211 protein-coding genes, 2 tRNA genes and 8 pseudogenes (1 of these 221 running past the window's edge) are annotated in these 223,995 nt (G+C 71.3%); 122 read left to right on the forward strand and 99 right to left on the reverse strand.

All coding sequences use genetic code 11. The features are described from left to right. On the forward strand, positions 1 to 385 hold the end of the coding sequence (locus AB0I06_RS04610) for a ferritin-like domain-containing protein (RefSeq protein WP_363117263.1). 728 nt of this gene lie to the left of the window's left edge; 385 of the gene's 1,113 nt are visible here — the last part of the coding sequence; its start codon lies off the left edge, out of view; its stop codon occupies positions 383 to 385. A gap of 7 nt (positions 386 to 392) precedes the next feature. On the opposite strand, the gene AB0I06_RS04615 is transcribed toward AB0I06_RS04610, so the two are convergent. From AB0I06_RS04615 to AB0I06_RS04645, 7 genes are all read right to left on the reverse strand, one after another. Beyond that, on the reverse strand, positions 393 to 905 hold the full coding sequence (locus AB0I06_RS04615) for a DUF3291 domain-containing protein (RefSeq protein ID WP_363117265.1): 513 nt from the start codon (positions 903 to 905) through the stop codon (positions 393 to 395). 76 nt (positions 906 to 981) lie between these two features. Further along, positions 982 to 2,457: a penicillin-binding transpeptidase domain-containing protein gene (locus AB0I06_RS04620; protein WP_363117266.1), complete on the reverse strand. Its 1,476-nt coding sequence runs from the start codon at positions 2,455 to 2,457 to the stop codon at positions 982 to 984. Next, positions 2,454 to 3,818 (reverse strand): FtsW/RodA/SpoVE family cell cycle protein, encoded by a 1,365-nt coding sequence (locus AB0I06_RS04625; RefSeq protein ID WP_363117267.1) that lies wholly within the window; start codon positions 3,816 to 3,818, stop codon positions 2,454 to 2,456. The genes AB0I06_RS04620 and AB0I06_RS04625 overlap by 4 nt, the downstream gene beginning before the upstream one ends. Positions 3,819 to 3,870: 52 nt before the next feature. Continuing rightward, positions 3,871 to 4,347 (reverse strand): SH3 domain-containing protein, encoded by a 477-nt coding sequence (locus AB0I06_RS04630; protein ID WP_363117268.1) that lies wholly within the window; start codon positions 4,345 to 4,347, stop codon positions 3,871 to 3,873. A 205-nt stretch (positions 4,348 to 4,552) separates the two neighbouring features. After that, positions 4,553 to 5,800, reverse strand: coding sequence for an ATP-binding protein (locus tag AB0I06_RS04635; RefSeq protein ID WP_363117269.1), 1,248 nt, complete (start codon positions 5,798 to 5,800; stop codon positions 4,553 to 4,555). Further along, entirely contained in the window at positions 5,797 to 6,618 is an 822-nt protein-coding gene (locus AB0I06_RS04640; protein ID WP_363117271.1) for a hypothetical protein, read from the reverse strand. The genes AB0I06_RS04635 and AB0I06_RS04640 overlap by 4 nt, the downstream gene beginning before the upstream one ends. A gap of 239 nt (positions 6,619 to 6,857) precedes the next feature. Further along, positions 6,858 to 7,361 (reverse strand): dual specificity protein phosphatase family protein, encoded by a 504-nt coding sequence (locus AB0I06_RS04645; protein ID WP_363117273.1) that lies wholly within the window; start codon positions 7,359 to 7,361, stop codon positions 6,858 to 6,860. A gap of 119 nt (positions 7,362 to 7,480) precedes the next feature. On the opposite strand from AB0I06_RS04645, the gene AB0I06_RS04650 reads away from it, so the two are divergent. Further along, positions 7,481 to 8,284: a nuclease-related domain-containing protein gene (locus AB0I06_RS04650; RefSeq protein ID WP_363117274.1), complete on the forward strand. Its 804-nt coding sequence runs from the start codon at positions 7,481 to 7,483 to the stop codon at positions 8,282 to 8,284. Between the two features lie 577 nt (positions 8,285 to 8,861). Further along, positions 8,862 to 9,284 carry a TipAS antibiotic-recognition domain-containing protein gene (locus AB0I06_RS04655; RefSeq protein WP_363117275.1) on the forward strand — a complete coding sequence of 141 codons (423 nt, stop codon included), beginning with the start codon at positions 8,862 to 8,864 and terminating at the stop codon, positions 9,282 to 9,284. Between the two features lie 47 nt (positions 9,285 to 9,331). On the opposite strand, the pseudogene AB0I06_RS04660 reads toward AB0I06_RS04655, so the two are convergent. Both AB0I06_RS04660 and ligD read right to left on the reverse strand, forming a co-directional pair. Next, positions 9,332 to 9,424: pseudogene (locus tag AB0I06_RS04660) on the reverse strand (IS5/IS1182 family transposase); the annotation flags it as partial. Positions 9,425 to 9,758: 334 nt separating this feature from the next. Then, a complete protein-coding gene (gene ligD / locus AB0I06_RS04665) occupies positions 9,759 to 10,640 on the reverse strand; it encodes a non-homologous end-joining DNA ligase (protein WP_363117276.1) in 882 nt (293 codons plus the stop codon). Between the two features lie 54 nt (positions 10,641 to 10,694). Here ligD and AB0I06_RS04670 point away from each other — a divergent pair, with 54 nt between their 5' ends. Both AB0I06_RS04670 and AB0I06_RS04675 read left to right on the forward strand, forming a co-directional pair. After that, positions 10,695 to 11,723 (forward strand): Ku protein, encoded by a 1,029-nt coding sequence (locus AB0I06_RS04670; RefSeq protein WP_363117682.1) that lies wholly within the window; start codon positions 10,695 to 10,697, stop codon positions 11,721 to 11,723. 42 nt (positions 11,724 to 11,765) lie between these two features. Next, positions 11,766 to 12,641: an MBL fold metallo-hydrolase gene (locus AB0I06_RS04675; RefSeq protein ID WP_363117277.1), complete on the forward strand. Its 876-nt coding sequence runs from the start codon at positions 11,766 to 11,768 to the stop codon at positions 12,639 to 12,641. 9 nt (positions 12,642 to 12,650) lie between these two features. Here AB0I06_RS04675 and AB0I06_RS04680 read toward each other — a convergent pair whose 3' ends face one another. The 3 genes from AB0I06_RS04680 to AB0I06_RS04690 all read right to left on the reverse strand — a co-directional run bounded on the left by AB0I06_RS04680 (position 12,651) and on the right by AB0I06_RS04690 (position 16,028). Next, positions 12,651 to 13,091 carry an Asp23/Gls24 family envelope stress response protein gene (locus AB0I06_RS04680; protein WP_363117278.1) on the reverse strand — a complete coding sequence of 147 codons (441 nt, stop codon included), beginning with the start codon at positions 13,089 to 13,091 and terminating at the stop codon, positions 12,651 to 12,653. A 750-nt stretch (positions 13,092 to 13,841) separates the two neighbouring features. Next, positions 13,842 to 14,954, reverse strand: coding sequence for a hypothetical protein (locus AB0I06_RS04685; RefSeq protein ID WP_363117279.1), 1,113 nt, complete (start codon positions 14,952 to 14,954; stop codon positions 13,842 to 13,844). Positions 14,955 to 14,975: 21 nt separating this feature from the next. After that, positions 14,976 to 16,028 carry a DNA cytosine methyltransferase gene (locus tag AB0I06_RS04690; protein WP_363117280.1) on the reverse strand — a complete coding sequence of 351 codons (1,053 nt, stop codon included), beginning with the start codon at positions 16,026 to 16,028 and terminating at the stop codon, positions 14,976 to 14,978. Positions 16,029 to 16,319: 291 nt separating this feature from the next. Between AB0I06_RS04690 and AB0I06_RS04695 the strand changes: the two genes are divergently transcribed. Next, the gene (locus AB0I06_RS04695) at positions 16,320 to 16,571 is read left to right on the forward strand and encodes a hypothetical protein (protein ID WP_363117281.1); all 252 of its coding nucleotides are present in this window, start codon (positions 16,320 to 16,322) and stop codon (positions 16,569 to 16,571) included. Between the two features lie 745 nt (positions 16,572 to 17,316). Here AB0I06_RS04695 and AB0I06_RS04700 read toward each other — a convergent pair. After that, positions 17,317 to 17,793, reverse strand: coding sequence for a transposase (locus AB0I06_RS04700; protein WP_363117282.1), 477 nt, complete (start codon positions 17,791 to 17,793; stop codon positions 17,317 to 17,319). Positions 17,794 to 17,850: 57 nt separating this feature from the next. Here AB0I06_RS04700 and AB0I06_RS04705 point away from each other — a divergent pair. Continuing rightward, positions 17,851 to 19,001: pseudogene (locus tag AB0I06_RS04705) on the forward strand (replication initiator); the annotation flags it as partial. A gap of 74 nt (positions 19,002 to 19,075) precedes the next feature. After that, positions 19,076 to 19,666: pseudogene (locus AB0I06_RS04710) on the forward strand (site-specific integrase); the annotation flags it as partial. Positions 19,667 to 19,898: 232 nt separating this feature from the next. Here the strand turns inward: AB0I06_RS04710 and AB0I06_RS04715 are convergent. Beyond that, positions 19,899 to 19,970: transfer RNA gene (locus tag AB0I06_RS04715), tRNA-Arg, on the reverse strand. 203 nt (positions 19,971 to 20,173) lie between these two features. On the opposite strand from AB0I06_RS04715, the gene AB0I06_RS04720 reads away from it, so the two are divergent. The 26 genes from AB0I06_RS04720 (at position 20,174) to AB0I06_RS04845 (ending at position 48,080) form a co-directional block, all read left to right on the forward strand. Beyond that, entirely contained in the window at positions 20,174 to 20,686 is a 513-nt protein-coding gene (locus AB0I06_RS04720) for a response regulator (protein ID WP_363117283.1), read from the forward strand. A 103-nt stretch (positions 20,687 to 20,789) separates the two neighbouring features. Further along, on the forward strand, positions 20,790 to 21,836 hold the full coding sequence (gene nrtL, locus AB0I06_RS04725; protein WP_363117284.1) for an ArgS-related anticodon-binding protein NrtL: 1,047 nt from the start codon (positions 20,790 to 20,792) through the stop codon (positions 21,834 to 21,836). A gap of 16 nt (positions 21,837 to 21,852) precedes the next feature. Further along, positions 21,853 to 23,244: a diaminopimelate decarboxylase gene (lysA, locus tag AB0I06_RS04730; RefSeq protein WP_363117285.1), complete on the forward strand. Its 1,392-nt coding sequence runs from the start codon at positions 21,853 to 21,855 to the stop codon at positions 23,242 to 23,244. A gap of 156 nt (positions 23,245 to 23,400) precedes the next feature. Further along, positions 23,401 to 24,693, forward strand: a complete 1,293-nt coding sequence (locus tag AB0I06_RS04735) for a homoserine dehydrogenase (protein ID WP_363117286.1) — start codon at positions 23,401 to 23,403, stop codon at positions 24,691 to 24,693. Positions 24,694 to 24,699: 6 nt separating this feature from the next. Further along, complete coding sequence (gene thrC, locus AB0I06_RS04740) at positions 24,700 to 25,758, forward strand: threonine synthase (RefSeq protein WP_363117287.1); 1,059 nt, start codon at positions 24,700 to 24,702, stop codon at positions 25,756 to 25,758. Positions 25,759 to 26,122: 364 nt separating this feature from the next. Further along, complete coding sequence (gene thrB, locus AB0I06_RS04745; protein ID WP_363117288.1) at positions 26,123 to 27,052, forward strand: homoserine kinase; 930 nt, start codon at positions 26,123 to 26,125, stop codon at positions 27,050 to 27,052. A gap of 401 nt (positions 27,053 to 27,453) precedes the next feature. After that, complete coding sequence (gene rho, locus AB0I06_RS04750; protein ID WP_363117289.1) at positions 27,454 to 29,532, forward strand: transcription termination factor Rho; 2,079 nt, start codon at positions 27,454 to 27,456, stop codon at positions 29,530 to 29,532. Between the two features lie 125 nt (positions 29,533 to 29,657). Continuing rightward, the gene (locus AB0I06_RS04755; protein ID WP_363117683.1) at positions 29,658 to 31,433 is read left to right on the forward strand and encodes a trypsin-like serine protease; all 1,776 of its coding nucleotides are present in this window, start codon (positions 29,658 to 29,660) and stop codon (positions 31,431 to 31,433) included. Between the two features lie 207 nt (positions 31,434 to 31,640). Beyond that, positions 31,641 to 32,777, forward strand: coding sequence for an LCP family protein (locus tag AB0I06_RS04760; RefSeq protein ID WP_363117290.1), 1,137 nt, complete (start codon positions 31,641 to 31,643; stop codon positions 32,775 to 32,777). Between the two features lie 170 nt (positions 32,778 to 32,947). Continuing rightward, on the forward strand, positions 32,948 to 33,169 hold the full coding sequence (gene rpmE / locus AB0I06_RS04765) for a 50S ribosomal protein L31 (protein WP_003992975.1): 222 nt from the start codon (positions 32,948 to 32,950) through the stop codon (positions 33,167 to 33,169). Positions 33,170 to 33,276: 107 nt separating this feature from the next. Further along, positions 33,277 to 34,353, forward strand: a complete 1,077-nt coding sequence (gene prfA, locus AB0I06_RS04770; RefSeq protein WP_363117291.1) for a peptide chain release factor 1 — start codon at positions 33,277 to 33,279, stop codon at positions 34,351 to 34,353. Between the two features lie 49 nt (positions 34,354 to 34,402). Next, positions 34,403 to 35,248, forward strand: a complete 846-nt coding sequence (gene prmC / locus AB0I06_RS04775; RefSeq protein WP_234848501.1) for a peptide chain release factor N(5)-glutamine methyltransferase — start codon at positions 34,403 to 34,405, stop codon at positions 35,246 to 35,248. Positions 35,249 to 35,300: 52 nt separating this feature from the next. Next, positions 35,301 to 35,948 carry an L-threonylcarbamoyladenylate synthase gene (locus AB0I06_RS04780; protein WP_356436139.1) on the forward strand — a complete coding sequence of 216 codons (648 nt, stop codon included), beginning with the start codon at positions 35,301 to 35,303 and terminating at the stop codon, positions 35,946 to 35,948. Then, on the forward strand, positions 35,945 to 36,625 hold the full coding sequence (locus AB0I06_RS04785; RefSeq protein ID WP_363117292.1) for a protein-tyrosine-phosphatase: 681 nt from the start codon (positions 35,945 to 35,947) through the stop codon (positions 36,623 to 36,625). Before AB0I06_RS04780 ends, AB0I06_RS04785 begins: the two co-directional genes overlap by 4 nt. 68 nt (positions 36,626 to 36,693) lie before the next feature. After that, positions 36,694 to 37,932, forward strand: a complete 1,239-nt coding sequence (glyA, locus tag AB0I06_RS04790; protein ID WP_363117293.1) for a serine hydroxymethyltransferase — start codon at positions 36,694 to 36,696, stop codon at positions 37,930 to 37,932. A gap of 135 nt (positions 37,933 to 38,067) precedes the next feature. Continuing rightward, entirely contained in the window at positions 38,068 to 39,414 is a 1,347-nt protein-coding gene (locus AB0I06_RS04795; RefSeq protein ID WP_363117294.1) for an MraY family glycosyltransferase, read from the forward strand. 297 nt (positions 39,415 to 39,711) lie between these two features. Next, the gene (locus AB0I06_RS04800; protein ID WP_363117295.1) at positions 39,712 to 40,149 is read left to right on the forward strand and encodes a hypothetical protein; all 438 of its coding nucleotides are present in this window, start codon (positions 39,712 to 39,714) and stop codon (positions 40,147 to 40,149) included. Between the two features lie 273 nt (positions 40,150 to 40,422). Next, complete coding sequence (atpB, locus tag AB0I06_RS04805; protein ID WP_363117684.1) at positions 40,423 to 41,190, forward strand: F0F1 ATP synthase subunit A; 768 nt, start codon at positions 40,423 to 40,425, stop codon at positions 41,188 to 41,190. Positions 41,191 to 41,268: 78 nt separating this feature from the next. Further along, positions 41,269 to 41,505 carry an ATP synthase subunit C gene (locus tag AB0I06_RS04810; protein ID WP_010040161.1) on the forward strand — a complete coding sequence of 79 codons (237 nt, stop codon included), beginning with the start codon at positions 41,269 to 41,271 and terminating at the stop codon, positions 41,503 to 41,505. A 38-nt stretch (positions 41,506 to 41,543) separates the two neighbouring features. Continuing rightward, positions 41,544 to 42,092 carry a F0F1 ATP synthase subunit B gene (locus AB0I06_RS04815; RefSeq protein ID WP_363117296.1) on the forward strand — a complete coding sequence of 183 codons (549 nt, stop codon included), beginning with the start codon at positions 41,544 to 41,546 and terminating at the stop codon, positions 42,090 to 42,092. Next, a complete protein-coding gene (locus AB0I06_RS04820; protein WP_363117297.1) occupies positions 42,089 to 42,904 on the forward strand; it encodes a F0F1 ATP synthase subunit delta in 816 nt (271 codons plus the stop codon). Before AB0I06_RS04815 ends, AB0I06_RS04820 begins: the two co-directional genes overlap by 4 nt. A 126-nt stretch (positions 42,905 to 43,030) precedes the next feature. Further along, on the forward strand, positions 43,031 to 44,620 hold the full coding sequence (gene atpA / locus AB0I06_RS04825; RefSeq protein ID WP_363117298.1) for a F0F1 ATP synthase subunit alpha: 1,590 nt from the start codon (positions 43,031 to 43,033) through the stop codon (positions 44,618 to 44,620). A 20-nt stretch (positions 44,621 to 44,640) separates the two neighbouring features. Next, a complete protein-coding gene (locus AB0I06_RS04830; protein WP_161368778.1) occupies positions 44,641 to 45,555 on the forward strand; it encodes a F0F1 ATP synthase subunit gamma in 915 nt (304 codons plus the stop codon). Between the two features lie 3 nt (positions 45,556 to 45,558). Then, complete coding sequence (gene atpD, locus AB0I06_RS04835) at positions 45,559 to 47,007, forward strand: F0F1 ATP synthase subunit beta (protein WP_363117299.1); 1,449 nt, start codon at positions 45,559 to 45,561, stop codon at positions 47,005 to 47,007. Between the two features lie 117 nt (positions 47,008 to 47,124). After that, complete coding sequence (locus tag AB0I06_RS04840) at positions 47,125 to 47,502, forward strand: F0F1 ATP synthase subunit epsilon (RefSeq protein WP_033312984.1); 378 nt, start codon at positions 47,125 to 47,127, stop codon at positions 47,500 to 47,502. Between the two features lie 131 nt (positions 47,503 to 47,633). Further along, a complete protein-coding gene (locus AB0I06_RS04845; RefSeq protein ID WP_361302195.1) occupies positions 47,634 to 48,080 on the forward strand; it encodes a DUF2550 domain-containing protein in 447 nt (148 codons plus the stop codon). A gap of 35 nt (positions 48,081 to 48,115) precedes the next feature. Here the strand turns inward: AB0I06_RS04845 and AB0I06_RS04850 are convergent, their stop codons facing one another. The 3 genes from AB0I06_RS04850 to AB0I06_RS04860 form a co-directional block, all read right to left on the reverse strand. Next, positions 48,116 to 49,939 carry a glycoside hydrolase family 18 chitinase gene (locus AB0I06_RS04850; protein ID WP_363117300.1) on the reverse strand — a complete coding sequence of 608 codons (1,824 nt, stop codon included), beginning with the start codon at positions 49,937 to 49,939 and terminating at the stop codon, positions 48,116 to 48,118. Between the two features lie 124 nt (positions 49,940 to 50,063). Then, entirely contained in the window at positions 50,064 to 50,705 is a 642-nt protein-coding gene (locus AB0I06_RS04855; RefSeq protein WP_363117301.1) for a response regulator transcription factor, read from the reverse strand. Then, on the reverse strand, positions 50,702 to 51,895 hold the full coding sequence (locus AB0I06_RS04860; protein ID WP_363117302.1) for a histidine kinase: 1,194 nt from the start codon (positions 51,893 to 51,895) through the stop codon (positions 50,702 to 50,704). The genes AB0I06_RS04855 and AB0I06_RS04860 overlap by 4 nt, the downstream gene beginning before the upstream one ends. A gap of 152 nt (positions 51,896 to 52,047) precedes the next feature. Between AB0I06_RS04860 and AB0I06_RS04865 the strand changes: the two genes are divergently transcribed. Beyond that, positions 52,048 to 52,623 carry a hypothetical protein gene (locus tag AB0I06_RS04865; protein ID WP_363117303.1) on the forward strand — a complete coding sequence of 192 codons (576 nt, stop codon included), beginning with the start codon at positions 52,048 to 52,050 and terminating at the stop codon, positions 52,621 to 52,623. A gap of 90 nt (positions 52,624 to 52,713) precedes the next feature. On the opposite strand, the gene AB0I06_RS04870 is transcribed toward AB0I06_RS04865, so the two are convergent. From AB0I06_RS04870 to AB0I06_RS04880, 3 genes are read right to left on the reverse strand one after another with little or no spacing between them, the layout of a single operon-like run. Next, positions 52,714 to 53,286: a cob(I)yrinic acid a,c-diamide adenosyltransferase gene (locus AB0I06_RS04870; RefSeq protein ID WP_363117304.1), complete on the reverse strand. Its 573-nt coding sequence runs from the start codon at positions 53,284 to 53,286 to the stop codon at positions 52,714 to 52,716. Positions 53,287 to 53,299: 13 nt separating this feature from the next. Then, the gene (locus AB0I06_RS04875) at positions 53,300 to 54,049 is read right to left on the reverse strand and encodes an ABC transporter permease (RefSeq protein WP_363117305.1); all 750 of its coding nucleotides are present in this window, start codon (positions 54,047 to 54,049) and stop codon (positions 53,300 to 53,302) included. A 10-nt stretch (positions 54,050 to 54,059) separates the two neighbouring features. Further along, on the reverse strand, positions 54,060 to 54,842 hold the full coding sequence (locus AB0I06_RS04880) for an ATP-binding cassette domain-containing protein (RefSeq protein WP_363117306.1): 783 nt from the start codon (positions 54,840 to 54,842) through the stop codon (positions 54,060 to 54,062). A gap of 79 nt (positions 54,843 to 54,921) precedes the next feature. On the opposite strand from AB0I06_RS04880, the gene AB0I06_RS04885 reads away from it, so the two are divergent. The 4 genes from AB0I06_RS04885 (at position 54,922) to AB0I06_RS04900 (ending at position 59,783) form a co-directional block, all read left to right on the forward strand. Then, positions 54,922 to 55,563, forward strand: a complete 642-nt coding sequence (locus AB0I06_RS04885; protein WP_363117307.1) for a TetR/AcrR family transcriptional regulator — start codon at positions 54,922 to 54,924, stop codon at positions 55,561 to 55,563. A 125-nt stretch (positions 55,564 to 55,688) separates the two neighbouring features. After that, complete coding sequence (locus AB0I06_RS04890) at positions 55,689 to 56,537, forward strand: 3-hydroxyacyl-CoA dehydrogenase family protein (protein WP_363117308.1); 849 nt, start codon at positions 55,689 to 55,691, stop codon at positions 56,535 to 56,537. 150 nt (positions 56,538 to 56,687) lie between these two features. Continuing rightward, entirely contained in the window at positions 56,688 to 57,011 is a 324-nt protein-coding gene (locus AB0I06_RS04895; protein ID WP_363117309.1) for an STAS domain-containing protein, read from the forward strand. Positions 57,012 to 57,278: 267 nt separating this feature from the next. Beyond that, on the forward strand, positions 57,279 to 59,783 hold the full coding sequence (locus AB0I06_RS04900; RefSeq protein WP_363117310.1) for an ATP-binding protein: 2,505 nt from the start codon (positions 57,279 to 57,281) through the stop codon (positions 59,781 to 59,783). 68 nt (positions 59,784 to 59,851) lie between these two features. Here AB0I06_RS04900 and nucS read toward each other — a convergent pair whose 3' ends face one another. Then, positions 59,852 to 60,523: an endonuclease NucS gene (gene nucS, locus AB0I06_RS04905; RefSeq protein ID WP_363117311.1), complete on the reverse strand. Its 672-nt coding sequence runs from the start codon at positions 60,521 to 60,523 to the stop codon at positions 59,852 to 59,854. Positions 60,524 to 60,775: 252 nt separating this feature from the next. On the opposite strand from nucS, the gene AB0I06_RS04910 reads away from it, so the two are divergent. After that, positions 60,776 to 61,168, forward strand: a complete 393-nt coding sequence (locus tag AB0I06_RS04910; protein ID WP_030246492.1) for an SCO5389 family protein — start codon at positions 60,776 to 60,778, stop codon at positions 61,166 to 61,168. A gap of 84 nt (positions 61,169 to 61,252) precedes the next feature. Here the strand turns inward: AB0I06_RS04910 and AB0I06_RS04915 are convergent, their stop codons facing one another. Beyond that, entirely contained in the window at positions 61,253 to 62,281 is a 1,029-nt protein-coding gene (locus tag AB0I06_RS04915; RefSeq protein WP_363117312.1) for an LLM class flavin-dependent oxidoreductase, read from the reverse strand. Positions 62,282 to 62,546: 265 nt separating this feature from the next. On the opposite strand from AB0I06_RS04915, the gene AB0I06_RS04920 reads away from it, so the two are divergent. Continuing rightward, the gene (locus AB0I06_RS04920) at positions 62,547 to 62,879 is read left to right on the forward strand and encodes an ATP/GTP-binding protein (protein WP_363117313.1); all 333 of its coding nucleotides are present in this window, start codon (positions 62,547 to 62,549) and stop codon (positions 62,877 to 62,879) included. Positions 62,880 to 62,885: 6 nt separating this feature from the next. Here the strand turns inward: AB0I06_RS04920 and AB0I06_RS04925 are convergent, their stop codons facing one another. The 7 genes from AB0I06_RS04925 to mce all read right to left on the reverse strand — a co-directional run bounded on the left by AB0I06_RS04925 (position 62,886) and on the right by mce (position 72,751). Next, positions 62,886 to 63,767 carry an ABC transporter permease gene (locus AB0I06_RS04925; RefSeq protein WP_363117314.1) on the reverse strand — a complete coding sequence of 294 codons (882 nt, stop codon included), beginning with the start codon at positions 63,765 to 63,767 and terminating at the stop codon, positions 62,886 to 62,888. Continuing rightward, positions 63,764 to 65,074: an ABC transporter ATP-binding protein gene (locus tag AB0I06_RS04930; RefSeq protein WP_363117316.1), complete on the reverse strand. Its 1,311-nt coding sequence runs from the start codon at positions 65,072 to 65,074 to the stop codon at positions 63,764 to 63,766. Before AB0I06_RS04930 ends, AB0I06_RS04925 begins: the two co-directional genes overlap by 4 nt. A gap of 109 nt (positions 65,075 to 65,183) precedes the next feature. Further along, on the reverse strand, positions 65,184 to 65,954 hold the full coding sequence (locus AB0I06_RS04935; protein WP_363117317.1) for an ABC transporter permease: 771 nt from the start codon (positions 65,952 to 65,954) through the stop codon (positions 65,184 to 65,186). A gap of 2 nt (positions 65,955 to 65,956) precedes the next feature. Further along, complete coding sequence (locus tag AB0I06_RS04940) at positions 65,957 to 66,925, reverse strand: ABC transporter ATP-binding protein (RefSeq protein ID WP_363117318.1); 969 nt, start codon at positions 66,923 to 66,925, stop codon at positions 65,957 to 65,959. A gap of 85 nt (positions 66,926 to 67,010) precedes the next feature. Then, positions 67,011 to 67,946 carry a cellulose-binding protein gene (locus AB0I06_RS04945; RefSeq protein ID WP_184850054.1) on the reverse strand — a complete coding sequence of 312 codons (936 nt, stop codon included), beginning with the start codon at positions 67,944 to 67,946 and terminating at the stop codon, positions 67,011 to 67,013. A 183-nt stretch (positions 67,947 to 68,129) separates the two neighbouring features. Further along, positions 68,130 to 72,077: a polarized growth protein Scy gene (gene scy / locus AB0I06_RS04950; protein ID WP_363117319.1), complete on the reverse strand. Its 3,948-nt coding sequence runs from the start codon at positions 72,075 to 72,077 to the stop codon at positions 68,130 to 68,132. Positions 72,078 to 72,310: 233 nt separating this feature from the next. Then, the gene (mce, locus tag AB0I06_RS04955) at positions 72,311 to 72,751 is read right to left on the reverse strand and encodes a methylmalonyl-CoA epimerase (RefSeq protein ID WP_363117320.1); all 441 of its coding nucleotides are present in this window, start codon (positions 72,749 to 72,751) and stop codon (positions 72,311 to 72,313) included. A gap of 148 nt (positions 72,752 to 72,899) precedes the next feature. On the opposite strand from mce, the gene AB0I06_RS04960 reads away from it, so the two are divergent. Together AB0I06_RS04960 and meaB are read left to right on the forward strand one after the other, a co-directional pair. Continuing rightward, on the forward strand, positions 72,900 to 74,099 hold the full coding sequence (locus AB0I06_RS04960; RefSeq protein ID WP_363117321.1) for an acetyl-CoA C-acetyltransferase: 1,200 nt from the start codon (positions 72,900 to 72,902) through the stop codon (positions 74,097 to 74,099). A 34-nt stretch (positions 74,100 to 74,133) separates the two neighbouring features. After that, positions 74,134 to 75,090, forward strand: a complete 957-nt coding sequence (meaB, locus tag AB0I06_RS04965; protein WP_363117322.1) for a methylmalonyl Co-A mutase-associated GTPase MeaB — start codon at positions 74,134 to 74,136, stop codon at positions 75,088 to 75,090. 32 nt (positions 75,091 to 75,122) lie between these two features. On the opposite strand, the gene AB0I06_RS04970 is transcribed toward meaB, so the two are convergent. Both AB0I06_RS04970 and AB0I06_RS04975 read right to left on the reverse strand, forming a co-directional pair. Then, positions 75,123 to 76,097, reverse strand: a complete 975-nt coding sequence (locus AB0I06_RS04970) for a GNAT family N-acetyltransferase (protein WP_363117323.1) — start codon at positions 76,095 to 76,097, stop codon at positions 75,123 to 75,125. Between the two features lie 121 nt (positions 76,098 to 76,218). Then, on the reverse strand, positions 76,219 to 76,851 hold the full coding sequence (locus AB0I06_RS04975; protein WP_363117324.1) for a PepSY domain-containing protein: 633 nt from the start codon (positions 76,849 to 76,851) through the stop codon (positions 76,219 to 76,221). A 115-nt stretch (positions 76,852 to 76,966) separates the two neighbouring features. Between AB0I06_RS04975 and AB0I06_RS04980 the strand changes: the two genes are divergently transcribed. Both AB0I06_RS04980 and AB0I06_RS04985 read left to right on the forward strand, forming a co-directional pair. Continuing rightward, on the forward strand, positions 76,967 to 77,632 hold the full coding sequence (locus tag AB0I06_RS04980; RefSeq protein WP_363117325.1) for a response regulator transcription factor: 666 nt from the start codon (positions 76,967 to 76,969) through the stop codon (positions 77,630 to 77,632). After that, positions 77,629 to 79,044 (forward strand): HAMP domain-containing sensor histidine kinase, encoded by a 1,416-nt coding sequence (locus tag AB0I06_RS04985; RefSeq protein WP_363117326.1) that lies wholly within the window; start codon positions 77,629 to 77,631, stop codon positions 79,042 to 79,044. The genes AB0I06_RS04980 and AB0I06_RS04985 overlap by 4 nt, the downstream gene beginning before the upstream one ends. 13 nt (positions 79,045 to 79,057) lie before the next feature. Here the strand turns inward: AB0I06_RS04985 and AB0I06_RS04990 are convergent, their stop codons facing one another. From AB0I06_RS04990 to AB0I06_RS05005, 4 genes are all read right to left on the reverse strand, one after another. Continuing rightward, entirely contained in the window at positions 79,058 to 79,534 is a 477-nt protein-coding gene (locus AB0I06_RS04990; protein ID WP_363117327.1) for a MarR family transcriptional regulator, read from the reverse strand. Between the two features lie 116 nt (positions 79,535 to 79,650). Continuing rightward, on the reverse strand, positions 79,651 to 80,451 hold the full coding sequence (locus tag AB0I06_RS04995) for an AIM24 family protein (protein ID WP_363117328.1): 801 nt from the start codon (positions 80,449 to 80,451) through the stop codon (positions 79,651 to 79,653). After that, positions 80,448 to 81,098, reverse strand: a complete 651-nt coding sequence (locus AB0I06_RS05000; protein WP_363117329.1) for an AIM24 family protein — start codon at positions 81,096 to 81,098, stop codon at positions 80,448 to 80,450. Before AB0I06_RS05000 ends, AB0I06_RS04995 begins: the two co-directional genes overlap by 4 nt. 1 nt (position 81,099) lies before the next feature. Further along, positions 81,100 to 81,732: an AIM24 family protein gene (locus AB0I06_RS05005; RefSeq protein ID WP_031105041.1), complete on the reverse strand. Its 633-nt coding sequence runs from the start codon at positions 81,730 to 81,732 to the stop codon at positions 81,100 to 81,102. Between the two features lie 169 nt (positions 81,733 to 81,901). Between AB0I06_RS05005 and AB0I06_RS05010 the strand changes: the two genes are divergently transcribed. Together AB0I06_RS05010 and AB0I06_RS05015 are read left to right on the forward strand one after the other, a co-directional pair. After that, on the forward strand, positions 81,902 to 82,246 hold the full coding sequence (locus AB0I06_RS05010; RefSeq protein ID WP_363117330.1) for a DUF3817 domain-containing protein: 345 nt from the start codon (positions 81,902 to 81,904) through the stop codon (positions 82,244 to 82,246). After that, entirely contained in the window at positions 82,243 to 82,536 is a 294-nt protein-coding gene (locus AB0I06_RS05015; RefSeq protein ID WP_030854324.1) for an MTH1187 family thiamine-binding protein, read from the forward strand. The genes AB0I06_RS05010 and AB0I06_RS05015 overlap by 4 nt, the downstream gene beginning before the upstream one ends. A 223-nt stretch (positions 82,537 to 82,759) precedes the next feature. Here AB0I06_RS05015 and AB0I06_RS05020 read toward each other — a convergent pair whose 3' ends face one another. Beyond that, positions 82,760 to 83,521: a TetR/AcrR family transcriptional regulator C-terminal domain-containing protein gene (locus tag AB0I06_RS05020; protein WP_363117331.1), complete on the reverse strand. Its 762-nt coding sequence runs from the start codon at positions 83,519 to 83,521 to the stop codon at positions 82,760 to 82,762. Between the two features lie 131 nt (positions 83,522 to 83,652). Here AB0I06_RS05020 and AB0I06_RS05025 point away from each other — a divergent pair, with 131 nt between their 5' ends. From AB0I06_RS05025 to AB0I06_RS05035, 3 genes are all read left to right on the forward strand, one after another. Next, the gene (locus tag AB0I06_RS05025) at positions 83,653 to 85,167 is read left to right on the forward strand and encodes an MFS transporter (protein WP_363117332.1); all 1,515 of its coding nucleotides are present in this window, start codon (positions 83,653 to 83,655) and stop codon (positions 85,165 to 85,167) included. 177 nt (positions 85,168 to 85,344) lie between these two features. Then, entirely contained in the window at positions 85,345 to 86,322 is a 978-nt protein-coding gene (locus tag AB0I06_RS05030) for a pirin family protein (RefSeq protein ID WP_363117333.1), read from the forward strand. An 85-nt stretch (positions 86,323 to 86,407) separates the two neighbouring features. Beyond that, positions 86,408 to 87,487, forward strand: a complete 1,080-nt coding sequence (locus AB0I06_RS05035; protein ID WP_363117334.1) for an AI-2E family transporter — start codon at positions 86,408 to 86,410, stop codon at positions 87,485 to 87,487. Here AB0I06_RS05035 and AB0I06_RS05040 read toward each other — a convergent pair. Further along, on the reverse strand, positions 87,442 to 89,580 hold the full coding sequence (locus AB0I06_RS05040; protein ID WP_363117335.1) for a SpoIIE family protein phosphatase: 2,139 nt from the start codon (positions 89,578 to 89,580) through the stop codon (positions 87,442 to 87,444). The two genes, AB0I06_RS05035 and AB0I06_RS05040, sit on opposite strands and share 46 nt — an antisense overlap. A gap of 179 nt (positions 89,581 to 89,759) precedes the next feature. Here AB0I06_RS05040 and aspS point away from each other — a divergent pair, with 179 nt between their 5' ends. After that, positions 89,760 to 91,523 (forward strand): aspartate--tRNA ligase, encoded by a 1,764-nt coding sequence (gene aspS, locus AB0I06_RS05045; protein ID WP_363117336.1) that lies wholly within the window; start codon positions 89,760 to 89,762, stop codon positions 91,521 to 91,523. A 117-nt stretch (positions 91,524 to 91,640) separates the two neighbouring features. After that, complete coding sequence (locus AB0I06_RS05050; protein ID WP_363117337.1) at positions 91,641 to 92,615, forward strand: intradiol ring-cleavage dioxygenase; 975 nt, start codon at positions 91,641 to 91,643, stop codon at positions 92,613 to 92,615. Between the two features lie 54 nt (positions 92,616 to 92,669). On the opposite strand, the gene AB0I06_RS05055 is transcribed toward AB0I06_RS05050, so the two are convergent. The 4 genes from AB0I06_RS05055 to AB0I06_RS05070 form a co-directional block, all read right to left on the reverse strand. After that, the gene (locus tag AB0I06_RS05055) at positions 92,670 to 93,569 is read right to left on the reverse strand and encodes a hypothetical protein (protein WP_363117338.1); all 900 of its coding nucleotides are present in this window, start codon (positions 93,567 to 93,569) and stop codon (positions 92,670 to 92,672) included. Between the two features lie 96 nt (positions 93,570 to 93,665). Beyond that, positions 93,666 to 94,031 carry a PH domain-containing protein gene (locus AB0I06_RS05060; RefSeq protein WP_030846758.1) on the reverse strand — a complete coding sequence of 122 codons (366 nt, stop codon included), beginning with the start codon at positions 94,029 to 94,031 and terminating at the stop codon, positions 93,666 to 93,668. A 146-nt stretch (positions 94,032 to 94,177) separates the two neighbouring features. Beyond that, positions 94,178 to 95,893: a methionine--tRNA ligase gene (gene metG, locus AB0I06_RS05065; protein ID WP_363117339.1), complete on the reverse strand. Its 1,716-nt coding sequence runs from the start codon at positions 95,891 to 95,893 to the stop codon at positions 94,178 to 94,180. Positions 95,894 to 96,041: 148 nt separating this feature from the next. Beyond that, positions 96,042 to 98,066, reverse strand: coding sequence for a VWA domain-containing protein (locus AB0I06_RS05070; protein ID WP_363117340.1), 2,025 nt, complete (start codon positions 98,064 to 98,066; stop codon positions 96,042 to 96,044). A gap of 279 nt (positions 98,067 to 98,345) precedes the next feature. Between AB0I06_RS05070 and AB0I06_RS05075 the strand changes: the two genes are divergently transcribed. Continuing rightward, positions 98,346 to 100,430, forward strand: a complete 2,085-nt coding sequence (locus AB0I06_RS05075; protein ID WP_363117341.1) for a PhoX family protein — start codon at positions 98,346 to 98,348, stop codon at positions 100,428 to 100,430. Positions 100,431 to 100,474: 44 nt separating this feature from the next. Here AB0I06_RS05075 and AB0I06_RS05080 read toward each other — a convergent pair whose 3' ends face one another. Further along, on the reverse strand, positions 100,475 to 101,434 hold the full coding sequence (locus AB0I06_RS05080; protein ID WP_363117342.1) for a LysR family transcriptional regulator: 960 nt from the start codon (positions 101,432 to 101,434) through the stop codon (positions 100,475 to 100,477). Positions 101,435 to 101,607: 173 nt separating this feature from the next. Between AB0I06_RS05080 and snpA the strand changes: the two genes are divergently transcribed. Continuing rightward, positions 101,608 to 102,297, forward strand: a complete 690-nt coding sequence (gene snpA / locus AB0I06_RS05085) for a snapalysin (protein ID WP_363117343.1) — start codon at positions 101,608 to 101,610, stop codon at positions 102,295 to 102,297. Positions 102,298 to 102,371: 74 nt separating this feature from the next. On the opposite strand, the gene AB0I06_RS05090 is transcribed toward snpA, so the two are convergent. Further along, complete coding sequence (locus tag AB0I06_RS05090) at positions 102,372 to 103,373, reverse strand: endonuclease/exonuclease/phosphatase family protein (RefSeq protein WP_363117344.1); 1,002 nt, start codon at positions 103,371 to 103,373, stop codon at positions 102,372 to 102,374. 43 nt (positions 103,374 to 103,416) lie between these two features. Next, a complete protein-coding gene (locus tag AB0I06_RS05095; protein WP_363117345.1) occupies positions 103,417 to 104,226 on the reverse strand; it encodes an alpha/beta hydrolase in 810 nt (269 codons plus the stop codon). A gap of 77 nt (positions 104,227 to 104,303) precedes the next feature. Here AB0I06_RS05095 and AB0I06_RS05100 point away from each other — a divergent pair, with 77 nt between their 5' ends. Continuing rightward, the gene (locus AB0I06_RS05100) at positions 104,304 to 105,653 is read left to right on the forward strand and encodes a PLP-dependent aminotransferase family protein (protein WP_363117346.1); all 1,350 of its coding nucleotides are present in this window, start codon (positions 104,304 to 104,306) and stop codon (positions 105,651 to 105,653) included. On the opposite strand, the gene AB0I06_RS05105 is transcribed toward AB0I06_RS05100, so the two are convergent. Further along, a complete protein-coding gene (locus tag AB0I06_RS05105) occupies positions 105,550 to 106,518 on the reverse strand; it encodes a hypothetical protein (RefSeq protein WP_363117347.1) in 969 nt (322 codons plus the stop codon). The genes AB0I06_RS05100 and AB0I06_RS05105 overlap by 104 nt on opposite strands. Positions 106,519 to 106,666: 148 nt before the next feature. Continuing rightward, positions 106,667 to 107,107 (reverse strand): hypothetical protein, encoded by a 441-nt coding sequence (locus AB0I06_RS05110; RefSeq protein ID WP_363117348.1) that lies wholly within the window; start codon positions 107,105 to 107,107, stop codon positions 106,667 to 106,669. A 187-nt stretch (positions 107,108 to 107,294) separates the two neighbouring features. Between AB0I06_RS05110 and AB0I06_RS05115 the strand changes: the two genes are divergently transcribed. The 3 genes from AB0I06_RS05115 (at position 107,295) to AB0I06_RS05125 (ending at position 109,874) form a co-directional block, all read left to right on the forward strand. Further along, positions 107,295 to 108,434, forward strand: coding sequence for a PP2C family protein-serine/threonine phosphatase (locus AB0I06_RS05115; RefSeq protein WP_363117685.1), 1,140 nt, complete (start codon positions 107,295 to 107,297; stop codon positions 108,432 to 108,434). 65 nt (positions 108,435 to 108,499) lie between these two features. After that, positions 108,500 to 109,561, forward strand: coding sequence for a hypothetical protein (locus AB0I06_RS05120; protein WP_363117349.1), 1,062 nt, complete (start codon positions 108,500 to 108,502; stop codon positions 109,559 to 109,561). Between the two features lie 136 nt (positions 109,562 to 109,697). Continuing rightward, positions 109,698 to 109,874: a DUF397 domain-containing protein gene (locus AB0I06_RS05125; RefSeq protein ID WP_363117350.1), complete on the forward strand. Its 177-nt coding sequence runs from the start codon at positions 109,698 to 109,700 to the stop codon at positions 109,872 to 109,874. Here AB0I06_RS05125 and AB0I06_RS05130 read toward each other — a convergent pair. Together AB0I06_RS05130 and AB0I06_RS05135 are read right to left on the reverse strand one after the other, a co-directional pair. Next, positions 109,864 to 111,867, reverse strand: a complete 2,004-nt coding sequence (locus tag AB0I06_RS05130; protein ID WP_363117351.1) for an Ig-like domain repeat protein — start codon at positions 111,865 to 111,867, stop codon at positions 109,864 to 109,866. The genes AB0I06_RS05125 and AB0I06_RS05130 overlap by 11 nt on opposite strands. Before the next feature lie 134 nt (positions 111,868 to 112,001). After that, positions 112,002 to 112,148 carry a hypothetical protein gene (locus AB0I06_RS05135; protein WP_363117704.1) on the reverse strand — a complete coding sequence of 49 codons (147 nt, stop codon included), beginning with the start codon at positions 112,146 to 112,148 and terminating at the stop codon, positions 112,002 to 112,004. Between the two features lie 134 nt (positions 112,149 to 112,282). Here AB0I06_RS05135 and AB0I06_RS05140 point away from each other — a divergent pair, with 134 nt between their 5' ends. From AB0I06_RS05140 to AB0I06_RS05155, 4 genes are all read left to right on the forward strand, one after another. Next, complete coding sequence (locus AB0I06_RS05140) at positions 112,283 to 113,626, forward strand: tetratricopeptide repeat protein (protein ID WP_363117352.1); 1,344 nt, start codon at positions 112,283 to 112,285, stop codon at positions 113,624 to 113,626. Positions 113,627 to 113,695: 69 nt separating this feature from the next. After that, positions 113,696 to 114,703: a permease gene (locus AB0I06_RS05145; protein ID WP_363117353.1), complete on the forward strand. Its 1,008-nt coding sequence runs from the start codon at positions 113,696 to 113,698 to the stop codon at positions 114,701 to 114,703. Beyond that, positions 114,700 to 115,524: a TIGR03943 family protein gene (locus AB0I06_RS05150; protein ID WP_363117686.1), complete on the forward strand. Its 825-nt coding sequence runs from the start codon at positions 114,700 to 114,702 to the stop codon at positions 115,522 to 115,524. The genes AB0I06_RS05145 and AB0I06_RS05150 overlap by 4 nt, the downstream gene beginning before the upstream one ends. Before the next feature lie 271 nt (positions 115,525 to 115,795). Continuing rightward, positions 115,796 to 116,584: a GAF and ANTAR domain-containing protein gene (locus AB0I06_RS05155; protein ID WP_363117354.1), complete on the forward strand. Its 789-nt coding sequence runs from the start codon at positions 115,796 to 115,798 to the stop codon at positions 116,582 to 116,584. Positions 116,585 to 116,598: 14 nt separating this feature from the next. Here AB0I06_RS05155 and AB0I06_RS05160 read toward each other — a convergent pair whose 3' ends face one another. Further along, on the reverse strand, positions 116,599 to 117,396 hold the full coding sequence (locus AB0I06_RS05160; protein ID WP_363117355.1) for a hypothetical protein: 798 nt from the start codon (positions 117,394 to 117,396) through the stop codon (positions 116,599 to 116,601). Positions 117,397 to 118,068: 672 nt separating this feature from the next. Between AB0I06_RS05160 and thrS the strand changes: the two genes are divergently transcribed. After that, the gene (gene thrS / locus AB0I06_RS05165) at positions 118,069 to 119,319 is read left to right on the forward strand and encodes a threonine--tRNA ligase (protein WP_363117356.1); all 1,251 of its coding nucleotides are present in this window, start codon (positions 118,069 to 118,071) and stop codon (positions 119,317 to 119,319) included. 30 nt (positions 119,320 to 119,349) lie between these two features. Here the strand turns inward: thrS and AB0I06_RS05170 are convergent, their stop codons facing one another. Continuing rightward, on the reverse strand, positions 119,350 to 119,895 hold the full coding sequence (locus tag AB0I06_RS05170) for a pyridoxamine 5'-phosphate oxidase family protein (RefSeq protein WP_363117357.1): 546 nt from the start codon (positions 119,893 to 119,895) through the stop codon (positions 119,350 to 119,352). 206 nt (positions 119,896 to 120,101) lie between these two features. Between AB0I06_RS05170 and AB0I06_RS05175 the strand changes: the two genes are divergently transcribed. Next, on the forward strand, positions 120,102 to 121,076 hold the full coding sequence (locus tag AB0I06_RS05175) for a nucleoside hydrolase (RefSeq protein ID WP_363117358.1): 975 nt from the start codon (positions 120,102 to 120,104) through the stop codon (positions 121,074 to 121,076). A 279-nt stretch (positions 121,077 to 121,355) separates the two neighbouring features. Here AB0I06_RS05175 and AB0I06_RS05180 read toward each other — a convergent pair whose 3' ends face one another. Next, a complete protein-coding gene (locus AB0I06_RS05180) occupies positions 121,356 to 122,303 on the reverse strand; it encodes an LAETG motif-containing sortase-dependent surface protein (RefSeq protein ID WP_363117359.1) in 948 nt (315 codons plus the stop codon). A gap of 315 nt (positions 122,304 to 122,618) precedes the next feature. Here AB0I06_RS05180 and AB0I06_RS05185 point away from each other — a divergent pair, with 315 nt between their 5' ends. Both AB0I06_RS05185 and AB0I06_RS05190 read left to right on the forward strand, forming a co-directional pair. Further along, positions 122,619 to 124,280, forward strand: coding sequence for a glycoside hydrolase family 13 protein (locus tag AB0I06_RS05185; RefSeq protein ID WP_363117360.1), 1,662 nt, complete (start codon positions 122,619 to 122,621; stop codon positions 124,278 to 124,280). A gap of 141 nt (positions 124,281 to 124,421) precedes the next feature. Next, complete coding sequence (locus tag AB0I06_RS05190; protein ID WP_363117361.1) at positions 124,422 to 125,159, forward strand: Ig-like domain-containing protein; 738 nt, start codon at positions 124,422 to 124,424, stop codon at positions 125,157 to 125,159. Here the strand turns inward: AB0I06_RS05190 and AB0I06_RS05195 are convergent. Next, positions 125,153 to 125,644 carry a hypothetical protein gene (locus AB0I06_RS05195; RefSeq protein ID WP_363117362.1) on the reverse strand — a complete coding sequence of 164 codons (492 nt, stop codon included), beginning with the start codon at positions 125,642 to 125,644 and terminating at the stop codon, positions 125,153 to 125,155. The genes AB0I06_RS05190 and AB0I06_RS05195 overlap by 7 nt on opposite strands. 44 nt (positions 125,645 to 125,688) lie before the next feature. After that, a complete protein-coding gene (locus tag AB0I06_RS05200) occupies positions 125,689 to 126,063 on the reverse strand; it encodes a DUF6479 family protein (protein WP_363117363.1) in 375 nt (124 codons plus the stop codon). A gap of 262 nt (positions 126,064 to 126,325) precedes the next feature. On the opposite strand from AB0I06_RS05200, the gene AB0I06_RS05205 reads away from it, so the two are divergent. Next, a complete protein-coding gene (locus tag AB0I06_RS05205) occupies positions 126,326 to 126,739 on the forward strand; it encodes a DUF5994 family protein (RefSeq protein WP_363117364.1) in 414 nt (137 codons plus the stop codon). 1 nt (position 126,740) lies between these two features. On the opposite strand, the gene AB0I06_RS05210 is transcribed toward AB0I06_RS05205, so the two are convergent. Continuing rightward, entirely contained in the window at positions 126,741 to 127,103 is a 363-nt protein-coding gene (locus tag AB0I06_RS05210; RefSeq protein ID WP_363117365.1) for a DUF1304 domain-containing protein, read from the reverse strand. Positions 127,104 to 127,413: 310 nt separating this feature from the next. On the opposite strand from AB0I06_RS05210, the gene AB0I06_RS05215 reads away from it, so the two are divergent. The 5 genes from AB0I06_RS05215 to AB0I06_RS05235 all read left to right on the forward strand — a co-directional run bounded on the left by AB0I06_RS05215 (position 127,414) and on the right by AB0I06_RS05235 (position 132,195). Next, positions 127,414 to 129,324, forward strand: coding sequence for a hypothetical protein (locus tag AB0I06_RS05215; protein ID WP_363117366.1), 1,911 nt, complete (start codon positions 127,414 to 127,416; stop codon positions 129,322 to 129,324). Positions 129,325 to 129,474: 150 nt separating this feature from the next. Next, complete coding sequence (locus AB0I06_RS05220; protein WP_363117367.1) at positions 129,475 to 130,023, forward strand: TerB family tellurite resistance protein; 549 nt, start codon at positions 129,475 to 129,477, stop codon at positions 130,021 to 130,023. A gap of 117 nt (positions 130,024 to 130,140) precedes the next feature. Beyond that, positions 130,141 to 131,103, forward strand: a complete 963-nt coding sequence (gene bla, locus AB0I06_RS05225; protein WP_363117368.1) for a class A beta-lactamase — start codon at positions 130,141 to 130,143, stop codon at positions 131,101 to 131,103. Then, entirely contained in the window at positions 131,100 to 131,462 is a 363-nt protein-coding gene (locus tag AB0I06_RS05230) for a DUF952 domain-containing protein (protein ID WP_363117369.1), read from the forward strand. Before bla ends, AB0I06_RS05230 begins: the two co-directional genes overlap by 4 nt. A 34-nt stretch (positions 131,463 to 131,496) precedes the next feature. Next, complete coding sequence (locus AB0I06_RS05235; RefSeq protein ID WP_363117370.1) at positions 131,497 to 132,195, forward strand: DUF4328 domain-containing protein; 699 nt, start codon at positions 131,497 to 131,499, stop codon at positions 132,193 to 132,195. A 5-nt stretch (positions 132,196 to 132,200) separates the two neighbouring features. Here AB0I06_RS05235 and AB0I06_RS05240 read toward each other — a convergent pair whose 3' ends face one another. Next, positions 132,201 to 133,070, reverse strand: coding sequence for a putative RNA methyltransferase (locus tag AB0I06_RS05240; protein WP_363117371.1), 870 nt, complete (start codon positions 133,068 to 133,070; stop codon positions 132,201 to 132,203). A 323-nt stretch (positions 133,071 to 133,393) separates the two neighbouring features. On the opposite strand from AB0I06_RS05240, the gene AB0I06_RS05245 reads away from it, so the two are divergent. Continuing rightward, complete coding sequence (locus AB0I06_RS05245) at positions 133,394 to 134,365, forward strand: cytochrome c oxidase assembly protein (RefSeq protein WP_363117687.1); 972 nt, start codon at positions 133,394 to 133,396, stop codon at positions 134,363 to 134,365. A gap of 22 nt (positions 134,366 to 134,387) precedes the next feature. Here AB0I06_RS05245 and AB0I06_RS05250 read toward each other — a convergent pair whose 3' ends face one another. From AB0I06_RS05250 to AB0I06_RS05280, 7 genes are all read right to left on the reverse strand, one after another. Beyond that, a complete protein-coding gene (locus AB0I06_RS05250; protein WP_363117372.1) occupies positions 134,388 to 134,912 on the reverse strand; it encodes a hypothetical protein in 525 nt (174 codons plus the stop codon). Then, positions 134,896 to 135,387 carry an RNA polymerase sigma factor gene (locus AB0I06_RS05255; protein ID WP_363117373.1) on the reverse strand — a complete coding sequence of 164 codons (492 nt, stop codon included), beginning with the start codon at positions 135,385 to 135,387 and terminating at the stop codon, positions 134,896 to 134,898. Before AB0I06_RS05255 ends, AB0I06_RS05250 begins: the two co-directional genes overlap by 17 nt. After that, positions 135,384 to 136,028 (reverse strand): class F sortase, encoded by a 645-nt coding sequence (locus AB0I06_RS05260; RefSeq protein ID WP_363117374.1) that lies wholly within the window; start codon positions 136,026 to 136,028, stop codon positions 135,384 to 135,386. Before AB0I06_RS05260 ends, AB0I06_RS05255 begins: the two co-directional genes overlap by 4 nt. Then, positions 136,025 to 136,411, reverse strand: a complete 387-nt coding sequence (locus AB0I06_RS05265; protein ID WP_363117375.1) for a sortase-dependent protein — start codon at positions 136,409 to 136,411, stop codon at positions 136,025 to 136,027. The genes AB0I06_RS05260 and AB0I06_RS05265 overlap by 4 nt, the downstream gene beginning before the upstream one ends. Before the next feature lie 299 nt (positions 136,412 to 136,710). Continuing rightward, positions 136,711 to 137,673 (reverse strand): prolyl aminopeptidase, encoded by a 963-nt coding sequence (gene pip / locus AB0I06_RS05270; protein WP_363117376.1) that lies wholly within the window; start codon positions 137,671 to 137,673, stop codon positions 136,711 to 136,713. Between the two features lie 174 nt (positions 137,674 to 137,847). Continuing rightward, on the reverse strand, positions 137,848 to 138,078 hold the full coding sequence (locus AB0I06_RS05275; protein WP_363117377.1) for a hypothetical protein: 231 nt from the start codon (positions 138,076 to 138,078) through the stop codon (positions 137,848 to 137,850). 140 nt (positions 138,079 to 138,218) lie between these two features. After that, the gene (locus AB0I06_RS05280) at positions 138,219 to 138,569 is read right to left on the reverse strand and encodes a helix-turn-helix domain-containing protein (protein ID WP_363117378.1); all 351 of its coding nucleotides are present in this window, start codon (positions 138,567 to 138,569) and stop codon (positions 138,219 to 138,221) included. A gap of 62 nt (positions 138,570 to 138,631) precedes the next feature. Here AB0I06_RS05280 and AB0I06_RS05285 point away from each other — a divergent pair, with 62 nt between their 5' ends. Then, entirely contained in the window at positions 138,632 to 139,564 is a 933-nt protein-coding gene (locus AB0I06_RS05285; RefSeq protein ID WP_363117379.1) for an NAD(P)-binding domain-containing protein, read from the forward strand. A 92-nt stretch (positions 139,565 to 139,656) separates the two neighbouring features. On the opposite strand, the gene AB0I06_RS05290 is transcribed toward AB0I06_RS05285, so the two are convergent. Beyond that, positions 139,657 to 140,547: a LysR substrate-binding domain-containing protein gene (locus AB0I06_RS05290; RefSeq protein WP_363117380.1), complete on the reverse strand. Its 891-nt coding sequence runs from the start codon at positions 140,545 to 140,547 to the stop codon at positions 139,657 to 139,659. A 106-nt stretch (positions 140,548 to 140,653) separates the two neighbouring features. Between AB0I06_RS05290 and AB0I06_RS05295 the strand changes: the two are divergent. Beyond that, positions 140,654 to 141,021: pseudogene (locus AB0I06_RS05295) on the forward strand (nuclear transport factor 2 family protein). A 111-nt stretch (positions 141,022 to 141,132) separates the two neighbouring features. Here the strand turns inward: AB0I06_RS05295 and AB0I06_RS05300 are convergent. Further along, positions 141,133 to 142,119: a LacI family DNA-binding transcriptional regulator gene (locus AB0I06_RS05300; RefSeq protein WP_363117381.1), complete on the reverse strand. Its 987-nt coding sequence runs from the start codon at positions 142,117 to 142,119 to the stop codon at positions 141,133 to 141,135. A 329-nt stretch (positions 142,120 to 142,448) separates the two neighbouring features. Between AB0I06_RS05300 and AB0I06_RS05305 the strand changes: the two genes are divergently transcribed. Next, positions 142,449 to 144,494 (forward strand): glycoside hydrolase, encoded by a 2,046-nt coding sequence (locus AB0I06_RS05305; protein ID WP_363117382.1) that lies wholly within the window; start codon positions 142,449 to 142,451, stop codon positions 144,492 to 144,494. 540 nt (positions 144,495 to 145,034) lie between these two features. Here AB0I06_RS05305 and AB0I06_RS05310 read toward each other — a convergent pair. The 7 genes from AB0I06_RS05310 to AB0I06_RS05340 form a co-directional block, all read right to left on the reverse strand. Then, positions 145,035 to 146,483, reverse strand: a complete 1,449-nt coding sequence (locus AB0I06_RS05310; RefSeq protein WP_363117383.1) for a DEAD/DEAH box helicase — start codon at positions 146,481 to 146,483, stop codon at positions 145,035 to 145,037. A 153-nt stretch (positions 146,484 to 146,636) separates the two neighbouring features. Next, positions 146,637 to 146,840, reverse strand: a complete 204-nt coding sequence (locus AB0I06_RS05315) for a cold-shock protein (RefSeq protein WP_003991681.1) — start codon at positions 146,838 to 146,840, stop codon at positions 146,637 to 146,639. A 470-nt stretch (positions 146,841 to 147,310) separates the two neighbouring features. Further along, positions 147,311 to 148,540 carry a serine hydrolase domain-containing protein gene (locus AB0I06_RS05320; RefSeq protein ID WP_363117384.1) on the reverse strand — a complete coding sequence of 410 codons (1,230 nt, stop codon included), beginning with the start codon at positions 148,538 to 148,540 and terminating at the stop codon, positions 147,311 to 147,313. A 96-nt stretch (positions 148,541 to 148,636) separates the two neighbouring features. Further along, entirely contained in the window at positions 148,637 to 149,350 is a 714-nt protein-coding gene (locus AB0I06_RS05325) for a response regulator transcription factor (protein WP_363117385.1), read from the reverse strand. Beyond that, positions 149,347 to 150,528, reverse strand: a complete 1,182-nt coding sequence (locus AB0I06_RS05330; protein WP_363117386.1) for a histidine kinase — start codon at positions 150,526 to 150,528, stop codon at positions 149,347 to 149,349. The genes AB0I06_RS05325 and AB0I06_RS05330 overlap by 4 nt, the downstream gene beginning before the upstream one ends. Before the next feature lie 67 nt (positions 150,529 to 150,595). Further along, positions 150,596 to 151,255: a response regulator transcription factor gene (locus AB0I06_RS05335; RefSeq protein WP_363117387.1), complete on the reverse strand. Its 660-nt coding sequence runs from the start codon at positions 151,253 to 151,255 to the stop codon at positions 150,596 to 150,598. Positions 151,256 to 151,304: 49 nt separating this feature from the next. Then, on the reverse strand, positions 151,305 to 152,486 hold the full coding sequence (locus AB0I06_RS05340; protein ID WP_363117388.1) for a sensor histidine kinase: 1,182 nt from the start codon (positions 152,484 to 152,486) through the stop codon (positions 151,305 to 151,307). 111 nt (positions 152,487 to 152,597) lie between these two features. Between AB0I06_RS05340 and AB0I06_RS05345 the strand changes: the two genes are divergently transcribed. From AB0I06_RS05345 to AB0I06_RS05385, 9 genes are all read left to right on the forward strand, one after another. Continuing rightward, entirely contained in the window at positions 152,598 to 153,371 is a 774-nt protein-coding gene (locus AB0I06_RS05345) for an ABC transporter ATP-binding protein (RefSeq protein WP_363117389.1), read from the forward strand. Continuing rightward, positions 153,368 to 155,749 (forward strand): ABC transporter permease, encoded by a 2,382-nt coding sequence (locus AB0I06_RS05350; protein ID WP_363117390.1) that lies wholly within the window; start codon positions 153,368 to 153,370, stop codon positions 155,747 to 155,749. Before AB0I06_RS05345 ends, AB0I06_RS05350 begins: the two co-directional genes overlap by 4 nt. 70 nt (positions 155,750 to 155,819) lie before the next feature. Then, complete coding sequence (locus AB0I06_RS05355) at positions 155,820 to 156,731, forward strand: LysR family transcriptional regulator (protein ID WP_363117391.1); 912 nt, start codon at positions 155,820 to 155,822, stop codon at positions 156,729 to 156,731. 152 nt (positions 156,732 to 156,883) lie between these two features. Then, positions 156,884 to 158,053 carry a CoA transferase gene (locus AB0I06_RS05360; protein ID WP_363117392.1) on the forward strand — a complete coding sequence of 390 codons (1,170 nt, stop codon included), beginning with the start codon at positions 156,884 to 156,886 and terminating at the stop codon, positions 158,051 to 158,053. A gap of 19 nt (positions 158,054 to 158,072) precedes the next feature. Continuing rightward, positions 158,073 to 158,846 (forward strand): crotonase/enoyl-CoA hydratase family protein, encoded by a 774-nt coding sequence (locus tag AB0I06_RS05365; RefSeq protein WP_363117393.1) that lies wholly within the window; start codon positions 158,073 to 158,075, stop codon positions 158,844 to 158,846. 7 nt (positions 158,847 to 158,853) lie between these two features. Continuing rightward, the gene (locus AB0I06_RS05370; RefSeq protein WP_363117394.1) at positions 158,854 to 159,600 is read left to right on the forward strand and encodes an acetoacetate decarboxylase; all 747 of its coding nucleotides are present in this window, start codon (positions 158,854 to 158,856) and stop codon (positions 159,598 to 159,600) included. Then, entirely contained in the window at positions 159,597 to 160,547 is a 951-nt protein-coding gene (locus AB0I06_RS05375; RefSeq protein ID WP_363117395.1) for a 3-hydroxyacyl-CoA dehydrogenase NAD-binding domain-containing protein, read from the forward strand. Before AB0I06_RS05370 ends, AB0I06_RS05375 begins: the two co-directional genes overlap by 4 nt. A 1-nt stretch (position 160,548) precedes the next feature. Continuing rightward, a complete protein-coding gene (locus tag AB0I06_RS05380) occupies positions 160,549 to 161,751 on the forward strand; it encodes an acyl-CoA dehydrogenase family protein (protein WP_363117396.1) in 1,203 nt (400 codons plus the stop codon). Between the two features lie 108 nt (positions 161,752 to 161,859). Further along, positions 161,860 to 162,048 (forward strand): hypothetical protein, encoded by a 189-nt coding sequence (locus AB0I06_RS05385; RefSeq protein WP_363117397.1) that lies wholly within the window; start codon positions 161,860 to 161,862, stop codon positions 162,046 to 162,048. A 58-nt stretch (positions 162,049 to 162,106) separates the two neighbouring features. Here the strand turns inward: AB0I06_RS05385 and AB0I06_RS05390 are convergent, their stop codons facing one another. Beyond that, positions 162,107 to 162,382 carry a hypothetical protein gene (locus AB0I06_RS05390; protein WP_363117398.1) on the reverse strand — a complete coding sequence of 92 codons (276 nt, stop codon included), beginning with the start codon at positions 162,380 to 162,382 and terminating at the stop codon, positions 162,107 to 162,109. After that, positions 162,379 to 163,212: a phytanoyl-CoA dioxygenase family protein gene (locus AB0I06_RS05395; RefSeq protein ID WP_363117399.1), complete on the reverse strand. Its 834-nt coding sequence runs from the start codon at positions 163,210 to 163,212 to the stop codon at positions 162,379 to 162,381. The genes AB0I06_RS05390 and AB0I06_RS05395 overlap by 4 nt, the downstream gene beginning before the upstream one ends. 70 nt (positions 163,213 to 163,282) lie before the next feature. On the opposite strand from AB0I06_RS05395, the gene AB0I06_RS05400 reads away from it, so the two are divergent. The 4 genes from AB0I06_RS05400 (at position 163,283) to AB0I06_RS05415 (ending at position 167,635) form a co-directional block, all read left to right on the forward strand. Continuing rightward, on the forward strand, positions 163,283 to 164,068 hold the full coding sequence (locus tag AB0I06_RS05400) for an AraC family transcriptional regulator (protein ID WP_363117400.1): 786 nt from the start codon (positions 163,283 to 163,285) through the stop codon (positions 164,066 to 164,068). Between the two features lie 549 nt (positions 164,069 to 164,617). Then, a complete protein-coding gene (locus tag AB0I06_RS05405) occupies positions 164,618 to 165,826 on the forward strand; it encodes a cation:proton antiporter (protein WP_363117401.1) in 1,209 nt (402 codons plus the stop codon). A 188-nt stretch (positions 165,827 to 166,014) separates the two neighbouring features. Continuing rightward, positions 166,015 to 166,458: a hypothetical protein gene (locus AB0I06_RS05410; protein ID WP_363117402.1), complete on the forward strand. Its 444-nt coding sequence runs from the start codon at positions 166,015 to 166,017 to the stop codon at positions 166,456 to 166,458. Positions 166,459 to 166,498: 40 nt separating this feature from the next. Further along, on the forward strand, positions 166,499 to 167,635 hold the full coding sequence (locus AB0I06_RS05415) for an NAD(P)/FAD-dependent oxidoreductase (protein WP_363117403.1): 1,137 nt from the start codon (positions 166,499 to 166,501) through the stop codon (positions 167,633 to 167,635). 131 nt (positions 167,636 to 167,766) lie between these two features. On the opposite strand, the gene AB0I06_RS05420 is transcribed toward AB0I06_RS05415, so the two are convergent. The 8 genes from AB0I06_RS05420 to AB0I06_RS05455 form a co-directional block, all read right to left on the reverse strand. After that, positions 167,767 to 168,054 (reverse strand): DUF4190 domain-containing protein, encoded by a 288-nt coding sequence (locus tag AB0I06_RS05420; RefSeq protein ID WP_363117404.1) that lies wholly within the window; start codon positions 168,052 to 168,054, stop codon positions 167,767 to 167,769. 124 nt (positions 168,055 to 168,178) lie between these two features. After that, positions 168,179 to 168,775, reverse strand: a complete 597-nt coding sequence (locus tag AB0I06_RS05425; protein ID WP_363117405.1) for a TetR/AcrR family transcriptional regulator — start codon at positions 168,773 to 168,775, stop codon at positions 168,179 to 168,181. A gap of 19 nt (positions 168,776 to 168,794) precedes the next feature. Then, positions 168,795 to 170,858 carry a discoidin domain-containing protein gene (locus tag AB0I06_RS05430; protein ID WP_363117406.1) on the reverse strand — a complete coding sequence of 688 codons (2,064 nt, stop codon included), beginning with the start codon at positions 170,856 to 170,858 and terminating at the stop codon, positions 168,795 to 168,797. A 235-nt stretch (positions 170,859 to 171,093) separates the two neighbouring features. Further along, positions 171,094 to 171,444: a MerR family transcriptional regulator gene (locus tag AB0I06_RS05435; RefSeq protein ID WP_363117407.1), complete on the reverse strand. Its 351-nt coding sequence runs from the start codon at positions 171,442 to 171,444 to the stop codon at positions 171,094 to 171,096. A 478-nt stretch (positions 171,445 to 171,922) separates the two neighbouring features. After that, positions 171,923 to 172,156 (reverse strand): CBS domain-containing protein, encoded by a 234-nt coding sequence (locus AB0I06_RS05440; protein ID WP_363117408.1) that lies wholly within the window; start codon positions 172,154 to 172,156, stop codon positions 171,923 to 171,925. Between the two features lie 79 nt (positions 172,157 to 172,235). Beyond that, positions 172,236 to 173,726 (reverse strand): DEAD/DEAH box helicase, encoded by a 1,491-nt coding sequence (locus AB0I06_RS05445; RefSeq protein WP_363117409.1) that lies wholly within the window; start codon positions 173,724 to 173,726, stop codon positions 172,236 to 172,238. A gap of 186 nt (positions 173,727 to 173,912) precedes the next feature. Then, positions 173,913 to 174,116, reverse strand: a complete 204-nt coding sequence (locus AB0I06_RS05450) for a cold-shock protein (RefSeq protein WP_070024256.1) — start codon at positions 174,114 to 174,116, stop codon at positions 173,913 to 173,915. Positions 174,117 to 174,595: 479 nt separating this feature from the next. Next, positions 174,596 to 175,321 (reverse strand): SDR family oxidoreductase, encoded by a 726-nt coding sequence (locus tag AB0I06_RS05455; protein ID WP_363117410.1) that lies wholly within the window; start codon positions 175,319 to 175,321, stop codon positions 174,596 to 174,598. A gap of 103 nt (positions 175,322 to 175,424) precedes the next feature. On the opposite strand from AB0I06_RS05455, the gene AB0I06_RS05460 reads away from it, so the two are divergent. The 4 genes from AB0I06_RS05460 to AB0I06_RS05475 all read left to right on the forward strand — a co-directional run bounded on the left by AB0I06_RS05460 (position 175,425) and on the right by AB0I06_RS05475 (position 179,387). Next, on the forward strand, positions 175,425 to 176,279 hold the full coding sequence (locus AB0I06_RS05460; RefSeq protein ID WP_363117411.1) for a LysR family transcriptional regulator: 855 nt from the start codon (positions 175,425 to 175,427) through the stop codon (positions 176,277 to 176,279). Between the two features lie 187 nt (positions 176,280 to 176,466). Further along, positions 176,467 to 177,846: a phosphatase PAP2 family protein gene (locus AB0I06_RS05465; protein WP_363117412.1), complete on the forward strand. Its 1,380-nt coding sequence runs from the start codon at positions 176,467 to 176,469 to the stop codon at positions 177,844 to 177,846. Positions 177,847 to 177,976: 130 nt separating this feature from the next. Beyond that, a complete protein-coding gene (locus tag AB0I06_RS05470) occupies positions 177,977 to 178,963 on the forward strand; it encodes a hypothetical protein (RefSeq protein WP_363117413.1) in 987 nt (328 codons plus the stop codon). Further along, on the forward strand, positions 178,956 to 179,387 hold the full coding sequence (locus AB0I06_RS05475; RefSeq protein ID WP_363117414.1) for a hypothetical protein: 432 nt from the start codon (positions 178,956 to 178,958) through the stop codon (positions 179,385 to 179,387). The genes AB0I06_RS05470 and AB0I06_RS05475 overlap by 8 nt, the downstream gene beginning before the upstream one ends. Before the next feature lie 118 nt (positions 179,388 to 179,505). Here AB0I06_RS05475 and AB0I06_RS05480 read toward each other — a convergent pair whose 3' ends face one another. Beyond that, the gene (locus tag AB0I06_RS05480) at positions 179,506 to 180,303 is read right to left on the reverse strand and encodes a DJ-1/PfpI family protein (RefSeq protein ID WP_363117415.1); all 798 of its coding nucleotides are present in this window, start codon (positions 180,301 to 180,303) and stop codon (positions 179,506 to 179,508) included. Between the two features lie 170 nt (positions 180,304 to 180,473). On the opposite strand from AB0I06_RS05480, the gene AB0I06_RS05485 reads away from it, so the two are divergent. Then, positions 180,474 to 181,163, forward strand: a complete 690-nt coding sequence (locus AB0I06_RS05485) for a hypothetical protein (RefSeq protein WP_363117416.1) — start codon at positions 180,474 to 180,476, stop codon at positions 181,161 to 181,163. Between the two features lie 32 nt (positions 181,164 to 181,195). Here the strand turns inward: AB0I06_RS05485 and AB0I06_RS05490 are convergent, their stop codons facing one another. Further along, positions 181,196 to 181,972 (reverse strand): hypothetical protein, encoded by a 777-nt coding sequence (locus AB0I06_RS05490; RefSeq protein WP_363117417.1) that lies wholly within the window; start codon positions 181,970 to 181,972, stop codon positions 181,196 to 181,198. Between the two features lie 79 nt (positions 181,973 to 182,051). On the opposite strand from AB0I06_RS05490, the gene AB0I06_RS05495 reads away from it, so the two are divergent. Continuing rightward, positions 182,052 to 183,005, forward strand: a complete 954-nt coding sequence (locus AB0I06_RS05495; protein WP_363117418.1) for a LysR substrate-binding domain-containing protein — start codon at positions 182,052 to 182,054, stop codon at positions 183,003 to 183,005. A gap of 184 nt (positions 183,006 to 183,189) precedes the next feature. Here the strand turns inward: AB0I06_RS05495 and AB0I06_RS05500 are convergent, their stop codons facing one another. Continuing rightward, positions 183,190 to 183,504, reverse strand: coding sequence for a polyketide hydroxylase (locus AB0I06_RS05500; RefSeq protein ID WP_363117688.1), 315 nt, complete (start codon positions 183,502 to 183,504; stop codon positions 183,190 to 183,192). Positions 183,505 to 183,703: 199 nt separating this feature from the next. Here AB0I06_RS05500 and AB0I06_RS05505 point away from each other — a divergent pair, with 199 nt between their 5' ends. Further along, complete coding sequence (locus AB0I06_RS05505; protein ID WP_363117419.1) at positions 183,704 to 183,970, forward strand: ribbon-helix-helix protein, CopG family; 267 nt, start codon at positions 183,704 to 183,706, stop codon at positions 183,968 to 183,970. Continuing rightward, positions 183,967 to 184,408, forward strand: a pseudogene (locus AB0I06_RS05510) (PIN domain-containing protein). Before AB0I06_RS05505 ends, AB0I06_RS05510 begins: the two are co-directional and overlap by 4 nt. A gap of 242 nt (positions 184,409 to 184,650) precedes the next feature. Here the strand turns inward: AB0I06_RS05510 and AB0I06_RS05515 are convergent. From AB0I06_RS05515 to AB0I06_RS05530, 4 genes and pseudogenes are all read right to left on the reverse strand, one after another. Continuing rightward, positions 184,651 to 184,914: pseudogene (locus AB0I06_RS05515) on the reverse strand (PIN domain-containing protein); the annotation flags it as partial. 406 nt (positions 184,915 to 185,320) lie between these two features. Continuing rightward, positions 185,321 to 185,668 (reverse strand): YciI family protein, encoded by a 348-nt coding sequence (locus AB0I06_RS05520; protein ID WP_363117420.1) that lies wholly within the window; start codon positions 185,666 to 185,668, stop codon positions 185,321 to 185,323. A 64-nt stretch (positions 185,669 to 185,732) separates the two neighbouring features. Further along, positions 185,733 to 185,864, reverse strand: a pseudogene (locus tag AB0I06_RS05525) (virginiamycin B lyase); the annotation flags it as partial. 15 nt (positions 185,865 to 185,879) lie between these two features. After that, the gene (locus tag AB0I06_RS05530; RefSeq protein ID WP_363117421.1) at positions 185,880 to 186,536 is read right to left on the reverse strand and encodes a CatB-related O-acetyltransferase; all 657 of its coding nucleotides are present in this window, start codon (positions 186,534 to 186,536) and stop codon (positions 185,880 to 185,882) included. Positions 186,537 to 186,873: 337 nt separating this feature from the next. Between AB0I06_RS05530 and AB0I06_RS05535 the strand changes: the two genes are divergently transcribed. The 4 genes and pseudogenes from AB0I06_RS05535 (at position 186,874) to AB0I06_RS05550 (ending at position 193,517) form a co-directional block, all read left to right on the forward strand. Beyond that, positions 186,874 to 187,257 (forward strand): hypothetical protein, encoded by a 384-nt coding sequence (locus tag AB0I06_RS05535; RefSeq protein WP_363117422.1) that lies wholly within the window; start codon positions 186,874 to 186,876, stop codon positions 187,255 to 187,257. Between the two features lie 840 nt (positions 187,258 to 188,097). Beyond that, positions 188,098 to 188,426 (forward strand): annotated as a pseudogene (locus AB0I06_RS05540) (hypothetical protein). Between the two features lie 1,079 nt (positions 188,427 to 189,505). Continuing rightward, positions 189,506 to 192,949: a CHAT domain-containing protein gene (locus AB0I06_RS05545; protein ID WP_363117423.1), complete on the forward strand. Its 3,444-nt coding sequence runs from the start codon at positions 189,506 to 189,508 to the stop codon at positions 192,947 to 192,949. A 13-nt stretch (positions 192,950 to 192,962) separates the two neighbouring features. Further along, a complete protein-coding gene (locus AB0I06_RS05550; RefSeq protein WP_363117424.1) occupies positions 192,963 to 193,517 on the forward strand; it encodes a hypothetical protein in 555 nt (184 codons plus the stop codon). Between the two features lie 509 nt (positions 193,518 to 194,026). Here the strand turns inward: AB0I06_RS05550 and AB0I06_RS05555 are convergent. Next, entirely contained in the window at positions 194,027 to 195,124 is a 1,098-nt protein-coding gene (locus AB0I06_RS05555) for a DUF1152 domain-containing protein (RefSeq protein WP_363117425.1), read from the reverse strand. Positions 195,125 to 195,268: 144 nt separating this feature from the next. Between AB0I06_RS05555 and AB0I06_RS05560 the strand changes: the two genes are divergently transcribed. From AB0I06_RS05560 to AB0I06_RS05620, 13 genes are all read left to right on the forward strand, one after another. Further along, the gene (locus AB0I06_RS05560; RefSeq protein ID WP_114254373.1) at positions 195,269 to 196,009 is read left to right on the forward strand and encodes a GntR family transcriptional regulator; all 741 of its coding nucleotides are present in this window, start codon (positions 195,269 to 195,271) and stop codon (positions 196,007 to 196,009) included. A 275-nt stretch (positions 196,010 to 196,284) separates the two neighbouring features. Continuing rightward, a complete protein-coding gene (locus AB0I06_RS05565; protein WP_363117426.1) occupies positions 196,285 to 196,725 on the forward strand; it encodes an ATP-binding protein in 441 nt (146 codons plus the stop codon). An 86-nt stretch (positions 196,726 to 196,811) separates the two neighbouring features. Next, positions 196,812 to 197,540, forward strand: a complete 729-nt coding sequence (locus tag AB0I06_RS05570) for a GntR family transcriptional regulator (protein ID WP_363117427.1) — start codon at positions 196,812 to 196,814, stop codon at positions 197,538 to 197,540. A 130-nt stretch (positions 197,541 to 197,670) separates the two neighbouring features. Then, positions 197,671 to 198,021: a hypothetical protein gene (locus AB0I06_RS05575; RefSeq protein ID WP_363117428.1), complete on the forward strand. Its 351-nt coding sequence runs from the start codon at positions 197,671 to 197,673 to the stop codon at positions 198,019 to 198,021. A gap of 5 nt (positions 198,022 to 198,026) precedes the next feature. Then, the gene (locus AB0I06_RS05580; protein ID WP_363117429.1) at positions 198,027 to 199,400 is read left to right on the forward strand and encodes an FtsK/SpoIIIE domain-containing protein; all 1,374 of its coding nucleotides are present in this window, start codon (positions 198,027 to 198,029) and stop codon (positions 199,398 to 199,400) included. A gap of 80 nt (positions 199,401 to 199,480) precedes the next feature. Beyond that, positions 199,481 to 200,137 (forward strand): DUF2637 domain-containing protein, encoded by a 657-nt coding sequence (locus AB0I06_RS05585; protein ID WP_363117430.1) that lies wholly within the window; start codon positions 199,481 to 199,483, stop codon positions 200,135 to 200,137. 18 nt (positions 200,138 to 200,155) lie between these two features. Next, positions 200,156 to 200,347 carry a hypothetical protein gene (locus AB0I06_RS05590; RefSeq protein ID WP_363117431.1) on the forward strand — a complete coding sequence of 64 codons (192 nt, stop codon included), beginning with the start codon at positions 200,156 to 200,158 and terminating at the stop codon, positions 200,345 to 200,347. Then, positions 200,347 to 200,538 carry a mobile element transfer protein gene (locus tag AB0I06_RS05595; protein WP_363117432.1) on the forward strand — a complete coding sequence of 64 codons (192 nt, stop codon included), beginning with the start codon at positions 200,347 to 200,349 and terminating at the stop codon, positions 200,536 to 200,538. Before AB0I06_RS05590 ends, AB0I06_RS05595 begins: the two co-directional genes overlap by 1 nt. Before the next feature lie 9 nt (positions 200,539 to 200,547). Beyond that, positions 200,548 to 200,742, forward strand: coding sequence for a hypothetical protein (locus AB0I06_RS05600; RefSeq protein WP_030246370.1), 195 nt, complete (start codon positions 200,548 to 200,550; stop codon positions 200,740 to 200,742). Between the two features lie 25 nt (positions 200,743 to 200,767). After that, positions 200,768 to 201,025 (forward strand): SpdD protein, encoded by a 258-nt coding sequence (locus tag AB0I06_RS05605; protein ID WP_345660236.1) that lies wholly within the window; start codon positions 200,768 to 200,770, stop codon positions 201,023 to 201,025. Between the two features lie 130 nt (positions 201,026 to 201,155). Next, complete coding sequence (locus AB0I06_RS05610) at positions 201,156 to 202,457, forward strand: replication initiator (protein ID WP_363117433.1); 1,302 nt, start codon at positions 201,156 to 201,158, stop codon at positions 202,455 to 202,457. Continuing rightward, on the forward strand, positions 202,454 to 202,666 hold the full coding sequence (locus AB0I06_RS05615) for an excisionase family DNA-binding protein (RefSeq protein ID WP_363117434.1): 213 nt from the start codon (positions 202,454 to 202,456) through the stop codon (positions 202,664 to 202,666). Before AB0I06_RS05610 ends, AB0I06_RS05615 begins: the two co-directional genes overlap by 4 nt. Further along, entirely contained in the window at positions 202,666 to 203,832 is a 1,167-nt protein-coding gene (locus AB0I06_RS05620; RefSeq protein WP_363117435.1) for a tyrosine-type recombinase/integrase, read from the forward strand. The genes AB0I06_RS05615 and AB0I06_RS05620 overlap by 1 nt, the downstream gene beginning before the upstream one ends. A 79-nt stretch (positions 203,833 to 203,911) precedes the next feature. Here AB0I06_RS05620 and AB0I06_RS05625 read toward each other — a convergent pair. Next, positions 203,912 to 203,985 (reverse strand) — tRNA-Gly (locus AB0I06_RS05625). Positions 203,986 to 204,515: 530 nt separating this feature from the next. On the opposite strand from AB0I06_RS05625, the gene dcd reads away from it, so the two are divergent. Together dcd and AB0I06_RS05635 are read left to right on the forward strand one after the other, a co-directional pair. Beyond that, entirely contained in the window at positions 204,516 to 205,091 is a 576-nt protein-coding gene (gene dcd, locus AB0I06_RS05630; protein WP_363117436.1) for a dCTP deaminase, read from the forward strand. A 26-nt stretch (positions 205,092 to 205,117) separates the two neighbouring features. Beyond that, a complete protein-coding gene (locus tag AB0I06_RS05635) occupies positions 205,118 to 205,630 on the forward strand; it encodes a phosphoribosyltransferase (RefSeq protein WP_363117437.1) in 513 nt (170 codons plus the stop codon). 83 nt (positions 205,631 to 205,713) lie between these two features. Here AB0I06_RS05635 and AB0I06_RS05640 read toward each other — a convergent pair whose 3' ends face one another. From AB0I06_RS05640 to AB0I06_RS05680, 9 genes are all read right to left on the reverse strand, one after another. Further along, positions 205,714 to 206,724: a Yip1 family protein gene (locus tag AB0I06_RS05640; protein WP_363117438.1), complete on the reverse strand. Its 1,011-nt coding sequence runs from the start codon at positions 206,722 to 206,724 to the stop codon at positions 205,714 to 205,716. 113 nt (positions 206,725 to 206,837) lie between these two features. Beyond that, the gene (locus AB0I06_RS05645; protein ID WP_363117439.1) at positions 206,838 to 208,190 is read right to left on the reverse strand and encodes an FG-GAP-like repeat-containing protein; all 1,353 of its coding nucleotides are present in this window, start codon (positions 208,188 to 208,190) and stop codon (positions 206,838 to 206,840) included. 19 nt (positions 208,191 to 208,209) lie between these two features. After that, positions 208,210 to 209,661: an FG-GAP repeat protein gene (locus AB0I06_RS05650; RefSeq protein WP_363117440.1), complete on the reverse strand. Its 1,452-nt coding sequence runs from the start codon at positions 209,659 to 209,661 to the stop codon at positions 208,210 to 208,212. Between the two features lie 92 nt (positions 209,662 to 209,753). Next, positions 209,754 to 211,178 carry a hypothetical protein gene (locus AB0I06_RS05655; protein ID WP_363117441.1) on the reverse strand — a complete coding sequence of 475 codons (1,425 nt, stop codon included), beginning with the start codon at positions 211,176 to 211,178 and terminating at the stop codon, positions 209,754 to 209,756. A gap of 35 nt (positions 211,179 to 211,213) precedes the next feature. After that, positions 211,214 to 212,617, reverse strand: coding sequence for an FG-GAP repeat protein (locus AB0I06_RS05660; protein ID WP_363117442.1), 1,404 nt, complete (start codon positions 212,615 to 212,617; stop codon positions 211,214 to 211,216). A 357-nt stretch (positions 212,618 to 212,974) separates the two neighbouring features. Then, a complete protein-coding gene (locus AB0I06_RS05665; RefSeq protein ID WP_363117443.1) occupies positions 212,975 to 213,355 on the reverse strand; it encodes a hypothetical protein in 381 nt (126 codons plus the stop codon). A gap of 20 nt (positions 213,356 to 213,375) precedes the next feature. Beyond that, positions 213,376 to 213,963 (reverse strand): hypothetical protein, encoded by a 588-nt coding sequence (locus AB0I06_RS05670; protein WP_363117444.1) that lies wholly within the window; start codon positions 213,961 to 213,963, stop codon positions 213,376 to 213,378. Between the two features lie 240 nt (positions 213,964 to 214,203). Further along, positions 214,204 to 214,479 (reverse strand): hypothetical protein, encoded by a 276-nt coding sequence (locus tag AB0I06_RS05675; RefSeq protein ID WP_363117445.1) that lies wholly within the window; start codon positions 214,477 to 214,479, stop codon positions 214,204 to 214,206. A 223-nt stretch (positions 214,480 to 214,702) separates the two neighbouring features. Then, the gene (locus AB0I06_RS05680) at positions 214,703 to 217,021 is read right to left on the reverse strand and encodes a heterodisulfide reductase-related iron-sulfur binding cluster (protein WP_363117446.1); all 2,319 of its coding nucleotides are present in this window, start codon (positions 217,019 to 217,021) and stop codon (positions 214,703 to 214,705) included. A gap of 253 nt (positions 217,022 to 217,274) precedes the next feature. Between AB0I06_RS05680 and AB0I06_RS05685 the strand changes: the two genes are divergently transcribed. The 6 genes from AB0I06_RS05685 to AB0I06_RS05710 all read left to right on the forward strand — a co-directional run bounded on the left by AB0I06_RS05685 (position 217,275) and on the right by AB0I06_RS05710 (position 223,969). Next, the gene (locus AB0I06_RS05685) at positions 217,275 to 218,294 is read left to right on the forward strand and encodes an undecaprenyl/decaprenyl-phosphate alpha-N-acetylglucosaminyl 1-phosphate transferase (protein ID WP_363117447.1); all 1,020 of its coding nucleotides are present in this window, start codon (positions 217,275 to 217,277) and stop codon (positions 218,292 to 218,294) included. Positions 218,295 to 218,387: 93 nt separating this feature from the next. Beyond that, on the forward strand, positions 218,388 to 220,244 hold the full coding sequence (gene dnaK / locus AB0I06_RS05690) for a molecular chaperone DnaK (RefSeq protein WP_363117448.1): 1,857 nt from the start codon (positions 218,388 to 218,390) through the stop codon (positions 220,242 to 220,244). Beyond that, entirely contained in the window at positions 220,241 to 220,906 is a 666-nt protein-coding gene (grpE, locus tag AB0I06_RS05695; RefSeq protein ID WP_363117449.1) for a nucleotide exchange factor GrpE, read from the forward strand. Before dnaK ends, grpE begins: the two co-directional genes overlap by 4 nt. Before the next feature lie 33 nt (positions 220,907 to 220,939). Continuing rightward, positions 220,940 to 222,121 (forward strand): molecular chaperone DnaJ, encoded by a 1,182-nt coding sequence (dnaJ, locus tag AB0I06_RS05700; RefSeq protein WP_363117450.1) that lies wholly within the window; start codon positions 220,940 to 220,942, stop codon positions 222,119 to 222,121. Positions 222,122 to 222,126: 5 nt separating this feature from the next. Beyond that, complete coding sequence (locus AB0I06_RS05705) at positions 222,127 to 222,579, forward strand: helix-turn-helix domain-containing protein (protein WP_363117689.1); 453 nt, start codon at positions 222,127 to 222,129, stop codon at positions 222,577 to 222,579. A 268-nt stretch (positions 222,580 to 222,847) separates the two neighbouring features. After that, complete coding sequence (locus AB0I06_RS05710; protein WP_363117451.1) at positions 222,848 to 223,969, forward strand: substrate-binding domain-containing protein; 1,122 nt, start codon at positions 222,848 to 222,850, stop codon at positions 223,967 to 223,969. Positions 223,970 to 223,995: the final 26 nt, after the last annotated feature.

Below are 223,995 nucleotides of genomic sequence, written 5' to 3' on the forward strand. Positions count from 1 at the left end.
GGAGCGCGAGGAGTTCGTCATCGAGGGCTGCTACCTCATGCGCGACCGGCTGCGGGGCGTGGAGGTGCTGGAGAACTTCGGCATCCCCAAGGCCGAGGCGGAGGAGTACAGCGAGCAGTCCGAGTTCCTCACCCTGTTCCGCAAGCTCCTCTTCAGCCGCATCGTGCCCTGCGTCAAGGACATCGGCCTGTGGGGCGAACGCCTCCAGCGGGCCTACGTCGACATGGGCGTGCTGGAGATGGGCGACTCCAGCCTGGACCTGCTGATGTCACAGGACGAGGAGATCGCCGAGAAGCTCGACGCCGAGCGCTTCGCGGCGGAGGAGAAGGAGCGGGTGGCGGAGGTGCGGGGGGCGATCGAGGCCGGGCGCGCGACCGGCGGCTGAGTGACCGTCAGAGCGCGCAGCCGAGCCCCTCCGGCACCTCTCCGATCAGCGGTGTCGCCCCCCGGGGCGGGAACGGCGTCCGCAGGGTGAAGGCGTACGGTGTCGGGCCGTGCGTGCGCAGGTGCAGGACGCGGGACTCGGCCTCGGCGACCGTGGGGCGATGGCCCGCCGGGACCCACCACAGGGCCACCATGGCCTCCCGGACCCGTTCGAACCACTCGCGGCGGCGGGCGAGCATCTCCCGGTGGCGGCCCTGGTACATGTACGCGGTCAGCGCGTCGGTGTCACGCCACACGGACATGTTGATGATCAGCCAGGAGTCGCCGAAGACGGGCACGTCCGTGGCGTCGTCGCCGGCCTCGCCCTGCAACCGCCAGACGAAACCGTCGGCCCCGTCCGCGTCGGCGTTCACCGGGTCGAGGTTGGCGACGAAGTCCTTCAACCGCGGGGAGTCCAGCGGTGCCTTGAGGCGGCCGAGGTTGACCTGGGCGAGTTCGTACACGGCGGCGGGCTCAGTCATGGACCGAACGGTAGGTCGGCAGCCGCTCGTCCCGCCAGACCCGTCTCAACAGCCGGGCGGCCTCCCTCTTCGGATGTCAACCGGTGGGTGATGCAGGGGACTTCAGGACCGCCTCCATCACCGCCCGCGCGATCGGCGCCGCGTCGCCGCCCCCGCTGATGTCCCCGCGGTCCGCCTCCGCGTCCTCCACGACGACCGCGACCGCCACCCGCGGCGCCAGGTCCTGGTCGCCCTGCGCCCAGGAGACGAACCAGGCGTACGGCACACCGGAGTTGCCGAGACCGTGCTGGGCGGTACCGGTCTTGCCGCCGACCGTGGCCCCGCGGATCGCGGCGTTGCGCCCGGTGCCGTTCTCGACCACGTCCCGCATCATCGCCCGCAACCGCACCGCGGTGGACGGGTACATGGCCTGGCGGATCGCCCGCGAGCCGGCCGTCGCGAGGGTGCTGCCGCCCGGCCGGGTCGTGCGCTCCACCAGATAGGGGTCCCGTACCTGGCCGCCGTTGGCCACGGCCGCGGCGACCATCGCCATCTGCAACGGTGTGGCGCGGGTGTTGTACTGACCGATCGCCGACAGGGCCAGCTGCGCCCGGTCGAGCGTGGTGTCGAAGGTGGACCGGGCCACCGGGAAGGGGATCCTCAGCTCCGCGTTGTTGAAGCCGAAGGCGTGCGCCGTGGCCGTCATGTCCGTCACGCCCACCTGCACACCGAGCTTGGCGAAGACCGTGTTGCAGGAGAACGTGAAGGCCTCCCGCACGGAGGCGTCCGCACAGCCCTTCGAGGCGTTCGTCAGACGCGTGCGCGTCCCGGGCAGCCGGTAGGGGTCGGGGGAGTCGGTCGGCGCCTCGAGGTCGGTGACCACACCGGCGTCCAGCGCGGCGGCCGCCGTGACGACCTTGAAGGTCGAACCCGGTGGATACGTCTGCCGCACCGCCCGGTTGAGCATCGGCCGGTCCTTGTCCGCGGTGAGCCGGGTCCAGGCCTCGGCCGCCGCCGTGCCGTTGCCCGACAGCGGCTGCGGGTCGTAGGACGGGGCGGACACCAGGGCGAGGATCCGGCCGGTCGACGGCTCCAGCGCCGCCACCGCCCCCTTGCGGCCCGCCAGCCCCTCGTACGCCGCCCGCTGCGCGGCCGGATCGAGCGTCGTGACGACGTCCCCGCCGGCGTTGCGGGCGCGCGTGAAGTCGTTCCACAGCGGGAACGGCGCGAGCATCGGGTCCGCGCCGGACAGCACGCCGTCCTCGGTGCTCTCCAGCAGCGTCGTCCCGTACAGCTGGGAGGCGAAGCCGGTGACCGGGGCGTACAGGGGCCCGTCGGTGTAGGTCCGTTCGTAACGCAGGTGCTCGCGGGTGTCCCGGGAGCCGGTGACGGGCCGGCCGCCGACCAGGATGTCCCCGCGGGGCAGCTCGTAGCGGGTGATGTCCGGACGCCGGTTGGCGGGGTTGCGGTCGTACGCCGGGGCCTGGACGACCTGCACCCGGGCCGCGTTGACCAGCAGCGCCACCAGCAGCAGGACGCAGAAGTACCCGGCGTGCCGGATGTGCCGCGTCACCGGACGTCCTGCCCGTCGTGACAGCGCCGGGCCGAGTCGCTCACCCGGACCAGCAGTGCCACGATCGCCCAGTTGGTGACCACCGAGGACCCTCCCTGGGCGAGGAACGGCATCGCCATGCCGGTCAGCGGGATCAGCCCGGTCACGCCGCCCGCGATCACGAACACCTGGAGCGCCACCAGGGAGGCGAGGCCGACCGCGAGCAGCCGGCCGAAGGGCTCGCGCTGCGCGAGGCCCGCCCGGAAGCCGCGCTCCACCAGCAGCCCGTAGAGGAGGAAGACGGCACACAGGCCGGCCAGGCCGAGTTCCTCGCCGGCGGTGGCCAGGATGAAGTCCGACTTCACGGCGAAGCCGATGAGGAAGGAATGGCCGAGTCCGAGGCCCGTGCCGAGCATCCCGCCCTCCCCGAAGGCGAAGAGCGACTGGGCCAGCTGGTTCGCGCCCTCGCCCGCCTCGATGGAGGCGAAGGGATGCAGCCAGGTCTCGATCCTGCTGTGCACGTGCGGTTCCAGCCGGCCGACGGCCACCGAGCCCAGCGCGGCCAGCAGCAGACCGACCGCGATCCAGCCGGTGCGGCCGGTGGCCACGTAGAGCAGGACCACGAACAGGCCGAAGAAGAGCAGCGATGTGCCGAGGTCACGCTCCAGGACCAGCACGCCCACGCTCACCAGCCAGACGGCGACGATCGGGCCGAGGACGCGGCCGGTGGGGAACTGGAGCCTCCAGACGCGGCGGCCGGTGTAGGCGAGGGCGTTGCGGTTCGCCGCCAGGTACGCCGCGAAGAACACCGCCAGCAGCACCTTCGCGAACTCGCCCGGCTGGATCGAGAACCCCGCCACCCGGATCCAGATACGGGCCCCGTTCACCGCCGGGAACAGGATCGGCAGCGTGAGCAGCACCAGGGCCGCGACCACACAGACGTATGTGTAGCGCTGGAGCACCCGGTGGTCGCGCAGCATCAGCACCACCAGGATGAACAGCGCCACACCCAGCGTCGACCACACCAGCTGGGCCGGAGCCGCCCGGTCGCCCGGGGTCTCCAGGTCGAGCCGGTAGATGAGCACCAGGCCGAGCCCGTTGAGCAGCACCCCGATGGGGAGGAGCAGCGGATCGGCGTACGGGGCCCGCAGGCGTACGGCCAGGTGGGCCAGCAGCGCCAGCACGCCGAGGCCGGCGCCGTAGCCGGCTGCGCCGGGCGGGAGCGCTCCGTGCCGGGCGAGGCCCACGGCGCAGTAGCCGTACACCGACAGCAGGACGGCCAGCACGATCAGGGCGGCTTCGATGCCCCGGCGCCGGGGGAGGGGGCGGGCGGCGGACGCGGGCGGGTCCGCCGTCGCCACGGTGATTCCGGCCTTGCTCATGTCCGGAACCTACCCAAACCATGCATTTTCCGAGCCTTTGGGTGACCGTGTGTCAGCACCAGCGTGGCGCGGGGCCGACGTTGTCGATGTAGCGGGCCGCACCCCAGGCCCAGGTGCCGTCCGTCAGGAGGTACCAGAGGGGATTGCCCTGGACCGACTCGCCGCCGGTCTTGCAGAAGATCGTGACGGTGTCGCCCCGGTGGGCGTACCGGATGATCTGCGAACCGCGGTTCGGGGCGCTGCGCAGCGCCAGTGTGTTCGCCGTGACGACGCCCCTGTACAGGCGCGGGTCGTGGTGGCCGTTGCCGTTGCCGCCGCTCGGGTCGTGGTGGCCGTTGCCGCCGTTGCCGCCGCTGGGGTCCTGCCATCCGTTGCCGCCGTTGGAGTTCTGGTGGCTGCCGTTGCTGTTGCCGTTCCCGCCGCTGGGGTCCCAGTCGTCGTGCGCGTCGGCGGCGGCCGGTGTGATGGCGGCCGCGGCGGCGAGAAGTCCGGCGGCGGTGGCTATGCAGAGGCGGAAGCGCAGGGACATGGGGGATACCTCCATGTGGGGGCGAAAGGGCGGAACCTGACTAATCGCCACATTAGGAGCGCCCTGAGGGTGCCGCCCCCCACGCTGGGCCATAGGAGGGGGCCGGGACGCGACCCAGGAGGAGCGGCCGGACGAGACCCAGGAGGGGACCAGGAGGGGACCAGGAAGGAGCCAGAAGGAGGCCAGGAGGGGCGGGCCCGGGCCCTCAGTCCGTCGCCAGCCGGAGGGTGGCCACCGCTCCGCCCTCCGGCGCGTTCGCGAACTCCAGCCGCGCGCCCAGCACCTCCGCCTGCCCCGCCGCGATGGTCAGCCCCAGCCCGTGCCCGCGCGTACCGCCCTCGGTGCGGAAGCGCTGCGGCCCGTGCGCGACCAGGTACTCGGGGAACCCGTCCCCGTGGTCGCGCACCGTCACCACCGGCCCGTCCACAGTCAGGACGACCGGCCCCCGCCCGTGCTTGTGCGCGTTCGCCACGAGATTGCCCAGCACCCGCTCCAGCCGCCGCCGGTCCGTCTCCACCGACACGTCCCGTACGACCCGGACCTCCGTGCCGTCGCCCGCCGCCCGCACCGCCCGCTCGGCCAGCGGGCCCAGCCGCTCGGTGTCCAGCTCCACCCGCTCCCGCCCGGTGTCCAGCCGGGAGATCTCCAGCAGGTCCTCGGTGAGGGTGCGCAGCGCCGCCACCCGGTCCCGGACCAGTTCCGTGGGACGGCCCGGCGGCAGCAGTTCGGCAGCCGCGTGCAGCCCGGTCAGCGGCGTGCGCAGCTCATGCGCCACATCCGCCGTGAACCGCTGCTCGGCGAGCAGCTTGCCCTGGAGCGAGGCCGCCATCGAGTCCAGGGCGGCGGCGACCGCGGCCACCTCGTCCGGCGGGCCGGCCGTCGAGCGCCGGCCCGTGCGGGGGTCGTTCACCCGCGCGTCCAGGTCGCCCGCGCTGATCCGCCGGGCCACCAGCGCCGTGGTGTGCAGTCGCCGGGTCACCCGCGTCACGGCGAACGCCCCGACCAGCAGGGTCGCCCCGATGGCCAGGCCCGACGACCACAGGATCGCCCGGTCGAGGCCCTCGATCGTGCGGGCCTGCTGCGCGTAGTCGACCGCCACGGCCAGCGCCCGGCCCCCTTCCACGGGACCCGCCGCCCACATCGTGGGGCGCCCCTCGCGCTCGGCGACCATCGTGCCGCGGTCCCCGGCCGCCGCGAGGTCCCGCAGCTCACCGGGCAGCTCCGGCGGATCCACCCCGGCGCCCCGGCGCGGCGTGTCCCCGGCCTCGTACCGCTCCGTCGCCTGCGCCAGCCGCTGCAACGCCTGGTCCCGGGCCTGACCGACCGTCTGGTTCGTCACCTGCACGTGCACCAGGACCCCGAGCAGCGCCGCCAGCGCGCAGCACATCACCGTGATGAAGGCGGCGGCCTTGGCGGCGAGCGTCCCGGACCACTGGGGGAGCGCGGGCCTCATCCGCCGCTCGCCGAGGGGGAGGGGGCGGAGGCCGAGGGTGAGACCGCAGAGGGTGAGACGCCGGGGGACGCGGACCGGGAACCGGTGGGGGAAGCGGCGCCGGAACCGGTGGGGGAGGCCGACGGGTGCCGGGGGTGCTTGCGCGGACCGGTGCGCAGCATCTCGTCATGGGTGAGCAGCATGGCCCGCTGGTCCCGGTCCCAGGTCCACTGGAGGCGGTACTCGTACCCCGCGACCTCGGAGGGCGAGCGGATGACCAGGGAGCGCCCGGCCAGCTCGACACCGCTGAGCGCGTCCTCCCACGCCATCACCTGCACCAGCCGGTGCTTCTCCACGGTGTAGACGCGGACCGCGGTCGTCTTGCCGGGCAGCAACGGGAAACCCAGCGTCAGGTCGTCGCGCCCGTCCCCGGTCAGGTCCCGGTAGTACGGCCGGAGCACCGGGCACTTTCCGCGGCCCGGGCCCTTCGCGCAGTCGCCCATCTCGCGCTCGGTGTCACGGTAGGGCGCCTTGGGGCCCTCGTAGTCACCCGGGCTCCGGGCGATCTCGGCCCGGACGATCTCCACCGGGTCGACCCGCCGGATGTCGTCGCCGGGGACCCTCACCCCCTTGACCACCTCGGTGTTCACCTCGCCGATCTCGAAGGCCGGGCTGGACGCCGGGGTCAGCTCCGGCCAGAGCCGGGCCGGCCCCCGCGCCGTCGGTGTGGAGCCCGCGCCCTCCAGACCGCCCGCGTCGCCGCAGCCCACGGCGGTGGCCAGCAGCAGGGCGACGGCGCAGAGGCGACGGGCGGCCTTCCCGGGGCGGCTGAGGGGCACTGCACTCCTGGCGGTTCGTGGTGATCACACGGGACGGACGGACTCACGGCCGACGCGACCATCGGCCGCGTACACCTTATTCGCGGGGAAGTCCTATTTGCGCGGGAGGGCGGCCGTATGCGTGCGGCCGCATGCGCGCACCGTGGCGTGCGGACGTGACCGTGGCGTGCGGACGTGGCCGTGGCGCGCGGGCGTCTGGGTGAGGCCGTGTGGACATGGGCGGCCGTGCGCGCGAGGTGCTACTCGGTGAGTTCCTCCAGCAGCCGGGCCGTGGCGAGCCCGGCCCGCAGGTACGCGACGAACAGGTCGTTGTGCAGCGCCCAGGGCGAGCGACGGGCCCGGATCAGCCGGATCGCCGCCTCGGCGGAACTGCCCTGACGCATCAGCGCGTGCGCGACGACGAGGCCGGAGCGGTTGTACCCGTGGTAACAGCGGACGAGTACCCGGCGCCCCTCGTCCATCGCCTCGCAAGCGGCCTCGGCCAGCCGGATCACCCCGGCGAGCTGGGTCCCGTCCAGCGGCCCGTCGGGGATCGGCCACACATGGTGCCGGACGCCCGGATCCGGCCCGTGCCCCGGCAGCCGCAGCAACGTCTGCACGAGGTCGAACTCGTTCCGTACGACGGCGAACTCCAGGTGCCCCAAGGACCCCGTGTACTCGTGGCCGCCCATCCAGAGGCCCGGGACGACCTCGCTCCACGGGCTCTGAGGAGCGGGCACGTCGGGTTTACTGCGGGTACGCAACGGCGCCTCCCCACCATCACCGCCCGAGGGTCCGCGGGCAGGCCCAACTCCTCTCCAAGGTAACCGGGTTCTTGCCCCCGCAGCACCCCGCCTGTTCCCATGGACTGGGGTGATGGTGCATGAACGGACTGCGCGTCATACCGACCTGGCGGCACGGCCGGGAGCGGCTGTACGTCTGCCTCCCGGACGGCAGGAACATCGCCTGGTACGACCGTGAGGCGGGCCGGGTGAACCTGCTCGGCGAGGACCGCGAGGACGACGTCCTGCGAACTCTCGGCCCTTTCATCACCGGGCCGGTGACCGTGGGGCCGCCCCCGGTGCCGACCCCCGCCGAACTGGCCCGCCTCAGCCTCCACCCCGACGACGACCTGGCCCCCAACCGCCCCGGCGAGGCCCTCATCGTCGCCCTCGACCGCGACCCCGGCCCCGCACACCGGCTGCGACCCGACCCGCGCCGCAGGGCCCTGGCGGCCGAGCAGACGGTCGGCGACGCCCTGGACGCTCTCGACGGCGCGGGCTGGCACACCCTGCACTCCGTGCCGCTCCCCGGCGGTGACCGCGTTCACCACCTGCTGATCGGCCCCGGCGGCCTCTACGCCGTCCACACCCTGCACGCCCGCAAGCAGCGCGTCCGGATCGCCGACCCCATGATCACGCTGGGCCGCCGCGACCCCCAGCCCCTGCTGCGCCGCCTGCGCACCGACGCCGACCGCGCCTCCTACGCCCTGACGGCAGAGGTCCGCCCCGTCCTCGCCCTGGTGGACCCGGCGGCGGTGTCGATCCCGGCCGCCCCGCGGGACGTCCAGGTCGTGACGGCCCGGGAGGTGGAGGTACTGGCCCGCCGCGGCGGAGTCCTGAAACCGGCGGACGTGGAGGCCCTGCACGCGATGGCCCGTGACCGGAACACCTGGACGCGGGTGTGAGGCGCCATTGACCCGACAGCGGTCCGGCCCAGCGCGTCACCCCACCGAGGCCCGGACCGCCGCCGAGCCGGGCTGCCCACCGACTGCCGGGCTCCCGGGCCCGGGGCACAGCGCGCCGGGGCTGGGAAGATAGCCCGGCGAGAGACGGCGTCCTGGCACGGCAGGGTCGTGGAGGACGGCGTTCCGGCGCGACGGTGTCCCGGCAGGGCACCCACCCGGCTAGGTGTATTGATCACGAGCGTTGTTAACGCTGGCGGGTCTTGAACATGGCGAAGACCTCCGATGTGGTGGAGCTGTCTAGGAACACACCGCACGCAGGTCTTCGTGTCCCACCGTAATGCCCGGCCGACCGTTCATGGCAGGCGACCGCTGGTCGAACTGTGTCCGTTCCGGCCGCCCCGTCGCGCACGTCGCCGCCGGCTGACCGGGACGGAGCGCCGGAGGGGCCGAGAAATGGTTTGCCCACCCGGTGGCTGTGTGTCACCGTTCGGCCTGGACCGGCAGTTGATCATCGGCGGCCGGTTGATGTCGACATGTCGGCGGCCTCTCGGGGGTCCGCCGGAGAGGGGACGAGACGATGGGGACCGGTGCGGTGGGGAACAGTTACGAGGACGTGTGTCGCCGGTCGTTGGCCGAGGAGCAGGCGAAGAGCGTTGCCGGGACCAACAACTGGGAGCATGTGGACAGGGAGCGGGTTCACCGGGACTGGGACGTGCTGTACCGGGAGATCACGGCTTTCCTGGACGGTGGCTCCCTGCCAGGGGACCAGCAGATCCAGGAGCTCGTCCGCAGGCACTTCGACATTGTTAGCCGTTTCTACACCCCCTCCAGGGAGGCTTACGTCGGCATGTCGCTCTTCTACGCCGAGGACGAGGCCATGAGGGCGTTCCACGATTCCTACCACCCGGGGATGGCGGAGTTCCTGGGCGCCGCGATCAAGGTGTTCGCCGAGCAGGGGAGCGGGTTCGCCCCCAGCGCAGGGGCCGAGGCTTCGGCATAGTCGGGCGACACGGGCCAGGACACGCACGGACGGGGTAGGCCCCAGCAGCGGATCCCGCGTCGGTGCAGGTAGGCGCGGTTCTTGCGGGAGGCGTACGCCTTATCGGCCCGCACGCGGTCGGGGCGGAGGCGTGGCCGGCCCGGCCTCCAGCGCAGGCCCCGGCCATGACGCCACCCTGGAACGGCAGCGCAGCGACCCGGTTACGACGGCACCCGAAGGGCGGCACAGAGCCCTGGCCGCGACAGCACCCCCCGGAACGGCACAGCAGTACCCGCCAATGACGGCACCCTGAAACGGCACCGCAGGCCCCGGCAATGACGGCACCCCGGAACGGCAGCGCAGGGCCCGGCCATGACGGCACCCCGAAACGGCAGCACAGGGCCCCCGGCTACGACAGGCACGTCCGAACGGCCCCTGGCCCCCGGCCGCCGCGACAGCCTCCGCTCGACAGCCCCCGCACTCGACGACCCCCGGCTAAGGCAGCACCCCGGCCGAGTCCGCGTCCAGCAGCGGCGCGAGCAGGTCCCCGAAGTCCTGCACCCGCGGTGCGATGTCCCCGGCGCGGAAGTCCAGCCGCCCGGGGGCGCGGCAGTCCTCGATCTCCGCCCAGGTCACCGGCGCCGAGACGGTCGGTTCCGCGCGGGCCCGGAGGGTGTAGGGCGTCGCGGTCGTCTTGCGGGCGGCGTTCTGGCTCCAGTCGACGAAGACCTTCCCGGGCCGAAGGCTCCTGGTCATCCGGTGCAGCGCGAGCCGCGGCATGGCCTTCTCGGCCTCGACGGCGAGCGCCTTGGCGTACTCGGACACCCGCTCGGAGGAGGCCCCGCGCACGGCGGCGAGCAGATGCAGCCCCTTCGAGCCGGAGGTCTTCGCGCAGGTCTCGATGCCGTCGCGCGCGAGCCGCTCCCGCAGCCACAGCGCGACCTCGCAGCACTGCACGATGCCCGCCGGCGCCCCGGGATCGAGGTCGAAGACGATCCGGTCGGCCTCGTCCGGCGTGTCCACGAGCCACTGGTGGGTGTGGAACTCGGTGACGAGGTTGGCCGCCCACATCAGACTCGGCAGATCCTGCACCAGGACCATCCGCGAGGGCCCCTCGACCCGGGGCACCTCGGCGGTGGTGACCCACTCGGGCGTACCCGGCGGCACGTTCTTGGTGAAGAACACCTGCCCGTCCGGCCCGTCGGGATAGCGCAGGAAGGACACCGCCCGATCACGCAGATGGGGCAACAGAACCTCGGCGACGGTCGCGTAGTAGTGCAGCACCTCGCCCTTGGTGAAGCCGGTGGCGGGATACAGCACCTTCTCCAGATTGCTGAGAGCGAGCCGTCGCCCCTCCACCTCGGTGATAGGCGCCATACGATAAGAATCCCACGCAAACCGTGACGAACACTCCCGAGCGTGACCGGAAGGGTGCTGCACGTGAGATCCATCTGGAACGGCGCCATCTCGTTCGGCCTGGTCAGCATTCCGATCAAGCTGGTGAACGCCACCGAGAGCCACTCGATCTCCTTCCGCCAGATCCACACCGAGGACGGCGGCCGCATCCGCTACCGCAAGTTCTGCGAACTGGAGGACCGGGAGGTCACCCAGGGAGAGATCGGCAAGGGCTACGAGGACGCGGACGGCACGATCATCCCGATCACCGAGGAGGATCTGTCCAGCCTGCCGCTCCCGACGGCCAAGACGATCGAGATCGTCGCCTTCGTCCCGGCCGACCGGATCGACCCCCTCCAGATGGACGCCGCGTACTACCTGCAAGCCAGCGGCGCCCCGGCGGCGAAGCCGTACACCCTGCTGCGGGAGGCGCTGAAGCGCAGCAACAAGGTGGCGATCGCCAAATTCGCCCTGCGCGGCAGGGAGCGCCTGGGCATGCTCAGGGTCGTCGGCGAGGCCATCGCCATGCACGGCCTGCTGTGGCCTGACGAGGTCCGCGCCCCGGAAGGCCTGGCCCCCGAGACCAACGTCACCGTCCGTGACCAGGAACTGGACCTGGCCGACGCCCTGATGGACACCCTCGGCGAGGTCGACCTGGAGGACCTGCACGACGAGTACCGCGAGGCCGTGGAGGAGGTCATCGCCGCGAAGGCCGCCGGCGAGGCCCCGCCCCAGGCCCCGGAAGCGCCCACGGGCGGCAAGGTCCTGGACCTGATGGCGGCCCTGGAGAACAGCGTCCGCGCGGCCCGCGAATCCCGTGGCGAGGAGGCCGAGCACGCCGAGGTGAAGCCGCTCCCGCAGCGCAAGACGGCCCGGGCGGCCCCCAAGCAGACCGGCGGCAAGAAGTCGACGTCCACCGCCAAGAAGACGGCGGCCAAGAAGACCACGGCGGCGAAGAAGTCGACGGCGAAGTCGGGCCAGGGCACGGCCAAGAAGACGGCGTCGAAGAGCACCGCGAAGAAGACGGCGGCGAAGAAGTCGGCATCACGCAAACGCTCGGCCTGACCCCCCGGGCCATCAGTCCCGAAGACAGGCTGGAGGGGCACCATGCCGTACCCCACACACCCCACACACCCCACGCACCACGGCACCGACGACGCGCTCGACATCCACTTCATCGGCAACGCGACCGTCCTGCTGTCGTACGGCCCGCTCACCCTGCTCACCGACCCGAACTTCCTGCACCGGGGCCAGTACGCCTACCTCGGCTACGGCCTGGTGAGCCGCCGTCTGACCGAACCGGCCCTCGACGTCCACGAACTGCCGCGCCTCGACGCCGTCGTGCTGTCACACCTGCACGGAGACCACTGGGACCGCCGCGCCCGCCGGCACCTGGACCACACCGTGCCGATCCTGACCACTCCGCACGCGGCACGCCGCCTCAGGGCGGTGCACGGTTTCCACCGCACGGCGGGGCTGCGCACCTGGAAGGCGCTCACCCTCCAGCGCGACGGCACACAGGTCACCGTCACCGCACTGCCCGGCAGGCACGCCGGTCACGCGATGCTGCGCAGGATGCTGCCGCCGGTGATGGGAAGCATGCTCGAGTTCGGCCCGGCCGGAGGCCCGCCCCATATGCGCCTCTACGTCTCGGGCGACACGCTCCTGTACGACGGCCTCACCGAGATCACCGAACGCTTCCCGGCGGCCGACCTCGCCGTCCTCCACCTGGGCGGCACCCGCCTCCCCGGCGGCTTCGTGGTCACCATGGACGGCTCCCAGGGCGCCGAACTGGCCCGCCGCCTGGCCCCCCGGCTCGTGTTGCCCGTCCACTACGGGGACTACACGGTGATGCGCTCGCCCCTGTCGGAGTTCCTGGCCGAGGCCGACCGGATCGGCCTCGGCGAACGGGTCCTCCACTGCGGCCACGGCGCACACGTCCGCGTCCCGTGCGCTCCCGGGACGGCCCCGAAGGCCGGCTGACTCCCGGCCTCAGGCCACCCGCCTGCCCTCCTGCTGCTCGTCCTCGCCCTCCTCCTCGTCCGGCAGATGGACGTCGCCGACCGCGATGTTGACCTCCACGACCTCGAGCCCGGTCATCCGCTCCACCGCGTTGATGACGTTGGTACGGACGTCAGCGGCGGTGTCGGCGATGGCGGCGCCGTACTCGACGACCAGCGCGAGATCAACGGCGGCCTGGCGCTCGCCCACCTCCACCTTGACCCCCTGGGTGACCCCACCGCCCCCGCCCGGCACCCGCTGACGCAAGGCCCTGGTCATCCCGCCACCGAGATGATGCACCTCCGGAATCTCCCGGGCCGCCATACCCGCGATCTTCGCGACGACCGGGTCCGCGATGGCGGTACTCCCACGCGTCCCGGGAGCGCCCAGGCCGTCCTGCGATGTGTTACTGCGCTGAGTGGTCTCCGTCATGACCGTCACCTCGAAGAATCGGTGAGGGATGAGCAGCATCGTTCCTCTCCACGGTAGAACAATGGTGCGTATGGGGCGAAAGTGCGGTTCTGTTCCCCTCTGCCGCCTCACCCCTCCCGGGTGAGGCGGCACGCCCCCTGCCACGGGGCACGCCGAGACCGGGACCTGGCTGAGGGGACAGGACGCAAGAGGGGCGGGAGTCAATGAGGCCGACTCCATGCCCTCTTGCGTCGGCATCCACCAAGTCAAGAGCGAGAATTTAGGTGACTAGGCGTGTGCCCCGGCAGGATGCAGACCTGCGTACACGGCTCCCGAGGACCCTTGGCTCTCTGAGGAAGCTACTGTCAGCGCGCCTTACGGACGCTCGATCGGCCGGGGTCTGTCCACAGATAGTCCGCGACATCGGTGACCCCGCTTCAGGGCGACGGGTAGACAGGACGCCGACGTAGCGCTGCCCAGTGGCATGCGGGAGTTCATAGATCAGGACTCCGAACTGACTGCCGTGTTTCCAACCGCCCACCTACTTAACCGACATCAACCCATGCGAGCGCATCTGGTCACGGGCAAACACTGCATCAGTGACCTTGCCGCCGCAGAGTCTTCTAGGTGGCCAAGGTCTTCGAACGCAGGCTGAAGCAGACCCCGTACTGGCTCAACGTGATCCACTGCTGCCTTGCTGACACCGCTCTGACCTTGGCGGGTGACCGGTCAGGAATACAAGCCCCGTAGTGAAGAACTACCCGATCCCATTTATTCAATCTCCGTTGGTAGCTCTGTGGGTGATGTCGGACTGTTGGCTTTGAGTTCCTGTAGGAAGTCTTCAACTCGGTCAACTAGACGCTGATTCTTCTGAATATGCCCCAGGAAGAAACGCATTGCGCGAACGGCGTTCTCCTGTTTCGGGACATCCCAAAGCCGAACAGTGCGGAGCATCTCTTCCGTGGAGAATGTTCTGACGCTATTTTCTTCGAGTCTTGCGAGGATATAGGGATCGAACGAGCGGGCAAAAACAACTGCGTCGAGATCAGGGAACGCGGAAGACTCTTCAATAAAAGTCAGTAGGTCTGCTTCATCGGATTTGCCCAGGTGCTTATCTTTAGCCTCGGCGGCCAGTACGACATTTTCTCCTAGATATCCACTCACGTCCCCGATCACGCCAGCTCTCCGTGACCCTGTATTAACTCTCTGGGAAACGACAGTCAATGTTGGAGAGTCAGCGTAGAGATACCCGTACACTATGGCTTGAAACATTGCTCCTCCGGTGGTCCCGGAGCCGGTGTCCAGCGACTCGATGATCTCAAAAAACGGGCGAGGCTGGCGAATTCGGTGAATCGTGCTTATGGTCTTTGGCCTAGCGAGGACCCCCATTTCCCACACCCATTCGGCAATCGCGCGTCTACCGCTAGGGCTCGTGGCCAGGATACTTGCGATAAATGGCTCATACATGAGCCATTTAGATGTCGCGTGCCCAGGTGCTGATGGATGCTCCCGGCGCATTCGGCCAATGATGACTTCAGCTGCTGCGTTATAGAATCGCCGGACAGGAACTTCTGTACCGTCTGGCGCTATCCAGACTAGCTGATCTACGGCCTTTGCGGCCGATGTCACCTTACGTGCAATTTGCGTGAAGGCGTCCGCTTGCTGAGACGTACCAAGGTGGCCGAGGAGTTTCTCCGCCTGAGCGATGAACGCCAAGCAGAGCGCAGGCCAAAAGTTCTGACGCTCAGGTCGTTCATGTGCCAGCCATGCGATAGCTGCAACAGCATGGCTATCAACACCGTCTAGATCGCGCGTAGTGAACCCTGCTGGCAGCTCAAGGGCGTCCTCGAACTCGCTCAGCGGCTTGTCGAACTGGCTAGTCATGGCGCCATCCTAGCCAAGGGGCTACGCCCAGTGATCGGGGTCGAGCAGGGAGCGGCCGAGTGATTCTGCGAGGAGCGGCGGCACGGCGTTTGCCACTTGGAGGCGCTGGCTCGTCGAGGGGCCTGTGAAGAAGAAGGAGTCCGGGAATGACTGAAGCCTTGCGCCTTCTCGAGTTGTGAGACCTCGATCCTGCTTAGGATGGATGCACCTGGTGCCGCTAGGCTTGCCCATATTTTGTGTGACTGCAACCGCTGGTAGCCACGACGCTAGCCGGCTATAAGAATTATGGAAACCCGACTTCGGCTGCAGATGGTCGGGGATCGACGTTCTATTTCCGCCGTCAGGGATGTGGGAAATGGCTTCCACGAGATGCGGAGGGTGTTTTGATGCAGTATGCCCTTGGAGTTCAATCATTTCCTCACGCATGAGTCTTTGGAAGTCTGACTTCGCCGGAGCATCGTACATAGTCGCCGATTCTCCAGGTTGAAGCTTTGGAAGGTCTCCGATGGCTTGTTCTACGGACACATACTGGTCGGCTTGCAAGAGCGGATCGAGACCTTTGAAGTCTGCTTCCCGGTGTCCTACAAAGAGGACTCGACGGCGAAGTTGTGGGACTCCATGATCAGCTGCGCTCGCTACCTGGAAGCGGACTCGATATCCGATTTCCCTGAACGCTTCGGCGACCTCCTGCTCATAGCTCATGTCTTTGAGTCCGAGCACGTTCTCAAGAACGAAACCGTCCGGTTCGAGATATTGCACAATTCGCCGGAAGTGTTCGAAAAGTCGATTGCGCTGATCGTTCCGGTTCCTCTTTCCTACGGTGCTGTATCCCTGGCATGGAGGGCCGCCCACTACCCAGTTTGGACGCTGCGGAATGATGCTTTTCATTTTATTTGCAGTAAGGTCCGCCACGTCGCCGCACTCTGCCGTGTGGCCCGGGAGATTCAGCCTGTAGGTATCGATCGCGTCCGACCATGCGTCGAGCGCGTAGATTGGTGTCAAGCCGGCGCGCTGGAGGCCGAAAGTCAGGCCTCCAGCGCCAGAGAACAGGTCGATGAACGTGTCGTCGGGCATGGCTAGCAGAGTAGTCTATCGCTATGACGCAACGGTGGGTTGGGTAGTTTTGTCATATTATGTACCGGCGGGGCCCGACAGCATATGGGCGGGGGGGGCGGTGTAGCGATTTACCTCGGTCTGGGGTCGAGCGTGATCAAGGGGCCGTACGCTGGTTGGCAAGCGGGCAGGCGCTGGACCACCGGCGGCCTGGCGCGTGGTGTTGCACAGGGCCTGACAGGTGATCAGGTAGGCGTAGACCTCCTGATGGACCCGGCGAATCGTGGGCGCGGGACGTGGTGGAGGCCAGCCTTGAGCGACGAAGAAGACGGTCTCGGCTTCCCAGCACTGCTGGTAGAGACGGGCAACGTCGGCGGCATGGCAGCGGCGAGCGTCAAACAGGGCGGTGCGACGGTGGTGGTCACCTCGATAGGCCCGAGCCGTCCGGCGGTACCTGCAAGGTCGGCTGCGGATGCGGGGTTCTGGTGCTGGGGAACAGCCGGTGAGCGCGGCGTCGGTGACCTCACGCATCAGCGCTTGGCCGTCGCAGTCGCGGTCGGCTAGCAGCAGCATTCCTAGGGTGAGGCTGGCGGCAGACAACCGACCTGTCTGGCCTCACCGCCTGTGGGGCCGAAGGCAGCAACGAATGAGGCCCCTGGGTAAACTCCAGGGGCCTCGGACACGGTCAGGTCGTGTCACTTGCATCAGCCTATCAATCTCGGTTGGCGACTTCTTGCCGTCAGTCGTTCGCCGAGCGGGTGTTGGCCGCCGCCGTGGCGTTGCTCCTGTCCGGCGCGCATGACTGAGGGGCGTTGTGCTGGAACACCGCCCATACGACACTGAGCCACGCGATTAAAAGAGGAGGCGTCGCAACACACGCGACGTAGGATCTCGCCTTGCAAGTAATGAGGGTGCGCCTAGCGGAGCGCCCTCGACGGGCTCCGCCAACGTGCGGCAGCAGCTGCTCCCCCTCAGCCTATTTCCGGCGATGGTCCGCCCCCGTTGCCGCATCGATGACGGCAGCGGTCCGGTCCGCCGGCTCCTTCTGCCCAGCTTCGGTCGTTGGCCCGGGCGCCACCCCTTCCGTTGCTGGCCTGGTCAACAGCACTACCGCTTTGGTCACAGACGGCCGCACCCATGTCACATAAACCGCTCAGCGATGCCGCCGCGGCCTTCGACCTAAAAGACCTGGCAGTGACCTCCCTTGCTTGCCACCCGCTGCACGCAGCCCACCGCCGGGCGCGGCCAGCCAGGGCGCAGACAGACATCCCATGCTCGCCGGTGATCTCCCGCTGACACCCGGCCTTCGTCAGAATCGCTCGCAACTGGGCGCGGGTGAGCTGGGCGGCCCGGGGGGAGTGGGCGCTGCAGAGCGGGGGTGACGGGTGAGGCGAGGCCTGCGCGGAGGGCGTGGAGACGGTGAGGAAGGCGGGAAGTGCTCGCGCGGGTGGGAGCGCAGTCGGTTACCGCTCCGGACGCGGTCCCAGATGGCGTCCTGCTGGGCGCGGACCAGGATGGTGATGGCGTGCGAGGTGGCTGTCCGCTGGCTGGGGCCGGTGTTCTGCGGGGTCGGTGCGCAGGACTGTTTTGCCAAGACCTTGGCGTCGAGGTGGTCGGACGTCTTGCGGCTGAGTGCGTAGCGGGCGGCGGTCAGCGGGTTGATCACGTGAATGGGTCTGCCGGTGGCGCGTAAGCAGGCGACACCGTTCGTGGGGGTCGGCGCCGGTGCGGCAAACGCCGCCATCCCGGGGCCCCGGGCCGTCCCTCCCAACCGCCGAAGCGGCATCCGAAAGGAAGACCCATCATCACCTGTCAGACTCAGCCCCCGCTGGCGGAACTCTCCATGCTGGCCTCCCCCGGCACCATGCCCGAGCTGACCCGTCAACTCTCCGGCTTGGGAGGCAACACGTCCGCCCTGAAGGCCACCGCTCCGAGTATGCGGTCGACCGGCGAAAGCGGGCGCATTCTCCGTCACCTCGACTTGCCTCTCTGCTCGTCGGAAGCCCCGCTAGTCCGCTGCAACGACCGTCGTGCCACCCGCTGCGCGGCCTGTGCGGAGGTCTACCGTCGAGACACCTTCCACCTGATCACCGCCGGACTCCGCGGCGGCAAGGGCACCGCCGAACAGGTCGGCACACACCCGCGCGTCTTCGCCACCCTCACCGCACCGAGCTTCGGCGCAGTCCACAACCGACCCTCCAGCGGACGGCCCTGCCGCTGCGGTGCCCGGCACGACGACACAGACCCGGTCTTCGGTACGCCCCTCGATCCGGACGCGTACGACTACGAAGCGGCTGTCCTCTGGAACGCACACGCCGGAGCCCTCTGGCAGCGTTTCTCGATCTACCTGCGCCGTGAGATCGCCAAGCGCGCCGGCCTCACCCAGCGCGCGTTTCGGGAACTGCTGGCCGACGCCATCCATGCCGCCGCCACCGCCACACGCGTCAACGGACCGAACGTCGACGGCCGCGCCCACGCCTTCACCTTCGGCCGTCAACTCGACGTGCGCACCATCCGCTCGGCCGACTTTGACGGCGGCCAGGAGCTGTCCGAGCGGGCCGTAGCGGCGTACATCGCCAAGTACGCCACCAAAGGCGCCGAGACAGCGACCGGCGCCCTGGACCGACCGATCCGCTTCCTCGCCGAACTCGCACAGGCCCGGATCACCGACCACGCCCGCCGCATGATCCGAACGGCCTGGACCCTCGGCGCCCGCAAGGACCTCGAACACCTCCGCCTGCGCGCCTGGGCCCACATGCTCGGCTTCCGCGGCCACTTCTCCACCAAGTCCCGCCGCTACTCCACCACCCTCGGCGCCCTCCGCGACGCCCGCGCCGAATGGCGCCGCGCCCAAGCCATCACGGCCGCTCCTCGGGGACGGCGAAACCACGCTCGTCCTCGCCCACTGGGTCTTCGTCGGAACCGGCCTCAGTAACGGCGAGGCCTGGCTGGCCGCATCCCTCAACCCGCCCCGGAACGGAAGGAGAACCGTCGCGGGAGGTGTCTTCTCGGAGTCCTTCCGCGCCAACGCGCTTGCTGATCACTACCTCACGAAGCTCATGCGTGGCTTCGGCGGGCTTCGGCCGGCGGAAGCTGTGGCGCTGCGTCGTCCGGACTGCACGCTGCCGGAGACCGGGTGGGGTTCGCTGATCCTGGAGAAGACCCGCCCGACCGTCGGGAAGCGTTGGACCGGGACCGGGGAGGTTCACGACAACCGCGGCCTCAAGAATCGCCCCACGAATGAAACCCGCATCGTCCCGATCCCACCTCGCCTCGTCCGCATGCTCCTCGCCCACATCGAGGAGTTCGGCACCGCCAAGGACGGGCGGCTGTTCGCCAACGAACGTGGGGGAGTGGTCGCCTCCACTACGTACTGGCGGGTCTGGGACGAGGCCCGGTACCTGGCGCTCACGCCGGAACAGGTAGCCTCGCCGCTGGCCGCTCGACCGTACGACCTGAGGCACGCCGCGCTCTCCTCCTGGCTCAACGCTGGCGTCGACCCCACCGAGGTGGCGGAACGCGCGGGCAACAGCGTCGAAGTGCTGCTGAGCCGGTACGCGAAGTGTCTCGACGGCCGCCAGGACGTTGCGAACCGCCGGATCGCCGAGCTTCTCGGTGAGGGCGACGGCCAGGAGGACGAGCCCGGCGACGGGACCTGATCCCGGCACACCTCGGACACGCGCACCTGCGGCATGATGGCCCCTGTACTACGGTCCGGGGGCCTCGGCGTTTTCCGGCCCTGACCTGCGGATTCCTGGCCTGTGGCCAGTTCACGGATAGTCCACGGCACCCGACATACAGCCGCTCCGACCAGCACACGCCTGCACATACGCGAAGACCCCGTCTCAGCGAAAGCGCTGATGGCGGGGTCTTTGGGCACCTCATGCAAGGTGCCCCCGGCAGGATTCGAACCTGCGCACACGGCTCCGGAGGCCGTTGCTCTATCCCCTGAGCTACGGGGGCGTGTCGGGCGGGAGCTGTTGCTCGCGGCGACGGGTAGAACACTACCAGCTCCCTCGGGGTGGTCATGAACGGGTTTCCACTGCCGGGGGCGGGGGTGCGGGTCGTCGCTGTCGGCAGCGGCGTGTAGGCCGTCGCTGTCGGGAGCGGCGTGCGGGTCGTCGCTGTCGAATGGCGGGGGTGCGGCTCGTCCGTGCGGGGTGGAAGTGGGGAAAACCCGGACGCGACGGCCGGGGCCGACCTACTCTCGAGTTGTGCCAGGCGCGTCGGGTCGGGTCCTTGTCGTGGACGACAACAAGGTCATCCGGCAGTTGATCAGGGTCAACCTCGAGCTTGAGGGGCTGGAGGTCGTGACCGCGGCCGATGGTGCCGAGTGTCTGGAAGTCGTTCATCAGGTGCGGCCTGACGTCGTGACCCTCGACGTCGTCATGCCGCGGCTGGACGGGATCCGCACCGCCGCTCGGCTCCGGGCCGACCCCCGCACCAGGGACGTACCGCTCGCCATGGTCAGCGCCTGCGGCCACCACGAGATCGAGGCGGGGCTCGAAGCCGGCGTCGACGCCTTCCTCGCCAAGCCCTTCGAGCCCGCCGAACTCGTGCGGATGGTCCGGCAGTTGCTCGAGCGGGCCCAGGGTCGGGGCCGGGGCCTCGGTGACGGTCCCGACGCCGGCGGCGACGGGGCCCAGGTGAAGGAAGTGGACCTGCCCGCCGTGCCGTAGGCACGTCACCGGTGCACAGCCCCGAACAGGCTCCGCGTCCACATCCCGGACCGTACCGAAACCGGCTCGCATACCCACCCCCTTCCTCCCATACGCTTGTCCCGTGACCCCCGCCGAGCTCTCCCGCACCGTGCTGCACGCCGTGCGTCGCGCTGTCGACGAGGGTGAGCTCAGCGTGAGCGTGCCGGAGCGGGCCGTGGTCGCTCCGCCGGGCCCCGGGGGCCGCGGCGACTACGCCTCCACCATCGCCCTCCAGCTGGCCCGCGCGGCCGGGCGGCCACCGCGTGACGTGGCCGAGGTCCTGCGCGCTCGGCTGCTCGACGAGCAGCGGTTCGCCGACGTCGTGGTCACCGGGCCCGGCTTCCTGAACTTCAGCCTGCACGGCACCGCCTCCGGTGACCTGGTCGACGAGATCCTGCGGCGCGGGCGGCGCTACGGGCACGCGACGAGCGGGTTCAGCGGGAGCGTCCTGCAGATCTACTGCCGGGCAGAGGTGCGGGCCGTCGTGGTCACGGACGTCGTGGCCCGTCTCGCCCGCAGTCAGGGCGACATCGTCCGCGTCAAGGGCACCGGCCGGCCCGCCCCGGAGTGGAAGTCCGTCCTCGGGGCGGACATCACCACCCGGGGGCCCCGCCTCATCCCCGACCGGTCCGTCACCGTCAGCCCCGTCCCCGCCCCCCTCGATCCCGTGCCCCTCGGCCGGGACGCCGCCCGCTGGGCCCTGCTGCATCCCGCCGCCCACGACCGGCCGCGGATCCCCGGCGACCACCTCGTCCAGCGGGAGAGCAACCCCCTCTTCCGTGTCCGGTACGCCCACGCCCGCACCCGGGCCCTCCTGCGCAACGCCGCCGACCTCGGCTTCCACCCCGAGCCCGGTCCCGTGAGCGAAGCGGGCGCGCTGCTCGCCGTACTCGGCGATCACCCCCGCGTCCTCGCCGCCACCGCCACGCATCACACCCCCGACCGCCTGGCCCGGCACCTCGTCACCGTCGCCGATGCCGCGATGCCCCTTTTCCCCTCCGTGCTGCCCCGCGGTGAGGAGAAACCCTCGGCCGCCCACCGTGCCCGGCTCGCGCTCGCCGAAGCCGCCGGGACGGTGCTGGCCGGCGGCCTGTCCCTGCTCGGCATCGACGCTCCCGACCATCTCTGAGAGACACGAACAGATCATGAGCCGTTCCGCACACCCCGCCGGGCCCCGTCACGCCGATGTCCTCCCCGAGGGCCACTACTCCGCCCCGCCCGCCGACCTCAACGCGCTGGACCCCAAGGTGTGGGCCCAGACCGTGACGCGTGACGAGGACGGCGTGGTGACCGTCGGCGGCATCCCCGTCACCCGGCTCGCCGAGGAGTTCGGCACCCCCGCCTACGTCCTGGACGAGGCCGACTTCCGGGCCCGGGCGCGGGCCTGGCGCACCGCCTTCGGGGCCGAGGCCGACGTCTTCTACGCCGGCAAGGCGTTCCTCTCGCGTGCCGTGGTGCGCTGGCTCGACGAGGAGGGGCTGAACGTCGACGTCTGCTCCGGCGGCGAGCTGGCCACCGCCCTGTCCGCCGGCATGCCCGCCGAGCGCATCGCCTTCCACGGCAACAACAAGTCCGTCGCCGAGATCACCCGGGCCGTCGAGGCGGGTGTGGGGCACATCGTGCTCGACTCCTTCCAGGAGATCGTGCGCGTCGCCCACATCGCGCAGGGCATGGGGAAGCGGCAGAAGGTTCTCATCCGCATCACCGTCGGCGTCGAGGCCCACACGCACGAGTTCATCGCCACGGCCCACGAGGACCAGAAGTTCGGCATCCCGCTGGCCGGCGGGCAGGCCGCCGAGGCCGTACGGCGGGCCCTCCAGCTCGACGGGCTGGAGCTCGTCGGCATCCACAGCCACATCGGGTCGCAGATCTTCGACATGTCCGGGTTCGAGGTCGCCGCCCACCGGGTCGTCGGGCTGCTGAAGGCCGTGCGCGACGAGCACGGTGTCGAGCTGCCCGAGATCGACCTCGGCGGCGGGCTCGGCATCGCGTACACCAGCGACGACGACCCGCGCGAGCCGCACGAGATCGCCAAGGCGCTCACCGAGATCGTCACGCGGGAATGCGAGGCCGCCCAGCTGCGCACTCCGCGCATCTCGGTCGAGCCGGGGCGGGCCATCGTCGGGCCGACCGCGTTCACGCTCTACGAGGTCGGCACGATCAAGCCCCTCGACGGGCTGCGCACCTACGTCTCCGTCGACGGCGGCATGTCGGACAACATCCGCACCGCGCTGTACGACGCCGAGTACAGCGTCGCCCTGGTGTCCCGGACCAGCGACGCCGAGCCGATGCTGGCCCGGGTCGTCGGCAAGCACTGCGAGAGCGGTGACATCGTGGTCAAGGACGCGTTCCTGCCGTCCGACCTGGCACCGGGTGACCTGGTCGCCGTGCCGGCCACCGGCGCGTACTGCCGGTCCATGGCCAGCAACTACAACCACGTGCTCCGCCCGCCGGTCGTCGCCGTGGACGGCGGGCAGGCCCGGGTGATCGTCCGCCGGGAGACCGAGGAGGACCTGCTGCGTCTCGACGTCGGCTGACCGCCGAGGGCCGGCGTCGCGGGCGGCGGAAGATCTCCTGTCTTCCGCCCCCGTGAAAATGAAATAGACATCTCACGATCCGGACCGGGGGCAGAAACTCCCGTCCGGTGAGTGAGACTGGTTCCACCGTAGACGGTAAAGAGGAAACGAGGTCGGATGATGCGTACGCGTCCGCTGAAGGTGGCGCTGCTGGGCTGTGGAGTGGTCGGCTCAGAGGTGGCGCGCATCATGACGACGCACGCCGACGACCTCACGGCCCGCATCGGGGCCCCGGTGGAACTCGCGGGTGTCGCTGTGCGACGGCCCGACCGCGTGCGTGAGGGCATCGCCGCCGAGCTCATCACCACCGACGCCACCGCCCTCGTCAAACGCGGTGACATCGACGTCGTGGTCGAGGTGATCGGCGGCATCGAGCCCGCCCGGACCCTCATCACCACCGCCTTCGAGCACGGCGCCTCCGTCGTCTCCGCCAACAAGGCGCTGCTCGCCCAGGACGGGGCCGCCCTGCACGCCGTCGCCGAGCAGCACGGCAAGGACCTCTACTACGAGGCCGCCGTCGCCGGTGCCATCCCGCTGATCCGGCCGCTGCGCGAGTCCATGGCGGGCGACAAGATCAACCGGGTGATGGGCATCGTCAACGGCACGACGAACTTCATCCTCGACGCGATGGACTCGACCGGTGCCGGCTACCAGGAGGCCCTCGACGAGGCCACCGCCCTGGGCTATGCCGAAGCCGACCCGACCGCCGACGTCGAGGGCTTCGACGCCGCCGCCAAGGCCGCCATCCTCGCCGGCATCGCCTTCCACACGCGCGTGCGCCTCGACGACGTCTACCGCGAGGGCATGACCGAGGTGACCGCCGCCGACTTCGCCTCCGCGAAGGAGATGGGCTGCACCATCAAGCTGCTCGCCATCTGCGAGCGGGCCGAGGACGGGCAGTCCGTCACCGCGCGCGTGCACCCCGCGATGATTCCGCTCAGCCACCCGCTGGCCTCCGTGCGCGGCGCCTACAACGCCGTGTTCGTCGAGTCCGACGCCGCCGGGCAGCTCATGTTCTACGGCCCCGGAGCGGGCGGTTCCCCCACCGCCTCCGCCGTGCTCGGCGACCTCGTCGCCGTCTGCCGCAACCGCCTCAGCGGCGCGAGCGGACCGGGCGAGTCCGCCTACGCCGCGCTGCGGGTGTCCCCGATGGGCGACGTGGTCACGCGGTACCACATCAGCCTCGACGTGGCCGACAAACCGGGTGTTCTCGCCCAGGTCGCGACCGTCTTCGCCGAGCACGGAGTCTCGATCGATACGGTTCGCCAATCGGGGAAGGACGGCGAGGCCTCCCTCGTCGTCGTCACGCACCGCGCGTCCGACGCCGCCCTCACCGGGACCGTCGAGGCGTTGCGCAAGCTCGACACCGTGCGTGGTGTCGCCAGCATCATGCGGGTTGAAGGAGAGTAACCAGCAATGACCCACCAGTGGCGCGGAATCATCGAGGAGTACCGGGACCGGCTGCCGGTCTCCGACACCACGCCGGTCGTGACGCTGCGCGAGGGCGGCACGCCGCTCGTGCCCGCGCAGGTGCTCTCCGAGCGCACGGGCTGCGAGGTCCACCTCAAGGTGGAGGGCGCGAACCCGACCGGTTCCTTCAAGGACCGCGGAATGACCATGGCCATCACCCGGGCCAAGGAGGAGGGCGCGCAGGCCGTCATCTGCGCCTCCACCGGCAACACGTCGGCCTCCGCAGCGGCGTACGCCGTGCGGGCCGGGATGGTGTGCGCCGTGCTCGTGCCGCAGGGCAAGATCGCGCTCGGCAAGATGGGCCAGGCCCTCGTGCACGGCGCGAAGATCCTCCAGGTCGACGGCAACTTCGACGACTGCCTCACGCTCGCGCGCGGTCTGAGCGACAACTACCCCGTGGCGCTGGTCAATTCGGTCAACCCGGTGCGGATCGAGGGTCAGAAGACGGCGGCCTTCGAGATTGTGGACATGCTCGGCGACGCGCCCGACATCCACGTCCTGCCGGTGGGCAACGCGGGCAACATCACGGCCTATTGGAAGGGCTACACGGAGTACGCCACCGACGGTGTGGCGACCCGGACCCCGCGGATGTGGGGCTTCCAGGCCTCCGGCAGTGCCCCGATCGTGCGCGGCGAGGTCGTCAAGGACCCCTCGACCATCGCCACCGCCATCCGCATCGGAAACCCGGCCTCCTGGCAGTACGCGCTCGCCGCGCGGGACGAGTCGGGCGGCTTCATCGACGAGGTGACGGACCGTGAGATCCTGCGCGCCTACCGGCTGTTGGCGTCGCAGGAGGGCGTCTTCGTCGAGCCGGCGTCCGCCGCGTCCGTCGCCGGTCTGCTGAAGGCGGCCGAGCAGGGCAAGGTCGACCCGGGCCAGCGGATCGTCTGCACCGTCACCGGCAACGGGCTGAAGGACCCCGACTGGGCCGTCGCCGGCGCCCCGCAGCCGGTCACCGTCCCCGTCGACGCGGCCACCGCGGCGGAGCGCCTGGGTCTCGCCTGAGGGCGCCCGGGCCGGTCCTGACGTGCGCCGACGCTTCGAGCGCCGGTGCAGCGCCCGACATGGTCGGGCGTAAGACGGCCCTCGCCCGGGGAGGTTCCCTACAGGGGGTGCACAGGGGGCTTACGACACGCATCGTGCGCCTCCTGTGCGCCCTATGTCGCCACAGAACCTTCCTTCGATAGGCTGTACTGAACCCGCCCGCCGCATATGCCTCCGCAGGGAGCACGGTGCCGCGCCGTCTCCGCGGCCGGGACAGCGGCCGGCCCTCGCGGCCGGCAGCCGCCCCCCTGGGTTCTCGTACGCCATCGAATGTCCACTGAACGTCATTCGACAATCACCGCAGCTCAAGGAGAGTCATCGAGCGATGGCCGGTCCAGCGTTCCGCGCCGCCGCCGTCCGGGTGCGCGTCCCCGCCACCAGCGCCAACCTCGGCCCGGGCTTCGACGCCCTCGGCCTCGCGCTGGGCTTGTACGACGACGTGGTCGTCCGGGTGGCCGACTCCGGGCTGCACATCGACATCGCGGGGGAGGGCAGCGAAACGCTCCCGCGCGACGAGCAGCACCTCCTCGTCCGTTCCCTGCGCACCGCGTTCGACCTGCTGGGCGGGCAGCCGCGCGGCCTGGAGATCGTCTGCGCCAACCGCATCCCGCACGGCAGGGGCCTCGGCTCCTCGTCGGCCGCCATCTGCGCCGGGATCGTCGCCGCCCGCGCCGTGACCATAGGAGCGGACGCCAAGCTCGACGACACGGCCCTGCTGGAACTGGCCACCGAGATCGAGGGCCACCCCGACAACGTCGCCGCGTGCCTGCTCGGCGGTTTCACGCTGTCCTGGATGGAGGGCGGCGCGGCCCGCGCGATCAGGATGGAGCCCTCGGATTCCATCGTTCCGGTGGTTTTCGTCCCCGGGAAGCCGGTCCTGACGGAAACCGCGCGCGGGCTGCTCCCGCGCACCGTGCCGCATGTCGACGCGGCCGCCAACGCCGGCCGGGCCGCCCTGCTCGTCGAGGCGCTGACGCGGCGCCCCGAACTGCTGCTGCCCGCCACCGAGGACCGCCTGCACCAGGAGTACCGCGCCCCCGCCATGCCCGAGAGCGCGGCGCTGGTGGAGCGGCTGCGGGGCGACGGCATCCCCGCGGTGATCTCCGGGGCGGGACCGACCGTCATGGCGCTGGCCGACGCCGAGAGCGCCGACAAGGTCGAGGCCCTGGCCGGCGCGGACTGGGCTGCGAACCGGCTGCGCCTCGATCAGCAGGGCGCGAGCGTGCTGCCGCTCGCGACCCCCGGTGACATCTGAAGCGCTCGATTGCCGGATTTCGAGAGGGGGAATGTTTGTTGGATCCGGTAGTGTTAACCTCAAGTCTGCACCCGACCCCACCATGGCGAGGTGCCTCGTGTCCCCGTCCGGGACAGACATTCTTCCGGGAGCCCCCCAAGCCGCACTGTGTTCCGTACGTCGGACCGTACGACGTACACGGACACTGAGCGGGGCGCAGGGCACGCTCCGGAACCGGTGCGACCACGCCGCGTGACACTGACACTGGGTGCCACGGCTCAAGGAAGCGCCATCACCAGATTCCTCCGCCGCTTAGGCGGACCACCGCCCCGGCACGGTTCACACCACACGGACCGAAGCCGGACAGCACAACCGGTCGCCGAGCCAGACAGGCCGACGTCCGCTCCAGGGAAGGACCCTTCGTGAGCGACACCACCGATCTGATGGGCGCACGTGTCGAGGAGACCGCTGCCGCGCCCGCCACGGACGCCTCCGCGCCTGCCACCGGTGCCGGCTCCCGGCGGCGCCGTGGTACCGGCCTCGAAGGCATGGTGCTGGCCGAGCTGCAGCAGGTCGCATCCGGCCTCGGCATCAGGGGCACCGCGCGCATGCGCAAGAGCCAGCTGATCGAGGTCATCAAGGAGGCGCAGGCGTCCGGCGGCGCCGCTCCGGCCGCGAAGGCCGACGCCCCCGCCGAGACCAAGCCCAAGCGCCGCGCCACCTCGCGGACCCGTACGGGCGACAACGCCGACAAGGCGGACAAGAAGGCGGACGCGAAGGAGGCCTCCCAGGCCCCCGCGGACAAGGCCGACAAGGCCGTGGCCCAGCAGCAGATCGAGATCCCCGGCCAGCCCGCGGGCGGCGCCGCCCGGTCGGGCGACAACGAGCGCGGAGACGACGCGCCCGAGCGCCGCCGTCGCCGGGCCACCGCCGAGGCCGGAGCCCCGGCTTCCGCCACGGAGACCATCGTCGCCGAGGCGAAGAGCGACTCCAAGGCCGAGACGCCGGCGCAGCAGCAGTCGCAGAACAACGAGGCCAAGTCCGACGCCGGTGACGGCGAGGGCCGTCGCCGTGACCGTCGTGAGCGCGGCCGGGACCGTGAGCGCGGTGAGCGTGGCGACCGCGGCGGCGACCGCGGCGGCGACCGGGACCGCCGCGGCGGCAAGGGCGACGACCAGCAGGGCGGCCAGCGCGGCCAGCAGCAGAGCCAGGGCGGCGGCGGCCGTCAGGACCGTGGCCAGCAGCGTCCCGACGAGGACGACGACTTCGAGGGCGGCCGTCGTGGGCGCCGCGGGCGCTACCGCGACCGCCGCGGCCGTCGGGGCCGTGACGAGGTCCAGGAGCCGCAGATCAACGAGGACGACGTCCTGATCCCCGTCGCGGGCATCCTGGACATCCTCGACAACTACGCCTTCATCCGCACGTCCGGCTACCTGCCCGGCCCGAACGACGTGTACGTCTCCCTCGCCCAGGTCCGCAAGAACGGCCTGCGCAAGGGTGACCACATCACCGGTGCCGTGCGTCAGCCCAAGGACGGCGAGCGGCGCGAGAAGTTCAACGCGCTGGTGCGCCTGGACTCCGTCAACGGCATGGCGCCCGAATCCGGGCGCGGGCGACCGGAGTTCAACAAGCTGACGCCGCTGTACCCGCAGGACCGCCTCCGCCTGGAGACGGACCCGGGCGTCCTCACCACCCGCATCATCGACCTCGTCGCGCCGATCGGTAAGGGTCAGCGCGGTCTGATCGTGGCCCCGCCGAAGACCGGCAAGACCATGATCATGCAGGCGATCGCCAACGCGATCACGCACAACAACCCCGAGTGCCACCTGATGGTCGTCCTCGTCGACGAGCGTCCGGAAGAGGTCACCGACATGCAGCGGTCGGTGAAGGGCGAGGTCATCTCCTCGACCTTCGACCGCCCGGCCGAGGACCACACCACCGTCGCCGAGCTCGCCATCGAGCGCGCCAAGCGTCTGGTGGAGCTGGGTCACGACGTGGTCGTGCTGCTCGACTCGATCACCCGCCTGGGCCGTGCGTACAACCTCGCCGCCCCGGCCTCCGGACGCATCCTGTCCGGTGGTGTCGACTCGACGGCGCTGTACCCGCCGAAGCGCTTCTTCGGTGCGGCCCGCAACATCGAGGACGGCGGTTCGCTGACGATCCTCGCCACCGCGCTGGTGGACACCGGGTCCCGCATGGACGAGGTCATCTTCGAGGAGTTCAAGGGCACCGGCAACGCGGAACTCAAGCTCGACCGCAAGCTCGCCGACAAGCGCATCTTCCCGGCGGTGGACGTCGACGCGTCCGGCACCCGCAAGGAAGAGATCCTGCTCGCCCCCGACGAGCTCGCCATCGTCTGGAAGCTGCGCCGGGTGCTGCACGCCCTCGACCAGCAGCAGGCGGTCGAGCTGCTGCTCGACAAGATGAAGCAGACGAAGTCGAACGCCGAGTTCCTGATGCAGATCCAGAAGACCACCCCGACGCCGGGCAACGGCGACTGAGGCAAGGATCGCGCAAGAGGGCCGCTCCCCGGACGGGGGGCGGCCCTTTGTGCTGGTGGTGTACGGGTAGGATCACGCTCTCTTCGAACTTGTGATCCCAAGGGGGGACATTCGTGGGTACACCCATGCCCGGGGGCGGTCGGCACAGACGCCGGATACGCATCGCGCTTCCCGTCGCCGCGGCCGGTGTCGCCGCCGCCGTCGCCGGCGCGCTGCTGTCGACGTCCGCCGGTGCGGCCACCCCGCTGCCGGAGCCGGTGGTCAGGCCCGCCGCGCACTCGCCGTCGCAGGCCGAGCTGGAGCAGCGCATCGCGGGCGGCATGGCCGGTGACGACGTCGCCGGCAAGACGAGCCAGGCCTCGCTCAGCGCGGGAACCGTCGCCGGCCGCGTCGACCCGAAGGTCATCGGTGGCAACGAGACCACCATCAGCACCGCCCCGTGGATGGCGCAGCTGCTCTACTCCGACACCCGCGGCACTTCCAGCACCCGTGACGACATCGGCTTCTTCTGCGGCGGCGCGGTCGTCGCGCCGACGAAGATCCTCACCGCCGCGCACTGCGTCAAGGGCTACGACTGGAGCGCCCACGGCGCCGTCGTCACCGGCACCTCCCGGCTGCCCTCGGACGACGGCACCGACCTGCACGGCGGTACCGCCACGGCGGTTCTGCGGCAGTGGAACCACCCGTTGTACAGCGCGACGACCGTCGACAACGACATCGCGGTGCTGACGCTCGACACCCCGGTCAAGGCCACGCCGATCCGGATGACGACGTCCGGCGACACCGCGTCGTACAAGGCCGGCACCAGCGCCAAGGTCTACGGCTGGGGCCGCACCAGCTCCACCAACGACGACATCTCCGAGACGCTGAAGACCGCCACGCTGCCCATGCAGTCCGACACCACGTGCTCCGGCGCGTACGGCAGGGACTTCATCAAGGGCCACATGGTCTGCGCCGGCAAGCCCGCCACCGGCAGCGACGCCGGCACCGTCTCCGCGTGCAACGGCGACTCCGGCGGCCCGCTGGTCGTCAACAACCGGATCGTCGGGGTCGTGTCCTGGGGCGTCGCGGACTGCGTCGAGAAGGGCGCCTACAGCGTCTTCAGCAAGGTCAGCACCTACGTCGGCGCCGCCTACCCGCGCCTCGACGACGCCAACCTCAGCGGCGACGGCAAGGCCGACCTGTGGGTGCGCAACGCCTCCACCAAGACCGGCTACTCCAAGGCGTCCAAGGGCACGTCGTTCGCCGCCCGTGAGTCCTGGGGCAACTGGGACGGTGTGAACGTCGTCCTCCAGACGGACCTCGACCGCGACGGTTACCAGGACCTTGTCTACCGGCGCAGCAGCGACGGCGATGTCTTCTGGGCCTCCGGCCGTACGGGCACCACCCGGCAGATCGCCGACAACTGGAAGACCCGCACCCGGATCATCGCCCCCGGCGACGTCACCGGCGACTACCTGCCCGACCTGCTCTCGGTCGACTCCGCGGGCGTCCTGTGGATCTACCCCGGCAACGGCAACGGCACCTTCGCGGCCCGCGTGCAGGTCGGCTCCGGCTGGAACCAGTACAACTCCGTGCGCGGCAAGGGCGACTTCAACGGGGACGGCAAGGCCGACCTGATCGCCCGCAGCAAGTCGGGCGGTTACCTCTACCTCTACAAGGGCACGGGCAAGGCCGGCTCGGGCGCCTTCTCGGCCCGGGTCAAGGTGCGCACGTGGGACGGCTACAACGCCTTCGACGCGACCGGTGACGTCACCGGCGACGGCAAGGCCGACTTCCTGGCCCGCACCCCCGGCGGCACGCTGTACCTGTACGCCGGAACCGGCAAGGGGACCAGCGAGATCTTCGCCACAAGGCAGTCCGTCGGCACCGATTTCAAGCAATACGACATCTTCGGCTGAAACCGCAGGTGAGCGGGGTTCACCCCGCTGTGACGATCACGGACCGTGCCCGCCGCTCCACGCGGCGGGCACGGTCCGTTGTGCAACCCTTTCCCGAGTTTCTCCGTCTGTCCTGGTGGGGCGACGATAGTGCGAGGAAGGGTCTTCTCCGGCCACGCCTGGCACTGACCGCAGGGGGTAACCGACCGTAGAAGAGCTGAGGAGTACATGTCTGCCGAGAGCACGCCGGACCCGGTGATACCGGGTGAGAACGGCACGAGCGGAGCGCGTGGTCGTGGCAAGGGCCGACGCCGCAAGCCCCAGAAGCGCCACAAGGGCTTGCTGATCACGGCCTGGACCGCCGCGGGCATCGTCGTGCTGGGCGGCGCCGGAGCCGGGTACGTGTACTTCACGCTCAACGGCAATCTCAAGAGCGTCGACATCGACCAGGCCCTCGGCACGGACCGGCCAGAGAAGGTCGACAACGGCTCCGAGAACATCCTGGTCCTCGGCTCCGACACCCGCGCCGGCGGCAACAAGAAGCTCGGCGGCGGCACCGACGACGGCAGCGCCCGCTCCGACACCGCGATGATCGTGCACGTCTACAAGGGCCACAAGAAGGCCAGCGTGGTCTCCATCCCGCGCGACACCCTCATCGACCGGCCCTCCTGCACGGACACCCACGGCGACGAGCACCCCGCCGCCCACGGCGTGATGTTCAACTCCGCGTACTCCACCGGCGGGGCGGCCTGCGCCGTGAAGACCGTCGAGTCGATCACCGACCTGCGCATGGACCACTACCTGGAGGTCGACTTCTCCGGCTTCCAGAAGCTCATCGACGACCTCGGCGGCGTCGAGATCACCACGACCAAGAGCATCGACGACCCCGACAGCCATCTGAAGCTGAAGGCCGGCACCCACACGCTGAACGGCGAGCAGGCCCTCGGCCTGGTCCGCACAAGACACGGCGTCGGCGACGGCTCCGACCTGGGCCGCATCCAGCTCCAGCAGGCCTTCATCAAGGCCCTGGTCCACCAGATCAAGGACGTCGGCGTCTTCTCCAACCCGAAGAAGCTGCTCGACCTCGCGGAGACGGCGACCCAGGCGGTGACGACCGACTCCGACCTCGGCTCGGTCAACAAGCTCGCGTCTTTCGCCGGCGGCCTGAAGGGCATCAGCCCCTCCGGCATGCACATGATCACGATGCCGGTGGTCTACGACCCCGCCGACCCCAACCGCGTCCTCCTCCAGAAGAAGAAGGCCGACCAGATCTGGAAGGCCCTGGAGCAGGACAAGCCGATCCCGAAGAGCGCGACGGAAGGCTCCGCGACCGGTGAAGCGAAGGGTGTGGTGAGTAGCTCTTAGGGGCGCGGGGAACTGCGCGAGCAACCACGGACGGCCCGCAGGGAACAAACAACAGCAACCCCCGGTTTTGGGAGTAGGCCCCAGTCCTGGCAGACTGGTACGTCGGCTCCGGTTCACGCTCCCGCATCCCGCGTCAGCGACCCGGCGCCCTCCCGAACCTAGGAGACACCTTGAAGCGCGACATCCACCCCGAGTACGTCGAGACGCAGGTCAGCTGCACCTGTGGCGCGTCGTTCACCACCCGCAGCACCATCGAGTCCGGCACCATCCGCGCCGATGTCTGCTCCGAGTGCCACCCGTTCTACACGGGCAAGCAGAAGATCCTCGACACCGGTGGCCGTGTGGCCCGCTTCGAGGCCCGCTTCGGCAAGGCCGCCGGCTCCAAGAAGTAGCGAGCCTCAATGCGCCGGTCCACGGACGCGCCCCTCCACCGGGCGCTCCTGGACCGGCGTTTTTGGTCGCCCGCCCTTCACCCCCCGTCCGTTCACAGGAGCCCAAGATGTTCGAGGCCGTCGAGGAACTCGTCGCCGAGCACGCCGATCTGGAGAAGAAGCTCGCCGACCCGTCGGTCCACTCCGACCAGGCCAACGCGCGCAAGCTGAACAAGCGTTACGCCGAGCTCACCCCGATCGTCGCCACGTACCGCTCCTGGAAGCAGACCGGTGACGACATCGAGACTGCGCGCGAACTGGGCGCCGACGACCCGGAGTTCGCCGCCGAGGTCAAGGAGCTGGAGAAGGCCCGCGACGAGCTCACGGAGAAGCTGCGGCTGCTCCTGGTGCCGCGCGACCCCAGCGACGACAAGGACGTCATCCTGGAGATCAAGGCGGGCGCGGGCGGCGACGAGTCGGCCCTGTTCGCCGGTGACCTGCTGCGCATGTACCTGCGCTACGCCGAGCGCGTCGGCTGGAAGACCGAGATCATCGACGCCACCGAGTCCGAGCTGGGCGGCTACAAGGACGTCCAGGTCGCCGTGAAGACCAAGGGCGGCCAGGGCGCGACCGAGCCCGGGCAGGGCGTGTGGGCCCGGCTGAAGTACGAGGGCGGTGTGCACCGCGTGCAGCGCGTGCCCGCGACGGAGTCCCAGGGTCGTATCCACACCTCCGCCGCCGGTGTGCTGGTCACGCCCGAGGCGGAGGAGGTAGACGTCGAGATCAACCCCAACGACCTGCGCATCGACGTCTACCGGTCCTCCGGGCCCGGCGGGCAGTCCGTCAACACCACCGACTCCGCCGTGCGCATCACGCACATCCCCACCGGAGTCGTCGCCTCCTGTCAGAACGAGAAGAGCCAGCTGCAGAACAAGGAGCAGGCCTTGCGTATCCTGCGCTCCAGGCTGCTCGCGGCGGCGCAGGAGGAGGCGGAGAGGGAGGCAGCGGACGCGCGCCGCAGCCAGGTCCGCACCGTCGACCGCTCCGAGAAGATCCGCACGTACAACTACCCGGAGAACCGCATCTCGGACCACCGGGTCGGCTTCAAGGCGTACAACCTGGACCAGGTCCTGGACGGGGACCTCGACGCGGTCATCCAGGCCTGCGTCGACGCGGACTCGGCCGCGAAACTGGCGGCCGCGTAAGGCACGTGCGGGCACGTACGAGCACGTACGAGTACTACGGAGGACTTGCGTGAACCTGCTGCTCGCGGAGGTGGCCCAGGCCACCCAGCGGCTCGCCGACGCCGGCGTGCCCTCGCCGCGCACCGACGCGGAGGAACTCGCCGCGTTCGTGCACGGCGTCAAGCGCGGCGAGCTGCACTCCGTCAAGGACTCCGACTTCGACGCCCGCTACTGGGAGGTCATCGCCCGCCGCGAGGCGCGTGAGCCGCTCCAGCACATCACCGGGCGCGCCTACTTCCGCTACCTGGAACTCCAGGTCGGGCCCGGGGTGTTCGTGCCGCGGCCCGAGACGGAGTCCGTGGTCGGCTGGGCCATAGACGCCGTGCGCGCCATGGACGTCGTCGAGCCGTGCATCGTCGACCTGTGCACCGGCTCCGGCGCCATCGCGCTCGCCCTCGCCCAGGAGGTGCCGCGCTCGCGCGTGCACGCGGTCGAGCTGTCCGAGGACGCCCTCAAGTGGACCCGCAAGAACGTCGAGGGCTCCAGGGTCGACCTGCGGCAGGGCAACGCCCTCACCGCCTTCCCGGACCTCGACGGCCAGGTCGACCTGGTCATCACCAACCCGCCGTACATCCCGCTCACCGAGTGGGAGTACGTCGCCCCCGAGGCCCGGGACTACGACCCCGACATGGCCCTCTTCTCCGGTGAGGACGGCCTCGACCTCATCCGCGGCCTGGAACGCACCGCGCACCGGCTGCTGCGCCCCGGCGGCGTGGTCGTCGTCGAGCACGCCGACACCCAGGGCGGCCAGGTGCCGTGGATCTTCGCCGAGGACCGCGGCTGGACCGACGCCGCCGACCACCCGGACCTGAACAACCGCCCGCGCTTCGCCACGGCCCGCAAGGCACTGCCGTGAGCACCCCGCAGTCTTCATCCCAGCAGCACGTGTACGAGGAGGCCAGCTAAAGATGGCACGGCGATACGACACCAACGACGCGACCGACCGTGTGACCGGTCTGCGCGAGGCAGCGTCCGCCGTCCGCCGAGGCGAGCTCGTGGTGCTGCCGACGGACACGGTCTACGGCATCGGCGCCGACGCGTTCTCCTCGGAGGCGGTCGCCGACCTGCTGGACGCGAAGGGCCGGGGCCGTAACATGCCCACCCCCGTCCTCATCGGCTCCCCGAACACGCTGCACGGCCTCGTCACGGACTTCTCCGAGCTGGCCTGGGAGCTGGTCGACGCCTTCTGGCCGGGCGCGCTGACCCTCGTCGCCCGGCACCAGCCGTCCCTCCAGTGGGACCTCGGCGACACCCGGGGCACCGTCGCCGTGCGCATGCCGCTGCACCCCGTCGCCATCGAGCTGCTCACCGAGGTCGGCCCCATGGCCGTGTCCTCCGCCAACCTCACCGGGCACCCGGCGCCGGAGAACTGCGACGCCGCCCAGGAGATGCTCGGCGACTCCGTGTCCGTCTACCTCGACGGCGGCCCCACCCCCGGCAACGTCCCGTCGTCGATCGTCGACGTCACCCGCGAGGTGCCCCTGCTGCTGCGCGCGGGCGCCCTGTCGGCGGACGAGCTGCGCAAGGTCGTACCCGACCTCGAGGTGGCGAATTGACGGCCCCTGGATCGGGGCGTGGCATAGGCAACGGGGAAAGCGCGGCGGAGATCACGACGACCTTCGTGGGACTTCCGCGCGACAGCTTCCGCATCCTCCACGTCAGCACCGGCAACGTGTGCCGCTCGCCCATCACCGAGCGGCTGACCCGGCATTTCGTCAAGGAGCGGCTCGGCATCCTGGGCGGCGGGCTCGTCGTGGAGAGCGCGGGCACCTGGGGCCACGAGGGGGCGCCCATGGAGGCCCACGCGGAGACCGTGCTGGCCGACTTCGGCGCGGACGCGTCCGGCTTCACCGGGCGCGAGCTCCTCGACGAGCACGTCATCCGCGCCGACCTGGTGCTGACCGCCACCCGCGACCACCGGGCGCAGGTCATCTCCATGGGCCACTCGGCCGGCCTGCGGACCTTCACGCTCAAGGAGTTCACCCGTCTGGTCAAGGCGATCGACCCGGCGACCCTGCCGCCCCTGGAGGACGGCGTGGTCGTCCGCGCGCGCGCCCTGGTCCGCGCCGCGGCGGCTCTACGCGGGTGGCTGCTCGCCCCGAACGCCGAGGCCGACGAGGTCTACGACCCGTACGGCGCGCCCCTGACGTTCTTCCGGTCCATCGGGGACGAGATACACCAGGCACTCGATCCGGTCGTCACGGCGCTCACGGGCGTCCCCGCACGGACGTAACGGCCGAGCGCTCCACCCGCGCCGGGCCTACATTGGTCGTACGTCACCGTCGACGCCCGGAGCCCACCATGACGGTCACCCCTGCCATCGAGGCCGACGTCCTGCGCCGCCAGGACCCCGAGCTCGCCGACCTCCTGCTCGCGGAGCGGGAGCGGCAGTCGTCGACGCTCCAGCTGATCGCCGCCGAGAACTTCACCTCGCCGGCCGTGCTGGCCGCCCTCGGTTCACCGCTCGCCAACAAGTACGCCGAGGGCTACCCGGGGGCACGGCACCACGGCGGCTGCGAGGTCGTCGACGTCGCCGAACGCGTCGCCGTCGAGCGGGCCAAGGCCCTGTTCGGCGCCGACCACGCCAACGTCCAGGCGCACTCGGGCTCTTCGGCGGTGCTCGCCGCCTACGCCGCCCTGCTCCGCCCCGGTGACACCGTCCTCGCGCTCGGCCTGCCGTACGGCGGGCACCTCACCCACGGCTCGCCCGTCAACTTCTCCGGCCGCTGGTTCGACTTCGCCGGGTACGGCGTGGAGGCCGAGTCCGGGTTCATCGACCACGAGCAGGTGCGCACCCTGGCCCGCACGCGCAGGCCCAAGGCGATCGTGTGCGGTTCCATCGCCTACCCGCGCCACATCGACCACGCGTTCTTCCGTGAGGTCGCCGACGAGGTGGGCGCGTACCTCATCGCGGACGCCGCGCACCCCCTCGGACTCGTCGCCGGGGGAGCGGCGCCCAACCCGGTGCCGTACGCGGACATCGTCTGCGGGACGACCCACAAGGTGCTCAGGGGGCCGCGCGGCGGTCTGATTCTGTGCCGCGCGGAGCTGGCCGAGCGGGTCGACCGGGCCGTGTTCCCCTTCACCCAGGGCGGGGCGCAGATGCACACCATCGCCGCCAAGGCGGTCGCCTTCGGGGAGGCGGCAACACCGGCGTTCGCCGCGTACGCCCATCAGGTGGTGGCGAACGCGCGGGTCCTGGCGGCCCGGCTGGCCGCCGAGGGACTGGTCGTCACCACCGGCGGCACGGACACCCACCTGATCACCGCCGACCCGGCGCCGCTCGGCGTCGACGGGCGGACCGCCCGGGGCCGCCTGGCCGCTGCCGGGCTCGTCATGGACTGCTGTGCCCTGCCGCACGGCGACGCCCGGGGACTCAGGCTCGGCACGGCCGCGATCACCACGCAGGGAATGGGCGAGACGGAGATGGTCCGGATCGCCGAGCTGCTCACCGGGGTGCTGCGCGGCGTGACGCATCCCTCGAGGGCCCGGGAGGCCGTGCGGGAGCTGGCCGGTGCGTTCCCGCCGTATCCCACCTGAGGAACTGCCCCCGCCACGTGCGGAAGGTGTGCCGACCGCGGTCCGCGACCGCGGCCGCCCCTGGGCTGGGCTCGTCAACAGCCGTGGCGGCTATGGTGTGGTGTCGACACACCAGTGACCTCTGTGGGGAAGCCCGTGCGTGAATACCTGCTGACGCTCTGCATCACGGCAGCGGTGACGTATCTGCTGACAGGGCCGGTACGGAAGTTCGCGATCGTGGCCGGGGCGATGCCGGAGATCCGGGCGCGTGACGTGCACCGGGAGCCCACTCCGCGCCTCGGCGGTATCGCGATGTTCTTCGGCCTGTGCGCGGGCCTGCTGGTCGCCGACCATCTCACCAACCTCAACCAGGTCTTCGAGACGTCGAACGAACCCCGGGCCCTGCTGTCCGGGGCGGCCCTGATCTGGCTGGTCGGGGTCCTGGACGACAAGTTCGAGCTGGGCGCCCTGATCAAGCTGGGCGGTCAGATGATCGCGGCCGGCGTCATGATCCTCCAGGGCCTGACCATCCTGTGGCTGCCCATCCCCGGCGTCGGGACGGTCTCCGTCACCTCGTGGCAGGGCAATCTGCTCACGGTCGCGCTCGTGGTCATCACCATCAACGCGGTCAACTTCGTGGACGGTCTGGACGGCCTGGCGGCGGGCATGGTCTGCATCGCCGCAGCGGCGTTCTTCCTGTACACCTACCGGATCTGGTACGGCTACGGTGCCGAGGCCGCGGCGCCCGCGACCCTGTTCTCCGCCGTGCTCATGGGCATGTGCCTCGGCTTCCTGCCGCACAACATGCACCCGGCGCGCATCTTCATGGGCGACTCCGGATCGATGCTGATCGGCCTGGTCCTCGCGGCGAGCGCGGTGTCGGTCACCGGCCAGCTGGACGTCGAGGCACTCAACGTCAACCTCGGCGGCACCCGGGAGACCACCCACGCGATGGTTCCCGTCTTCATCCCGCTGCTCATGCCGCTGACGATCATCGCGATCCCGGCCGCCGACCTCATCCTCGCGATCGTGCGCCGCACCTGGCGCGGCCAGTCACCGTTCGCCGCCGACCGCGGCCACCTGCACCACCGGCTGCTGGAGATCGGCCACTCGCACAGCCGCGCGGTGCTGATCATGTACTTCTGGTCGGCGCTCATCGCCTTCGGCGCGCTCGCCTACTCGGTCAACTCGACCTCCATGTGGATCGTGCTCGGGGTCGTGTTCCTCAGCGCGATCGGGCTGCTCCTGCTGCTCCTGCCGCGGTTCACGCCGCGTGCCCCGCGCTGGATGGAGCACTTCGTCCCGCCGCGCTACCGGCGGCGCCGCCCGGTCGAGGCCCTGTCGCCGGAGGCGTCGACGCCAGCGCCCGCTGCGGACCAGCCCGCCGCCGCCGAGTCCGAGAACCGCACCCCCGTGGTGTCCGGTGTGGCCGGTGTCAACGGGGCGACCGCCATCGGCCCCCGTTCGCGTCTGGCGGACCGGCGCCAGGCAGGGACAAGGTAAGAATCTGACGAGAGCATTGCCAAGTCGTGGGGTGGCGATGGGGGTGCGAAGCATCCCAATACCAGACATGTCGGCCGTGTTCTCGCTCAGACGCGCAGGTTCACTCTCATGTGTGACAGTGCGCACACCTTCAGGTAAAGACTGCATCAAATAGTTTGTGATACGGTTCACGAGAACCCCCCGGATAGAGCCGAAGGACCGCAGTGCGACGGTCCATTGGCGTGAGGTCTCCACTCAGCCCGGGACTACGCTCGTCCATGACGACACCCTGCCCCCTGCGAAAGCGGAGTTGCCGCCATGCCGTCCAATGACGCCCGGAACCTCTTGCAGTGCGCTGTGCCCACAGCGGCTGCCGGTGCTGTCGTCGTGGCCGTCAGTGGTGTGGTGGCCGGAGGCAAGGGAGCCGTCGGAGCGGCTGTCGGCGCCGTACTGGCCATCCTCTTCATGGGAATCGGTCTGTACGTTCTCCAGTGGACGGCAAAAACGCTCCCGCAGTTGTTCCAGGCCATGGGGCTGATGCTCTATGTCGCACAGCTGCTGCTTCTCCTGATCTTCGTCGCCCTCTTCAAGGACACCTCTCTCTTCAACGCGAAGGCGTTCGCCCTCGGGCTCGTCATCGCCACGGTCGTGTGGATGGCCGCGCAGGCTCGTGCGCACATGAAGGCCAAGATCTTCTACATCGACCCGGACTCCGAGAAGAGTGAGAAGCCCGCGAAGACCGGACCGTCGTCGTGACGAGTAGGGGCGCGATAAAGGCCGGTGAGTTCTCCTGCTATCGTCCGGTGCCAACTGCGGCATCGCGGGCGCGGGCATCTGAGCTGACGCCTGCTCGAACGCGAGGCTCGATGCCCCCCAGCCGCCCCCACATCCGTAACACCAGTCCGGTGCCGATCCGCGGCTGCGCGCCGCGCCGACACAACGAGGTTGCCGTACACATGCGTCACGCCGAAGGAGCCCGCGGTGAGTGCTGACCAGACCCAGCTCGCCTTTGACTGGAGCTGTCGGATCATGTCCGACGGGTGTGGTTTTCCGGCACCGGGCCTGCACTCGTTCCTCTTCAAGCCGATTGCCACGGTTGGAGGGTTCGAGTTCAACAAGGTGATGCTGCTCGCCATCATCACCACCATCCTCGTCATCGGCTTCTTCTACGCGGCCTTCGGCAAGGCCAAGGTCGTGCCGGGCAAGCTGCAGATGGTCGGTGAGGCCGGCTACGACTTCGTCCGCCGCGGCATCGTCTACGAGACCCTCGGCAAGAAGGAGGGCGAGAAGTACGTCCCCTTGATGGTCTCGCTCTTCTTCTTCATCTGGATCATGAACATCTGGTCCGTGATCCCGCTCGCTCAGTTCCCGGTCTCGTCCGTCATCGCCTTCCCGGCGGTCCTCGCCGTGATCGTCTACGTGACCTGGGTCTCCCTGACCTTCAAGCGGCACGGCTTCGTCGGGTTCTTCAAGAACATCACCGGCTACGACAAGTCGCTCGGCCCGGTGCTGCCGCTCGTGATGGTCATCGAGTTCTTCTCGAACCTGCTCGTCCGGCCGTTCACGCACGCGGTGCGACTGTTCGCGAACATGTTCGCCGGTCACCTGATGCTGGTCATGTTCACCGTCGCCTCCTGGTACCTGCTGAACAGCTGGATGGTCCCGGCGGCCGGTATCTCCTTCGTGATGACCATGGCCATGATCGTCTTCGAGCTTTTCGTGCAGGCCGTCCAGGCGTACGTCTTCGTGCTCCTCGCCTGCACGTACATCCAGGGCGCTCTGGCCGAGCACCACTGAGCCCCTCCGCCCCCGCAAGTCCCAAGAACGTCCGGTGGCCAACCCCCGCCGGTCCGTGAAAGAGAAGGAAGAAACAGCATGGCTGCCACTGAGACCCTCGCCGCTGTCTCCGGTTCGCTCGGCTCCATCGGCTACGGCCTCTCCGCCATCGGCCCCGGCATCGGCGTCGGCATCATCTTCGGTAACGGCACCCAGGCCCTGGCCCGTCAGCCCGAGGCCGCCGGCCTGATCCGTGCCAACCAGATCCTCGGCTTCGCCTTCTGTGAGGCGCTCGCCCTCATCGGCATCGTTATGCCGTTCGTGTTCGGTCAGTAATTTCCTGTCACCGACACGTTTCGACGAAAGGCACTGATGTGATCGCCAACCTGGTGCAGCTGGCGGCCGAGGAAGAGCAGAACCCGCTTATTCCTCCGGGCCCCGAGCTGCTCGTCGGCACCATCGCCTTCGCCATCGTGTTCTTCTTCTTCTGGAAGAAGCTGCTTCCGAACATCAACAAGGTTCTGGAGGAGCGCCGCGCGGCGATCGAAGGCGGTATCGAAGAGGCCGAGACCATGAAGGTCGAGGCTCAGAGCGTCCTTGAGCAGTACAAGGCACAGCTCGCCGAGGCCCGGCACGAGGCCGCGCGTCTGCGCCAGGAGGCGCAGGAGCAGGGTGCCACGCTCATCGCCGAGATGCGGGCCGAGGGCCAGCGTCAGCGCGAGGAGATCGTCGCCGCAGGTCACGCCCAGATCGAGGCCGACCGCAAGGCCGCCGCGTCCGCGCTGCGCCAGGACGTCGGCAAGCTCGCCACCGACCTGGCCGGCAAGCTCGTCGGCGAGTCCCTCGAGGACCACGCCCGGCAGAGCCGTGTGATCGACCGGTTCCTCGACGAGCTCGAGGAGAAGGCCGAGGCCGGACGATGAACGGAGCGAGCCGCGAGGCCCTGGCAGCCGCACGTGAGCGTCTCGACGCGCTGACGGACTCGACGTCCGTGAACGCGGGCTCGCTCGCCGACGAGCTGGCCGCCGTCACCGCGCTGCTCGACCGCGAGGTGTCGCTGCGTCGGGTCCTCACCGACCCGGCGCAGGCCGCTGAGGCCAAGGCCGAGCTGGCCCAGCGTCTGCTCGGCACCCAGGTCAGCGGCCCGGCCGCCGACCTGGTGGCCGGCATGGTGCGCTCCCGCTGGTCGCAGTCGCGCGACCTGGTGGACGCGCTGGAGGAGCTGGCCGCCACGGCCGACCTCAACGCCGCCCAGCAGGCCGGCAAGCTCGACGACGTCGAGGACGAGCTGTTCCGGTTCGGCCGGATCGTCTCCGGCAGCACCGAGCTGCGTGCCGCGCTGACCGACCGCAAGGCCACCACCTCGGCCAAGAGCGAGCTGCTGCGCAGCCTCCTCGGCGGCCGGGCGCAGTCGACCACCGAGCGTCTGGTGACGCGCCTTGTGACCGCGCCGCGGGGACGTAGCCTGGAGGCGGGACTCGAGTCCCTGTCCAAGCTCGCCGCCGACCGCCGGAACCGCATGGTCGCCATCGTGACCTCCGCGGTCCCGCTGAGCGACCCGCAGAAGCAGCGCCTGGGCGCCGCCCTCGCGAAGCTCTACGGCCGCCCGATGCACCTCAACCTGGACGTGGACCCCGAGGTCCTCGGCGGCATCAGGGTGCAGGTCGGCGACGAGGTGATCAACGGCTCCCTCGCGGACCGCATCGAGGACGCCAGCCGCCGGCTCGCCGGCTGAGCAGCAACTCAATAGGCAGTACGTACTGACGACGGCCCTGGTTGGGCCGTGCAGAAGAATCCTGGGGGTCGCCCCCAGACCCCCAAAGTGAAACTTCGGGCCCAACAAGGAGAGCAGGGAACCCAGATGGCGGAGCTCACGATCCGGCCGGAGGAGATCCGGGACGCGCTGGAGAACTTCGTCCAGGCGTACAAGCCGGACGCGGCCTCGCGCGAGGAGGTCGGTACGGTCACCTTCGCCGGCGACGGTATCGCGAAGGTCGAGGGTCTGCCCTCGGTCATGGCCAACGAGCTGCTGAAGTTCGAGGACGGCAGCCTCGGTCTCGCCCTCAACCTCGAGGAGCGCGAGATCGGCTGCGTCGTCCTCGGCGAGTTCAGCGGTATCGAGGAGGGTCAGCCGGTCTCCCGTACCGGTGAGGTTCTCTCCGTCGCGGTGGGCGAGGGTTACCTCGGCCGCGTGGTGGACCCCCTCGGCAACCCGATCGACGGCCTCGGCGAGATCGAGACCGAAGACCGTCGCGCCCTGGAGCTTCAGGCCCCGGGCGTCATGGTCCGCAAGTCGGTGCACGAGCCGATGGAGACGGGCTACAAGGCCGTCGACGCGATGACCCCGATCGGCCGTGGCCAGCGTCAGCTGATCATCGGTGACCGTCAGACCGGCAAGACCGCTCTGGCCGTCGACACGATCATCAACCAGCGCGACAACTGGCGCACGGGCGACCCGAACAAGCAGGTCCGCTGCATCTACGTCGCCATCGGCCAGAAGGGCTCCACCATCGCCGGTGTGCGCGGCGCTCTGGAGGAGGCCGGCGCGCTGGAGTACACGACCATCGTCGCCGCCCCGGCGTCCGACCCGGCCGGCTTCAAGTACCTGGCGCCGTACACCGGTTCGGCCATCGGCCAGCACTGGATGTACCAGGGCAAGCACGTCCTGATCATCTTCGACGACCTGTCGAAGCAGGCCGACGCCTACCGCGCCGTGTCGCTGCTGCTGCGCCGCCCGCCGGGCCGTGAGGCCTACCCGGGTGACGTCTTCTACCTGCACTCGCGTCTGCTGGAGCGCTGCGCCAAGCTCTCCGACGAGATGGGTGCCGGCTCGATGACCGGTCTGCCGATCGTCGAGACCAAGGCCAACGACGTCTCGGCGTTCATCCCGACCAACGTCATCTCCATCACCGACGGCCAGTGCTTCCTGGAGTCGGACCTGTTCAACGCCGGTCAGCGCCCCGCGCTGAACGTCGGTATCTCCGTCTCCCGAGTCGGTGGTTCCGCGCAGCACAAGGCGATGAAGCAGGTCTCCGGCCGTCTGCGCGTGGACCTCGCCCAGTTCCGTGAGCTGGAGGCGTTCGCCGCCTTCGGTTCCGACCTGGACGCCGCGTCGAAGGCGCAGCTGGAGCGCGGTCAGCGCATGGTCGAGCTGCTGAAGCAGGCGCAGTACCAGCCGATGGCCACCGAGGACCAGGTCGTCTCCGTCTGGGCCGGCACCACCGGCAAGATGGACGACGTTCCCGTCGCCGACATCCGCCGCTTCGAGAAGGAGCTGCTGGAGTACCTGCACCGCAAGGAGCAGGGCCTCATGACCTCCATCCGCGAGGGCGGCAAGATGTCCGACGACACCCTCCAGGCCGTGGCGGACGCCATCGTGGAGTTCAAGAAGCAGTTCGAGACCTCCGACGGCAAGCTGCTCGGCGAGGACACCCCGGCTGCCGGTAAGTGACGACGGAAGGGACCTGACTCATGGGAGCCCAGCTCCGGGTCTACAAGCGTCGCATCCGATCCGTCACCGCGACCAAGAAGATCACCAAGGCGATGGAGATGATCGCCGCCTCGCGCGTCGTCAAGGCGCAGCGCAAGGTGGCGGCCTCCACCCCGTACGCGACCGAGCTCACCCGGGCGGTCACGGCGGTCGCCGGCGGATCCAACACCAAGCACCCGCTCACGACCGAGCCGGAGAACCCGACCCGTGCCGCGGTCCTGCTCCTCACGAGCGACCGCGGTCTGGCCGGTGCCTTCAACTCCAACGCCATCAAGGCCGCGGAGAAGCTCACGGCGAAGCTCGAGGCCGAGGGCAAGGAGGTCGTCAGCTACATCGTCGGCCGCCGTGGTGTCGCCCACTACAACTTCCGCGAGCGCAAGATCGCGGAGTCGTTCACGGGCTTCACCGACGAGCCCTCGTACGCGGACGCCAAGAAGGTCGCGGCACCGCTGATCGAGGCCATCGAGACGGAGACGGCCGAGGGCGGCGTGGACGAGCTCCACATCGTCTACACCGAGTTCGTGTCGATGATGACGCAGACGGCGATCGAGGCGCGGCTGCTGCCGCTCAGCCTCGACGAGGTCGCGGCGGAGGCGAAGCCCAAGGGCGAGATCCTCCCGCTGTTCGACTTCGAGCCCTCGGCGGAGGACGTCCTGGACGCCCTGCTGCCGCGTTACGTGGAGAGCCGCATCTACAACGCGCTGCTCCAGTCGGCCGCCTCCAAGCACGCCGCCACGCGGCGCGCGATGAAGTCGGCCACCGACAACGCCGGCGAGCTCATCGAGACGCTCACCCGGCTTGCCAACCAGGCCCGCCAGGCCGAAATCACCCAGGAAATCAGCGAGATCGTCGGTGGCGCCAGTGCCCTGGCCGACGCGACCGCGGGGAGTGACTGACAAATGACCACCACTGTTGAGCCGACCGCTCCTGCTGGCGTGGCCACTGGCCGCGTCGCGCGGGTCATCGGCCCGGTCGTCGACGTGGAGTTCCCCGTCGACGCGATGCCGGAGATCTACAACGCCCTGCACGTCGAGGTCGCCGACCCGGCGCTCGCGGGCGAGAAGAAGACGCTGACCCTGGAGGTCGCCCAGCACCTGGGTGACGGCCTGGTCCGCGCCATCTCCATGCAGCCCACCGACGGCCTGGTCCGCCAGGCCCCGGTGACCGACACGGGCGCGGGCATCACCGTCCCGGTCGGTGACTTCACCAAGGGCAAGGTGTTCAACACCCTCGGTGAGGTGCTGAACAGCGACGAGGTGCACGACGGCGAGCGCTGGTCCATCCACCGCAAGGCTCCCGCGTTCGACCAGCTCGAGTCGAAGACCGAGATGTTCGAGACGGGCCTGAAGGTCGTCGACCTGCTCACCCCGTACGTCAAGGGCGGCAAGATCGGTCTGTTCGGTGGTGCCGGTGTCGGCAAGACCGTGCTGATCCAGGAAATGATCATGCGTGTCGCCAACCTCCACGAGGGCGTCTCCGTCTTCGCGGGCGTCGGCGAGCGCACCCGTGAGGGCAACGACCTCATCGCGGAGATGGAAGAGTCCGGCGTTCTGGACAAGACCGCCCTGGTCTTCGGCCAGATGGACGAGCCCCCGGGCACCCGTCTGCGCGTGGCCCTGGCCGGCCTGACGATGGCGGAGTACTTCCGCGACGTCCAGAAGCAGGACGTGCTGTTCTTCATCGACAACATCTTCCGCTTCACCCAGGCCGGTTCCGAGGTGTCGACCCTGCTCGGCCGTATGCCCTCCGCGGTGGGCTACCAGCCGAACCTGGCCGACGAGATGGGCACCCTCCAGGAGCGCATCACCTCGACCCGTGGTCACTCGATCACCTCGATGCAGGCGATCTACGTCCCCGCGGACGACCTGACCGACCCGGCCCCGGCCACCACCTTCGCCCACCTCGACGCGACGACGGTTCTGTCCCGTCCGATCTCCGAGAAGGGCATCTACCCGGCCGTGGACCCGCTGGACTCGACGTCCCGCATCCTCGACCCGCGGTACATCTCGGCGGACCACTACAACGCCGCGATGCGCGTGAAGAACATCCTGCAGAAGTACAAGGACCTTCAGGACATCATCGCGATCCTCGGTATCGACGAGCTCGGCGAGGAGGACAAGCTCGTCGTCCACCGTGCCCGTCGCGTGGAGCGCTTCCTGTCCCAGAACACCCACGCCGCCAAGCAGTTCACCGGCGTGGACGGTTCGGACGTGCCGCTGGACGAGTCGATCGCCGCGTTCAACGCGATCTGCGACGGCGAGTACGACCACTTCCCGGAGCAGGCGTTCTTCATGTGCGGTGGTCTCGAGGACCTGAAGAAGAACGCGAAGGAGCTCGGCGTCTCCTGACCCGGGCAGCGCTCGAGTCATGAGGGGGCGGGGTTCGTCCCGCCCCCTCATTCACGCCTACTAGACTTGTAACCAACACCCGGCACTCCCGCCGGGTGGTGACCCGAGGAGCCACCCTTGGCTGCTGAGCTGCACGTCGCGCTGGTCGCGGCCGACCGTGAGGTCTGGTCCGGCCAGGCCACCCTGGTCGTCGCGCGCACCACGTCCGGCGACATCGGCGTCATGCCCGGTCACCAGCCGCTGCTCGGTGTGCTGGAGTCGGGCCCGGTGACGATCCGCACGAGCGAGGGCGGGACGGTCGTCGCCGCGGTCCACGGCGGGTTCATCTCGTTCGCGGACGACAAGCTCTCGCTGCTGGCGGAGGTCGCCGAGCTGTCGGACGAGATCGACGTCCAGCGCGCGGAGCAGGAGCTCGAGCGCGCGAAGGCGGAGGACGACGCGGAGGCCCAGCGCCGCGCCGACGTCCGTCTGCGGGCTGCGACGGCGGCACGCTGACCGAAGTCCGCCGCGTGATGATGTCACTCAGCCGCGGCTGGGTACCGGAGAGATCCGGACCCAGCCGCGGCTGAGGCGGATGTGGGTGATTTTTACGTTCCGTTACCTAGGAGACGAGGAGGTCGGTGTCGATGGTCCTCGCTCTGACTGTGTGCGGAATCGTGGTGGCCCTCGTGGTGGTGGGCCTGTTCGTCTTCGGCCTGCGGCGCCGGCTGATCCAGCGCTCGGGCGGCACCTTCGACGCCAGCCTGCGCTGGGACGCCCCGGCCGAGGGCGACAGCAACGGCAAGGGCTGGGCGTACGGGGTGGCCCGGTACAACGGTGACCGGGTCGAGTGGTACCGCGTCTTCTCGTACTCGCCCCGTCCGCGCCGCGTCCTGGAGCGGTCCGCGATCGAGGTGGCCGGCCGCCGGGTCCCGGAGGGCGAGGAGGAACTGGCGCTGCTCTCCGACCATGTGATCCTGGCCTGTCTGCACCGGGGCACGCGCCTGGAGCTCGCGATGAGCGAAGACGCGCTGACCGGTTTCCTCGCGTGGCTGGAGGCAGCCCCGCCCGGTCAGCGCGTCAATGTCGCCTAGGGTCTACGACCCTTCGAACTTCTCTGTGATCCGGCCTACTTCAGGCCGCTGTCGATGGCCGTCGCCAGCTCGCCGTTCGCCGTGTCTCCGCTGAACTCCCAGAAGAACGCGCCGCCCAGGCCCTGGTTCTTGGCCCAGCTCATCTTGCCGGCGATGGTGGACGGGGTGTCGTAGGACCACCAGTTGCTGCCGCAGTGGGCGTACGCCGTACCGGCGACGGTGCCGGTCACCGGGCAGGAGTTCTTCAGGATCTTGTAGTCCTCGATGCCCGCCTCGTACGTGCCCGGGGCTGCGCCGGTCGCCGAGCCGCCGGGGGCGGACTGGGTGACGCCGGTCCAGCCGCGGCCGTAGAAGCCGATGCCGAGCAGCAGCTTCTTGGCGGGGACGCCCTTGGCCTTGAGCTTGGCGATGGCGTCGGCCGAGTTGAAGCCGGCCTGCGGGATGCCCGGGTAGGACGTGAGCGGGGAGTGCGGGGCGGTCGGGCCGTCCTTGTCGAAGGCGCCGAAGTAGTCGTAGGTCATCACGTTGTACCAGTCGAGGTGCTGGGCGGCGCCGCCGTAGTCGGCCGCGTCGATCTTGCCGCCGGAGGAGCCGTCGGCGGTGATGGCCGCGGTGACCAGGTAGTTCGGGCCGAACTCGGTGCGCAGCGCCGACATCAGGTTCCTGAAGGCCGCGGGACCCGAGGTGTCGCAGGTCAGGCCGCAGGCGTTCGGGTACTCCCAGTCGATGTCGATGCCGTCGAAGACGTCGGCCCAGCGCGGGTCCTCCACGACGGCCTTGCAGGACTTGGCGAAGGCGGCGGCGTTCTGCGCGGCCTGGCCGAAGCCGCCGGAGTAGGTCCAGCCGCCGAAGGAGTACAGCACCTTGATGTGTGGGTACTTCGCCTTGAGCTGGCGCAGCTGGTTGAAGTTGCCGCGCAGCGGCTGGTCCCAGGTGTCGGCGGTGCCGCTGACGGACTGGTCGGCGGTGTAGGCCTTGTCGTAGGCGGCGTAGGTGTCGTCGACGGTGCACTGACCGTTCTTGACGTTGCCGAAGGCGTAGTTGATGTGGGTGATCTTCGACGCCGTGCCCGAGGTCACCAGGTTCTTGACGTGGTAGTTGCGGCCGTAGACGCCCCACTCGGTGAAGTAGCCGAGCTTGACCTTGTCGCCGGTGGGCGGCTCGGTGGTGCCGCCCGTGGTGCGCACCCGGACGGCGCCGCTGACCGGGCCGGTCTGGTCGGCGGTGTCACGGGCCTGGACGGAGTAGGAGTAGTCGGTGCCCTTGGTCAGGCCGGTGTTGGTGTACGAGGTGCCCGTGACGGTGGCGACCTTGGTGCCGTCGCGCAGGACGTCGTAGTTCTTGACGCCCTTGTCGTCGGTGGCGGCGGACCAGGACAGCTTCACCGAGGTGTCGGTGATGTCCGAGGCGGTCGGGGTGCCGGGGGCGCTGGGCGCGCTGTCGCCCGGTTCGGTGGTGCCGCCGTCGCAGCTGCCGCCGTTGAGCTTGCAGTTGGCGGGGGAGCCGGAGCCGGTGCCGTTGAAGCCGAAGGTGACGGAGGCCCCGGGGGAGAGGGTGCCGTTCCAGGACTTGTTCTTCGCGGTCCAGTGGGTGCCGGAGGAGGTGACGTCGGCGTCCCAGGAGGAGGTGACGGAGGTGCCGGAGGGGAAGTCCCACTCGACGGTCCAGGAGCTGAGGGTCGTGGTGCCGGTGTTCTTCACCGTCCACTTGCCCTCGAAGCCGGAGCCCCAGTCCTGGGTCTTGGCGTAGGTGGCGGTGGCGGACGTGGCCGCCTGGGCCGGGCTCGCCAGGCCGACGAGACCGGCGAAGGGGAGCAACAGGGTCGCGAACCCTGCCGCGGCTCTGTGTCTGAAGCGCATGCTGCGCCTCCTTGATGGAGTTGTGGGGGCGTGACTGAGCCTCACGCCACTCATATGGTGCGGTGAGAATAGAAAGGTCTGGACCACCGGTCAATAGGTCTGGACCACCCCGCGCGGAGTTGGCTCAGACACCCAACTCCTGGGCCAGCACCGCCGCTTGCACCCGGCTGCGCAGCCCCAGCTTCCCCAGCAGCCTGCTGACGTGGGTCTTCACGGTCGCCTCGGCCATGTCGAGCCGCTCGGCGATGCCCGCGTTGGACAGCCCCTGACCCAGACAGGACAGCACCTCGCGCTCCCGCCGGGTCAGCTGGTCGAGCACCGCCGGATCGGCCGCGGGCTCGCGCACGGGCTTCGCGGCGAACTCCGCGATGAGCCGCCGGGTCACCGCCGGGGCGATGAGGCCTTCCCCGCGCGCGACCGTCCGCACCGCCTCCAGCAGATCGGCCGCCTCGGTGTTCTTCAGCAGGAATCCGGAGGCGCCCGCGCGCAGCGCGCCGAACACATACGCGTCCAGGTCGAAGGTGGTCAGCACGAGCACGTCGGCCAGCCGCTCCGCGACCACCTGCCGGGTCGCCGACACCCCGTCCAGGCGCGGCATCTGAACGTCCATCAGCACCAGGTCCGGCCGCAGCTCGCGGGCCAGTGCCACCGCCTGTTCGCCGTCCGCCGCCTCTGCGACCACCTCGATGTCGGGCGCGCTGCGCAGGATGAGTACCAGGCCGGCGCGGACGGCGGACTGGTCCTCGGCGACCAGGACGCGGATCATGCGATGTCTCCTTCGACGGGGTCGTGGACGGGCAGGGTGGCGCGCACGGCCCAGGTCTTCCCGTCGGGACAGTCCTCGGGGCCGGCCTCGAAGGTGCCGCCCAGCAGGGCGACACGCTCCCGCATGCCCACCAGACCGGCTCCGGAGCCGGGGGCACGCGGGGCGTCCCGGTCACCGTAGGGGCTGATCACACTGACGGTGAGCGAGCCGTCCCGCCGGGAGAGGGCGACGTCGACCGGCCCCGGGGCGGCGTGCTTGAGGGCGTTGGTCAGCGACTCCTGCACGATCCGGTAGGCGGCGAGTTCGACGGGCACGGGCACCTCGCCCTGGCCGGCGTCCAGGGTGACGTCGAGGCCGTTGGCGCGGGCGCCCTCCACCAGCGAGCCGAGACCGTCGAGCGTCGGGGCGGCGGCCGGTTCCACGTCGCCGCTGGAGTCACGCAGGATGCCGATCAGCCGCCGCATCTCCGCGAGCCCCTCCACACTGTTCTCCCTGATGACCACCAGCGCCTCCTGAGAGGTCTTCGGGTCGTCCAGGGAGAGGGCGGCGGTGGAGTGGATGGCGATCGCGGAGAGGTGGTTGGCGACCACGTCGTGCAGTTCGCGGGCCATCCGGGCGCGTTCGGCGGTGACGGCCTGCGCGCGGTCCATCTCGGCGAGCAGCGCGGTCTGCTCCGCACGCAGCCGGGCCGCCTCGGCGGCGTCGCGGTGGTTGCGGACGATCAGCCCGGTGGCGGCGGGCGCGAAGGCCACGACGCCGGTGACCACACCGATCAGCAGCGCCTCGGGCTCCCGCCAGACCGCGAACGGCACCACGCTCCCGGCCACCGAGAGCAGCCCGGTGATCCGCGGGATGCGGTGGGCCGAGGCGGGCGGGCCGTACAGGACGGCCGCGTACATGAGGTCGGTGTACATCAGGACCGTCACCAGGTTCCCCTGGGTGAGGACGTCCAGGACGATCGCGGCCGTGCCGATCAGCAGGGCGATGCGCGGGGCCGTCCGCCGCAGCAGCTCACAGCCCGCCATGACGAGGAGCGGCAGCAGCACCGGCCAGCGTCCCGGCAGCAGCACGTACGGCTCGGTGTGCGGGCGGGTGGCCAGGCCGAGGCCCCACAGCAGCAGTCCGCCGAGCAGGCTCCCCGTCGCGATGTGGACGTCGAAGCGGTGCGGGCGGGGGAGCGGTACGGCCATGGCACCATCCAACACGGCCGCCGCGCCCGGCGCGTGATCCCCGCGTAGGGTCCCCGGCTGCATCTTTCGATGTACCGCGCTTTCGTCAGTCGCGACGACGATGCGGGCCGTACCGGCCGGGAGCCTGGAAGGGTGACCGAGAGGAGCGAACCGTGATCGTCGCCTTGATCGCCGCCTGTGAGATCGGCTTCTGGGTGCTGCTGGCGGCCGGGCTGGCCTTCCGCTACCTGCTGCGCATGCCGCGTACGGGACTGGCGCTGCTGTTGTGCGAGCCGCTGCTGGAAGTCGTCCTGCTGGTGGCCACCGCGCTGGACCTGAAGAACGGTGCCGAGCCGAACTGGACGCACGGGCTGGCCGCGCTGTACATCGGCTACACCGTCGGACACGGCCACCGCACCGTGAAGTGGCTCGACGGCCACGCCGCCCACCGCCTGGGCGGCGCCCCGAAGCCGATCGGACCGCCCCGCTACGGCATGGCCCGGGCGCGCCATGAGGGCACGGTGTGGCTGGGCACGCTGGCGGCTGCCGCCGTGGCGACCGGGCTGCTCCAGCTGGCCATCTGGTATGTCGACGACCCGAGCCGCGTCACCTCCCTGGAGAGCTGGCGCTATGTGGCCTGGCGTGCGGCGGGGATCCACGGCCTGATCGCGCTGAGCTATCTGATCTGGCCGCGGAAGGCTCCCGCCGGGGTGCCCGAGAAGCAGATCGAGCAGGAGAGGGTGCGGTGACGGGCCGCTGCCCAGTCCCGGCTCGTCGTGGCTCGTATCGCGCCCACGCGGCGCAGCCGCGGGTTCGACTCGGCGCCCCTCGCAGGCGCTTCAGCGCTCCCCGCCCGGTACCCACAGCACGTCCCCGACCTCCTTGTTCGCCGTTCTGGCGAGGATGAACAGCAGGTCGGACAGGCGGTTGAGGTAGGTCGCCGTCAGGGGGTTCATCACCTCGGCGTGCACCTCCAGGGCCGCCCAGGTCGAGCGCTCGGCCCGGCGTACCACCGTGCAGGCCTGGTGCAGCAGGGCCGCGCCGGGGGTGCCGCCGGGGAGGATGAAGGAGCGGAGCTTCTCCAGCTGCTCGTTGAAGCGGTCGCAGTCCGCCTCCAGCTTGTCGATGTAGAACTGCTCCACCCGCAGGGGCGGGAACTCCGGGTTCTCCACCACCGGCGTCGACAGGTCAGCGCCCACGTCGAACAGGTCGTTCTGCACGCGGGTGAGGACCTTGACGACCTCCTCGTCCAGGCCGCCCAGCGCGATCGCCGTGCCGATCACCGCGTTCGCCTCGTTGGCGTCGGCGTACGCGGAGATCCGCAGGTCGGTCTTGGCGACCCGGCTCATGTCGCCGAGGGCGGTGCTGCCCTGGTCGCCGGTCCTGGTGTAGATGCGCGTCAGATTGACCATGCGGCCAGCCTAATTACGCCCCGGCGGTTCGGAACACGCGTGTGCCCACTGTCACGGACAGCGCCGTGAAACCGGCGGCCACCAGCGCGCCGTAGAGCATGGAGGACGAGGCGTAGTCGCCGACGTACGCGTCCCGCACCGCGTCCACCAGATAGCGGAACGGCATGAGGTGCGACAGGACGTCCAGCCAGGCCGGGCCCAGGGTCATCGGCAGCATCAGGCCGGACAGCAGCATGGACGGCATGGTCAGCGCGTTGATCGCGGGTCCGAAGGTCTGCGGGGTGTCCATCCGCAACGCCAGCGCGTACGACAGGGCGGCGAGCGAGAGGGTGAGCAGCGCGACGAAGCCGAAGCCGATCAGCACCCCGGCGAGCGGTGCGCGCAGGCCCATCGCCACCGCCGCCAGCACCAGCAGCACGGCCTGGAAGACGAACACCGTGGCGTCCCGCAGCACCCGGCCGAGCAGCAGGGCCAGCCGGCTGACCGGGGTGACCCGCATGCGCTCGACCACCCCGTGCCCCTTCTCGATGATGACCGAGAAGCCGGCGAAAGACGCCCCGAACAGGCCGAGTTGGAGCAGCAGGCCGGGGACGAGCACCTGCCAGGAGCTGCCTTCCCCGCCGAGCGGCAGATCCGTGAGCAGGGGGCCGAAGAACAGCAGGTACAGCAGCGGCATCAGTACGCCGAAGAGCAGGGCGAAGCGGGAGCGCAGGGACTGGCGAAGGTAGCGCCCGTAGATGAGGGCGGTGTCCTGGAGCAGCATGCGGGGCCTCCTATACGGCCACGGGGGCAGTGTCGTCGGGTGTGGCGCTGCGGCCCGTGATGGCCAGGAACGTCTCCTGGAGTGAGGCGCCGGCGGAGCCGCCGTACCGCAGTTTCAGGGCGCTCGGCGTGCCCTCGGCGACGACCGTGCCGTGGTCCACGACGACCAGCCGGTCGGAGAGCGCGTCGGCCTCGTCGAGGTAGTGCGTGGTCAGGAACACCGTCGTGCCGTGCTCGTCGCGCAGCCGCCGCACCAGGTCCCACAGGTCGGCGCGGCTGCCCGGGTCGAGACCGGTCGTCGGCTCGTCCAGGAACAGCACCTTCGGGCGGTGGGTGAGCGCCATCGCGATGTCCAGCCGCCGTCGCTGACCGCCCGAGAGCGCGCCGCACGTGCGGTCGAGGAGCCCCGTGAGGTCCAGCTCGCGGGCCAGTTCCCCGGCGCGCTCGACGGCCTGGGCCCTGGTCAGCCGGTACAGACGGCCCTGGGTGACCAGTTCCTCCCGCACGCTGATCTGCGGGTCGACCCCGCCGGACTGCGCCACGTATCCGCAGGCCCGGCGGACCCCGGCCGCATCGGTCGCCAGGTCGCAGCCCGCGACGGTGGCGGCGCCGCCGGTCGGCTCCAGCAGGGTCGTCAGCATCCGCAGGGTCGTCGTCTTGCCGGCCCCGTTCGGGCCGAGGAAGCCGAGGATCTCGCCCTCGTGCACGGTCAGGTCGACGCAGCGCACGGCCTCCACGGGGCCGCTCCTGGTCACGAAGGTACGGGCCAGTCCGGCCGTACTGATGATGGTCATGGCCCCAGAAAAACAGAGTCTCTTAAACTTTGCAATGACCCCAAGTTTTCATAGGGTCCAAGGAAGCTAGGATTCGGACATGGCTGAGGGGCTCAGGGAACGGAAGAAGCGCGAGACCAGGCAGCGCATCTCGGACATCGCCACCGGGCTCTTCCTGGAGCGCGGGTTCGTGACGGTGACGATCGCGGACGTGGCGGAGGCGGCCGACGTCTCCGTGAACACCGTCTACAACTACTTCCCGGCCAAGGAGGACCTCTTCTTCGACCGCTCCCAGGGCGTCGTCGACCGGCTCTCGCGCTGGGTGCGCGGCCGGGACGCCGGGGAGTCGGCCACCCGGGCGGTGCTGCGCGAGCTGCGCGCCGAGGTGGAGGCCGTCTCGCCCCGCATGGGCCTCATCGAGGGCTACGACCGCTTCATGCGCTGCATCGAGGAGGCGCCCCCGCTGCGCTCCCGCCTGTGGAGCATGCAGCAGGAGCTGCAGAGCAACCTGGAGGCGACCCTCCACGCGGAGACGGGCGCCCCGCCCGGCGACCCGCTGCCCGCGCTGATCGCGGGTCAGATCTGCTGGATCCATGGCACTCTTTTCGTGCGGATCGGCCGCGAGATGGTCAAGGGGCGCAACCCGGACGAAGTGTCACGGGAGATGCTCGTCCTTCTCGACGACATCGAGGAGCTGTTGAGCGAGAAGGTGCTCAACTACGCCGTACGGGGCGCCGTATGACCCGGGCCGGTGTGATGTCCGTCATGTGAGACGTGACGCGCATTACTTACTGGTCACACAGCCCCTCACGAGCGCTAGTGTCCGGCCCGAGAGGCAGACACAAAGAGCGTCAGGGGAGTCGCACAGTGGCACGGAAGCTCGCCGTCATCGGAGCCGGCCTCATGGGATCCGGCATCGCCCAGGTCTCCGCACAGGCGGGCTGGGAGGTGGTCCTGCGCGACGTCACCGACGAGGCGCTGACGCGGGGCACCGACGGCATCAAGGCGTCGTACGACAAGTTCGTCGCCAAGGGCAAGCTGGAGGCGCACGACGCCGACGCCGCCCTGGCCCGCATCACCGCGACCACCGACCTGGACGCGGCGGCCGACGCGGACGTCGTCGTCGAGGCGGTCTTCGAGAAGCTCGAGGTCAAGCACGAGATCTTCCGCGCTCTCGACAAGATCGTGAAGGACGAGGCGATCCTCGCCTCGAACACCTCCGCCATTCCGATCACCAAGATCGCGGCGGCCACGGAGCGCCCGGAGCGGGTCGTCGGCACGCACTTCTTCTCGCCGGTGCCGATGATGCAGCTGTGCGAACTGGTCCGCGGCTACAAGACCAGCGACGAGACGCTCGCCACCGCCCGCGAGTTCGCCGAGTCGGTCGGCAAGACCTGCATCGTCGTCAACCGCGACGTCGCCGGCTTCGTGACGACCCGTCTCATCTGCGCCCTGGTCGTCGAGGCGGCCAAGCTCCAGGAGTCGGGCGTGGCCAGCGCCGAGGACATCGACCTGGCCTGCAAGCTGGGCTTCGGCCACGCCATGGGCCCGCTGGCGACGGCGGACCTGACGGGCGTCGACATCCTGCTGCACGCCACCAACAACATCTACACCGAGTCCCAGGACGAGAAGTTCGCGGCTCCCGAGTCGATGCGCCGGATGGTTGACGCCGGTGACATCGGACGCAAGAGCGGGCAGGGCTTCTACAAGCACTGAAACCGCACATGCCCCGGGCCCATCACACGCCAGGGTGAATTCGGTATCGGTTCGCTTACAAGAAGCAACCTCTGACTGCTCCACACAGTCAGAGGTTGCATCACCCACATCCAGAACGCGGAGCACGATTCGCACGCACGGGGAGCGCATATGCACATCAGGGGCGACCACGCCGAGCTGGTCGTCGGGGGCCGCCTCGACGTCCGCAGCGCGGCGGACGCCCGTACGGTCCTGCACGCGGCCGTCGACGACGGAGTGGGCGACCTGGTGCTGGACCTGTCCGAACTGGACTCCTGGGACGCCACCGGACTGGGCGTGATCATGGGAGCCCACCGCCGGGCCGGCCGCTGCGGCCGGCGCCTGGTGCTGCGCGGTGTACCCCCGCAGATGCAGCGCCTGCTGGTGGCCACCCGCCTGCACCGGATCCTGGCGATCGAAGGGGGCATCGGGGTGGAGTCGCTTCCCCGGGTGTGACATCGCGTACGGGTGTGAGGCGGGCGACCGCGGAGACCCGGACGCACGTCGTCGCATCGTGCGACGCGCACAATCCTCACGAGACCGTGACGTTACGGACGGCGCGGTACCCCGGACTGTCGTAGATACTGTGCGAAGGTTTAGGGTTCGGCTGCCCGCTGCCATGACACCCTTCGAGCGGGACCGGACCAGAAGCGACAGCGCGGTGTGCAGCAAGGCCGGGAGGGGCTTTTCCGAGCACACACACGCTTTTGGGGGGCTTGACCTATGGATCCTGACAACCGGGGACCCGAGGAGTACGGCCACGACGGCGACGGCCCGGTGCCGCGCCAGCGCCCGCCCAGGGAATCCCTCACGCCCGACTTCGCGCAGCACGCGCCGGCCCTGGCCCGCACCGTGCGGCTCGTCTCCGGCGACTTCCTGCTGACCGTCAACCCCGTCGACGGCAGCGAGATAGAGGTCTGCCCGCCCGCCGAACGGCCCGCCCGGCCCGTGAAGCTCACCGCGGCCGAGCGCGCCGAGGCCGACCGCGCGGCCCGCCCGCCCGTCCCGGCCGGCCCCGCGCGGCCCGCCCTGCCGCTGCTGGCCCGCCAGGACGAACGCGAGCGCCTGGTGCGCCTGCTCGCCCGCGGCCGCTCCACCCGCCTGACCGGCGCGCCCGGCTCCGGCCGCACCCGCCTGCTCGACCTGGTCGCCGAGGACTGCTCCGACCTCGCCCCCGACGGCGTCGTCCGCCTCAACGGCTACGGCCGCACCGCCGACGACCTGCTGTACGACCTGTTCCGCGCGGTGTACGACGCCCCGCTGCACCGCCCGGACCGGGACGACGTGCTCACCCATGTCCGGGACATCGGCGCGGTCGTCGTCGTCGACGACCTGGAGTTCGGCGGAGCCGCGCTCGACGAGCTGCTGGAGGCGACCCCCGAGTGCGCCTTCCTGCTCGGCGCCACCCCGGACGTGCCGGCCCCCTCCGCCGGAGCCGGTGTCGAGGAGGTCCTCCTCGGCGGGCTGGAGCGCGCCGCCGGGCTCGACCTGCTGGAACACGCCGTGGGCCGGCCCCTCACCGAGGACGAGTCCAACTGGGCGGGCGACCTCTGGTTCGAGTCCGAGGGCCTGCCGCTGCGCTTCGTCCAGGCCGGAGCCCTGCTGCGGCAGCGCGACCGGCTGCGCGCCGGCACCGGTGCCGTCGACGAGTTCGGCGTCTTCGAGGACGCGCCCCCGGCCGGCACCGCCGAGGCCTACGACCTCGGCGACGACGTGCCGCTGCCCGCGCTCGGCGAGGCCGCCGCGCCCGCGCCGCTGCTCGCCTCCCGGCTGAGCGCCTCCGCCCGCGCCACCCTGCGGTTCGCCGTCGCCCTCGGCGGCGAGGTCCCGCACCAGGCGCACCTGCCCGCCCTGGTCGGCGACACCCACGCGGACGCCGCGCTCGGCGAACTGGTCTCCTGCGGTCTGGTCTCCCCGGTCGGCTCCCGCTACCGCCTCGCGGCCGGCGTGCCCGCCCAGCTGGAGGCCGCCGGATACGCCGACGAGGCCGAGGCCGGCGCCCGCAGCGCCGCCCAGCACTACTCCTGGTGGGCCGGGCACCCCTCGGTCACCCCGGAGCGCGTCTGCGCCGAGGCCGACGCGATCCTCGCCGCGCTCGCGGTCCTCGGCCCGGCCACGCGTCCGCCCGCCGAGGGCGAGGAGAGCGCGGCCGTGCACCTGGCCCGCACCGCCGCTCCCGCGCTCGCCGCCGGACTGCGCTGGAGCGCCTGGGAGCGGGTCCTGCGGGCCGGCGCCGAGGCCGCCCGGCTCGCCGGGGACGTCGCCGAGGAGGCCTACTTCCACCACGAGCTCGGTGTCCTGGCCCTGTGCGGGGGACAGCTCGACCGGGCCCGCGCCGAACTGGAGGCCTCCATCGGCCTGCGCGGCGCCCTCTCCGACAAGCGGGGCACCGTCGCCGGCCGTCGTGCCCTCGCCCTGGTCGCCGACCGCTCGGGCACCCCGATCGGGCTCGGGCCGACCGCGGCGGAAGAGGTGCCCGACGCCCGGGGTGAGGAGTCGGCGTCCCCGCCCGGCGGTGTCCCGGCGGCCTTCCCGACGCTCCAGCCGCCGCCCTCCCCGGCCCTGGTCACCCACCGCAGCGCGCCCGGCCCCTCGCGCAAGGCTCGCGGCGGACTCAAAGGCCTGGCCCGGCGCAACCTCGTGGCCGCCGGAGCCGGTGCCCTGCTGGTCGCCGTCCTGGGCACGGTGGTGACGCTCGGCGCCACCTCCGACAACCAGCAGAACCCGCCGGCCGACCAGGTCGGCGTCAACCCGTCCGCGAGCCAGGACGTCGGCGACGGCAGCCTGGGAGCCGACCGTCCGGCCGGCGACGACGCCGAGGACACGGGCGCGGCGGCCGCACGCCCGACGGATCCGGGGCCGGACGGCACCCTCGGCACCTCGGACGACCCGACGCCGACGGACACCCCGAGCGGTTCGCAGGACCCGAGCGGTTCCGCGTCGCCGTCGAAGCCGCCGTCGTCCTCCAAGCCGCCGTCCACGTCGAAGCCGCCCGCGACGTCCAAGCCCCCCGCGACGTCGAAGCCGCCGACGTCCAAGCCTCCGACGTCCGAGCCGCCGACCTCCCAGCCGCCCACCTCGCAGCCGCCCACCTCGGAGCCGCCGACCACCAGCCCGTCGACCTCCGACTCGGCCAGTGGCCCGGCGCCCGGCGCTCCCACGAACAGCACGGCGAGCGCGCCGCAGAGCGCCCCGGGCACGCCGAGCGGCTCACAGACGGTGATCTGACACCCGCCGACGACAACAGGGCCGGGTCCGCGATACGGACCCGGCCCTGTTCGTCGTCGTACGGGCTGTCAGAACAGCCGCAGCTTGTCGTCCTCGATGCCCCGCAGCGCGTCGTAGTCGAGGACCTGGCAGCCGATGCCGCGGTCGGTCGCGAGGACACGGGCCTGGGGCTTGATCTCCTGGGCCGCGAAGACACCGCGCACCGGGGCGAGATGGGGATCGCGGTTCAGCAGCTCCAGATAGCGCGTGAGCTGCTCCACGCCGTCGATCTCCCCGCGCCGCTTGATCTCCACGGCGACGGTCCTGCCGTCGGCGTCCCGGCACAGGATGTCGACCGGCCCGATGGCCGTCGGGTACTCGCGGCGGATCAGCGTGTAGCCCTCGCCGAGTGTCTCGATGCGGTCGGCGAGCAGCTCCTGGAGGTGCGCTTCCACGCCGTCCTTGATCAGGCCGGGATCGACGCCCAGTTCGTGCGAGGAGTCGTGGAGGACTTCCTCCATCGTGATGATGAGCTTCTCGCCCGCCTTGTTGACGACGGTCCAGACGCCCTCCTCCTCGCCGGAGCCCTCCTTCAAGGTGCAGGGCGGCGACATCCAGTTCAGGGGCTTGTAGGCCCGGTCGTCGGCGTGGATCGAGACGCTGCCGTCCGCCTTCACCAGGATCAGGCGCGGGGCCGAGGGAAGGTGGGCGGTGAGCCGCCCGGCGTAGTCCACGGAGCAGCGGGCAATGACGAGACGCATGGTCGGCAACGCTACTCGACGGGCACCTGTCGACGCGATTCGCCCTGGAAAACACGTGTTCGGTAATGGCCGATTGTGTGCATGGTGTGCTCAGCGAGAGTGTCTCATCTGCGCATTTTCCTGGTGCGGCCACCGTCCGGTGCTTACCGTATGAACGGGAGGTCGCGACGTGTGTACGCAGCGTGTCCGGCGTCGTGAGCTCCCTCATCTGTCAGGCAACCCCTGCTCGTTGGGGGTGCGAGAGGAGAACTCATGTCGCTCGACGTCTCACCGGCCCTACTCGAACAGGCCGAGCGAGGCGAGGTCGACGAAGCGGAATTCGTCGACTGCGTCCGGACCTCCCTGCCCTATGCGTGGGAGATGATCAGCTCCCTGGTGGCCCAGCTGAAGGTGGACGGCGGTGCGTTCGCCGACAACCAGACGCCTCCGCCGGACGAGCAGGCACGCGGCCAGCTGCTGCGTGCGCTTGCGAGTGACGCGATACGCGGTGCGCTGCAACGGCACTTCGGTGTCCGCCTGGCCTTCCAGAACTGCCACCGGGTGGCCGTGTTCCCGCTTGACTCCTCGGTCGACGAGAAGCTGGGCCGTTTCACCTCGGTCCGCAGCCAGGTGCTGAACCAGTCCCCTGAGTTCCGGGACTGCTGACGCGGCGCCGCTTGCTTGCCGCTCCGTACGCGGGAGGTGCAGTTCTGTACCGGAGCGGCAAGCCCCCAGGAGTCTCCCGCGCCCTCAGACCAGTTGGGGGAGCACCTCGGCGCCCAGCCGCCGCACGTTCTCCTCGGTCGCCGCCAGGTCCCCCGAGCCCTCGACGAGCAGCGCGAAGCGGGAAATGCCCGTGCGCTCGCTGGTCGCCGCCAGCCGGTCCGCGCACAGCCGCGGGGTGCCCACCGGGTGCAGCCCGCAGAGCAGTTCGGTGTACGCCAGCGGGTCGCGCATCCGGCGTGTGCGCCCGTCGACCGTGACATGCGCCTCCAGCCCCTGTTGCAGCCAGCCCGGCATCGCCTTCATCAGCGTCTCCGCCGCGTCGACCCGCCGGTCCGCGATCTGGCAGACACCGGCCGACACATGGGACGCGCCGTGGATCTCCTCCGCGGAACGCCCGGACGCCCGCGCGTGCCGTCGCCACAGCGTGACCATCTCGGCCTTCTCCTCGTCCCCCACGTGCATCCCGAGCAGCATCGACAGACCCCGCTCGGCGGCCAGCCGCACGCTCGCCGGCGAGGTGCAGGCGACGACGAGCTCGGGCCCCGGACTCTCCGTCAGGGCCTCCGACGGCCGTGGTACCACAGGGACTTCGCGGAACCGGAAGCGCTCCCCGGCGGCCGCCACGGACGACTCGCGCAGCCACCGCACCAGGAGCTCCAAGGACTCCGGGAACCCCTTCTCGTACGCCTCCAGGCCCGCGCCGAACACCTCCAGGTCGACCCACGGGCCGCCGCGCCCCACACCGAGCGTGAAACGGCCGCCGCTCGTGTGGTGCAGCAGCGCGGCCTGTTCGCCGAGGGCCACCGGGTGGACGGTGGGCAGCACACTGACCGCCGTGCCGACCCGGATGTGGCGGGTGCGGCCCAGCAGGAAGGCGGCCAGGGTGACGGCCGACGGACAGGTGCCGTACGGCACGAAGTGGTGCTCGGCCAGCCAGACCGTGTCGAGCCCGGCCTCCTCGGCCACCTCGGCCGAGCGGACCGCGCGGTGCAGCGCCTCGCCCTCGCCCTGACCGGGGAACTGGGCCGCCAACACGAAACTTCCAACGCGCATTGCTTTCCCGCTTCCTTGGCTCCGACACGGAGCTCCCCCACAGGGCATAACCGCCTGACACGTGCCGAGGACACGGCCGGGCGGAGTACTTTGCGGATTGTCTGCAGAATGGGGCGTTCCACCGGGAGCCCGGGGGAGGGCATCCGCGGCGGGCCCGCCACGGCGGCGGGGGACTTGTGGCCTTTGGTGGCGTACGCCTACCCCCGCACGCTCCGCGTAGGCTGGGCGAGGCCCGTGCTTCCTGTATAGCTCCGAGAGGTGTCCCGTGTCCCCGCGTCGCAACCGACCCAAGGGCGCCGCTTCGTCCGGCCGGAGCGCCGAGGACGACCGTTCCGGCCGCTACGGCGGCTGGCAGTCCTCCGAGAGCTGGCAGGGCGAGAGCTGGAGCGTGCGGCACGTGGCCGGCGCGAGCGCCCAGGGCAAGTCGTACCGCTGCCCCGGCTGCGACCAGCTGATCCCGGACGGGGTGCCGCACGTGGTGGCCTGGTCGGAGCACACGGGGGTCGACGAACGGCGGCACTGGCACAAGGCCTGCTGGAACGCGCGGGACCGCCGCACCCCGGGGGTGCAGCGGTCCCGTAACGCGCCGAGGTTCTGAGCGGACTCAGACGTCCCGCTTCTCCAGCAGCACGAAGGCACCCCCGAACGCCACGGCCGTGACGCCCAGGATGATCCACAGCGGGTCCCAGCCGGACGGGCCGGAATCGCTCAGGGAGTTGGAGTAGAAGACGCTGAGCTGGTTCGGGATCGAGTACTCGAACAGGGCGTCGCGCACGTCCTGGAGAGACTCGGAGAACATGAACAGCGCGATCACCAGCGGGGCCAGCACGGCGCCGATCATGATGGTGATGGCGCCCGCCGAATGCCGGATGATCGAGCCGACGACGAGCGAGAGCAGGCCGAGCAGCGCGATGTAGAGCGAGATGCCCACCGTGCCCTTGAGCCACTCACCGCCGGAGGGGGACTTGGCGCCGTCGCCCTCCAGCATCGCCACGTGCAGGAACGCCACGAGGGACGCGGACACCAGCGTCACGACGAACGCGGTCAGGAAGAACACCACAGCCTTCGCCGCCAGTACCCTGCCCCGGCTCGGGCACGCGACCATCGTGGTGCGGATCATGCCGGTGCCGTACTCCGAGGCCGTGGTCAGCACGCCCAGCGTGATGATGCACATGCTGCCCAGCAGCAGCCCGAAGAAGCCCAGGCCGAGCGGGCTCTCTCCGTCCAGGGCCGGGTCGGAGTTGGCCACCACCACGCCGGTCAGCGTGCCGATGCCGATGACGAGCAGGACGAACACACCGAGCGTCCAGATGGTGGAGCGCACCGACCTGATCTTCGTCCACTCGGACGCGAGGGCATGGCCGAGGTGCGTGCGCACGACCGGGATCGGCGAGGTGTAGCCGTGACCGCCGGGGTGGGGGGCGGCACCGGGAGCCGCCTGCCAGGCGGGCGCGGCCTGCGGCATCTGGGACTGGGGGCTGCTCATCGGGCGTCCTCGGGCTTGGTCAGGTCGGAGGTCGGGGCGGCGGGCGCGGACGGCGCGGCGGCGGGCTGGGCGGGCGCGGCGGCGGGCTGCGGCGCGGGCGCGGCCGCCGCCTGGTCCTGCGGGGCCGGCTGCGGGGCGCCCTGGGGCGCCGGAGGCGTCTGGGGCGCGGACTGGGCGTAAGGGTTGGCGCCCGGGCCGGAGGCGCCCGGGACGGGGCCGTACGGGCCCGGCGCGGCCTGACCCGGGGCGCCCTGCGGCGGGGCCGGGAACGGCCCGCCGCCCTGTTGGGGCGGCGGCGGGGCGTACCAGCCCGGCTGACCCTGTCCGGGCACCGGCATCGGGGGCTGCGCGCCGGGCGGCAGCGGCTGCTGGAGCCCTTCCTTCTGGTCGATCGTCGAGCGGTAGTCGACGGCGCCCTGCGTCATCCGCATGTACGCCTCCTCCAGGGAGGCCTGGTGCGGCGACAGCTCCCACAGGCGTACGTCGTGCTCGTGCGCGATGTCGCTGATGCGGGGGAGCGGCAGCCCGGTCACCCGCAGAGCGCCGTCCTGCTCGGGCAGCACGTGCCCGCCCGACTCGGTCAGCGCCGCCGACAGCTTCTCGCGCTGCTGCGGTTCGCTGTCGGGGGTGCGCACGCGCGCGAAGTCCGCGGAGTTCGCCGAGATGAAGGCGGTCACGCTCATGTCGGCGAGCAGCTGGCCGCGCCCGATGACGATGAGGTGGTCGGCGGTGAGCGCCATCTCGCTCATCAGGTGGGAGGAGACGAAGACCGTACGGCCCTCCGCCGCCAGCGCCTTCATCAGGTTGCGCACCCAGAGGATGCCCTCGGGGTCGAGGCCGTTGACCGGCTCGTCGAACAGCAGCACCTGCGGGTCGCCGAGCAGCGCGGCGGCGATGCCGAGCCGCTGCCCCATGCCGAGGGAGAAGCCCTTGGACCGCTTCTTGGCCACGTCCTGGAGACCGACGACGCCGAGCACCTCGTCCACCCGCCGGGCCGGGATGCCGGACAGCTGGGCCAGGGACAGCAGGTGGTTGCGGGCGGACCGGCCGCCGTGCACCGCCTTGGCGTCCAGCAGCGCGCCGACCTGACGGGCGGCGTTGGGCAGCCTGCGGTACGGATAGCCGCCGATCGTCACATGCCCGGCCGTCGGGTTGTCCAGCCCGAGGATCATCCGCATCGTCGTCGACTTGCCCGAGCCGTTCGGCCCGAGGAAGCCGGTGACGGCCCCCGGCCGCACCTGGAAGGAAAGGTTGTACACAGCGGTCTTGTCGCCGTAGCGCTTCGTCAGGCCGACTGCTTCGATCATGCTCCGCACCCATCGCAAGGTTCAGGACAGCGGGGCACACGCCCCCGTAAGGGTTAGGAGGATATCGAGGCGCTGACGGTTCCGCCCAAGAGCAGGTAAAAGGTCACGCCTAGGCGTCGCGCTTCTTCAGCAGCAGATAGCCCCCGGCCAGCACCGCCAGCACCCACAGCCCCATGATCCCGAGGCCGCCCCAGGGCCCGTACGGGGTGTCGTCGTCGATCGGCGTGACCACCTGCATGATCTTGCTGCCGGCCTGGTCGGGAAGGAACCGGCCGACCTTCTTCGTCGCGTCGACATTGCCCAGGATGTTGGAGATCAGGAAGAAGAACGGCATCAGGATGCCCAGCGACAGCATCGGTGAGCGCAGCATCGCGGCGACACCCATGGAGAACATCGCGATCAGCGCCATGTAGAGGCCGCCGCCGAACACCGCCCGCAGCACCCCCGGGTCGCCGATCTCCGACCGGTGCGAGCCCAGCATCGCCTGCCCCAGGAAGAACGCGGCGAAGCTGGTGACGAGGCCGACCAGCAGGGCGAGTGCCGAGGCGACCGCGATCTTGCTGAACAGGAACGAGCCCCGTTGCGGCACTGCGGCCAGCGAGGTGCGGATCATGCCGGTGCTGTACTCGTTCGACACGACCAGCACCCCGAACACGATCATCGCGAGCTGGCCGAGACTCATCCCCGCGAAGCTGATGAACGTCGGGTCGAACTCCGCCCGGTCCTGCGCGTTCATGGAGTCGAACTCGCTCTTGGACAGGGCCGAGATGAGCATGCCGAGGGCGACCGTCACGACCACCACCAGCGAGAGCGTCCACACCGTGGACGCCACCGACCGGATCTTGGTCCACTCCGACCGTACGACCTGTGTCACCGCCATGCTCAGCCCCTCTTCCAGCCGTCGCCCCACTGCTGCCGCGCCGGCTCGGCGGGCGTCGGGCCCGTCTCGCTGTGTGCGTGGTACTCCACCGACTCCGCGGTCAGCTGCATGAAGGCCTCCTCCAGCGAGGCCTGTTGCGGGCTCAGCTCGTGCAGCGTGATCCGGTGCTGCGCCGCCAGCTCACCGATGTGCTCGGCCTTGCCGCCGTCCACCTCCAGCACCCCCTCACCGCTCTCCACGGCCACGATCCCGGCCTGGTGCAGCACATCGAGCAGCCGCTCCCGCTGCGGGCTGCGGACCCGGACGTAACTGCGTGAGTTGCGGTCGATGAAGTCCGCCATGGAGGTGTCCGCGAGCAGCCGCCCCTGCCCGATGACGACGAGGTGTTCGGCCGTCAGGGCCATCTCGCTCATCAGGTGGGAGGAGACGAACACCGTCCGCCCCTGCGCGGCGAGAGACTTCATCAGGGTGCGGATCCAGTGGATGCCCTCGGGGTCGAGGCCGTTGACCGGCTCGTCGAACATCAGGATCCGCGGGTCGCCGAGCAGCGCGGCCGCGATGCCGAGCCGCTGCCCCATGCCCATCGAGAAGCCCTTGGTCTTCTTCTTCGCGACCGCCGTCAGCCCGACCGTGTCCAGCACCTCCCGCACCCGGCTGCGCGGAATGCCGTTGCTCTGCGCGAGGCACAGCAGGTGGTTGTAGGCGGTGCGCCCGCCGTGCCACGCCTTGGCCTCCAGCAGGGCGCCGATGTATGTCAGCGGGTCCTTGAGCTGCTGGTAGTGCTTGCCGTCGATACGGACGTCGCCGGCGGTCGGGTGGTCGAGACCCAGGATCATCCGCATGGTCGTGGACTTGCCGGCGCCGTTGGGCCCGAGGAAGCCGGTGACGATGCCCGGTCTGACGGTGAAGGACAGGTTGTTGACCGCCACCTTCTCGCCGTACCGCTTCGTCAGCCCCTCGAGCTCAATCATGCCGCCACGCTAGAGCGTGGCAAAGCCCTCTGCCACCCGAGCGGCAGAGGGCTTTGCGGAGGTTCAGACTCCGTATACCCCGGTGTTACCGGGACTGCTGGGCCGGGACCCCACGGGAGATCGGCTCGTCCTCGGCCGGCGTGCCGGCGGCGGCCACCGCGGCGCCCGTGAGCGTCGCGAGCATCTCGCGGACGTTCGTCAGCTGGGCGTTGATGCTGTCGCGGCGGTTGGTGAGGGCGGCCAGCTCGCGCTCGGATTCCGAACGGATGCGGTCGGCCTTGGCGTTGGCGTCGGCCACGATGTCCTCGGCCTGGCGCTGGGCCGTCTCCACCGTCTGGCGGGCGCGGCGCTCGGCGTCCGTGCGCAGCTTCTCGGCCTCCAGGCGCAGCTGCTCGGCGCGGTGCTCGATCTCGGCGAGGCGCTTCTCGGCCTTGGCCTGACGGGAGGCCAGGTCCCGCTCGGACTGCTCGCGGCGCTTGGCGAGGTTCGTCTCGAAGTCGGCGGCGGCCTGCGCGGCCTTGGCGCGGGTCTCCTCGAAGAGGGCATCCGCCTCCTCACGCTTGGACTGCGCGTCCTTCTGCGCCTCGGAACGCAGCTGGGCGGCGTCACTCTTGGCCTTCTCGACGATCCGCAGGCCCTCGTCCTCGGCCTTCGCCTTGCGCTCCGCGGAGTACGACTCGGCGTCGTTGCGCACCTGCTGGGCGGCCGACTCGGCGAGCTCGCGGTGCTGCTCGGCGGCGCGCCGGGCCTCCTCGCGCAGGTCCTTCGCCTCTTCCTCGGCGAGGCGGAGGATCTTCTCCACGCGCGCACCGAGACCCGCGTACGACGGCTCGGCGTCGGTGATCTGGGCCTGGGCGTTCTGCGTCTCGAGGTGGAGCTCTTCGATGCGCTTTTCCAGAGCGGTGATGCGGGCGAGAGCGCTGTCACGGTCGGAGACGAGCTTGGAGATACGTTCGTCCACCTGAGCGCGGTCGTATCCACGCCGCACAAGCTCGAAGCCGTAGGGGGAAGTGTCGCTCATGGGGTTCCTGTCGAATGAGACCGGTGAGGTGATAGGTGGAATCCTAGGGGCCGAAACGGTGTGTCATCGAGCGGATGCGCGTTTGATCTGGAAAATGACACCCCTTTTGGGTGGCTAACCCCCGGACAGCTTGCCAAAGAGTTGGTCAAAGGCCCCAGCACACACCGGATTCGCCCCGTTTGGCTAGCTATCCGAGGACTTGCCACCCGAACGGGGTGCGCCGACCGTCGCGCTTGCCTTGACTCCGTTGTCCTTGCCGGCGGAGGGGGCCTCGAAGGACTCCAACGCCTCCAGGACGTCCTGGACACGGGAGATCTCGGCGTTGATGTCCTCGCGGCGGCGGACCAGCACCTCCAGCTCGCGCTTGCCCTCCTCGACCGTGCGCCTGGCCTCGCGGATCGCCTCGGCCTTGAGCTCCTCGGCCTCCCGGACCAGCGTGGACTTCTTCTGCTCGGCCTCCTTGAGCAGACCCTCCGCCTTCTTCACCGCGGCGATCCGGACCTTGCCCGCCTCGGAGTTGGCCTCCGAGACGATCTCCTTGGCCTTCGCCTGCGCCTTCGCCAGCTGCTCCTCGGCCGCCTTGACGAGCGCGTCGCAGCGGTCGCCCGCCGACTTCATCGTCTCGGCCGACTCCCGGCGGGCCCGCTCGTGCAGCTCCTCGATCTCGGAGGTGATGCGGTCGCGCAGCTCCTCGGCGCGCTCCCTTATCTGCGTGGCGTCCCGGCGCGCGCCGACGAGCAGCTCGTCGGCGTCCGTACGGGCCTTCTCCACCAGCGAGTTGCCCTCGACCGTCGCCTCGGACACCAGGCGATCGGCCTCGGTGCGGGCCGCGCCCACCATGGTGTCGGCCTGCGCCTCGGCCTCCGCGGTGGTCTTGTGCGCCTGCTGCTGCGCCTCGGCCAGCAGCTTGTCCGCCTCTGCCGTGGTCTCCGTGATGAGCTTGTCGACCTGCTCGGCCGCCTCGGAGCGCCGCTTGTTGGCGTCCTTGCGGGCCTCGTCCAGCGTGCGGTCCGCCTCCTCGCGCGCGGAGCCGACCAGCCGCTCCGCCTCCGCCTCCGCGTCGGTCTTGACCCGCTGGGCCTCGCGGCGGATCCGCTCGGCGTGCTGCTGCGCCGAGCCGACCGTCTCGGCGGCCTCGGCCCGCAGCCGCTCCGCCTCCCCGGTGGCCTCCGCGACCAGCTGGTCGGCCTTGGCGACCGACTCCGCCCGCACCCGCTCGGCCTCCGTGGCCGCCTCGGAACGGACGCGCTCGGCCTCGGAGACCGCTTCGGTACGGACCCGCTCGGCCTCGGCGACCGTGTCCATCCGCAGCCGGTCGGTCTCCTGGAGCGTCTCCGTGGTGAGCCGCTCGGCCTCGCTGCGCGCCTCGGTGATGAGGGCGTCCGCCTGTGCCGCGGCGTCCGAGCGGATGCGGTTGGCGTCCTCCCGGGCGTCCGCCCGGGTGCGCGCGGCGCTCTGCTCGGCCTCGGCGATCGCGTCGGAGGCCTCCGTGCGCACCCGCTGCGCGTGCTCGGCGACGTCCGCGCGGATCCGCTCCGCCTCACTGATCGCATCGGACATCGTCCGCTCGGCGAGCGCCTTGGCGGCCTCGGACTCCTCGTGCGCCTCGCGCCGCAGCCGGCCCGCGTCCTCGCTCGCCCGCTCCCGCTCGGCGTAGGCGTCGGAGCGGACCCGGTCCGCTTCCTCCTGGGCCTCCCGGCGCGTACGGTCCGCCGCGTGCTCGGCGGCCGAACGCAGTCCGGTGATCTCCTCCTGCGCCTGCTCGTGCAGCCCCGCCACGGAGTCCCGCACCTGCTGGGCGTGCTGCTCGGCCGCCGACACCATCTCCGTGGCGCGGCGGTCGGCCTCCTCGACCAGGCGTACGGCCTCGGCCTGCGCGTCCTCCACGCGCTTGCGCGCCGAGGCCAGCAGCTCCTCGCTCTGCTCGCGGGCCCGCTCACGCTCCTGGTCGGCCTCCTGCCGGGCGCTGCCGAGAAGTTCCTCGGCCTCGCGGCGGCGGCGGTTGGCCTCCTCCTGCGCGGCGGCCAGCGTCTCGGACGCCTCGGCGGCGAGCCGCTCGGCGGCGGCCTGCGCCTCCGAGCGCATCCGGTCGGCGCTCTCCTGCGCCTCCGACTTCAGCCGCTCGGCCTCGCTCGCCGCCTCCGAGCGCAGCCGTACGGCGACGGCCTCGCCCTCGGCACGGGCCGCGGACGCGTCCGCGGCGGCCTCGTCGCGCAGCCGCTCGGCCTCCGTCTCGGCCTGCTGCTGGAGCGTACGGATCCGCTCGGCGGCCTCGGCGCGCAGCCGCTCGTTCTCCTCGGCGGCCTCGCGGCGGATCCGGGCGGCCTCCTCACGGGCCTTCGACAGCGCCTGCTCGGCGGCCGTCAGCCGCTCCTCCGCCTCCGCCTGGAGCCGTGCCAGCTCCTCGGCGGCCTCGGCACGACGGGCCTGAACGGCCCGCTCGGTCTCCTCGTGCAGCTCCCGCGCCGCGCGCTCGGCGTTCTCCTTGAGCGCCTCGGCCTGTTCGACGACCTCCTCGCGGTGCCGCTCGGCCTCCTGCCGGGTGCGCTGAAGGGTCTCCTCGGCCTGCCGGCGCAGAGTCGTCGCCCGCTCGATGGCCTCGGTGCGGACCTTCTCGCTGTCCGCCTGGGCCGTGGTGCGCAGCTCGTCCGCGTCGGCCTTGGCCTTGGCGAGCAGCTCCTCGGCGGACTTCGCCGCCTCCTCGATCTGCGCCACGGCCTCCTTGCGGGCCTCGGCGCGGATCTTCTCGCCCTCGTCGACCGCGTCGGCACGCAGCTGCTCGGCTTCGCCGCGCAGCCGGCGGGCCTCCTCCTGCAGCTCGACCGTCTTGGCGCGGTACTCCTTGGTGTCGTCCTTCGCCGCGCCCTTGAGCTGCTCGGCGATGTCGTGCGCCTCGGCCCGCAGCCGGTCCGCCTCCGCCTCGGCCTCCGAGCGGATCCGCTCGGCCTCCTCGGCCGCGGCCTTCGTCGTCTTCTTGGCGTCCTCCGACGCCTTGTCGAGGACTTCCTCGGCGGTCCTGGCCGCCTTGGACAGCTGGGTCGCGGTCTCCTCGGCGGTGAGCGTGCGGGCCTTCTCGGAGGCCTCCGCGACGATCTTCTCGGCCTCGGCACGGGCGTCCGCGACGAGCTGCTCCGCCTCGGACTTGGTGTTCTCGGCCTCCTTCGTGGCCTCCTCGACCAGCCGGGCGACCTGCTCCTTGGCGGTGCGCGTGCGCGTCTCGTTCGCGGACTCGGCGCTCGCCAGGGCCTTGGCGGCGGCCTCCTTGGCCTCCGCGACCAGCTTCTCCGACTCGCTCTGCGCCTTGCGCAGCGCCTCCTCGGCCTCCGCCATCCGCTGCTCGGCGGCCCGGCTCAGCTCCTGCGCCTCGCGGCGCGCGGCCTCCGACTCGGAGACGGTGGACGTGCGCAGCTGCTCGGCGTGGTCGGTGGCCTCCTGGGCCTGCGTGGAGGCGGCGTTGAGCAGGCGCTCGGCGTCCGTGCGGGCGCGGCGCAGGATCTGCTCGGCCTCGGCACGGGCCTCCTCGGCCGCGCCCGTCAGGCGCTGGCGGGCCTCGGTCGTCAGCCGCTCGGCCTCCGCGCGGGCGGTGGCCAGGGCCTGCTCGGCCTCGGCGCGGGACTCCTCCAGCAGCCGGCGGGCCTGCTGCTCGGTGCGCGCCCGCAGCTGCTCGGCCCACGCCACGTTCTCGTTGACGTGCGACTCGACCGTCTGGCGGCGCTCGGCCAGCTCCTGGTCCAGCTGCTGGCGGCGGGTCACCGCCTCCTGGTGCAGCTCGGCCTGGAGCCGGGCGGCCTGCTCGGCGTGCTCCTGGAGGATCCGCTGGGTCTGCGCCCGGGCCTCGCTCAGCTCGCGGTCGGCGTCCGCGCGAATCTGGTCGGCCTGCATCTGCGCGTTGCGCAGCAACTGCTCGGCCTGCCAGCCGATGTCACCCCCGTCGAAGGAGGGTCGGGACATGATGGTGCGCCGCGCCTCGTGCAGCTTGGCGCGCAGCACCTCGACCTGGTAGCCGAGGTCCTCGGCGTGCTGGATCGCCTTTTCCCGTTCGGTCTTCAGCCGCTTCATCTCGGCTTCGAACCGAGAGAGGTGGTCGACGTCAGCCGCCGGCTCTCGCTCCTGGCTCTCGTAGCCCCGCACTGCGCGGTCCCATCCGTCCCCTGGTCGCAACTCTTTCCGATCGAGCTCCGTCCATCCGCCGAACGGGGCCCCCGGGGAATGGTGTCAGATCATCGGCGGAGCAGAGGCTGCTGCCCCGACGCTCGTCCCCCGAAACCCGGACCCCGGTGGTCCTGCCGTCGCACGGCGGGACCGCGGTCACCCTGCACAGAGCGGCGACCGCCCCCAACCCTACCGGCCCCTATGTACGAGGGTCAGTGCTCAGGTGACTCAACAGCCGCCGAAGTGACCAGTTCTGTCAGTACGCCATGGCAGTCCTTGGGGTGCAGGAAGGTGATCCGTGACCCCATGGAACCGACTCGCGGCTCTTCGTACAGCACGCGTACGCCCTTGCCCTTGATGTCCGCCGCGTCCGCGTCGACGTCCGCCGTGCCGAAGGCGATGTGGTGGACGCCCTCCCCGTTCTTCGCCAGCCACTTCGCGACGGTGGAGTCCTCCCGGGTCGGCTCCAGGAGCTGCAAGTAGGTGGCGCCGCCGTCGGACGTCTCGTTGATCTTGAGCATGGCCTCGCGCACGCCCTGCTCCTCGTTGACCTCGGAGTGGAACACCTCGAAGCCGTAGGTGGCACGGTAGAACTCGACGGTCTTGTCGAGGTCGAAACAGGCGATTCCGATGTGGTCGATTCGCGTCAGCATGGACTCAGTGCAGCGCCCCGGAGGTGGTTACGCAACGTGCGCGCGATCACACCGACGGCCCGATGACGGGGTGGAGTACCGGTCAGTACATTCGAAGTAAACCCTCGTTCACTCCTCGGCTGTGCAGCCGGTAAGGGGATCGCAGCTCATGTCTTCTGCCACGACCAGTTCGGTGATCGTCTCGGGCGCTCGTACGCCCATGGGGCGGTTGCTCGGATCGCTGAAGTCCTTCTCCGGAGCCGATCTCGGCGGCTTCGCGATCAAGGCCGCCCTCGACCGTGCGGGGATCGGCGGCGACCAGGTGCAGTACGTGATCATGGGCCAGGTGCTCCAGGCCGGGGCGGGGCAGATCCCCGCACGCCAGGCCGCGGTCAAGGCCGGCATCCCGATGAACGTGCCGGCGCTGACCATCAACAAGGTGTGTCTGTCGGGCCTCGACGCCATCGCGCTCGCCGACCAGCTCATCCGTGCGGGTGAGTTCGACGTGATCGTCGCCGGTGGCCAGGAGTCCATGACCAACGCCCCGCACCTGCTGCCGAAGTCCCGCGAGGGCTACAAGTACGGTGCGATCCAGATGCTCGACTCGATGGCCCACGACGGCCTGACCGACTCCTTCGACGGTGTCGCCATGGGCGAGTCGACCGAGAAGCACAACACGCGCCTGGGCATCGGCCGGGCCGAGCAGGACGAGATCGCCGCGCTGTCGCACCAGCGGGCCGCCGCCGCGCAGAAGAACGGCCTGTTCGAGGCCGAGATCACGCCCGTCGAGATCCCGCAGCGCAAGGGCGACCCGGTGCTGTTCAGCAAGGACGAGGGCATCCGCGGCGACACCACCGCCGAGTCCCTGGGCAAGCTGCGCCCGGCCTTCGCCAAGGACGGCACGATCACGGCCGGTTCCGCCTCGCAGATCTCCGACGGTGCCGCCGCCGTCGTCGTGATGAGCAAGGCCAAGGCCCAGGAGCTCGGCCTGGAGTGGATCGCCGAGATCGGGGCGCACGGCAACGTGGCCGGGCCGGACAACTCGCTCCAGTCGCAGCCCTCCAACGCGATCCTGCACGCGCTGAAGAAGGAGGGCCTGGAGGTCTCGGACCTCGACCTCGTCGAGATCAACGAGGCCTTCGCTGCCGTGGCCGTGCAGTCCATGAAGGATCTCGGCGTGTCCACCGAAAAGGTGAATGTCAACGGTGGTGCCATTGCCCTGGGTCACCCGATCGGGATGTCCGGTGCGCGGCTCGTGCTGCATCTCGCGCTGGAGCTGAAGCGGCGCGGCGGTGGCGTCGGCGCGGCCGCGCTGTGCGGTGGCGGTGGGCAGGGCGACGCGCTGATCGTGCGCGTGCCCAAGGCCTGAGTTTCGGTACGTCCCTGATCTGAACGGAGCTGTGATGCAGGACGTCTCCACGCTGGTGGCCCAGGCCCGGGAAGGCCGGCCGCGTGCCGTGGCCCGGCTGATCTCCCTGGTGGAGGGGGCGTCCCCGCAGCTGCGGGAGGTCATGGAGGCGCTCGCGCCCCTGACGGGCGGGGCGTACGTGGTGGGGCTGACCGGGTCGCCGGGCGTCGGCAAGTCGACGTCGACCTCGGCGCTGGTCAGCGCCTACCGCAAGCAGGGCAAACGGGTCGGCGTGCTCGCCGTCGACCCGTCCTCCCCGTTCTCCGGCGGTGCGCTGCTCGGGGACCGGGTGCGGATGTCGGAGCACGCGTCCGACCCGGGCGTGTACATCAGGTCGATGGCCACGCGCGGGCACCTGGGCGGGCTGGCCTGGTCCGCGCCCCAGGCGATCCGCGTCCTGGACGCCGCCGGGTGCGACGTGATCCTCGTGGAGACGGTGGGGGTCGGGCAGTCCGAGGTGGAGATCGCCTCGCAGGCGGACACGTCCGTGGTGCTGCTCGCGCCGGGGATGGGCGACGGGATCCAGGCGGCCAAGGCCGGGATCCTGGAGATCGGTGACGTGTACGTCGTGAACAAGGCGGACCGGGACGGGGCCGACGCGACGGCTCGCGAGCTGAACCACATGCTGGGGCTGGGCGAGTCGCGCGGGCCGGGCGACTGGCGCCCGCCGATCGTGAAGACGGTCGCCGCGCGGGGCGAGGGCGTCGAGGAGGTCGTCGAGGCGCTGGAGAAGCACCGGGCCTGGATGGAGGAGCGGGGCGTGCTCGCGGAGCGGCGGCTGTCCCGGGCGTCCAGGGAGGTCGAGACGATCGCGGTGACGGCACTGCGGGAGCGGATCGGCGACCTGCACGGGGACCGGCGGCTCGGGGCGCTGGCGGAGCGGATCGTCGCGGGCGAACTGGATCCCTACCGGGCGGCTGACGAGCTGGTGGCCGGGTTGACGCAGGGCTGAGGCTGCCGGCGCGCAGTCTCATGGCGGTGGACTCAGCGCCAGTCGTCGATCACATAGGCGTCCGGGTGGCTGTAGCCGGGTTCGTTGGGCCTGTGCATGGCCACGCCTTGCAGCCAGGTGCGGAAACCGCGGTCGGCCATGCGCCGGTAGGCGTCCTGGCGGGCCAGGTTCATCCCGGCGTCCAGTTGGCCGAGTCCCTTCTCGGCGGCCAGCCGCTCGCAGGCCTTCAGCAGCCGTTCGAACCGGTCCGCGGCGCCCGGGCCGGGGCGTACGGCGCCGAACTTGACGAAGCACACGTCCTCGCCGGCCTCCGACCCGGCTCCGCAGTGGCAGACGGCCAGACCGTCCAGGCCGGAGCCGGTGCCCTCGAGGAGGACGGTGTCGCCGAGCCCCTGTGCCTGTGTGGCCGTGATCTCGCGCTCCAGGCTCAGGCCCTCGTAGACGGCCTCCGTCACTGCGCGGCCGAGGCTCAGCGCGTCGGGCCGCTCAGCGGCGGTCAGCTCGCCGTACAGCACGCGGCCGGGGACTGCGGCAGTGCCGGCGACCTGCTTCTTCATGATGGCCGTGAGGAACCGGGGCCAGAAACCGTACCGGCGGTAGAGCTCGAGGTGCTTGGCGCTGTGCGAGAAGGTGAACAGGCCCAGGTGGCGGTTCCCCCAGGTGTCGAAGCAGGCCATGACCGGTTCCATGAGGCGTCTGCCGATGCCCCGGTCCCACAGATCCGGACGTACGGTCAGCGGGCCGAAGAACCCGACGCTGCCCCAGTCGGCGGCGAAGTTCGATCCGACGACCTCGCCCTCGACGGTCGCCGCGAAGGCCGCGTGTGGAGCTGCCGCCCAACGGGTGCGCACGTAGTCGGCGGTCCCGAAGAACGTCTCCGGCTCAGGGGCCCCGAGGAAGGTCCCGAACGCGACTCTGAAGATCTCGTCGGCCCGGTCCAGGTCCGGCTCGGCCAGCGGGCGGACCGACACCGAGGCGGCGACACTCGTTCGCTTCGCTGCGGGCATGACCGCTCTCCTTCCGCCCCCGGTTCCATCGCACCACGGACGCGCGCCGCGTGCGAAGCGAGCGCGCGACGCCCCGGCGTCGGCACGGACGCCGGGGCGAGTGAGGAGGGGCGGCTGATGATCAGTCCTGGTCGTCCGCGTCGTCGTCCTGGGCGTCGGAGCGGTCCGCCGTGACCTTGCCCGACGTGAGGTCGATCTTCCAGTCCTGCTCGGCGCCGCCGGACGTGCGCGTCTCGGCCTCCCAGGACTTGTCCTTGCCGTCCTCGTCGAGGTCGACGGACGTCACCACGCCCTTGCCGGCGGCGGCCTTCGCGGCCTCCTCAGCCGTCACGGAGGAGCCCTTCAGAGCCGCACGCACCCGCGCCGTGTCGTCCTCGTCGTCCGCCTGCGCACCGAGGACCTTGCCGCTCGACGGGTCGACGCTCACGCTGTGCCAGGTGTCGTCGCCGGACAGGACGTCGACCTTCCAGACCACCTTGTCGCCGTCGTCCTCGTCGTCCAGCTCGGCGGAGACGGCCGTACCCGACGTGTGCTTCAGCGCGGAGGCGATCGCCTCGGTCGCGGTGACCTTCGCAGAGGCCACCCGGGCGTCGTCGCGGCCGTCGTCGTCGCGGCCGTCGTCGTCCGGCACCCGCGTGTTCACCGCCTGCCGCGCCGACCCCTCGTCGTCCGACGTGGTCGCGAGGGCCGTTGCCGTACCGCCTCCGATCAGAGCGGCGGCGGTCACAGCGGCGATCACGATGTTGCGCTTCATGCGGTTCCTCCCGAGTCGTTTCGTTTTCGACGTCTTCGACTCTGGACGACGGAGGCTGAGAGGAACCTGAAGCCCCCTGAAAGGATCTTCAGGTTGACTTTGCCACTCTTTACGCATGCGTCTGTTGATCGTGGAGGACGAGAAGCGGCTGGCCCTGTCGCTCGCCAGGGGCCTGACGGCCGAGGGGTACGCCGTGGACGTCGTCCACGACGGACTGGAGGGGCTGCACCGGGCCTCGGAGGGCACCTACGACCTGGTCGTCCTCGACATCATGCTGCCGGGCCTCAACGGCTACCGGGTCTGTGCCGCCCTGCGCGCCGCCGGGCACGAGGTGCCGATCCTGATGCTGACCGCCAAGGACGGCGAGTACGACGAGGCCGAGGGGCTCGACACGGGTGCGGACGACTATCTGACCAAGCCGTTCTCCTACGTCGTGCTGGTCGCCCGGGTCAAGGCGCTGCTACGCCGGCGCGGGCAGGGCGCGGGGGCCTCGCCGGTGCATGTGCACGGGGACCTGAAGGTGGACACCGCGGCCCGGCGGGTGTTCCTGGGGGAGGACGAGGTCACCCTCACCGCCAAGGAGTTCTCCGTGCTGGAGCAGCTCGTGCTGCGGGCCGGCGAGGTGGTGTCCAAGTCGGAGATCCTGGAGCACGTCTGGGACTTCGCCTACGAGGGTGATCCCAACATCGTCGAGGTGTACGTCAGCACGCTGCGGCGGAAGCTGCGGGCCGGGCTGATCCGGACGGTGCGCGGGGCCGGGTACCGGCTGGAGACGTCGTGAAGCGGCTCTTCGGGTCCGTGCGGGCCCGGGCCACGCTGGGAGCGACGCTTGTGGTCGCGGTGGCGCTCGTCGCGGCCGGGGCCGCCGTACTGCTGTCCCTGCGGTCCAATCTGATGGGCGAGGCCGGCACGCAGGCGGAGCGCTCGGCGCGGGCGGTCGCCGCCGAGCTCGCCGCCGGGACGCCGTACGGCAAGCTCTCGGGCCTGGACGGCGACGACGGGCCGGTGCAGGTCCTGGACGAGCATCGGCGGCTGGTCGCGGCCAGTGACGATCTGGAGCGGATCAGCGGGACCGACAGCGGCCGGGTGAAGCCGCAGCCCGCGGCCGAGCCGTCGGGCGACGACGACTCCGACGACGGCTCCGACGACGCCGACGAGGCCCTCGAACCCGGGGAGATCTCCGGGGAGACCGTCTTCAGCAACGGGTCCGCGACCATCGACGGGGACGCGGAGGACTACCGGTTCGCCGCGGTCGAGGTGGAGACCCACGACCGGGGGCACCTCACGGTCTACGCCGGTTCCCCGCTGGCCGCCGAGCACGGTGCGGTGCGGACCGCGCTGACGGTGATGCTGATCGGGTTCCCGCTGCTGCTCGGTGTCGTCGCGGGCGTGACCTGGCTGGTCACCCGGCGGGCCCTGCGGCCCGTGGAGGGGATCCGGCGCGAGATGGCCGCGATCACCCACTCGGAGGACCTGGGGCGGCGCGTTCCGGAGCCGGACACGCACGACGAGATCGCCCGGCTGGCCAGCACCACCAACGAGACGCTCGCGGCCCTGGAGACGTCCGTGGAGCGGCAGCGGCGCTTCGTCGCCGACGCCTCCCACGAGCTGCGCAGCCCGATCGCCTCGCTGCGGACGCAGCTGGAGGTGGCCGCCGCGCATCCCGAGCTGCTGGACCTCGACGGGGCCGTGGAGGACACGGTCCGGCTCCAGCGGCTGGCGGCGGATCTGCTGCTGCTCGCCCGGCTGGACGCGGGGGAGCGGCCCGCCGACGCGACGGTCGACCTGGCCGGGCTCGCCCGTGAGGCGGCCGAGGGACGGCCGGGTGTCGCGGTGGACGCGGAACCGGTGGAAGTGGCCGGTTCGCGCGGGCAGTTGGGGCGGGTGCTCGCCAATCTGCTGGACAACGCCCAGCGGCACGCCCGGTCGGAGGTCACCGTGAGCGTGCGGTGCGAGGACGACCGGGCCGTGGTCGGCGTGGCGGACGACGGCGACGGCGTGCCCGAGGAGGACCGGGAGCGGATCTTCGAACGGTTCGTACGCCTGGACGCCGCCCGCAGCCGCGACGACGGCGGGGCCGGGCTGGGCCTCGCCATCGCCCGGGACGTCGCCGTCCGGCACGGAGGCACGCTCACCGCCGGACGGGGGCCCGCAGGCGGAGCCCTGTTCGAGCTCCGCCTGCCGCTCGCTTAGCAGAGGGCTGCGGTCACGGGCGTCCGCGCTGTCCGCGCAGGTGCTCCGCGATGGGTTTGAGGGACTTGTCGAGCTCGGTCAGGGACTCGGGGGCCAGCAGGTCGATGAAGTGCCTGCGCACGGATGCCACGTGGTGGGGCGCGACCTTCTGCATCGTCGCCATGCCGTGGTCGGTCAGGACCGCGTAGAGCCCCCGGCGGTCCGACTCGCAGTTCTCCCGCCGGACCAGGTTCGCGTTCTCCATGCGCGTGATCTGGTGCGAGAGGCGGCTCTTGGACTGGAGGGTCGCGGAGGCGAGGTCGCTCATCCGCATCCTGTGGTCCTCGGACTCGGAGAGATTCACCAGGATCTCGTAGTCGTTCATTGTCAGGCCGAACGGCTGCAGGTCCTTTTCGAGCTGGTACGTCAACAGCCTGTTGACCTCCAGGTGGGTGCGCCAGGCGCACTGCTCCGCATCGGTCAGCCAGCGGGTGGCCGTCTCGGTCTCCATGAATGAAGTCTACCTAAAAGGTTGAAAGGCGAACTAGTGAGGGGTGGCGTGTGACCTCGTTCACCTGGCGAACAGCAGTGCGCAGGCGTTCGATGTCACACTCCGCAGACTACCGCTCACAGCCCGAAGCGACGCTGGAGGTCCCCCAGCTGTCCGGGAAGACGCGGTACACCCGGCTGCCCGGCCTGGGGGCTGTGCGCCCCGCCGCCCGGCACGCCGGCCTCGTGCGGAACGGCCCCCGTGGCCTGCTCGGCCATCAGGGTCTCGGACGACTGGAGCAGCACCGTCCCGGCGCCCACGAACTCGAACTGATGCTCCTCGCCGGAGGCCCCGCCGAGGCCCGTCAGTGCACGTAGACCGCCCATGACACCGGTCATGTACCCATGGTCGTAGTGGTGGCACGGGGAGGGGCAGTCGGCCCAGCCGACCAGGGCCTGGGGGTCCACCCGGATCGGGGGTTCCATGAACACCACCGGCCCGTTGGACGCCGCCACGAACTTTCCGGTTCCGATGAGGGTCAGAAAACCCGGCACGATTGATTGCTTCAGTGCCAGAGTTGGCTGAAAAGCGAGCAGGTTGCCCGAGCGAATGGTCAGGTTGCCGTCCTCGAGGTCGTACGAATTGACGTCGAAGGCCCGGTCGGCGAGGAGCATCTTGCCCGAGCCCTCCGCCACGACCCAGTCGCTCGCGTGCAGAGGCGAATGGAACGAAGTGCGCACCAGACGGTCCAGCCGGCCGTGTCCGACGCCGTTGAAGTCGATCGATCCGTAGTAGGCGATCATCTTCCCCTTCTGCAGGAACCACTGGCTCCCCTTGAGCTCCACGCAGAAGGTGTACGGGTTGACGTTGTCGTCGGCGGGCAGCGTCGCCGGGTCGAAGACCGCGGGGCCGGCGCCCGGGGTTCCGTAGGTGCTCACAGCTTCTCCTCCGACGCCTGGACGTACACCGCACCGCTGCCGCTGAGCTCCAGCTGGAACGCCTCGCCCGAGCCGCGGCCCACCATGTCCCGCCAGCCCAGCGCGGTCGACAGCCTGTTGCGGACGTCGCCGTGGTGGGCGACGTAGGCCTGGGGGTCCACGTGCACCGGCCGCTGCGGGCTGATCGGGATCTCGATGACGCCGCCGTGGGCCATGACCGCGACGGCCCCCTGCCCCTTCAGGGTGGTCGTGAACAGCCCCTGGCCGCTGACCTGGCCGCGCACCATGCCCATGACGCCGCCCTGCGAGCCCAGGAACATCGTGCCCTGCTGGAGGGTGCCCTCGAAGGCGAGGAGGCGGTCCGCCTCGACGCAGAGCGTGTCGCCCGTGAGGTGGATCACCTGCACGTGGTGCCCGCCGTGGCCGAACAGGACCGTGCCGCTGCCCTCGACGGTCATCAAGGGGGTGTCCTCGTTCGCCACCCGGCGGCCGATCATCGACATGATCCCGCCCTGGCCGCCCGCCGTGTTGGGCGTGAAGGACACCTCGCCCTTGTACGCGAGCATCGCGCCGCGCTGGCTGAACAGCCGCCGGCCGGGCACGACCGTCGCCTCGACCATCTTCCCGTTGATCTCCCGGAAGGCCATCTCACACGTCTCCCGCGATCGTGTTGCGCTCGCTCGGCTGCACGTACACCAGACCGTCCCCCTCGAACCGCATCTGGAAGGCCTCGCCGCCGCCCTCCCCGAGCAGCGTGCGGAACGTCACCCCGGACTGGAAGGACTGCCGCAGGTTGCCCTGGTGCGCCACGTACGCCCCCGGATCGACGGTCAGCGGGTACTGCGCGCTCACCCGCAGCACCACCGCCGGGCCGTCCGACATGATCGCCGCCTGGCCGTGGCCCTCGACGGTGGTCGTGAACAGCCCGTTGCCCTGCGAGGCGCCGCGCAGGCCGGTGAACTCCGTGCCCGTGCGCAGCCCCCCGTCGGTCGCGAGCAGATTGCTCGACTCGACGTAGAGCTTGTCGCCCTGGATGCTGACCAGGTTGATCTCGGAGGCGCGGTCCGCGAACCAGCAGGTCCCGCGCCCCTTCACCTCCATCAACGTCATCTGCTCACCGGTCAGCCGCCGGGTCACCATGCCCCGGATGCCCTCGCCGCCACCGCTGAGCTTCTTGAAGGCCATCTCCCCGTCGTACGCGACCATCGAGCCGTTCTTCGCCTTCACGGCATCTCCGGTCATGTCGACGGCGAGCACCTTGCTGCTCTGAAGTCGGAACATCGCCACATACGCGAAGGTATCCGCAGGCCGGGCCCCGCGGACAGGGCCCGTGGGTGGAGAACGCCCCTGAGCGCACCCCGAGGGGGTCGGGGGCCCGGGCGGTTTGCCACAATGGGCCGGACGCTTGTGCGTGCGTTCACAAACCGTTCTCTCCGACCGAAGGTGACCCGTGGACCTCAAGACCGCCACCGCCATCCGCCGCCTCCGCCTGGTCTCGGCCCCCGAGGCCATCTCGTTCCTGCTCCTGCTGGTCTGCTCGGTGCTGAAGCGGACGACGGACTTCAACGCCGTGCCGGTGATGGGGATGGTGCACGGGGTGCTGTTCGTCCTGTACGTGATCTTCTGGGCGGACGCCTGGAACCGTGCGAAGTGGTCCCTGAAGACCGCCGCCCTGTACTTCGTGCTCTCGGTGCTGCCCGCCGGCGGGTTCTTCGCCGAGCGCCGGCTGCGGCGTGAGGCCGAGGACGCGGTCATCGCCTCCCGCGTGCGCAAGGAAGGCGTGGTGAACGCGTGATCGTCGCCTTCTCCGTGACGCCGCTGGGCGTCGGCGAGGACGTGGGGGAGTACGTCGCCGACGCCGTGCGGGTGGTGCGCGAGTCGGGGCTGCCGAACCGGACCGACGCGATGTTCACCTCCGTCGAAGGGGAGTGGGACGAGGTCATGGACGTCGTCCGGCGCGCGGTGGCCGCGGTCGAACGGCGTGCGCCCCGGGTCTCCCTGGTCCTCAAGGCGGACATCCGCCCCGGTGTGACGGACGGCCTCACCTCCAAGGTGGAGACGGTGGAACGGCACCTCGCCGAGTAGGGCCTGTCGTTTGGATCAGGTCGGCCGGGAGTGACTGGGCCTCTCGGCCGAGCCGAGCGGGGCGTGGTGCGTGCAGCTGCAAGGCGGAGGAGGGCGTCAACGCGATGGGGGTCCCTCCCGCGCGAGCGCAGCCGAGCGTGGGGGAGTTGACAACCGACGACAACGCGGCAGATGTGCGTGCCACGCCCCGCGACGCCGGCATGATCCAAACGACAGGCCCTAGCTAGTCCTTGGCTCCTTCCCCGTCTCGCTTCGGCAGGCGTAGCGCCAGGCCGTCCAGGACGACCTCGAGGCCGTAGGCGAACTTCATGTCGCGCAGGGCGGCGGGGTCGGTGGTGGCCTCCTCGACCTCCGCGTGCGGGAGCGCCAGGTGGGAGTGGCCGGCCGCCGCCTGCTGGGCGGCCGGCATGAGACGGGTGATGAGGCCGGCCTCACTCTCGCCGGAGCGGGCGACCGTGCTGAGCCAGGCCGCTTCCGCGCTGCTCATGCCCATCACGTACGAGAAGACGGTCTCGATCGCCCGGCTCGGCTCGGTGAAGCCCGCCGCCGTGAACAGCGCGGCGAGCCGCTCGGAGAAGGCCATGTAGTTGGGGCCCAGGTAGGCGAGACCGGCCTGGCCGAGCACCAGGGTCAGCCAGGGGTGCCGCAGCGCGGTCGTGCGGAAGGACCGGGCGGCCTCGGTCACCGCCGCGCGCCAATCGGGACGGTCGGCCGGCGGGACGTGGACCTCGGCGGTCACCTCGTCCACCGCCAGCTCCATCAGCTCGTCCTTTGTCGCCACGTGCCGGTAGAGCGAGGTGGCGCCGGCGTTCAGGCGGGCGCCGAGCTTGCGCATGCTGAGCGCCTCGATGCCGTCCGCGTCGAGCATGGCGATCGCCTCCCGGACGATCGCGTCCCGGCTGAGCGCCGGCTGGTCGGCGCGGCGCTGCTCGCGGGTCCACACCGACGGGATCGGGTTCCGGTCCGTCGCCCTGCTCCTGCTCATCGCGGCTCCTTCAGACGTCGTGCGAACGGCGTGCGCAAACAGCGTACAGAAGCCAAGGATTGCGCACACTGTTCCGCTGTGCGTACAGTGTGCGCATCGAAGGAACGGTGTTCGCGGGAGGGGAAGAGGACATGGATGCTCGCCATCCACGGCGTTGGTGGATCCTGATCGTGCTGTGCCTGAGCACGCTGGTGCTGGTCGTCGACAACATGGCACTGACGGTCGCGGTGCCCGCCCTGACCGAGGACCTCGGGGCGAGCGCCCAGGAGACGCAGTGGATCCTCGACTCCTACGTCCTGGTCTTCGCCGGGCTGCTGCTGACCTCGGGAAGCGTCGGGGACCGGTTCGGGCGCCGGAGGGTGATGCTGATCGGGCTGCTGCTGTTCGGGGCGGCCTCCCTGGGGGCGGTCTTCTGCGCCACACCCGGTGAGCTGATCGCCGTGCGGATCGCGATGGGCGTGGGCGGGGCGCTGATCATGCCGTCGACGCTGTCGATCCTGATCACCGTCTTCGACGAGGACGAGCGGCCCAAGGCGATGGCCGCGTGGGGCTCGGTGTCGATGCTCGGGCTGGTCGGCAGCCCGGTGCTGGGCGGCGTGCTGATCGACCACTTCGCCTGGCAGGCGATCTTCCTGATCAACGTGCCGATCGTCGGGCTCGCGCTGCTGGCCGGTGTGCTGTTGATGCCGGAGTCGAAGGCGCCCTGGCAGAAGCCCGACCCGCTGGGCGCGGTGCTGTCGGCGGTGGGCATGACGGCCCTGGTCTGGTGGATCATCGAGATCCCGCAGCACGGCGCATTCGCGGACCGTTCCCTCCTCGTCCTGGCCGGCGCGGTGGTGGCTCTGACCGGTTTCGTGGTCTGGCAGAACGTCACCCGCGCACCGATGGTCCCGCTGGCCCTCTTCCGGCACCGCGACTTCAGCGGTGGCTCGCTCTCCCTGGCCCTGGTCCAGATCGGCAACGCCGGGCTGCTGCTGGTGCTGACCCAGTACCTCCAGTTCGTGCTCGGCTGGTCCGCGGTCAAGGCGGGCCTGGCCTTCCTGCCGCTGGCCGTGGCCGCGCTGGCCGGCAACACCGCCGGGGCGCAGCTCGTCGTCAAGGCGGGCAACCGGTTCGTCATCCTCGGCGGGATGCTGCTGATGGCCGCCTCCTTCGGGCTGCTGACCACGCTCACCGCCGACAGCGGCTTCACCGTCCCGGCCGTGGCGCTCGGCATCCTGGGCCTGGGTGCCGGTCTGGCCATGCCGGCCGCGGTGGCCGCGCTGATGGGCACCATCCCGGAGGACAAGGCGGGCGTCGGCTCGGCGCTCAACGACACCATCCAGCAGTCCGGCACCGCCCTCGGCATCGCGATCCTCGGCTCCCTGCTCTCCAGTGGCTACGCCGACGAGATGCCGGCCGGCGCCCCCGGTCAGGCCCGGGAGTCCATCGGCGGGGCCCTCACGGTCGCCGGTGGCGACGCGGGCCTGGTGCGGGCGGCGAGGGAGGCCTTCACCGCGTCGATGTCGACGACCTTCACGATCAGCGCGATCGGGGTCCTGGCCGCGGCGGTCGTCGCCACGCTGGTGATGCGCGACCGCACGGCCGAGCGGGCCGGTGCCCGCGGTGAAGAGCCCGTCAGCGAGGAGCGTGAACTGGCCGCCTGACACCCGGGGTCCGCAGGCCGTCACCCCCGGTGAGGGGGTGACGGCCTTTCGCCGTGCCGGTCTCCCGTGGTTCGCTGCGCCGTCCCCGGGTCGGGAATGCCTTCCCGGTTTTCGCTGTTCGGGGTGGCAGAAAGTTCAACGCTCAACTAAACTGAGCGTACACGAGGAGGAACCGACATGCCTGCAGTGACCGTCGAGAACCCGTTGACGCTGCCCCGCGTGACCGCGTCTGCCGATGCCGTGGCACGTCCCGTGCTGGCCGTCACGACCGCTCCGAGCGGTTTCGAGGGCGAGGGCTTCCCGGTGCGCCGGGCGTTCGCGGGGATCAACTACCGCCATCTGGACCCGTTCATCATGATGGACCAGATGGGCGAGGTGGAGTACGCGCCGGGCGAGCCCAAGGGCACCCCCTGGCACCCGCACCGCGGCTTCGAGACCGTCACGTACATCATCGACGGCATCTTCGACCACCAGGACTCCAACGGCGGTGGCGGCACCATCACCGACGGGGACACCCAGTGGATGACCGCGGGCTCGGGCCTGCTGCACATCGAGGCCCCGCCCGAGCATCTCGTCGTGTCCGGCGGGCTCTTCCACGGCCTCCAGCTGTGGGTGAACCTCCCGGCCAAGGACAAGATGATGGCCCCGCGCTACCAGGACATCCGCGGTGGCTCGGTCCAGCTGCTCAGCACCCCCGACGGCGGCGCGCTGCTGCGGGTCATCGCCGGTGAGCTGGACGGGCACCAGGGGCCGGGCATCACGCACACGCCGATCACGATGATCCACGCGACGGTGGCTCCGGGGGCGGAGCTGACCCTGCCGTGGCGCGAGGACTTCAACGGCCTGGCGTACGTCATGGCCGGCCGCGGCAGCGTCGGCACCGAGCGCCGGCCGGTCCACATGGGCCAGACGGCCGTCTTCGGCGCGGGCTCCGCGCTGACCGTCCGCGCGGACGAGAAGCAGGACTCCCACACCCCGGACCTCGAGGTGGTCCTGCTCGGCGGACAGCCCATCCGCGAGCCCATGGCCCACTACGGCCCGTTCGTCATGAACACCAAGGACGAGCTCATGCAGGCCTTCGAGGACTTCCAGAAGGGCCGTCTGGGCACGGTGCCCGCGGTGCACGGCATGACCGCGAGCGGCCCGCAGGACTGACGCGGCCACCCCGGGGCTGACGCCCTGTCACCCTGGCGGGCCGTCCTGACGGGACGGCCCGCCGGGTGCGTGGTCGGGTGGAGGGGTGCAGGACACCCAGCAGGCCCCGCTCCTCCCCGGCCCCGTCCGGCGTTTCGCCGCCTGGTGCGCCGTGCTGCTGCTCGCCGCCGGGGTCGTCTACGTCGGGATCCGGCTGGTCGCGGAGTTCCGGACCGCCGTCGTGCCCGTGCTGCTCGCGCTGCTCGGGACGGCGCTGCTGCGGCCCCTGCACCGGCGGCTGGTGAAGGCCGGCGTGCACCGGTCCGTCGCGGCCGGGCTCACCTGTGTCGCGGTGGTCGCCGTGGTCGGCGGGGCCGTGTACATCGTGGTCGCCGCGCTCATCGACACCGGTGACGAGATCGTCGCCTCGCTGAAGCAGGCCGCCCGCGGGGTCTCCGACCACTTCGGCGCGGCCGGCACCTCACTGGACGACGTCGCCTCCAACGCCCGCGAGCTGCTCGGCAAGTTCGGCGGTACGGCCGCCTCCGGCGTGATCAGCGGCGTCAGCGTGGTCGGCGAGACCATCGCCATGGCCGTACTGGCGCTGCTGCTGGTCTTCTTCTTCCTGCGCGACTCCGACCAGGCCGCCGCCACGCTGCGGTCCCTGGCGCCCCGCGGGTCGGCCGACACCCTGGAGGCCATGGCGCGGCGGGCCCTGCGGGCCGTGGAGGGGTTCATGCGCGGCACCACCTTCATCGCCCTCATCGACGCGCTCTGCATCACCGTGGGGCTGCTCGTCCTCGACGTGCCGGGCGCGGCGGGCCTGGGCGCGCTGGTCTTCGTCGGGGCGTACATCCCCTACCTCGGCGCCTTCATCTCGGGAGCCGTGGCCGTGCTGGTCGCGCTCGCCGACCGGGGGTTCGTCATCGCGCTGTGGGTGCTCGGGGTGGTGCTGGCGGTGCAGGTGCTGGAAGGGCACGTGCTCCAGCCGATGATCCAGAGCCGGACCGTGCAGATGCACCCGGCGGTGGTCATGGTGGCGATCACGGCCGGGGCGTCCGTCGCCGGCGTCCTCGGCATGCTCCTCGCCGTGCCCCTGACTGCCGCCGCGTTCGGCGTCGTCCAGGAACTGCGCCTGCGCTACGGCGACCAGGAGCCGTCCCCCGAGCCGTCCGGCGACTCGTAGAGCTCGAACCAGATGCTCTTGCCCTCGCCGCGTGGCTCGACCCCCCAGGCGTGCGCGAGCAGCTCGATGAGCACCAGGCCGCGTCCGGAGGACGCCAGCTCCCCGGGGCTGCGCTTGTGCGGCAGGTCGTCCCCGGCGTCCGCGACCTCGATCCGCAGCCGCCGCTCACCCACCCCGCCCATGATCTCGGCGACCAGCAGCGCGTCGGAGTCGGTGTGCACGAGGACGTTCGTCAACAGCTCGGACAGCAGCAGCACCGCCGAGTCGACCTGGTCAGGCGAGGTCCAGTCGTGCAGCAGCTCGCGCATCTGCTGCCGGGCGGCCGCCACCCGCTCGGGCTCGGCCTGCGCCACGGTCAGCACCGAGCGGCGCACCGCAGGCCGTACGGTCATCGAGTCACCGCACCCGCAGCCGTCGCCGTCCCGGCTCAGCAGCAGCATCGCGATGTCGTCCTCGCGGCGGTCCGCCAGCGGGCCGGTGGTGTGGTGCGAGGACGGCCCGTGCACGGCCTGCACGAGGGCGTCGGCGAGTTCCTCCAGATCACCCTTGTGGTCCTCAAGGATCACGCGCAGCCGTCGCCAGCCGGTGTCCAGGTCGTGGCCGCCGGTCTCGATCAGGCCGTCCGTGCAGATCAGCATCGTCTCGCCCGGCTCCAGCGCGAGCCGGGTCGTGGGGTAGTCGGCGTCCGGGTCGATGCCCAGCGGCAGACCGCCCGACGTCGGCCGGGTCAGCACCGTGCCGTCGGCCAGCCGGATCGCCGGGTCCGGGTGTCCGGCGCGGGCGATGTCCAGCACCCCCGTCGCCGGGTCGACCTCGACGTACACGCAGGTCGCGAAGCGCGGGTCGGAGGGGTCCTCGTCGCTGATGCCGTGCAGGAAGCGCGAGGCCCGCGAGAGCACCGCGTCCGGGCGGTGGCCCTCCGAGGCGTAGGCCCGCAGGGCGATCCGCAGCTGCCCCATCAGGCCGGCGGCCCGGACGTCATGGCCCTGGACGTCACCGATGACCAGCGCGAACCGCCCGCTGGGCAGCGGGATCACGTCGTACCAGTCGCCGCCCACCTGGAGTCCGCCGCCGGTCGGGACGTAGCGGGCGGCCACGCTCATGCCCGGGATGCGCTGCGGGCCCAGTCTCGGCAGCATCGTGCGCTGGAGCCCGTCGGTCAGGGCCCGCTCGCTCTCGGCCACTCCCGCCCGGGTCAGGGCCTGCGCCAGCATCCGCGCCACCGTCGCCAGCACGGACCGCTCGTCCGGGGTGAACGCAACCGGGTAGGTGAAGGCCGCCATCCACGCGCCCATGGTGCGCCCGGCCACGATCAGCGGCAGGAACGCCCAGGAGCGGCGCCCGAAGCGCTCGGCGAGCGGCCAGGTCAGCGGATAGCGGGCCTTGTACTGCTCGGCGGAGGAGAGATAGACGGCCCGGCCCGTGCGCACCACCTCGGCGGCCGGATAGTCCGTGTCCAGCGGCATCTCCGAGAAGGGGCTCTCGGTGCCCCGCTGCTGCCCGTGGTGGCCGATGACCGTCAGGCGGTCGCCCGAGACCCCGAACACCGCCAGTCCGTCCGGTGAGAACCCGGGCATCGACAGATTCGCCGTGACCCGCAGGACCTCCTGGGTGGAGCGCGCCTCGGCCAGCGCCCGGCCCGCGTCCAGCAGGAACGCCTCCCGTGAGCGCCGCCAGTCCCCGGTGACCGCGCTGCGCCCGGCCGGGGTGCCCGGCGTCGGCTCGGTGACCTCCTGGAGCGTGCCGATCAGCCGGTACGCCTTGCGGGCCCGGTCGAAGGACGGTTTGGAGCGGCTGCGGACGACCCGGACGATGTGGCCCTGCTCGTCCATGATCCGGATGCGGACCTCGGCGAGGGTGCCCTCGGCCACGGCCAGCTGGATCACGCCGGTGATCTCGTTCCAGTCCACCGGGTGCAGCCGGGCCCGGGCCTGGGCCTCCGTGAGGCTGACCGGTTCGGCGGGCAGCCCGAGCAGCCGGGCCGCCTCGGCGTCGACCGTGACCAGCCCGGTGGCGGTGTCCCAGTGCCACAGGCCGGTCGCGAGGGCGGCAAGGGCCTCCCCCACGGCGGGCAGAGGCTCGCCAGTGCGCATTGCCCCACTGTAAGAAGACGCGATCGAACGTTGCCACCGATAGCGGACGTCTGCCGGAACGACGGCCCTCGGGTACTCGATCCATAACTGTGGAGAGCCGATCTACGCCTGCCCGGTACGCTGGGGACCAGTTTCACGTGAAACACAGACCCCGATCAGCGAAGACTGGATGAACGACGATGCATCGGTACAGGTCCCACACCTGCGGCGAGCTCCGCTCCTCTGACGTCGGCAGCGACGTCCGGCTGAGTGGCTGGCTGCACAATCGGCGCGACCTGGGCGGCATCCTCTTCATCGATCTGCGCGATCACTACGGCATCACGCAGCTCGTGGCCCGTCCCGGTACCCCCGCCTACGAGGCCCTCGACAAGCTCTCCAAGGAGTCGACCGTCCGGGTCGACGGCAAGGTCGTCTCCCGGGGCGCCGAGAACATCAACCCGGAGCTGCCGACCGGTGAGGTCGAGGTCGAGGTCGGCGAGGTCGAGCTGCTGGGCGCCGCCCAGCCGCTGCCCTTCACCATCAACACCGAGGACGGGGTCAACGAGGAGCGGCGCCTGGAGTATCGCTTCCTCGACCTGCGCCGCGAGCGCATGCACAAGAACATCATGCTGCGGTCGTCGGTGATCGCCTCGATCCGCTCGAAGATGGTCGCCCTCGGCTTCAACGAGATGGCGACCCCGATCCTGTCGGCGACCTCCCCCGAGGGCGCCCGCGACTTCGTGGTCCCCTCCCGTCTGAACCCGGGCAAGTTCTACGCCCTGCCGCAGGCGCCCCAGCAGTTCAAGCAGCTGCTGATGATCTCCGGCTTCGACCGCTACTTCCAGATCGCGCCCTGCTTCCGCGACGAGGACGCGCGCGCGGACCGCTCGCCGGGCGAGTTCTACCAGCTCGACGTCGAGATGAGCTTCGTCGAGCAGGAGGATGTCTTCCAGCCGATCGAGAAGCTCATGACCGAGCTGTTCGAGGAGTTCGGCAACGGCCGTCACGTCACGTCCCCCTTCCCCCGGATCCCGTTCCGCGAGGCGATGCTGAAGTACGGCTCCGACAAGCCGGACCTGCGCGCGCAGCTGGAGCTCGTCGACATCACCGATGTCTTCGAGGGCTCGGAGTTCAAGGCGTTCGCCGGCAAGCACGTGCGGGCCCTTGCGGTGCCGGACGTCTCCGGCCAGCCCCGCAAGTTCTTCGACCAGCTCGGTGACTACGCGGTCTCGCAGGGCGCCAAGGGCCTGGCCTGGGTGCGGGTGGCCGAGGACGGCTCGCTGTCCGGCCCGATCGCGAAGTTCCTCACCGAGGAGAACGTCGCCGAGCTGACCAAGCGCCTGTCGCTCGCGGCCGGCCACGCCGTGTTCTTCGGCGCGGGCGAGTTCGACGAGGTCTCGAAGATCATGGGTGCGGTCCGTGTCGAGGCCGCCAAGCGCGCCGGGCACTTCGAGGAGAACGTCTTCCGGTTCTGCTGGATCGTCGACTTCCCGATGTACGAGAAGGACGAGGAGACCGGCGCGATCGACTTCTCGCACAACCCGTTCTCCATGCCGCAGGGCGGTCTCGAGGCCCTGGAGACGCAGGACCCGCTGGACATCCTCGGCTGGCAGTACGACATCGTCTGCAACGGCGTCGAGCTGTCCTCCGGCGCGATCCGGAACCACGAGCCGGAGATCATGCTCAAGGCCTTCGAGATCGCCGGGTACGACCGTGAGACCGTCGAGGAGAAGTTCGCGGGCATGCTGCGCGCCTTCCGCTTCGGCGCCCCGCCGCACGGCGGTATCGCCCCGGGTGTCGACCGCATCGTCATGCTGCTGGCCGACGAGCCCAACATCCGCGAGACCATCGCCTTCCCGCTCAACGGCAACGCCCAGGACCTGATGATGGGCGCGCCGACGGAGCTGGAGGAGGCGCGGCTGAAGGAGCTGCACCTGTCGGTGCGCAAGCCGCAGCCGAAGTAGGCGACCTTGCGGCAGTGGCCCGGAACCGACGCCGGTTCCGGGCCATCGTCGTACCCAGGGCTCTCACCCGGCCCCCGCCCAGGTTCCTGACAGCCTCGCTCCCTAGCTTCCCTTTCCATGACGGGACAGGAAACGGCCCGAGGGCCGAAACACAAAGGGGACCTGACACGCCGCAAGGTCGTCGCCGCGGGAGCCGGTGCGGTGGTGGCGGCGGGGGTCGGCGGGTCGTTCGCGGCGGGCGCGTTCGCCGGCGAGAAGACGACGGCGGGCACGGGGACGGCGTCCGGGACCTCCGATGACGCCTGCTACCGGCTGACCTCCGAGACGACCGAGGGCCCCTACTACATCGACGCGGACAAGCTCCGCCGGGACATCACCGAGGACCAGGAGGGCATCCCGCTCAGCCTGCGTCTGAAGGTGATCGACTCCGACACCTGCAAGCCCCTCGCGAACGCCGCGGTCGACATCTGGCACTGCAACGCGCTGGGGGTGTACTCCGGGTACGAGTCGATGGGCAGCGGGGGCGGGGGCGGGACGGGCGGTGGTGGTACGCCGCCGTCCGGGACACCGACCGGTACGCCCACGGGGTCGCCTCCGGCCGGAGGCGGCGGGGGCGGCGGGGGACACGAGGAGCCCACCGACGACGAGCGCTACCTGCGGGGCACGTGGCGGACGGACAAGAAGGGCGAGGTGGTGTTCCGGACGGTCTTCCCCGGCTGGTACCAGGGCCGCTGTGTCCACATCCACACCAAGGTGCACGTGAACGGCACCTGGACCGACGCGGGTTACGAGGGCGGCACGACCTGCCACACCGGTCAGCTCTTCTTCGACGAGGAGTCCGTACTGGCCGCGGCGGACGTCGCGCCGTACTCCACCAACACCACGCCCCGCACCACCCTCGACGAGGACACCATCTACCCGGGCAACGGCACCGAAGGCGGCCTGCTCAGGCTGAAGTACAAGAAGGGCGCCATCGCGAAGGGAGTCGTCGCGACACTCACCATGGCCGTCGATCCCGAGGCGACCCAGGACGGCACAGGGGGCTCGGCCCGGCCGGGCGGGACGGGGTCGGCCTCGGCGACCGCGGGCTGACCTGGACTTGTGGGGCGGACGTGTGCGGGAGGCTCCCGCCCGTCCGCCCCTGATTCAGCCGGTGAACAGTTCCTCCGCGCCGGCGGCCGTCAAGGAGCGGTCGAGCCAGCGGGTGAGGGTGTCGAGGTCGGTGCAGGAGGTGATGCGGTCGCGGGCGTCCTCGGGGAGGTCGATCCCGCGCTTGTCGAGCACGCGAAGAATGGACTCGACTGTGCCCTCGGCTTTGCCTTCAGCTTTGCCCTCGGCCTTGCCTTCGAGGTAGGTCTCCTCGAAGAGCGTCCCCCTGCCCGGGAAGTAAGTGGCGACCATCTTCTCCAGCTCTCTCCAGGTTTCCTGGACCGGAGTGTTCTCCAGTCCGACTTCGAGCCATTCGCACCAGTACTTCGCTGTGGCCTTGTCGAACGACCGCATTCCGCGGGCCAGCATGTCCAGTATGGCGGGGGCGTTTTCGCTTTCGCTATGCACGATGGCCGAGAAGGTGGCCATCGCCGGTGCCCGGGCGACAAGGGACTCGTCGGTGATTTCCGGGACGTTGTCCGGGCCCAGGACGAACGGCCGTGTGGCCTGGGACGTCCAGGTGCCGACGCGGCACTCGAAGGGCCCGGCCGCCCAGGCCGCCGTCGGCCGGTTCCTGCACACCGCGACCAGCAGGACCGGCAGGCCGAACTTCGCATGCAGGTACGCCACGTAGTACGACCAGCTGAGCCCCTTGCCGCGGACCTTGCCGGTCTGGGCCTCGATGGCGATGAGAAAGCCGTCGCCTTCCGACGGCTCGACTCTCAGCACCGTGTCCACCCGGCGTTCCAGTGGCTTGATCTCCGTGGCGTCGGGGGTCAGCGCCTCGATCGTCGCCTTTGCAGGCGGCGGGAGCCCCAGTGCTTCGAAGACGGGGAAGAGAACCTCGGGATGGTCCTGGAAGATCCGGTGCGAGGTCTCATGGGTTGATGTGACCATGTGGGCAAAGTAGGTCCATCGAATTCGCTGGTGCAGGTCGTCCGAGGTGCGTTCACCCTTTCGAGAACGGCAAAAACGTTCCCGTCGTGCGGTGGGCTACCGTGCGACGAACTGGGTCAGGATTGCCTGGACCTCGTAGATGTCGACGCCCTTGGTGAAGGTTTTCTCGATGGGGGTCGGGGTGCCGGAGATCCAGATCTTCAGTTCGGCGTCGAGGTCGAAGGTGCCCGCCGTCTCCACCGCGAAGTGGGTGATGCTGCGGTAGGGGACCGAGTGGTACTCGACCTTCTTGCCGGTGATGCCCTGCTTGTCGATCAGGATCAGGCGGCGGTCGGTGAAGAGAATGGTGTCGCGGATCAGCAGGAACGCGGCGTGGACCTGCTCGCCGTGGCCGAGGAGGCGGGCGTAGTCCTGCTGGGCGGACTGCGGGTTCACGGTGTGTGCGTTGCCGAAGAGTGCCATCGGTGTTCCCCCCATGTGGTTGGCCAGGTGCCTCGGTCATCCTATGAACAGGGGTTCCCGGAGGCGACGAGCCCGGGGACGAGTCCTTCCGCGAACGCGTCCGCCCCCAGGAGGAGATTCCCCTAGGGGCGGACACGGAACGGGTGTTACGCCGGCTCGCCGCCGAAGCGCTCCTTGTACGACTCCAGGTCCTCGTCCGTGAGCTTGGCGAAGAGGACCGGCGGGATGGTGAAGGGGGTGCCGGCCGGGACGGCGGTGAGGGAGCGTGCCTCGTCCGCGGTGACCCACAGCGCGGTGTCGTTCTCCAGGGAGAACGCCTCACGCATCTTCTTCGCCGACGTCGGGATGAACGGCTCGGAGACCACGGCGTAGAGGTGGATCAGGTTCATCGCCGTACGCAGGGTGAGCGCGGCGCCCTCGGGGTTGGTCTTGATCTCCAGCCAGGGGGCCTTCTCCTCCAGGTAGGAGTTGCCCGCCGACCACAGGGCGCGCAGCGCGGCCGCCGCCTTGCGGAACTGGATGGCCTCCATCTGGGACTCGTACTCCGCGAGCAGCCGGGCGATCTCGTCGCCCAGCTTGGTCTCCGCCTCGCCGGGCTCGGCGCCCGCCGGGACCTCTTCGCCGAAGCGCTTCTTGGAGAAGGACAGGACGCGGTTGACGAAGTTGCCGAGGGTGTCGGCCAGGTCCTTGTTCACCGTGGCGGTGAAGTGCTCCCAGGTGAACGACGAGTCGTCCGACTCGGGGGCGTTCGCCATCATGAAGTAGCGCCAGTAGTCGGCGGGCAGGATGTCGAGGGCGTCGTGCGTGAAGACGCCGCGGCGCTGGGACGTGGAGAACTTGCCGCCGTAGTAGTTCAGCCAGTTGAAGGCCTTGATGACGTCGACCTTCTTCCACGGGGCGCGGGTGCCCAGCAGGGTCGCGGGGAACATCACGCTGTGGAAGGGGACGTTGTCCTTGCCCATGAACTGCGTGTAGTGGACGTTCGCGTCCGACTCCCACCACCAGGAGCGCCAGTCACGGTTCTCCGGGTCCTGGTCCGCCCACTCCTTCGTCGCGCCGATGTACTCGATCGGGGCGTCGAACCAGACGTAGAAGACCTTGCCCTCGGCGGCGAGGTCCGGCCAGGTGTCGGCGGGGACGGGGACGCCCCAGTCCAGGTCACGGGTGATCGCCCGGTCGTGCAGGCCCTCCGTGAGCCACTTGCGGGCGATGGAGGAGGCGAGGACGGGCCAGTTGTCGGCGCGCTCGTCGACCCACGCCTCCACCTCGCCGGCCAGCGCCGACTGGAGGAGGAACAGGTGCTTGGTCTCGCGGATCTCCAGGTCGCTGCTGCCGCTGATCGCGGAGCGGGCGTCGATCAGGTCGGTCGGGTCCAGGACGCGCGTGCAGTTCTCGCACTGGTCGCCGCGGGCCTTGTCGTAGCCGCAGTGCGGGCAGGTGCCGATGATGTAGCGGTCGGGCAGGAAGCGGCCGTCGGCGTTGGAGTACACCTGGCGGATCGCGCGCTCCTCGATGAAGCCGTTCGCCTTCAGCTCGCGGGCGATCTCCTGGGTGATCTCGTGGTTCTGCGGGGAGGAGCTGCGGCCGAAGTAGTCGAAGGCCAGGTTGAAGCCGTCGTAGATCGCCTTCTGCTGGTGGTGCGCCTCCGTGCAGAACGCGTCCACGGGCACGCCCTGCTCCTTGGCGGCGAGCTCCGCGGGGGTGCCGTGCTCGTCCGTCGCGCAGATGTAGAGGACCTCGTGGCCTCGCTGGCGCAGATAGCGGGAGTACACGTCCGCCGGGAGCATGGACCCCACCATGTTGCCCAGGTGCTTGATCCCGTTGATGTACGGAAGGGCGCTGGTGATGAGGTGTCGAGCCATCGCGGGCTGCTCCCAAGTCGCTACGTGGGGTGACGATCTCGTGGTCGCGGTCGTCTACGGAACCTTGAAATCGTAGCTGACACGGGTACGCCGCCCGCCTCCCCTTTTACGGGGTGGGAAGCGGGCGGCGTAGTAGGGCCGGGGACGGCTACGGGCGCCAGTTCGCCAGTACGCCCTCGTAGAGCTCCTTGTCCGTGAGCTCGCGGGGGGTCTCACCGGCGAGGAAGTGGGACGTGTTGGGGGTCTTGAGCTTGCGGAGGTAGTCGAAGGCCTTGTTCTCCGGGTCTCCGAAGGCGACGAAGGAGAAGAAGACGGCGGGGTGGCTCTCGGCGGCGTCGGTGAGGGCCTGGGTGGCGGGGGTCTTCGCGTCCGGGGCGCCGTCGGTCTGGAAGACCACGAGGGCGGGGGTGCCGGGGGCCGCCGCCGTCTTGTCGTGGTGGGCGAGGACGGCCTCCACCGCGGCGTGGTAGCTGGTGCGGCCCATGCGGCCGAGGCCCGCGTGCAGGTCGTCGATCTTGTTCTCGTGCTCGGAGAGGGTGATCTCGCCGGTGCCGTCGAGTTCGGTCGAGAAGAAGACGACCGGGACGGTGGCCTCGGGGTCGAGGTGGGCCGCGAGCGCGAGGGTCTGCTCGGCGAGGGCCTGGGCGGAGCCGTCCTTGTAGTACGGGCGCATGGAGGCGGAGCGGTCGAGGACGAGGTAGACCTTGGCGCGGGTGCCGGTGAGGTCGTTCTTCTCGAGGGCGGTGGCGGCGGCCTTGTAGGCGGTGGTGAGGCCGGGGGCGTGCTTCTTGAGGGCGGTCAGGGGGAGGGCGGGTTCGGCCTCGCCTGCGGCTTCGGCCGTGTCCTTCTTCCCACCCGCACCACCCGTGCCGCTTTCGTCGCCGGGTGCGGGTGGCCCCTGCGGGGCGGTGTCGCCGTCGGCGGCCGCGGGTTCGGGGGCCTTCTCGGACTTCGTCCCCTGACCGGCCTCGGCCGCGGGCGCGGCCTTCGACTTGGCCTTCGAAACGGGCTTGGCCTCGGCCTTGGCCTCGGTCTTCGGCGCGGGCTCGGGCTCGGGCTTGGCCTCGGGCTCGGGCTTGGTCTTGGCCTCGGGCTCGGGCTTGGCCTCGGTCTTCGGCGCGGGCTCGGGCTCGGCCTTCGGCTCGGCCTCGACCTCGGGCTTGGCCGCGGCCTCGGCCTCGGTCTTCGGCGCGGGCTCGGGCTTCGACTCGGGCTCGGGCTCGGCCTCGGTCTTCGGCGAGGCCTTCCGCGGGGCCTTGGACTCGGCCTTCGGCTTCGGGTCGGCTGCCGGCTCGGCCTCGGCCGTCGGCTCGGGCTTCGCCTCTGCGGGCGTCTCGGGCGTCGGCTCGGGCTTGGCTTCCGCCTTCGCCGGTGCGTCGGACTTGGCCTCGGCTTCCGCCTTCGCCGGTGCGTCGGACCCGGCCTTCGTCTTGGCGTCCTTCTTTGCCGCGGGCTCGGACTGTGCCTCGTCCGCGGGGCTGCCCTCAGGCTTCTCCGGCGTCGTCGGCTCCGTCTTCTCGACCGTCGCCGGGGCGGCTGCGGTCGGCTTCTCCGCCGTAGCCTCGTCCGTCACCGCCTGCTCCTCGGCGACCGGCGTCTTCGCCGGAGCACCCTCCGCATCCGTGGCCTTGTCCGCCACGGCCGACTCCGCCGCCTCCGGCTCCAGGTCAGCAGTCGCCTCCGCGACAACCGCCGGTTCCTCGTCAGCAGTCGCCTTCTCAGCAACCGCCGGCTTCTCGGCAGCCGCCGTCCCCTCCGCAACCGCCGGCTTCTCGGCAGCCGCCGTCCCCTCCGCAGCCGCAGGCCCCTCATCCACCGCCGATTCCGCCGCGGAGCCCTGCTCCCCGTCCGTAGACCGGGTCGGCCTCGGGACCGTCACACGGTCGAAGGCCGCCGAGACGAGGTCGTGTTCCCCGGAGTCCGATGTGCGGGGCTCGGGGACGTTGGCCGAAGGCGTGGGCCTCGGCTCCGGGGAGGGGGACGGGACCTTCGGGTCCCCGGCGGGGGGCGAGGCCGGTGCGGCGGTGGCGTCGTGGCCGGTGTCCGCGCTGGTCAGGCCCTCGGTCCCGCCGGTCTCGCCGATGGTCGCCGTACGCGCCGCATCCTCCGCCTCGGCGGTTTGTGTCTTGCGGGATCGTCCGAACGCGTTCCGCAACCGAGTGAGAATGCCCATGTGCGCGCAACCCTTCGCGTGAGTTGAAGCCCGTCAATCCCTGGCCAGGACGGACACGTAAGGTTAGCGGCCCTCCTGTGTGATCTTGGGCAGGGTCTGTTGTCCCAGGCCCACTCTGTCAAGAGCGCATCCGGCCGGTGCAGGTGTCGCCGGGCTGAATCGCCGCAACACCCGTACGGCAGCCGCAGGTTCATTCGTTGTTCACCCGGGCGCCCGGCTACCGCACGTATGTGCCCCTACGGTCACGCTGACACCAAGGGCATCTCAGGGGAGAGTAAAGTGCGCAAGCTGCTGCCGTTGATCGGAACTCCGTCCGGTTCGCACCCCGGCGGCCGGTCCGCCATGACCTGTCGTTTCCGATGTGGTGACGCCTGCTTCCACGAGGTGCCCAACACCAGCTCCAACACGTACGTCGGTGACGTGATCGCCGGTGCGCTCAGCCGCCGTTCGATGATGCGCGCCGCGGCCGTGGTGACCGTGGCCGCCGCCGGGGCGGGTGCCGCGAGTGTCACCGGGGCCGCTCCGGCCGCCGCCGCTCCGGCCACCGCACCGGCCGCCGCCGAGGCCGCCCGGCGCAAGAGCAAGGGCGCGCGCGGCCTGCGCTTCGCGCCCGTCGCGCCCAACACCACCGACGCCGTGACCGTCCCGGAGGGGTACCGGCAGAACGTCGTCATCCGCTGGGGCGAGCCCATCCTGCGCGGTGCGCCCGCCTTCGACCCGGAGAAGCAGACCGCGAAGGCACAGGCCGGGCAGTTCGGGTACAACTGCGACTTCCTCGCCCTGCTGCCGTTGCCCGGAGAGCGCGACCGGCAGCTGCTCGTCGCCAACCACGAGTACACCGACGAGATCCTGATGTTCCGCGGGTACGACGCCGCCGCCCCGACCCGCGAGCAGGCCGAGATCGCCTGGGCCGCGCACGGGCTGTCCGCCGTCGTGGTGGAGGAGGACCGCAGGAGCGGGAAGCTCACCGCCGTCCCCCGGCACCGGCTGAACCGGCGGGTCACCGCCACCACCGAGTTCCGGCTGACCGGCCCCGTCGCCGGGTCCGCGCTCGTCAGGACCTCCGCCGACCCGACCGGCACCAAGGTGCTCGGCACCCTCAACAACTGCTCGGGCGGTGTCACCCCGTGGGGCACGACCCTGCACGGCGAGGAGAACTTCAACCAGTACTTCGCCAACAGCGGCCGGGCGACCGACAAGCGCTACGGAATCGGCACCGGCGCGACCGAGCGCAAGTGGGAGCGGTTCGACAAGCGGTTCGACGTCGCCCAGGAGCCGAACGAGGTGCACCGGTTCGGGTACGTGGTGGAGTTCGATCCGTACGACCCCTCCTCCACGCCCCGCAAGCACACCGCTCTCGGACGGTTCAAGCACGAGGCCGCCACCGTGCGGCTGACGCACGACGGGCGGCCGGTGGTGTACTCCGGCGACGACGAGCGGTTCGACTACTTCTACAAGTTCGTCAGCAGCAAGCGCATGCGGCACGGCTCGTCCCGAGCCGTCCGCGAGCACAACCTCTCCCTGCTCGACGAGGGCACGCTGTACGTCGCCAGGCTCACCGGCGACTCCCCCGCCATCGAGATCGACGGCACGGGCAAGCTGCCGAAGGACGGCGAGTTCGACGGGAGCGGGCAGTGGATCCCGCTCGCCACCGCCACCGCCGAGGGCGCCGTCTCGCACGTGGACGGGATGAGCGCCGAGGAGGTGTTCGTCTTCACGCGGCTCGCCGGTGACAAGGTCGGCGCCACCAAGATGGACCGGCCCGAGGACATCGAGCCCAACCCGGTGACCGGCAAGGTCTACGTGGCCCTGACCAACAACAGCAACCGCGGTGTGGGCGGCAACGCCAAGGCGGACGAGGCCAATCCGCGCAACGCCAACAAGCACGGGCACGTGCTGGAGCTCACCGAGCGCTGGAACCGGCCCGAGAGCACCCGGTTCGCCTGGTCGCTGTTCCTGGTGGCCGGTGACCCGGACGACCCGGCGACCTACTTCGCCGGGTTCCCGAAGGACGCCGTCAGCCAGATCTCCTGCCCGGACAACGTGGCCTTCGACCCCCACGGCAACCTGTGGATCTCCACCGACGGCTCCCAGCTCGGCTCGCACGACGGCCTGTTCGGGGTGGCGACCCGGGGGGAGCGGCGCGGTGAGCTCAAGCAGTTCCTGACCGTGCCCAAGGGCGCCGAGACCTGCGGCCCCATCATCCAGGACCGGCGTGTGCTGGTGGCCGTGCAGCACCCGGGCGAGATCGACGGCGCGTCCGTGGAGAAGCCCGCCAGCACCTGGCCCGACGGGCCCGGGACGTACGTCCGCCCGGCCGTGGTGGCCGTGTGGCGTGCCGACGGGCGTGACATCGGCGTCTGAGCCGGCCGGCGAGGGGGAGGCGACAGGGGCGGCGGGGGACCGGGTCAGGGAAGGGCCGGGCTCGGCGGTCTGAGGGGGCCGCCGGGGGCCGGCCGTTCCCGGCGGTGCCACTCCCGGTAGGCCGGTGCCTGCCGCGCCACCTCCCCGTACGCCTCCTCCAGCGCGGGGTAGACGCCGTCCAGGTCGGTCTCCGTGCGGGCCGCGGCGAGCAGCCGTACGCCGAGCGGGTCGCCCTTGATGCGGCGGACCGCCATGTCGGGGCGGGGGGTGCGGGTCGGCTGGCAGACGGTGACGACCTCACCGGTCGCGACCAGGGCGTCGGCCGTGTGGTAGTCGCCGTGCAGGACGTGCGGGCTGACGCGGGCGGCGCGGAACATCCGCTGGACGGCGTCCCATTCGCCGTCGACCGTGGGGTCGATCATCCAGCGGTCGCCGGCCAGGTCGGCCAGGTCGACCTCCTGTCTCACGGCCGCCGGATGGTCGACGGGCAGCGACACGCACTGGGGTTCGCGCTCGACCAGGACGCGCAGCCGGAGCTCGGCGGGAATGCGCAGCGGGCTGCCCTCGACCTCGTGCACGAAGGCGACGTCGAGCTGGCCGTCGGCGACCATGCGGAGCAGGGCGTTGGGCGAGACGTTCATGTGGAGGCTGGGGTTCTGGCCCCGGGCCCGCAGTCGGCGCAGCCAGCCCGCCAGGGCCTTGCTCGCCGTCGAGCCGATGCGCAGCTCGGTGCCGCCGGTGGCCGCCGCCCTCGCCTCGGTGACCAGCAGGTGCAGGTCGGCCATCAGCGGGCGGGCCCGGCTCAGGACCAGGCGGCCCAGCGGGGTGGGGCGGCAGCCGGTGTGGGAGCGCAGGAACAGCGGTCCGCCCAGCTCCCGCTCGATACGGCGCAGTTGGGTGCTCAACGACGGCTGGGCGACGCCCAGGTGCCGGGCGGCGCGGTGCAGACTGCCGGTGTCGGCGATGGCGCACAGCGCGCGGAGGTGCCTCACCTCGAGCTCCATGCTCTGTGAGGCTAAAGCGGAACGGCGGCGTTAACCAGCCACATAATCCATCGCTAAACCAGGTGAATTGGGCAGCCGATAGCGTCGTCCTATCGCCGGTTGCCATCATCACAGGCGCCGCACAGGCATCGAGACTCGCCGGTGAGACTCAACCCCCACCCGAGGAGTCCTCGATGCGAAAGTCCACGTCCGCCCTGACGGTTCTCGGTCTCGGCCTCGCAATGGCCGCACTCGGCACGGCCGTACCCGCCTCGGCGGCCCCGGCCGCCGCGCCCCACGCCGGGTTCGTCGCCCAGTCCGGCCCGTCCGCTCCGTCCACCTCGTCCGCCTCGTCCGCCGACGCGAACAGAGCCTTCTTCCAGGCGGTCCTGAAGTCCGTCGCCGAGAAGCGTGCCGAGAACCCCAGCGCCACCGCGGCCGTCACCGTCGTCTACGACGCCTCCCGCGCACCGACGTTCAGCGCCCAGATAGCGCGCAGCACCCAGATATGGAACAGCTCGGTGTCGAACGTGCGGCTCCAGGCGGGGTCCGCTTCGACGGCCGACTTCAGCTACCGGGAGGGCAACGACTCCCGCGGCTCCTACGCCTCGACCGACGGCCACGGCAGCGGCTACATCTTCCTGGACTACCGGCAGAACCAGCAGTACGACTCCACCCGGGTCACCGCCCACGAGACGGGTCACGTCCTGGGCCTGCCCGACCACTACACGGGCCCGTGCAGTGAGCTGATGTCGGGCGGCGGCCCCGGTCCGTCCTGCACCAACGCCTACCCGAACTCGACCGAGCGGTCCCGGGTGAACCGGCTGTGGGTCAACGGCCTGGCGGCGGCGATGGACAAGGCCCTGGAGAAGTCGGCTCGCTGAGACACCCCCATGCGGATACGGCCGTCCCGCTGCCAGGGGCGGCCGTATCCGTGTGCGCTCACCGGGTCCCGGTCTCAGCGTCCCGCGTGCAGCGTGAGGTCCGTGACGACCGCGCGGTGGTCGGTGTCGGCCAGGTCCAGGATGCGGGTGCGGCTCGCCCCGAACTGCCGTGACACCAGGACGTGGTCGATCTGCGCGCCGAGCGTGGGGGCCGTCCGGGCCGGCCAGGTGACCGTGCGGTCGGCGCCGTCCAGGCGGGAGGCGTCGCGCAGGCCGGTGTCGAGGATGCGGCGGAAGGCGGCGTGGTCCTGGGAGGCGTTGAAGTCGCCGGCCAGGACGAGGGGCGTGCCGGGATCGGCGGCGGCCGCGTCGCGCAGGGCGCCGAGCTCCCGGCGCCAGAGGTCCACCTGGCCGGGCAGCGGGGGCATGGGGTGGGCGAGTTGCAGCCGTACGGCGTGCCCGTCCACGTCGGCGACCGCCCCGGGCATGCCCATCGTGCCGCGCACGCCCTCGGTGGGCCGGAGCGGGAAGCGGCTGAGGATGACGGAGCCCTCGGAACCGCCGCCCTCCACCGCCCGGCGGTGCGGATAGGGCGCGGAGAGGTCCCGCCTCAGCAGCGCGTCGCACTCCTGGTCGCACTCCTCCACGAAGACCACGTCCGGCTTCTCGCGGCGGACGGCGGTGACGAGCGAGGCGGTGCCCTGGCCGAACTCGACGTTGGAGGTCAGCACACGCAGGTCGGCGACCGGACGGCCCGAGGGGTCGTCGGCCTTGCCGTACGGCTCGATGTACCAGGCCAGCAGGCCGAGCAGGACCACGCCCCACACCGTCCCGGACCACCGGCGGGACAGCAGGGTGAGCAGCAGGCCCGCGGCGGTGGGCACCAGGAGCCAGGGGAGGAAGGCGAGGAGCTGCGGCACCGGGGTGATGCCGTCGCTGTCGGCGGCCCGGAAGCCGACGACCACGCTCACCGAGGCGAACAGCAGACCGGCGCACCAGGCGCCGAGCCGCCGTCCGGGCGGACGGTGCTCGCGTCCGTCGTCCCTGGCGGTCCACTCGGCAGCGGCGGTGTCCAAGGCCCGGCCTTCCGTTCGCGGGGTGGGGTGTCCGAATCCTCCCTCAAGGACGGGGTGGGGCGGGGGAAGGTTGCCCGGCGTCGACCCGGTCCAGGAATTCCTCCAGGGCCCGGTCGAACACCTCCGGGCGTTCCAGGTTCGGCAGGTGGGCGGCGCCCTCGACGATGTGCAGCTCCGCGTCCGGGAGGGCCGCGTGCATGGCCAGGGCGTCGGAGACGGGAGTGAAGGTGTCGTCGGCGCCCACGACGACCAGGGCCGGGACGCAGACGCGGGGCAGCAGGGTGTCGAAGCCGGGCCGCCGGGCCCGGGCGCGCAGGGCCGCGGCGGCGCCCTCGGGGGCGGTGGCCGTCATCATGCCGTGGACGTGCGTCTTGACCTCGGCGGACGCGTACGGGGCGACCATCCGCTCCAGGACCTCGTCGGCGTAGCCGCGCATGCCTTCGGCGAGGAGGCGGTCCGCCATGGCGTCCCGGGTGCGCACGCCCTCGGGGGTCTCCGCGGACGGGAAGGTGTCGGCGAGGACCAGGCCGCGGACGCGCTCGGGGAAGAGGCGGTAGCAGTCCATGACGATCTGGCCGCCCATGGACAGGCCGGCGAGGACGAACGACTCCACCTTCAGCTCGTCCAGCAGGGCCTCGATGTCCCGGGCGAACGCGGAGAAGTCCGGGACGGCCGGGGTGGTCGGGGAGGCGCCGTAGCCGCGCAGGTCGGGAGCGACGACGCGGCGGGTACCCGGGAACCGGTCGAGCTGCGGGGCCCACATGGTGCGGTCGAAGGGGTGGCCGTGGACGAGGACCAGGGGTACCCGGTGGGTATCGGATCCTTTGTCCTCGTATGCGAGGAAGGGTGCCATGGCGTCGACCCTAGGCCGCTCAACTACTCGGTGCAATAAGATCTTTGCTCTCGGTGCAATCCAAGGGGGTCCGGCCGATGAGTGACTACCGGCGTATCGCCGACCGCATCGCCGACGACATCGCCACCGGGCGGCTGCGCCCGGGCCAACGACTGCCGACCCAGCGGGCGTTCGCGCGCCGCAGGGGCGTCGCCCCCTCGACGGCCGGGCGGGTGTACGGCGAACTGGTGCGGCGCGGACTGGTCGTCGGGGAGGTCGGGCGCGGCACCTTCGTGCGGGCCGCCCCGGTGACGGGGCAGGCGGGCCGGACGCTCACCGAGCCCGGCCCGGGCGCAGCTCCCGTCAACCTGGAGCTCAACTACCCCTGCGTGCCCGGCCAGTCGGAGCTTCTCGCGCCCGTGCTCGCGCCGCTGCTGCGCCCCGACGTGCTGGCCGAGGCGCTGTTACCGGCGGCGGCCACCGGCACCGAGGCCGCCCGGCAGGCCGCGGCCACGCTGCTCACCACCCCGGGCTGGCGCCCGGCCCCCGAGCGGCTGCTGTTCACGGGCAACGCCCGGCAGGCCATCGCCGCCGTGCTGGCCTCCCTGGTCCGGCCGGGCGGCCGGGTCGGGGTGGAGCAGCTGACGTATCCGCTGGTCAAGCAGATCGCGGCGCGCCTCGGCATCACGCTGGTGCCGCTGGCCGGGGACGCGGCCGGGCTGCTTCCGGAGGCCGTCGCCGCGGCGCACCGCTCGGCGCCGCTGTCCGCCCTGTACGTGCAGCCGACGCTGCACAACCCGACCTCCCTGACGACGGGCCGGCCACGACTGCTGCAACTCGCCCAGCTGGTCCACGACCTGAACCTGCCCGTGGTGGAGGACCGCATCTGGTCGTTCCTGCGGGAGCCCGGCGATCCGCTCGCCGTGCACGCTCCGGCCCTCACCCACGTCGTCGACGGGCTTTCCAAGCGGGTCGCCCCGGGGCTCACCGCCGGATTCCTCGTGGTGCCGCCGCACCGGGCGGCCGCCGTGGCCGGCGCCGTGCGCTCGGGCGGCTGGAACGCGGGACGGTTCGCGCTGGAGGCGGCCGTGCGGTGGGCCGCGGAGGGGACGGTGGCGCGGCTGGTCGAGGCCAAGCGGGCGGACGCGGCCCGGCGGCAGCGGATCCTCGCCGAGGAACTCGCGGGCTTCACCGTCCGGTCCGACCCGGGCGCCTACTTCGCCTGGTGGGAGCTGCCCGCCCCGTGGCGCGCCGACACCTTCACGGCCGCCGCCGCGGCGCACGGCATCGCCGTGACGCCCGGCCCGGACTTCGCCGTCGCCCCGGGGCACACGCCCGACGCCGTCAGGCTCGGGCTCGCGTCGGCTCCGGAGCCGGATCTGCGACGGGCCCTGCGGACCCTCGCGCGGCTCGCCGCGCGGCGAGACGGGGAGACCACCGGCCCGTGATCCAGGCCCCGGCCGCCACCGCCAGACCCAGTGCGCACAGCAGCCAGGACACCGTGCGCAGGGTGGCGGTGAGGGCGTCGTAGACCGCGCCCGCCGCGGGGCGGTGGAGCGCGTCGGGCAGATCGGCGAGCGTGAGGCGGCGGCCGATCGCGACGGCCAGGACCAGCAGCGCGCCGCCCAGGGCCGTGCCCAGACCGAGGGCGGTCACCGCGCGGCGGCGGCACGCGGCGACGGCGATGGCGCAGACCGCGAGGACGGCGGTGGCGAGCGGCAGCCAGAAGGCGGCGGTGTCCAGCACGTGGTACCCCTTGCGCAGTCGGTCCAGGTCCTCGGCCGGCAGCACCGGGATCCGCGTGTGCGTGACCGGGATGCGGTGGGCGAAGGGCACGTGGTCGTCGGCGAGTTGCTGTTTGACGCGGGCGATGACGGGGGCCGGGTCGACGGTGACCGGCGCCCCGTGGGCGCCGTCGTCGCGCAGCGCGCGCAGCACCGCGTCGTGCACCGCCCGGTTGGAGGCGTCCCAGGCCGCGCGATAGGCCTCGGTGCGGGTGAAGGAACGCGCCGCGTCGTGCACGAAGGGCCCGACGGCCTCGCGCGGCGGGCCGCTGCCCGTCAGGTGCCCGGCCTCCCGCATGACACCGTCCCCGACGGCGTCGGCGACCGCGCGCCGCACGTCCGGGTGGGCGGACAGCGGTGCCATCGTGCGGACGTAGCGGCCGGTGTCGGTCAGCCCGTGGGCGGCCCAGGACGCCAGCGCGCCGAAGGGCAGGAGCAGGCACGCCGCGGTGAGCAGAACGGCCGACAGGACGTTCCGGGATCGTGGGGGCGCCGTCGCGGGTGCGGGCGCCCGGTCGCGCCGGGACACCCTTCCAGGCAAGGCGCGCCGGGCCCGGTCCGCGAGCGCTGCGACGGTGCCCGGCCGCCCGCCCGCCGGGTGGGACGGCGCCCCACCTGCGACGAGCGGCCCTCCACGGCCCCGGGACGCACTCGCCCGAACGGGTGTCCCGGTGCCGTCAGCCGGTTCGCCGCCCCTCGGCGTCCTCGAGCGTGTAGAAGCGGTAGAACACCATCGCCATGACGCCCGCCCCCACCAGCAGCCCCAGACCGCTGGAGCTGAACACGGACGCGCCGGTCTGGCTGTAGAGGGCCCCGATCGCGCAGCCCGTGAGGACGAACCAGCTCAGCGCGCGCAGTTCACGGGGCAGCCGCGGCGCCAGCTGCCACACGGCGGCGAACAGCACGGCGAACACCAGCGCCGTGACGAAGCCGAACAGCAGGTTCCAGCCCGTGATGGGCCCGCCGTGACGCCGGTTGGCCGCGGCCCAGAAGCCGTAGACCAACCCGAGCACCACGGGCAGCGCCACCTTCGCGACGGCGTGGGTGCGCGCGCCGAACACATCGGGCCGGCGCCGCTGCGTGATCATCCTGCGTGAGGCGGGTGCCGCATGAGCCATGACAGCTCTCCTCTCTGTCCCTGCCCCTGGCTCCAGGGCACACCGGCCGGGAGTCCCCGGCAAGTCGGCGGGGCGAGCGCGACGGGATGCGGCCGGTGCCGCCCCGTGTTTCGCTGGGGCCGTGAGCCGCCACCGCGAGGGGCCCGGCCCGCTCGTCCGGCAGGCCCGGGCCGGGGGCCGGAACGTCGTGCGGCGGCAGGAACTCCTGCGGGTGCGGGGCCGCAGCGTCGCCTGGGCGCCACCCCTGCTGCTGCTCGTCGCCATCGCGGTGGCCGACTACCACACCATCGGCGAGTTCCGCATGATCTCCTGGATCGTGCTGGTGCCGGCCATCGCCGCCTCGATCTGCGGGGTGTGGGGCACGGCCCTGTTCGCCGTCCTCTCGCTGGTGACGTACGTCGTCGCCGACAGTGCCTGGCCGCACGAATACCGGGCCGGGCGCGCCGACTTCGTCCTCGTCGCCCTCGGCGGCATCCTCGCCACCCTGGCCTGCGCGATCCGCGTGCGCGACGAGCACCGCGCGCTGCACATGGGCGACGTCACCGAAACCGTCCGCCGCACCGTGCTGCGCCCCCTCCCGTCCGGCTGGGGCGGCCTCGACCACGCCGGCGTCTACCTCACCGCCGACGCCCACGCCCGCGTCGGCGGCGACTTCTACGACATCCAGCCCGGCCCGCACGGCACCCGCGTCCTGGTCGGGGACGTGCAGGGCAAGGGCCTGGGCGCGGTGGAGGCGGCCGCCGCGCTGCTCGGCACGTTCCGCGAGGCCGCCTACCACGAGGCGGACCTGGCGACGGTCGCCGAGCGGCTGGAGACGCGGATGATCCGGCACCGCGGGCACACCGTCGCCCTCGGCCGCGCGGACGGCGACCGGTTCGCCACGGCCGTCCTGCTCGCCTTTCCCGACGACGACCGGGAGGCGGTGGACGTCCTGCTGTTCGGGCACGAACCGCCGCTCGCCGTCGGGCCGCACGGCGTGCGCGCCCTGACCGCCGGCGCCGGTCTGCCGCTCGGCCTGCGGGGTCTGGCACCCGGGCCCCCGCAGGTCGGGCGGTGGCGGACCGCCGACGACGAGACGCTGCTGCTCGTGACGGACGGGGTGACGGAGACCAGGGACGCCGCCGGGGCGTTCTACCCGCTCGCCGACGAGGTGGCCCGGGCCGTCGCCGAGGACCCCGGCATCGCCGAACCGGGCCGTCTGGCGGCCTTCGTACGGGACGGCACACTGCGGCACGGCGGCGGGCGTCTCGCCGACGACACCACGGTGTTCGCCGTCCGCAGGAGACCCCGGGGCGAAGCCCCCGAAGGCGGACGTTTGCGGCCTTGAGACCCCCCTTTGCAGCCGCAGCGGTTACGGTGCTGACGTACGTGATCGACACAGGGGGTGGGGCGATGCCCGGAACCGTGCTGCTGCTGGCGGCCTCGCCGGTGGGCAGGGGACGCCTGGTGGACGCCGCCTCCGTGCTCCCGGTCCTCGCCGCCGTGCCGCCCGCCGTGCTGTCCGGCACCGACACCGCGAACGTCGTCGAACTCGCCGACCCGCTGGACCCGCAGGCCGTCCTGACCCGCCTGCGCGCCGCCGCCGCGGCCCCCGGCCCGCTCACCGTGTACGTCACCGGACAGCTCCAGCTCGACCGCAGGCAGCGCCTGCCCCACCTCGCGCTGGCCCGCACCACCGCCTCCACCGCCCGCTACACGGCCTTCCCCTGGCACTGGTTCCGGGAGGAACTGCGGCTCAGACCGGCCGGTGCCACGACCCTCCTGCTCGACCTGCACGCCGACGCCGAGACCTGGGAGCTGCTGCGGAGCACCCCGCTGGACTCGGGCCGCGGCAACGCCGTTCACGGTCGCATCGCGCCACCGCCGTCCCGGCGCACGGTCGCGGTCCCGGCGTACATGAAGGCCGTCGCGACGATCCTGCGCAGCGGATTCCGGCCGCCGGTCGAGCAGTTGCACCAGCAGGCACTGAGCCGGATCGCGCCCGAGAGCGCGGGCACCGACCTGGTGCTGAGCACGCCCGGCCCGACCGGCGGGGACCCGCACGCCGCCATCACCGCCGCCGTCCAGTCCGGCCGGCACACCGACGCGGACGCGCTCGCCGCCCGGCACGAGCAGGCCGCCGTCACCGCGCACGGGCCCGCCTCCGAAGAGGCCCTGCACTGGGCCGAGGTACGCGCCGACCTGGCGATGTTCGCCGGGGACGCCGCCCGCAGCTGCCGCGTCTGGCTGATGATCGCCACCGCCCGGCTGAACGCCGGGCAGGCACCGGACGCCCCCGCCGTCGAGGCGGCCGTGGACCGGGCGCACCACCAGTGGAGCCAGGTCCGCGACACCGCCGCCGCACGTGAACTGGGCGCCGCCCTGGCCGCGTTGCGCGGACGGGTGCCCGGGCGGCGCGAAGGGGCGCTGGATCATGTGCAGCGGCAGCTAAGGCAGTTGCAGACCCAGGGCTGAGCCGCGTGCGTCGTGTGCGTGAAGGAGCGGATGGCCGCGGCGAAGTACGAGGCGGAGGACGACGATCCGCAGCGGCCGCAGGCGCCGGCTCCACCCGACGCGCGTGATGGAGGAGCGTTATGGGAGCAGTCAGACTTTGACCGACGCGCGGTGGCGTAAGTCGTCGTACAGCGGCAACACCGGCGGGGATTGCGTAGAGGTCGCCGACCTCGGGACCGGCGTCGCTGTCCGCGACTCCAAGGACCCCGAGGCCGGCGCGCTCACGGTCTGGCCGGAGGCCTACGCCGCCTTCGTGACGTACGTCAGCGCGTGAACACGAAGTACTTCCACGCTCCGTACGTCGTCGTGTTGACGTTGTCGCCGGACGTCGGGTCGATGTAGGACGCGCGGATCCGGAAACGCGGCCCGATCGGCGGCGTGCCGGTCAGAGTCACCGCGTCCTTGCCATAGCGGTCGAGGGCGAGGTACTCGGAGTCCGTGGTGTGCCAGGCGCCGTCGGCGTACCGCTGGACCTGGAACTGGTACTTGCGGCCCGGGTACATGGACATCGTCGTGTTGTGGACGGGGTCCTTGGACTGGCGGAAGTAGTGGTACTTCTGGTTCCAGGCCGTCGCCGTCTTGTACCAGCCGCTCAGCGAGGTCGAGATCTTGACCTTCGTGTAGGCCGAGTTGGTGACCGTCTTCGCGGCGTACCGAGTGTCGCCCGTGAACTTCGCGCTGACCTTCGTGTCCCGGGTCAGGTGGACGGTCGCCGAAAGGTTGCCGGACGAGTCGACCGTGCCCTTCTTGACCAGCGTGTTCGGCTTGTCGGAGCCGTACGGGTCGGCCCAGATCTCCACGGTGCGGTTCTTGTACGTCGTACCGAGGTGCGCCGTGAACGACACGTCGCTGCCGTAGCCGTACACCTTGCCGTCGTTGTTCAGCGTCAGCGCGGTCGCGGTCTTGGCGACGCTCACCGCGTGGGCGGCTGTGGCACCCGCGTGCGCGTCGTCGCCCGCGTACGTGACCGTGTACGTCACCTTGCCGCCCGCCGGCGGGGTGTCCGTGAAGGAGTACGAGCCGTCGGCCGCTACCGCCGCCGTGCCGAGCGGCTTGCCGGACGGGGACTCGTCGTCGGTGCGGGTGACCGAGACCTTCGTGCCCGCCGGAAACGCCGCCGACGAGGACAGCGTGCCGGTGAGGGTGAGGGGCTTGGCGCGGGTGGCCGTGGCGGGGGCGTTCACCGCGAGGGTCGTGCCCGCCTTCGTCGGGGCTTCGAGGATCCGCAGCGAGTAGACGTTGTTGTCGTTCTCCGAGAGCGCGAACAGCCTGCTCTCGTCCGGCGCCCAGGCCAGGCCCGCCGGAGCCAGGGTGTCGGCGCCGCTGCTGTTGCCGGTGTTGGGGAAGTCGTACTGCCTCAGGGGCATCGAGGTGCCCGGCTTGAAGACATGGACGTCCGGGTCGTACCAGGAGAAGGTGCCCGCCGCGACGTCGCCGTTCGGGGCGATGTCCACCGCGTTCGGGTACGTGTTGGTGACGTACTTGCCGTCGGCGGACAGGTCCGTGAGCTTGTACACCGCCTGGTAGTACGGGGCGCCGCTGGCCGTGACGACGTCCTTGCCGTCCGGCGTGACCGCCAGGTCCTGGAGGTTGCCGCCGCCCGTGTTGCCCGGGTCCCAGGCGTGCGCCGTACGGCTCGCCGTGCCGGAGGAGACGTCGTACACGGCGAGTTCGACCGGGCTCTGGCCCGGCGAGCCCGCGGCGAGCGTGCCCGGGGCGCCCGGGGAGGCGTCCAGGATCGGGGCCTCGTAGAAGGTGCGGCCGGTGTCCTGGCCCAGGGTGAGGCCCGGGTCGGTGGCGTTCGGGTCGAGCGAGCCGATGTTGCCGTCGCCGGAAGCGCCGTAGCTGAACCACAGCTTGCCGCCCGTCAGGGCGACGTACGCCGGGCCGGCGCCCTGGCCCGTGGACCAGCGGCGGGTCTCGGTCGCCGTGGCCGTGTCGATCGCGACGATCGCGGTCGCGTCGTGCACGGCCGCGTACAGCGTGCCCGAGTCGGGCGACAGCTCCAGGCCGTGCACGCCGGGCAGCGAGCCGACGGTGGCGATGACCGTGCCCGCGTAGTCGGTGACGACGACCTGCCCCGCCGTCGGATCGCTGATGAAGACGCGGTGGTGGACTCCGTCGACGACCATGTCGCCGGACGACTTCAGCGGCAGGATCCTGCTGGAGTCGGCTGCCGCCGCCGACCCGGCGCCGGCCGCGACGAGCGTCACCGAGCTGAAGAGGACCCCGAGCGCCGTCGCGGCCGTGAGAGTGCGTCTGTGCATGGATCGAACCCCCCGGAACGAAAGAAGTGATCAGCAGGAAAGAAGTGATCAGCCCCCGCAGGCTAGAACACCCCTCTGACACTCGGGTGAACTACGCATTATGAGGCTGATGGGAAAGGGCGGTTCCGGCCGTCTCAGCGAGAGTCGGCCACAGGCCGCGGACCGTGCTGTGGTGCCTCGGCTCGCGCCGGACCCGCGTTCGCCGCGAGCAGCAGTGTGGCCACGGCGACGAGGGCCGCGGTGAAGCCTCGGGCGTACCGCTCGGCGGTGCGTGTGCGCATCGGCACGGCGACCTCGCAACTGGGGCGGCGACTACGGCGGCAGCGTGTTAAGCGTCTTCGACAATGCCGCTTAACACTCCGTTTAACCTAGGGGCATTCCAGGCCGAACGGCAAGGGGCACAGGGGGAGTTGGCGTGGGGGAGCGTGACGATCCGGCGACGATCGGCCGTCGGGTGCAGCGGTTGCGTGTCGAACGGGGACTGACACAGCGGCAATTGGCGGAACCCGTGTACACACCGGCCTACATCTCCACCCTGGAGTCCGGCCGGGTGCGCCCCTCCGACGACGCCCTGCGGCATCTCGCCGAGCGGCTCGGCGTGGCCTTCGACGAGCTGGCCGGCGGGCGCTCGGCCCGGCTGGTCACCGGGCTGCGGCTGCGGCTGACCGAGGCGCAGCGCACGCTCGCCGTCGGCGAGGCGGAGGCCGCGGCCGGGCAGTACGCCGAGCTGCTCGCCGAGGCGGAGACGCACGGCCTGGCCGCCGAGCAGTCCGCCGCGCTGCTCGGACTCGGCGAGTGCGCCCTGGAGACCGGCGAGCTCGAGGCCGGCCGGCAGTACTTCGAGCGGGCCGAGGAGTGCCTGGCCGGTGCGCCGCTGCCCGCCCGGGCCCCGGCCCTGCGCGGCCGGGCCGTGGCCCACTACCTGGCCGGGGAACTGCGGTACGCCGTCTACCTGCTGGAGACCACCCTCGACGAACTCAACCGCGGCGGCCTCCACGACCCCGACGCCCTGCTGCTGCTCTACGCCAGCGCGATCGGCCCGTACATGGACATGGGCGCGCACGCCCGGGCCGCCCAGGCCGCCGAGTTCGCCCTGGCCCTCGCCCCGCAGTCGGGCGATCCGGCCCTGGTCGCCCGCATGCACCGCTCCGTCGCCCGCACCCTGGTCGCCGAGGGCCGCCTCGCCGAGGCCGACGCCTCCCTGGCCAAGGCCGCCGAGCTGTACCGGGGCCTGCAGATCCGCACCGAACTCGCCAACTGCCACTGGATGCGCGGGTACGTCTACGCCCAGGACGGCCGGCTGGAGCGGGCCGAGGAGGAGCTGCGGCAGGCCCTCGGCATGCTGTCGGCCAGGCGCGCCGCCCTCTACAGCAGCCAGGTCGCCGTGGAACTGGCCGACGTGCTGCACCGGCGCGGCCGGTCCGACGAGGCGGCGGCCCTGCTGCACGACGTCCTAGGGCACCTGTCCCCCGAGCGCGGCGCCGTCCACTCCGCCGCCGCGCACCGCCTGCTCGGCATCATCGCCGAGGACGCCCGCCGCACGGAGGACGCCGAGGAGCACTACGTCCGCGCCCTGAGCCTGCTGGAGCGGGCGGGCGCCGCCGGGGACCTGGCCGACCTGTGCCGGCTGCTGGGCGACCTGCTGCGCCGGACCGGCCGGGTGGAGGCGGCCCTGGACGCCTACCGGACGGGCCTCGGGCACCGCACGGCCCCCGGCACCACCACCCTCGGGCCCGCGCCCGCACAGCCTCCTCTCTGAGGAAACCGGGCCCTCGCACAGCCGTGCGGGTTAGCCTCCCCCCGGGATGTGAACGACCGGGGCGGGTGCGTGGAGAACCGACGAACAGTGGCCGACGGCGTACGGCTGGGCCTGCGGGCCCTGGTGTACGCCGTGCTCGGCGGCGCGGCGCTGCTCGCCATCGCGACGGTGGTGTCCGTGCTCGGACCCATGCTGGCGCTCGACCTCTACACCCCGCCCGTCGCGGCCTGGTGGACGGTGTTCACCGCGATCACCGTCCAGGGCGTGCCGTTCCTGCTGCTGGGCACCGTCGTGTCGGCGGCGATCGGGGCGTTCGTGCCCGAGCGGGTGTTCCAGCGGCTGCTGCCCCGCCGTACGGTGCTCGCCGTGCCGGTCGCCGGGGCCGCCGGGGTGGTGCTGCCGGGCTGCGAGTGCGCGTCCGTGCCGGTGGCCGGGAGCCTGATGCGTCGGGGTGTCGCACCGGCGGCGGCGCTCGCCTTCCTGCTGTCGGCGCCCGCGATCAACCCCGTCGTCCTGGTGGCGACGTCGATCGCCTTCCCGGGGCAGCCCGAGATGGTGCTCGGCCGGCTGCTCGCCTCGCTCGGCACGGCCGTGGTGATGGGCTGGCTGTGGGCCCGGTTCGGACGTCAGGAGTGGCTGCGGCTGCCCCCGGGCGGCGGCGGGCGCACACCGGGCGGCGGTCCGCGCGCCTTCGTCGACGGGCTTCAGCACGACTTCCTGCACGCCGGCGGATTCCTCGTCGTCGGGGCGGGGGCCGCGGCGACGTTCGACATCGTCGTGCCGCGGTCGCTGCTGGAGGTCTTCAGCGGGTCTGCCTGGCTGTCGGTGCTGCTGCTCGCGCTGCTCGCGGTCGTGCTGTGCGTGTGCAGTGAGGCCGACGCGTTCGTGGCCGCGTCGCTGAGCGGCTTCTCCCCGACCGCCCGGCTGGCCTTCATGGTCGTCGGCCCGATGGTCGACCTGAAGCTGATCGCGTTGCAGACCGGCACGTTCGGCAGGGCCTTCGCGGTGCGGTTCTCGGCGGTGACGTGGGTGGTGGCCGTGGGGAGCAGCGTCCTGGTGGGGTGGTGGCTGCTGTGAGGCGCTACGGACCGGCGGTACTGCTCGCGCTCGTGGGCGCGGCGATCCTGCGGGTGTCCCTCTTCAGTGAGCTGTACCTGCGGTACGTGCAGGCCGGGCTGCGGCCGTACCTGGTGGTGTCGGGAGTGACGCTGGTGCTGTTGGGAGCGGCGGTGGCGATGATCACCCGCGGGACCGCCGACCCCGAGCAGGAGCACGGCCTCGACCCCGGGCACGGCCTCGACCCCGGGCGTGGGCTCGGCGCTGCCCTCGGGCACGGGCACGATCCCGGGCCCGAGCCCCGGCCCGGGGAGGACAGCGGCCACGCAGGGCACGGACACGGTCCCGCCGGGCCCCGTGTCGCCTGGTTCCTCACCCTCCCCGCCCTCGCCCTCCTGCTGTTCCCGCCGCCCGCCCTCGGCTCCTACAGCGCGGAGCGCGAGGCGGCCCGGCGCACCGCCCAGGGCGTCGGCACCTTCCCGGCCCTGCCGTCCGGCGACCCCGTCGAGCTCACCCTCGGGGAGTTCGGCTCACGGGCGGTCTACGACAGCGCCCGCTCGCTTCAGGGCCGTACGGTCCGGCTCACCGGCTTCGTCACCCGGGACGACGACGACACCTGGTACGTCACCCGCCTCCTCGTCTCCTGCTGCGCCGCCGACGCCACGACCGCCGAGGTCGAGGTGCGCGGCGCGCAGGCCCCGCCGGTCGACACATGGGTGACGGTCACCGGCACCTGGCGTCCCGAGGGGAAACCGGGCTCGGACGCCGCCTGGCCCCCGGTCGTCGACGTCACCTCCGTCCGTCGGGTACCGCAGCCGGACAATCCGTACGAGAAGCGCTGAGGCCGGTCCCGCGCGGGGGCGTTGGGGACGCAGGGGTTTTGCCCCACCGACTACGGGTAGTCGGGGCACGATTCCGGGAGGGCTCGGAGTGATCCGGGCGGGTGTCGGGCGCGGTGCCCGGCCGGCAACGGGCGAGGTCGCGGGCGCCGTGCCCGGCCGGGCACCGGTCGGGCACCGGTCACGCGCGGTCGGCCGCACGACCGTCCGCCCCACCCGCGGCCACCGGAGACCGGACGGCGACGGCGCAGCGGCGGGGCGATCGAAGGAGGCGGTGGCTGTGCGGCCCAGGGACGATCCGCGAGGCGCCCCCGACGGCGACCCGGGTCGTGGCCGTACCGGGGGCGGCCCGGACCCGGACGGGGTACGTGCCGCCGACGTGATCGCCAGGGGGGTGCGGGGCGCCGAGCCCGGAGAGGTGCCGGGGCGGCTGTGCGAGGTCGCGGTGGAACTGCTGCCGGTGATCGGCGCCAGCGTGTCGCTGCGCAGCGAGGGCATGCCCGTGCAGCTGAGCGCGAGCAGCGCGCAGGCCGCGCACCTGGCGCAGATCCAGGCGACGCTGGGCGACGGCCCCTGCCAGAGCGCGCTCGAGGACGGCGCGCCCGTGCTCGCCTGCGACCTGACCAGCGGCCAAGACGCCGGACGCTGGCCGGTCTTCGCCCAGCAGGCGACGGAGGCCGGGGTGCGGGCGGTCTACGCGGTGCCGCTGGGCAGTGGCCCGGTGTGCGTGGGCACCCTCGACCTGTACCGGGACCGGCCGGGCGGGCTCACCGACCGCCAGCTGCACGTGGCCCGGATCGTGGCGGGTGTCATGACGGTGGCCCTGATGGCGCTGCCGCACGGGGCCGAGCCCGGGACACCGGACGGGGAGGACTGGCTGAGCGGGCTGGCCGCCGACCACGACGAGGTCTACCAGGCCGTCGGCATGATCATGGCGCAGCTCGGCGTGGGCGCGGACGACGCCCTGGCGCGGCTGCGGGCGGACGCCTTCGCGCGCGGACGCACGGCCCTGGACGTGGCACGGGACGTGACCGCCCACCGCACGCGCTTCGACCGGTACTGACCCGGGGCGAAGCCTCAGATCTGCGCCCTGCCCTGCTTGCGGAGCTCGGCCAGGCGCTGCGCGCCGAGCTGCACGGCCTGCAGGGTGACCTCCGTGTACACCTCGTCGAGGCCGGCGTTGGTGAGGGTGATCGCCTCCTCGCCGACACGGACGGCGGCGAGGTCCATGGTGAGGTACGTCAGCTCCCCCTCCTCCGTCTCGCCGGCCAGCGTGACCCGCAGGCCCTGCCGGGCGTCCCCCACCGGCGGCAGCGACAGGTCCCGCACCTCGACGCCCTGGACGCCGCCGCGGGTGGTCGCCGCCGTGAACTGGCCGCACCGGCCGGGCAGCGACTTCATCCAGTCCAGTGCGCGGTCCACGTCCGCCGGGCGATGGGCGGCGACCCGGTAGTGCAACTGGGCCTCGGTGTCCCCGTCGTCGAGCGCGGACGTCGCCTGCGGGCCCTTCGGGGTGCCGAAGGGTTCCTCCGTGTAGAGGACGTCCAGCAGCCGCTGGCAGTCCGGGTCCTCCGTGGTCGCCTTGAGCAGCCCGTCCCGCCAGGTCCGCGCGCCCCGGGTCGGCCCCCACGGCTCCCCGAGGTCGGTCTCGGTGACCAGCGCCGCCCGGGCCTGCGCCTCGGTGAGGGCGGCTCCGGAACCGGCGGGCTGCTCGACGGCGGGCGACGCGGCGGAGGGTGACACGCCGGAGGGGGACGCGGAGGCGGAGAACCACCGGGGGCGCGGCTCGTCCGCGACGGAACAGCCGGTGGCCAGCAGGGCCGTCACGGACAGCGCGGAGGCCAGGAGGGCACGGGGGGCCGGAGGGTGCGTCATCGGGGTGCCTCCTGCGGGGCTCATGGAGGCGCCGCCGGGCGGGGCGGTCCCTCCAAGCTCGGGTGGTGCTCTTACGGCACCACCGCGACCGCCCGCCCACCAGCGAGACAGTCCGTCCGGGTGAGCGCCCCGGGAGCACGGGGCGACCTGCCGAGAACCCGTTGCCCGGGCGCGGGGCGACCTGTCGAGAACCCGTCGCTCGGGCGCGGGCTGCCTGCCGATCCGTCGCTCGGCCGCGGGGCTACTCGCCGAGGACGTCGCCCGTCCCCGGGGCCACCCGTCGAAGAACCCGTCGCCCGGGCGCGGGGCGACCTGTCGAGAACCCGTTGCCCGGGCGCGGGCTGCCTGCCGATCCGTCGCTCGGGCGCGGGCTGCCTGCCGACCCGTCGCTCGGCCGCGGGGCTACTCGCCGAGAACCCCCCGCCCGTCCCCGGGGCCACCCGCCGAACTCATCGCCCGGCCGCGGGGCAACCCGCCGAGAACCCGTCGCCCGTCCCGGGGCCCCCCGAAAACCCGTCGCCCGGACCCGCGAGCCCCTGTTACCGTCGCGCCCATGCAGCGTGCCCAGCCGTACCCGTCCTCGACGACGACGCCGGAGAGTGTCCCGGCGCGCTGACAGCTGACCCAGATGTCCGAAGCCCCGGGGCGAGTGCCCCGGGGCTTCGTCGCGCGGTGCTCGCCTCAAGATCCGAGGAGCCCACCGTGCACGACCACCGCCGACTCGGCCGTGAACTGGACCTGTTCGACACCGACCCGCTGATGGGCGCGGGGCTGCCGTACTGGCTGCCCGACGGCGCGATCGTGCGGCACACCCTGGAGGAGTACGTCCGCGACGCGGAACGCCGGGCCGGCTACCGGCACGTGTACTCGCCCGTCCTCGGCAAGCGCGAGCTGTACGAGATCTCGGGGCACTGGGACCACTACGGCGACGACATGTTCCCGCCGATGGACGTGGGCGCCGAGCAGGTCCTGCTGCGCCCCAGCCTCTGCCCCCACCACGCCCTGATCTACCGCTCCCGCTCCCACAGCTACCGCGAACTGCCCCTGCGCATGGCCGAGCTGGGCGGCATGTACCGCTCGGAGCTGTCCGGTGTGCTCGGCGGTCTGACCCGGGTGCGGGCCATCACCCTCAACGACGCGCACATCTTCTGCACCCTGGAGCAGGCCGTCGAGGAGGCCCGGGCCGCGCTGGAGCTGATCGGCCGCGCCTACGCGGACCTCGGCATCCGCGCCACCCGGTACCGGCTGTCCCTGCCCGGGGAGGGCGGCAAGTACGTGGCCGACCCGGAGCTGTGGCGGCGGGCGACCGACCTGCTGAGGGAGGTCCTGGACGGGTCCGGTCTCGCCTACGAGGCCGCCGAGGGCGAGGCGGCCTTCTACGGCCCCAAGATCGATGTGCAGATCACCGATCCGGCCGGCCGGGAGGCCACCCTCTCCACCGTCCAGATCGACTTCCACCAGCCCGAGCGCTTCGATCTGCACTACATCGGTCCCGACGGGGCGAAACACCGCCCGGTCATGGTGCACCGCAGCGTCATCGGCAGCGTGGAGCGCGCGGTCGCCCACCTCGTCGAGCAGCACGGCGGCGCCTTCCCGCCGTGGCTGGCACCCCGGCAGCTGGCCGTCCTGCCGGTGGGGGACGAGCAGGCCGAGGCGGCTCACGCCCTGGCCGGCCGGGCCCGCGAGCTCGGTCTGCGCGCCGAGGTCAGCGGGCCGGAAGAGGGCACCCTCGCCGCCCGGATCCGCGCGGGCCGGCTGGTGCCGTACCAGGCCGTGATCGGCGGCCGGGAGACCGCCGCCGGTCTCGTGGCCCCCCGCCTGCGCGACGGCAGCAGGCCGGACGCCCTGCCCGGCGCCGAGCTGCTGCGCCGCGTCGCGGACCGCGTGGCGGCCCGTGGCACCGCGCTGTGGGACCCGTCGTAGGACGACGGGTCCACCCGGCTCGCGACGGGGTCAGAAGGTCCAGCGCGTGTGGCTGTAGACCCCGTCGTCCCGGCCGAAGCCGTACGCCGTGTCCGGGGCCACCGCGAACACCACCGCCTCGCCGCCGCGGAAGGCGTCCCCGATGCCGTGGAAAGTGCCCTCGGGGGAGGTGATGTGCGGCCCGTACTTCGTCTCGTAGGCCGTGATCACCTCCTCCAGCAGCGCACGGTCGGCGACCGGCTCGGCCGTGCCCTGGACCACCACGTCGAACCCCTCGGTGAGCGAGTTCGACCCGGTGGTCAGGGCGCAGTGGGCGTCGTGGGCGAGGTTCTTCGCCTTCTGCTCCAGGCGGCCGGTCGAGAAGTACAGCACCCCGTCGTGCCAGGCGGCGATGCAGGGCGTGACGTGCAGCCGGCCGTCGGGCCGCACCGTGGACACCCAGAAGATCTCCGCGTTCTCCAGGTGGCGTTGCGCCTCGGGCCAGGCGGTGGCGGTGACCTGCGAGGCACCCGGGCGGGGGTTGAGCGCGGAGCTGTAGCGGGCGTCGAGTTCGGTCGTCGGTCGCTGTGCGGGCATGGCGGTACTCCTTCCTCGTCCTTCCACGGGTAACGACCGGCCGCCGGGGCCGCACTCATCGGTCCCTGCGATACGGCGGTCCGTGCGATAGGGCGGTCCCTGCGATACGGCGGTCCTGCACCCGCGCTGCCGGAACGGGCCGTCGCGCAGGCCGTAGGGTCGCTGCCAGGAAGCTTCTCGGGGGAACCGATGGAAGGAGTCCCGCCGTGACGGACGGCCCGCGCATCCCGGTCATCATCGACTGCGACACCGGCGTCGACGACGCCCTCGCCCTGCTGTTCGCCGTACGGCACCCGGCGCTCGACGTGCGGGCGATCACCTGCGTGGCCGGGAACACGGACGTGGACGGGGTGGTGCGCAACACCCTGACCGTGCTGGAGCAGGCGGGCGCGCCCGGCATCCCCGTCGCCCGGGGCGCCGAGCGGCCGCTGATCGAGGCGCCCCGGTCGGCGCGGCACGTGCACGGCCACGACGGAATGGGCGATCTGGGCCTGCCGGAGCCCACGCGCGGGCCCGCCGACGTCGACGCGGTGACGCTGCTGCGCCGGGAGATCCTCGCCTCCCCGCGCCCGGTGACCCTGATCCCCATGGCCCCGCTCACGAACATCGCGCTGCTCCTGCGGACGCATCCGGAGGTGGTCCGCAACATCGAGCGGATCGTCTTCATGGGCGGCGCGGCGGCCGTCGGGAACGCCACGCCCGTCGCGGAGTTCAACGTCTGGCACGATCCGGAGGCCGCCGCGATCCTGCTCACCGCCGGGGTGCCGATCACGATGTACGGCCTGGACGTGTTCACGCGGGTCGTGGTGCCCGCGGCGGATGTGCGGCGGCTGCGCGCGAGCGGCGAGCCGGGGGCGCGGCTGGCCGGGGAGCTGCTCGCCCACCGTCCCGCCCGTCCGGACAGCCGCCCCGACGACCCCTCCGAGACGGCCGGCGGTCTCGGGGACGCGGGTGCGGTGTGCGCGGTCGCCGACCCGGAGGGCCTGACGACCCACCGCCTCCCGGTGGAGGTCTCCCTGGCACCAGGACCGGCCCGCGGCATGACGATCGTCGACCGGCGCGCCCGGCCCGGTGAGTCGGAACTCCATGAGGGCACGCGCGAACAGGCCCTGGTGGACGTCGCGTTGGACGTGGACGTCGAGCGCTACGTGAAGCTGTACCTGTCGACCGTCGAGACGTGATCCACCGGCCGTGCCGAGGCCGCCGACGGTGGTGCGGTGGGACGCCGCCGTGAGCGCCCTGGCCGCGGCGACGGCGACGGCGACGAAGAGGGCGACGGCGGCGCTCGCCGGGGCGTGGCGTTCGTGACGCCGAGGGCCGTCATGCGCGACCCGCCGGGCGAGACGGCGCGCCCGCCGGGCGACATGGCCGCGGTGGTCCGGCCGCGCGGGCATGAGAACGCCCGGTGTGCCGCCGCCGGACGGCGGCACACCGGGCGCTTCTCTTCGGGTTCGGGCGTGCTACACGCCGCGCTTCGCCGCGCGGCGGCGGGTCGCGACGACGAGGGCCGCGCCGCCGGCCAGCAGGGCCGCCGCGCCGAAGGCGATCGGGCCGGTGCTGCTGTCGGCGCCGGTCTCGGCGAGGTCGCCGCCACCGCCGTTCGGCTTGGGCGCGACGGGCGTCGACTCGGAGGCGCTCGGCGTGGGCGTGTCCGTGTCGGAGGACGGCGGCGTCGAGGGCTCGGCCGGCTCGGACGGGGACGCCGGAGGCGTGGTCTCCTCGGCCGGCTCGGACGGGGACGCGGGCGGCGTGGACGCGGGCGGCGTGGAGGCGGGGGGCTCCTCCGCCGGCGGCGGGGTCGTGCACTCCTTCGTGCCGCCGTTCCAGGCCGCGATCAGCTTGTCCTTGATGACCGGGCGGTCCGGGCCCTTGGGCAGTTCGCCGTGCTCGAAGCCGTCCTTCGCGTCGAGCTCGCCGTCGAACTTCACCGCGCCCCGGTAGAGGTCGATCTGCCCGAAGCAGCCCTTGTCCGGGATGGCGATGTCGAGCGACTCGGTGACGCCCGGCTTGACCGTCACGGTGTCGAAGTCGACGAAGACCTGCTCGCCGGAGGTCGCGAACGTCGCGCCGTGGGCGAGGTAGGAGGCCAGGGAGGCCGTGCAGGTGGCCGCGTCACCGGCGGTGCGCACCTTGATGTGGACCTTGCCGTCCTCGGTCGGCTTCAGGTTCTGGTCGTCGACCTTGACCGAGTCGTAGAAGTTCGTGCCGTCGAGCGAGAACTGGCAGCGATCGGTCCCGGTCTCCGTGCCCGCGCCCGTGCCGGGCTTGTAGCTGCCACCGGACGACCAGCCGTCGCCGCCGGGCGTACCGTTGGCGAACGCGGTGGTGGCGGAGGCGGCGCAGAGGGCGAGGGCCGCGGCGCCCGTCCCCAGCAGGCGGCGCGCGGTGACACGTCTCGCTATGGACATGCGGATCCCATTTCTTGGCGTCTGCAGAACCCGGGTGACGGCATGCGGGCAGCGCGCGGCGCGCGGCTGCCGGGGCCGCACCGGGGGTGAGGGTCTGAGAAACACTGGGCTCATTGGTCACATGCGCCTCAGTGAGCCCCCATCGTGGCGGCGCCGCAGCACGCTGTCAACCTGCGCTGATGCAAAGGAAGTTGCGCTGCCATCACACTTTCGTCACAGCAGGAATGGATCACTCCGATCAACACGATGGTTCCTTTTTCCGGCATTCTGGACAGATTTAATGCTGTCGCCCACATGCCCTTCTAAGGAGACCGCGTGACCGATCGCTCCACCCTCGACCTGTCGTCCCGGGATCCGAACTGGTGGCGTCAGGCCGTCGTCTACCAGATCTACCCCCGCAGCTTCGCCGACGCCGACGGCGACGGACTCGGCGACCTGCGCGGCATCACCCGCCGCCTCGGTCACCTGTCCGCCCTGGGCGTGGACGCCCTGTGGCTGAGCCCCTTCTACCCCTCCGAGCTCGCCGACGGCGGCTACGACGTCGCCGACCCCCGGGACGTCGACCCGCGGCTTGGCACCCTCGACGACTTCGACGCGCTGGTCGCCGAGGCCCACCGCCTCGGCCTGAAGGTCATCGTCGACATCGTGCCCAACCACTCCTCGCACCGGCACGCCTGGTTCCAGGAGGCCCTGTACGCCGGGCCCGGCTCGGCGGCCCGCGACCGCTACGTCTTCCGCGACGGCCGCGGCGAGCACGGGGAGCTCCCGCCCACCGACTGGCAGTCCGTCTTCGGCGGCAGCGCGTGGCAGCGAGTGCCCGACGGGCAGTGGTACCTGCACCTGTTCGCCCCCGAGCAGCCCGACCTCAACTGGGAGAACCAGGAGGTCCGCGCCGACTACCGCACCACCCTGCGCTTCTGGTCCGACCGCGGTGTCGACGGCTTCCGCATCGATGTCGCCCACGCCCTCGTCAAGGACCTGAGCGAACCCCTGCGCGACCTCGGCCGTCCCGAACTGAGCCGCGAGGAGGGGCTCACCGCCCTGCCGCCCGGCACGCACCCCTTCTACGACCGCGACGAGGTGCACGAGATCTACCGCGACTGGCGCAAGATCCTCGACGCATACCGCCCACCCCGCATGGCCGTCGCCGAGGCGTGGGTGCCCGGCGCCCGGCGCGCCCTGTACGCCCGTCCGGACGAACTGGGTCAGGCCTTCAACTTCGAGTATCTGGAGGCCGGTTGGGACGCGGACGAGCTTCGGCAGGTCATCACGGACTCGCTCGCCACCGCCCGGGCCGCGGGCGCCTCGGCCACCTGGGTGCTGTCCAACCACGACGTGATCCGCCACGCCTCCCGCCTGATGCTGCCGCCCGGCACCGACCTCAACGCCTGGCTGGTCTCCGGCGGCCACGCCCCGGCGGTCGACGAGGCGGCCGGACTGCGCCGGGCCCGGGCCGCCACCCTGCTCATGCTGGCGCTGCCCGGCTCGGCCTACGTCTACCAGGGTGAGGAACTCGGCCTGCCCGAGGTCGCCGACCTGCCCACCGAGGTGCTCCAGGACCCGATCTGGGAGCAGACGGGCCACGTCCGCAAGGGCCGCGACGGCTGCCGCGTCCCCCTGCCCTGGACCACGGCCGGGCCCTCGTACGGCTTCGGGCCCGGCGGTGCCTGGCTGCCCCAGCCGCCCGGCTTCGCCGCCTACGCCGTCGAGGCCCAGGACGGGGTCGAGGGCTCCACCCTGGAGCTGTACCGCACGGCCCTGCGGCTGCGCCGCAAACTCCTCGACGGCGAGGAGCTGACCTGGGCGGCGGACGCCCCGGACGGCGTGCTCCGGTTCGACCGCGGCGAGGGCTGGCGGTGTGTCACCAACCTGTCCGGCGCGCCGGTCGAACTGCCGGCCGGTGAGGTCCTGCTGACCAGCGCGCCCCTGGAGGACGGCCGGCTCGGCCCGGACACGACGGCGTGGCTGGGGCGTTAGTCACCAGGGCGGCAGGCGGGGCCGGTGCGCCTGCCGCCCCCCACCCGCACGGCCCACGCGCACGCGCCGCCGCGCCTGACGGACCGGAGAATCGCAGGCACAGCGCAGTCGACGTCCGCAGCACAGGGAGCCCCGCCCGCGATGAACAGGTACAGGAAGACCACGGTCGTGGCGGGAGCCGTCGTGGCGGGGGTGCTCGCGCTCCCCGGCGCACCCGCGGCGGCCCGGGACGGCGGGCTGTGGGGTGCCGCGACCGTCGTCCCCGGCCGGGAGGGCATCGTCGAGGTCGCGGGCGTCCCGGACACGGCCGGGGGCGCGACGCTGAGACTGACCGCGCCCCGGGGTGCCCGGGTGACCGGCACGCCGCCCGGCACGTCCGGCAGCCGCGGTGCGGTCGCCGCCGACGGGCGCAGCGCGACGTACACGATGACCGGGGAGGCGGCCGGGCCGGACCGGGTGTTCCCCTTCGTGCTGGCGGTACCGGCGGACGCCGTCCCGGGCACCCGGCTGCGCGGCTGCGCCCTGCGCGTCACCGACGCCCGGGGCGTGCCGCGGGCCGTGGGCCGGTGTGCCGTGACCGTCGGCCTGGCCGCACCGACGCTGTCCCGCCCCCTGTCCGGTGTGCCGCTGGCCGGCCGGCCGGAGATCTCCGGCACGGCCCACCCGGGCGCCCGGGTCACCGTGCGCGACAAGGACGACCAGGAGGTCTGCGCGACCACCGCGACGGCCGACGGCGCCTGGACCTGCGTCCCGGTCCCCGGCCTCCAAGCGGGCTCCAACCGCCTCCAGGCGGTCGCCACCCTGAACGGGGTGAGCGCGATGAGCGAACAGATCGACATCTCGGTCGCGGCGGACCGGCCGGCCCGGCGGGGTCAGTAGCGGACGGCCCGGGTCACTTCCGTGCGCACGGGGCCGGAGGAGAGGTCGTGGGTGCTGCGGGCGGTCGCCGTGGCGGAGTGCCCTGGTTGCACGTGGTCGACCGTGACGATGACCGTGTCGGCCAGTCGTCCCCCGGCGTCCCGGAAGGTGACCTGGACGGCGAAGGAGCGGGACGCGTCGTCGGTGTTGCGGGCGGTGACCTCCGTACGGACCCGGCCGTCGGAGCCGGTGACGGGCGGGCCGGTCGTCACGTCGCCCTTGACGTCGGTGCCGTCCTGGATGTCGTCGAGCCGCTCGCGGGCCTCGGCCGAGGCGGACTCCACCGCCTCGCCGGCCTCCGAGGCGATCGACCCCACCGCGGACTCCGCCTTGCGCACGGTGTCCGCGGGGCTGTCGTCACCGCCGCATCCCGCGAGCACCGCGGACAGGGCCAGCGCCGCGGCCGCCCCTGCCGTCGCCCGGCGCCCGCGACGGCGGGCAGCCATGCCGCCTGCCCGCGTCCGCGTCCGCGTCTCCCGGAGCCACGGCGTCATGTGCGTCCGAGCCCGCCGCCGCCGAAGGATCCGCTGGATCCGGGCGACCAGCGGCGCGGCGTCTGGTCCTTTCCGGTCCTGGTGCTCGCGCGGTGGAGCTCATGGGGCATGAGCCGCTGCCCGTCGCGCGCGACGACCGGCACGTCGTCGGGCTCCCGCATCTCCCGCGTCTCGCGGACCGGCCCGGTGTCCGGCAGGTGCGGCTGTTCTTCCGGGGCGGGGTGATGGGTGTCCGTGTCCATGACGCGCATCCCGACCCGTACGGCCCAGATCAGCGCGCAGGCCACGATCAGCCCGCCGACGAACGCGATGGTCACGGCGACCGCGTGATCTGACGACGCCGCCAGTTCTGCATACGTTGCCGTATTCATGCCCCAAGTATCACCGACGGAATGCTATAAAGCGCCCGGAATGCCCCAGCGTAAAACCCGGGCAAACCGCTCCATGCCGGCAGCGGGCTCACGGCGGCCTCACGGGCGGCGCGGGGTACGGTGGAGGAACCGGGGGTATGCCGCAACCGGTGGCCGAACCGGTCCCGCCCCCGGCGCTCCAGGCACTCGCAGGACCTCCCCCACCGGGCTCGCGGCTTCGCCACCTCCTGGTCCGCATCCCCTCCGCAGCAGGAGCCCAACGATGACGTCCGCCCCTTCTCCCCCGCCGTCCGCCCCCGCGCCGTCCGAGGTCCGGCTACGGCTCGCGGACCAGCGGCGTCAGGACCGCACCGCCCGCCGCATCGACGGGGCGTGGTGGCCCCGCTCGTACGACCTGGCCGCCGAACTGCCCGGGCTGCTCGGCGGCCTGCCGGACGCCTGGGGCCGGATCAGCAGCGTCCTGGTCAACGGGGACACCTGGCCGGTCTGCCCGGAGCGGCTGGTGGTCGCGGGCCAGGAGGTGCACGTGGGCCGTACGGACTCGCCGACCGCCCCGCACACCGTCTGTCTGCTCGCCCCCGGCCGCGGCCGCTGGGACCTGCTGGTGGTGCCGCCCGCGACCGCGCGGGCGGAGGCGGTCCGCCTCATGGACCGGGCCGTCACCGAGGGCGTGTGACTCAGCGCGCGAGCAGCACCAGGGCCAGGGCGGCCAGCGCCGGGACGGTCTGCACGAAGAGGATCTTCCGGCTGGCGGTCGCGGCGCCGTAGACCCCGGCGATCGCCACGCAGACCAGGAAGAACACCGACACCTGGAAGCCCACCGGGTCGGGCGCCACCGCGCCCCACACCAGTCCGGCGGCGAGGAAGCCGTTGTAGAGGCCCTGGTTGGCCGCCAGGGCCTTCGTCTCGGCGGCGAAGGCGGCGGTGGTGCCGAAGGCGGCCCGGGCCCGCGGCGTGGTCCACAGGAACATCTCCAGCACCAGGATGTAGGCGTGGAGCGCGGCGAGGGCCAGCACCGCGAGCGTGGCGACGGTCGACATGCGCTCATCATCACAGGCCGCCCCGGGCCGTCCCCGTTCGGGCCCTCCCGGGAGGCGGCCCGCCGCGCCGGGTGGCAGATTGCGGCCAGAGGAGGGCCGGACCCGGCCGTCGCGTCCCCGCGTGTGCCGCTCGGGAGCCGGGACCGGCCTTCCCGCTTGTCCGGAACCGACCATTCTCGGTTGACCCGGTGTCCAAGGTTTGATCAGCTGTCACACTGTCATGTTCGATTCTGGATCGAGCACTTCATGGCTCCCTGGGGGGGAGCTCGTGACGAGTGGGGGAGTTTTCTTGATGCATCACGGTTTTGCCGTGCCACGCCGCGCCGCGTTCCGCCGCGGCGCCGCGGCCCTGACCTTCGTGGCGCTGACCGCGGGCACCGCCCTGACGGGCGCGAGCGCCGCGACGGCCGCCGGCAGCGTGGTGCTCGCCGGGAAGGCCTGCACGCCGACGGAGGGCTTCTCCGGCTGCCGGCTGTTCGACCCGGCGACGGCGAAGCAGGAGTTCACGGTGCCGTCCGGAGTGACGGGCCTGGACGTCCGGGCCTGGGGAGAGGGCGGCGCCGGCAACTCCATGACGAGCGGCGGCGCGGGCGGTTTCGTCGCCGGCACCGTGAAGGTCAGCCCGGGCGAGACGCTGAGCGTGGCCGTCGCCGGGCCGAACGCCGGTGACGCCCTCGGCGGCAAGGGCGGCAACGACGCCGAGCGCGGCGGCAACAGCAGTGCGATCCGCACGAGCGGCGGCGCGGCGCTGATCGTCGCGGGCGGCGGTGGAGGCGGGGGCGGCGACATGGCCCACGGCCGGGCGGGCGCCGCCGGTGGCGAGTCGGGTCAGGACGCCTCCGAGACGGGCCGCGGCGGCAAGGGCGCCACCGGAGCGAAGGGCGGCGCGGGGACCGGCAACGGCGCCGCGGGCGCCGACCACGCCAAGGGCGGGGCCGGAGGCACCGGCGGCGCGGGCCGCTACGGCGGTGGCGGCGGCGGTGCCGGTTACGCGGGCGGGGGCGGTGGCACGGGCGCCGAGACCGGCTCGACCACCGGCAACGACCCCACCACCGGCAGCGGTGGCGGCGGCTCCAGCTTCGCCGAACCGGCCCGGGTGGACGACGCCCGGCTGGTCGTCGGCAACGGCACCACGCCGCCGGAGAAGACCGACCCGTTCTGGGCCTCCTCCGGCAACCCGATCGACTCCGGGGTGGCCGAGGGCGGCGTCAACGCCCCCGGCGGCCCGGGCCGGATCGTCCTTCAGTGGCGGCAGTCCCCGGCGGTCGACCGGCTGGTCCAGGTCTCCGGCACCGACGTGACGACCCAGCCGGGCGGTGGCGTCAAGCCACTGGCCGTAGGAGCCCGGGACAAGGACGGCAAGCCGGTCGCGGACGCCTCGGTGACGTTCACGATCGACGACCCGGACGGTGTGAAGCCGGTCTTCCACCTCACCGACGGCCCCGACGACGTCAAGGCCGTCGTCGCGACCGACGCCAAGGGGCGTGCGCAGAGCCCCTTCATCAACCTGAGCGGCCACAAGGAGGGCCGGTTCACCGTCCGGGCGAAGACCCTCGGCGCGGAGACGGTCTTCACCGTGCGGGTCAAGGAGTCGCCGTACACCGTGAGCATCGCCGGCGGCGACGGGCAGAAGGCCGAGCAGGGGCAGGACTTCGCCGACGCGCTGCTGGCCAGGGTGGTCAAGTCGGGCGCGACGGCACCGGCCGGGACCGAGGTGGAGTTCCGCGTCGAGGACACCGGCGAGGACGCGCCCCGCTTCGAGGGCGAGGACCGGGTCGTCCGCGTGAAGACCGACGACTCGGGCCGGGCGGAGGCCCCGGCCCTGACCGCAGGTGAGGGCACGGGCACCTACACCGTGGCCGCGTCCGTCGGTGACGCCATGACCCAGTTCGCGGTCGAGGTCGTCCCCGGTGACGGCGGCACCGAGGAGCCCGGCCCCGGCGACGCGTCCGGCTCCCCGTCCCCGAGCCCCACGGCCGACCCGAGCCCCTCCGCCGAGCCGAGCCCGACGGCCGGTGGCGCCACCTCCGGCACGACCGGCGGCGACGGCACCTCGACCACGGGCGGTACGTCGGCGGACCTCGGCGGCGGCAGCCTCGCCTCCACCGGCGCGGGGGGCACCGGCGTCCTCCTCGCGGTGGCCGCGGCCCTGGCGGCGGTGGGCTTCGCGGCCTTCCGTCTCGCGCCGCGCCTGAGGCCGCGCTCCCGCGACGACGCCTGACGTCCGGCACACCACGACGGCCCGTACCCGGCTTCCGGGTGCGGGCCGTCGGCGTCGCGCTTTGCGGAACCTTTGCCCGGGGGCCGGGCGTTGGTGGGGTGTGCGCGCGTGAGCGGGCAGGTGTGGCCGACTAGTACCGAGGTGGCGTCAATGGCAGTGTGGGACCGGCTCAAGGACCAGGCCAAGGCTCTCCAGCAGGGGCAGGGCGGGCGGAGCGCGACGACCGGCGGGCACGGTGGCGCGACCAGGTCCGGCGGCAGCAAGGCCCAGCTGGTCGGTCTGCTGAAGACGCAGCTCGGCTCGCTGAAGAACGAGTTGAAGAGCGGTGCGTACCGGGACGCGAGCATGGCGATGTGCGCCCTGGTCGCGGCGGCCGACGGGCAGGTGGACCCGGCCGAGCGCCAGCAGGTCGAATCGATGATCCTCGGCAACGACGTGTTGCAGAACTTCCCGCCGGAGCAGCTGCGCACGCGTTTCAACAAGCATGTGGACCAGCTGACCGCCAACTTCCAGCTCGGCAAGGCGGAGGCCATGCAGGAGATCACCAAGGCCGCCAAGAAGCCCACCGAGGCCAGGGCCGTGATCCAGACGGGCATGGTCATCGCCGGTGCCGACGGCCACTTCTCCCAGGCCGAGGCCACCGTCCTGCGTGAGGCCTGCGCGGCACTGGGAGTGCCCCCGGCCGAGTTCCAGCTCTGACCGCCGAGCCGGACCGGGCTCCAGTCCGCGGCGACGAGAGCCCGGCCCCGGCGCGGGCTCCAGTCCGCGGCGACGAGAGCCCGGCCCCGGCGCGCCCCGTGTGACAGGAGCCTCGCCATGACCGCCGACCGGCAAGCCCGCTCCCGCCGAGCCCTCCTGGCCGCCTCGGTCCTGGTCCCGCTCACCGCCTGCGGCACCGGCGACCACCCCGCCGACCGCGCGCGCCGGCACACCCCGGTGCCCTCCGGCACATCACCGGTCCGCGACCTCCGGCTGGCAGACCTGGAGCGCGCGTACGGCGCCCGCGTCGGCGTCTACGCCCTCGCCACCGGCACCGGTGCCACCGTCGTGCACCGCGCCGGGGAGCGCTTCGCGTTCTGCTCGACGTTCAAGGCACTCGCGGCGGCGGCGGTCCTGCACCACCGCTCCCCCGGCGGCCTGGACCGCCGCGTCACCTACACCGAGGCCGACCTGCGCTCCACCGCCCCGATCACGGGCAGGCACGTGGCGCGCGGGATGACGCTCCGCGAGCTCTGCGACGCCGCCGTCCGCCACAGCGACGGCACGGCGGGCAACCTCCTGATGCGCGACATCGGCGGCCCCGCCGGGCTCACCGCCTATCTGCGCCGGCTCGGCGACACCACGAGCCGCATGGACCACTACGAGCCCGACCTGCACGACGTGCCGCCGGGCGACCCCGCCGACACCACGACCCCGCAGGCGATCGCCGGCGACTTCCGGACGCTCCTCCTGGGCACCGCCCTGCCCGCCCGGGAACGCCGGCTGCTGATGGACTGGCTCTCGCGCAACGCCACCGACGTCGGCGCCCGCCGCATCCGGGCCGGGCTCCCCGAGGGCTGGAAGGTGGCCGACAAGACGGGGACGGGCCATTACGGCCGGGCCAACGACATCGCGATCGTCCACCCGCCCCGGACCGAGCCGCTGGTCCTGGCCGTCATGACCGACCGGCCCGGCCGCGGCACCGACCCGTCGGACCCCCTGATCGCCGAGACGACCCGGCGGACCGTCGCCGCCCTGGGGCTTCCGGGCCTCCCGTCGGCGTCTATAACGGGGCCATGATCTATCACGTCGTTCCGCTCACCGTCTGGAACACCGCCCCGGGCCCGGCGTACGCCCCCGCCTCCCTCGCCGAGGAGGGCTTCGTGCACTGCTCCCCGGACGAGGCGACCACCCTGGCCGTCGTCGACGCCTTCTACCGGGACGCCCCCCGGCCCCTGCTCGTGCTCGCCCTCGACGAGGCACGGCTCACCGCCAGGGTGGAGTGGGAGGCGGCGGCCCCCGCCCCGCCGCCCGGCGTCAGTGGGGACACCCTGTTCCCGCACGTGTTCGGTCCCCTCGACCGGGACGCCGTCGACCAGGTCCTTCAGGTGCGGTTCGACGCGGACGGCCGGCCGGCGGAGCTGCGTCCGGCAGGGTGACCGGGCCGGAGCGGGCGTCCGGCAGGATGACGGGGTGATCGAACAGAAGTCCCACCCCACTGGCCCCGTCCCCGCCCCGCGTCCCGTCCGGGCGGTGGCCCGGTGCGCCGTCGTGGCCCTCGCCCTGGCCGCGCTGACCTGGGTGGCCCGGGCGGTCTGGCACCTCCGGCTCGCCACGGCCGGGATGCCGGCGTCCGGCCCGCCCGACCAGGGCGGCGGCGAGCACCGCCCGTTGAACGCCCTGGAGGACTCCTACCACCTGGTCGACTCCGTGGGCGGTGCCGTCACGGCCGTCTGCGCCATCGCGTTCCTGTTCTGGCTGGACCGCATGCGGGACAACGCCAGGGCCCTGTCGGGCGCGGAGCCGCGCTACGCCTACCTCTGGCTCTGGCTGGGCTGGGTGGTGCCCGTGGTGAACCTGTGGATACCCCGGGGGCTCGTCGCGGACGTCCACCGCTCGGTCTTCCCCGAGCGGCCGCTGCCCGCCGTCGTGAACTGGTGGTGGGGCCTGTGGCTGGCCGGTCTGGCCGGCGGCGTGGGGCTGATCTACGCCGACGACACCGACGAGGTCATCGCCCGCGCCTACGACGGAGTGCTGCCCCTGCTCGCCGCGGACCTGGTGGTCGTGGCCGCGGCCGGGGCCGCCGCCCTCATGATCCACACGCTCACGACGGCCCAGCAGCGGCGCCTGGACGAGCCCGCCGAGGCCGCCCAGGCCACTCGGGCCGCTTAGGCCGCTCAGGCCGCTCGCGGCCGCCGGTCCGGCCCTCGACGAGGCCGGTAGACCGACACCACGAACGAGGCGGTCACCCGCACCGGTGCCGCCCACTGCGCGACCCGGCCGCGCAGCGCTGCGGGATCGACGTGACGCGCCGCCGGGCTCATGGTCACCAGACCGGTGACCTCCCCGGCCGTGAGGCTCATCGGGTACTCCAGCGTCTCGGCGCGCTCGTGCCGGAAATGCTCCGCCAGGGTCCGGCGCAGGCGCTCCTCCTTCCCGGGGTCCACGGCCAGCAGCCCCGTGGACGCGCGCAGTTCGCGCAGATGCCGGGCCGTGGGGGTGACGACCAGCAGGGCGCCGGACGGGGTGAGGACCCGGTGGAACTCGGGCCCGTTGCGGGGAGCGAAGACGTTCAGGACGAGGTCGGCGCAGCCGGTGCGGACCGGCCACGGCTGCCAGACGTCCCAGCCGGCGGCCTCCGCACGGGCGTGGGCGCGGGCCGCCGCGCGCAGGGCGGGTACGGAGCTGTCCAGTCCCAGGCCGAGAGCCCGGGGGAGGGCGTCCAGGACGGCCGCGAGGTAGTGGCCGGTGCCCGCCCCGGCGTCCAGGACGGTGGCGTCGGGCGGGGCCAGTTCGGTGGCGAGCCCCGCCAGGGTGCGGGCCAGCGGGTCGTAGTGCCCGGCGCCGAGGAACGCGGCGCGGCTGCGGACCATCTCGGCGGAGTCGGCGCTCGGGGCGCGCCGGTGGCCGGTCAGCAGGCTGACGTAGCCGTGGCGGGCGATGTCGAAGGTGTGCCGGCCGGCGCAGCGCAGGGCTCCGCCGGTGCGGTGGAGACCGGCCGGGCACAGCGGGCAGGTCAGGACGGACAGAAGTCGGTCGGACGGCATGGGTGCTCCTCGGAACGCGGCGCACACGGGAAGCGGGCACGCCGCGCGCGTGGCGGACGGTGAGACGTCGGCGCCGCGCAGCCGGCCGCCGTGCGCCGGCGGCCGGGGTGCGGGGACGCCGAGGAGGGCGACGTGACGCACTCACGTCGCCGTCCTCACCGCGGCGTCAGAGGAAGCAGTGCGGCAGGGCGTTGCATGCCAGGGCCATACGGGCAAGGCTAGCCGCCGCCGTGGACGGCCTGAACACCTCCGGGCCTGGCGGGCCGTGGCCACCTGCCGGGCATCTCCTTAACTTCGGGGGTTATCGTCCGCCGGTGAGCGAACTGTCGGCTGTGTACCTTCCGGACCCGACCCTCGGACGACTGCTGGGGTCGTGGCGGCCGGACGTCCCGGCGCTGCTGCTCGTCGCCGTGCTGGGAGGGCTCTACGCCTGGGGAGTGGTCCGGGTGCGCGGCAGAGGCGGCTCGTGGCCGCCGGCCCGGCTCGCCGCGTTCGTCCTGCTCGGGCTCGGGACGATCGTCGTGGCCACGATGTCCGGCCTCGCCGTCTACGACCGTGAGCTGTTCTGGACGGCGGCCGTGCAGAACGTGGGGCTCGATCTGCTCGCGCCGCTGGGCCTCGCCCTCGGCGACCCGCTGCGGCTGGCGGTGCGGGCGCTGCCGGAGCGCGGCGCGGACCGGGTGCGGCGGGCGTTGACCGGCCGGCTGCTCAGAGTGCTGACGTTCCCGCTCGTCAGCACGGTCCTGGTGCTGGCCACCGAACTGACCGTCTACTTCACGCCGTACTTCGCCACCGCGCTGCGGGTGGGCTGGCTGCACGAGCTGATGTATCTCCAACTGCTGGCGGCCGGCTGCCTGTTCGTCCTTCCCGTGCTCACCGGCGAGGAGGCCCTGCCCGCCTGGTGCACCCACCCCGTGCGGGCGGCCCTGGTCTTCCTGGACGGGGTCGTCGACGCGCTCCCGGGACTGGTGGTCATGACGCACGGCACCCTGATCGCGGGCGCCTGGTACCTGCACCACGCCCCGCCCGGGTCCGACGTCCGGCACGACCAGCAGCTGGGCGGCGGCGCCATGCTGGGCATCGCCGAACTGGTCGCCGTCCCCTTCCTGCTGGCGGTCCTCGCGCAGTGGGTGCGGGCCGAGCGAGCCCAGACGGCCGTGCTGGACCGGCGTCTCGACGGCGAACTCGTGCCCACGGCCACCGCGGAGGGACCCGCCGAACTGGTCCGGCCCTGGTGGGAGACCGAAGCAGGCGAGGTGGCGGAGCGGATGCGGCGGCAGGGGCCGGGGGACTGACCCGGGCCTGTGCCGGTGCCGGTCAGCGGCTGTCCGGCACGGTCTCCCGGTCCGTGGCCGGGCGGGCCGCCGACGGGACGGGGCGTATCGAGGTGGGGGTGGCCGACGGGGCGAGGGACGGCTCCGTCCGGCCGGTCGCCTCCTCGGGGGCGGGGGTGCCGGGCCGGCTCGTGCGGGGGGCGGTGGTGCCCGGGGACGAGGGCCGCGAGTCGGAAGCGGACGGGGACGGCACGGAGGTGGGGGGCGCCGAGTCGGTGGCCGGCGCCGGCCTCGTGGTGGGCGGGGCCATCGGGATCGTCGGGGTCGGGGGGTGCTCGGCCGCGGTGTGGCGCAGAGGGAGCGCGATGAGGGCCGCCGCGACGCAGCACAGGCCCGCCCCGGCCGCACCGCGCAGCAGGCGGCGACGGTTCGCACGACGGCGGATCGCCTCGTACTGGCCGGTGGGAGCACCCAGGTAGTCGGGGGAGGAGGGGCGAAGGATCACGGCGAGCGGGTCGTCGAGGGCGTACTCCGGCTCACCGGGGTCGCCGTCAAGACGTGTGGTCAAGGCTTCTCCTCAGGTGGACGCGGAGCAGTTCCCGGGCCGCGTGCAGATCGGCCTTGACGGTGCCTTCCTTGCGCCCGGTCAGTGCGGACACCTCCCGGATCGGCATGTCAGCGTAGTAGTGGAGGAGGATCGGGACGCGCAGTCGTTCCGGCAGCGACTGCACGAGCAGCCGCACGGACGGGTCGGCCTGCTCGTCGGGCGGGCGTACGGCGGCCTCCGACGTGACGCGGTGCAGGGCCCGGCGCTCGCGCTCCAGTTTGCGCCAGTGGTCGCGCACGAGATTGGCCGCGGTGACGTAGAGGAACCCGCGCGGCTCCTCCACGGACGTCCAGCGGGCCCAGAGCCGGGTGAACGCCTCCGAGGCGATCTCGTGGGCCGTCCCGTCGTCGTCGACGAGCCGGCGGCACCAGCCGGCGAGGCGCGGGTAGAGGGCGGCGAACAGCTCGGACGCTGCCTTCTCACGGGACCGTTTCAACGCTCTCCAGGGGTGGGGGAGTTCGCGCCGCTCAGCGCCGCGAACACGATCACGTTGTCCGCGTAGCCGTCTCCGGTCCGCGCCCCGCCGCACGTGATCAGCCGCAGCTCGGGGCGGCCCACGTTCCCGTAGACGTCGTCCGCCGGGAAGTCGGTTTTCGGGACGGTCCGTACGGCCGTGACGGCGAACGGGGCCGTCGTGCCGTTCTCCAGGCGCGCCTCGATCCGGTCGCCCCGGCGCAGCCGGGCGAGGTGACGGAAGACGCCGTCACCGTACGGGCCGACCGTGACATGGCCGAGGAACACCGACGGGCCGGTCTCGCCGGGGGTCGGCGAGTGCCGGTACCAGCCCGCCCGGTCGTGATCCGTGACCGGCGGCACCTGCACCGTGCCGTCGGCCGCCAGACCCAGCCGGACCACCGGGGTGTCGACGCCGATGACCGGGATCAGGAGCCGGACCGGGACCGAACGAGCCAGGGGGCGCGCGCCGTCGACCGGCACCGGCCCGGCGGTGGTCCTCGGCCGATGTGCGGTGGCGTCGGGGCCGGTGGTCGTGTGGCCGGTGGTTCCGTGACCCCCGCACGCCGTCAGCAGGGACGCCAGCGCCCCGGCGGCGAACGCGCGCCTGGAGAACGGGCTCACGCCCCGGTCGCCCGGCGGCGGCGCACGACGAAGACGGTGCCACCGCCCAGGGCGAGCACCGCGGCGGCGCCCGCGCCGATCGCCGTGCCGCCCGCCCCCGAGTCCTGGGACGTCGTCACACCGGTGTCGGGCGCGCCGCTCGGCCGGACGGAGACCTGGTCCTCGGCGGGCGCCCGGGTCGGCTCGTCCTCGGCCGGTGCGGTGGTCGGCTCGTCCTCGGCGGGTGCCTGGGTCGGCTCGGCGCTCTCCTCGGGCACGGCGGTGGGCGAGGCGGCCGACGGGACCGGGCTCGGGGTCGTCGCCCCGTCCGCGAAAGCGGGCCCCGTGCCCAGCAGTAGGGCGGTGCCCGCCAGGGCCAGGGTACTGAGGACAGTTCGGCGCATGGAATCGCACTCCTTCGTCGTCCGCCCGACGGTCGGCGGGCTGGTGACAGATCGTGCGGAGAGACGAGGCGGGGACCCGGCGGGTTGTAAAGGGATGGCAAAGTCGCCGCAGGGGTGCCGGAATAGTGATCGCGACCGCCACCGCGCGCCGCACCGCCGGCGACTGGGCGGGTGCGTGCGCCGCCGCGCACATCGACGTCGACCTCCGGCCGCGCCTCGTGGCGCGGCGCCACCGCCGGGAGTTCGCCGCCCGGCTCCGGGCCGACCTGCGGCACCTCGCCCGAGGTCCGGTGCCGGTGCTACGTCGTCCGGAACCGGTCCGTCGCCGCCAGGACCGCCGTCGTCGTGGACGTTCCCGACAGGCCGTGTCCCTCGTCGTCGATCAGGACGAGCTCCGCGTCCGGCCACACCCGGGCCAGGTGCCAGGCGATGTCCGGAGGACTGCTGATGTCCATCCGGCCGTGGATCATCACACCGGGGATGCCGGCCAGCTTTCCGGCGTCGCGCAGGAGCGCCCCGTCCTCCAGGAAGGCGGCGTGCCGCCAGTAGTGCGTGACGAGCCGGGCGAAGCGCATCCGGAAGAGCGGGTCCTCGAATCGCGGGTCGGGCCGATGGCCCGGCATGGTGGAGACGTGCGTGTCCTCCCACCGGCACCACTCCCGCGCCGCCCGCTCCCGTACGGCCGGGTCGGGATCGGCCAGCATCCGGGCGTAGGCGTCCACCAGGCTGCCGTCGCGCTCCGCCGCCGGCACGGTGTCCCGGAACCGGGCCCACTCCTCGGGGAAGATCCGCCCCATGTCGCGGGTGACCCACTCCACCTCGCGACGGGTGGTGCCGGTGACGCTGAAGAGGACCAGTTCGGACACGGGCGCGGGGTGCTGCTCGGCGTAGGCCAGGGCGAGGGTCACGCCCCAGGATCCGCCGAGGACCAGCCATTCCTGGATGCCGAGGTGCCGGCGCACCTGCTCGATGTCGGCGATCAGATGTGGGGTGGTGTTGGCGGTGAGGGAGGTCCCGGGGTCGGCGGCGTCGGGGGTGCTCCGGCCGCACCCGCGCTGGTCGAGGAGCACCACGCGGTACGCCGCCGGATCGAACAGCCGCCGCCAGAACGGCCCGGTCCCCGACCCGGGCCCGCCGTGCAGCACGAGGGCGGGCTTGCCCGCGGGATTCCCGCAGGTCTCCCAGTACACGCGGTTGCCGTCACCGACGTCGAGCATGCCGTGCCCGTACGGCTCGATGCCGGCGGGATACAGCTCGGCCATGCGAGAGGCCCCTCTCTCGGGCGTACGGACCCACGCGGCTGAATGCCCGCCCCGGGCAGGCTACTTGAGCCGAGGCGCGACTACGTGGCCTTGGTCCAGCCCTCCGGTGTCACCCGGTAGTGGTCCCCGTCCTCGGCGTCCATGCGGGAGCTGGCGTGCACATGCACGTGGCCCTCAGGGGCCGTACGGGCACCGGTTCGAGGAGGTCGAGCAGGTGGGGGAGAAGCCGCTGCGGTTGCCGGGCCGGGGCAGGTTGACCCACTCCGGCCGCTCTCCCAGCGCCTCGAAGAGACGGTTCCAGGCGGCGTCGCGTGCCATGTCCGCGAACCGGTCACGCTCCTCCCGGTACCAGTCGTCGAAGCACGCGCGGTCGGTGAGCCCGTCCCATTGCAGCAGCCTGATCACGCCGTCACGCCAACCGACCCGGAACGGGCCGGAGTACCCACCTTTTTGTGGGGACTTGGCAGCGCGCCGGTGCCGGGCGAACCTGGTGTCGGGCGGCCGGTGCGGCGCAGGAAGCGGAAGGGACAAAGGAGGCAGTCGCGTCAGGAGGCCGGCCGGGTGGCCTCGGCCAGCTTCTCCAGGCGACGGTGGCCCCAGTCGGACAACGGCTCCAGCGCCTCGGTGAGTTCACGGCCGAACGCGGTCAGGGAGTAGACCGTCTTCGGCGGCAGCACGTCGTGCGCCTCGCGGTGCACGAGTCCGTCCGCGGCCATCTCCCGCAAGGCCTCGGTCAGCACCTTCTCGGAGAGGCCCGGCAGCCGCCGGCGCAGCTCCGCCGGGCGGTGCGGGCCCGACTCCAGCAGCCAGAGCAGGGCCGTCTTCCACTTGCCGTCGATCACGGCGATCGCGGCGGTCACCCCGCACACGTCCGGATCCTGGCGCCGACGCGTCATACCCGCCCCCTTTTGTCAGTCATTGTCTTGTCCATCCATCTTGTCCATCACAGGAGTTGATGATGTCTTCGTACAGCGCTTCCCCGGTCCCGGCGCATTCCGGCCGGCCGCCCGCCGCTCAGCCGGCCGCCACGGTCACCGTCCTCGGTCTGGGCCCGATGGGCCGGGCCCTGGCGGGCGCGCTCGTCGACGCGGGACTGCGCACCACCGTGTGGAACCGCACCCCTGGCCGGGACGGTGAGCTCCTCGACCGTGGTGCGGTGGGCGCGGCGTCGGCGGCCGAAGCGGTGGCGGCGAGTGAGGTGACCGTCGTCTGCGTGGTGAACTACGACGCCGCCGACGCGGTCCTGCGCCGGGACGAGGTCGCGTCCGCCCTCAAGGGCCGTACGGTCGTGAACCTGACCGCCGACACCCCCGCCCGGGCCCGTGACGCCGCGGCCTGGGCCGCCGCCCACGGCGTCCGTTACCTGGACGGGGCGATCATGACCCCGACCACCACCATCGGTACGCCCGAGGCGGTCTTCCTGTACAGCGGGCCCGAGGACCTGTACGGCGAACTGTCCCGGGTCCGGGCGGCGTTGGGAGGCACCCACACCCGTCTCGGCGAGGATCCCGGCCGGGCCGCGGCCTATGACATCGCCCTGCTCGACATCTTCTGGACCGCGATGGCGGGCTACGCGCACGCCCTGGCGGTGGCCCGGGCCGAGGGCATCACGGCGACCGAACTGGCGCCCTTCGCCCAGGGCATCGGCGCGATCCTCCCCCCGGTGTTCGCGGGAACCGCGGCGGACGCCGACGCGGGCACCTACTCCGGCGAGGGCAACCCGCTCGTCTCGGCCGCGTCGTCGATGTCCCACATCGTCCACGTCTCCGAGTCGCACGGCATCGACGCCGGCGTCATGCGCGCGGCGGAGGGCATGGCCCGCCGTGCCATCGGGCGGGGGCACGGGCAGGACGGTTTCATCCGTGTGGCGGAGCTCCTCGGGCGGCGGTGACGTCCGTCCGTTCGCCGGTCCGGGGGTGCCGCGCCGAGGTGGAGGCCCGGGAGGCTCTCAAGGTCCTGAAGACCTTGGGGTGGCGGTGGCGCCTACGCGCCGCCGTCGGGCAGGCCGAAAGCCGAGCGGCACCGCGTGAGCAGTTCCCGTACCGCGGGACCGCGCCCGCCCCGCCAGACCAGGGCGAGCAGGGCGGGTGTCTCGACGTCGTCGATGACGCGGACGACGACCCCGCCGTCCCGGCCCGCGGCCATCGACTCGCTGAGGACGGCGACGCCGAGCCCGCGGGCCGCGAGGTCCACGACGGCGTCCCCGGCGCCGGCCTCCAACGCGATCCCGGGCCGCAGGTCCCGCGCGGCGCAGGCGCGGTCGAAGACGGTCCGCAGGCCGGTGCCCGCGGGCATGCACACGAGGGGATGGGCGACGACGTCCCACAGCACGACCCGGCGCCGCGACGCCAGCGGGTGCCCGTCCGGAACCACCACGACGAGCCGCTCACTGATGATCGTCAGCGTCTCCAGCCCTTCGGGAGCCTCACCCGTCCCGACGAGGGCCACATCGACCGTGCCGAGCCGCACCGCCTCGACGAGCCGGTCGGAGCGGTCCTCCAGCAGGGACATCTCCACCCCCGGATGGGCCCGGTGGAACGCGGCGAGGGCGTCGAACAGAGGCGTGAGGGTGCAGCCGACCACCATCCCGACCACGAGCCGGCCCCGGATCAGCCCGGTGACCTCCCCCACCGCCTGCCCGACGGCCCCGGCCGCGGCGAGTGCCGCACGGGCGTGGTCGAGTGCCGCCCTGCCCGCGGGGGTGAGGGTCGCGGTGCGCCCCGACCGGTCGAAGAGCTCGGCCCCGAGCTCCCGCTCCAACTGGCGGATCTGGGCACTGACTCCGGACTGGCTGATGTGCACCCGCTCGGCGGCCCGCGTGAAGTTCCGCTCCTCGGCGACGGCGACGAAGTACTCCAGCTGCCTCAGTTCCATGACTGGAAATTCTAGTTGTGATCGGATCCATCTGTTGGACTTCTGGTCGTTCCGTGGCGAGGCTGGAGTCACCGAGGCATTCCGCGTCGGGAGTCAGGAGGACCCCGTGCCGCAGTACGAGAAGGCCATGCGCCCCGAGGACATCACCCGTCTGTTCGTCGAGCGCTCCAACGCCGGCGACGCGGCCGGTGTCGCCGCGCTCTACGAGGAGGACGCGGTCCTCGCCTACCCGCCCGGCCGGCGCACGGTGGGCCGGGAAGCGATCCGCGCCCTCTGGGAGAAGGTCCTGGCCGACCGCCCCCGCTTTGAACCGGAAGAGCCCCTGCCGACCCTGGTCCACGGCGACATCGCCCTCACCTCGACCCCGCCGAAGGACGGCACGGGAGCCCGGGCCAGGTGGTCCGCAGGCAGGCGGACGGCAGCTGGCTGCGCATCCTGGACCAGCCGGAGTTCCTGCCGCCCGCGTCGGCCTGAGGCGACCGCGGCGGTGGACCCCGAAGGGCGGGGACCCGCCCGGACGCGCCTCCACCCGGCAGGCCGGCCACATCGTCCACCGCCGATCGCCGGGCTACCGCCGAGCGAGCGTCACCGCGCCCTGGGCCCCGTACTGGCCCGCCGCACCAGCCGCGTGGGCACCAGCGTCGTCCCGTGCTCCGCCCCGTCCTCGCGCATCTTGCTGAGCACCCCCTCCACGCACAGCCGTCCCACCTCCGCGAAGTCCTGGTGGATCGTCGTGAGGGGCGGGAGGAAGGACGCGGACTCGGGGAGGTCGTCGAAGCCGACGACGCTGACGTCACCGGGCACGCGGCGGCCCCGTTCGTGCAGGGCGCGCAGCAGCCCAAGGGCCATCTGGTCGTTGGCCGTGAACACCGCCGTGCAGTCCGGCTCGTCGGCGAGGAGGAGACCCGCCCGGTAGCCGGACTCGGCCGACCAGTCGCCACGCACCAGGGGCGGCGGGGTCCGACCCGCGTCGGTGAGCGTGGTGCGCCAGGCGTTGGCCCGGCGCTGCGCGGCGAAGGAGCCTTCCGGGCCGGCCAGGTGCCACACCGTGTCGTGGCCGAGGTCGAGGAGATGCCGTACGGCGTCACGGGCACCGCCCGCCTGGTCGGTGTCGACGACGGTGTAGCGGTCACCGGCGTCGGAGTCGGCCACCACGACCTGCACACCGGGTGGCAAGGAGACCGTGACCGCGTCGAGCAGGTGGATCTCCATGATGACGATGACGGCGTCCACGGCGAGCTCCCCCAGCCGGGAGAAGGCGCCGTTGACCTCGTCCTGCGTGGGAACGGCGACCGGCAGCAGGGTGACGGCGTAGCCGTGCTCGGCGGCCGAGGTGGCGATGGCCTCCAGGGTGCGGATGTTGCCCATGGTGGACAGCGAGAAGGTGATCACGCCGAGGGTGCGGAACTCGCCGCGGCGCAGCGCCCGGGCCGCGCTGTTGGGCCGGTAGCCCAGCTCCCGCATGGCGGCCAGGACCTGTGCGCGGGTGTCCTCGGTGACGCCCGGGAAGCCGTTCGAGACGCGGGAGACCGTCTGGGAGGAGACACCGGCGAGCCGGGCCACGTCGGCCATGGACGCGCCCCGACGGGGCCGGGCCGGACGCCTTCTGGTCCGGCTCGTGCCCGCTGGGCCGCTCGTGCCCGCTGAGCCGCTCTCGCCCTCCACCGTCCCCACCCGCCCCTCGCTTCGCTCACCGCCACCGGCACAACTTTCGGTCCGGAACGACTCCTTGACCCCTGAGATGGGGACAGTGTAGACATCCCGCCAGCGGATGTTTACGTAAACATTGCCGAGTCGAAACCGTACGAGAAGGTATCGAACCCGCACCGATCGCACCGCGCAGGCCCCGATCTCCGCGTCCGCCGCGATGTGCGGCACGCAGAAGAGCTGGAGTACTCGAGATGGCACACCGCACCCGCAAGAGAAGGCTCCTCGGGGCCATCGGCGTCACCGCCGTGGCGACCGGAACCATGCTGGCCACGACGACCCTGCCGGCCGCCCACGCCGACTCCGCGGCCACCGGCGTCACCGTCCGGCCCGACCCCTCCTACGCGGGGGAGAAGTTCGAGGGCTGGGGCACCAGCCTGGTCTGGTTCGCGAACGCCACCGGCGACTACCCGCCCGCGATCCGCGAGAAGCTCTACAAGCTCCTCTTCGGCGACGACGGCCTCAACCTCAACATCGCCCGCTACAACATCGGCGGCGGCAACGCCCCCGACGTCAAGGACTACCTGCGGGCCGGCGGTGCGGTCGAGGGCTGGTGGAAGGCCCCGGCGGGCACCACCCGCGAGGACGTCGACTGGTGGGACGCGGACGACCCGGCCGACTGGAACAAGAACGCGGACAAGACGCAGCGCTGGTGGGTCGACCGCATCAAGAAGGACATCACCCACTGGGAGACCTTCAGCAACTCCCCGCCCTGGTTCATGACCGAGAGCGGCTATGTCTCCGGGAACTTCGACGCGGGCAAGGACCAGCTCAAGCCGGAGTCCGTGGAGGACTTCGCCAAGTACCTGGTGGGCGCGACCGAGCGTCTGGAGAAGGCGCACGGCATCGACGTCGACACCCTCGACCCGTTCAACGAGCCGAACACGAACTACTGGGGCACCAAGCTCGGCCCGGACGGCGAACCGGTCGGCGGACGCCAGGAGGGCGCCCACATCGGCCCCGAGCTCCAGCAGAAGGTGATCCGCGCGCTGGCCCCGGTGCTGAAGAAGTCCCGGTCGGACGCGGAGATATCCGCGATGGACGAGACGAACCCGGGCACCTTCGCGACGAACTGGAACTCCTACCCCCAGGAGGTCCGCGACCTCGTCGGCCAGATGAACGTCCACACCTACGGCACCGGCCAGCGCACCACCGTCCGCGACCTGGCCAAGGCCGCCGACAAGCCGCTGTGGATGAGCGAGGTCGAGGGCGACTGGGGCGACGGGCAGAGCTTCACGGACATGCGGCCGGGCCTCGGTCTCGCCCAGCGCATGGTCGACGACCTGCGGGAACTGGAGCCCAAGGCCTGGGTGTTCTGGCAGCCCGTCGAGGACTACGACAACATGAAGCCGGGCGGCGAGTCCGCCAAGGGCGGCAACTGGGGCGAGATCCAGCTCCCGTTCAGCTGCACCAAGAAGGACACCCTGGAGTCCTGCCCGGTCCACACCAACACCAAGTTCGACACGGCCCGCAACTTCACGCACTACATCAAGCCCGGCGACCGGCTGATCAAGACGAACGACACCTCCAGCACCGCGGCGGTCTCCCGCAAGGGCGACGCGGCGACCGTAGTCCACGTCAACAGCGCCACCGAGGCGCGCGAGGTCACGCTCGACCTGTCGAAGTTCGGCCGGGTCTCCTCCCGCGCCACGGTCACCCCCGTGGTGACCAGCGCCGACGGCAAGCTGGAGCAGCAGAAGGCCGTCCGCGTCAGCGGCAGGCAGGCGACCCTCACGGTGCCCGCCCAGTCGGTGACGTCCTTCCTCGTCAAGGGTGTCTCCGGGGTCGCGAAGGACGCGGCCGAGCTGCGCAAGGGCCACACCTACCGGCTGACGGGCGTCCAGAGCGGCAAGGACCTCACCATCGCCGGCAACGGCACGGGCCTGGTCATCAGGACCCCGAACGAGTCGGACCCGAGCGGCCGGCAGTGGCGGGTGGAGCAGGTCCGCGGCGACGGCAACCGCAAGCGCTACGTCCTCACCGAGACCGGTACGGACAAGCGCCTGGCCATCCGTGACGGCGCCCTGGTCGCCGAACCCGACGAGGGCCGCCGCGACGACGCCGCGCAGTGGATCGCGTCCTCGACCGGCGACGGCTCCTGGACGCTCGTGAACGTGGCGACCGGTCAACTCCCGGACGTCGGTGGCCAGTCCACGAGCGACGGCGCGTCCGTGGGCGTCTGGCAGCCGAACTCCGGCTCCAACCAGCGCTGGAAGCTGACCGAGATCACGGGCGGCTGACCTCCCGCCCGGCCCCGTCCCCGACGCCCCCGCCTCCGCGCCCGTCACCGGCCGCGGAGCCGGGGGCGTCGCGCGCCGGCTCACCGCCGACGGCGGCCTGCCCGCTCCGTCCCAGTACTACGGCGGGGTCGGGGCCTCGTAACGGTCGGGCTGGGTGCCTCGCCGTCCACAGCGAGGGGAGGCCCCCTGTGGACGGCGAGCGCCCGTCGGCTGTGGCGGTACCCCTGCCAGGGGTGGGCGCCGTGTCGAGGCGGGGGCGTCGTGCGTCGGCGTACTGCTGACGGCGGCCTGTCCCCCCACGCCCCGGTACGGCGGCGTCCGGGCCGCTGCGCCCCCGGGGCGGCCTGTTCCGCCGTCCGCCCGGCGCGGAACCGGCAGGCGGCCGGGTGCTCCGCGGTGCCTCGCCGTCCACGGCTTCGGGCGGCCGCCCACTGTGGACAGCGGGCACCGGAGGCTGTGTCGATGCGGGCTTCGGTGCTGCTGCGGGCGGTCCCTCACGTCCGGGCCGTGTCCGGCCCGCCCGGAACGCCGGCGGGCCGGTCAGCGGCGGCGGCCCCGGGGCGGCCTGCTCCGCCGTCCGCCCGGGGCGGAACCCGTGCGCGCGGGGGGCTTCTCGGCGGGCGGCGGGGTGAGGACGACGGGCACGCCCGACGGCTCCTGCGCCCCGGTGATGCGGCTCAGCTCGGCCTCGCCCGAGCGGACCCGGGTGACCTGCGGGGTGATCCCGGCGTCGGCCATCAGCCGGGTCATCTCGCGGCGCTGGTGGGGCAGGACCAGCGTGACGACGGTGCCGGACTCGCCGGCGCGGGCGGTACGGCCGCCGCGGTGCAGGTAGTCCTTGTGGTCGCCGGGCGGGTCCACGTTGACGACGAGGTCGAGGTTGTCGACGTGGATGCCGCGGGCGGCGACGTTGGTCGCCACCAGGACCGTGACCTGGCCGTCCTTGAAGCGGGCCAGGGTCTTGGTCCGCTGCGACTGGGACTTGCCGCCGTGCAGGGCCATGGCGCGCACACCGACGGCGAGCAGCTTCTTGGCCAGCCGGTCGGCGGCGTGCTTGGTGTCCAGGAACATGATCACGCGCCCGTCGCGGGCGGCGATCCGGGTCGTGGTGGCGTGCTTGTCGTCGTCCTCGACGTGCAGCAGGTGGTGGTCCATGGTGGTGACCGCGCCCGCCGAGGGGTCGACGGAGTGCACCACCGGGTCGTGCAGGTACGTGCGGACCAGCCGGTCGACGTTGCGGTCCAGGGTGGCGGAGAACAGCATCCGCTGGCCACCGGGTCGCACCTGGTCGAGCAGGGCGGTGACCTGGGGCATGAAGCCCATGTCGGTCATCTGGTCGGCCTCGTCGAGGACGGTGATGTCGACGTGGTCCAGTCGGCAGTCGCCCCGGTCTATGAGGTCCTTGAGCCGTCCGGGCGTCGCGACGACGACCTCGGCACCGGTACGCAGCGCGTTCGCCTGCCGTCCGATCGGCAGGCCGCCGACCACCGTGGTGAGCCGCAGCCGCAGCGCGCCGGCGAAGGGGGCGAGGGCGTCGGTGACCTGCTGGGCGAGCTCGCGCGTGGGCACGAGGACGAGGCCCAGGGGCTGCCGGGCCTCCGCGCGCCGTCCGTCGACGCGGGCCAGCAGCGCGAGGCCGAAGGCGAGCGTCTTGCCCGAGCCGGTGCGGCCACGGCCGAGCACGTCCCGCCCGGCCAGCGAGTTCGGCAGGGTCGCGGCCTGGATCGGGAAGGGCGCGGTCAGGCCCTCGGCGGTCAGCGCGGCCAGCAGCCGCTCGGGCAGGTCGAGCTCGGCGAACGCTTCGACGGCGGGCAGCGCCGGGGTGACGGTGGCGGGCGGGGCGAACTCCCGGCTGGGGGCGGGGCGCCGGCCGCCGTGGCCACCGCCCGCGGTACGGGAGGCGGTGCCTGCGCCACCCGGCTTACGGGAGCGGGACCCGTTGCCGCGGGAGTGGGGAGAGCCGTTGTTCCTGCGAGCCGTGCGGTCCATGGGGGAACCTTCCTCGATGCGGCACGCGTCGAGGAATGCGCGACGGCCTCGAAGAGCCGCGGATTCGCAAGAGTTGAGCCGGAGATGAACAAAAAACGAGCCGAGGCCCGCACCGCGAGGGTGCGGGCCCCGGTCAGGGCATGCGCGTACGCGTCAGGCGGGAACGATGTTCTCGGCCTGCGGGCCCTTCTGGCCCTGCGTGACGTCGAAGGTGACCTTCTGGCCTTCCTGGAGCTCACGGAAGCCGGAGGTGGCGATGTTCGAGTAGTGGGCGAAGACGTCCGGGCCGCCACCCTCCTGCTCGATGAAGCCGAAGCCCTTTTCCGAGTTGAACCACTTCACGGTGCCGGTAGCCATATGAATCTCCCTTGAGGGCAGTACTCAGGGCCCGCACCTTGCGGACCCGTAGTCGCCGAAATGATCACCCTAAGGAGATCCGAGAATCCTCGGAAACAAAAAAAGTGCTCGTCGACAAAAGGTCGAAAGAGCACTCGAAGTCTCTGGGAACCAAAACTGCAACGCCAGCCAAGGTAGCACAGGCCGCGCCGGAAGGCTCGGGAATCTTGCACCCGAGATCATCGGTGCCGCGATCGCGGCCGCACGCCGTGCTCAGCGGGCGGGCCCGCTGGAGCGGCCGGATCGCGGAGAACGCCGGGGCCGGCGCCGGCACCCGCCGGGCGCGGTTCGTGCCGGGCCGCCCCGTACCCGTCCTGCTCCTCGGCGTCGCCGGCCTCGTCGCCCCCGCCCTGCCGGCCGCCGGCTGCCGGCCGGGCATGCCCGGGGACGAGGCCGAACCGAGGGGGCCCGGGACCGCGCGCGGCTGGTCGTCATCGCGTACCGGACGGGGCTGGTGCGGGCGGCACCGCCGCAGTGGGCTTCCCCTCCGGCCGCGCCTGGGGCATGCCGAAGGCCGCCACCATGATCTTCTCGGCGGTCCTGTTCATGCCCTGGCCCTTGGCGTCGGTGGAATTGACGCTGTAGACGAGGGTGCGCGAGCCGTCGCGGGTGGAGGCGATGGCGGCGTTGTACCCCCAGCGCCCGCCGGTCTTGCCCCAGACCTCGCGTCCGCCCAGCACCTTCATGGACAGGCCGGCCGAGTAGGCGGCCGGTTCGCCGGTTCTGAGGTCGGTCACCTTCGGCAGCGTGAACATCTCCTCCAGCAGCGGCCCGCGCACGATCCGCCCCCGGAACAGGGCGTGGGTGAACGTCTCCAGGTCCGCGGTGGTGGAGATGAGGTCCCCGGCCGCCCATCCGTCCGTCGTGCCCCACACGGAGACGTCCCGGAGCCCGGTCGTCCCGTCGTCGAGCCGCATGGTCTGGTAGCCGTGGTTGTGCGGCCCGGTGATGCGCGGATCCGTCCCCGGCAGGGAGGTGTCCCGCAGCCCCAGGGGCCCGAGCACCCGGCGGGCGACCTGGTGCTCGTAGGAGTCGTGGGTGACGCGCTCGATGAGCAGGCCCGTGATCGTGTACCCGATGTTGAGGTAGTGCTGCCGCCGGCCCGGCGCGAACTCGGGCTTCTTCGCCGTCGCCGAACGGACCATGGCCCTCGGGTCGTGGACGCGGAAGCGGTGCGCGTACCACTCCTCGACGGTGGTGCCGGGGAAGTCCGGGGCGGGGATGCCGTGTGTGTGGTCGAGGAGCTGCCGGACGGTGACGCCCGCGTACGACGCCGGGATCAGGTCCGGCAGGTAGGAGCGGGCGCTGCGGTCCAGGTCCAGCCGTCCCTCCTCGGCCAGTTGCAGGGCGACCGCGGCGGTGAAGACCTTGGTCACGGACCCGGCGCGGAAGCGGCCGGCAGGATCGGCGGGCCGCCCGGTGCGCAGGTCGTGCACGCCCGAACTGCCGTGCCACACCCCCTCCTTGCCCCCGACGCGGACGAGGGCGGCGGTGGCGTCGGCGGTGGGGAGACCGGCGAGGGCGGCTTCGAGGGCGGCGTCGGGGGACTGCGCGGCCATCGACGCGGCCGGGGCGGAGGCGGCTGCCGGGAGCACGGACGGGCCCGCGGCGATGCCCGCGACGAGCACGGCGGCGGTGAGCAGGCTGGTACGGGTCCTCATGGTGAACTCCGGTGAGAGGGGCCGACGTTGTGCGACGTCCTCATCCTCGGCGGCACAGCCGTCCGGCGGATCGCCCCCACCGGTGGTCTTGCGGCGTCACGGCCTCCCCGGCGCGGGGGAGGGCCGGGAGCGGGCCGCTCCCCCGGGCGGGGGATCCCCGGCGGTGACCAGGCCGGTCTCGTAGGCGCAGATCACGGCCTGGATGCGGTCCCTGAGCCCCAGTTTCGCGAGCACGTTGCCGACGTGCGTCTTGACGGTGTGCTCGCTGACCACCAGCTCGGCGGCGATCTCCGCGTTCGACAGGCCCCGGGCGAGCAGCAGCAGCGTCTCGCGCTCCCGGGCGGTCAGGGCGTCCAGCCGGGGGTCGGGCCGGCGGGACCGGGCGGCGGCGGGCCGGGTGTACTGCTCCACGAGACGGCGGGCGACGGAGGGGGCGAGCAGCGAGTCGCCCCGGGCCACGACCCGCACGGCGTGCACGAGGTCGTCCCGGCGGACGTCCTTGAGCAGGAAGCCGCTCGCGCCCGCGTGCAGCGCGTCGTACACATACGCGTCGGAGTCGAAGGTCGTCAGCATCACCGTGCGGCAGTCGCCCGCCGCGCTGATCGCACGGCAGGCCTCGATGCCGTCCAGGCGGGGCATCCGGATGTCGAGCAGCGCCACGTCCGGCGCGTGCCGCCGCACCGCGTCGACGGCCTCGCCGCCGTCACCCGCCTCGGCGACCACCTCGATGTCCGGCTGCGCGTCCAGGATCATCGCGAAGCCGCTGCGCACGAGTTCCTGGTCGTCGGCGATCACGACCCGGATCGTCATCGCCCCGCCTCCGCCGCACGGGGCACGGGAATCCGCACCCGCACCTCGAACCCCTGCCCGTCCGGGCCGGGCCCGGCTGACGCGCTGCCCCCGTGCGCCGCCGCCCGCTCCCGCATCCCGGCGAGGCCGTGCCCGCCCCGGCGGGACACCCCTCGCGGCCCCTTCCCGTCGTCGATCACATGGACCCCCAACTCGTCTGCTTCATAGGTCAATTGAACGCGCACCGTCCGTGCGTCCGCATGCTTGAGGGTATTGGTCAGGGCCTCCTGGACCACCCGGAAGACGGTGGCGCCGACGCCCTCCGGCACCGGCCGGACGTCCCCCCGGGCCCGGTACGTCACGTCGAGCCCGCTCTGGCGCACCCGGTCGAGGAGAGCGGGCAGGGCGGCGAGTGCGGGCTGCGGCTCGCGCGGGGCGGCGGAACCGGGCTCGTCGGCGCCTTCGCCTTCCCGCAGCACGCCCAGCATGTTCCGCAACTGGGCCATGGCGTCCCGCCCGGACGCGGAGATGGCGTCGAAGGCGGCCACGGCCCGCTCCGGCGCGGCACGCACCGCCACCGGCCCGGCCTCGGCCTGCACGATCATCAGGCTCACGGCGTGGGAGAGGATGTCGTGCATCTCCCTTGCGATCCGGGCCCGTTCGCGTGCGGCGGCCTGTTCGGCCTCGACACGGTGGGCCCGCTGCCGGGCGTCGGTCAGCCGCCCGAAGACGTATGCGGCTGCGAACACGAAGAGCGAGAAGGTCAGTTCACGGGCCGACCGGGTGTTGAGCCACACCCCCACCGGCACGGCGACCAGCAGCACGGCTCCGGCGACAAGCCGTTCGCGGGCCGGGGACAGCGCGGCGATGGTGTAGACGACGACGAGTCCGGTGTACGGCAGCGGCTGCCCGGGCCCGTCCAGGGTGAACCGGTACAGGGCACTGGTGGCCAGCACCGCGAACAGCACGGCGAGGGGGGCGCGCCGTCGCCAGACCAGGGGGACGACGGTGAGGGTGCTCAGCCCGTAGGCGCCCCAGGTCGCCGGCGGCGCCCCGGCCGCACGCGGCACGAGGAACGGCATGGTCATCGCGCCCTGCACCAGGAGCGCGAGGCCGATGTCGACGACCAGCGGCCTGGCCGCCGCCCACGCCCGGCCCCGCTCCCACCACACCCGTACGTCCCCGCGCGTTCCCCCCACGCGGCCTCACGGTAACGGGCGGGGCGGGCCGAGGGACCCGGACCGGTCTTCTCGCTCCGGTTCTGTCTCAGGCCCGCAGGTAGGCCAGTACCGCCAGCACACGGCGGTGGTCGTCCGGGGCCGAAGGGGGCAGGTCGAGCTTGTGCAGGATGCTCGCGATGTGCTTGGCGACGGCGGCGTCCGTGACGACCAGACGGCGGGCTATCGCCGCGTTGGAGCGGCCTTCCGCCATGAGCGCGAGGACCTCGCGTTCACGGGGCGTGAGCCGGTCCAGGGGGTCGCGGCGGCGGGCCAGGAGCTGGCGTACGACCTCGGGGTCGACGACCGTCGCCCCGGCGGCGACGCGGGCGACGGCGTCGGCGAACTCCTGGACGTCACCGATGCGTTCCTTGAGGAGGTAGCCCGTTCCGACGCCGTCGCGGCGGTCGTCGAGCAGCTCGTCGGCGAAGGTCTGCTCGACGTACTGGCTCAGGACGAGCACCGCAAGACCGGGCTGCTCGGCCTGGAGCAGGCGGGCCGCCCGGAGGCCTTCGTCCGCCTGGCCGGGTGGCATGCGGACATCGGTGATCACCAGGTCCGGCCGGTGTTCCCGGGCCGCGGCGAGCAGGGCGGGGCCGTCGCCGACGGAGGCGAGGACCTGGTGGCCGAAGCGCTCCAGCAGATGGACGAGCCCCTCACGCAGGAGGACGGCGTCCTCCGCGATCACGGTGCGCAGGGATGGCCGCATCGGTTCTCCGTTCCCGGGCGGATGGTCCCGCCGGGCCGGATCTCCCCCTTCACGAGGCCGGACCCGCGCACGGGATCTCCGCTCTCAGCACCGTGGGTCCGCCGGGCGGGCTGGACAACAGCATTCTGCCGTCGGCGGCGGCGATCCGGTCGGCCAGGCCGACGAGCCCCGTCCCACGGGTGGGATCCGCGCCGCCCGAGCCGTTGTCCTCGATGTCGAGGCGGAGCACACCGTCACGGCAGCGGGCGGTGATACGGCAGCGGTCCGCCCCGCTGTGCCGGGCGATGTTGGTGAGCGCCTCGGCCGTCACGTAGTACGCGGTCTGCTCCACGGCGGCCGGGAGACGGCCGGGCAGATCGAGGTCCAGGTCCGTGGGGACGGGGCAGCGGCCGGCGATGTCCCGGGCGGCGGCGGGAAGTCCGCGTTCGGTCAGGATCTGCGGGTGGATGCCGCGGATCAGTTCGCGCAGCTCGGTGAGCGCCTCCTTGGCGAGGGCGTGGGCCTCGCCCACCTCCCGGGCCGCCGCGCTGCCGGGCGGCAGGTCGAGGGCGGCGAGGCCCAGCTTCATCGTGAGGGCGACCAGCCGCTGCTGGGCCCCGTCGTGCAGGTCGCGTTCGATGCGGCGGCGCTCCGTCTCGAAGGCGTCGACGAGGCGGGCCCGGGACCGTACGACCTCGCGCAGCTCGCGGTCCTTCGGAAAGAGCACCGCACGGGCCACGGCGCCCCGGACCCCCGCCCACGCGGCCACCGGGTACACGGCGACGGGCAGCAGCAAGGCGCCCGCGACGGGGCCGGCCACGGACTGCCAGGTGGTGGCGGTGGGCTGGAGGGGAGTGATCAGGAGGAAGCCCGGTATGCCGAGCGAGACCAGGACCACGGCGAGGTCCATCCAGCCGACCGCGAGGACGGACACGGCCCCGTACCCGGCGGCGCGGGGGCCGTTGTGCGGCTCCGGCCGGTCGCCGGCACCGCTCCGGTCGACGAGAGTGAGGCGGCGGCGTTCCAGGGGACCGGTGAGCGCGGCGGCGAAGGCCACCACCGCCACCGCGCAGAGCACCTTGGTGAACGTGCCGAGGGGTGCGCTGAACAGCCCGCCGACCGCGAGGTACACCACGATCGCGAACAGCCCGCCCGACAGCAGGTACAGCAGCGCGCGCCAGGGCCAGGCCGTGGCCAGGACACCCAACGGGGCCCGGGCGACGGCCTCCAGGACGGTTCGGGGAGCGGTCACCCGCCCGACCGTAGCGGCGCCGGGCGGCCGGGACAGTAGTGCCAGGTGGAGTATCGGATGTAGCCCGTGCGGCAATGCGCCGGACGGTGCCGCCGTCGTTGTCTTGTCGGCATGACAGCAACCGACACCGCGCCCCGGCAGGGGACTTCGGCCGCGCCACCCGTCCGGCTGCGTGACGTCACCAAGCGCTACGGCACCGGTGAGCGCGCCGTCACCGCCCTCGACCACCTGAGCCTGGACTTCGCGCCCGGCACGATGACCGCCGTCATGGGCCCCTCCGGATCCGGCAAGTCCACCCTGCTGCACTGCGCGGCCGGCATCGACCGGCCCAGCTCCGGCGAGGTGCTGATCGACGGTACGGACCTGTCCGGCCTGGACGAGAACGCGCTGACCGTGCTGCGCCGGGAACGCGTCGGATTCGTCTTCCAGGCGTTCAACCTGGTCTCGGCCCTGACCGCCGCACAGAACGTCGAACTGCCCCTGCGGCTGGCCGGCGCCCGCCCCGCTGCGGACGAGGTGCACGCGGCACTCGCCGCCGTCGGGCTCGCCGACCGCCACCGGCACCGGCCCGGCGAACTGTCCGGAGGCCAGCAGCAGCGCGTCGCGATCGCACGGGCGATGATCGCCCGGCCCGCCGTGCTGTTCGCGGACGAGCCGACCGGGGCGCTGGACAGCACGGCCTCCCGGGTCGTGCTGCGCCTGGTGCGGGACCTGGTCGACAGCCGCGGCCAGACGGTCGTGATGGTGACGCACGACCCGGCCGCGGCGGCCTGCGCGGACCGCGTGCTGCTGCTGGCCGACGGCCGGCTCGCGGACGAACTGCCGGGCGGCGCGGGTGCCGGGGCGATCGCGGCGCGCACCGCCGCCCTGGAGGTGGGACCGTGATCAGCCTGGCGACGGCGAGGGAACGGTGGCCCTCCTTCCTGGGGTCGTTCGTGGCGGTGGTGCTCGGCGTCGCGGTCGTCACCATGAGCGCGCTGGTGCTGCTGTCGGACGGCCCGCAGGTGCCGCGGCGGCTGGCGGCGGCGCCGGTGCTGGTGCAGAGCCCGGCGGGGGAGCGGACGGGCGGGGTGTTCGCGCAGAACCCGCCGTGGGCGCCGAAACGCGCGGAGCGGCTGCGGCGCGAACTCGGCGGGCTGCCCGGAGTCGAAGCGGCGGTGTCCGACCGGTCCTTCTACGCCCAGGCGGCGGGCAGCGAACAGCGCGCGGGGGAGCGGCAGGGACACCCCTGGTCCACGGCGGCGCTCGCCGCGTACGGACTGAGCGAGGGCCGGGCGCCGGCCACCGCCGGCGAGATCGTCCTGGACGAGTCCCTCGGGCACGGGCCGGGTGAGCCCGTCACCGTGCTGACGGCGCGCGGGCCGCAGCGCTTCACGGTGTCCGGCACGACCGACGGCCCCGGCTACTACGTCACCGACCGGCGGGCCGCCGAACTGGCGGGCGGCGTACGGATCATCGGGCTCGTCCTCGGCCCGGGCACCGACCCCGAGCGGGTCGCGGGTGCCGCGCGGCGTGTCGTGGGCGGCGACGGCACGGTCCTCACCGGGGACGCCCGTGCCGCGCTCGCGCCGCAGCAGGACGAGATGACCCGCTGGATCGGCGGCCAGGTGGTCACCGCCATGGCGCTGCTCTCCGCCTTCGTCACCGTCTTCAACGTGTCCTCGACCTTCGCCTTCGCCGTCGCCCGGCGGCGCCGAGAGTTCGGGCTGCTGCGCACGATCGGCGCCACACCGCGGCAGGTGAAGCGGCTCGTGTACGGGGAGGCGCTGCTGGTCGGAGTCGTCGGCGCCGCGGCGGGGGCGGTGGCGGGAGTGACCCTCGCACCCGCGATGACCGGGCTGCTGATCGACGCGGGCTTCCAGCCGGCGGGCTTCGAGGTGAGCATCCGGTGGTGGGTGCCGGTTGCCGCCTGGGCCCTGGGCGTGGCGACGGCACTCGCCGGGGCGGGGGCCGCCTCGCGGCGGGCGTCGCGGGTGAGGCCGCTGGAGGCGATGCGGGAGGCCGCGGTCGACAGCCGGCCGATGACCGGCCGCCGGTGGGCCGCGGGTCTGGTGGCGACGGGTCTGGGCGCGCTCTGCTCGGTGGGTACCGCCGTCGCCGGGTCCGACGCCATGGTGCTGCTGGCCCTGGGCGCCGCGATGAGCCTGACGGCCGGACTCACCCTCCTGCTGCCCGCGTTGACCGGACCCGTCATCGGGGTGCTGACCCGGCCGCTCGCCCGGCGGCCCGGGGCGACGGGCCTCCTCGTGCGCGAGAACATGATCACCGCGGTGCGCCGCACGTCCGCCACGATCGCCCCGGTGCTGGCGACCGTCGCCTTCGCCGTGCTGATCACCAGCGCCGTCCAGACCACCCAGAGCGCCGGCACCACGCGCCAGGCCGCCGCCGTGCGGGCCGAGTCGGCCGTCGTCCCCCGGGGCATGCCGGGCCTGTCCGACGCCGCGGTGGCCGGGGTGCGGGGCACGGCCCTGCTGTCGACGACCGTCTACGGCGGTGAGGGCGCGGTCGCGCTGTCGGCGGCCGGGGTGACGCCCGGTTTCGAGCGGGTGCACGGGACACGGGCGCCGCGCGGGGACACGGTCGCGGTCACCCGGTCCGTCGCGGCCGCCCACGGCTGGGGGGAGGGCCGGACCGTCCCGCTCACCTTCGAGGACGGCCGTACCGGCCGACCGCGGGTGTCCGCCGTGGTGGACGACTCGATGCCGTACGACATCCTGCTGTCCCGCGAAGTGGTGCGTGCCCACGACCCGTCGGCCCTCGCGGACGTCGTCTACCGCACGGGCGCGGACGGCGCTCCGCTGCCCGCCCGGCTCGGTGCGCGGGAGGTCTCGGTGGCGGCGCACGCGGCCTCGGCCGACGCCGAGGAGGACCGGCTGGTGCGGGTGTTCACCCTGATCCTCGTCGCCCTCACGGCGGGCTACACGGCGATCGCCGTCGCCTCCCTCGTGCTGACGGCCACCACGGGCCGCGCACGGGACCTCCGCCTCCTGCGTCTGTCCGGGGCGACATCCCGTCAGGTGCTGCTGTCCCTCGTCACGGAGACGTGCTGCGTCGTCGCCCTGGGCGCCGCTCTGGGACTCGCGGTGGCCGCCCCCGCCCTGTTCGGCATCGCGCACGGGCTGCGCCGGGAACTGGGTCTGCCGGTCGAGTTGTCGGTGGCCTGGCCCTGGGTCGCGGCTGCGGTGGCCGGCTGTCTGCTGCTCGCGACGGCCGCAACCGTGCTCCCGGCCCGGGCCGCCCTCGCCCGCATGGGGCGGACCTGACTCCGCCCGACCGGTCGACGGCCGTCTCCGAGGCCGGAGCGGCAGGGGCGCAGCGGCTAGGCTTGATCCCGTGGAGCTCCTGCACCTGCGCTATTTCCTCGCCGTCGCCCAAGAACTGAACTTCTCCACCGCGGCCCGCAAACTGCACATGGCCGCCTCCCCGTTGAGCCGGCGGATCAAGGACCTCGAGAACGAGGTCGGGCACCGGTTGTTCGACCGGGACACCCATCACGTGCGGCTCACCCCGGCCGGCAACGCGTTGCTGCCGATCGCGCGCGGGGTGCTGGAGCAGGTCGACTCCATCCGGTGGCGGCTGGACGAGACGGCCCGGCCGCGGCGGACCACCCTGTTGCTGGGGGTGCCCAGTGGCGTCCATCCCGACCTGCGCGAACGGATGGACGCCCTCGCCGAGCGGGTCGGCGACCGGTTCGAGATCAAACGCTGGCCCGGCGGCACCGACCGGCTCGTCGACGCGGTGTGCGACGGCAGACTCGCCCTGACCCTGGCCCGGTTGCCGGCCGGCGGCGACCCGGCACTGGAGCAGCTGCCGGTGATGTCGGAGCGGCTCGGCGCGGTGGTGCCCCGGGACCGCTTCCAAGGGCGGGAGTCCGTCGCCCTCACGGAGCTGGCGGAACTGGCCTACGCGGGCTCCCCGACGGCGGCGACCAACGCCTACTTCCGCGGCCTCGACCAGCAGCTCGCCGAGCTCGGCATCAAAAAACGCGTCGAACTGGGCAGCGCGACATTCGACGGAGTGTCCGAAATAGTGTCCAGCGGTCTGGCGTTCTCCATTTCCATGCTGGATTCCAGGAGTCCTGTCCATAATTACCGTCTCGACAATGTCGTCATCCTTCCCTTCTCCGATTTCCACCCCCGTCTCGATACCGGGCTGATCTGGCGCAAGGACCGGGCCAACGGCGGTGACCTGGAGGAAGTGGTGGCCGTGGCCCGCGAAGTGTTCGCCGAGCCGCTGCACTCATAACCATCAAAAAACCTTCACACAAAGCGGTATGACCACAGCGGTCATACCGCTTTTCGTTATTCGGTCATTCCATTCGTTTCCGTTTGCAAGATTCTCGGGCTAACTTAGTTTCTAGGTACACACACATGGCGAACCGAGGAGTGAAGAAACCGATGGCGGACCTCACCGACACCGTCGCCGGCCCCCTGGAGGGCATCCGCGTGATCGACCTCTCGACCGTGGTGATGGGCCCCTACGCCGCCCAGATCCTCGGCGACCTGGGCGCCGACGTGATCAAGATCGAGTCGCCGTCCGACACCGTGCGCACCGGCCACTACCGCACGACCCCGGGCATGACCCCGCTGAACCTCAACGTCAACCGCAACAAGCGCAGCGTGTCCCTCAACCTCAAGGACGACACCGACCGCGAGCGCGTCCTGCGGCTGATCGACACCGCGGACGTGCTCATCACCAACATGCGCCCGGGCGCCCTGCACCGCCTCGGCCTGTCCCACGAGGACATCGCCGCCCGCAACCCCGGCCTGGTCTACGCCCACGCCCAGGGCTTCCGCAGCGACTCCGACCGGGCCGGCAACGCCGCCTACGACGAGACCGTGCAGGCCGCCTCCGGCCTGGTCGACATCGCCGACCGGGCGCTGGGCGAGCCCGTCTACCTGCCGACGATCATCGGCGACAAGGTCTCCTCCCTGACCATCGCCTACAGCGTCCTGGCCGCCCTGCTGCACCGGAACAAGACCGGCCAGGGCCAGCTCGTCGAGATCCCGATGACGGACACCCTGATCGCCTTCAACCTGGTCGAGCACCTCGCGGGCCACACCCACGTGCCCGAGAGCGGACCCACCGGCTTCGCGCTGTCGATGCTCAAGGGCCACAAGGCCGTGCGCACCAAGGACGGCCTGGCCTGCGTGATGCCGTACAACCCGCGGAACTACCGGGACTTCCTCACCGCCGCCGGACGCCCGGACCTCGCCGAGGACCCGCGCGTGAACGGCGACGCCATCGACAGCGCCGACCACGAGGACCTGGCCGCGCTCCTGGAGGAGTGCGCCCCGGCGCTGACCACCGACGAGTGGACGGAGGTGTGCGCCAAGCACAGCATCCCGATGGCCCCGGTGCTGGAACTCGACCGCGCCCACGAGGACCCCTACGTCCGTGACGGCCACCTGCTCGACACCGTCGAGCACCCGACCGAGGGCACGGTCCGCACCATCGGCATCCCGCTGCGCTTCTCCGCCACCCCCGGCTCGATCCGCCGCCTGGCACCGGTCGCCGGCCAGGACACCGAGGACGTCCTCGCCGAACTCGACGCCACCGCCCGCTGATCCGAGGAGGACGACAGTCATGAGCACCCCCACACCCCCCGTGCGCACCGAACGCGTCGGCTCCACCCTGCTGATCACCCTGGACCGCCCCCAGGCCCGCAACGCCGTGAACGCGGCGACCGCCACCGCCCTGGCCGCCGCACTCGACGAGTTGGAGGCCGACCCCACGCTGCGGGCCGGCGTCCTGACCGGCGAGGGCGGGACGTTCAGCGCCGGCATGGACCTCAAGGCCGCGCTGCGCGGCGAGTCACCCGAGGTCGAGGGCCGCGGATTCGGCGGCCTGACCGAGGCCCGGCCGGACAAGCCCCTCATCGCCGCCGTGGAGGGCTTCGCCATGGGCGGCGGCTTCGAACTGGCCCTGGCCTGCGACCTGATCGTCGCCGCCGAGGACGCCCGGTTCGGCCTGCCCGAGGTGAAGCGCGGCCTGATCGCCGCGGGCGGCGGAGTGATCCGCCTGCCGCAACGCGTGCCGTACCACCTCGCGATGGAACTGCTGCTGACCGGCGAACCCGTCGACGGCCGCCGCGCCGGTGAACTGGGGCTGGCCAACCGGGTCACGAGCAAGGGGCAGGCCGTCGCCGAGGCGCTCCGGCTGGCCGAACGGGTCACGGAGAACGCCCCGCTCGCCCTCGCGGCCGTCAAGCGGGTCGTCCGCGCCGCCGACGGAGCCTGCGACGAGGAGGCCTTCGCCTTCCAGCGCGGCGAGATGAAGACCCTGATGGCCTCGGACGACGTCCGCGAGGGCATGACCGCCTTCGCCGAGCGCCGCCCCGCGCGGTGGACGGGGCGGTGAGGCCGGCATGAGGACCGAGGACGTACGACAGCACCTCACCACCCCGCTCACCGGCCCGGCGTACGCGCCGATGGTCCCGCGGTTCACCGATCGCGAGTACCTCAACGTCGTCTACCGCACCGACCCCGACGCGCTGCGGGCCGTGGTCCCCGAGCCCCTGCGGATCGACGAGCCACTGGTGAGGTTCGAGGTCATGAAGATGGGCGACGTCAGCGGCTACGGCCCCTACACCGAGGCCGGCCAGGCGATCCCCGTCCGCTTCGAGGGCGAGCGCGGCGAGTACCTGCACGCCATGTACCTCGACAACTTCCCGGCGACCGCCTCCGGGCGTGAGGTCTCCGCCTACCCGAAGGTCATCGGCTCCCCCTCGCTGTACGTCGACTCCGGAGCGCTCGTCGGCACCCTCGACCACGGCACCCTGCGGGTCGCCACCGCGACCATGGGCTACAAGCACCACGAGCTGGACCGGCGCGAGGCCGAGGAGCAGATCGGTGTGCCGACGTTCATGCTCAAGACGATCCCCGGGTACGACGGCATGCCGCGCGTGCAGGAACTCGTGCGGACCCGCATCACCGACCTCACCGTCAAGGAGGCCTGGACCGGCCCCGCCCGCCTCCAGCTGTTCCAGCACGTGCTCGCGCCGCTGGCCGACCTGCCGGTGCTGGAGGTCGTCTCCGCCAGCCACATCCTCACCGACCTGACGCTCGCGGGTGTCGAGCCGGTCCACGACTACCTGAAGGGAGCCGCGTCATGACCCGCACCTTCCGTACGGCCGCGGTGATCGGCGCCGGGACCATCGGACTGTCCTGGACGGCCCTGTTCGCCGCGCACGGCCTGACCGTCCGGGTGAGCGACCCGCGCGAGGACCTCGCCGAGGCCGTCTCCGAGGCCTTGGAGCAGTACGCCCCGCACCTGGCCGCCCGGGGCCTGGACGTCACCGGCCTCGCCGGCCGGGTCCACATCGCGGCCGACGTGACCGAGGCGGTCCGGGACGCCGACGTGGTCCAGGAGAACGGCCCCGAGCGGGCCGATTTCAAGAAGGACCTGTTCGCCACCCTCGCCCGCGAGGCCCCGGCCCACGCCCTGCTGCTCAGCTCGTCCTCGGCGATCCCGTCGACCGCGTTCACGGGGGAGCTGGCGGAGGAGGACGCCGCCCGCGTGCTGATCGGCCATCCCTTCAACCCGCCGCACCTGGTCCCGCTGGTCGAGGTCGTGCCGGGCGAGCGCACCGGCGAGGAAGCCGTGCGGGCCGCGGTGGACTTCTACGCCTCCGTCGGCCGCACCCCGGTCGTCGAACGCAAGGAGATCCCCGGGTTCGTCGGCAACCGCCTGCAGAACGCCCTCGGCCGCGAGGCGGTGTACCTCGTCGACCAGGGCGTGGTGACCCCCGAGGAGCTCGACAAGGTCATGACCAACTCGCTGGGCCTGCGCTGGGCCACCGTCGGGCCGTTCCTCGGCTCGCACCTGGGCGGCGGCCCCGGCGGCTACCGGCACCTGGTGGCGCACATCGGCGCGTCCATGCAGCAGACGGGGGCGGGCGGCGGCACCCCGCCGCTCGACGAGGAACGACAGGAACGGCTCATCGAAGCCGTGGAAAAGGCCTACGGCTCCTCCACGTACTCGGAACTCACCGAGACGCGCGACCGCAGGCAGCTCGCTGTCCTGGCCGCCCTGGACAGCACCGAGAAGGAGGAGAACTGAGATGACCACCACCATGGAACCGTTCGAGGACCAGCTGCCCGCCGACTTCTACGGCTACGAGTCGCTGCTGGAGGACGACGAGCGCGAGATCCTCCTCAAGGCCCGCGCCCTCCTGCGCGACGAGGTCAAGCCGCTGGTCAACGACAACTGGGCCAAGGGCGAGTTCCCCGAGGAGCTCATAGGCCTGTTCCGTGCCAGCGGCCTCGCGGGCCTGCCCTACGAGGGCTACGGCGAGCACAAGCCCGCCGCCAGCAACCTCCTCAGCGGCACCCTGGCCATGGAGATGACGCGCACCGACGCCTCGGTGGCCACCTTCTTCGGCGTCCACAACGGCCTGGCGATGTACTCGATCTACTCCGGCGGCGACCAGGAGCAGCGCGACCGCTGGCTGCCGGCGATGGCCGCGATGGACAAGATCGGCGCGTTCGCCATGACCGAGCCCCTCGGTGGCTCCGACGTCGCGGGCGGCATGCGCACCACCGCCAGGCGAGAGGGCGACACCTGGGTCCTCAACGGCGCCAAGAAGTGGATCGGCAACGCGACCTTCGCCGACTACGTCGTGGTGTGGGCCCGGGACGTCGACGACAACCACGTCAAGGGATTCGTCGTCGAGAAGGACATGCCCGGCTTCGACCCGGTGAAGATCGAGAACAAGCTCGCCTTCCGGATCGTGGAGAACGCCGAGATCACCCTGACCGACGTGCGGGTACCGGAGGCGAACCGGCTGCGGAACATCAACTCCTTCCGGGACGTCGCCGAGATCCTGCGCGCCACCCGCGCCGGGGTCGCCTGGCAGGCCCTCGGCGTCATGGCCGGCGCCTACGAACTGGCCCTGGACTACGCCCGGGAGCGCCGTCAGTTCGGCCGCCCGATCGGCGGTTTCCAGCTGGTGCAGGACCTGCTGGTCAAGAGCCTCGGCAACATCACCGCGTCCTGGGGGATGCTGGTGCAGCTCGCCCGGCTCCAGGACGCCGGCATCTTCAAGGACGAACACTCCGCCCTGGCCAAGGCGTTCGTCACCGCCCGGATGCGGGAGGTCGTGGCCTGGAGCCGCGAGATCTTCGGCGGCAACGGCATCCTGCTGGACCACGACATCGCCCGCTTCTTCGCCGACGCGGAGGCCATCTACTCCTTCGAGGGCACCCGCGAGATGAACACGCTGATCGTCGGCAAGTCGATCACCGGCCAGAGCGCCTTCGTCTGACCCGCGACACACCAGAACGAACCAACCCCGGGTCCGCACCCGGGGTTTCGTTCTGCCGGCCGGCATATTGCGTGGCCGGCCGGCCGTGGAGTGCGTACGGTCACCGCGATGAGCAGAAGACGCTACGTGGCCAGGGGTGTGCCCGGTGGCTATCGCATCTGGGACAACCGGGGGCGCCGCTGGTGGGGCGACCTGTACGAGTTGTGCCCCGACGAGCTGCTGACCGAGCTCAACGGCCGGGCCGACCCGACGCGGATCACCGCCCTGTTGAAGCGCTACCGGGCGCAGAAGCGGTAGACGCCTCCCGATCGCTCGGGGTGCGGCGGCCTGCCGGAGCGGCCCTGCCCCGTCGGACTCACCGTTGCACGAGTTTCTCGAAGAAGAACTCGTGCTTGAGGAACGACGTGGCGTGCTCCGCCCCCGGATACGGCGGCACGAGCTGGGCCGCCTGGAACAGCCGCCAGCCGTCCTCCAGGGCGCCGACCCCCGTCTCGTACGGGGGTTCGTCGCTGTCACCGGTCGTCGGGCGGGTCGAGCCCGTGCCGTCGTAGCGGGCCCATCCGACGACCTCGGAGTCGAGGGCCGAGGTGTTGAGGTAGAGGACGAGGACCTGCTGCCGGGTGGTGCTCACGCGGTGCTCCTCTGTGCGGTGGGGGCGGCGGGCCGGTTGGTGATGCGGGTGGCCCAGTGGTCGATGTCGAAGCCGGGGTCTCCGGACAGGGAGCGCCACAGCAGGATCCGGTTGTGGATCTCCAGCCGCCCCGTGGCGTGCTCGTACCAGGGGAACGTGCGCCGCAACTCCTCGCACACCTCGGGCGAGTTCAGGTCCGCCGTGTCCCACAGCCGCACCTGCGGCACGGTCGGGTTGAAGCGGATCTTGTACATGTGGCGGACGGTGTCGCTGTCGTTGCGCCGCCCGCCGTGCCAGATGCCGTGGTGCAGCAGCAGGACGGTGCCGGCCGGGCAGGTCAGCCGGGTCTGGCCGCGCAGGTTCTGGTAGCGGCCGGTATCGGACTCGTTGGTGCGGCGCAGATGGCTGCCCGGGACGACGAGCGTGCCGCCCATGCCGGCGGTGACCTCCTGCGGGTAGTACATGAGCTGCACGTCGAACGCGTCGGCCCGGACGTCGATGAGGGCGTCGGCGTGCAACGGCTGCGCACTGCCCTCCCTGGGCGGGCGGGTGTGCACGAAGTGGTGGTCGACCGCCGGATCCGGCCCCACCAGACTCTCCAGCGCGCCCGCCACGACGGGCAGTGCGAGAAGCCGGCGGGTGAAGGAACCCGCGGGGAAGGCCGCCGGCACGGGAGTGCCGTACGGCACGGCGGGCAGCGCTCCCGCGGCGAAGAGAGCGAGCGCCTCGTCGTTCATCTCCCCGGGCACGACGCCGTCGAGGCGAAGAAATCCCTGGGCGGCGAACCGCGCCACCTCGACGGAGCTCAACAGCTTTCTTGTGGTTGGCATGCCGCAACCGTAGAAGCGCGGGGGCGGTCGGGGGTGGGGTGTAATCGGCAACCACTGGTAATTTCTCACCATGCCGACCTTCGTGGAAGTGGCCCTCGACAGGCCGCCGGACCTGGTGCACGCCGGTGTGGGCGTGCACGGCTCCGCCGGCCCTCACGAGGTCTTCCGCCTGCCCCGGCTGTGGCAGCTCCACCTCTACGGATACTCCGGCACCCTGGAGTTCGGCGGCGCGCGCCACCCGATCCGCCCCGGGCACCTGAGCCTCGTCCCACCGGGCACGGAGGTGCACTTCCACTACGACGCCGTGCGCTGCGAGCACCTGTACGCCCACTTCCGGCTGCCGGGTGACGGGGAGCGGCGCCGGCTGCCGGTGATGCAGGACGCGGGCGCGGAGGCCGCGGTGCTGAGCGCACTGCTGCGTCAGACGATCGCCGCCGGCGCGCAGTCCCCGGCCCGGGCCTCCGCCGAACTGTGGACGGTGCTGTGGCGTACGACCGGCCTGGCCGAGGCCACCGAGACGCCCTTCGCGGCCCGCCACCCGGCGCTGCGGGCGGCCATGGCCCATGTCGAGGAGCATCTGGCCGACCCGTTGAGCGTCCCCGCGATCGCCCGGGCCGCCGGGGTGTCGCACACGCACCTGACCCGGTTGTTCCGCGAGGACACCGGGCTCACGGTCGTCGGTTACGTCCGGCGCCGCCGCATGGAGCGCGCCCGCCATCTGCTCATCGCCTCGACCCTGGCGATCCCTGCCGTCGCGGCGACGGTCGGGATCCCCGACCTCCAGGCGTTCAACAAGACCTGCCGCCGGGAACTCGGAGCGTCGCCGCGTGCCGTGCGACGCAACGGGATGGCATGACCTGTCTCGCGGCCCGGTGAGCGGCTCGTCGCGTGCCCCCTTCAGAACTCCCGTCCGATCACCGGCGGTTGACGTGCGCTAGGATCCTTTACCGAGCTCTTACGCTCGCTTGAGCGTGGCCGTGCACAGTCGTCGTCGACATGCGGCCGCTCAGTTCGTCGGCACAGTGGCCGCCCGGTGACCGGGCAGGCGTGAGGGGGCGTGACATGGGGCGAGTGGTTCCCGTCCGCGTCCACAACGCCGCCCGAGACGGCGTTCCTGATACCGGCCGCGCCGCGTGAGCGGTTTCCCGTCCTTCTGACGTGTGACGCGTACGCCCGACGCGTCGGCGCGGGACGTTCGTCCCGGCCGGCGACCGCCGGGAGCGGAGCACGCGCCCGGCGCCGTGACGCCGCCTGATCCGGATCCCCGGCCGTCCCGGCGCGAGGTCACGCCCCCACCTCACCGTTACCGAGCCGTACCGCCGGGCGTCCGCGCCCGCCGCCGGTCAGGCCGCAGCACCGCAATGGCACAGACGCCGCAGACCCGATCGACGGAGGTCAGACGCCCGTGCACGACACCACCGCCATGCTCATCGAACTCGGGGCGATCATCCTCGCCCTGGGGCTCCTGGGACGCCTCGCCGGACGGGTGGGCTTCTCGCCCATACCCCTGTACCTGCTGGCCGGACTCGCCTTCGGCCAGGGCGGCATCCTGCCGCTGCGGGCCAGCGAGGAGTTCGTCGCCACCGGCGCCGAGATAGGCGTCATCCTGCTGCTGCTCCTGCTCGGCCTGGAGTACAGCGCCTCCGAACTCGTCACCACGCTGAAGACCCAGTACCCCTCCGGCGCCGTCGACTTCGTCCTCAACGCCGTGCCGGGTGCCGCGATGGCGTTCCTGCTGGGCTGGGGTCCGGTGGCCGCCGTCGCCCTGGCCGGGGTCACCTGGATCTCCTCGTCCGGGGTCATCGCGAAGGTGCTGGGCGACCTGCGGCGGCTCGGCAACCGCGAGACCCCCGTCGTCCTCGGCGTACTGGTCCTGGAGGACCTGGCCATGGCGGTCTACCTGCCGATCCTCACCGCCCTGCTGGCCGGGGCGGGCCTCGCGGGCGGCGCGGTGACGCTGCTGATCTCGCTCGGCACGGTGGGCGCCGTCCTCTACGTGGCGCTGCGGCACGGCCGGCTGGTCAGCCGCGCGGTCTCCTCGGACAGCGCCGAGATGCTCCTGCTGGCCGTCCTCGGACTGACCCTGCTGGTGGCGGGTCTCGCCCAGCACCTGCACGTCTCCGCGGCCGTGGGGGCGTTCCTGGTCGGCATCGCCCTGTCCGGCGAGGTCGCCGAGGGCGCCAGCAGTCTCCTCACTCCGCTGCGGGACCTGTTCGCCGCGGTGTTCTTCGTCTTCTTCGGACTGCACACCGACCCGGCAGCCATCCCGCCCGTCCTGCTGCCCGCGCTCGCCCTGGCCGCCGTCACCACCCTGACGAAGATCGGCACCGGCTACTGGGCGGCCCGCCGCGCCGGGATCTCGCCCCGGGGCCGCTGGCGGGCGGGCGGCACGCTGGTCGCCCGCGGCGAGTTCTCCATCGTCATCGCCGGCCTCGCCGTCGGCGCCGAACCCCGCATCGGCCCCCTGGCCACGGCCTACGTCCTGATCCTGGTCGTCCTGGGCCCCCTGGCCACCCGCTGGACGGAACCCCTGGCCACCCGCGTCACGCACCGCGCGACACGCCGCCCACCGCTCACGGAACCCGCCAACGGCCCGGCCCCGGCCCACCGTTGACCCACACCGCACCCCCCTCACCGGCCCGGCGCGGGGGCCACGCCCCTCGACCGCCCGGCCGGGCCGCCCCGTCGGCCGGATCGGGTGTTCCCCTGACGGGGCCGCACCGGCACTCTGGCGAGGACCCCCTGGGAGCGGCAGGGCCGGGGGAGAATCGCCGTGCAGGAGGACCGGAAGGACGCGCCGCAATGATCGAGTGGAAACCCCTGGGCACCGGAGCGCGGCCCGTCCCCCAGCCCGTGGCCACGCCGCTGGTGTGGGCCGGGGCCGGGGGCGGCGCTCTCGTGCTGGTGGCGCTCGTCAACACCGTGGTGGGACCGGACCGGCCCGAGCTGGCGCTGCCCGCGCTGTCCCTGCTGGCCGCCCTGCTGGGCCTGTGCGCACGGTTCACGGCCGCCCCCGGCACCGCGGCCCTGTGCTGGCTGTTCCTCAACGGCTTCGCCATACCGCCCGCCGGAGCCCTCACCTGGGCGGGCCACCGCGACACCACCTGGCTGGCCTGCCTGCTCACCGCCGCCCTGGTCGGCACCGCGCTGGCCCGGCTCGTCCACGCCCGCGCGGCCTACCGCCGCCTGGCCCCCGGCCGTTCAGGGCCCGGGCCGGACACCGACGGCGTACCGTACGGCTCTTGACATGCAGTCAGATCGAGGGGAAGAGAAGGGACAGGGCGCTGTGGGGGACGTACTCGTCATCGGCGGCTCAGTCGCCGGCACCGCGACGGCGCTCGCCCTGCACAAGGCCGGGTTCGCCGTCACGCTGCACGAGGCGCACGCCGACGCGGCCGAGGACATCGGCGCGTTCCTCACCCTGGCGAGCAACGGCATGCGGGCCCTCGCGCAGCTCGACGCCGCCGCCGCGGTCACCGTCCTCGGCTTCCCGCTGACCGGGATGCGGATGCTCGACGGCTCCGGCACGCAGCGCGCGGCCCGGCCCCTCGGGGAAGCGCGGGACCCCCTCCTGCGGTACCGGTGCCTGCGGCGCGGCGAGCTCAACGTCGCGCTCCAGACCGAGGCGGCCCGCAGAGGCATCCCGATCCGGCACGGCGCCCGCCTCGTCTCCGTCGAGGACGGCCCGGACTCGGTCACCGCGCACTTCGCCGACGGCGGCACCGCGACCGGCGACCTGCTCGTCGGCGCCGACGGCCTCCACTCCACCGTCCGCCGGTCGATCGCCCCCACCGTCCGCCCTGTCCACGCCGGTGAGCAGGTCTTCTACGGCCGCACCGCCGACGCCCCCGGCACCGCCCCGACCGACCTCATCACCTTCGTCCGCGGCGCGTCCGTCGCCTTCGGCTTCACCGTGTCCCCCGAGGGGGAGACCTACTGGTTCGCCCGCGTGGCCGCCGACCCGCGGCCCTCACGGCAGACCGCGCACGACACCCCCGCCCGCATGCGCGACCGCCTCGTCACGCTGCTGCGCGAGGACGCCACCCCCGCCGCCGGCATCGTCGAAGCCACGGCCGACGACCTCCTCCTGGTCACCGACGCCATGGAACTGCCGAAGGGGATGCCCTGGCGCTCGGCCCGCTGCCTGCTCGTCGGCGACGCGGCCCACGCGGCCTCCCCGGCCACCGGCCAGGGCGCCTCGATGGCGTTGGAGGACGCCGTCGTCCTGGCCAAGTCCCTGCGCGACGCCCCGGACCCCGGCACCGCGCTGACCACGTACGAGAGCCTGCGCCGCCCCCGCGTGGAACACAACATCACCGTCAGCGGCGACATCTCCCGGCGCACCGGCACCCGCCCGGCCGCACCGGCGCCCCGCCCCGGGGACGAGGACCTGATCCGCCGTCTGGAGTGGGACGGCCGCTGACCACGGGGCCGGTGCCGTGACCGGCCCCGAGCAGCTCTCACTTCGCGAGAACGTCCTCCGGCAGGGGCTTGCGGACCGCACTCACCACTCACCCGCCCACCCGCTCGCCCCGCGCCGGTCCGTACGGGCGGTCAGCCGCCCACGTACCAGCTGAATCCGCCGTTGCTGGTGGCCACGGCCAGCATCACGAGCCACAGGACCACGTCGACGATGCCGAGGATGATGCCGGCCTTCGCCATGCCGGCGCCGTTCTTGACCGATGCCTGCCGACGGGCGACGACACCGAAGACGATGGCCAGCGGGCCCAGGATGATGTTCAGCAGGAACAGGCCGATGATGCCGCAGCACAGGCTCGCGATCGCCAGGCCGTTGGTGCGCGAACCGGAGGACGCGGCAGAGGAACCGCCGTAACTCGCCATGGAACACTCCCAGTTGTCGATGACACGGACCGAACGGGCCGCGCTCTCCTCACTTTCGACTTGTTTTGTTCGAATGCCCCTCTGTGGCGTTCCCATGACAACCAATTCGGGGAGGGCGTCCCCGTCAGCTCTCGTGCACCAGCTCGGCGATGTGCTCGGTGACGGTGTCGAGGATGCCCGTCCAGGCCGAGTCGTCGCCCAGCACGAGGTAGTTGAGCGTCAGGCCGTCGGTCATCGCGGCCAGGTAACGGGCCAGGACGGGGACGGGGACGCGCAGGCGCAGCCCCATGGCCCGCCGCAGCCGGTCGATGAGTTCGGTGTACGTCTCGGCGTAGAGCTCGTACTGACGGCGTGCCAGATGTTCGAAACCGGGCGTGCGCAGGGCGTACTGGGTGAGTTCGTAGGTGAGCATGTGCTCGTCGGGATGGGCCCGGACGTGGTCCCAGTAGGCCTGGAAACCGGCCCGCACGGTCTCCTCCAGCGTGGCGCGGGGCCGCAGGGCCTGCGTCACCACCGCCACGTAGTGCCCGGTGATGGTGGTGATGACGGACTCGATCAACTGCTGCTTGGAGTCGAAGCAGTAGTGGACCACGCTCAGCGAGACGCCCGCCTCGGCGGCGATGGACCGGGTGGTCGTCCGGGGGACGCCGTCCCGGGCCATCGCCCTGATCGCCGCTTCGGTGAGCTGTCGCCGCCGCTCGGCGGACGGCAACCGTGCCATGGAGCCCCTCTCGTGGCCGTCAGCCGCTGTGGACGCCGACCTCGCGCAGGGAGTAGCCCCAGCCGGTGCCGCGCTCCAGGCCGTGCACGCGGACGTAGCGGGCCGGGGTGCCGGCGAACCGCGCGGTGTCCAGGCCGCCGTCACCGGCGGTCGTGGACCAGGCGGTGCGCCAGTTCGTGCCGTCCGCGGACAGCTCGATCCGGTACGACTTCGCGTACGCGCGCTCCCAGTCGAGGGTGACCCGCCCGACGGTCCGGGCGGAGCCGAGGTCGACCTGGTACCACTGATCGTCGCTCCAGTCGCTGGCCCAGCGGGTGCCGCGGTCGCCGTCGACGGCCCGGTGGGGCCGGTAGCTCGTGAACAGGCTCCACTCCGAGGAGCTGGCCGACGCGGCGGCACCGGCCGCGAGGTTGGCTTCGGACTCGTGCTTCTCGGAGGCCGCCCAGGTGTCGAGGTAGGACTCGGCGCCCCGGAACAGGTCGTCGACCGTGTCCTGGCCGCCGACCCGGCGGATGTCCTCGATCCAGTCGGGGACCAGGCCGTAGTGGGCGGCGCCGTCGGTGTTCAGGTCCCAGGTGCGCTCGCCGGTGGTCTGCCGGTCGATGACCGAGCCGCCGTCGACGCTCCTGAACGGGTAGGTGACCTTGTTCGGGGCGTCCGCGCCGCGCGGTCCCGGCCAGCCGCCGACGCCGTTCATGTCGGTGCCGTAGCCGTAGCCCACGCCGTACTTGTCGCGCAGGCCCTCGGTGCGCTTCGCCTCCGCGACGAAGCCCTCGGAGCCGTGCATGTACTGGGCGATGAATCCGCCGAGGCCGTAGACCCGCTCGGTCCAGTCCATGTCCATCCAGCTGTGCGAGGAGAGCACGCCGGGGTAGGACTCGGACTCGAAGATGTCGAGCACCCGGCCGGTGGCCTTGACGCTCATGTGGTCGATCTCCAGCATCATGCCGCGCTTCATCATGGCGCGCACCGCGTACTCGCCGAGGTCGGTGAGCCCCCGCACGTTGCACTGGGCGTCGGCGCTGTACGAGGGGACCTCCTCGCCCGCCGGGAGCTTCTTCTCGGCGGCGGGCGCCGCCGCGTTGCCGATCGGGTTGTCGGCTTGCGGGCCGGCGCACTTCTCGGTCTTCCAGTACGTGCCCGTCGACAGGAACTGCCCGACGTTGATGGCCGTCCCGAGCGCACCCGAGTCGAACCGCACCCCGCACAGGGCGTTGTCGAACTTGTGGCACAGGAACATGCTGCGCACGCCGAGCGAATGGAGCTCGTCGAGCCCCTTGTCGATGTCCGCCCTGCTGCACTGCGCGATGTCCAGGACCTGCTTGCAGCCGAACGGCTCGGAGGTCTCGACGCCCATGATCACCGCGAGTTTGCCCTGCTCGATCACCTCGCGGGCCTGTGCGCTGTCGGTGACGACCCGGAACCAGCCCTTGCCGGGCCCGCCGTACATCCGGTCGACGTAGGCCTGCATGTCGTAGGTCAGCCCGGCCTGGAGCCGGATGGAGGTCATCTCGTCGCAGGGGCGGTCTTTGAAGAAGTACACCGAGCAGATCACGCCGTTGGTGACGAGGTCGTTGACCAGCACCCGCTGCCCGCCGCGCCAGGCCCGTTCGATCCAGGCGTAGTAGTTCTGCTGGTGGGTCAGCGAGTCGTGCCGCGGCCAGTCCTTGAAGGTGGGCCAGCCGGTCGGGTCGTGCTTGCCGTCGCCGCCGTTGGTGATGAAGTCGAAGATCGCGAGCGAGCCGTCCGGGTAGTGCTCGGGGCAGTCCTTGAGCGCGTCGGCCACGCCCTGCTCGGAGAAGGCCTTGCCGCAGATCAGACGGCCGCCGAAGGCCTCGTTGGCGAATATGTGGTCGTGCGCGTCGACGAACCCGCGCACCTCGCCCGCGGCGTTCGTGCCGGTGAAGGGCTCGCCCGTGACGTTGATCCGGGAGTCCGGGGCGGGCCGTGCGGCCGGGTCCCACCAGTCGTTCCCGGCCGCGGAGCTCGGGGTGGGGCCGAGCGCGACCGACAGCACGAGCAGGAGGAGCGACACCACGGTGACGTTCTTGTGTCTGCGGTACGGGCGTCCGGAACCGGTCACAGCCCACGTCCCTCGATCGGCGGGTCGCGCGGTCGTCTTGTCATGACCTCGCAAAGTGTGCGACGAGAATCGCCACTTCCGCTGTACGAGTCAAGGGTCCGGGACGGTTGACCTGATGACGGGGCCGCCGATTCGCCCCCGGCCGCACCGCGAGGGGGCCGGGGCAGCAACAAACCCCAGGCCGCCGACCTGGGGTCGCGTGGAGGCGGATGACCGGCACCCGGCTGGGGCGTGATCAGCCCTGGCCGGGGTCGGAACCGGCGGCCGCCTCTCGCGCGGCACGGCGGTACTCGGCGTTGATGCGCTGGGCCTCCTCGAGCTGGTCCTCGAGGATGACGATGCGGCAGGCGGCCTCGATCGGCGTACCCCGGTCGACGAGCTCACGGGCGCGCGCGGCGATCCGCAGCTGGTAGCGGGAGTACCGCCGGTGTCCGCCCTCCGAGCGCAGCGGAGTGATGAGACGGGCCTCACCGATGGCCCGGAGGAATCCGGGGGTGGTGCCGAGCATCTCGGCGGCCCTGCCCATGGTGTAGGCGGGGTAGTCGTCGTCGTCCAGCCGGTCGCTGAGCGGGGTATCTGCTTCCATGTCACCTCGTAGTACAACGCGTCGAGGGGCCCTGGTGCCGTACGGCACCAGGGCCCCGAAGGAAATTCAACACCATCTGTCGGCCCTCATGCTGTGCCGACCTTCTGTTTCCGCTACCCGGCCCGACGACGGGAGGGGTGCGGGGATCGCGGCTGCGTGACCGGGGACCACCATCCATTCCGGGGTCTTGCGGTACCCGGACCGAGAGCCTCCCGGGCCGGGCGATCCTGATGGCGTCTGCTCCTCCGTCCTTCCTCGCGTCTCACCTGACTGTGTCAACGAGAAAAAGCGTAACGGGGAGGGGTGTCAATGTCTACCTTCACAAAGACAGATTTTGGCGAGCGCATGGCGAAGGATTCTGCCGGCCCGGGCTTGAGGGGCAGCGGGCTGGCAGGCCGGTGACATGACAGTGAGGGCCCTGCCGACGCGCGTCGGCAGGGCCCTCACTGGGTCTTGGTGGCGGTCACCCGCCGGTGGCTCACCGCTCCGGAACGTCCCGGAGCCGCACCCGGTCCGTGTAGGTGGGTGCGTCCCGCAGCGCCGTGAGCCGGGCCAGGGTGACCAGACCCGTGCTCTGGTCGTCCCCGTCGCACAGGACGAGGTGGTCGACCCGGGCGCCGGCCATGAGGGACAGTGCCACCTCGACCGTCATGTCGTCCCGGATCCACGGTGCGTGGACCGAGCCATGGTGCTGCGTCTGGACCGGCGTCATGGAGGTCTCCTGCCGAGAGGGGCGACGGATGCGGTGAGGTGCGGCGGGGTGCCGCGGGGAGGGACGCGGGCGCGGGACCCTACGCGGCCGAACCGGAGCCGGTGCGCCGCTGTCCCGCCGGGCGGGCCGTCTCACCGGCGGGCCGGGCCTGGCCGGTGGGGCGTCGGCCGCGGCGGCCCCGGGAGGGGGCGGACGCGCCGCGGGGGCGTTCCGCGCGCGGCGCGGCGACGACGACCGGGACACCGGAGGGGGCCTGGGCGCCGGTGATGCGGCTCAGCTCCGCCTCGCCGGACCGCACCTGGGCGATCTGCGGGATGATGCCCGCCGACGACATCAGCCGGCTCATGCCGCGACGCTGGCCCGGGGTCACCAGCGTGACCACGCTGCCGGACTCGCCGGCGCGGGCGGTACGGCCGCCGCGGTGCAGGTAGTCCTTGTGGTCGCTGGGCGGGTCCACGTTGACGACGAGGTCGAGGTTGTCGACGTGGATGCCGCGGGCGGCGACGTTGGTGGCCACCAGGACCGTCACGTCCCCGCGCTTGAACTGGGCGAGGGTCCGGGTCCGCTGGGGCTGGGACTTGCCGCCGTGCAGGGCCGCGGCGCGCACGCCGCTGCTCAGCAGGTGCGTGGTCAGCCGGTCCACCGCGTGCTTGGTGTCGAGGAACATGATCACCCGCCCGTCCCGCGCCGCGATCTCGGTGGTCGTCCGGTGCTTGTCGGCGTCGTGCACATGCAGGACGTGGTGCTCCATGGTGGTGACCGCGCCCGCCGAGGGGTCGACGGAGTGCACCACCGGGTCGCTCAGGTACGTGCGGACCAGCCGGTCGACGTTGCGGTCCAGGGTGGCGGAGAACAGCATCCGCTGGCCGTCGGGGCGCACCTGGTCGAGCAGGGCGGTGACCTGCGGCATGAAGCCCATGTCCGCCATCTGGTCGGCCTCGTCGAGGACGGTGATCGCGACCTCGTCCAGCCGGCAGTCGCCCCGGTCGATGAGGTCCTTCAGGCGTCCGGGGGTCGCGACGACCACCTCGGCTCCGCCGCGCAGCGCACTGGCCTGCCTGCCCAGGGACATCCCGCCGACGACGGTGGCCAGGCGCAGGCTCACGGAGCGGGCGTACGGCGTGAGGGCGTCGGTGACCTGCTGGGCGAGCTCGCGGGTGGGCACCAGGACGAGTGCGAGCGGCTGCCGCGGCTCGGCGCGCCGCCCCGCCGTACGGGCCAGCACGGCGAGACCGAAGGCCAGGGTCTTGCCCGAGCCGGTGCGGCCACGGCCGAGCACGTCCCGGCCGGCCAGCGAGTTCGGCAGGGTCGCGCCCTGGATGGGGAACGGCGCGGTCACGCCTTCGCGGCCGAGCGTGGCCAGCAGCCGCGCGGGCATGTCGAGATCGGCGAACGACTCGACGGCGGGCAGCGGGGGCGTGACGGTCTTCGGCAGGGCGAACTCGCCCTGCGGAGCCCGGCGGTTTCCGTAGCCCTGGGAGCGGCGGGGGCCACCGGAACGGCGGTTGCCGCCCTCGCCTGCGCCTGAGGAGAAACGGTCACGGGTACGAGATGTGTGGGCACGCTTCATGCGGGACCTTCCTTGACGGGCGCGTGGCAAGGAAATCCCGCAGCAGAGGAGCGGCGCAGGGAGAATCTCGAGACGAGCCGAAGTCGATGCGGCCGGATATGACCGGCGGTGAAAAAAACAGCGAGCTGGGGCCCGCACCCCAGAGGTGCGGGCCCCAGCTGCGAAGAATGTGCGCGAGCGCGGGTGTCAGGCGGGAACGATGTTCTCGGCCGTCGGGCCCTTCTGGCCCTGCGCGATGTCGAACGACACCTTCTGGCCTTCCAGCAGCTCACGGAAGCCGGAGGTGGCGATGTTCGAGTAGTGGGCGAAGACGTCGGCGCCGCCGCCGTCCTGCTCGATGAAGCCGAAGCCCTTTTCCGCGTTGAACCACTTCACGGTGCCAGTAGCCATTTTGTTTCTCCTTCGGAGGCGGTTTCGGGAATGCACCCTGTGCGCATTCCGTGTCGCCGTGATGATTACCCCGTAGGAAATGAACCTTCTGGCAACCACACCTGCAACTGAGATCGACAGTAGCACGGGGTCATCGGGCCTGTGATGTGCGGAATTTGTGTTCAGAGCGGTGTTCGAGGAATACTCGGCGGGTCCCGCTTCTCTTTCTCATTTTGTGAGCACAGATATTGCCCTCCGGGGACGCAGGCCTTCCTGTCGTGCCTCCGGCTCTCAGCGCTGTGACCTCCTCGGACGGGGGGCGGGCCACCGCCCGCGCCCTCGTCGGCGCGAGCGGCGGCTGACGCGCCGGAACCCCGCTCCCGCGACGTAGGTCACATTCCTCCGATCGGGGTGCCGCCCGGAGTGTCCGAGCCGACGAGTACGTGGACATGCCACCGTTCGGCGGCGCGGCGCAGGACCACTCCGGCCGGACGGCGTCCCTACCAGGGCACCACTCCCTCGTCGTCGAAGAAGCCGCCGGTCGGACCGTCGTCGGGCAGCGTCGACAGCCGAATCGCGATCGCCGCGCCCTGCTCCGGGGTGCGGACGCCGCGGAACCCGTTGAGATCGGTCGCGCAGTAGCCGGGGCAGGCGGCGTTGATCAGGATGCCGGTGTCGCGCAGCTCCTTGGCGTACTGGACGGTGACGGCGTTGAGGAAGGTCTTCGACGGCGTGTAGGCGGCGGAGATCGGGCCCGTTTCGCCACCGGGCGTGGTCTGCCGGGTGAGTGAGCCGACCCCGCTCGACATGTTCACGATCCGGGGCGAGGCCGAACGGCGCAGCAACGGCAGCAGGGCGTTGGTGACGCGGATGACGCCGAGCACATTGGTCTCCACGGCCGCCCGCACCGTCGCCAGGTCGACCGAGGTGGGCGCCTGTGCCCCGTCGCCGGTGATCCCCGCGTTGTTGACCAGCACGTCGAGACGCCCGGCGCTCTCCTCGATCAGCCGGGCGGCGCCGGCCACGCTCGCGTCGTCGGTCACGTCGAGCGGCACGCCGAACGCGTCGACGCCGGCCGCCCGCAGTTTCGCCACCGCCGTCTCGCGCCGCTCCCGGTCCCGGGCGCCGACCCCGACCCGCCAGCCGAAGGCTCCCAGGCCGGCCGCGATCTCGTATCCGATGCCCTTGTTCGCGCCGGTCACCAGCGCGATGGTCTGTTCGCTCATGCCGTCGATCCTGTCCGCGCCCGGCGGCGAGCGGCCAACACCGATCGGGTGGGCGGCGATACCGCACCGGTATCGACCGAGGTCGCAGCAGTAGCATGCCGCCGTGGAGACAAGGGAGTTGCGGTACTTCGTCGCCGTCGCCGAGGAACTGCACTTCGGGCGGGCGGCGGAGCGGCTCGGCATCGCGCAGCCCCCGCTGTCCCGGGCGATCGCCCGGCTCGAACGGCGCCTCGAGGCACCGCTGCTGGAACGCACCAGCCGCGCGGTCACGCTGACGGAGGCCGGGGCGGTGCTCCTGCGGGAGGCCCGGGCGGCGCTCGACGCCGTCGAGGCCGCCGAACGCCGTACCCGCCGCGCCGCGCTCGCCGCGACCGGCCGGGCCGGCGTCGTCCTCGCCACGAAGGCCGGAGCGTCCGGCGAACTGCTGGCCCGGCTCCTCGACGCCTACGCGGCCGAGCCCGACGCGGTCACCGTCGACCTGCTGCTGTGCGGCGTGGGCGAGCAGGGGCCGATGCTGCGCGACGGCCGGGCCGACGTGGCGCTGCTGCACCTGCCGTTCGACACCACAGCCGGTCTCGACACCGAGGAGCTCGGCACGGAGGGCCAGGTCGCGGTCCTCCCGGCCGGGCACCCCCTCACCGAGCGCCCCCACGTCCGTACGGCCGACGTCACCGGCCTGCCCGGCCTGCCGATGCCGCGCTGGCCAGGACCCGACGGCACCTACGCGGACGGCCCCGGCCCCCAGGCCCGGGACCACGCGCAACTGCTCCAGCTGATCGCCCTCGGCCGCGCCTGCTGGATCGCGCCGGAGTCGTGCCGGACCCAGTTGCGCGAGGGCCTGGCCGCCGTACCGGTGCTGGACGCGCCGGCGGTCACCACCGTGATCGCCTGGCCGCCCCACAGCAGGTCCCTGGCCGTGGCGGGGCTGGTCCGGACGGCGATGCGGGTGAGTTCGTGAGCGTCCGGTCCGGCGCGGGGGCCGGGCCGCGGCACTCCGTTAGCATGTTCGAACTCGCGATGGACTCACCATCGCTTACTCCAGCCATTCGGATGAATCGGCCAGACGATTGATAACCAGAGCATCGCGGGTGTTGTCCGGGAGAGGCGGCAGGACGCCATGGCACGCGTGGCGTCACTGGCGCGCGATGCTGTGGATCACGGCCGGTGTGATCGCGTGCGGCTTCCTCACCGCCCTGGAGATCGCGGCCCGCGGCTACGGCGAACCGGGCCCGATCACCACCCAGGTGCAGGCCCTGGTCTTCGCTCCCAAGCCGGGCCCGCTCTACGGCGGTCTGCTGCTGATGATGGTGGTGCTCACCTGGCGGCAGCGTCTCATCGCCGCCGGTGCCGCCCTCGCCATCGACGCCGTCCTGCTGCCGGTGCGATGGGCCGCCGACGCCGACCTGTCCGAGGGCCGTGCCTTCGGCACCGGGGCGCTGTGGGTGATGCTGGGCTTCGCGGTCGTCGCCGTCACGCGGCGCACCGGCGCCGAACGGGTCCTGCTGCTGAAGGGCGTGGGACTGGGCCTGCTGCTGGTGGCCGCCCGCAAGACCGGCGACACCTGGCTGCTCATCACGTCCAAGACCCGCCCGACGGTCCTCGACCAGTACGTGGCCATGGCCGATCACGCGCTCGGCAACCCGTCGTGGCTGGCGGGCCGGCTGGTCGAGGCCACCGAGCCGATTAGCTCCCACGTCCTCCACCTCGTCTACGGCCAGCTCGCGGTGGCCGCGGTCGTCGTCGCCTTCCACCAACTGCGCAACGTGCCGGCCGAGCGCCGCTTCCCGCGCCACCACCTGGTGCGCACCTTCCTGGTGATCGGCCTGCTCGGGCCGGGCATCTACATGCTCTTCCCGGTGGTCGGGCCGGTCTTCGCCTACGGCCCGGGCGCCTCCGGCACGGGGGGTGTGGAGTGGGCGGCGGCCAACCTGTGGCCGCACACACCGCTGCCGGTCACGACCCCGGCCCCGATGACGTACGACGGGCTCACTCCCCGTAACTGCATGCCCAGTCTGCACACGGCCTGGGCCGTCGCGATCTTCGTCCACACCCGCGGGGCCCCGCGCCTGCTGCGCCACGCGGGCACCTTCTGGCTGCTCGCCACCCTGACCGCGACGCTCGGCTTCGGCTACCACTACGGCGTGGACCTCGTCGCCGGCGTGGTCTTCGCCCTGACGATCGAGGCGGCCCTGCGCGCGCAGGAGCACGGCTGGGACCGGCGAGGGGCGGCACTGGTCGTCCACGGCACCCTGGTCTTCACCGCGCTGCTGCTGGCGTACCGCTACCTGCCGATGGACATGGCCCGGCACCCGGTGGTGTCCGGGCCCCTGCTCCTGCTGGCAATGGCGTCGGTGATCCACGGCTATGTACGGACCACCGCCCGGTGGAACAGCCGCCCGGCACACTCCATCGTCCTCCCCTCCCCGCGCCCGCCCGGCCCCCGAGCCGCCGCCGACGACGCCCTGCCCGACGCAGAGGAAACGGGACCCGGAGACCAGCAGACGCCCTCCCCGGAGCTCCGCTGAGGGGGCCTCCCTCGGTTCGGCGCACGGTCGATCGGTGGAAAGGCGTCCCGGACGATCCCGGCCATGGGCACAATGTGGACGGTCGAACCCGCCGGTTCGCGCAGGCTCGTGGGGGACCGAGGGGGAGGCCGTGCCATTTTTCATTCCCGTCGTGCTGATCGGTGTCGGTGTGGCGACCGGCGGTGGCGGGGCCGCCCTCGGCGCCAAAGGCGCGCATGACGTCAAGCGTTCGAAGGACCGGTGCAAGGAGGCGGCCCGAGCCTACGAACGACGCCGGGCCCGGACCGAGGCCGCGCTGGCGGAGACGAACACCGCCCTGAGGGCACTGAGGGAACAGCAGAGCCAGGCGCTCGTGGACGTCGTCGTGCGCATGGGCGACTTTCTGCGGCGCCACGAGCGGCAGGTGCGCGAGAGCGAGAGGCTGCTGGTCGAGGGCATCGACGCGACCATGGCGGAACTCCCCGGGCCGCGCGGCCTGGACGCCGACGCGATGGCATGGATCGGCGGGGCCATCGGATCCGCCGTGGCGGGCGCGGGCGCGGGTGCCGGGATCACTGCGGCAGCGAGCAGCTTCGGAGTCGCGAGCACCGGAGCGGCGATCTCCGGTTTGTCGGGCGCCGCGGCCGAGAGTGCGACCCTCGCCTTACTGGGCGGCGGGTCGCTGGCGTCGGGTGGTGGTGGGGTGGCCCTGGGAGCTACGGCGCTCAACATCGTCACCATCGGCCCCGCGCTGCTCATCGGTGGCCTGTTCGTCAAGGGGCAGGGCACGAAGGCGATCAGCCGGGCGCGGGAATTCGAGGCGAAGACCGCCGTGGCCATCGCTGAGCTCGATGAGACTGACGCCCGGCTGAAGGGCGTCGACGCCCGGGCCGCGGAGCTGCGCGCCCTCCTCACGGACCTCGCCCTCCGAGCGCTCGACGCGCTGGAGTTGCTGGAGTCGGAGCCGTTCGAGACACGAAAGCACGCTGTGCGCTTCCAGCGGGCCATGACACTGGCCATGGCGGTCCGTGACGTGGCGGCGACTGCGATCGTCGACGCCTCGGGCCAGTTGAACGAGTCCAGCGCGAACCTCACCATCACGTACGGACCGTTGATCGAGGAGACACGAAATGCCTGACAAGCCCAAGGTGCACGTAGGCAGGGTTGTCAACGCGGCCAAGGGTCCCGGTTGGGCGATGGACGGCTTCGCCGCGTTGAACCAGATCGTCGAAGCCGCCCGTGAGTGCGTCCACATCCACGAGGTCGAGAGCACCAAGAGAGCCCGGATCGAGGCATACGAAGCCACGGAGGTCGCTCGCATCCGAGCTGCCGAAGCCGTCCTCAAGGACTACTTCGGCCGGGCCTTCGCGGAGCGGCGCAACCTCTACGAGGAGCTGTTCTCCCGGCTGGACAGGGCACTTGACGAGGGCAACGGTGAAGTGCTGCAAGCCGTCGTGCGCGGGATCGTCGACATCGCGAAGAGCTCGCCGCTCGCGGACATCGGAGACCTCTCTCAGATCCGGGCGGCACTGGACGACCCGGATCAAGTGTGGGAGCTCTGACCGCGGCGCGTTCCGAGATGCCACCGCCGCCCGTACACGCTCCGGGCCGGCGACGGACCCGGAGCGGATCCACGCCGGCCCGGCGCGACGCAACACCGAGAGATGGATGGCGCAGGGGCTACGGCTGCCGCGCCGCGTCGGCGAGCAGTTTCAGGGCGAGCGCCTCCGTGGCCTCGTCCGCCTTCTCCGGGCTGCCGGTGTCGTAGGGCGGATCCGGGTCGTACTCGACGGCGAGTTGCATCGCGCGTGCCACGTCCTCGCCGGACAGCCGGGCTGCCAGATGCAGCCCCATGTCGATGCCGGCCGAGACCCCCGCCGCCGTGATGATCTTCCCGGCCTCGACGAACCGGCCGGGCGTGTAGATGGCCCCGAGCTCCTTCAGATACGGACGCGAGGCCCAGTACGTCGTGGCGGGCAGGCCGCGCAACAGGCCGGCGGCGCCCAGGATCAGCGAACCGGTGCACACCGACGTCGTCCAGACCGAGTGCCGGTGAACACGGCGGATCCACTCGTGGACGACGCTGTCCTCCATCATGGCCACGGTCCCGCGCTCCCCGCCCCCGGGCACCAGCAGGACGTCGGCCCGCCGCACGTCCCGCAGGGCGCGCTCGGCGACCAGCGCCAACTCGCCCGTGTCGGTGCGCACCGGCCCCCGCTCACGCGCCACCATGGTCACCCGCACACCCGGCACCCGGCACAGCACCTCGTACGGCCCGACCGCGTCGAGCGCGGTGAATCCGTCGTACAGCAGCACCGCGACCCGCAACCGCCCGGCTTCCGCCGCTCCCTCCTCGTCCCGCGCCGCGGCTGAGGCCGGGCCTCCCACACCGGCGCCGACCACCAGGCCCGCACCCAGGGCACCCGTCACCGCCCCGCGCAGCACTCCGCGCCGGCTCCGACCAGGACCGTCTGCCATGACCATCAACTCCTCACTGTGCACGCTGTGTTGGCACAGCAGGAGTCGTGAGTGACGCCGGGAAAGTTCCCGGGCCGTAGCCGTGAGGTCGAGCAGCACGACGGTGAGGCCGAGCGGCACGAGGGTCGTGATGGTGGGCACAGACGCGCATGTCGGCGACCATGCATGGCATGAACACCCCGACCAGGATCAGCACTCTCGCCCTGCGACACGTGATTCCGCACCCGTTCGCCATCGACCAGTGGGCAGAGGTCCGCCCCTTGATCGACGGCAGGGACGTGCTGGCCGAGATCCATGCCGGCGGAGTGTCGAGCTGCTCACGCGGGGACTGGTTCGGTCCGGCCGAGGGCTGGCCGTTGTCGGCGCATGAGGAACCCCGCCGCGTCGAACTGTCCAACAACGACTGCCACACGGGCTGTTGCGGAGGCGTGTTCGTCACCATCCACCGCCGGGACGACGAGGTGGTGTGGTCGTCATGGCAGAACACGAACGACATCCGGATCCCCGTCCCCGCGGATGTCCGCTTCGACGCCGCTCAGTACGACGCGGAACTGAGGCGTGCCGTCGCCGACACCGGATGGGAAGAGCCCGTGGACACCGTCGCCCGGCTGGTGGCGCAGGAACTCGTGCACAGCGGCTGGTTCGAACGCTGGGACTGCGTCGTGGACCGGGTGGAGCCTCGGCGCGAGGAGCCCGCGGGAGTGGAGGTGTACTTCAGGCGCCGCGGGGCGGCACCCCACGACCCCGGCTTCACCTTCGACCTGCCGGTCACCGGTGACGCCCCCGCCGAGGAACAGGCACGGCGGTTCATCACCCGGGTCACGGCCGGCGACCCCCGCGAGACCGCCGAGCCGCTGTAGGCGACTCGTTCCCGGACCGGGTGACGGCACAACTACGCCCTCCGGGCACGCTCGGCGGAGTCCTCCTGACCCCGGCAGGCAGGGGAGGCGGCCAACGCATGGACGAGCCGGGCGAATTCGGCGCGTTGCCGGTCGGTCAGCGTGGCGTAGAGCGGCGCCTGGAGCTCGTCGGTGCACCGCTCGGCACGCCGCCGTCGGGGGATCAGGTTCGCGGTGACGGGCTGTGGCTTCGGCCAGCCGTAGTGAGCCGCCTGCTCGATGCCCAGATTGACGACCATGGCCTCCCGCGCGCTCAGCCCGCACAGGCGCACCGCCGCGAGATGGCAGGCGCCACGGTGTTCGCGCAGAACGTGGATCCGCTGCATGGCGGCACCGACCGGGTCGTCGGAGGGGCAGGGCTGCGCGCGCCAGCCGGCGAACAGGGGCAGGGCGTCGGCGTCGGCGGCGTCTATCAGCTGCTGAGCCAGGCGGTTGAAGTGCTCCACGTCGACGTCGGTGGGTATGTTGGCGCGCCCCCATTCCCGGACGGCCCGCGCGTAAAGGGCGGCGGCTTCCTCCGCGGGCATCACGTCCCGCCCCGCCAGCCAGCCCGCCGCGACCAGGTCGGGCCCGAGGAAGCCCTGCACCGCTTGCACCACCGGAACCGGCACCTCGCCGAGCACTCCGAAACGGCCGCGGCAGTAGAAGCCGCGCCCCGGGGAAAACCCGGCACGCAGCCCCACCGCCGCGGTCGCCTCGTCGGACATGAACTCATCACCGAAATCGTGGATGGGCCGGGCCACCGCGGTGATGCAGTCGAAGATCTCCATGCGCTGAAGGTCGCTCAGCACAACCCAATAGGTCAAGGGGGTCTTTTCTGATGGAACCCTTTAGGTAATCTATCGAGTCATGTTGGATGTCCGCCGTCTGCACATGCTCAAGACCGTCGCCGCTCGCGGTTCCATCGCCGCCGCCGCCCAGTCGCTGGCACTGTCCGCCGGTGCCGTCTCCCAGCAACTGTCCGCGCTGCGGCGTGACGTGGGAGTCGATCTGCTGCGCCCCGACGGGCGAACCGTGGCGCTGACGGATGCGGGGCGGGTACTCGTCGAACACGCCGAGCGGATCCTCACCGCCGTGCAGGAAGCCGAGAACGCCGTCGCGGCGGTCAAGGGCACGGTCGGCGCCACCGCCACACTCGCCGCCCTGCCGTCGACGGTCGCCCGGATCGTGACCCCCGCGCTGAGGCAACTGGGCTCACAGCACCCGCAGCTCACCGTGACCTGCCTGGTCACCGACCAGGCACAACTGCGGGAGCTCACCCTCGGCGCCGTCGATGTGGTGCTGGGACAGCGGTATCACCACATGGCCGATACGACACCCCAGGGCATCGACGTCTCGCCGCTGCTCGACGATCCACTGGTCGTCGTCACCGCGGCCGACCAGGCCGACGAGCGTCCCCTCGCCCTGCGGGACCTGGCCACGCACAGCCTCGTCGTGCCGCCGCCGACCACGGACTGCGGGCAGGCCATCCTGCACGCCTGCCACCAGGCCGGCTTCACACCCACGACCCGCTACCTCACAGCCGACATCGCAGCCCAGCTCACCCTCGCCCGAGCCGGCCTCGCCACCGCGCTCGTCCCCCGGGCGGCAATCGACCCGTCCACACCCGGAATCCGTATGACACCCATCGCGGATCGCCCGATCCTGCGCCTGCTGTTCGCCGCGACGCGCCACACCGAGACGCCGAACCCGACGACGACGGCCGTCACCGCGGCGCTGCGCACAGCGGCGGAGCGGGGTCACACCGCACACGTCCCGACGATTCGGGGCAGCGTGACTGCAACTGGCCGGGGATCTTGGTAGGAGCTCAGAGCCGCGGCGTCCATGTCGCACCTGCGATCGCTGTCGGCCGAGTCTTCACGACCGAGTGCAGCCGCGCCGACCCGGTGGTCACGGCGCGCAGGCCCACGTCCTGGCGTGGCGCGAAGCACCCGACTCAGGCTGTCAGGCCCGTCCGGCACACCGCCGAGCGGCTCAACTCCACGGTTCAGTCGGCCATCGCCGGGCCGAACCAGGCGGTGAGCGCGGTTCGGAGGGCGCCGAGGTCGGGAGTGGTGCCGGCGTGTGCGGTCCAGGCGACGTGGCCGTCGGGGCGGATGAGGAGCGCGGCGGGGGCGGGGGTCTCGTCGACCGGCCAGACGGGCCAGTGGTCGGCTGCGGACCGGGCCTCGACGAGGTCGACGCGACCGGCCCAGCTCTCGGCCGTGGCCGCCAGTGCGGTGTCACCGCGGAGGTCGAGCAGCACGGGGCGCGCGGTGTGCAGCAGTTCGAAGACGCGACGCCCGCCGTCACCGGTCTTCAGATCGACGTCGGGTACGGGCTGCGCATCGTCGTGCTCGGCCTGCGCGCCGCCCGGGAGGAGCGGGAGCGCGGCTGACCCGGGGCAGGCGCGCCTGCGGGGCCCGGCGGTCTCGTGTCAGGACAGCTTTGGTTCCATCGGCAGGGCGCTGTGGGGAAAGCGCGCGCATACACCAAACCGGTACATGGACCATGCTTGGTACATGTCCATGAAGCGCACCAACGTCCACGCCGACCCCGAGGATCTGGCGATCATCAAAGAGGCCGCCAAGCGCCCGGGCATAAGCGAGGCTGAGATCATCCGTCAGGGCATCCATCTCGCAGCCATGGCGAACCGGGTCTGGGACGAGCCGCTGTTCTCACGCACCTTCGAGGGGCCGGGGCGCACGCCGTCCAAGCCGGAGGTCCGCGACACGGTCGCGGAGGCCGTCCGGCGGGAGACCGGTTCGGGTTCCGGATCCGCCGCGTGATCATTGTCATCGCCGATACGTCCGGCCTTCTGGCAGCCCTGGACTCGGTTCATCCGGAACACGGAGGCGAACGAGGCGATCATGGCGGCGGGCCTGCTGGTCATATCCCCGCTCCTGCTGGCCGAACTGGATCACGTGGCGACGCGTGAGCTCGGCAGGGAGGCTGCCCTCAGCGCTGTCGACGACCTGAGGCGCTGGATGAGCCGGGGTCGTGTCGTCATGCCGGAGATCACGGAGGACCACCTGGGTGCCGCCCAGTCCGTCCGTGTCCGCTACCGCGCGCTGGACCTCGACCTCGCCGACGCCGTGAACGTGGCGCTTGCCGCCGACTACGACACGGACGCCATTCTCACCCTCGACCGACGAGACTTCCGGGCCGTACGCCCGTTGGGCCGCTACAAGGCGTTCCGGGTACTCCCCGACGACCTTCCGCTCTGACGCAGGACCCTCGGCGGTCAAGTGCCCGCTCCCGCAGCGGACTTGTGCACCGCCCACAAGGAAGCACGTGCAGGACGGGTGTCTGCTCTTACGGGCACGCTGTGGGCACGTCGTTGAAGCGCGGCAGGCCGAGCGCCGATGCGAACGAGTGCCACTCTTGGCTGGGCCGGCTCATACGTCCAGCTCCAGGAGCACTTCGCGAGCGGACAGTCATCCGGCGAAGCCTCCCACCCGCACCTGGCTCACTTGCCGGCTTCGGGGCCGTACCACTGGAGCGCCTGGCCGGTGACGGCGGCGACGCACTCGAAGTCCCGGTCGCGGTGCAGCAGGGTGAGCCCCTGCAACTCGGCCGTGGCGGCCACCACCAGATCGACGGCCCCGGCGCTGCGGTGCTGTCCGCGCTGGGTGAGGACCTCCTGGACCTGCCAGGCCCGGTCGTAGGCGCGGTCGTCGATCGGCACCCAGCCGAAGAGCAGGCGCAGGTCTTCGATGCCTTGTGCGCGGTCGCCGCCCTGGACGTCCTGTGCCGCGACAAGCCCGACGCGACTGCGGCAGACGCCCGCGACCTCTTCAGCGGTACAGCCCACTCCGTCGACGTTCCACCCACCGAGTTGGGCTGTGACCGGGAGGACGACGAGGATCCTTACGCCGATAGGACCTGCCAGGGCTTCCCCGGCCATGATCTCCGCCAGCGCCATAGCGTCCCCGGCACGCCGTCTCTACGTATGGAAACCCCCTGCTCATGCCCATCCGTCGGCACGTCGTCGCCCAAGCCGGGGACTTGCCGGATGCGGCCGCAAGAGGGTCGTTCTCGCGTGGATTACGTGACGCGATCGCCGTGGCGCCGACACCTCCTGCGGTCCCCGTAGAGACCTGCATGACGATCTCGGAGTACGACCCGGTAGCCGAGGTTCAGGCGGATTCGAGGATCGGGCGGATCTCGACGGTCTCCGGGGTGGGCAGGCTCTTGGCCAGTTCGAGGGCTTCCTGGCGGTCGGCCACGTCGACGATGAACCAGCCGCCGAGGGTCTCCTCGCCGGTGTGCGCGGGTCCGTCGGTCACGATCGACGTCCCGTCGGCCGCGGTGCGTACGGTCGCGGGGGCCGTGTGTTCGGTCTCCAGGGCGTCACCGCCGACCAGCTTTCCGGCTGCGGCGAGTCCGCCGATCCAGCCTTCGTACTCCTTGCGGAACCCGGCCCGGTCGGCCTGGATCCGACGGCGTGACTCGTCCGTCTCGAAGATCACGAGTGCGAATTTCATGGGAGTTCCTCTCCGGTCGTCGTACCGACGACCGCTGCTGATGGTGTGGGAGGGGGTGGTTTGTTCAGGCGGTGATGCCGGCTGAGGTGATGCGGGCGAATGAGTCGATCTCCAGTGCGGCCCACAGGGCGCCGTCGGGGCCAATGGCGATGCCGTGCGGTTCGGCACGTGGGGTGGGCAGATCGTGGCCGGTGACACTGGGGGACGTGACTCAAAGGGGCTTGCCCGTCCCGTGCTCGGTGGCGATGCTTTCGATGTCGGCCGGGGTCCCGGCCATGATGGTGCGGGCGTGTTCGGTGACCAGGTCGGCGGGCCAGTCCCACCACGCGGCACGCCGCAGCCGCTCGATGTCGGCGTCGTCGAAGCGCTGCCGGATCGGTCGGGCCGGGTTGCCGCCGACGATCGTGTAGGGCGGGACGTCGGCGGTGACCACGGCGCCGGCCGCGATGATGGCGCCGTCGCCGATCCGTACGCCGGGCATGACGGTCGCCCGATATCCGAACCAGACGTCGTTGCCGACGACCGTGTCGCCGCGGCTGGGCATGGCGGTGACGATGTCCAGGGTCTGCTCGGCCCACCGGCCGCCGAACATGGTGAACGGGTACGTCGAGACGCCCATCGTCGGGTGCTCGGCGCCGGCCATCAGGAAGGTGGTGCCGGTGGCGATGGCGCAGTACTTGCCGATGACGAGGCGCTCCTGCCCGTAGGCGTAGAGGACGTTGCGGCGTTCGAAGTCCGTGGCGCCGTCCGGGTCGTCGTAGTAGGTGTACTCGCCCACGACGATGTTCGGCGAGGTGATCAGCGGTTTGAGGAACACCACGCGGTCGTGGGCGGGTAATGGGTGAAGGCAGGTCGGATCAGGTGACATGGTCTCGGTTTCTTGCCGGGTAGCGGGATGACATGCAGGGTCTGCGCCGTATGGTGCCGGGGCCGGACGCAAGGCGACGTGATGGGCACTGCCAGGTGTTCCCCGGTCCGGACGGGGAGGCCCACTCGGCGAACTGGACGGTCACGCCGCTGCAAGGTGCCTCTCCTCGTCGATCACCGGACTCTGGGCGGTGCCGATGTTGCACAGGGCCGGGTCAGCCCTCAGGGGCTTCGGCCAGGCGTCGAGCGCCGCGTAGGCCGGCCGCCACTGGTGATCATAGGCACGGCGTGCCGGCCCGGGCAGGGGGTCCGGCATCTTCGTGATCGTCCTTCGGGCGGTGAGCAACACCTACACCGACGGTTCGTTGCGCCACCTGGTGACCGACGGCGAGGACCGGTTGAAGGGCACCGGCTACCTGGACACCTCCCACAGCCTGTCCCGCACGAACGGCACCCACAAGCTCGACGGCCGCTCCAGCATCGACAGCGCCAACCGCCTCCGCGTGATCATGCCCGTCGACGACCACGCACTCCTCGACGCCACCCGCATCGACGACAGCTACCAGGGAGACGCAACCTTCACCCTTGGCGTCCCCCGCGAGGACCGGCACGCGGTGGCGACGACCAGCGAGCGCTACCGGCCCCCGGGCTCCCGGCGCGTGCTACGACCACACGCTCGCCACGGAGCAAGGGTGCTGACGAAGGACGTGCGCGGCTGCTGACCCTGGACTCAGCCCTTGGCGCGCAGTCACTCCACCGGCTGCCGCGAAGCTCCGCCGCCTGGTCACCGCCCGTTGTGGGCTGCCTCAACTCCTCATCGCCTACGAGCAGGTTCGCCAAGCCAGTGCTTGCCGTTCCTCTGGCTCGGTGGGAAACGCCGGCCATGCGAGGGTGACGGGGTGCTTGCACGGGCCCCCGGCCCACCGGACGGCCGACCAACTCCGGCTCACGCCAGAAATTGCAGCCCCGCCCATCGGCCTGGACAACAAAGAACCCCCGGGTCTCTGACCTGGGGGTTTCGCGTGGAGCGGGTGACGAGAATCGAACTCGCGCTCTCAGCTTGGGAAGCTGCGATCATTTCGAGCTGGCTCGGGGGTTGACCTGGGCGGACGGCTGGGCTGCGGCCTCGTCGGCGTTGATGGCTTTCACCGTGGTTACCCGCTGTTCCCCGCTCGATCTGGTGCGCTTGTGGTGCAGCGGCGTTGTCAGCGCTCGCCGTACCCTACGAAGCGTTGGGTCGGTCTGCTGCCGTTGTACGGCGAGAGCGCGACCAAGGGGGGTGGCTCAGAAGGGGTCCCCGAGCCACGTCGGTCCGGGACTTCGTGAAGCTCCGACACCACCCCCCTCCCAAGCCTTAGGGGACGTGCACGCTTTCCAACTGTGGTGGTGGGGTGGTGGGCGTCGTTCGGGGGCGTTCACCTGCGTTCATGGGCGACCGATCCTGGGAGCGGCTTCTGCCTTCGGCCGCGTCTGAACGGCCATGAACGGCGCTGAATGAGACGGAAATTGAGACGGACCGCGGAGCCAGGGTCGTTAGCATCTTCGCTGTTGAAGGGGGAGTCATGGCGTTGGTCCGCAAGGGATCAAGACGCATAGTTGTCGACGGCACGGTGTACCGCTGGCGGCTGTGAGGCAGGCCGCCGTACTTCCAGGGCCTGGCCTGATCGCCGTGCACGTTCGCGGTCGAGCGTGCGGACGCGCCCGGGACGATGCTCTTGGTCATGACCGACCAGCCGCATCCGAGCAACTGGATGGTCGCGAGGCTGAGCCTGTATTGCCGTCCGGTGTTGCTGCGGCTGTTCGGCTTGCCCTGAGTGAAGGTTGGACTCCGACTGCTCCAGGCTCCGCGTTCCACCTCGACCAGTCCGCCGGCTTCACGCCTTCGTACTGAAGAGCCCGGGAATCGTTGGTACCTCAGCCGACGACAGTCCGCAACGACGGAGGGGACGCCGACCGACCACGCGCGCGTATGCCTCGCTGCATCCCCACCGGCCTTGGCCACGCTGCTGGCGCCGTCGACCAGACAAGCCACGACGGGGCCGGTCCGTAACGATGGTGCCTCGGCCCTCAGCTTTGGAACCTGATTTATTTTCGGGGCAGTTGGGGCGTTGACCTGGACGAACCGCGGGCCTGTCGCCTCGCTGGGCTGGGTCGGATTCCCGTGATTCCTCACCGTTCCCCGCCCTATCTGGTGCGCCTGTGGTGCACGGGCGTTGTGAGTGGCTGTCCGTACGCTACGGAACATTGGGTCGGTCTGCTGCCTCGGCAAGGAGGGCGCGCGGCCAGGGGGGCTCAGAAGAGATCCCCGAGCCAGCTCGGCCCGGGAGCTCGTGAAGCTTCGACATCCCCCTCCAAACAGCCGCTGAGCTCCAGGGCCGCGCACGGATCACTTCTTGCGACACCTACGCTTTTTTCAGCTCGGCCTGGCCAAGCTTCGTCCAGTCACCCTGATGGAGGTGGCACCGTGACGTGCCTTTCAGCGTCTCCTTCTGGCAGCGGCCTCCTGCCGTCGGTTCTCAAGCGATTGAGGGGCTACAGAACGGGCAGGATCAGTCATGTCCGACTCGTTCCCTCTGGGGGGGAGTGACGAAGATCTGGCCGGCAGTAGGGGTGACTAAGCGCGTACGGCCATGTGCCGTGCCAGGAGGGCTGCGGTTGAACCGGCTTCAGTAGTCATGGATTGCAGCTTGTCGATCGTCTTCGGGACGATGGGGGCATCGGGGGTGCCAGAGGCAGAGGCCATAGACGGAGTCATGTGGAGCGGCTACCTGCGCCAGGTGCCAAGGAAACACTCAATCGCTGACCTTGGCAAAGTCGTCAGTCGTGGTAGAAGGCGCCTCGTATTGATCAGTTAGGAACTGGAGGTGGACGCCGATGCGCCAAAGCGATCGCATATGTCAGCCTTTCACTGCTTCGTGATGAATTAGTGGACGCGTGGGCTGGGGCGCTACAACCCGATCGGAGGTTTCTGTGTCTGACCAAGGCTTCTACTGCCCGCGATGTGAAACGTCTGTTGCCGTTCAAGATGTCGTGACTTTCATTCATTTTCCCGCCGACGACGAAAATATCGTGAGGCTGCTGGCCGCCGAACTTAATGTCATAGCATGTGAGGTGTGTCGAGTACCGCTAACGCTGGTTCCGGACCTGACCGTTGTTTGGTCTAACGAAAAACGTGTTGCGATCTTACGCCCTGACGGTACCTCCAGCGACGAAGTCCACGGAATGTCGCAGTTGACCAGCGACGGTTATCGAATCGACCAAGTCGCGGATTTACCGCAGTTGCGTTCGAAAGTCTACAAATGGTTGCGCTCCTATTCAAATCCCCGACTAAAGATTGTTAGTGACCCCGAGCGTATGTCGCAGCTGAGTCGCTCAGATCAGATTGCCCTAATGTCGCCCTTAATGCTCCGCGCCTGGCGCGCTGGGTTCGATGGACGGATTCCCCTGTACTTTGAGGGGGAACCGGACGAGCGTGCTCGTGAGGACACCTATTCCTACGTCCTGCACGAGCACATTCGCCGCATTGCGCAACAGATGGTGGACGGGAATTGCATTGCTGAACTTCCCGCGAAGCTAAGGCATGCCGTGCCAACGCCGTGCGTTACTGAGGGAGTGCTACGCGATCTTGACCGCTTCTCGCGCCGACCGGCCCAAGACCCACTCGATCGCGAATCCTTCGAGAATGGTTTTCTCGATGCGGTGACGTACGCTTACTGTGCGCTGTATGGGCCGGGTTGCGACCGTATCGGCGACCAAATCGCTCGGTACGTGCTGAGCGCAGTCGGTCGCTTCCCTGAAGCCCCACATGATTCCTTACTCGCCGCGTTACTGCAGCCTGAAATCATATGTCCGATTCTTCCTTTTGAAGCCTTCTGGGAGCTCGCAGAGAAATCTCTGCGAACTGGCGCTGGGGGATCGGCTTTGTTCAGCTCCGTTGCGGATCGATACGGACTCGCCGACGCGTACAGTGACGCTCTTGAAGGAGTATCTTTCGCCGGGGTAGACGCGGCAGCGGCAGACCGAATATATGTCGGGATGCTAGCGTGCTTGCGCGAGCTGTACCCCTTGCCTATCGCGGAAGAGAAATTGGAGGAGTTTGGCGCGTCCGTGTTCTTCGCGACCCGCGTCGTACTCACAGCCGCTGGACTGACCAGGGCAGAGTCCTTCATCCATGAGGTCATAGACTATGTGGGCTATCACGGGGCAGCATTTGCCGTAGCGGCAACCGAGGCAGCCAGCATGTTCCTGAACGCTAGCCACCCAGCGGCGGCGCAGCGGCTGCTATACCTGGTCACGGACCAGGTGGTTATCCCCCGCGATGACCTGCCGCTCAGCGTGTTGGCAACCGTCGGCCGGGTCATGGCTAGGTGGGCCGGCAATCATACGCAAATGCGATCAGAGGCCCTTTTGCTGCTGAGCCTCGTTCGCGCCGTCGCCCACCAGGCTGGCGCGGAGGTTGACGCTATCGATCACACACGGGCCGTCCTGCTGCGCTCGGAGGGCCAGTTCGAAGAAGCCCTCTCGCTGATCAACGACCTTGTACGCCGACACCCGAGCTCACAGCGGCTGTACACCCTGGGGGAGACACTGCGCCAGATCGGACAACTGGAAGAGGCAGGCAAAGTCTTCACGAATGCGCTCGACGCTGACGCTGCACCCGGAATGCACACCTGTAACATACTCGTGTCACGAGCCCGGACCCTCGGCCTACGAGGAAAGGATGACGCCGCGGCCCAGGACATTCGCCGAGCCTTGGAAATCGCGACTGATGGTGGACACTCCTACGAGGTCAAGGTCTCGAGCGAGAGTCTGTACCTTCGGCCCACGAAAGCTGACCTGCAGGAGTTCGTGCAGAAGTGTCGGGCCGTCGTACATCAGACGGTCGCCCAGCCTATCGACAGATCTCAACCTGAGACTCCGATAGTCGCGCTAGTTGCCTCGCTGGATGACCATCTGCGGTGCGGCGAGTTAGAACAGGCGAGTAAACTCATAGCTCGACATGAGCGCATATTTGATTGGCCGGACACTGTACTACCCTGGCAGCTGCACTATGCGGCGGCGCGGGTTTATGGCCACCGCGACGACGCCACCCGGCGCCGTCTGCACACCCGCATGGCTGCGCGATTGATGTTCGACGTCCTTCCCTCGGGGCGTAGTGGTGTGCACGCTATGTCCTGGTTGAATGACAAGGATGAATTCCAAAGGTATCTAGTCGACTGGACCATCAGGGACATACGGGCAGGGCTCACGAACCCTGAGTCTCTAGTCTGGGCGTACGAGATCAGCAATGGGCTTGAAATCTCGGCAAAGTTCGGTCATGGACTCCCTGATGAAGCGGCGCTCGTAGACACGATCACCCACACCCTCGGCGAGCGCGAGGTCATATTCTTCCTCGACGGGCATGATGAGCTCTATCTGGCGCATCTCCGACAGGATGCAACTGTTGCGCTCCTCGACTTTGCAGCCCCGTTGGCGGCAGTGAGCCAGGCCGCAGATGAGCTCCGCGCTGCGTTACGCCGGGCGAATCCAGCCGCACTGCAACGTCTCGACGATCGTAGCGCTCGATGGCGACAAATCTCGACGCAACTCGGTATCCTCCTCAAGCCAGTGCTGGGCAAGCGAGTCGTATTTCTTCCCGGTCGTACTATGACTGGTCTTCCATTGCATCTATTGCCGATTGGCGAAGGCGAGATGCTACTCGATGCTGTAGAGGTCTCATTCTGCCCCAACTTCTCGGTTCTGCTTAAGTCTTCTGAGCTGGAGGCCGGCGGCGATGGTGCCACCGTGGTTGCGGTGCCGAAGGCGGGCGATAGTGAGGAGTTCGTTAGCCGACTGTCGCAGGCAAAGGACCGCATTGTGCACCACCTCGAAGCTCGTCACCGAGAGGTGAGCGTGCTTGAGGGAGAAGCCGCAGACGTGGGCTCCGTAGTAAGGGCTATCCAAGCCTCCCAGGCTGCCGTGATGCTGTGCCACGGCACACGAGCTGGGCGCAACGCCGGATACGGTGTCTGCGTCAGCGCGGCTGGCCAACTGCCGCCACAGTTACTGCCTGCGTCTGAAATTCCAACTATGGAGCGCTTTATCCTCAGCTGGCTAAACCTCAACGCGCTGCAGTCTTCGGCGCCATTAGTCGTTTCAATCGCCTGCTCCTCTGGACAGACGGTTATCGGATCCGGTGGCGTACGGCTAGGCCTCGAGCAGGCCCTTCTCGGGCTATCTACTCGTGCGATCATCAGCCCGCTCTGGGACGTCGACCAGGAACCAGCGTTGGTTTGGGTGGCTGAGTTTCTTCGGCTGATGTCTGCGGAGACCATGTCCATTCCAGCTGCCTATCAGGCGGCGACAATCGCGGTACGTGACCAATATCCCCACTGGTATCAGTGGGGAGCATTCACCCTCACGGGCAACGTATAGGAGTGAAGTAGGAATGACCGAAGCAATCGAGGCGATCAGGGTCCACCCGCGCGATCGCGTGCTGGAGGCGATTGGTTACCTTGCCGACAGTCAGGGGGGCGACTGGACGCCGCCCAAGTTGCCAGCTGAGGTCGATGAACTAGTGCAGGAGATGGCCGAGCAGCCTTATGCACACCTCGCGGAAATTGAGGCAGTGGCTCGCGTAGCCCTTACCCTCGCCTCACTCGACAGCGACCTTAGTGCTGATGTCGCTGCAGCAATCGACGGCACCGGTCGCAAGCAGGTCATCCTCGGCGGAGCAGAGATCGTCACGCTGGCGACGCTTGCAGTTGTGGCGCTGTACATCGTCCTAACCAAGGGCAAGGCTGCGACGCATACATCGGTGCGGATCGAGGTGGATGGCGAACACACTTCTATTGTTCTCGACCAGCAAGTGAAGTACGGTCTCCCGGCGCAGGTGGCTGGTCTGGCCCGGAACGCCATGCAAAACGGCCCCGCACCGTCTCCGGTGAATGGCCCGGATGCCGTCGTTGACCCGCAGGGCGGGAGCACATCTGCGCCATTGTAGGAGCGATGGGGCAAAAGGATGAGGTGGTGCAGCCGAACGTGGTTTCAGGCTGCCATCCTCTCATGGTCTGGACATGCTCTGATACTCCATACCCGACGAGTGAAGGTGCGCTACGCCCGCAATGGCGACCGCGTTCTACGAGCCAGAACTTCTCGAATCGCGCTTACTGTAGGTCGGTGGAGCGGCTTTGGGGTGGCGCTGCTTTGGCGCGAGTGATCATGGCCCCGTAAGCTTGCGGCGCGTCGGGCAGTCTGTGGACCTGCCCGGTAAAGCACGACGTTGGGGCCATGATCTTCGACGCTCGCGCCAAAGTGGCTCCGTAAAGGCGCCTAGCTGACCGCCCTAGCCACGGCGTGCCCCTTCTGTGGCACCAGGTGGCTGCATGCTTTGAGCGCGGCACGGGCGCTGGCCGGGCTGGAGCGGGGCGGAGACAGGAGCGCAGGCCCGGCCGGGGGCCGGGCCGCGCGCGGTGAGCGGGGCGAGCCGCCTTGAACCCGTGAAGAAGGTTGTTACTCAGTAGCGGCTGTGATGCGCCACAAGGGCGCGTCGTACTGCGTCGGACGGCTGTTGATGAGCAGCTGGCGCAGGTCTTCACGCAAGGAGCCGTTGAGGTTCAGGGCTTCGGTGATGCGGCGGAACGTCGTGTGGGTGACTCCGCGGCTGTGGGCCTCGGCTTCGAACTGGTCGAGCTGGGACAGTACGACCTCTGGGTCAGGCTGTGCCGGTGGCTGGTCCTTGAGCCATGCGGCCTTGTTGCGCTCGTAGTCGATTTCCGAGTAGCCGCAGATTTCGCGGCTGTGTGCCTCGACCTCGTCCAGGGTGGCGGTTGTCAGGATGGCGCGGGCCAACTGGTTGCGGGTCAGTGCCTCGTCCAGGTCGACCTCATGTGCTGTCGGTCCTTCGTCGGTGAGGGGGACCGGGAGGCCGGCGTCTCGCATCTCGCAGGTGCCGCGTACGCCTCGGGCTGTCGCGGCGAGCATCCCGGTTGCCTCGGAGGGGTGCCACTCAAGGACCGAGCCGATTGGCTCGACGTCCTTCGCGGTGAGGGTATGGATGAGCGGGCCGAGCATGCCGCGCAGTTCGGCGAGAGGGAGTTCGCCATCAAGGCCGGGGCCTGCCACCAAGAGGCGGACGGGAGCGTTCACCTGGCAGCACGCGGCGAGTGTGACGGCGTCGGCAAGCGGGCTCTTCAGCGTTGGCTCGTCGCCGTGGGCGAGGATGTCGCCACCCACGTCCAGGAGGTCGATTGACTCTGGTGACAATTGGTCCACCAGCTCTTCGAGTTGGCGGGTGACGCCCTCGACCCCGCGGCGCGGATCGATCAGCGCGACTGTGTGCCGGAGCTCTGCTGCAAGCCGGGGGAGAGTCGAGCCTGCTGGAGCGACCGGGCGGGCCTCGGCCGGCACTGCCCAGACTGTCGGAGTGAGGGGATGGAGGCCGGTGAAGTTGTCCGGTCCTCGGGGACCCGGAACCGGGTCGACGAGGAGGCGGTCCCACGCGTACGTGAGGATCACCGCCTGGTCCTCGTCGCCGTAGAGGGCGGCGTGAATCATTGCGGCGGCGACTGCGTCGCCCCCTCCTCCTGCTGCGACGATCAACCGCGTCATACGTCTCAGCCTACGGGGTGGGGGGTTGACCACTCACCCTATAGTGGCTAGAGGCCATAGCCACTTGTATCGAGAAGCGGGCCTCAGCTCGGTAGCGGGGTGCCCGCCTACTCGCCTGGGGGTCGCCTTGGGTGAGGAGGACTGATGCCGCAGATCGAGGAGGCTCAGCCGAAGTATCTCCAGATCGCGCACTACATCCGTGATCAGATTCTTCGGGGTGACCTGCGACCGGGGGACGAGGTGCCGTCGGAGCGGCAGTTGGCGGCGGACTGGAAGGTGTCCCGGCCCACGGCCGCACGGTCGTTGGAGGCGCTGAGCCATCAAGGGCTCGTCGAGAAGCGTCAGGGGTCGGGCACGTACGTGCGGAGTCTCGAAGTCAACCGGCGGGCTCGTGAGTTGTACGGGCGGGCTCGGCAGACCGGGAAGATCTATACACCTGGCGAGTACGCCGTGATCACCTCTGCCGGTTGGCTGGAGGCGCCGGACCACGTGGCTGAGGCGCTGGGCCTGGTCAAGGATCGCCGTGCTGTGCACCGGCGGCGGGTGACCAACAACCAGGACGGGCCGATCACGCTGTCCACCTCGTGGTTCGCTCCGGATGTCGGTCAACGCGCGCCGAAACTGCTGGAGCCGGAGCGCATCCAAGAGGGCACGCTGCTGTACGTCGAGAACATGACCGGCCGGCAGGGGAGTTACGCGGAAGATCGCATGTGCGCGCGGGAGGCGACGGAGGAAGAGGCCGAGGACCTTCAACTTGCCGCCGGCTCGGCTGTGCTGATCGTGCACCATGTCGTCTTCGACCTCCAGGACCGGCCGTTGGAGTTCGCTGAGGCTACCTACCCGCCGCATCGGTGGGCGTTCGAGCAGGGCTACCCCCTCACCTGAGGGGTCCAGTTGCGGCGAATCGCTTGCGTCAGCCAAGTGGCTAATGCCACTATCCAGAAAGTGGCTAAGGCCACTTCACTGGGAGGGGGCGCGGTGTGACGAGTCAGCGGCCGGATCAGGGCACGCACTTACCTTGCCGGGGTTGCCGGGGGCGCGGTTGGAAGCGCGTCGGCTCGCGTACGACCCTGGCGCTTGCCACCGCTGCCGACCGCGCCCGCGCCACATCGAAGCGGCGCTGCCTCGACTGCGACGGCAGCGGCAGGAAGTGAGCACCCATGGCCTACATGATCGACCGCTACCCGTCCGAGGAATCACCGCGTCTCGGTGCGATGACCTTGCACCCCTTCGCTGAGTCTGTGCCGCGGGCTCGGCGCTGGTTCCGCAAGTTCATCGCCCCGTACAACCCAGCCTGCTCCGTCGACGACTGCGTGCTGATGATCTCGGAGCTGGTCACCAACGCCATCGCTTACGGCCGGTCGGACGAACCCTGGCTCGTACGGGTTGAGTGGTTCCGTGAGGGGTCCTCGCTCCGGGTCGACGTGCACAACCCCGGCTTTCCGGCGAACGTGCGGCTGAGGCATCCCGACGCCAACGACTCCCATGGGCGTGGACTGCTCCTGGTCGATTCGCTGGCCGAGTCGTGGCACGCCGCACCGAGCCGCTTCGGCGGAACCGTCGTCTCCTTCGTGGTGGCCGATGCCTGGCCCGGAAGGTAAGAGTTCGCTCCGCTTCTATTTCGATAATCGAAGATTCGCTAGTATGGTTGACCAGTTGACTTGGCCAATCTCGACGGGCGGCGTTTATGGCGTATGAAGTGGAGCCACCAAAGTACGTGCGCCTCGCACAGACGATCCAGCGTCGCATCGAGGACGGCACGTACCCGCCTGGCACTCGGGTGCCCAGCGAGAACCGGTTGGTGCAGTCCTTCGGGATGTCCCGCCCCACCGTCGTGCGGGCGCTGGAACTGCTGAAGCGTGATGGCTGGCTGGAGTCCCGACAGGGGTTCGGCACGATCGTGCGAGGCCGCCCGGCTGTCGTCGAGCAGAAGGACCGCCGGGGGAGTGAGACGCTCACGCGCGATGAGTCGCAAGCGGCGGGCCGGTTGGTCGAAGTCGGTTACGTCCCCGTTCCGGCGCGAGTCGCATCCGTCCTCGGGCTGCCCAAGCGGGCCAGGATTCTCATGCGCCGGTTCCTGGCGGAGGAGGATGGCGAACCGGTGGAGCTGGTGTCGTCCTACTTCCCCGCCGGCCTGGTCGAAGGTACGGAACTGGAGAGCGCCGACGCGCTGGCAGGTGGCACCCGCGCACACCTGGAGACGCGCAAAAAGGTCCGCTTCGACCATGTGACGGAACGGGTTTCGGCACGTCTGCCGGAGCCCTCCGAAGCGGAGCTTCTGAATCTCCCTGAGGGGGTTCCGGTCCTCAGTGTCCTGGTCGTCGCGTGTGACGCTTCAGGGCAGGCGCTGCAAGTCTCCGACGTGCTGCTTCCCGCCGACCGGCAGGAACTGGAAGACACCTACCGTCTGAACTGAGCCCGATGGGCGGCACGTTCGCCGCCCACTCCACCTCGATTCGCACTTGACAAGTCAACTTGGCATCCCTAGCTTCGAACTTGCTAAGTCAACTTGTCAGGCAGGTTGATCGACTCAAGAGGAGAAATCTGTGCGTGTGATCCGTATTGACGCTTCGGCGGCCACGATCCTGCTCACCGAAGCGCCGGCGCCGAAGGTGCGAGACCGGCAGACCGGTGAGATCGCGAAGGACGCCGTGAGTGGTGAGGCGCTGATGACGGTCGGCGTCGTCTACATCGACGAGGGTGAGTCGTCGCTGCTTCAGGTCACCGTCCCCGAGAGCGGTGTGACGGACGGCCTGACCGTCGGGGCCCCGGTCTCGCTGCCGGGGCTCATCGCCCGGCCTTGGGAGAGCGTGTTCAACGGGCAGCAGCGGCATGGCATCGCCTACCGGGCGACCGCCGTTACTCCCGGCGCCTTTCCGATGGAGCAGGCGGGCTGATCGTCTTGACCGACCTGGTGACGTGGGCCGAGCTGGGCGGGGCGCTCGCTGCCATAAGCGGCGCGGCCTACGCCCGGCATGCCCATCCGGCGGCGTACTGGTCCACGGTCGGGCTGCCCGTTTCGGTGGCCCGGCTGCTGGCCTCCTACACCTCCACCATGGACGCGTGCGGCCTGACGGTCGAGCCGCCCCGGTGGCGGGCCCTGGCCGTCAAGGCCACGACTCGCCGTGAGGTCCGGCCCGTGCCTCCCCGCCGGGGCATGATCCGGCCCACCTCGACCGGTCTGCGGCTCCGGCTGCGGCTGGCTCCGGGCCAGGAACCGGCGGACGTGGCGGCCTCGGCCGAACGACTCCGGCATGCGTGGGGCGTTCACGCCGTGTACGTGCGGGACGTCAAGCCCGGTGTCGTGGAACTGCGGCTCGTCGGCTTCGACGTCCTGCGCAAGGTGCGGATGCCCCGCCGGACCGACGCCGGTCCGCTCCGCGTGCCGGTGGCTCTGCGGGAGGACGCGACCGCCTTCGTGCGGGACTACCGGGCCGTACCTCACGAACTCGTGCTCGGTGCCACGCTGTCCGGCAAGTCCATGTTCCTGCGGAACCTGCTTGCCGGGCTGGCCGCTCAGCCGGTGGTCCTGGTCGGGATCGACTGCAAGCGCGGGGTGGAGCTGGCGCCGTTCGCTCCCCGGCTCTCTGCGCTGGCGACCGACCCGGAGCAGGCGTCCGAGCTGCTGCCCGTGCTCGTCAAGGAAATGGAGGACCGATACGACCTGATCAAGGCAAGGCAGGGCATCGCGCCTGGCACCCCGGATGAGCTGATCACCTCGGACGTCTGGGGCCTGCCGGAGGACGAACGTCCGGCTCCCATCGTGCTGTTCGTCGACGAGGTGGCAGAACTCTTCCTCGTCGCGACCAGGAAGGAGGAAGAGCGGCGGGACGAGATGGTCACCCAGCTCATCCGGCTCGCCCAGCTTGGCCGTGCGGCCGGCATCTATCTGGAGGTGTGCGGGCAGCGCTTCGGGGCCGAGCTGGGCAAGGGAGCGACCATGCTCCGGGCTCAGCTCACCGGCCGTGTCTGCCACCGGGTGAACGACGAGGCGTCCGCAAAGATGGCGCTCGCTGACATCGCCCCCGAGGCTGTTCAGGCCTCCTGCGCCATAGCGGCCGAGTTGCCCGGCCTCGCCGTCGTCGGCGACACATCCGGCGGCTGGTCCCGCATCCGCACCCCTCACCTGTCCCTCGCCGACGCTGCGGCCACCTGCCGCGAGACGGCACACCTCGCCCCGGACGTTCCGGCGCTCGTGCCGTTCCGGCCCTACGCCCCTCCCGTGCCGGTGAAGGAGTCCGGCCCTCTGGCCACTTCTCGGCCGATCACCGAGTAACCGACCCGCTGCCACGGTCGGCGCGGCCGTCCCGCGCCAAGTCCCTACCCCACCCATGCCCGGAACTGGAAGGAGTGGCCGTGCGCGCCCTGCCCGTCCGTGTGGACGCCGTGCTCGTTCAAGCGGTGATCGCCGCCGCGCTGTCCTTCGCTCACCTGCATGACCTGGCGCTCGCCGCCGGACAGGACGGCTGGAAGGCGTGGGCTTACCCGGTCTCCGTCGACCTGCTGTTGGTGGCGGCCTGGCGGCGCCTGCGCTCCGGTGAGTCGAAAACCGCCGGGTGGTGCTGGTTCCTCGTCGCGCTGACAGCGTCCCTCGGCGCCAACGTCGCCACCGCCGGTCTGCTCGACCTGGAGAACGTACCGGCCTGGCTCCGCATCCTCGTCGCCGGTTGGCCTGCGGTCGCCTTCCTGGGCGGCACGCTGCTCGCTCACGGAGCAACGAATCCCGGCACGGACCCGGTGACGGCACCGGAGCCACCTTCGACGGCACAGGCGCCGGAACCGATCACTGCGGACGTCGAGCAGCCCATGGCTGCGCCCGAACTGCCTGCCACTGCACCGGAGTCGGCGTCACCGCCTCCGCCCTCGGTACCGCCCGCGCTCGTCACCCTCGCCCGCAAGGTCGCCGACGAACACCGCGCCCGGACCGGGACCGACATCGACACCTCGACCCTTCGTGCCCGGCTCGGTGTCCCGATGCCGCTCGCCGAAGCCATCACCACCCAACTCACCTGACCCGGAGGACTTTCCCCCTTGCGCCCGTCCACGCTCCGTGCGCTGAAGCGCGCCGCAGAGCTGACCCGACAGAACCGCCTGACCGAAGCCGTGCTGATCGCCGAACCGGTGATCCTCGCCGCCGACAGCTACGAGGGCGACGAGATCTTGCGCTGGCTGGCCGACCACGTCGCCGACTTCACCGGCGAGACCGACAAGGAGATGCCCTGATGTCCGCCAATCGCCGCTTCCGCCGCGTCGTCCGCATCGGCCCCGTCCAGGTCGGCACCTACTACGACAGCCGGGGCCGCGAGAAGCACACCGCCGCCTGCACGGCTCCGCGCTGCGGCTTCTCCACCGACTACGACAGCCGCGCCGCCGTCGAGCTGGCCGCGCGTACCCACCGCTGCCGCGTCCGCTGAGGAGCTCCCGTGACCGTCTCGCTGCCGCTCGTCTTCGTCCTGGGCGTCATCGCCTGGGCCGCGATCAAGTTCCTCGGCATCCGCCTCTGGGTCGCGGTCGTGATCGCGCTGTTCGGCTTCTGGCTCTCGCACACCATCCTCGCCCCGGCCATCGAGTCCGGCACCCGCTCCGGGGTCGACGTCGTCAACGGCACCCACGAATGACACCCGACTGACAAGGAGTCCCGCGATGTTCCGCCCCAAGCTGCCCGACACCCCGCACGTCCCGAGCATCACCACCCACATCCCGCAGGATCACGCCCCGGCTCCCTCCGCTGGCCGCTCGGTCGCCCCGTTCGTGGGGGTCGGCGCCGGTGCGGTCGCTGCCGTGGTCGTCGTCGGCGTCGTCCTCACCGCGCTCCTGGCGGCGGTCGCCGTCTCGGCCGTGTCCGTGGCCATCGCCGCCGTGGTCCTGCGCTCCCTCATCACCGGCGCCAACAGGCGCTGACCGGCCGCCGGGGCGGCAAACGCCGCCAAGCATCCCGCCGCCCCGGGGCCGTCCCTCCCAACCGCCGAAACAGCCGAAAGGAAGACCCATCATCACCCGGCAGACTCCGCCCCCGCTGGCGGAACTCTCCATGCTGGCCTCCCTCGGCACCCTGCCCGAGCTGGCCCGCCAACTCTCCGGCCTGGGCGGCTGCACGGACCCCGTGCGCCTCGACGGCCACCGCACCGAGTACGCCGTCGACCGGACAACCGGAGAGATCGGGCGCGTCCTCCACCACCTCGACTCGTCCTCCCTGCCCGCCGGAAGCCTCCTCGTCCGCTGCAACAACCGCCGTGCCACCCGCTGCGCGGCCTGCGCGGAGGTCTACCGCCGAGACACCTTCCACCTGATCACCGCCGGACTCCGTGGCGGCAAGGACACCGCCGACCAGGTCGGCACACACCCACGCGTCTTCGCCACCCTCACCGCACCGAGCTTCGGCCCGGTCCACAACCGCCCCTCCAGCGGGCGGCCCTGCCGCTGCGGTACCCGGCACGACGACACAGACCCGGCCCTCGGCACGCCCCTCGATCCGGACACGTACGACTACGAAGCGGCCGTGCTCTGGAACGCCCACGCCGGGGCCCTCTGGCGGCGCTTCTCGATCTACCTGCGCCGTGAGATCGCCAAGCGCGCCGGACTCACCCAACGGGCCTTTCGTGACCACGCACGCGTCTCCTTCGCCAAGGTCGCCGAGTACCAGAAGCGGGGCGCCGTCCACTTCCACGCGGTCATCCGACTCGACGGCCCGGAGGGCGGCGACACGGCACCTCCGGCCTGGGCGTCCGCCGAACTGCTGACCGACGCCATCCATGCCGCAGCCACCGCCACCCATGTCAACGGGCCCAACGTCGACGGCCGCGCCCACACCTTCACCTTCGGCCGCCAACTCGACGTACGCACCATCCGCTCCGCCGACTTCGACGGCGGCCAGGAGCTGACCGAACGGGCCGTAGCCGCGTACATCGCCAAGTACGCCACCAAAGGCGCCGAGACAGCGACCGGCACCCTGGACCGGCCGATCCGCTTCCTCGCCGAACTGGCACAGGCCCGGATCACCGACCACGCCCGCCGCATGATCCGAACGGCCTGGACCCTTGGCGCCCGCAAGGACCTCGAACACCTCCGCTTACGTGCCTGGGCCCACATGCTCGGCTTCCGCGGCCACTTCTCCACCAAGTCCCGCCGCTACTCCACCACCCTCGGCGCCCTCCGCGACGCCCGCGCCGAATGGCGCCGTGCCCAAGCCGCTACGGCCGCTCCCCAGGACGGCGAAACCACGCTCGTCCTCGCCCACTGGGTCTTTGCCGGAACCGGCCTCAGCGCTGGTGAGCAATGGCTGGCCGCATCCCTTGAACCCGCCCCCGGAACGGAAGGAGAGCCCACCACATGAACGACCGCTACCTGTCCGTCGACCAGGTCGCCGAACTGCTCGGCACGACTCCCCGCTTCCCCCGGCGACTCATCGAGGAGCGGCGCATCCGGTACGTGAAGGTCGGCCGGCATGTGCGTATCCCGGAGAGTGCCATCGAGGAGTTCGTTCGGGCCAGGACCGTCGAGCCGATCAAGCCTCGTCGCGCCACTCTTCGGAGGGCTGCCTGATGGCGAACAAGAAGGGGAGGCGTCGCCGCTTCGGTGCGGTGCGGCAGTACAGGTCCGGACGCTGGAGTGCGTCGTACCTCGGGCCCAACGGGGAGCGCATTCGTGCGGACGAGACCTTCGACACCAAGAAGGACGCCGAAATCTGGCTGTCCCAGGTAGAGGCCGACCTCAGCCGCGGGGACTGGCGCGCCCCTGATGCCGGAGCCGTCAACTTCCGCGTGTACGCCGAGAAGTGGGTCGAAGAGCGTGAGCTGTCCGTCCGCACCGACGACCTGTACAAGCACCTCCTGCGCCTGTACATCCTCCCGACCTTCGGCCGGCTCGACCTGGACGAGATCACCGCTCCCCGTGTCCGCGAGTGGCGTGCGGAGCGACTCCGCTCCACCGGGGCCAAGACTGCCGTAGCCAAGGCGTACCGCCTCCTCAAGGCCATCCTGGAGACGGCCGACGACGACGACCTGATCAGCCGCAATCCGTGCCGGATCAAGGGCGCGGGCAAAGAGTCGGCCGCCGAACGGCGTATCGCCACCGTTGCCCAGGTCGATGCTCTCGCCGACGCCATCGGCATCCGCTGGCGCCTCATGGTCTACCTGGGCGCGTACGGTCCGATGCGACCTGAGGAGCTGGCAGGCCTTCGCCGCCGAGACGTCGACCTGGACAACGTCGTCATCCGCGTCCGCGTGGCCGAGCCCGAGCGGACGAACGGCAGGCGCGCCCCCGGCGAGACCAAGTCAGACGCGGGCGTTCGCACGGTCGTCCTCCCGGCCTTCCTCCACAAGGAGGTGAAGCGACACCTTGCTTGGTACGCCGAGAAGGGGCCGGATGGTCTGGTCTTCGTTGGGGAGAAGGGCGCGCCTTTCCGGCGTACCTCCTTCGGTCGGAAGTGGCGCCGCGCTCGCACGGTCGCCGGCCTCCCGGACGGCTTCCGCTTCTACGACCTCCGTCACACCGGGCACACCCTGTCGACCCGCTCAGGCGCCACCCTCAAGGACACGATGGTGCGTGCCGGGCAGTCCTCGGAGAAGGCCGCGCTGATCTACCAGCACTCCGACGAGGAGCGGCAGCGGGAGGTGGCCGCCGGGCTCGACGACCTGGTGCGCGCCGAGCGTGCTAAGTGCCACACGGACGACCCTTCGCACCACTGCGAGGAGGCTGCCGAGAGCTAATGGTGCGGTTATGGTGCGCGACCGGGCCACCGGTCTAGACAACAAAGAACCCCCGGGTCTCTGACCTGGGGGTTTCGCATGGAGCGGGTGACGAGAATCGAACTCGCGCTCTCAGCTTGGGAAGCTGATGTTCTACCATTAAACTACACCCGCGTAAGACGCCGACCGCAGTCGGTGTCGAATGCTCGCTCACTCTACCTCATCTCAGGCCCCCGGCGTTCGTGCCATGGGGCCTGAGGGTGTTTCAGGCGTGGGATGCGGCTGCGGGGGAACGGAGTTGGGGCGTACGGTGGAGGAGCGTGAGAGGGGCCGGGCGGGACCGGAGTGCCGCCTGGAGGGCCGTCCCTTTGATCCCGTACTGTGGCTTTTGTCGTCAGGCAAGCAGCAGCCAGACGCGGCTCTTGGGGAAGGGACTCTTGGACTTGATGGAGCGCACCGTCGTCCGTTGTGCCGATGGGCACGTGTTCAGCACCGCTTCGTTCCCGATGCAGCAGGCCGAGCGGCTCGGCCCTGGGCGGCTGCTTCGGTGTCCGCGATGTGCGCGGCTCCGGAGCGTGGTGCCCGTCAGCTATCAGAAGCAGTAGCAGGACCAGCGGTAACGGACAAAGGGCTGGGCAACCGGCACAAGGCGCGCGGAGACGTCCGGTTGTGGTCGCTCCGCGCGCCTTGCGTATCCTCGGGGCGTGCTTCTCTCTGACAAGGACATCCGGGCCGAGATCGACGCCGGGCGGGTGCGGATCGATCCGTATGACGACGCGATGGTGCAGCCGTCGAGCATCGATGTGCGGCTGGACCGCTACTTCCGGGTGTTCGAGAACCACCGGTACCCCCACATCGACCCCGCCATCGAGCAGGCCGACCTGACCCGGCTCGTGGAGCCGGAGGGCGACGAGCCGTTCATCCTGCACCCCGGCGAGTTCGTGCTCGCCAGCACCTACGAGGTCATCACCCTGCCCGACGACCTCGCCTCCCGGCTGGAGGGCAAGAGCTCGCTCGGGCGGCTGGGCCTCGTGACGCACTCCACCGCCGGCTTCATCGACCCCGGCTTCAGCGGGCACGTCACCCTGGAGCTGTCCAACCTCGCCACCCTGCCCATCAAGCTCTGGCCGGGCATGAAGATCGGGCAGCTGTGCATGTTCCGGCTCACCTCGCCCGCGGACTTCCCCTACGGCAGCGAGCGCTACGGGTCCCGGTACCAGGGGCAGCGCGGTCCGACCGCCTCCCGGTCCTTCCTCAACTTCCACCGGACCCAGGTGTGAGCGACCCGGAGATGAGCGACCCGGACATGAGTGACACGAGCACGGGCGGCGTGCGGGAGAACCTGACCTACGAGAAGTTCGGCGTCGCCGTGCGCGAGCTCGCGCAGGCCATCGCCGACGACGGCTACGAGCCGGACATAGTCCTCAGCATCGCCCGCGGCGGCGTCTTCGTGGCCGGCGGGCTCGCCTACGCCCTCGACTGCAAGAACATCCACCTGGTCAACGTGGAGTTCTACACCGGTGTGGGGACGACCCTCGAGATGCCCGTCATGCTCGCGCCCGTCCCCAACGTGATCGACTTCTCGCGGAAGAAGGTGCTGATCACCGACGACGTCGCCGACACCGGTAAGACGCTCAAGCTGGTGCGTGACTTCTGCCTCGACACTGTCGCCGAGGTGCGCAGCGCCGTCGTCTACGAGAAGTCGCAGTCACTGGTGAAGTGCGAGTACGTCTGGAAGCGGACCGACGACTGGATCAACTTCCCGTGGAGTGTCGAACCGCCCGTGGTCCGGCGGTCCGGCCAGGTGCTCGACGCGTGAGAGGGCCTGAGCGCGCCTGAACGCCTGAGAACGAGAGGGGCTCCCCGCGCCGGGGAGCCCCTCTCGTTCTCAAGGCGTCTACCTCAGACCGTGCCCAGCTTCACGATCGACAGCAGCGCGATCAGCTGGATCGCCGACGCGCCGAGCGCCTTCGGCCAGGGCAGGTCGTGCGAGCGGCCGACCATGAGGGTCAGCAGTGCGCCGCCCGCGATCCAGGTGGCCCAGCCCAGCAGCTGGACGAACATCGCGTCGCCGCCCGCGAACATCGCGAAGACCAGGCGGGGCGCGTCCGTGAGGGACATGATCAGCATGGACAGGCCGACCGTGGGCTGCCAGGCGCCGTCGCCGCCGAGCTGGCGGGCCAGGGTGTGGGTGACGACGCCCAGGACGAAGGCGCTCAGCACCATCGCCACGGCCGTCGTCAGGACGATCGGCACCGCGTTCGACAGTGTGGCGTTTATCGCATCCTCGCGGGCGCCGTCGAAGCCGAAGACGGCGAGCAGGCCGTAGAGGAACGTGACGACGAGGGCCGGGCCCCACATCGAGTAGTCCCGCATCCGGAGGAACGTCTGGTTGGGGGCCAGGACGATCCCCCGCAGCAGGGCCTTCCAGTGCAGGCGCGGGCCGATGGGGCCGGGCGGCGGGGCGGCCGAGCCGGCGCGGTAGGTGTCGCCCTGGGTGTAGGGGTCCTCGCCGACGGAGAAGGCCTGGGTGTGGCCCGGGTTGTTCGCCGCGTACGGGTCGGGCGGGCCCTGCGGGCCGGGCGGGTACGCGCCGTCGCCGAAGTACTCCGGCTCGCCCTGGCCGCCGTAGCCGCCGCCCTGCCCGGCGTGCGGCTGCGGCCACGCCGGGCCGCCGCCGCTGCCGTGCGGCGGCTGCTGCGGGTACGGCTGGGGCGCCGGCGGGTAGCCGTACGACGGCCCCTGCGGCGTCTGCTGCCCGTACGAAGGGTTGTGCGGTCGCGTCTGAGGAGCGCCGTTGTCACGGCCGCGTCCGATCCTGAATCCAGCCACGTCTTCGAACGTACCTGGTCCCGCGCGGTGGCGTGCCGGGCCCGGGGTTCCGGGCCCGGCTTTGCGGCCGAGCTGTGACATCCCTTAAGGGACCGGGACTTGGGGGGCCCGTGGGGTGTCAGGGTTCGGCCGTACGGGTAGCGCCCCGGGCTCAGCCCGGCCCGGCCGGAGCCGGGCCGGTTCCTCCGGGCCGGTCAGTCGGCGAAGCCGCCGCCGACCTCCGGCAGGGCGATCGCGCCGGTCTTGGTCGGGACCGTGCCCGTGCCCGGCATGAGCAGCGCCCCGTTCGCCGCGCCGACGGCCAGGTCGGCCTTGCCGTCGCCGGTCAGGTCGCGCAGGCGGAGGGTGTAGCCGAAGGCGGCGTCGGAGTCGGCGGGGCCGAGCACCGTCTGGGCGATCCACGAGGAGCGCGCGCCGCCGAGGCCGCCGGAGCCGCCGCGGAAGACGTGCACCCCGCCCTGGTCCTGGTCGCCCGCGACGTCCTCGTGCGGGACGCCGACCGCGAGGTCCGCGTAGCCGTCGCCGTTGGTGTCGGCGGCCGAGATCGCGTAGCCGAAGTTGTCCTCGGCCTCCGGGCTGCCGGAGACGCCCGAGGTGGCCTGGGTGAGGGTGACCGACGTGCCCGGGCCCGACGAGGTGCCCCGCCAGATCGTGACCGCGCCCTTGCCGTTGTCCTTGTCGGGCACGCCCAGGGCGATGTCGCCGTAGCCGTTCTTGTCGAAGTCGCCGATCACGGGGCTCGGGTACAGGCCCTCCTGCCGGTCGCTGAGGGTCTTGGACGGGCCCGAGGTGAGGCCGGAGGAGGTGCCCTTGAGGTACCAGGCGCGCTCGCGGATCCGGCTGTCGTCGATCTCCGTGCCGATCACCACCAGGTCGGTCTTGCCGTCCCCGTCGACCTTTCCGGCTCCGAGGGCGGTGGAGTACCAGCCGCCCGAGCTCTTGTCGATCTTGCTGACCCGGCCGGTGGTGCCCGACTTGGTGAAGGGGCCGCGGTACAGCCACGCCTCCTCGCCGCCGATCACGGCCAGGTCGGGGGAGCCGTCGCCGGTGAAGTCGCCGGTCGCCAGGTCGCGGCCGAAGTGGCCGACCGCGCCGCCGACGGGGGCGATGCTGGTGCCGCCCGACAGGCCGGCCTTCGAGCCCCACAGGACGGTGACCGTCCCGCGGTAGTCGTCGCGGCCCACGTGCTCGGTGGGGTTGCCGACGACGAGGTCCGCGTAGCCGTCCTTGTTGAGGTCGGCGCTCGCGAGGGACGCGCCGAACTGGTCGTCCTCCTCGCCGGAGCCGGGGACGTCCGGGCTGTCCTGGTGGAGGAACTTCGGGTGGGCGGTGTCCAGGCCGGAGGCGGTGCCGTACACGACGGTGATCGTGCCGCCCTCGCGGTCGACGTCGTTGTAGCCGCCGTAGGCGAGGTCGCGGCGGCCGTCGCCGTTGAAGTCGTCGTAGTGCTTGGCCGGCGCCGCGGCGGCGGGGCCGGTGAGCAGCACGGGGGTGAGGCCGGTCGCCAGCAGGGCGGCGACCAGGGCGGTCGTGGTGGATCTGCGCATGGGGGTCTCCTGGTTCTCGTCAGCCGGTGAGGCCGGTGCCGAAGGCGCCGTAGGCGCGGGTCTGGCCGAGGCTGCCGGGGCCGAAGGTGCGGGCGCCGTCGGTGACGGGGCCGGCGGCCGAGCCGCGCAGGGCCGTGATCGCGCCGATGCCCTCGTCCTCGAAACCGGCGGTGACGGTGAACTCGGCGTGGCCGTCCTGGGTGACGTCGGCCAGAAGGGCGTCCGAGCCGAAGTAGTCCGTGGCCTCGGCGGTGCCCGGGACGCCCGTGGTGTTCTGGGTGACGCTGCGGGCGCCGGTGCGCGAGAGACCGGTGGCCGAGCCGTTCATGAGGATCGCGGCGCCGGCGTCCTCGGTGGTGCCGAGGTCCTCGAAGGGGACGCCGATGGCGAGGTCGCCGTAGCCGTCGCCGTCGGTGTCACCGATGGACACGGAACCGCCGAAGCCGTCGTTCGCCTCGTCGGCGCCGGGGACGCCCTCGGAGTCCTGGGTGAGCTGGGCCATGGGCGCGTCGCCGTTGACCGGGCCGCCCTCGGAGCCGCGGATGACGACGACCTTGCCGCCGAGGCTGCCGGTGTGGTCGCTCGTCTTGCTGAAGACGTTGCCGAGGGCGATCTCGTCATAGCCGTCGCCGTCGATGTCGCCGAAGGCGAGGGTGGTGCCGCCGTTCAGCGCGCGGGGGGCCGAGGTGTCCGGGCCGGTGGGGGAGCCGAGGTAGGCGACGCCCTTGGACCAGCTGCTCGCCTCCTCCCCGCTGGTGAAGACCCGGTAGGTGAGGACCAGGTCCGACCTGCCGTCGGCGTTCGTGTCACCCGCGCCCAGGGCGTCGACGATCCACGCCGGCTCGGGGGTGGAGATCTTCCGCGTGGCGCCCGTGGTGCCGGTGGTGGTGAAGGGGCCGCGGACGATGTGGACGTCGTCGGTGTCGGTGCCGACGGCCAGGTCCGCCTTGCCGTCGCCGTCGAAGTCGCCCGCGGTCAGCAGGTTGCCCCAGTTGTTGTGGGCGGAGACGGCCGGGTCCTTGACCGTCGTGCCGTTCCGCAGGCCGCTCGCCGAGCCCCACAGGACGGTGACGGTGCCGCCGTCGGTGTCGGTGCCGTCGCGGTCGCCGGGAGCGCCGACCGCGAGGTCGGTGTAGCCGTCGCCGTTGAGGTCGGCCGTGGCGAGCGCGTGGCCGAAGGTGTCATCGGCGCCGGCGGCCCCGGGCACCCCGTCGGTGTTCTGGCTGACGACGGTGTGCTCGGCCGGGTCGAGGCCGGTGGGGCCGCCGTGGACCACGGCGACGTAGCCGGCCGCGCCCTGGCCGTCGACCTTGGCGTACGGGGCGGCGAAGGCGATGTCGCCGTAGCCGTCGCCGTTGAAGTCGGCGGTCGGGCCGGGGGCGGCGGGCGCGGCGGTGGCCGCCGTCGTGGGCAGGGCCGTGAGCAGGCCGGTGGTGATTGCCGTGGCCAGGAGGAGGGTGCGCTTGCGCATCAGGATCCCCGTCGGGTCGTCAAGTAGTCGCCGGTCGTCAACTGTTCGCCGGTTGTGGGGCGTTGAGGACCGGCTCGGAAGAGGTGGTGTGGTCAGGAGTTGAGCGCGGTGCCGTAGCCGGGGGTGCCGGCCGTGGAGATGCCGGTCGTGCCCGGGCCGAAGGAGATCGAGCCGGTGGCCGTCGGGCCGGTCGCCGTGGAGCGCAGGGACCAGACGGCGCCGTCGCCGGCGTTCTCGCCCGGTGCGGAGACGGACAGGTCGGCGCGGCGGTCGCCGGTGTGGTCGTTGAGCGTGACGCGCTCGCCGAACCGGTCGCCGGTCTCCGAGGTGCCGGGGACACCCGTCGTGTTCTGCGTGTACGACGTCGCGCCCTTGGTGGTCAGGCCGGACGCCGAGCCGTACAGCACGGTGACGGCGCCGGCGGAGCCGTTCTCGCCCGCGGTGCCGATCGCCAGGTCGGCGTATCCGTCGCCGTTGACGTCGCCGAGCGAGACGTCGCTGCCGAAGCGGTCGCCCTTCTCCGAGGCTCCGGGCACACCGGCGGTGTCCTGGGTGAGGGCGAGCGGGGCCCGGTCCGGGTCGGGGCCCTCGGGGCCGCCGTAGACGACGGTGACCTTGCCGCCGAGGGCGCCCCCCGGGTCGGCGGACGTCTCCCGGTCGTTGCCCACGGCGATGTCGGCGTGGCCGTCGCCGTCGATGTCGCCGATGGCGGAGACGAACCCGGCGGGCAGCCTCTGAAGCCAGTCGGTGTAGTTGCTGATCTTCATCTCGGCGAGAGCGGTGGTGGCGGTGCCGTCGTGCGCGGCGCGCCCGTGCAGGACCACGCGGGGATGGCCGTCGCCGGTGACGTCGCCGGAGGAGAGGTGGGTGATGCCGTTCGAGGACGACCACCAGTCGTTGCTCGAGCCCGAACCACCGTTGGGCGCACCGGTCTTGGTGATCGGGCCGTTCACGAGGGAGAGGGTGACGGGCCCGGTGGAGCCGACCGCGACGTCCACGTCCCCGTCGGCGTCGAAGTCGCCCGCCGCCAGGGCCTGGCCGTAGCGGTCGTAGTCGGTGCTGAAGAAGCTGAACAGCGAACGGGCGCCGGACAGGCCGGACGCCGAGCCCCAGACGATGGTGACCGTGCCGTCGTTGTTGTCGCTGCCGTCCTCGCCGGGGGTGCCGATGAGCAGGTCGGCGTAGCCGTCGGTGTTCAGGTCGGCGGAGGCGAGGGCGGAACCGAAGGCGTCGTCGGCCTCGGCGGCGCCCGGCATCCCGGCCGTGTTCTGCGTCAGCAGCGTCCGGGTGGAGGTCCTCGGGCCGCTCGTGCTGCCGTAGACGACCGCCACGGCACCCGCCCGCGCCTGCCCGGCGACCGTGGCACCCGGCGCGCCGATCGCGAGGTCGGTGCGGCCGTCGCCGTTGAAGTCGTAGGGGGCGGCGGCCGGCGCGGCGTGCGCGGCCGGGACGGACAGGGAGAGCGCGAGCGGGGTCAGGGCCGCGGCGAGGACGGTGGAAGCGATACGGGTGCGCATGGGGGTACGTGCCTCACGGGAGGGTCGACGGGGCGTCACTGGGCGATGTGGGAACCGAAGTAGAGGCCTGACGTGAGGGCGATGGCGCTGGTGGTGATGCCCTGCGCGCCGCTGGTGGTCAGGCCGGAGGCGGAGCCGCGCAGGAACCACAGGCCGCCCGTGGAGTTCTCGCCGTCGACGCCGACGGACAGGTCCGCCTTGCCGTCCTTCGTCACGTCGGTCAGGTCGACCGCGGAACCGAACTGGTCCCAGGACTCGGCGGAGCCGGGCACCCCGGCGGTGTCCTGGGTGTACGACTTCACGCCACTGGTCTTCAGCCCCGACGCGGAGCCGAACAGCACGGTCACCGAGCCGGCGTTCTTCGCCGAGCCGAGGTCCTCGCCCGGGGCGGCGACCGCGACGTCGGCGTATCCGTCGCCGTTGATGTCGCCGGTGCTCACGGACGTGCCGAAACCGTCGTCCGGTTCGCCCGCGCCCGGCACGCCCTCCGTGTCCTGGTGGACGACGCCCGGCTGCTGCGCCGGGTCGGGGCCGTTCGGGCCGCCGTACCAGACGGTGATCTGGCCGCCCAGGTGGCCGCCGGGCTTGAGCTCGTACGGGTCGCCGGAGTCGCCGAGGACGAGGTCGCCGTAGCCGTCGCCGTTGATGTCGCCGATCGCGCCCTGGGTGCCGTCGGCGTTCGGCAGCTCGGCCATCTTGTGCGTCGTGCCGTTCCAGCGGAAGTAGAGGATCTCGCCGCCCGAGTCGCCGTCGACGGTGAAGGGGTAGACGCGCTCGGCCGCGCCGTCGCCGGTGAGGTCGCCCGCGATCACCTCGTACGTGGTGCCGAGTTCACCGACGCGGGAGTGGGTCAGCGGACCGCCGGTCTTGGTGAAGGGGCCCTGGTAGAGGCGGGTGTGGCTCTGGCCGGTGAGCGTGACGTCGAGGTCGCCGTCGCCGTCGAAGTCGCCGGTCGCGATGCCCTGGGAGAAGCCGCCGTACTCGGCGAGCGTGCTCGGCTGAGGCAGGCCCTTGCCGCCGGCCAGGCCGGACTTGCTGCCCCACAGGACCGTGCCGGAGCCGACGCTGTCCCGGTCGCCGACGCTCTCGCCGGTGGCGCCGACGACCAGGTCGGAGTAGCCGTCCCGGTCCAGGTCGCCGGCGGCCAGGGAGGCACCGAACAGGTCGCCCGACTCGGCGGTGCCGGGCACGCCCGTGGAGTTCTGGGTGATCACGGCTTTGCGGGTGGCCGACACACCGGACGCCGAGCCGTACAGCACGACGACGGCACCGGCGCAGGAGGCCGAGCCGACGGTGGTGCACGCGGCGCCGGTCGCGACGTCCCGGTAGCCGTCGCCGTTGAAGTCCCCGGCGAGACCGGACGGGGCGGCGGTGGCCGGGGTGGCGGAGAGGAGGCCGGTGGTGAGGGCGGCGGCCAGCAGGAGGGTGCGCTTGCGCAAGGCGGGGCTCCGGAGGTCTGCATGCGGGGGATGTCTGGCGGACATCCACAGTCGGTGGAGGGCCGGGCCGTCCGTGTTCGCCGGGAGTTGTCCGGGGGTTCACGGCCGGTCGGCGATCAAGAGACCTGCGGAGGGACGTAAGGGTTGTACGTGAGTTCGGTTAATTTGCGGGTTGCCGCCGGCGGGACGCGGTGGTCGTGCGAGCTCCCGGGGTCCGGACCGGGGATGGCCACGCCGGAGAGGAGACCCCTCCGCCCCTGGGATTCCTGCCACCCGGCCGCGCCTCGCCGGGTCCGGCGGGACGACGCCCCGCCGGACACGGCTGCTCTGTGCCCGGAGAACGCGGCTGCTGTGTGCTCAGAACAGGTGAGGTGCCAGACCGGCGGTCGCGCCTCCGACGACGGGCACGAGCAGAACCGGCCAGCCGCGGGCGCTGCGCAGCGGTGACTCCTCCTGGCGGATGATCAGCGCCAGCGCCATGCCGGCCATGGCCGGCAGCGCGATGCCGAGAACGGCGAGCGCCAGCAGGTTGGGTACGGCGTGGCGGGTGACGGCCCACCCCGCGCCGAGGCTGAGCGCAGCGGCGGTGAGCAGTTCTCCGGTGGGCTGGATGAGGCCCAGGCGTGGACGCTCGGCCCCGGCGACCCTCGCCCCGGTGCGGACGACGGCGAGCATCCAGACGATGCCCGTGACGACCAGCAGGGTCTCGCAGGCGAAGACGATGTTCGCTGCCAGCATGTAGATGCCTCCGATCGCTGCTAGTGGCAGGCTGCCTTGACGCCTTCGAGTCCCAGGAGCTGGGCGCCGACCCACTGGAGGTCGTTGGCGAGTGTGTGTCCCTTGCCCTTGCGGATGGCCTTGATCGCGCTCACGATCCGCTTGACCCCGACGCGCTTCGCCACCTTCACGATCTTCACCATCTTCGCGGCGGGCAGCAGGTTGGTCCCGATGGCGACGGCGACGGCGCCCATGCAGCCGAAGCTGGGCCATCCGAAGCCGACCAGGGGCTGCCCCGGCTTCCGGGTCTGCTGCTGCTTGAGGTAGGCGGCGGTCGCCTCGTCCCCCTGCGCCAGCACGTCCTCGGGCACGGACAGCATCGAGTTGAGCAGGGCTTCCCACTGGGCGTCATCGGCGTCGTCGTCGGAGTGGGCGACGGCGGCGGGTGCGGTGATGCCGGCGGAGACCGGAGTGGTGATGCCGGCGGAGACCGGAGTGGTGGTGCGCGGGGTGGCCTCGGCCGCGTGCGCGCCGGTGCTCGCGGTGAAGATCGCGCCCGCGGTGAGGGCGGATACGAGCATGGCGGTGCCGCGCGTGAAGAGGGTCCGGTCGGTCGTTCTGGTGAACATCTGTCCCCGTTGTTTCTCAAGGGTGGTGCGCGCACGCGCAACTGCCCGCCCTGGCAAGGCGGGAGAGACGCGCGTGCGGGTGTGGTCGAGATCAACAGAAGCAGACCGAGATCGGACGGGCTGTGACGGAAGCCATGATTCCGGCCTTGATGTCCCGGTAATTATGCGGATGTCACGCCCTGATAACCATCCGATCCCAGGCGCAGCACCGATGGAACCTTCAAAACTGAACTAGCGCTGCTACAGGGCGAGTCCCGCTGTTTCGCCTGCCTCCGCCGAGCCCGGCCGGGGCAGCGCCGTCTTCGCCGTCAGCCCCCGCGACTGCCAGGCGTTGTCACGCAGCTTGAACAGGGCCCAGTAGCGGGTCGGGCACAGCAGCACGACGTTCATGAACACCGAGGCCGGGGTGCCGACCAACCAGGACCGCCAGCGCTGCCGGGCCGTCATGTCCGGCCGCATGAGGACGTACAGCCCGGACTGCCCGAAGCGCACCACCAGGTACACGGCGAGATACACCAGGGCGATGCCGGGGTGGTGGTACCGCCCGCCCAGGGTCAGGGGCAGGCCGCAGGGACGGGACGACGCAAGGCCGCAGGGACGCGAGGGCGCGAGGCCGCAAGGACGTAAGGCCGGGAGGCCGGGACGCGGGACGCGGGGACGCGAGGCCTCGGGAACGGCGGCGCCCCCTGCCCGATGGCTCGGGGCAGGGGGCGTCGAGGGCGGCTTGCGGGAGGTTCGCCTACTTCACCGGCTCCGGCTCCGGTGCGTTCGCCGAGTCCGCCGTGCCCGCCGGCGGCTCGCCGTCGTCGCCGCCGGGCTCGGCTTCCGCCTGGACCGGCGTCTTGACCGAGTCCAGCAGGAGCTGGGCGACGTCCACGACCTGGATGGACTCCTTCGCCTTGCCGTCGTTCTTCTTGCCGTTGACGGAGTCCGTCAGCATGACCAGGCAGAAGGGGCAGGCCGTGGAGACGATGTCCGGGTTGACCGAGAGGGCCTCGTCGACGCGCTCGTTGTTGATGCGCTTGCCGATCCGCTCCTCCATCCACATCCGCGCACCACCGGCGCCGCAGCAGAAGCCGCGCTCCTTGTGGCGGTGCATCTCCTCGTTGCGGACTCCGGGGACGGCGGCGATGATCTCGCGCGGCGGTGTGTAGATCTTGTTGTGGCGGCCCAGGTAGCACGGGTCGTGGTAGGTGATGATGCCCTCGACCGGCGTGACCGGGATCAGCTTGCCCTCGTCCACCAGGTGCTGGAGCAGCTGCGTGTGGTGGATGACCTCGTAGTCGCCGCCGAGCTGCGGATACTCGTTGCCGAGGGTGTTGAGGCAGTGCGGGCAGGTCGCGACGATCTTCTTCGACGACTTCGGCTTCGCCGACTCGGGCGTCACCTTGCCCTCGTCGTCCATCTCCTCGCCGAACGCCATGTTCAGCGCCATGACGTTCTCCATGCCGAGCTCCTGGAACAGGGGCTCGTTGCCCAGGCGCCGGGCGGAGTCACCGGTGCACTTCTCGTCGCCGCCCATGATCGCGAACTTGACGCCCGCGATGTGGAGCAGCTCGGCGAAGGCCTTCGTGGTCTTCTTCGCGCGGTCCTCGAGCGCGCCCGCGCAGCCGACCCAGTACAGGTACTCGACCTCGGACAGGTCCTCGATGTCCTTGCCGACGACCGGGACCTCGAAGTCGACCTCCTTGAGCCACTCCAGGCGCTGCTTCTTCGCCAGGCCCCAGGGGTTGCCCTTCTTCTCCAGGTTCTTGAGCATCGTGCCCGCCTCGGACGGGAAGGACGACTCGATCATCACCTGGTAGCGGCGCATGTCGACGATGTGGTCGACGTGCTCGATGTCCACCGGGCACTGCTCGACGCAGGCACCGCAGGTCGTGCAGGACCACAGCACGTCCGGGTCGATGACGCCGTTGTCCTCCAGCGTGCCGACCAGGGGGCGCTCGGCCTCGGCCAGGGCGGCCGCGGGGACGTCCCTCAGCTGCTCCTCGGAGGCCTTCTCCTCGCCCTCCATCGTCTTGCCGCCGCCGGCCAGCAGGTACGGCGCCTTGGCGTGCGCGTGGTCGCGCAGGGACATGATCAGCAGCTTGGGGGAGAGGGGCTTGCCCGTGTTCCAGGCGGGGCACTGCGACTGGCAGCGGCCGCACTCGGTGCAGGTGGAGAAGTCCAGCAGGCCCTTCCAGGAGAACTGCTCGACCTGGGAGACGCCGAAGACGTCGTCGTCGCCCGGGTCGGCGAAGTCGATCGGCTTGCCGCCCGAGGTCATCGGCTGGAGCGCGCCGAGGGCGGTGCCGCCGCTCGACTCGCGCTTGAACCAGATGTTCGGGAACGCCAGGAAGCGGTGCCAGGCCACACCCATGTTGGTGTTGAGCGACACCACGATCATCCAGATGAACGAGGTGCCGATCTTGATCATGGCGACCAGGTAGACCAGGTTCTGCAGCGCCGTGACCGACAGGCCCTTGAAGGCGAGGACCAGCGGGTACGAGGCGAAGTAGGAGGCCTCGTAGTGGTCGACGTGGTGGAGCGCGCCCTCCAGGCCCCGCAGGACGTAGATCGCCAGGCCGATGGTGAGGATGACGTACTCGACGAAGTAGGCCTGGCCGGCCTTGGAGCCCGCGAAGCGGGACTTGCGGCCCGGGCGGCTCGGCAGGTTCAGCAGGCGGATCGCGATGAGCACCGCGATGCCCAGGATCGTCATCACGCCGATGAACTCGATGTACAGCTCGAACGGCAGGAACTCACCGACGACCGGCAGCACCCAGTCGGCCTGGAACAGCTGCCCGAAGGCCTGGGCCAGGGTCGGCGGGAGGGTCAGGAAGCCCACGGCGACGAACCAGTGGGCGACACCGACGATGCCCCACCGGTTCATGCGCGTGTGGCCGAGGAACTCCTTCACCAGGGTCACGCTGCGCTGGTAGGGGTTGTCGGTCCGGGTACCGGCCGGGACCGGCTGGCCCAGCTTGAAGTACCGGACGAACTGGCCGATCGCGCGTGCGAGCAGCGCGACGCCGACCACGGTCAGAACCAGCGACACGATGATCGCGGCGAGTTGCATGGGGGCTCCTCGGGCCTGCGAGGGGTTTCGTCGGGGTGACCTGTCGTTTTGCAGGCTTCCCCGAAATTACTAAGCGGTAACTTATGCAGTCCGTCTGAGACTACCCTCATCCTCCGCCGCACTGTAGCCGGGTGGGCAGTGATCTGAATCGCTGAGGGTTGCCTCAGAAACGGACCGATCCCCGTCGAGATCCCGTCGCGATCCCGTCGTGTTATTCATACCGAATTGTCATAATCGCGCCTACCTTATATCCGTGCTCTACGGGATCACCGCCGCCGCCACCGCCCTCCTCCTCACCGCCCTGCTCGCCGCCGCCCTGCGGGCACCCGCCCTGCGGCTGCGGCTGGTCGAGCGGCGCCGGCAGCGGGACGTGCCGCTGTCCGGGGGCGTGGCCGTCGTGCTTGTCACGGGGCTGGTCGTGGGGGCGGGGCAGTGGTGGGAGCTCGCGCCCCCGGCCGACGGGACGCGGGGGATCCTCCTCGCCGCGGGTGCCGTCGCCCTGCTCGGGCTCGTCGACGACGTGTGGCGGCTGCGGCGCCGGGTGCTGGCCGCCGGTACCGGCGTGGCGGCGGCGTGTGTCGTGCCGTACGAGGACACCGGGGTGGGCACCGGGCTGCTGGCCGTCGCGTGGGTGGTGGCGGTGGTGTTCGGGCTGCGCGGGCTCGATCACGCCGACGGGCTGGCGGGCACGAGCGGGGTCGTCGCCGCCTTCGGGGTGGCGGCCTGCGCGGCCGTCGAGGTGATGGACTCGATCGCCGGCCTGGTGAGCGTGCTGGCCGCCGCCCTGACCGGTTTCCTGCTGCACAACTGGCACCCCGCGCGCGTGGCGTTGGGCAGTTGCGGGTCCATGGCCGCGGGGTTCGTGATCGCCGTGGGCGCGGTGTACGCCCGGGCCGGGCTCGGGGTCGCGGAGAGCGCCGGGGTGCTGTTCGCGCTGACCGCCGTGGCCGCCGCCGACGCCGTCCTCGTACTGGCCACGCGGCGGCTGGCCGGGCGGGGGGTGCTGCGCAGCGGTCCCGACCATCTCGCGCACCGGTTGCGCAGGCTCGGGCTCACCGCGCCGGGGGCGAGTCTGCTGCTGGGGACCGGGGCGTTGTCCGGGATGCTCGTCGGGGTACTCGCGCATGCCGGCCGGATCGGGGCCGGTTCCCTGTGGTGGGTGGCGGGCGGGGCGCTGGTCGTGGTGTTCGCTCTTTCGCGTGTCCCTGTGTACGGACCTCGACGCAGGGTATCGCCGCAGGTCAGAGCGCCATTGCGTGTAAGGAACGGATAAGAGTTGAGTCTGCCCGACTCAGCTCTGTTGACCGGTCGGGGGCCGTCGTGCACACTTGAGTCCGTTCCACTCAAGTCAGCTGGAGGAATCACAATGGCACGTGCGGTCGGCATCGACCTGGGCACGACTAACTCCGTCGTCAGCGTTCTGGAGGGCGGCGAGCCCACCGTCATCACCAACGCCGAGGGCGCCAGGACCACGCCGTCCGTCGTCGCCTTCGCCAAGAACGGTGAGGTGCTCGTCGGAGAGGTGGCCAAGCGTCAGGCGGTCACCAACGTGGACCGGACCATTCGGTCGGTCAAGCGGCACATGGGCACCGACTGGAAGATCGAGCTCGACGGGAAGCCCTTCAACCCGCAGCAGATCAGCGCCTTCGTGCTCCAGAAGCTGAAGCGGGACGCCGAGGCCTACCTGGGCGAGAAGGTGACCGACGCGGTCATCACTGTCCCGGCGTACTTCAACGACTCCGAGCGCCAGGCCACCAAGGAGGCCGGTGAGATCGCGGGTCTGAACGTCCTGCGCATCGTCAACGAGCCGACCGCGGCCGCGCTCGCGTACGGCCTCGACAAGGACGACCAGACCATCCTGGTCTTCGACCTCGGTGGCGGTACGTTCGACGTCTCGCTGCTGGAGATCGGCGACGGCGTCGTCGAGGTGAAGGCCACCAACGGTGACAACCACCTCGGTGGTGACGACTGGGACCAGCGCGTCGTCGACTACCTCGTCCAGCAGTTCCAGTCCGGCCACGGCGTGGACCTGGGCAAGGACAAGATGGCCCTGCAGCGTCTGCGCGAGGCCGCCGAGAAGGCGAAGATCGAGCTGTCCTCGTCCACCGAGACCTCGATCAACCTGCCCTACATCACCGCCTCCGCCGAGGGCCCCCTGCACCTCGACGAGAAGCTCACCCGCGCCCAGTTCCAGCAGCTGACCGCGGACCTGCTGGAGCGCTGCAAGACGCCGTTCCACAACGTCATCAAGGACGCCGGCATCTCCATCAGCGAGATCGACCACGTCGTCCTGGTCGGCGGCTCGACCCGTATGCCGGCCGTCGCCGAGCTCGTCAAGGAGCTGACCGGCGGCAAGGACGCCAACAAGGGCGTCAACCCGGACGAGGTCGTCGCCATCGGCGCCGCCCTCCAGGCCGGTGTCCTCAAGGGCGAGGTCAAGGACGTCCTGCTCCTCGACGTCACCCCGCTGTCCCTCGGCATCGAGACCAAGGGCGGCATCATGACCAAGCTCATCGAGCGCAACACCACGATCCCGACCAAGCGGTCCGAGATCTTCACCACGGCCGAGGACAACCAGCCGTCCGTGCAGATCCAGGTCTACCAGGGCGAGCGCGAGATCGCGGCGTACAACAAGAAGCTCGGGATGTTCGAGCTGACCGGTCTGCCGCCGGCGCCCCGCGGCGTCCCGCAGATCGAGGTGTCCTTCGACATCGACGCCAACGGCATCATGCACGTGACCGCCAAGGACCTGGGCACGGGCAAGGAGCAGAAGATGACCGTCACCGGCGGCTCCTCGCTGCCGAAGGACGAGGTCGACCGCATGCGCCAGGAGGCCGAGCAGTACGCGGAGGAGGACCACAAGCGCCGCGAGGCCGCCGAGTCCCGCAACCAGGGCGAGCAGCTCGTCTACCAGACCGAGAAGTTCCTCAAGGACAACGAGGACAAGGTCCCGGGCGACATCAAGACCGAGGTCGAGGAAGCCGTCGCCGAGCTGAAGGAGAAGCTCAAGGGCGAGGACTCCACCGAGATCCGCACGGCCACGGAGAAGGTCGCGGCCGTCTCCCAGAAGCTCGGCCAGGCCATGTACGCGGACGCCAACGCGGCCCAGGCCGCCGGTGGCCCCGCCGGTGACGCCGGTGCGGCCGGTGGCGCCAAGCCCGCCGACGACGACGTCGTCGACGCCGAGATCGTCGACGAGGACCGGAAGGACGGTGCCGCGTGACGGAGGAGACCCCGGGCTTCGACGAGCAGCAGTCGCAGCAGCCCGACGTCCCTTCCGGCGCCACCTCCGACGACGCCGAGCCGAAGGCCGCCACCCCCTCCGCGGAGGAGGAGGCGGCCCCGGCCGGGGACACGGGCCAGGACGTGGCCCTGGTGGCCCAGCTGGACCAGGCCCGCTCGGCGCTCAACGAGCGCACGGCGGACCTCCAGCGCCTCCAGGCCGAGTTCCAGAACTACCGCCGCCGGGTCGAGCGTGACCGGATCGCGGTCAAGGAGATCGCCATCGCGAACCTCCTGACCGAGCTCCTGCCCGTGCTCGACGACATCGGCCGCGCACGCGAACACGGCGAACTGGTCGGCGGCTTCAAGTCCGTCGCCGAGTCGCTGGAGAGCACCGCGGCGAAGATGGGCCTGCAGCAGTTCGGCAAGGAGGGCGAGCCCTTCGACCCGACGATCCACGAAGCCCTGATGCACAGCTACGCACCGGACGTCACCGAGACGACGTGCGTCGCGATCCTGCAGCCCGGGTACCGGATCGGCGAGCGCACCATCCGCCCCGCGCGGGTGGCGGTGGCCGAACCCCAGCCGGGGGCGCAGACGGTCAAGGCGGACGAGTCCGCCGACGCCGACGACAAGGAGAGCGGTGGCCCGGACGAGGGCTGACGTCATAGACGAAGGGAAGGAGGGACGTCGAGGATGAGCACCAAGGACTTCATCGAGAAGGACTACTACAAGGTCCTCGGCGTCCCCAAGGACGCCACCGAGGCCGAGATCAAGAAGGCGTACCGGAAGCTCGCCCGCGAGAACCACCCGGACGCCAACAAGGGAAACGTCAAGGCGGAGGAGCGCTTCAAGGAGATCTCCGAGGCCAACGACGTCCTCGGCGATCCCAAGAAGCGCAAGGAGTACGACGACGCGCGCGCCCTCTTCGGCAACGGCGGCTTCCGCCCGGGGCCGGGCGGCGCGGGCGGCTCCTTCAACTTCGACCTGGGCGACCTCTTCGGAGGCGGCGCCCAGGGCGGCCAGGGAGCCGGCGGCTTCGGCGGCGGGCTCGGTGACGTCTTCGGGGGCCTGTTCAACCGCGGCGGCGCGGGCCCGGGTGCGCGGACGCAGCCCAGGCGCGGCCAGGACATCGAGTCCGAGGTCACGCTCAGCTTCACCGAGGCGATCGAGGGCGCGACCGTCCCGCTGCGCATGTCCTCGCAGTCGCCCTGCAAGGCCTGTTCGGGCACCGGCGACAAGAACGGCACACCGCGCGTGTGCCCGACCTGCGTCGGCACCGGGCAGGTCGCCCGGGGCAGTGGTGGCGGCTTCTCCCTCACCGACCCCTGCCCGGACTGCAAGGGCCGCGGCCTGATCGCGGAGAACGCCTGCGAGGTCTGCAAGGGCAGCGGCCGGGCCAAGTCCTCGCGGACCATGCAGGTGCGCATCCCCGCGGGCGTCAGCGACGGCCAGCGGATCCGGCTGCGCGGCAAGGGAGCGCCGGGCGAGCGCGGAGGCCCGGCGGGCGACCTGTACGTCGTCGTGCACGTGGACTCCCACCCGGTGTTCGGCCGCAAGGAGGACAACCTCACGGTCACCGTCCCGGTGACCTTCTCCGAGGCGGCCCTCGGCGGCGAGGTGCGGGTGCCCACCCTGGGCGGCCCGCCCGTGACGCTGAAGCTGCCTCCGGGCACGCCCAACGGGCGCACCATGCGCGCCCGTGGCAAGGGCGCGGTCCGCAAGGACGGCACCCGCGGCGACCTCCTGGTCACCGTCGAGGTGAGTGTTCCGAAGGACCTGTCGGGGAAGGCTCGTGACGCACTCGAGGCGTATCGCGAGGCGACCGCGGGTGAGGATCCGCGGGCGGAGCTGTTCCAGGCCGCGAAGGGAGCATGAGTCAGATGGACGGTCGTCGGCGCAATCCGTATGAACTGACCGAGGAGACCCCGGTCTACGTCATCTCGGTGGCGGCCCAGCTGTCCGGCCTGCACCCCCAGACCCTGCGCCAGTACGACCGGCTGGGCCTGGTGTCTCCGGACCGCACCGCGGGCCGGGGCCGCCGCTACTCGGCCCGTGACATCGAACTGCTGCGCACCGTCCAGCAGTTGTCGCAGGACGAGGGCATCAACCTGGCCGGAATCAAGCGCATCATCGAACTGGAGAACCAGGTCGCCGCGCTCCAGGCCCGGATCGCCGAGATGCAGGACGCGCTCGACGGCGCGGCGGCGGCGATGCGCCAGCGCGAGGCGGCGGTGCACGCGTCGTACCGCCGCGATCTGGTGCCGTACCAGGAGGTGCAGCAGACCAGCGCGCTGGTGGTGTGGCGGCCGAAGAGGCAGCAGCAGTCCGACTGACGCGTGTACGCGGGTGAAGGGGCCGGGAGTTGACTCCCGGCCCCTTTCGCATGCTTTGGAGGTCTTGCCCCGGTTTCGCTGGCCCTCCGGTGGATGACCGAGTGGTGCACGGCACTTGAAGATGATTCCGCAGAGTCTTCACAACGCTTGCGGAGCGTGGTGTTGTCATCTCGTTAAGTGGTTCCGCTTGACGCTGGGGGGCGCCTCCGCGTTGGCTTTTCAGTCACATGGGCACCAATGTTGTGCCCACGTCCGAATCACACGCGAAGTGAGCCCCCGCATGCGTCGTCGTATCTCCATATCCGTGGCCGCGGCCACGATGTCCGTCACGCTCGCCGGCTGCGGCGTGCTCAACGCGACGGGGAGCAGTGACGACGCGAGCCCGGCCAAGGGCAACGACATCACCGTCGGACTGCTGCTGCCGGAGAAGGCGAACACGCGGTACGAAAACTTCGACTACCCGATCATCAAGACGAAGGTCGAGTCGCTCACCAACGACAAGGGCCGCGTCGCGTACGCCAACGCCGAGGCGAACGCGGACAAGCAGGCGAGCCAGTTGCAGCAGATGATCGACGACCGGGTCGACGTGATCCTGCTGGACGCCGTCGACTCGCACGCCATCGCCGGCGGCGTGAAGAAGGCGAAGGAGGCCGGCATCCCGGTCATCGCCTACGACCGGCTGGCCGAGGGCCCGATCGACGCGTACATCTCCTTCGACAACGAGCTGGTCGGCGAGGTCCAGGGCCGCACCCTGCTGGAGGCCATCGGCGAGAACGCGAGCCTGTCCGACAAGATCGTCATGATGAACGGCTCGCCGACGGACCCGAACGCCAAGCAGTTCAAGGCCGGGGCGATGTCCGAGCTGAACGGCAAGGTGACCATCGCCGCGTCCTTCGACACCGCGGACTGGAAGCCGGAGAACGCCGAAGCCAACATGGCGAAGGCGATCGCGAAGATCGGCAAGGGGAACATCGCGGCGGTCTACTCCGCCAACGACGGCATGGCGGGCGGGATCGTCAAGGCCCTGGAGGCCGCGGGCGTGAGCGACCTGCCCCCGATCACCGGGCAGGACGCGGAGCTGCCGGCCGTGCAGCGGATCATCAGCGGCGAGCAGTACATGAGCGTGTACAAGTCCTACCCGCAGGAGGCGGAGAACGCCGCGGAGATGGCCGTCGCCAAGGTCCAGGGCCGCGACATCCAGTTCGCCTCCCTCACCCGCGACAAGGTCGACAGCCCCACGGACAAGGACATCCCGGCCCAGCTCGTGCCGGTGGTCGCGCTCACCAAGGAGAACATCAAGGACACGGTGGTCGCGGACGACATCTACAAGCTGTCGGACATCTGCACGGCCGAGTACAAGGCGGCGTGCCGGGCGATCGGGCTGAAGTAGGTGCGGGCGGGACACTGACGCGGGAC

The sequence above is a fragment of the Streptomyces sp. NPDC050674 genome, from assembly GCF_040654575.1.
Taxonomy (GTDB): Bacteria; Actinomycetota; Actinomycetes; order Streptomycetales; family Streptomycetaceae; genus Streptomyces.

Coding starts and splice junctions, on each gene's coding strand:
- AB0I06_RS05240 (WP_363117371.1), bottom strand. CDS start 133,070: ATGCCGTCCGACCGACTTCTGTCCGTCCTGACCTGCCCGCTGTGCCCG.
- AB0I06_RS05595 (WP_363117432.1), top strand. CDS start 200,347: ATGTCCGCCAATCGCCGCTTCCGCCGCGTCGTCCGCATCGGCCCCGTC.
- AB0I06_RS05305 (WP_363117382.1), top strand. CDS start 142,449: ATGGCACACCGCACCCGCAAGAGAAGGCTCCTCGGGGCCATCGGCGTC.
- AB0I06_RS05055 (WP_363117338.1), bottom strand. CDS start 93,569: ATGGTCACATCAACCCATGAGACCTCGCACCGGATCTTCCAGGACCAT.
- metG (WP_363117339.1), bottom strand. CDS start 95,893: ATGGCTCGACACCTCATCACCAGCGCCCTTCCGTACATCAACGGGATC.
- AB0I06_RS05210 (WP_363117365.1), bottom strand. CDS start 127,103: ATGTCGACCGTCGCCACGCTCGCGGTGCTGGCCCTCGCCGCGCTCCAC.
- AB0I06_RS05280 (WP_363117378.1), bottom strand. CDS start 138,569: ATGACGCGTCGGCGCCAGGATCCGGACGTGTGCGGGGTGACCGCCGCG.
- AB0I06_RS04850 (WP_363117300.1), bottom strand. CDS start 49,939: ATGCGCTTCAGACACAGAGCCGCGGCAGGGTTCGCGACCCTGTTGCTC.
- AB0I06_RS05365 (WP_363117393.1), top strand. CDS start 158,073: ATGAGCACCCCCACACCCCCCGTGCGCACCGAACGCGTCGGCTCCACC.
- nucS (WP_363117311.1), bottom strand. CDS start 60,523: ATGCGTCTCGTCATTGCCCGCTGCTCCGTGGACTACGCCGGGCGGCTC.
- AB0I06_RS04990 (WP_363117327.1), bottom strand. CDS start 79,534: ATGGAGACCGAGACGGCCACCCGCTGGCTGACCGATGCGGAGCAGTGC.
- AB0I06_RS04895 (WP_363117309.1), top strand. CDS start 56,688: ATGCACATCAGGGGCGACCACGCCGAGCTGGTCGTCGGGGGCCGCCTC.
- AB0I06_RS05610 (WP_363117433.1), top strand. CDS start 201,156: ATGCTGGCCTCCCTCGGCACCCTGCCCGAGCTGGCCCGCCAACTCTCC.
- AB0I06_RS05495 (WP_363117418.1), top strand. CDS start 182,052: ATGTTGGATGTCCGCCGTCTGCACATGCTCAAGACCGTCGCCGCTCGC.
- AB0I06_RS05110 (WP_363117348.1), bottom strand. CDS start 107,107: ATGGCTCATGCGGCACCCGCCTCACGCAGGATGATCACGCAGCGGCGC.
- AB0I06_RS04975 (WP_363117324.1), bottom strand. CDS start 76,851: ATGAAGCGCAACATCGTGATCGCCGCTGTGACCGCCGCCGCTCTGATC.
- AB0I06_RS05060 (WP_030846758.1), bottom strand. CDS start 94,031: ATGGCACTCTTCGGCAACGCACACACCGTGAACCCGCAGTCCGCCCAG.
- AB0I06_RS05025 (WP_363117332.1), top strand. CDS start 83,653: ATGGATGCTCGCCATCCACGGCGTTGGTGGATCCTGATCGTGCTGTGC.
- AB0I06_RS05520 (WP_363117420.1), bottom strand. CDS start 185,668: ATGAAATTCGCACTCGTGATCTTCGAGACGGACGAGTCACGCCGTCGG.
- AB0I06_RS05320 (WP_363117384.1), bottom strand. CDS start 148,540: ATGAGGACCCGTACCAGCCTGCTCACCGCCGCCGTGCTCGTCGCGGGC.
- AB0I06_RS04960 (WP_363117321.1), top strand. CDS start 72,900: ATGTCTTCTGCCACGACCAGTTCGGTGATCGTCTCGGGCGCTCGTACG.
- AB0I06_RS05200 (WP_363117363.1), bottom strand. CDS start 126,063: ATGAATACGGCAACGTATGCAGAACTGGCGGCGTCGTCAGATCACGCG.
- AB0I06_RS05095 (WP_363117345.1), bottom strand. CDS start 104,226: ATGGCACCCTTCCTCGCATACGAGGACAAAGGATCCGATACCCACCGG.
- AB0I06_RS04935 (WP_363117317.1), bottom strand. CDS start 65,954: ATGGCGGTGACACAGGTCGTACGGTCGGAGTGGACCAAGATCCGGTCG.
- AB0I06_RS05505 (WP_363117419.1), top strand. CDS start 183,704: ATGTCCATGAAGCGCACCAACGTCCACGCCGACCCCGAGGATCTGGCG.
- AB0I06_RS05285 (WP_363117379.1), top strand. CDS start 138,632: ATGTCTTCGTACAGCGCTTCCCCGGTCCCGGCGCATTCCGGCCGGCCG.
- thrC (WP_363117287.1), top strand. CDS start 24,700: ATGACCCACCAGTGGCGCGGAATCATCGAGGAGTACCGGGACCGGCTG.
- AB0I06_RS05670 (WP_363117444.1), bottom strand. CDS start 213,963: ATGTTCACCAGAACGACCGACCGGACCCTCTTCACGCGCGGCACCGCC.
- glyA (WP_363117293.1), top strand. CDS start 36,694: ATGACGGTCACCCCTGCCATCGAGGCCGACGTCCTGCGCCGCCAGGAC.
- dnaJ (WP_363117450.1), top strand. CDS start 220,940: ATGAGCACCAAGGACTTCATCGAGAAGGACTACTACAAGGTCCTCGGC.
- AB0I06_RS05560 (WP_114254373.1), top strand. CDS start 195,269: ATGCCGCAGATCGAGGAGGCTCAGCCGAAGTATCTCCAGATCGCGCAC.
- AB0I06_RS04910 (WP_030246492.1), top strand. CDS start 60,776: ATGTCGCTCGACGTCTCACCGGCCCTACTCGAACAGGCCGAGCGAGGC.
- AB0I06_RS05000 (WP_363117329.1), bottom strand. CDS start 81,098: ATGGCCTTCCGGGAGATCAACGGGAAGATGGTCGAGGCGACGGTCGTG.
- dnaK (WP_363117448.1), top strand. CDS start 218,388: ATGGCACGTGCGGTCGGCATCGACCTGGGCACGACTAACTCCGTCGTC.
- AB0I06_RS05100 (WP_363117346.1), top strand. CDS start 104,304: ATGAGTGACTACCGGCGTATCGCCGACCGCATCGCCGACGACATCGCC.
- AB0I06_RS05170 (WP_363117357.1), bottom strand. CDS start 119,895: ATGCCCGCACAGCGACCGACGACCGAACTCGACGCCCGCTACAGCTCC.
- AB0I06_RS05030 (WP_363117333.1), top strand. CDS start 85,345: ATGCCTGCAGTGACCGTCGAGAACCCGTTGACGCTGCCCCGCGTGACC.
- AB0I06_RS05550 (WP_363117424.1), top strand. CDS start 192,963: ATGACCGAAGCAATCGAGGCGATCAGGGTCCACCCGCGCGATCGCGTG.
- atpA (WP_363117298.1), top strand. CDS start 43,031: ATGGCGGAGCTCACGATCCGGCCGGAGGAGATCCGGGACGCGCTGGAG.
- AB0I06_RS04680 (WP_363117278.1), bottom strand. CDS start 13,091: ATGACGGAGACCACTCAGCGCAGTAACACATCGCAGGACGGCCTGGGC.
- AB0I06_RS04690 (WP_363117280.1), bottom strand. CDS start 16,028: ATGCCCGACGACACGTTCATCGACCTGTTCTCTGGCGCTGGAGGCCTG.
- AB0I06_RS04635 (WP_363117269.1), bottom strand. CDS start 5,800: ATGAGGCCCGCGCTCCCCCAGTGGTCCGGGACGCTCGCCGCCAAGGCC.
- AB0I06_RS05650 (WP_363117440.1), bottom strand. CDS start 209,661: ATGCGCAAGCGCACCCTCCTCCTGGCCACGGCAATCACCACCGGCCTG.
- AB0I06_RS05380 (WP_363117396.1), top strand. CDS start 160,549: ATGACCACCACCATGGAACCGTTCGAGGACCAGCTGCCCGCCGACTTC.
- AB0I06_RS05620 (WP_363117435.1), top strand. CDS start 202,666: ATGGCGAACAAGAAGGGGAGGCGTCGCCGCTTCGGTGCGGTGCGGCAG.
- AB0I06_RS05640 (WP_363117438.1), bottom strand. CDS start 206,724: ATGTCACAGCTCGGCCGCAAAGCCGGGCCCGGAACCCCGGGCCCGGCA.
- AB0I06_RS04925 (WP_363117314.1), bottom strand. CDS start 63,767: ATGAGCAGCCCCCAGTCCCAGATGCCGCAGGCCGCGCCCGCCTGGCAG.
- AB0I06_RS05130 (WP_363117351.1), bottom strand. CDS start 111,867: ATGCACAGACGCACTCTCACGGCCGCGACGGCGCTCGGGGTCCTCTTC.
- AB0I06_RS05325 (WP_363117385.1), bottom strand. CDS start 149,350: ATGACGATCCGGGTCGTGATCGCCGACGACCAGGAACTCGTGCGCAGC.
- AB0I06_RS04820 (WP_363117297.1), top strand. CDS start 42,089: ATGAACGGAGCGAGCCGCGAGGCCCTGGCAGCCGCACGTGAGCGTCTC.
- AB0I06_RS05160 (WP_363117355.1), bottom strand. CDS start 117,396: ATGACGCACCCTCCGGCCCCCCGTGCCCTCCTGGCCTCCGCGCTGTCC.
- AB0I06_RS04755 (WP_363117683.1), top strand. CDS start 29,658: ATGCCCGGGGGCGGTCGGCACAGACGCCGGATACGCATCGCGCTTCCC.
- AB0I06_RS05465 (WP_363117412.1), top strand. CDS start 176,467: ATGCTGTGGATCACGGCCGGTGTGATCGCGTGCGGCTTCCTCACCGCC.
- AB0I06_RS04650 (WP_363117274.1), top strand. CDS start 7,481: ATGAACGGACTGCGCGTCATACCGACCTGGCGGCACGGCCGGGAGCGG.
- AB0I06_RS05290 (WP_363117380.1), bottom strand. CDS start 140,547: ATGGAACTGAGGCAGCTGGAGTACTTCGTCGCCGTCGCCGAGGAGCGG.
- AB0I06_RS05345 (WP_363117389.1), top strand. CDS start 152,598: ATGACAGCAACCGACACCGCGCCCCGGCAGGGGACTTCGGCCGCGCCA.
- AB0I06_RS04880 (WP_363117306.1), bottom strand. CDS start 54,842: ATGACCATCATCAGTACGGCCGGACTGGCCCGTACCTTCGTGACCAGG.
- AB0I06_RS05080 (WP_363117342.1), bottom strand. CDS start 101,434: ATGGAGCTCGAGGTGAGGCACCTCCGCGCGCTGTGCGCCATCGCCGAC.
- AB0I06_RS04945 (WP_184850054.1), bottom strand. CDS start 67,946: ATGAGCGACACTTCCCCCTACGGCTTCGAGCTTGTGCGGCGTGGATAC.
- AB0I06_RS05370 (WP_363117394.1), top strand. CDS start 158,854: ATGAGGACCGAGGACGTACGACAGCACCTCACCACCCCGCTCACCGGC.
- AB0I06_RS05425 (WP_363117405.1), bottom strand. CDS start 168,775: ATGGCACGGTTGCCGTCCGCCGAGCGGCGGCGACAGCTCACCGAAGCG.
- AB0I06_RS04810 (WP_010040161.1), top strand. CDS start 41,269: ATGGCTGCCACTGAGACCCTCGCCGCTGTCTCCGGTTCGCTCGGCTCC.
- AB0I06_RS04845 (WP_361302195.1), top strand. CDS start 47,634: ATGGTCCTCGCTCTGACTGTGTGCGGAATCGTGGTGGCCCTCGTGGTG.
- AB0I06_RS05665 (WP_363117443.1), bottom strand. CDS start 213,355: ATGCTGGCAGCGAACATCGTCTTCGCCTGCGAGACCCTGCTGGTCGTC.
- AB0I06_RS05475 (WP_363117414.1), top strand. CDS start 178,956: ATGCCTGACAAGCCCAAGGTGCACGTAGGCAGGGTTGTCAACGCGGCC.
- AB0I06_RS05410 (WP_363117402.1), top strand. CDS start 166,015: ATGATCGAGTGGAAACCCCTGGGCACCGGAGCGCGGCCCGTCCCCCAG.
- AB0I06_RS04685 (WP_363117279.1), bottom strand. CDS start 14,954: ATGACTAGCCAGTTCGACAAGCCGCTGAGCGAGTTCGAGGACGCCCTT.
- AB0I06_RS05455 (WP_363117410.1), bottom strand. CDS start 175,321: ATGAGCGAACAGACCATCGCGCTGGTGACCGGCGCGAACAAGGGCATC.
- AB0I06_RS05420 (WP_363117404.1), bottom strand. CDS start 168,054: ATGGCGAGTTACGGCGGTTCCTCTGCCGCGTCCTCCGGTTCGCGCACC.
- pip (WP_363117376.1), bottom strand. CDS start 137,673: ATGGCCGAGCTGTATCCCGCCGGCATCGAGCCGTACGGGCACGGCATG.
- AB0I06_RS05135 (WP_363117704.1), bottom strand. CDS start 112,148: ATGCGCACACGCACCGCCGAGCGGTACGCCCGAGGCTTCACCGCGGCC.
- AB0I06_RS05680 (WP_363117446.1), bottom strand. CDS start 217,021: ATGCAACTCGCCGCGATCATCGTGTCGCTGGTTCTGACCGTGGTCGGC.
- AB0I06_RS05445 (WP_363117409.1), bottom strand. CDS start 173,726: ATGAAGCGTGCCCACACATCTCGTACCCGTGACCGTTTCTCCTCAGGC.
- atpD (WP_363117299.1), top strand. CDS start 45,559: ATGACCACCACTGTTGAGCCGACCGCTCCTGCTGGCGTGGCCACTGGC.
- AB0I06_RS04760 (WP_363117290.1), top strand. CDS start 31,641: ATGTCTGCCGAGAGCACGCCGGACCCGGTGATACCGGGTGAGAACGGC.
- AB0I06_RS05205 (WP_363117364.1), top strand. CDS start 126,326: ATGACGTCCGCCCCTTCTCCCCCGCCGTCCGCCCCCGCGCCGTCCGAG.
- AB0I06_RS05450 (WP_070024256.1), bottom strand. CDS start 174,116: ATGGCTACTGGCACCGTGAAGTGGTTCAACGCGGAAAAGGGCTTCGGC.
- mce (WP_363117320.1), bottom strand. CDS start 72,751: ATGCTGACGCGAATCGACCACATCGGAATCGCCTGTTTCGACCTCGAC.
- AB0I06_RS05265 (WP_363117375.1), bottom strand. CDS start 136,411: ATGCGCCGAACTGTCCTCAGTACCCTGGCCCTGGCGGGCACCGCCCTA.
- AB0I06_RS05395 (WP_363117399.1), bottom strand. CDS start 163,212: ATGCCAACCACAAGAAAGCTGTTGAGCTCCGTCGAGGTGGCGCGGTTC.
- AB0I06_RS04625 (WP_363117267.1), bottom strand. CDS start 3,818: ATGAGCAAGGCCGGAATCACCGTGGCGACGGCGGACCCGCCCGCGTCC.
- AB0I06_RS05485 (WP_363117416.1), top strand. CDS start 180,474: ATGAACACCCCGACCAGGATCAGCACTCTCGCCCTGCGACACGTGATT.
- AB0I06_RS04940 (WP_363117318.1), bottom strand. CDS start 66,925: ATGATTGAGCTCGAGGGGCTGACGAAGCGGTACGGCGAGAAGGTGGCG.
- AB0I06_RS05195 (WP_363117362.1), bottom strand. CDS start 125,644: ATGGCTGCCCGCCGTCGCGGGCGCCGGGCGACGGCAGGGGCGGCCGCG.
- AB0I06_RS05050 (WP_363117337.1), top strand. CDS start 91,641: ATGACGGGACAGGAAACGGCCCGAGGGCCGAAACACAAAGGGGACCTG.
- snpA (WP_363117343.1), top strand. CDS start 101,608: ATGCGAAAGTCCACGTCCGCCCTGACGGTTCTCGGTCTCGGCCTCGCA.
- meaB (WP_363117322.1), top strand. CDS start 74,134: ATGCAGGACGTCTCCACGCTGGTGGCCCAGGCCCGGGAAGGCCGGCCG.
- thrB (WP_363117288.1), top strand. CDS start 26,123: ATGGCCGGTCCAGCGTTCCGCGCCGCCGCCGTCCGGGTGCGCGTCCCC.
- AB0I06_RS05645 (WP_363117439.1), bottom strand. CDS start 208,190: ATGCGCAGATCCACCACGACCGCCCTGGTCGCCGCCCTGCTGGCGACC.
- AB0I06_RS05555 (WP_363117425.1), bottom strand. CDS start 195,124: ATGACGCGGTTGATCGTCGCAGCAGGAGGAGGGGGCGACGCAGTCGCC.
- AB0I06_RS05605 (WP_345660236.1), top strand. CDS start 200,768: ATGTTCCGCCCCAAGCTGCCCGACACCCCGCACGTCCCGAGCATCACC.
- AB0I06_RS05565 (WP_363117426.1), top strand. CDS start 196,285: ATGGCCTACATGATCGACCGCTACCCGTCCGAGGAATCACCGCGTCTC.
- AB0I06_RS04780 (WP_356436139.1), top strand. CDS start 35,301: ATGGCACGGCGATACGACACCAACGACGCGACCGACCGTGTGACCGGT.
- AB0I06_RS04675 (WP_363117277.1), top strand. CDS start 11,766: ATGCCGTACCCCACACACCCCACACACCCCACGCACCACGGCACCGAC.
- AB0I06_RS05435 (WP_363117407.1), bottom strand. CDS start 171,444: ATGGAAGCAGATACCCCGCTCAGCGACCGGCTGGACGACGACGACTAC.
- AB0I06_RS05705 (WP_363117689.1), top strand. CDS start 222,127: ATGGACGGTCGTCGGCGCAATCCGTATGAACTGACCGAGGAGACCCCG.
- AB0I06_RS05635 (WP_363117437.1), top strand. CDS start 205,118: ATGAGTGACACGAGCACGGGCGGCGTGCGGGAGAACCTGACCTACGAG.
- AB0I06_RS05310 (WP_363117383.1), bottom strand. CDS start 146,483: ATGGACCGCACGGCTCGCAGGAACAACGGCTCTCCCCACTCCCGCGGC.
- AB0I06_RS04875 (WP_363117305.1), bottom strand. CDS start 54,049: ATGCTGCTCCAGGACACCGCCCTCATCTACGGGCGCTACCTTCGCCAG.
- AB0I06_RS04615 (WP_363117265.1), bottom strand. CDS start 905: ATGACTGAGCCCGCCGCCGTGTACGAACTCGCCCAGGTCAACCTCGGC.
- aspS (WP_363117336.1), top strand. CDS start 89,760: ATGCATCGGTACAGGTCCCACACCTGCGGCGAGCTCCGCTCCTCTGAC.
- AB0I06_RS05530 (WP_363117421.1), bottom strand. CDS start 186,536: ATGTCACCTGATCCGACCTGCCTTCACCCATTACCCGCCCACGACCGC.
- AB0I06_RS05655 (WP_363117441.1), bottom strand. CDS start 211,178: ATGCGCACCCGTATCGCTTCCACCGTCCTCGCCGCGGCCCTGACCCCG.
- AB0I06_RS04870 (WP_363117304.1), bottom strand. CDS start 53,286: ATGGTCAATCTGACGCGCATCTACACCAGGACCGGCGACCAGGGCAGC.
- AB0I06_RS04655 (WP_363117275.1), top strand. CDS start 8,862: ATGGGGACCGGTGCGGTGGGGAACAGTTACGAGGACGTGTGTCGCCGG.
- AB0I06_RS04735 (WP_363117286.1), top strand. CDS start 23,401: ATGATGCGTACGCGTCCGCTGAAGGTGGCGCTGCTGGGCTGTGGAGTG.
- AB0I06_RS04860 (WP_363117302.1), bottom strand. CDS start 51,895: ATGGCCGTACCGCTCCCCCGCCCGCACCGCTTCGACGTCCACATCGCG.
- AB0I06_RS05385 (WP_363117397.1), top strand. CDS start 161,860: ATGAGCAGAAGACGCTACGTGGCCAGGGGTGTGCCCGGTGGCTATCGC.
- AB0I06_RS05315 (WP_003991681.1), bottom strand. CDS start 146,840: ATGGCTACCGGCACCGTGAAGTGGTTCAACTCGGAAAAGGGCTTCGGC.
- AB0I06_RS05615 (WP_363117434.1), top strand. CDS start 202,454: ATGAACGACCGCTACCTGTCCGTCGACCAGGTCGCCGAACTGCTCGGC.
- AB0I06_RS04630 (WP_363117268.1), bottom strand. CDS start 4,347: ATGTCCCTGCGCTTCCGCCTCTGCATAGCCACCGCCGCCGGACTTCTC.
- AB0I06_RS04855 (WP_363117301.1), bottom strand. CDS start 50,705: ATGATCCGCGTCCTGGTCGCCGAGGACCAGTCCGCCGTCCGCGCCGGC.
- AB0I06_RS05180 (WP_363117359.1), bottom strand. CDS start 122,303: ATGTCCATAGCGAGACGTGTCACCGCGCGCCGCCTGCTGGGGACGGGC.
- AB0I06_RS04885 (WP_363117307.1), top strand. CDS start 54,922: ATGGCTGAGGGGCTCAGGGAACGGAAGAAGCGCGAGACCAGGCAGCGC.
- AB0I06_RS05120 (WP_363117349.1), top strand. CDS start 108,500: ATGCCCGGAACCGTGCTGCTGCTGGCGGCCTCGCCGGTGGGCAGGGGA.
- ligD (WP_363117276.1), bottom strand. CDS start 10,640: ATGGCGCCTATCACCGAGGTGGAGGGGCGACGGCTCGCTCTCAGCAAT.
- prfA (WP_363117291.1), top strand. CDS start 33,277: ATGTTCGAGGCCGTCGAGGAACTCGTCGCCGAGCACGCCGATCTGGAG.
- AB0I06_RS05570 (WP_363117427.1), top strand. CDS start 196,812: ATGGCGTATGAAGTGGAGCCACCAAAGTACGTGCGCCTCGCACAGACG.
- AB0I06_RS05400 (WP_363117400.1), top strand. CDS start 163,283: ATGCCGACCTTCGTGGAAGTGGCCCTCGACAGGCCGCCGGACCTGGTG.
- AB0I06_RS05300 (WP_363117381.1), bottom strand. CDS start 142,119: ATGGCCGACGTGGCCCGGCTCGCCGGTGTCTCCTCCCAGACGGTCTCC.
- AB0I06_RS04930 (WP_363117316.1), bottom strand. CDS start 65,074: ATGATCGAAGCAGTCGGCCTGACGAAGCGCTACGGCGACAAGACCGCT.
- AB0I06_RS05335 (WP_363117387.1), bottom strand. CDS start 151,255: ATGCGGCCATCCCTGCGCACCGTGATCGCGGAGGACGCCGTCCTCCTG.
- AB0I06_RS05230 (WP_363117369.1), top strand. CDS start 131,100: ATGATCTATCACGTCGTTCCGCTCACCGTCTGGAACACCGCCCCGGGC.
- AB0I06_RS05490 (WP_363117417.1), bottom strand. CDS start 181,972: ATGGAGATCTTCGACTGCATCACCGCGGTGGCCCGGCCCATCCACGAT.
- AB0I06_RS04800 (WP_363117295.1), top strand. CDS start 39,712: ATGCCGTCCAATGACGCCCGGAACCTCTTGCAGTGCGCTGTGCCCACA.
- AB0I06_RS04970 (WP_363117323.1), bottom strand. CDS start 76,097: ATGCCCGCAGCGAAGCGAACGAGTGTCGCCGCCTCGGTGTCGGTCCGC.
- AB0I06_RS05040 (WP_363117335.1), bottom strand. CDS start 89,580: ATGCGCACTGGCGAGCCTCTGCCCGCCGTGGGGGAGGCCCTTGCCGCC.
- AB0I06_RS05070 (WP_363117340.1), bottom strand. CDS start 98,066: ATGGGCATTCTCACTCGGTTGCGGAACGCGTTCGGACGATCCCGCAAG.
- atpB (WP_363117684.1), top strand. CDS start 40,423: ATGTCCGACGGGTGTGGTTTTCCGGCACCGGGCCTGCACTCGTTCCTC.
- AB0I06_RS05480 (WP_363117415.1), bottom strand. CDS start 180,303: ATGGCAGACGGTCCTGGTCGGAGCCGGCGCGGAGTGCTGCGCGGGGCG.
- AB0I06_RS04980 (WP_363117325.1), top strand. CDS start 76,967: ATGCGTCTGTTGATCGTGGAGGACGAGAAGCGGCTGGCCCTGTCGCTC.
- AB0I06_RS05375 (WP_363117395.1), top strand. CDS start 159,597: ATGACCCGCACCTTCCGTACGGCCGCGGTGATCGGCGCCGGGACCATC.
- AB0I06_RS04915 (WP_363117312.1), bottom strand. CDS start 62,281: ATGCGCGTTGGAAGTTTCGTGTTGGCGGCCCAGTTCCCCGGTCAGGGC.
- AB0I06_RS04900 (WP_363117310.1), top strand. CDS start 57,279: ATGGATCCTGACAACCGGGGACCCGAGGAGTACGGCCACGACGGCGAC.
- AB0I06_RS05440 (WP_363117408.1), bottom strand. CDS start 172,156: ATGACGCCGGTCCAGACGCAGCACCATGGCTCGGTCCACGCACCGTGG.
- AB0I06_RS04830 (WP_161368778.1), top strand. CDS start 44,641: ATGGGAGCCCAGCTCCGGGTCTACAAGCGTCGCATCCGATCCGTCACC.
- AB0I06_RS05190 (WP_363117361.1), top strand. CDS start 124,422: ATGAACAGGTACAGGAAGACCACGGTCGTGGCGGGAGCCGTCGTGGCG.
- bla (WP_363117368.1), top strand. CDS start 130,141: ATGACCGCCGACCGGCAAGCCCGCTCCCGCCGAGCCCTCCTGGCCGCC.
- AB0I06_RS05020 (WP_363117331.1), bottom strand. CDS start 83,521: ATGAGCAGGAGCAGGGCGACGGACCGGAACCCGATCCCGTCGGTGTGG.
- AB0I06_RS05005 (WP_031105041.1), bottom strand. CDS start 81,732: ATGTTCCGACTTCAGAGCAGCAAGGTGCTCGCCGTCGACATGACCGGA.
- AB0I06_RS05360 (WP_363117392.1), top strand. CDS start 156,884: ATGGCGGACCTCACCGACACCGTCGCCGGCCCCCTGGAGGGCATCCGC.
- AB0I06_RS04700 (WP_363117282.1), bottom strand. CDS start 17,793: ATGCCGCTTCGGCGGTTGGGAGGGACGGCCCGGGGCCCCGGGATGGCG.
- AB0I06_RS05220 (WP_363117367.1), top strand. CDS start 129,475: ATGGCAGTGTGGGACCGGCTCAAGGACCAGGCCAAGGCTCTCCAGCAG.
- lysA (WP_363117285.1), top strand. CDS start 21,853: ATGAGCCGTTCCGCACACCCCGCCGGGCCCCGTCACGCCGATGTCCTC.